We start from the raw sequence: 222,603 nt of genomic DNA, 5'->3' as shown, positions 1-222,603 counted from the left end.
CTGGCCGCGCAGCCGCTCCGGTGTCTCCCGATGCCGTACGGCGAACAGTCCGGCGAGCTGCGGCCCCTCACCGGCGCCGATCGTCAGGGCGGCGGCCACGACGAGGGCGGCCGCGAACCCGTCCCACGCAGCCGCAGGTCCCGCTGCCGCCGCCAGTGCGACCCCGGCCGCCTGGAGCAGCGCCCCCGCGCGCATCACCCGGACCGGGTCCACATCCGGCGCCCGACGCGCGTGGACGGCGTTCGCGGCGAGAGCAGAACCGGCGGCGAGGGCCGGCAGCAGAGCCCCGTCGGCCGCTCCCCCGAGGGCGCGCTCACCCAAGAGGGGGACGCAAGCCGTCAGCGCGCCCTGCCCGACGGCGGAGACGACCGAACCGAGGGTGACCGCGGCCAGCACCGGACGCGCGAGAACGTACCGGGCGCCGACGAGGACACGCGCTCTCAAGGAACCTTTTCCCGGGCCCCTTTCGGCCTCGGGCGGAGCCACGGACGCGGCCCGCCCGACACGGGCCTCCGCGGAACCCCCGGAACCCCCGGAACCCCCGGCGCCACTCCCCGCCGACCGCAGCGCGGCCGGGACCGCCGCGCAGATCAGGGTGACCGCCGTCGCCACCGCGGCCTGCGCGTTCGACAGGCGGGCGACGAGGGCCGCGAGGAACGGGCCGGTCAGGCTCGCGGCGTCGAACGTCATCGCGTCGAGGGCGGCGGCACGGGGCGTCGTCGTGGGCATCCGGGTCGTCCAGCCGGCGGACAGCGCCGGGCCCGGGAGCCCGGTGAGGACGGCGAGCAGAAGGGTGACGGGGAACGGAAGGCGGTCGAGGGTCAGCAGGACGGCCGTCAGACCCAAGGCGTGCAGGGCGAGGGCCGCCGCCAGCAGCCGGCCCGGCCGCTCGGTCCGGTCCAGGAGGACGCCCAGGACGGGCCCGCCGACCGCGGCGGCCACCGTGGCGGCGGCGAGCAGCACGGACGCCCGGGCAGCGGAGCCGGTGACGGCGTACGCCGCGAGCAGCAGCGCCGGCCCGGCCATCTCGTCGCCCGTGCGGGCGGTGAGGGCGCCGGTCAGATACCAGGACAGTGGGTAACGCTTCTTCACCGACTGGACGTTACGTCGGTAACTCAAACCCTCTCAACATGCGTTACATTGCTCGTGTGCTGCCCCCCACCGACGACTGGTCCACCCGGCACTCCGTCCTCGCGGTCGCCCGCCGCACCGCCGACCTGCTCAACGTCCTCCCCGAGGAACGCGACGAACGTGGGGAAGGCGAGGAGCGCGCCGACCCCGACAAGCCGAACCTGCCGTCAGAGCCGCCCGGCCCCGCTGCCGTCGCCGCGGTCGCCGAGGTCCTGCGCGCGCACGGCGAGCCCGAGCCGCTCGACCTCACGCCGGACGACGTCGACGGGATGCGCGCCGCGGCCACGCGCCTGCGTGCGGTGTTCGCCGCGCGGGACGCCGACAGCGCCGCGGCCGTGCTCAACGGGCTGCTCCGCGAGCACACGGGCGCGCTGCGGCTCACCTCCCACGCGGGGCGCACCCCCTGGCACCCGCATGTCGACCGCGCGGACGACGGGCCGTGGGACGAGTGGTTCCTCGCCTCCTCCTGTCTGGCGCTGACGGTGCTTCTGTGGGACCGTCAGCGGCCGCCCGGCCGGGTGTGCGCCTCGCCGTCCTGCGACCGCGTCTTCATCGCCCAGGGCAGCGGCCCCGACCGCCGCTACTGCTCCCGCCGCTGCGCCACCCGGGAACGCGTCGCCGCCCACCGCCGCGCCGCCCGCTCCCCCGAGCCGAGCTGAATGGTGAGGCGCGCCCGCACGGCAGACGTCTACCCTGCCGCCATGCCCCAAGGGAAGACCGCGTACGTGTGCCTGCCGTGCCGCGCCTCGTACAAGCAGCAGTACGGCGTCGAGCGTGAGCGGCGCTGTCCGCGCTGCGCCCGCGTGTTGATCCACGCGGGCTCGGCGTTCGCCCCGCCCCGACGGCGGGACAAGGACGCCTGGCGGGCGCTGTCCGTCGTGCTCAACGCGGGCATCGGGTTCCACAAGAGCTGCTGCGGCGGCCCCGGTTGGCGGCCGCGCAGCCTCCGCGAGGTCAAGGAACGCACCGCGTACGCCCACCGCACCGGCATGCCGATCGCCCGCGCGCTCCTGCGCTACGACGTGTGACCCCGTACCGGGACCCCGCCCTCGGATACAGTGCTCCGCCGGTATCGAGAGGAGAACAGCGGTGCGCTTCGGGGTGGGGAACGGGTTGCGGGGGCTGGCAGTCGCCGCCGTGCTGACGGGGTTGACGACGGGATGCGGCGAGGAGGGGAAGGGCTCGGCCGGGAGCGAGGTGTCCGCCGGGGCCTCCGCTGCGGCGAAGCCGCCGGCTGCCGGGCCGGCCGCGGCGGCGAGCGGTGGCAGCGTGGGCGCGGACGGTTCCGCCTGTGAGCTGCCCGTCACCTTCGACACGGCGAAGGCGTGGAAGGCGAAGGCCGTCGCCGCCGCCGACCAGAAGGGCGACACGGGCAACGCGCTGGCCGACGAACTCGCCGACGCGCTCCTGCACCAGGGGCCCGTCACCATGGCCTGCGAGATCGACGCCAAGCCCGCCGGGAACATCGGCTACCTGCGGGTCTGGACCGGCAAGCCGGGCGGCGCCGACGCGCGCACCGTGCTGGAGCAGTTCGTCGCCGCCGAGCCGGGCTCCGGCAAGGCCAGGTACAGCGCGTTCAAGGCGAGCGGACTGACGGGCGCTGAGGTCGAGTTCCTCACCTACAGCAAGATCATGGAGGAGTCCAAGAAGGAGCGGGCCCTCGCCGTGACCACGCCCGACGGCCCGGTCGTCCTGCACCTCGGCGGTCTGGACACCGGGGAGCACGAGGCGATGCTCCCGGCGTTCGAACTCGCCAAGAGGACGCTGAAGAAGACGACCTGACGAAGCGACCGACCGCGGCCGGGCCGCGGCGGCGATGTCCGTGAGGGCACCGGCCGTCGCGGCCGCCCCCTCAGCGGCCGAGCAGCTCCCGCATCCGGGTGGCCGCCCGTACGGCCGCGTCGGCGCAGCAGTTGTTGAACAGCGCGTGCACCCGTTCGGCCCGCGCGGCCAGCGCCCGCACCCTGGGCACCCACTCGCGCAGCTCGTCGTCGCTGTACTCGTGCCGGAAGCGGTCCTCCTTGCTGCCCGTCCCCCAGGCGCTGCTGCGGCCGTGGAACCTCACGACCGACAACCGGCCGGAGGTGACGGGGGTGACGGGCGGGATCGCCGAGGGCAGCGACGGCTCCATGTCGACGGCGACGGCGGCGAACCCGTACGAGCGCAGCAGTTCGGCCGTCTCGGCCTCCCGCTCGCCGCACCACCAGTCCGGGTGCCGGAACTCGACGCTGACCGGCCAGCCCGCCGTGCGCTCGGCGCACTGGGCGAGGATCTCGCGCGCCCGGACGCCGGGCCGCAGCCAGGGCGGGAACTGGAACAGGACGGCGCCGAGCCGCCCCGCCTCCCGCAGCGGCCGGATGCCGTCGGTGAACCGCCGCCACACCTCGTCCAGGGTCCTCGGGTCGCGCGGGTCGCCGGGCAGCCCGGCGGGCAGGACGGCGGACCGGGTGGGGTGACCGGTGAGCAGGGAGAAGGCCTTCACGTCGAACACGAACCCGTCGGGGGTGCGCTCCGTCCACAGGCGGCTGTTGCGCTCGGAGGGCAGGGCGTAGTACGTGGAGTCCACCTCGACGACCGGGAAGCGCTCGGCGTAGTGCCGTAACCGCCCCTCCGCGTCCCGTCGCCCGGTCGGGTACCAGCCGCTGCCGACCAGCGCGCGGTCCGTCCAGGAGCAGGAGCCGATCAATATCTCACCCATGGCGGGCGGTTACCCCGGCCGGCGGCGCGCAGACGGACGGCTTCGGGACGCCGGCGGCGCACCGGGATGCGCGCCGCCGTCGGTGTGGCGCATTCTTGCTGTGTCGCCCGCGGGGCGGCGCAGGGACGAGGTGGCGATGACTGCGAGCGCCGGGGACGAGCGGGAGCCGCCCGGGCCGCCGGCCGCGTTGCTGGCCGAGGTCACGGCGGAGGCCCTGTGCGCCGCGCAGGGGTACGCCGCGGGCGTGTACCTGTGTTCCCGCAGCCCGCGCATGCTGCGGCTGGCGGTCCTCTCCGGCCTGCCCGGGCCGTTGTTCCGCCCGTGGTGGCGGGTGCACCTGGAGCGGCCGTTCCCGGTGGGCGACGCGCACCGGCTGGGCACGCCGGTGGTGCTGGCCAACGCCACCGAGGCGATGCGCCGGTACCCGCAGTTCGCGGCGGGGCTGCCGTTCCAGTTCGGGACGCTCAACGTGCCGGTCGTGGCGGAGGGCCACGCCTTCGGGGTGATGACCGTCCTGCGGCCCGCGGCCTCCGACGCCGGGGAGATCCAGGAGCAGGTTGAGCGGCTCGCCCGGGTGGCCGACTCCCTGGCGGCGGCACTGCTGCGGTCGCTGCCGGAGGGCAGCGCCGTGACCTGGGACGACGAGCCGCTGTGCGTGCGCCCGCCGGCCGCCGGCCCGGCGCCGGGGCGGGTGGGGCGCCTTACATGGGACCCGGCGGGCGACTCCGTCACCACCGACGAGTGTGCGCGCGTCCTTCTGGGTCTCGCGCCGGACCGGCCGCCGGACACCCTGAGCGCGCTGTCCCGTGCCGTGGACCCGGTGGACGCCCACCGGCTGCCGGGGCTGCTGCGCGAGGCCGCGCGGGGCAGGCCGCCGCCCCGGCCGGTCCAGGTCCGCACCGCCCACGGGGGCGTGCGGCTGCTTCAGCTGTGGGCGCCCCCGTCGAACGCGCCCACACCGGTCAGCGGCGTCCTCATCGACCCGGCCCCCGGCTCGCTCGCCGACGGGGCGGCCGACCTCCTGCCCGAGGGGGTGTTCTGCCTGGACCGGCTCGGGCTGGTCGTCTACGCCAACGCGCGCGCCGCGCACCTGCTGGGCGTGGAACGGACCCGGATGCTGGGCCGGTCCCTGTGGGACGCCGTGCCCTGGCTGGGCCAGCCGGCCTGCGAAGAGCATCTGCGCGGTGCGCTGCTGTCGCCGGAGGCGGTGCACTTCCACATCCGCCGGCCGCCGCCTCCGCCCGCGGAGGGCGGCGACGCCGGCGCGCGGTCCGGTCCACGGCCGTACGAGGGCGACTGGCTGAGCATGGCCGTCTACCCGGGGCCGGACCTGCTGACCTGTACCGCCGTTCCGGCCAGCCGCGTCCCGCACGACCCGCGGCGGCCCGCGCCCGCAGGGGTGACCGCAGCGGCGGCCCAAGGGGTCGACGGTGCGGTGCCCGACGCAGAGGCGGACGTCCCGGCGCCGGACGCGGCCGCCTCGACGGCGCCGGCGTACCGCCCGATCGTGCTGGCCATCGCGCTGACCGAGGCGGTGACGGCCCGACAGGTGTCGGCGGTGGTCATGCAGGAGCTGCTGCCCGCGTTCGGCGGCCGCCGGCTGGCCATCTACCTGCTCCAGGAACGGCATCTGTACCTGGCGTGGGAGACCGGCTTCCCCGAGGGTTTCCTCGCGCCGTTCGAGGGAGTGGGCCTGGACGCGCGGCTGCCCGGCGTGGAGACGCTGACCACCGGGCGGCCGCTGTTCTTCGACTCGATGCGGCAACTGGCCGACGCCTACCCGGGCATCCCGCTGGACGCGGAGGTCGGCGCCCGCGCGTTCCTGCCGCTGATCGCCTCGGGCCGCCCGGTCGGCTCGTGCATCCTCGGCTTCGACGGCCCGCGCAGCTTCGGCTCCGAGGAGCGCACGGTCCTGACCGCGCTGGCCGGTCTGATCGCGCACGCGATGGAGAAGGCCCGGCGCTACGACACCGAGGCCGCCCTCGCTCGCGGCCTCCAGCAGGCGCTGCTCCCCCGGCGGCTGTCGCAGCACGCGGGCGTGGAGACCGCGGGCCGCTATCTGGCCGGCACGGAGGGCATGGAGGTGGGCGGGGACTGGTACGACGTCGTGGAGGCGGGCGACGGGCTCGCCCTGGTCATCGGGGACGTACAGGGCCACGGAGTGCAGGCGGCGGCCACCATGGGCCAACTGCGCAGCGCGGTACGGGCGTTCGCGTTGGGGGACCGGCCGCCGGAGGAGGTCATGGGCGGCACCAACCTGCTCCTCATCGACCTCGACCCCGGCCAGTTCGCCAGTTGCTGCTACGTCCGTCTCGACCCCGTCACCGGTCTGGCGCGGGCGGTGCGCGCCGGGCACCCGCTGCCGTTGCTGCGCCACGTCGACGGCCGCACGGAGGTGGTGGACCTGCGGGGCGGGGTCGTCCTCGGGGTGGACCCGCGCGCGCACTACCCGGTGACGGAACTGCGCCTGGATCCCGGCGCGATCCTCGCCCTGTACACGGACGGGCTGGTGGAGCGCCCCGGCCAGGACATCGACGACGGGGTCACGGACCTGCGGTCGGCTCTCTCCGCCGCCGGTGCGCCCGGCCGCCCGCTGGCCGAGGTGGCCGACCGCCTCACCGCGGCGCCACGCCGAACCGCCGACCGCCCCGACGACATAGCCCTCCTCCTGGCCACCCGCCTCCCGGCGCACCGCACCTGACCACCCCACACCAGCACGCGCGAACCACCCCGCCGGCACCCCGCGCAAACCCCGTCGGGCCCCCACAAGATCACCGTCATCCGCACGAGGCGGCCACGACCACCCGGCGCCGTACACACCTCGCCGCCCGCGCAACCCGCACCCACCCGCGCAAACCGCCCCTCGCCCGCCTGGCCGCACGGGACGGCCGGGCACGCCACAGTCCTTCACGCTGCGTAACGCCCCTCGCCTCATTCGGCCGGGCAGTGTAGACATGGCACATGGTCCGACTCCTGGGGCGATCGGATGCCCGGCCGGCCCGTCGTCCCCGGGACCCGAAGGGGCGGCGCACGCCGGAGACCGCGCTCGGGCGGCGCAGTCTCGCCGCGCAGGTGTTCGTCCTGCAGGTGGTCGTCGTTCTGCTGCTCGTCGTCGCGGCGGTGGTCGCGCTGGTGCTCCAGGCACGGCACGACACCACGCAGGAGGCCCGCAACCGCTCGCTCGCCGTCGCCCAGACCTTCGCCAACTCACCCGGGATCGTCGCGGCGTTGCGCAGTCCCCACCCCACACTCCTTCTGCAGCCGCGCGCCGAGGAGGCGCGCGAGGCGGCGGACGTCGACTTCATCGTCGTGATGAGCACCGACGGCATCCGCTACACGCACCCCAAGCCGGACCGCATCGGCAAGAAGTTCGTGGGGTCGCTGAAAGCGGCGCAGGAGGGCGGCACGATCGTCGAGGAGATCGAGGGGACGATCGGCCGGCTCGTGCAGGCGGTGGTGCCGGTGAAGGGGCCGGACGGCAAGGTCGTAGGCCTGGTGTCCGCCGGCATCACCACGGCCCGCGTCGGCGGCAACGCCGACCGCCAGCTGCCCCTGGTGCTGACCACCGCCGGCGTCGCCCTCGCCCTGGCCATGGGCGGCACCGCGCTGGTCAGCCGCCGGCTGCTGCGGCAGACGCACGGTCTGGGCCCGCGGGAGATGACCCGCATGTACGAGCATCACGACGCGGTCCTGCACGCCGTACGGGAAGGGGTCATCATCGTCGGCGGGGAGGGCGATCTGCTGCTCGCCAACGACGAGGCGCACCGCCTGCTGAACCTGCCGCCGGACGCCGAGCGCCGCAGCGTCCTCGCCCTGGGCCTGGACGCGGACATGGCCGCGCTGCTCGCCTCCGGGCGGACGGTCACCGACGAGGTGCGCCTGGTCGGGGACCGGCTGCTGGCGATCAATCAGCGGCCCACCCACGTGGCGGGCGGTCCGGCCGGCAGTGTCGCCACGCTGCGCGACTCCACGGAGCTGCGCGCCCTGTCGGGCCGGGCCGAGGCGACCCGTGAGCGTCTGGATCTGCTGTACGCGGCCGGGGTGACCGTCGGGACCAGCCTGGACGTGTCCCGCACGGCGGAGGAGCTGGCGGAGCTGGCCGTGCCGAGGTTCGCCGACTTCGCGGCGGTGGACCTCTTCGACGCCGTGCTGGAGGGCGAGGAGCCGGACGCGCGGGCCACGCTGCGGCGCACGGCGATCAGCGCGGTCCGCAAGGGCGCTCCGCTGTACGCGGTGGGTGAGCGGATCCGGTTCGTCGACAGCGCACCGCAGGCGCGCACCCTGCTCTCCGGGCGGGCCGTGCTGGAGGCGCGGCTCAACCGGGCGCCGGGCTGGCGGGCGCAGGACCTGGAGCGGACCGAGCAGGTCGTGGAGTTCGGCATCCACTCGCTGATCACGGTGCCGGTGCGGGCGGGCTCGCTGTTGCTGGGTGTGGTCAGCTTCTGGCGGTCGGAGCGGCCCGCGCCGTTCGATCCGGAGGAGGTCGTCCTCGCGGAGGAGCTGGTGGCGCGCGCGGCCGTGTCCATCGACAACGCGCGCCGCTTCACCCGGGAGCACGGCATGGCGGTCACGCTGCAGCGCAGCCTGCTGCCGCGCAGCCTGCCCGAGCAGGGCGCGCTGGACATCGCGTACCGCTATCTGCCGGCGCAGGCCGGCGTGGGCGGCGACTGGTTCGACGTGCTGCCGCTGTCCGGCGCGCGGGTCGCGCTCGTCGTGGGGGACGTCGTCGGGCACGGGCTGCACGCGGCGGCCACCATGGGCCGGCTGCGCACCGCCGTGCACAACTTCTCCTCCCTGGACCTCGCGCCGGAGGAGCTGCTCGGGCTGCTGGACGAGTTGGTGGCGCGGATCGACCAGGACGAGACGACGGACGGCGGCGCCGCCCCGGTCACCGGCGCGACCTGCCTGTACGCCATCTACGACCCGGTGTCGCGGCGGTGCTCCGTGGCCCGCGCCGGGCATCCGCCGCCGGCGCTGGTGCATCCGGACGGCCGGGTGGAGTACCCGGACGTGCCGGCCGGTCTGCCGCTCGGGCTGGGCGGGCTGCCCTTCGAGACGGCCGAGCTGGAGCTGGCGGAGGGCAGCCGGCTGGTGCTGTACACCGACGGGCTGGTGGAGGACCGGGGGCAGGACATCGACACGGGTCTGGAGCGGCTGCGCACCGCGCTGGGGCGGGCCGACGGCTCCCCGGAGGAGACCTGCCAGACGGTCCTGGAGTCGCTGCTGCCGGCCCGCCCGAACGACGACATCGCGCTGATCGTCGCCAGGACCCGGGCGCTGGGCGCGGACCGGGTCGCCGAGTGGGAGGTCCCGATGGACCCCGCGGCGGTGGGCGAGGTGCGGGCGGCGGTGGCGCGGCAGCTGGCGCGGTGGGAGCTGGAGGAGCTGTCGTTCACGACGGAGCTGATCCTGAGCGAGCTGGTCACCAACGCGATCCGCTACGGCGGCGGTCCGGTGCGGGTGCGCCTGCTGCGGGACCGTACGCTGATCTGCGAGGTCTCCGACACCAGCAACACCTCGCCGCATCTTCGGTACGCGGCGATGACGGACGAGGGGGGCCGGGGTCTGTTCCTGGTCGCCCAGCTCACCGACCGCTGGGGCACGCGCTACACCCCCGAGGGCAAGGTGATCTGGGCGGAGCAGCCGCTGCCCTGAAGGTCATAAATGATGCTTATGAGTCCATAGACCGGACCCCCGTACCGAGTAAGGTATGCCTCAGTTTAGGCTTCCCCCGAGTCGATCTGTCGCCGCTCGAAGGGAACCTGATCATGCCCCGCCCCCTGCGGGTAGCCATCGTCGGAGCCGGCCCCGCCGGGATCTACGCCGCCGACGCGCTGCTCAAGTCCGATGTGGCCGCCGAGCCCGGTGTGTCCATCGACCTCTTCGAGCGGATGCCGGCCCCGTTCGGACTGATCCGTTACGGCGTGGCCCCGGACCACCCCCGGATCAAGGGCATCATCACCGCCCTGCACCAGGTGCTCGACAAGCCGCAGATCCGCCTCTTCGGCAACGTCGACTACGGCACGGACGTCAACCTGGACGATCTGCGCGCCTTCTACGACGCCGTGATCTTCTCCACCGGCGCGATGGCCGACCGCGACCTGCCGATCCCGGGCGTCGACCTGGACGGCTCCTACGGCGCGGCCGACTTCGTCTCCTGGTACGACGGCCACCCGGACGTGCCGCGCACCTGGCCGCTGGAGGCGGAGAAGGTCGCCGTCCTCGGCGTCGGCAACGTCGCGCTCGACGTGGCCCGCGTCCTGGCCAAGACCGCGGACGAACTGCTGCCCACCGAGATCCCGGCCAACGTCTACGAGGGACTGAAGGCCAACAAGGCGCTGGAGATCCACGTCTTCGGCCGCCGCGGCCCGGCGCAGGCGAAGTTCTCCCCGATGGAGCTGCGGGAGCTGGACCACTCCCCCAACATCGAGGTCATCGTCGACCCGGAGGACATCGACTACGACGAGGGCTCGATCCAGACCCGGCGCGGCAACAAGCAGGCCGACATGGTCGCCAAGACGCTGGAGAACTGGGCGATCCGCGATGTCGGCGAGCGCCCGCACAAGCTGTTCCTGCACTTCTTCGAGTCGCCCACGGAGATCCTCGGCGAGGATGGCAAGGTCGTCGGCCTGCGCACCGAGCGCACCGTCCTGGACGGCACCGGCAACGTCAAGGGCACCGGCGAGTTCAAGGACTGGAGCGTCGGCGCGGTCTACCGCGCGGTCGGCTACCTCTCCGAGAAGCTGCCCAAGCTGCCCTGGGACCTCGACTCGGGCACCGTCCCGGACGAGGGCGGCCGCGTCATCGAGGAGAGCGGCGCGCACCTGAAGTCGGTGTACGTCACCGGCTGGATCCGGCGCGGTCCGGTCGGCCTGATCGGCCACACCAAGGGCGACGCCAACGAGACAGTGTCGAACCTGCTGGCCGACTTCGCGGGCGACCGTCTGCAGACCCCCGGCTCTCCCGAGCCTGAGGCCGTGGACGCGTTCCTCGCCGAGCGTGGCGTCCGCTTCACCACCTGGGAGGGCTGGTACAAGCTGGACGCCGCCGAGAAGGCGCTGGGCGAGCCGCAGGGCCGAGAGCGCGTGAAGATCGTCGAGCGTGAGGACATGCTGCGGGAGAGCGGCGCGTGAGTCCGTACGCGTATCCGTACGCGTAGAGGAGAAGGGGTCCGGAGGCAGTCGCCTCCGGGCCCCTTCTCCGTGCGGCTCAGCCGCCGCCGTCCTCGCGCGGGTGGGTCTCGATGACCTTGCCGTGCACGTCGGCTTTCAGGTAGGCGCTGCCGTAGTCGTCCGAGAAGTAGACGTTGACCGTGGGGTCGGAGCCGAAGACGGTGGAACCCGGGTCGACCAGCAGGTAGCGGTTGACCGGCTGCGGCACGTGCAGTGTCCGGCCGGCGCCGGCGAGCAGCGCGGCCACGGCGTTCCAGTCGAACGCGGCCAGGTCGACGGGGATGTCGCCGTTCATGACGGTGCCGCCGGGCCCGTCCTTCACCGCCACGTCGCGGCCGCGGTAGATGTACCGGTCGTAGAGCTTCGGGCGGCCCTTCACGGGCGCGTCGGCCAAGGCGTAGTCGTCGTAGACGATGAGGCCGGTGACCTTGCCGCCGCCCATGGCGTCGGTCAGCTTCGCCGTGGTGGTGCGCAGGCCGCCGGCGGTGAGGAGGTGCACGTCGCCGTCGCCGTCGGTCGCGTCGGCCTTGGCCGCGCCGGGTGTGGCCGCCGCCTCGGCGCCGTGCGACGCGGTCGGCCCCGCCGCGCCGGGGGACGACGAGTCCGTCCCGGCGGCGCGGTCGTCCCGTCCGCCGAGTCCGGGCAGCAGCGTGTACCCGAGCACACCGGCGAGGACCACGCCGACGACGCCCGCGCTCCCCGCCGCCACCCGGCCGCGGCGCGACCGCGCGGGCCGGACCGGGGGGCTGACGGTCCTGCCGCCGGCGCCGGCCCAGGGCGCGCCGGGGTGCGAGGGGGCCAGGGGGTACGGCGGCGCGGGGGCGGGCCCGGTCGGGAACGCGCCGGGGGTGGGGGGCGCGAGCGGATAGGAGGTCGCGCCGGGGACGGGCGGCGGGGGTGCGACGGGGGCGCCGGGGGCGCCGGGACGGGGCGTTCCCGCTTCCGCCGCGGTGGTCAGCATCCGGTCGACCCGGTCGGCGTCGGGGCGGCTGCGCGGGTCCCTGACGAGGAGGGCCGTGAGGACTCCGGTCAGGGGGCCGGCGCGGCGCGGGGCCGGCACGTCCTCGCCGAGCACGGCGGCCAGCGTGGCCAGGGTGCTCGCGCGGCGCAGCGGATGGTGGCCCTCGACGGCGACGTAGAGCAGCATGGCCAGCGACCACAGGTCGGCCGCCGGACCGCCCTCCTTGCCGCTGACCCGCTCGGGAGCCATGAAGTCGGGTGAGCCGATGACGGCGCCGGTGGCGGTGAGCCCGGTGAACTCGTGTACGGCGGCGATGCCGAAGTCGGTGAGGACGGGCCGGCCGTCGGGCCGGAGCAGCACGTTGGCCGGCTTGACGTCACGGTGTTCGATGCCGACGGCGTGCGCGGCGCGCAGCGCGGACAGCAGCTCGCGGCCGAGCCGTGCGGCGTCCACGGGGGCCAACGGTCCCTGCTCCAGGCGGTCCTGGAGCGAACCGCCCGTCACCAGCTCCATCACGAGCCACGGATAGGTTCCCTCGCCGCCGTCGACGATGTGGTGGATCGTCACGACGTTGGGATGGTGGACGCGCGCCAGCGCGCGAGCCTCCCGCAGGACGCGCTCACGCAGGACACGCGCCCCCTCGGGGTCGTGCGCCGCCAGCGCAGGATCCGGGGGCCGTACCTCCTTCACCGCCACGTCGCGGTGCAACGCCAGGTCGCGGGCGCGCCAGACCACGCCCATGCCCCCGCCGCCGAGCCGCTCGACCAGCTCGAACCGGCCGTCGACCACACGTCTGCCGTAACCCCCTGTGCTCATAAGGGGGAGCTTAGGGGTATGCCGTGTGGACGGGCGCGTCGGCCAGAGGGAGCAGGGCGCGAATGGTATGCCGGGGCACGGGCATGCTGTGAACGGGGTCACTCCCGGCGGACCGTGCCGGAACCAGCCCGGGTGCCTCCCCTTCCCGTCTGCTCGCCTCCCACGAAGGACATGTGGTCTTGGCTCTCATGCATCCTGAAGCCCCGTCAGCCCGCCGTCCCGGGCGTTCCTGGACGATCCGCGTGGTCGGGCACCGGGACCGCACCGCGTCGGTCACCTGCTCGTCGGCGTGCTCGATGCCGCCGCGCTCCCGCGACCTCACCGCCCTGCGCCGTTTCGCTGAGGCCCACGCCGCCGCGCACGCGAAGGCGGCGGCGGTGCGCCACGACGCCGCCTGCTGGTGCCGCCACGAGCGGTGCGCGCTGCACGAGGGCGTGCGGGTCGCGTGCGCGGGGTCGGTGGTGCTGGTGTTGCGGCACAACCCGGCGGTGGGCCAGGTGTGGACGCTCAGCGAAGTGTGCTCGGCGTGCGCCCCGTTGATGACGCACACGCGTGTGCTCGGCCGGGCGGCGCCGCCGCGCCAGGAGGCCGCCGCGGGGCCCGGACGGCGGGCGCCGGCCGAACAGCCGGCGGTGTCCGACTCCGACACGGCCGCACCACCGCGTCTGGTGCCGGGCGGCTTCAGCGCGCCGGCGGCGGGGCCGACGTCCGGCGCCGGCCTCGAGCGGCCTCCCGCCAGGCGGCGGGGCGCCACCCGGGGCAGGGGCCGCGAGTCCTGACCGAGCCCTGACGGCGTGAGGGTGAACGGGCCGGGCGGAGTCGTGATGGATGCAGGACCCTTCAGGCCGTTCCGCCTTGTTCCGGTCCTCGTTGGACGCGGAACTGACGCGGGATGCGCACCGGTAACGCGCCCAGGGCCCGTAACGGGGTGACCGCGGGGGGATCCAGTGGCGGGGCGGGACGGCCGGGCGCGAGCCGGGACGCCATCAGCCCGGCGATGCGGGCCCCGCTGCGCCGGCCCTCCAGGTGCAGGCGGCCGACGTTGGCGCGGTCGTCGGCGAGCAGGGTCAGCACGGCGGAGGGGCCGGCCGCGTACGTGGCGACGTAGCCGTCCGCCCCGCGCACCAGGAGTTCGCAGAACTCGCCGCGAGCCGTGAGGTCCACCATCCGGTACCCGACGCCGAGCGCCGCCGCGGTGAGGGCCGCGAGGCTCTCGGGCTGGACGCCCGGCATGTCCTGGGCGAGGACGAGGCCGTCGACGCTGGCCGCCAGCGCCCCCGTCAGCTGGGGCATACGCGCGCGCAGCCGGTTCAGTTCGTTCAGGACCTCGGCCTCGACGGCCATGACCAGTCTCCTTCCGGCGCGTTGCCGACGACCACGACAGCCACCGCCCCGCCGGCACACCGCGCCACGAGACCGCACAGCCGTACCGAGAGCGTGATCCCGAGGTTACGGAAAGTACGGTGCGCGGGTGGCGCCTTTGGCATTTTCCTCCGGAAAAACCACACGGCACAGCCCAGCCGACCCTCAACTCGGCCTCCTGGAGGCCCTCTTCGCAGGTCAGGGCAGAGCGGACCGCCGGTCACAGGGTCCGGCCGGAGGCTCGATTCCGGGCGCTCGGCCCGTTCACGCGTAGGCCCGTTCACGCGTAGGCGCACTCACACGTAGGCGCGCTCACGCGTCAGCGCGTGCTTCGCGTCGGCCGATGCGCCGCCAGACCACTCGCTGGAACCTGAGCGTCAGCACGCCTGTCGCGATCAACAAAAGGATGTTGGTGAGGATCCCCACCGCCGCGAGGACGCCCGCGATGACCAGGTAGACGTAGAAGCTCGGCCCGTGGACGCCTTCGGAGCGGATGCGCGCTTCGACCTCCTCCCAGACCGGCGCGTGTGCGAGCGGGCCCAACTCCCGTCGCTCGACCTCGGCGGCGGGGCCGGAGAAGGCGATCTCCACCGGTTCGATGACGACGGACCCGCGGTGATGCAGGCCGAGTTCCCGCAGTCCGCGCAGTACGGCGTTGGCCCCGCCCGACAGCACGTCGCACTCGATCGCGTCGCCGTCGGGACGGCGGACCGAGGCGGGGTGGACCACCAGGTTGAACACGAACGGATCGCCGCTCAGCACACCGACCGCCCGGGGCGCGAGATCAGGGGGGCTCACCAGCCGGAGGTGGATCATCCGCATGCGCGATCTCCCTGCTGTGGCCGACGGCGGCCGAGACGCCTCGGCGAGTACGCGTGCACCTGTCCGGCCCCTCCCCTGGCCCGGCCGGGCCGGCCACAGCCAGTAACCCCCGCCCGGGCGGCCCCGGCAAACCGAGCGGCACGCGCCGGACACCGCAGGCCGCCACGAGTGCGTCGTGCGTTCGATGTGACAGGCGTGACAGGGGTGCCCGATAGTGGAGGCAGGGGGCTCCCCACAAGTTCCGGAGCATCCATGGACCGCTATCCTCCGATCGCCGACCACGGCCTGGTGGGCGACTTGCAGACCGCCGCGCTCGTGTCGTCGCAGGGCGTCGTCGACTGGTTCGCCGCTCCCCGGTTCGACTCCCCCAGCGTCTTCGCCGCCCTGCTCGACCACGACCGCGGCGGGTACCTCCGGCTGGCCCCCGAGCACCCCGAGGGCACCTGCAAGCAGCTCTACTATCCCGACACCGCGGTCCTGGTCACCCGGTTCCTGTCCCCGGACGGCGTGGGAGAGGTGCTCGACTTCATGCCTCTGAGCGAGAGCGGCACCGCCACCGACCGGCACACTCTGGTCCGTCTGGTCCGTGTGGTGAGAGGGACCGTCGAGTTCACCCTCGAATGCCGGCCGCGCTTCGACTACGGCCGGGCCGAGCACAAGCTCGAACTGCGCGACGGAGAAGCGGTGTTCCGCGCCGACGGCATCGACGGCCACTTGCAGTGCACCTTCCCGCTGGAGCGCGACGGCCAGGACGTGCGGGGCCGGGTGACACTGAGCGCCGGCGAGTCCGGCGGCGCCGTGTTCACCGTCTGCGCTCCCGGCGGCGAGGCGCCCGAGGCCGTCACGGTCGACGGATTGACCGGACACTTCGCGCGAGTCGCGCAGTTCTGGCGCGACTGGCTGCGCCAGTCCCGCTACCGGGGCCGGTGGCCCGAGCTGGTCCACCGCTCGGCCATCACCCTCAAGCTCCTCACCTACGCTCCCACCGGCGCGCTGGTCGCGGCCGCCACCATGGGCCTGCCCGAACAGGTCGGCGGGGAGCGCAACTGGGACTACCGGTACACCTGGATCCGCGACGGGGCGCTGTCCGTACGGGCCATGCTGGACCTCGGCTTCGCCGGCGAGGCCATCGCCTTCGTCCACTGGCTGGTGGACCGGCTGCGCGAGCGCCAGGGCAAGGAGGAGCCGCTGCAGACGATGTACCGGATCGACGGCGACCCCGACCTGCCGGAGGAGACGCTCGACCACTTCGAGGGCTACCGCGGCTCCGCGCCCGTCCGCATCGGCAACGGCGCCGCCGACCAGCTCCAGCTGGACATCTACGGCGAGGCCCTCTACGCGGTGGCCCAGAGCAACGAGCTGGCGCAGCAGGCCACCGCGGAGGGATGGCGCACGGTCGCCAACGTGCTGGACTGGCTCGCCGACGCCTGGGACCGGCCGGACGAGGGCATCTGGGAGACCCGCGGCGGCCGCAAGGACTTCACCTACAGCCGGGTGATGTCATGGGTGGCCTTCGACCACGGACTGCGCCTGGCCGAGGTGTCCCGCAAGCCCGCGAACGTGGACCGGTGGCGGGCCGCGAGGGACGCCGTCTTCAACCAGGTCATGGAACGCGGTTGGAGTGACGAGGAACGCGCCTTCGTCCAGCACTACGACGACGACGTCCTGGACGCCTCGCTGCTCATCATGCCGAGCGTCGGGTTCATCGCCCCCCGGGACAAGACCTGGCTCTCCACGCTCGACGCGATGGACCGCAGACTCGTCTCCGACAGCCTCGTCTACCGCTACGACCCGGCCGCGTCGCCGGACGGACTGCGCGGCTCCGAGGGCACGTTCAGCCTGTGCACTTTCCTCTACGTCGACGCGCTGGCCCGGGCCGGGCGGCTGAACCAGGCCCGCTACACCTTCGAGAAGATGCAGACCTACGCCAACCATGTCGGCCTGTTCGCCGAGGAGATCGGGCCGTCCGGTGAGCAACTGGGCAACTTCCCGCAGGCGTTCACCCATCTCTCCCTCATCAGGGCCGCCATCACCCTCGACAAGGCGCTCGACGCGGTGGACGGGCGCTGATCCATGGCGACCCGAGCCCGTCCGACAGGCCAACACCGGTTGTCCGCAGCCGAGTTCGACGTGCTGTACCGGCGACTGGCCGCCCGCGCCGACTGGGCCGGGGGCGAGCGGGGTGCTCTGGCGGCGCTCACCCCCGCCCGGGTGCTGGCCGCCGCCCGCGAGGTGCGCACCGGCCGGACGGTCACGATGGCCGCGCCGGTGCAGACCGATTCCGGTCCCGACGATCCGGAGCCCGCGAGGCACCGGATGAGCGCGTGGCCCCGGCAGCACGGCGAGGACGCGGGCGGCCTCCACTTCGCCAGGGACCGCTTCGCGATGAACGTGCACGGGGACGCCGACAGCCACGTCGACGCGCTGTGCCATGTCGTCTACGAGGGCACACTGCACGGCGGCGTGAGCGCGGACACCGTCACCGCGGACGGCGCGGACGCGCTCTCGATCGACACGGTCCACGACGGGATCGTCGGACGCGGCGTGCTGGTGGACGTTCCGCGGCTGCGCGGAGTGCCGTGGCTCGAACCGGGAGAGCATGTGACGGCCGACGACCTGGGCGCGGCCGAGAGCGCCCAGGGGGTCCAGGTGCGCGGCGGGGACCTGCTGTTCGTCCGGGTCGGTCATCGCCGGCGCCGGGACGAGCTGGGCGCGTGGCAGGCGGCCGGCGCCCGCGCGGGACTCCATCCGTCCGCGCTGGAGTTCTTGGCGGACCGCCGGGTCGCGGTGCTCGGGAGCGACGGGAACAACGACACCGCGCCGAGCTGCGCCGAGGACGTCGGCTACCCCGTGCACGTGCTCGCGATCCACGCCATGGGTCTTCTGCTGCTGGACTACCTGCAGTTCGAGGACCAGGCGCCGGTCTGCGCGGCGCGGGAGCGCTGGTCGTTCCTCTGTGTCGTCGCTCCGCTGCGGCTGCCCAACGCCACCGGCTCGCCGGTCAACCCGATCGCCGTCCTGTGAGGTCCCGCGGAACCGGGTCAGGTGACATGTCATGGGTACAGCTCGCGCGGCGCCCACCGTCGTCGTGGTCATGGGCGTCGCGGGGTCGGGCAAGTCCACCGTGGGCCGGCTGCTGGCGCAGCGGCTGGGGTTGCCCTTTCTGGAGGCGGACGACCTCCACCCGGCGGCGAACCGGGCCAAGATGGCCGCGGGCCGTCCGCTGGACGACGGGGACCGCCGGCCCTGGCTGACGGCGCTCGCCGACTGGGTCCGGGAGGCGACGGATTCCGGCCGGGGCGGTGTGATGGCGTGCTCGGCTCTCAAGCGCGAGTACCGCGACCGGTTGCGCGGGGCGGGCGCGGGCGTGTGGTTCCTGCACCTGGCGCTCGACCGGGCGTCCGCCGCACGGCGGGTCGCAGCACGCGCAGGCCACTTCATGCCGTCCGCGCTGGAGGACTCCCAGTACACCGATCTGGAGCCGCTGCGACCCGACGAGGCGGGAACCACCGTCGACGCGACGGCCGCCCCGCGGGTGATAGTCCAGGAGGCGGTGGAACGCTTGCCGGGCGGCGGGTGAGGCGGTGGCCTGCCGGTGCTCCCGAGTCGCCGATCCCCACCTGGCCCCGTAGCGTCGAAGTAGGTCCGGGTAATTCCATCCGCCCTGGCGGGCGTTACTGCACACGGGACTCGGCATGGCTGACGACCACTACGACGTCATCATCATCGGCACCGGAGCGGGGGGCGGAACGCTCGCCCACCGGCTGGCCCCGACCGGCAAGCGGATCCTCGTCCTGGAACGCGGCGGCTACCTGCCGCGGGAGCGGGACAACTGGGACTCCACCGCCGTCTTCGTCAAGGGCACCTACCGTGCCCCGGAGTTCTGGCGTGACAAGCACGGCGACGACTTCCCGCCGGAGGTCAACTACTACGTCGGCGGCAACACGAAGTTCTACGGCGCCGCCCTCTTCCGGCTGCGGCCCGAGGACTTCGGCGAACTGCGCCACCACGACGGCCTCTCACCGGCCTGGCCGATCCGCTACGAGGACCTGGAGCCGTACTACACGCAGGCCGAGCAGCTCTACCTGGTGCACGGCCGGCACGGCGAGGACCCTTCCGAGGGTCCGACGAGCGGCCAGTACCCGCACCCGCCGGTCGAGCACGAGCCCCGTATCCAGCAGCTCAGCGACGACCTGGAGAAGCGGGGGCTGCACCCCTTCCACCTGCCCGTCGGCGTGAACCTCACCCAGGACGAGAAAGGCGACGCCACCCGTTCCAGCGCATGCATCCGCTGCGACCGGGTCGACGGCTTCCCCTGTCTGCTGGGCGCCAAGTCCGACGCCCAGGTCATCTGTGTCGACCCCGCGCTGGAACACGACAACGTCACGATGGTGACCGGTGCCCAGGTGCGGCGGCTGGAGACCGATCCGACGGGACGCACCGTCACCGCGGCCGTCGTCGGACGTGAGGACGGTACGACCGAGCGGTTCAGCGCCGACATCGTGGTGGTGGCCTGCGGTGCGGTCAACTCGGCTGTGCTGCTGCTGCGTTCGGCCAACGACAAGCACCCGGGAGGTCTGGCCAACAGCTCGGGCGTCGTGGGCCGCCACTACATGCGGCACAACAACCTGGCGCTGATGGCGGTGTCCAAGGAGCCGAACTCCACCAGGTTCCAGAAGACCCTGGCGCTGCACGACTGGTATCTGGGCGCGGAGGACTGGGAGTTCCCACTGGGCGGCATCCAGATGCTGGGCAAGTCCGACGCCGCCCAGATCCACGGGGAGGCCCCGCGCTGGGCCGGCGCCGTCGCGCCCGACATGCCGTTCGAGACGCTGGCGCACCACGCGGTCGACTTCTGGCTGTGCGGGGAGGACCTTCCGCAGCCCGGGAACCGGGTCACCCTCGACGAGGACGACCGTGTCCGTCTCACCCTCGACGAGAAGAACAACGTCGCCGGGCTTCACCGGCTGCGGCACGAACTGCAGAAGATACTGGGGCACTTGGGCATGCACGAGCACCATCTGCTGTCGCACAGCATCTACTTGCACAAGGGCATGCCGATCGGAGCCACGGCACATCAGGCGGGCACCGTGCGGTTCGGTGACGACCCGAGGACCTCGGCACTCGACGTCGACTGCAAGGCCCACGACCTGGACAACCTGTACGTCGTGGACACCAGTTTCTTCCCGAGCATCGGCGCGGTGAACCCGTCGCTCACCGCCATCGCGAACGCCCTGCGGGTCGGTGACCGCATCGCCGCGCGGCTGAACTGAGGCGGCGATGACCGCGGCCGGCCGCCCGTGCGGTGGCCGGCGGAAGGCCGTCAGTAGTCGTCGCCGGGCACGCCGGCGGCTCCGGTCTCGGCGTCCGTCAGCGCCTCCAGGTCGCCCATGGTGTCGAGCCGGTAGAGCAGCACCAGCGCCGGGCCGACCACCACGACGGCGATGACCGTGACGATCGCCAGCCAGCGCAGGGTGTGCGGGGCGCCCGCCCCCTGGGTCACCGTCAGCGAGGTCGGCAGCAGGTAGGGCCGCTGTGCGAAACCCCAGGCACAGACGGTCAGGGCGACCGCCGCCACCGAGGTCCAGCGGGTCGGGCCGTGGGACCGGCGCAGCAGGAGCAGCACCGTGGCAAGCCCGCACACCGCCGCAAGGATCACCAGCGCCAGTCCCCAGCCGCCGGTGAGGCCCTTCCAGACGTAGGGCGCGTCGTCGTGGGTGACGGGCAGGGCGACGAGCGCGAGGACGACGACGGCGGCGAAGGCGCACAGCGCGCGCACCCTGAAGTAGGAGACGAGGTCCTCGCTGCCGTACCGCCGGGCGTCGGAGGAGAGGAAGACCGCTCCCAGGAACGCGACGGCGGCGATGGCGAGCAGTCCCGTGAGCACGGACGTCGGATTGGCCCAGGCGTCCGCGGAGGCGGCGGTGCCGGCCCTGACCCGGCCGGAGGCGATCGCGCCGAGCGCCGCTCCGAGGAAGAACGGCGTGAGCAGCGAAGCGACGGCGAACATCGCGCCGTAGACCCGCCGTTGGGCCAGCCGGTGGGTGGGTTTGCGCAGGGCGAACCCCGCTCCCCGGAGCACAAGACCCACGGCGGCGAGGGCGAGGGGCAGCCACAGGGCGGTGAAGACGGCCTGGAACATCGTCGGGAAGCCGGTCCACATGACGACCAGGACGAAGATCAGCCAGACGTTGTTGGTCTCCCAGACGGGCGCCATGGCGTGGTCGATGAGCCAACGGGGCCGCCGGCCGCGTTCCGTTCCGCCCGCCAGCAGGTCCCACAGGCCGGCTCCGTAGTCGGTGCCCCCGGCGCAGGCGTAGGCGGCGATCGCGAGCACCATGACCCAGGCGGCGAGTTCGGCCATCATGGCGCGCCTCCCGGGGAGCGGTCGGGCTCTTGTCCGGGTGCGCCCCGGGCGGCCGCGGGCTCGGGCTCCCGGGGGCCGTAGGGCGTGTCGGTCTCGGGGGCCACGGGGCCGGACCCGGCGGCACGGCCCTCGTCGGCGATGCGCCAGCGCGTCCGCATCTTCAGGACGACCGCGAGGAACGCGCCGAAGACGGCCGCGTACACGACGACGACGATGCCGAGCATCGCCCACAGCGTGGCGGGGCGGGTGGAGGTCACCGCCTCCGAGACCCTCATGTGCTGGTAGACGATCCAGGGCTGCCGGCCGACCTCCGTGGTGATCCAGCCGCACTCCACGGTCACCAGGGCGGCGGCCCCCGCGACGGCGGCGCAGCGGAAGAACCAGCGGCTGCGGGGCAGGTCCCGCCGCCGCAGCCAGCACCAGCCGTACCAGAGGGCGAGCAGGATCAGCAGGCTGCCGATGGTGACCATGATGTCGAAGGCCCAGTGGGCGATGGTGGCCTGGACGGCGGTGGGGCGGTCGGCGGCCGGTACCGACGTCAGCCCGGTCACCTGAGTGCTGGGCTTGAAGCCGGCGAGGATGGAGTCCAGTTGCGGGATCTTCAGCCCGCCCACGATCGTCCCGTCGCTCTTCAGCCGGCCGAACATGTACTCCGGCACATGGGTGTCCGTCTTCCAGACGAGCTCCGTCGCGGCGAACTTGACGGGCTGCTTGTGGAAGACGGCCCGGGCGGCGGAGTCGCCGAGCATGAACTGGACGGGCGTGAGGATCGCCGCCACGGTGAACGGCACCGTGAAGCCCAGCCGGTGGTAGCGGTCGCGGCGTCCGCGCAGCCAGCCGACCGCGTACACGCCGGCGACCACGTAGGCGGCGGTCAGGAACATCGCCGCGACGAAGTGCCAGTACTCCGCGCCGAAGATCGGTGTGAAGACGGCTCGCCGCACGTCGACCTGGACGGGATCACCGTGCGCGTCGAGGGTGAACCCCCGCGGGGTGTTCATCCACGAGTTGGCCGCGATGATGCCGAACGCTCCGAGCAGGGCGGTCAGCGGCAGCGGCGCGGCCAGCCAGAAGTGGGTCCACGGCTTCAGCCTGCGCCAGCCGTAGAGGTAGACCGCGATCAGCACGGCCTCCAGGAAGAACGCCCAGGCCTCGACGCCGAAGCCGAGGCCGAACACATCACCCCAGCGGCCCAGCATCCCGGGCCACAGCAGGCCCATCTCGAAGGAGAGGACGGTGCCGGTGACGACGCCGATGGCGAACTGGACCGCCATCACCGCCGACCAGCGCCGCGCCAGGGTGAGGGCGACGGGGTCCTCGCGGCGGAGCCCGCGGTGGTGCATCAGCAGGACGAGGAACGGCAGCGCCACGCCGAACGGGACCAGCAGGATGTGCATGCCGAGGGTGAAGGCCATCAGCTCGCGCGCCGGCAGGAGTTGGGGCGGGGTGTTCGCCAGAAGGTCCGCTGTGATGGGCATCTGCGCCTCGGTGGTCGGCCCCGCGGGACACGGGAGCGAGGGTAATGACGGCGGGTCAGGTCATCGCCCGGCGGGGAGTGACGTGGTCCTCCGGGGCGTTCAGCCGCCGGTGGCGAACCCGGGGAAGAGCGTCATTCCGCCGTCGACGTAGAGCGTGGTGCCGATGACGTAGTCGAGCAGGTCGGACGCCATGGCGACGACGGCGTCGGCGATGTCGTCCGGGTCGCCCACCCGGCCGTACGGGATGAGGCGCAGCAGGTCGGCTTCGGCGGCGGGGGTGGACCAGGCGTCGCGGTTGATCGGGGTGCGGATGGCGCCGGGCGCGATGGCGTTGACCCGGATGCGGTGCGGGGCCAGCTCCTGGGCGAGGGTCTGCATCAGCATGGACACACCTCCTTTGGAGGAGGCGTAGTTCACGTGCCCCGCCCACGGGATGATCTGGTGGACCGAGCTCATGCAGATGATCTTCCCGGCCGCCCGGGACACCTCCGGCACCACGCCGCGCCGCATGAACTCCTTGGCGGCCTCGCGGGCGCACAGGAACTGGCCGGTCAGATTGACGTCGATGACCTTCTGCCACTGGGCGAGCGTCATGTCGGTCAGGGCGGCGTCCCGTTGCAGGCCCGCGTTGGCCACCATGATGTCGAGGGTGCCGAACTCCTCGACCGCCCGGGCGACCATGGCGACCACCTGGTCCTCGTCGGAGACGTCGGCCTCGTGGGCGTAGGCCTGGACGCCGAGATCCTTGATCTGCCCTACGACGTCGTCCGCCTCCTGCGCACCGGTGACGTAGTTGACCACGACGTCGGCTCCGGCCCGGCCCAGAGCGACGGCGGTCGCCAGGCCGATGCCCGAGTTGGCGCCGGTCACCAGGGCCTTCTGGCCCTTGAGCAGCGGCACGGACATCACTCGGTGGTGTTCGTCGGCCTTCTCTGCCATCACGGTCTCTCCTTCGCAGCTCCGAGGACTGTCGCGCGTCCGGCTTTGCGACGAAAGCACCCCGGGTCGCGACGAGGAGAGCACGGCACGCCGCGCGCCCGCTCACGTCACACGCTCGGGCTACGGGTCGTCACGGCAGGCGGCAGCCGGACGGCGAGACGGGGCCGCCTGCCGGTCGGATCAGCCGGAACGGCCCGCCGGGGAATCCGGCGGGCCGTCGGTCGGGGCGGTTGTGCGGGTGAGGGTGCGGGTCAGCGGATCACGAACGTCGTCATGCTGCGGCCGGGAAGTGTGGCGGTGAAGCCGTTGTTCGAGACGGCGGTCGCGGCCTGGGGTGCGACGTTCCGGCTCGCGTCGGTGAGCCAGGACGCGACGCCGGCCGCGGTGCCGTTGGCCAGGGTGAAGCGCTGACTGACCGCGGAGGCGCTCTTGTTGACGACGACGGCGACCGTGGAGTTGTCACCCCGGTACGCCGAGACGTACACGTCCGGCAGCGGCTTCGCCGTCGCCTCGACCCGTGTGTGGCCGGGCCGGACGAACCTGGCGAAGTGCGCCATGGCGGCGCCGCGCTTGCTGATCCTGCCGTCCTCGCGCATGGGGCCGTAGCCACGCCGGATGTACCACCAGATGTACGCCTGGAACTCGGCGTCCACCATGGCGCGATGGATGTGCTCGCCCACGTCGAGCGCCTGGGGCCAGAGGTCAGCCGAATCGGTGCTGTTGGGGTGGTAGACCTCGGTCATCCAGAGTTCCTTGCCCGCGCCCTTCTGCTTGAAGAGGGGGTAGGGGAGGTTCCCGAACGGCGTGCCGTAGAGGTGGGCCCCGATGATGTCCGTGTTGGCCAGCGCCACCGGGTCGTTGAGGATCGGGTCCGAGGCGTTCTTCAGGTACTGGAAGGACTCCGGCGCGATGACCCTGGTGCTGATCACACCGGCGTTCTCCCGCAGGAAGCGGACCATCTCGGCGGGGGTCCACCAGGTCCAGTCATGGGCGTAGTCGGGCTCGTTCTGCACCGAGATGCCGTACAGGTTGACGCCGTTCTGCCGCATGAACACGGTGAAGTCGTTCAGGTGGGCGGCGTAGGCGGCGTACATGGTGTACCGCAGGCGCTTGGCGTCGGTCTGGCTGCCCCGGACGAAGGTCTCGACCATGGTGGCGGGAGGGTTCCACGGCGACGCAATGACCGTCGCCCCGAGTTCGACCGCGCGCTTGGCGGTCGCCAGGTCGCGGCTCCAGGCCGACCGGTCCTCGGGGACGGGGATCCGCAGCAGGGAGAAGCCCAGCCGACCGTCACCGTTGCCGAAGGCCGTGTCCCGCTGGGCGGCGGTCAGGTCGCCGATCCAGGCCGAGTGGGTCATGCCGCCGAAGCCCCGGATCGTCTGGCGCCGCGCCGAGGGGTCGATGACCGCCGTGGCGGCGATCGTCGCGGCGTCGGCCTCGGCGGCTCCCGAGGCCGACGCGGCGGCGGCGAGGATCGGCAGGGCCCCCATCGTCGCCAGGACGGTCCTCCGGCTTGGTGTTCTGTGCTCGCCGCTCGCGGGCTCGTTCCGACTCTGGGCCATGTCCCCTCCTGGTGGCAGCCGGCTCGGGAGCGCGGCTGTGGGAGCGCTCCCAGACGTCTGACATAGTGTCAGGAGAGCGGGTGCGGCGCACCGGTCGTGCACGTGGAATCCTCGCCTCAGCGGTGCCGGTCCCCGTGGGGCGGAGGACGGGAGTGGCCCAAGGGGGCAGATACCTCGGACCGGCGTCCGGCTCAGCCTTCGGCGGCCGCCAGGAGTCCGGGCAGGTCGCGCATGTCGTCGAACACGACGGTGTCCGGACCTTCGAGTCGTGAGGCCGGGGTGAGGCCGCCGCAGTATCCGAAGGCCCGCATCCCGGCGGCCCGCGCCGCCCGCACCCCGTACGCGCTGTCCTCGACGACCACGCACCGCTCGGGGCGTACGCCGAGGGTGCGGGCGGCGTGCCGGAAGAGATCGGGGGCGGGCTTGCCCCGACGCACGTCGGCCGCGCTGAAGACGCGGTCCTCGAAGTGGTGGAGCAGACCGGTGAGCGTCAGGCTGCGCCGGATGCCGGCGTGTCCGCCGTTCGACGCCACGCACACGCCCGTGGCGAGACGCTCCAGAGCGTCGGCCACGCCGTCCACGGCGGTGAGCTCGGCCTCGATGGCCTCCTCGTACAGATGCTCGTACCGCTGCTCCCAGCCCTTATCCAGCCGCCGGCCGAGCCGTTCCTCCACGGCCGCGGTGTACACCTCGGTGGACGACCCCACGAACCGCTCGACGATCTCCGCCTCGGTGAACGCGCACCCCAGCTCGGCCATGACCACCGCGTCGACCTTGACGCAGATCCGCTCACTGTCGACGAGCACACCGTCGCAGTCGAAGATCACCAGCTCGACGGGGCTCCGCATCATGATCGTCAGGTTAGCCGAGGGTTCGTTCGGGGGAACAGGGCCCGCCCCGACGCGGATGGTGGGCGAGCCCTGTTCGCCGGGTCGATTCTCCGGGGCGGGGGGTGGAGGGGGCCATGGGTGCGCCCGGGGGCGCAGTGGTGAATCCCTCACACCCCGTGTGAGGGGCGCACACCCCGAGGGGCGCCACTCTTGAGGGAGCGCACTCCGTGAGGGAGCGCACGCGTCGCGCGCCCGGCGCGCGGGCCGGTGCTTCCATCGGGGCGCGTGACGCGCCGCCCGGTGGGGAAGGCGCACCCTCAGCGGGCCCCGGCGGCATGCCGTGGACCCCGCTTGATCGCCCACCCGCCGTCGACGACGATACTGGCAGCCGTACGTCGTCACCCCGCCCTCCGAATGGACTCATGCTCACCTCCCCGCCCGTCCCGCCACCGACTCCCTCGACGGTGTGGCTCGCCCGCGGCCGTCACACCGGACCGACCGCGCCGGACGTCCTCCGCAAGCACCTGCAGTCCCTCAAGGACGACGGGACGGTCCTGGACTTCCATGAGCTGTCCGGGGCCGACGCCCCCGCCGGGGAGCTCGCCTTCGAGGCCCGTTGGGTGCTGCCCGGCGACGTGACCGTCCGCGCCCGGCTGACGCTCGCGGAGTGGTCGGGGCGCGGGCAGGAGTGGACGCTGGTCGCGGAGGCGGAGCGGCCCTGGGACCTGCGGTGGCCGTCGCCCGCCGAGATGTTCTGGCCGTGGGACGCCGACACCCCGTGGGGCCAGGAGACGGTCACCGGCCAGCGCTACCTGGACATCAACCCGCTCCCGGACGACGACAAGGACGTCAAGCGCACACTGCGCGGCGCCCTGCGCGACACCTGGACCGTTCACGTCCTGGTGCACGAGGCCATGACCCCCGACGAGCGCGGCCGCCGCACGCTGGTGCCGCTCCTGCCGCCGGGCCTGCACCACCGCGTGGTCGAGCACCGTGCCGCGCCCCACCAGCTGCGCACCGTGAACTGGGCGCTGCGCGACGCCGGGGTGGAGCTGCCGCGCGGCGGCGCCGTGGTGCTGCCGGGCTCCCCCGCCCCGGACGGCTACGACGGCGCGGACTACTCGGTGCGCAACATGTTCCTGGACGGCACGCATCCCGCCGAACTCCTCGACGCCATAGGGAGGTTCGCCGATCTGCCCCGGCCGCTGCCGGACGGCGGCGAGGCCGCGCTGACCGTGCTGCGGGAGCAGTGGCAGCTGCTGACCCTGGAGGAGGAGCTGGCGCGGGAGCGGCAGCTGGTGGCGATGTACTCCGAGGCGCTGGAGGCGATGACGCAGTCCCGGGACCTGTACCGGGAGGCCGCCGAGCAGGCCCACGAGGCGCTCGCCGCCTACCGGGAGGCGGCCGCGGCCGGCGAGCGCGCCCAGCCGCAGGCCAGGGCGACCGGGTCGCCGTTCCAGCAGCTGGGCCGGACGCTGGAGCGGCTCAAGGTGACGGCCATGGGCCTGCGCCCCCTGCCCGCCCCCAGGTCCACGACCACGGGGCAGGAGGCGCACGACGAGCAGGCCGGCCCCGCCCCGGACGCCAACTCGCAGGCCCCCCGGGAGGCCTCGGAGGAGGGCGCGCCGGGCGGCGTGCACGAGAGCGTGAAGGAGCACGCGCCGGAGCTCGCGCCCGCGACGGAAGCCCCGGCGCGGCAGCAGGCGGCCGACCGCTAGGGCGGCGGCGGGCGACCTTCGCCTGACGGGGCGAACGTCGTATTCCGGGGCACCGGCGGCCCCGGGCCCCGGACGGCCGGGTACCGGCGTCCCAGCCGTTCCTCGCACCCGTCACCCACCGCGACCGCCCCTTCACCCCTCGCGCCCGTTCCCGAATCCTGACCCGTCCCGGGGTGTCGGTCCGCGTCTGCTGGATACGCGGTCCCCACGGCAGCGGCAGCACGGGTCTTCCGGAAGGGGTCCGGTCATGGACAGCGAGCACGACTCCGCGGGCGGCGGTCCCGCGGCGCCTCCCCACCCCCACCGGTCGACCACGACCCTGCGCGTCAACGGCAAACCGCACACCCTCACCGTCGACCACCGGCGCGTCCTGCTGGACGTGCTGCGGGAGGACCTGGAGCTCACCGGCGCCAAGAAAGGCTGCGACCACGGGCAGTGCGGCGCGTGCACGGTCCTGGTGGACGGACGGCGGGTCAACAGCTGTCTGCTGCTCGCGGTGTCCCTGGACGGCTGTGACGTCACGACCGTGGAGGGGCTGGCCGACGACGGCGAGGGACCGCATCCGTTGCAGCGGGCGTTCATGGAGCGCGATGCCTTCCAGTGCGGGTACTGCACGCCGGGGCAGCTCTGCTCGGCGGTCGGTGCCATCGCGGAGGCGGAGGCCGGTCATCCCTCGCACGTCACGGACGCGGGCGCGCCGGCCGGGCCCGTCGCGTTGAGCCGGGACGAGATCCGCGAGCGGCTGAGCGGCAACCTGTGCCGGTGCGGGGCGTACCCCCGTATCGTCGACGCGGTCGAGGACGTGATCCGGTGAAGCCCTTCGCCTACGTACGGGCCGGCAGCCTCGCCGAGGCGGCGGACGCCTACGCCGCGCACCCGGGCGCCCGCTATCTCGGCGGCGGCACCAACCTCGTGGACCTGATGAAGCTCGGCGTGGAGCAGCCGTCCGCGCTCATCGACGTCACCCGGATCCCGATGGACGAGGTGACGGTGCTGCCGGACGGTTCGGTGCGGGTCGGGGCCCTGGTCCGCAACAGCGACCTCGCCGCGCACCCCCGGATCCGGGAGAGCTACCCAGCGCTGTCGCAGGCGCTGCTCGCGGGCGCGTCGGGGCAGTTGCGCAACGCGGCGACCACGGGCGGCAATCTGCTCCAGCGCACCCGCTGCCCGTACTTCCAGGACGTCTCCAAGCCCTGCAACAAGCGTGCGCCGGGCAGCGGGTGCGGCGCCCTGGAGGGTGTGCACCGCGACCACGCGGTGCTCGGGTACTCCGAGCAGTGTGTCGCCACCCACCCGTCGGACATGGCCGTCGCCCTGGCCGCGCTGGACGCGGAGGTGGAGCTGTACGGGCTCGCGGGGGTGCGCCGGGTGCACGCGGCGGAGTTCCACCGGCTGCCCGGGGACCGTCCGGAGCTGGACACCGTCATCGAGCCGGGGGAACTGGTCACCGGCGTGGTGCTGCCCGCGGCGACGGCCGGGCTGCCGTCGGCGTACCGCAAGGCCCGCGACCGGGCGTCGTACGCCTTCGCGCTGGCCTCGGTCGCCGCCGTGCTCCAGGTGCGGGACGGCGTGGTGGCGCACGCGGGGATCGCGTTCGGGGCGTTGGCGCACCGGCCCTGGCGGGCCCGGAAGGCCGAGGAGGCGCTGCTGGGCGCGGCCCCGACCCGGGCGGCGTTCGAGCACGCCGTCGACCTCGAACTGTCGGCTGCGCGGCCCCTGCGCGACAACGCGTACAAGGTGCCGCTCGCCCGCAACGTCGCCGTCGACGTCCTGACGCGGCTCGTGCCGCCGGGACCGCCGGGGGACGGGCCACGAGTGACGCACGGGGAGGAATCATGAGCGGCGCGGCGGTGGGCGCCCCCGTCGAGCGGCGGGAAGGGCACGAGAAGGTCACCGGGGCGGCTCGCTACGCGGCCGAGTTCGCCTCCCCGGGGCGGTTGTTCGCGCGACCCGTGCCGGCGACGGTGGCGCGGGGCCGGGTGACGGACGTGGACGCCTCCGAGGCGCTGCGGCTGCCGGGCGTCGTCGACGTGCTGACACACGAGAACGCGCCGCGTCTGGGCGAGCCGGACGACGCGACCCTCGCCGTCCTCCAGGGCCCGGAGATCCCGCACCGGGGCTGGTGTGTCGCCCTGGTGGTCGCGGAGAGCCCGGAGGCGGCCAGGGAGGGGGCCGCCGCCGTGCGCGTCTCCTGCGCGCGGGAGCCGCACGACGTCATCCTGTCGGCCTCGCATCCGCGTGCGTACGTCCCCGAGAAGGCGAACGGCGGGTATCTCGCCGTCACCGAACAGGGCGACCCGGAAGGGGCGTCGGCGGCTGCGGCCGCCCGGGTGGACGTCGGCTACCGGGTGCCGCCGCTGCACAACCATCCGATGGAGCCGCACGCCAGCACCGCGCAGTGGGACGGCGAGCGGCTGACCGTGCACACCTCCAGCCAGGGCACCACGACCGTGCGGGCGGTGCTGGCGGGGTTGTTCGGTCTGACGGAGGACCGGATCACCGTCACCGCCGAGCACGTCGGGGGCGGCTTCGGCTCCAAGGGCACGCCCCGGCCGGACGTGGTGCTGGCGGTGATGGCCGCCCTGCGCACCGGGCGTCCGGTCACGGTCGCGCTGCCCCGCCGGTTCCTGCCGTCGACGGTGGGGCACCGGGCGCCGACCGAGCACCGGCTGCGGCTGGGCGCCGACGCGGACGGCCGGCTGACCTCCCTCGTCCACGAGGTCGCCACGCACACCTCGCGGATCAAGGAGTTCGTGGAGCAGGCGGCGACGCCGGCGCGCGTCATGTACGCCTGCCCGGCCATGCGCACGCTGCACCGCGTGGTGGCCCTGGACGTGCCGACGCCGTCGTGGATGCGGGCGCCCGGGGAGGCGCCGGGCATGTACGCGCTGGAGTCGGCTATGGACGAGCTCGCCGTCGAGCTGGGCATGGACCCGGTCGAGCTGCGGGTGCGCAACGAGCCGGAGACCGAACCGGAGAGCGGACGGCCGTTCAGCAGCCGGCATCTCGTCGAGTGCCTGCGCGAGGGCGCACGCCGGTTCGGCTGGGAGGGGCGCGACCCCAGGCCGGGCATACGGGCGGAGGGGCCGCTGCTGATCGGCACGGGGGTGGCCGCAGCGACCTACCCGGTGCTGGTCGGGCCGTCGACCGCTTCGGCGCGGGCGCTGCCGGACGGAGGTTTCCTCGTCGAGACGAACGCCACCGACATCGGCACGGGCGCCCGAACGGTGCTCGCGCAGATCGCCGCCGACGCCCTTGGCGTCACGCCGGAGCGGATCCGGATCCGGGTCGGCAGCAGCGACCTGCCGTCCGCGTCGCTGGCGGGCGGTTCCTCGGGCACCGCGTCCTGGGGCTGGCCGGTGCACGAGGCGTGCACCCGGCTCGCGGAGCGCCTGGCCGGCCGCCCCGGCCGGATCCCCGAGGAGGGGCTGGTCGAGCACGCGGACACGGCAGGGCGGGCGGACGCGAAGTCCCCGTACGCCCGGCACGCGTTCGGCGCGCACTTCGCCGAGACGGCCGTGGACACGGTGACCGGCGAGGTGCGGGTGCGGCGTCTGCTGGGCGTGTACGCGGCCGGGCGGATCCTCAACTCCCGTACCGCGCGCTCCCAGTTCGTCGGCGGCATGACCATGGGTCTGGGCATGGCGCTGACCGAGGGCAGCACCGTGGACGCCGCCTTCGGCGACTTCGCCGAGTCGGATCTCGCGTCGTACCACGTGCCCGCGCACGCCGACGTGCCGGACATCGAGGCGCACTGGATCGAGGAGCACGACCCGCACCTCAACCCGCTGGGCGGCAAGGGGATCGGCGAGATCGGCATCGTGGGCACGGCCGCCGCGATCGGCAACGCGGTCCACCACGCCGCCGGCGTACGGCTGCGGGAACTGCCGCTCACGCCGGACCGGGTGCTGGCGGCGATGAACTCTCTGTGACCGAGCGGCGACGGCCGGGTCGGGGGCAGGCGAGCTGAGCGAACCCGGGGCGGAACCGGCCGTTGCTCCACCTTCGCGCCGATCATCAGACATTCCCGATCATCGGACATTCCCGACGACTCGGGCGCGGCGCGCGTGTGACGTCCGCCTCACCGGCTACCGTCCGGCCCGGTCGCCGATCCGCCGTCCGGTCATCGCGATATTCCCACCGGAAAGGGGGAATTCGGGACTCGAGTAGGGGGAATTCGACAGCCGGGGGGAACCCGAGCAGGGGGAACAGCGGACACCGCGCGTCGGACCGCGCACAGGGAGGGCCCGTGGATACGACCACCACGCTCGTCGCCGTCGCGGCGCTGCTGGCGGCCGCACTGTTCGTCGCGGCCGCCTGGGTGCTGATACGCCTGGTCAGGACCCGTCGGGGCCTGCGCAGGGCGGGCCTGCCGACAGGGTCGCGCTGGGTGTTCTGGGGTGCGATCGCCTACTTCCTGCTGCCGGTCGACGCGCTGCCCGACCCGGTGTATCTCGACGACATCGGAGTCCTCCTGCTCGCCCTGCGGTCACTGCGCCGGACCCCCGGCGACTCCCCCGACGGCACGCCGGACGGGGCCGGGGCCGTCAACTGACCGCGCCGGAAAGAATTTTGGGCTTTTTCAGGACCCATCACCCCAGCTCAGCTCCCTGTGCCGGACCCGGAATCCGTGATGATCACGGAGAGTAAGGAAACCAAGCACCCGTTCGATTCGTATAAGTCACTGAAGGTCGCACCACCAGCGGGCCCGAGTGACGTCGCACAGCGGCACCGCTTGATCGAGGCAGTACCGACGAGGGAGAAACCGATGCAACCGTTCGCGCTCAACTACGCACGCCCCGCGGCGGAGTTGGAGTTCGCAACTCCGTACGCCTACGACCCCGGACTGCAGTTGAACGTGCTCCTGGACGGCCGGATCGCCGCTCGTGACCACGCCCTGCTGAGAGAACTGGGGACGACCACCTCGACAGCGGGGTCCAAGACGCACTTCGACGACTGAGCGCGGGCCACGAACATGACCGTGCTCATCATGACCTGCGAAGAGGACGTCACGGCGGACATGGTGGTCGTCCACCTGAACGCCGCCGGTGTCCCCGTCGTACGGCTCGACCCCGCCGATCTCACGCACACCGTCGCGCTCTCCGCGGAGTACGTGCACGGAGCGTTCCGGGGCCATCTGTCGTCCGCCGGACGGCTGGTGAGTCTCGACTCGCTGCGGTCCGTGTGGGTCCGCCGGCCCGGAACGGCCGCGGCCCGGGCACCCCAGCCGTCCGCGTGGCTCACGGAGGAGGCCACGCAGGCGCTGTACGGGATGCTCCGCGGCAGCGGGGCGCGCTGGATGAACCATCCGGACGCGGCCCGTCGGGCCCGGCACAAGCCCTGGCAGCTGCGGCTCGCCCAGAGCAGCGGCCTGCCCGTGCCGGCGACGCTCATCACGACCTTCCCGCAGGCGGCCCGGGACTTCGCGGAGCGCTACCCGGACCTGGTGGTCAAGCCGGTGTCGGGGGCGCATCCGCAGGACCCGCCCCGGGCGGTGCCGACCACGCGCGTCCCGCCCGGCGCCGACTTCGCCGCCGTCGCCTACGGCCCCACGCTGCTCCAGCGCCGGGTCGCCAAGCGGGCCGACATACGGCTCACGGCGGTGGGCGACCGGCTGCTGGCCGCCCGCAAGGCCACGGACCCCGACGGCGATCCCGACGCGGTGGACGTGCGCTTCGCGCCCTCGACCGAACCGTGGCGCCCGGTCGAGGTGCCGCCACGGCTCGCCGACTCCGTGCGGACGTATCTGCGGGAGGCCCAACTGACCTACGGCGCCTTCGACTTCGCCGAGGACGCCGACGGCACATGGTGGTTCCTGGAGTGCAACCAGTCCGGCCAGTTCGGCTTCGTGGAGGTGGAGACCGGCCAGCCGATCGCCCGCACGATCGCGGAATGGCTGGCCGGCCCCGACCCGGACAACGGCTCCCGGCACGTGGACTGCTGCGGGGCGGCGGTTCCCTGAGTCGCCGTCACCGGATTCGGCGGCGATGAGCGGCCCGGCGCGACGCCGAGCCCCCACCGGATCACCTTGCGCGCGGGCTCAGACGGCTACGCAGAGCCCGCTGTCCTCGTCGGTCCCCCGCTTCGGCCCCGGGATCGCCGGTCCCCGCATCGCGGCGGCGAGCAGCTGGTCCGCCGCGTCGACGGCCTCACGCACGTCGGAAGTGCCCATCAGCACGCACAGCGTGTAGGTGACGTCCTCCAGTTCACGGGCCGTCTCCGGCCGCTCCTGCTCCGCCTGCGCGATCTTCAGCGCCGCGAACCGGGTCAGCAGCGTCCTGACGGCCTTCGGGTCCGGAACGATCACGAGCGCCCCTCTCTCCAGGTGTAGTGGGCAGCGTGTGCCCGGAAGTGGGCGAATCATGCGCACCGGAGGAACAAATCACCTTTCGGGGGCACAATTTCAGCCACTTGGCCGTGCGACGGAGCGTCAAGCGATGTCCTGTGGAGGGATCAGCAGCGGCCGTTCAGGTGCTCCGCTTCCGTCCATCCGGTCCACGGGCACCGTGACGGTCCCTATTCTCGACCCCGTTCAGGCGACAGACGTCGCGCGCCGCCCCGGACAGCGGGAGAGCAGACTGGTGCAGGCAGCCCCCGACGAGCCCCCGTCTTCCGGCGAACTCCCGTCGCCCGAAGAGGAGTCGAACCCCGAGGACACATCAGCAGCACCCGCGGCTCTGCGGGACCTGCTGGCGTTCGAGGACGGGAACGCCCTGCGTCTGCTGTGCGCGCCCGCGGGGGACGCCGTCGTGCACCGGATCGCCGTCGGCATGGACGACCTGGCGCCCGGCCGGCCCGGGACGCTGCTGCTGGCGGTGGGCGCCGCACCGGACGCCGCGACCGTGCGCGAGGCGGCGCTGCGGGGCGCCTGCGCCGTCGTCCTGGGCGAGCCGCCCTCCGCGGCGGCGACCCTCGACGCCGCCCGGGAGGCCGGTCTCGCCCTCCTCGTGCGCGAGGGCGGGGTCCGCTGGGCCGAGGTCGCCGGGCTGCTGCGGTCGGCCCTGTCCTACGCCCGGGCCGGACTCGAGGACGCCGTGGACGCCGGGGACGCCGGGGACGCGGTGCGCGGACCGGAGGCGATCCCCTCGCTCGCGGCGCTGGCCGCACGGGTGGCCGCGTACGTGAAGGGGTCGATCACGATCGAGGACACGCGGTTGCGCGTGCTGGCGCACTCCGCCACCGGCCCCGGCGCCGACCCGCTGCGCCGCGCGGTGATCCTGGGCGGCCGGGTGCCGGACTGGCGGGTCGCCGAGCTGCGCCGCAGCGGTCTGCTGCGGGCCCTGTGGACCGCGCGGGACGTCCTGCACCGTCCCGCCGACGGCGACACGCCCGAGCGGCTGGTGGTGGCCGTCCGCAGCGGGCGGGAGGTGCTCGGGTCGATCTGGGCCGCCGCGGACGGCGCGGCCCTCGCCCCCGACGCGGCGCGCCATCTGCGCACGGCCGCCGGTCTCGCCGCCCCGCTGCTCGTCCGGGAGCGGCTGCGCGAGAGCGGCACGGCCCACCGCCGGGAGAGCGCCCTGCGCGGGCTGCTGCACGGCCTGGGGGACCGCCGTACGCACGCCTGGTCGCTGGGACTGTCCCCGGACGCGCCGTGCGCGGCGGTGGTGGCCGAGCGGGAGCCGGCGCGGGCGGACGACCGCGCGCTGGAGGTGCTGGTGCTGGAGCTCGCCGCGCACCGCCCCGGCACCGGGGTGCTGCGCGACGGCGACCGGCTCGCGCTGCTCGTGACCGGTGACGCGTCGGCCTCCGATCACGAGGCCGCCGTCCTGGCCGTCGTCCGCGAACTCGACGCGGCGGTGTCGTCGTCGCCGGACTGCGCCCCCGTGTGGCTGGGCGTCGGCCCGGTGGGGCCGCCGGAGCGGGCCGCGGAGTCCTACGACCGGGCCGTGCTGGTGATGCGGGCGCTGCGGGAGCGGGAGGCGCGGGCCGCGGCGACGGGAGCGCCCCGCCCGGCCCGGTACGCGGACGCCGCCGGGGCGGGTGCGGCAGTGGAGACGCTGCGGATTCTCGACGCGGTGCGGCCGGTCTGGGAGTCCGGCGAGGGCCCCGTGCACGAGCTGATCCGGGCCGACCTGGCCGGCGGCGGGGAGCTGGTGCGGACCCTGGCGGCGTACTTCGACACGGGGGGCGACGTGACGGCGGCGGCCGGGCGGCTCGTCGTGCACCCCAACACGCTGCGGTACCGGATCGTCCGCCTCCGCGAGCGGGACGGGGTCGACGTGGACGATCCGGACACACGGCTGCTGCTGACCCTGGCGGCGCGTCTGGCCACCGCTTCCCCGCCTCCGTGACGGCGGCGGGGAGCCCTTTGTGCGGGTACACGAAGGTCGCCGTCGTCTTTGTGCGGCCGGCCGAAGACGCGGAGCCCGCCCCGGGGCGAACCTGGAGGTACCGCCCGGGCCCGGCGGCGCCCCGTCGCACCGAAGCGAAGGAGACCAGGACGTGTCGATCCCCACCGAGACCACCCGCACCACCGCACCGGCCCCCGACCGCACCACCGCGGGCGGGGTGACGACCGCCGACGTCGCCGCGGCCGTCCGCCAGGCCGTGGCCGACGGGCTGCTCGGCGCCGACCGGCCGCTCGCCGGGTTCCTCGACGTGCGGGGCGTGCGGGACAGCGTCGCCGGACTGCACGAGGCGTTCGGGGACGTCCCGGACGTGCTGCACACCTTCGCCGCCAAGGCCTGCGCCCTGGTGCCGGTGCTGCGGCTGCTCGCCGAGGCGGGCATGGGCTGCGAGGTGGCCAGCCCCGGCGAGCTGCGGCTGGCGCTGGACGCGGGGTTCCCGCCGGCGCGGATCGTGCTGGACTCGCCGGCCAAGACCCGGGCGGAGATCCACGAGGCGCTGTCCCTGGGCGTCGCCCTCAACGCCGACAGCCTGGCGGAACTCGAACGCGTCGACGAGCTGCGGCCGACCGGCTCCTCCTCCGTCATCGGGCTGCGGGTCAATCCGCAGGTCGGCGCGGGGGCCATCGGGGCTATGAGCACGGCGACCGCCCACTCCAAGTTCGGTGTCGCCCTGCGCGATCCGGGGGCCCGCGAGCGGGTCGTCGAGGCGTTCGCTCGGCGGCCGTGGCTGACCCGGCTGCACGCGCACGTCGGCTCGCAGGGCTGCCCGCTCCCCCTGATCGGCAGGGGGCTCGCCGCGCTGCACCGCCTCGCCGAGGAGATCGACGCCCGGGCCGGCCGCCGGCAGATCACCAGCCTCGACCTGGGCGGCGGGCTGCCGGTCAACTTCGAGGACGACTGCGTCACCCCGACCTACGCGGCGTACGTCGCCGCGCTCACGGCCGCCGAGCCGGCCCTGCTGGACGGCCGCTACCGGCTGGTGACGGAGTTCGGCCGCTCCCTGCTCGCGAAGAACGGCTTCCTCGCGGCCCGCGTCGAGTACGTCAAGGAGGCGGGCGGCCGCCGCGTCGCCGTCACCCACGCCGGCGCGCAGGTCGCCACCCGCACGGTCTTCATGCCGCAGGACTGGCCGGTGCGGGTGAGCGCGTACGGCCCCGACGGCACGCCGAAAAAGGGGCCGGCGCTGCCGCACGACGTCGCCGGGCCGCTCTGCTTCGCCGGGGACGTCGTGGCGCACGAGCGCCCGCTGCCCGAGCTCGCCGAGGGCGACTGGGTCGTCCTGCACGACACGGGCGCCTACTACTTCTCGGCGCCGTGGGCGTACAACAGCCTGCCGCGGCCCGGTGTGTACGGCTGTCTGCGGCGGGAGGACCGCGTCGAGTTCGCCACCGTGCGGACGCCGCAGACGGTGCGGGAGATCTCCGCGGAGAGCGGGCTGGCCCACGCGAACGCCCTGGTGAACGGCTTCGGCTGACGAAGTCGCCCCCGCGCAGGCATCAGTGGGCCGATTCGAGGCACCCGGTCTCCGTCGTCTGACGAGGAGAGAGTTCCGTGCTGTGGGTCGCCGTACTGCTGCTGCCGCTGCTGTCCGTACTGATCGCGGTCATGGACCGTGTGGAGGATCATCTCTACTCCCCCGCCCCCGCCTCCGTCCCCGACCGGGCCAAGCGCCGGCACGCCGCGCGCAAGCGGCATCTGCGCCTGGTCCGGGGCGGGGCCGAGGGCGGCGAGCCGGCCGTCGACGGGCCGGCGGAGGACGTCCGGGCGGAGCCGCGGGCGGCCTGAGGGGCCCTCGCACTATGAGCGTCCGACCAGGACGGGCATAGCGCAAGGGCCCCTCAGGGGCCGCCCCACCGATCCGGACGCCCCCCGGGGGTGTCCCGCGGCGCAGGCCGTGTGCGAGGCTCGCACACGGCCTGCGCCGTTTTTCGTACGCCGCCGGCCGTGATGTCGACCGGCAGCAGGGAGAGTCAGCGGGATGCGCATCGGTCTGCTCGGCACCGGCCCCTGGGCGCACATGGTGCACGCCCCCGTCCTGGCCGCGCACGACGGCCTGGACTTCGCCGGCGTGTGGGGCCGCCGCCCCGACGCGGCGAAGGAACTGGCCGACGCGCACGGCGTCCGCGCCTACGACGACGTCGACGCGCTGCTCGCGGAGGTGGACGCGGTGGCGGTGGCGCTGCCGCCGGACGTGCAGGCGGAGCTGGCCGTGCGGGCCGCCGGGGCCGGGTGTCATCTGCTGCTCGACAAGCCCGTCGCCACGACGGTGGCGGGCGCGCGGGCGGTGGAGCGGGCCGTACGGGAAGCGGGGGTCGCCTCGGTGGTCTTCTTCACCACCCGGTTCCTTCCGGAGCCGGAGGCGTGGATCGCCGAACAGGCCGCGGCCGAGGGGTGGTTCACGGGGCGTGCGCAGTGGCTGGGCGCGGTGTTCTCGGCCGATGACCACCCCTTCGCGACGCCGTGGCGCCGGGAGAAGGGCGCGCTGTGGGACGTGGGTCCGCACGCGCTGTCGGTGCTGCTGCCCGTCCTGGGCGAGGTGCGGCGGGTGGCGGCCGCGGTGCGGGGTCCCGGCGACACCGTGCAGGTGGTCCTGGACCACTCCGGGGGCGCCTCCAGCACCATGACGCTGAGTCTGACGGCGCCGCCCGAGGCGTCGGGCACGGCCGTCGAGGTCCGGGGCGCGGCGGGGGTGGCTCGGCTCCCGGAGAGCGCGGCGGGCGCGGCGGTGGCGCTCGGCCGGGCCGCGGACGCGCTGTGCGCGGCGGCCGATGGGGGCCGTCCGCACGCCTGTGACGCGGCCTTCGGCCTGCGGGTCACCGAGGTGCTCGCCGAGGCCGAGGCCCTGCTGGGCGGCGGCGCGGGCTGAGCATGGGCCGGCCGTGAGCCGGCCGTGGCCGGACACACGGAGACGCCGGCGGATCCGCCGGCGTCTTGCCGAACCGGCGTGCCGACCGGGCGTGCCGCTGGGGCGGCCCGGTCGGGCACGTCGTCACTGCGAAGGGACCGTCAGGCGTGCCGGTGCGAGCGCCGGTTGCCGGTGACGGCCCGGTAGAGGACCAGCAGGATGAGCGATCCGACGATCGCGGCGATCCAGGTGGACAGGTCGAAGAACCCGTCGATCGAGTCCACCCCGAAGATCACCTTGCCCAGCCAGCCGCCGAGCAGACCGCCGACGATGCCGATGAGCATGGTGACGATGATCCCGCCCGGGTCCTTCCCGGGCAGCAGCAGCTTGGCGATGGCACCGGCGAGCAGGCCAATCAGGATCCAGGCGATGACGCCCACGGTTCCTCCCATGTCCGTGCGAATACTTGTATGCCTTCCGGATGCACCAGCACGGCGTCTCCAAACCTGTCAATGCCCCCGGAGTGTGATCTGCGTGGCCTCCGGATGCAGGGTCCGCTCCCGCGATGAATGGTGTTAGTGGGCCCGCCGCGCCCCCGGCGGCCGCACGGGCCCGAAGCAGCCCTCCGGACCGAGGAGCACACCATGTCGACCTCACAGCCCGGCGCCTCCGGGCCGTCCTCCGACCGCGTCACCCCCGACGCCCTGCTCCACACCCGCACCGGCACCGATGTGTCGCCGGAGGACATGGTCCTCGCCGCGGGCCGGGACCTCACCCCGCGCAACCTGGAGTGGGCGCGGCGCAAGCTCGACGAGGAGGGCCCCAACGCGATCGAGAAGCTGCTGCCCTGACCTGCGGGCCCCTGGGGGGTGCGGGCAGCGCGACGGCCCCGTCGCCTGCCCCTGAGGAGCAGGTGACGGGGCCGCCCAGGCGACTCCCCTACGGGGGCTCAGGGCAGGTCGCGGTCTTCGACGACGTGGACGGCCGCCTCCTCCGCGCCCGCGGCGCCGCCGTCGATGCCGACGTCCGTGGCGGTCTCCTCCTTGGTGGCGTCCGGGTGCGCGCCCTCGTCCGGGGCGACCAGCCGGCCGGCGCGGGCGTCGCCCGCCTCGGGGTCGACCGGCTCGCCCTCGCCCCCGGGGAGGTCGCCGACGCCGTCGCCCGCGGGCGCCTCGACGTCGGGGACCTCCTGGGCGAGGCGCTGGTCCAGCGTCTCGCCCTCGTGCTGCTCGGCCGCCGTGGTGCCGTACTTGGTGACGCCGAGCGGCTTCTCCGGCGGGGAGTAGCCCTCGTCCAGGGTGTCGTCGTAGGTGCGTTCGTCGAGCGCGTCCTGAAGGTCGAGCGGCGCGGCGTCCTCCTGCTCCTCGTTGGTGCCGGTGGGCTGGTAGGCGTCGTCGGCCGTGGGCGCGTCGTTCGCGGGGTTCTCGGGCTCCGTGGCCATGGTGCCTCCCTGGGCTGCTGCGACGGTTGCGTCGCCTGTGATGGTCCTCGTTGTGCCGTTCGGGTATCCCCGCCACCCGTGGCCCAACCCCGTCGGCCGTGCCCGGCCGCCGCCGGAGCCCGGGCCCGGCGCCGGGAGAGAATCGGGGCATGCCCCTTCCTGACGAGCCCCGCCGTGTCGCCCTCCTCGGGGGCGGCTTCTCCACCGACTCCGACGGCGTGCTCGACGACTGGGTGCTGGGCCTCGCCCGCCGGCCGCGCCCGAAGGTGTGCTTCGTGCCGACGGCGAGCGGCGACGCCGAGGGATACGCCGAGCGGTTCCTCGCCGCGTTCGCCGGGCGGGAGTGCGAGCCGTCCGTCCTGCGGCTGTTCCGGCGGGAGGCGGACGATGCGTCGCTGCGCGCCCACCTGCTGGAGCAGGACGTCGTGTATGTGGGCGGGGGCAACACGGCGAACCTGCTCGCGGTGTGGCGCGTCCACGGGGTGGACCGGCTGCTGGTGGAGGCGTACGAGCGCGGGACGCTGCTGTGCGGCATCAGCGCGGGCGCCAACTGCTGGGCGCGCGGCTCGCACACCGACTCCTTCGGTCCGCTGACCTTCCTGCCGGACGGGCTGGGTCTGCTGCCGGGTTCGGTGTGCCCGCACTACGACAGCGAGCCGGGCCGCCGGCCCTCCTACCTCCGGGCGGTGGCGAGCGGCGCGCTGCCCGCGGGGTGGGCGCTTGACGACGGGGCGGGCGCCCTGTTCACGGACGGCGCCGTGACCCGGACCGTCGCCCGGGCGCCGGGGGCGCACCTGTACCGGGTGGAGCCCGACGGGCGGGGCGGTGTCACCGAGACGGTCTTGGGCCCGTGAGGCACGCCGGCCGAGCGTGACATGAGTCGCCTCATCCTTGGCCGCCCCCGGCGGGTCGTGGGGCGAGGTGCAGGTCCAGGCCTGCCGAGGGGTGGCGGGTCCAGGTCCGGGCGTAGCCGGGCGGTGGGCCGCCCGGCGGGGAGAGAGCGGCCGTGGGGACGCGGCGGGCGGTGCGGAGGATGCCCGACTCGGTGGTGTCGGCGTTGTTGCCGCTGGTGGCGGCCGAGGAGCAGCCGGCGTAGAAGGCGACGGGGATGGCCTCGGTCCCGGTGAGCAGACAGGGCGGCCGTACGCCCAGCCGGTGCAGGTCTGCCGCGGTGCGCGCCCAGTCGAGGCGGTCGGCGGCGGTGCGGTCCACCAGGCGGTCCAGGACGACGTACTGCACCGCCAGATGGCCCGTCAGCAGCAGGGCGGTCACGACGGCGGCGGCCGGGCGCCATCGGCCGTCGGGCCGCGTGACCAGGTGGAACAGTGCGTCGGCGACCGGGATGGCGAGCAGCGCGTAGACGGGCTGGAGGAAGCGGGGCGCCGCGTAGCCGATGAGGAACAGGTACGGCAGGGCGGCGGTCGTGGCGCAGACGAGGAGGAGCAGCGTGGGCGCGGTCCGCCCGGCCCGCACCGCGACGGCGAGGCCGGCGGCGGCGAGCAGCGGCAGCAGGACCCACCAGGCGGTGATGACCGGGTTGGGCAGCGGCCCGGTGCACGGGCGGCACAGGGCCCGGCCGATCAGGGCGCGCATCTGGTCGTCGACGGCGAGGTTCCGGCCGAGCCCGCCCTGGATGCGGGAGCCCTCGGCGAGCCGCCGCAGGGGGCCGCCGTGGCTCGTGTACGCCTCGATCACCCACTGGCCGACGCCGGTCGCCAGGCCCCCGGCGAGGAAGAGGGCGGCGCGGACATGGCGGCCCGCCAGGGCGAGGGCGAGCAGCGGCGGCGCGATCCAGACCGCGTCGGTGGGCCGCATCCACGCCATGAGCGCCGCGCCCGCGGCCACGCCCCACAGGGCGGCCCGGTCGCGGTGGTCGGCGCGGGCCCGCAGCAGGCAGCCGGTGCAGGCCAGGGCCCCGAAGGCGACCCACTGGTTGGGCATGGCCGCCGGGCCGTAGAACAGGGTCACCCACAGGGTGGCGAAGAGGGCGCCGGCGAGGGCCAGGACCCGGGCCGGGAACAGTCCCCGCCAGACGCGCAGGGCGAGGTACAGGCCGAGGCCGGACAGCAGCGCGAGGTAGACGCGCAGCAGTGCCGTGGAGGTGGACCAGGAGGCGACCGGCGCCACCAGCAGGGTGACGCCCCGGGCGCGGGGCGCGCTGAAGAACGCGGGCGGGGCCTGGGCGGAGACCTGGCTGACGTACACGGTCTCGTCCCAGCCGAGGCCCAGACCGAAACCGGGGCCGAGGGTTCCCACGCCGGGGACGACGAGGATGAGTTGGGCGAGCGTGAAGGCGGCGGCCACGGCGGCGAGCGGGCGGACGCCGCGCGTCCGGCGGATGCCGGGCTGGTTCGCCGGTGCGCCGCGCTGCCGACCTATCGGCAGGGCGTTCGTGCCGTGGGCCATCTGCACCCCTCGTTCCGGACGCGGGAGAGCCGGGCAGTCCCGGATCCGCCGCGCGGGGGAATCCCGGGGTCGCGGAACGGAGAAACAGCGCGAACCGCGAGAAACACGATCAAAGTAACCCGGTTCGGGCGGAGGCGCAGGGCGGAGATCAGCCCGGGTGCCGCACGCCCGGCGCCCCGCCGGTGACGGGCGGGACACCGGGCGGGGCCGGTCGGCGGGGCGGGCGGTCAGCCGGCGCGCGGGGCGCGGTGCGGGGGCTGTTCGGGCGCCGGGCGGGACCGCTGCGGCGGCACCGTGCGCGCCACGGGGCCGTCGCCGTTCAGGGTGAGCGCGCTGCCGTGGTGGTGGATCGTCAGCGCGTCGCCGGACAGCAGGGTGTAGACGGCCTTGTCGGGGCCGACCTCCACCCGCAGCCGGCGGCCCCGGACCTGGATGCAGAAGGCGAGGCGGCTGAACCGCTCGGGCAGCCGGGGTGCGAAGCGCAGGGTGTCGCCCTGGCGGCGCAGCCCGCCGAACCCGGCGACCAGGGCCGTCCAGGTGCCGGCGAGGGAGGCGATGTGCAGGCCGTCGCGGGTGTTCTGCTGGAGGTTCTCCAGGTCCATCAGGGCGGCCTCGGCGGTGTAGGCGTAGGCCAGGTCGAGATGGCCGGCCTGGGCGGCGACGACGGCCTGCCCGCACGCCGACAGGGAGGAGTCCCGCACGGTCAGCGGTTCGTAGTAGGCGAAGTTGCGGGCGACCTGCTCGTCGTCGTACTCCTCCTCGAAGTGACTGCCGCAGAGGTACATCGCCAGCACCAGGTCCGCCTGTTTGACGACCTGTTTGCGGTAGAGGTCGAAGTACGGGAAGTGCAGCATCAGGGGGTACTGGTCGGCGCGGGTGCCGGCGAAGTCCCAGCGCTGGTAGCGGGTGAAGCCGGCGTGCTGTTCGTGGACGCGGAGTTCGTCGTTGTACGGGATGTGCACGGCGCCGGCGGCGTCCCGCCAGGCCGCGCTCTCCTCCTCGTCCACGCCGAGCGCGGCCGCCTCGCGCGGGTGGCGTTCCACCACGTCGGCGGCGGCGAGGAGGTTCGCGCGGGCCATCAGGTTGGTGTACGTGTTGTCGTCGGCGACGGCGCTGTACTCGTCGGGGCCGGTGACGCCGTCGATGTGGAAGACGCCGTGGGCGTCGTGGTGGCCGAGGGAGCGCCACAACCGGGCGGTCTCCACGAGCAGTTCGACGCCGGTCTCCGCCTCGAAGCCGGTGTCGCCGGTCGCGGCGACGTACCGGACGACGGCGTCGGCTATGTCGGCGTTGACGTGGAAGGCGGCGGTGCCGGCCGGCCAGTACGCGGACCCTTCCGAGCCCTCGATGGTGCGCCAGGGGAACGCGGCCCCGCGCAGGCCGAGTTGGGTGGCGCGCTCACGGGCGGGGGGCAGGGTCTGCTGCCGCCAGCGCAGCGCCTCGGCGACGGAGTCGGGCGCGGTGTAGGTGAGCAGGGGCAGCACGAACGTCTCGGTGTCCCAGAAGGCGTGGCCGTCGTAGCCGGAGCCGGTCAGGCCCTTGGCGGGGATGGCGCGGCCCTCGGCGCGGGCGCCGGCCTGCAGGACGTGGAAGAGGGCGAAGCGGACGGCCTGCTGGATCTTCTCGTCGCCGTCGACCTCGACGTCGGCGCGCGCCCAGAAGTCGTCGAGGTAGGCCCGCTGGTCGTCGAGCAGGCCCTGCCAGCCGCTGTGTCCCGCGGCGGCGAGGGCCGCTTCGACCTGGTCGCTCATCGCGGGCCGGGAGCGGACGCCGGACCAGCCGTGCGCGACGAGCTTCTCCACGCGGAGCGTCTCGCCGGGCTCCAGCACGGAGGTGACGGTGAGCCGGGCGACGTCGACGTTGCTCTCCGCGCTGGTGGTGGTCCGCTCGGGGCCGCTGATCGTGTGGTCGGCGGCCACCGCGACGCGCAGGCCGCTGCGTTTGGTGCGGTGGACCAGGCGCAGCCGATGGTCGGCGGCGACGTCCTCCTCGGGCTCCAGCGGCGACTTCAGGGCCTTCGCGGCGCGCGGGTCGCCGTCCGGCTCGGGCACGCTCTCGTTGGCGACCAGTTCGGACTGGATGACGACGCGTGAGCGGCTGTCGACGGCCTCGACCTCGTAGGCGACGGCGGCGACGGCCCGCTGGGTGAGGGAGACCAGCCGGGTGGAGCGGACCCGGACGGTGGACCCGGCCGGCGAGGTCCACTCGCAGGTGCGTTCCAGGACGCCGCGGCGCAGGTCGAGGACGCGTTCGTGGGAGACGAGGCGTCCGTAGCGCAGGTCGAAGGGCTCGTCGTCGACGAGGAGCCGCATGATCTTGCCGTTGGTGACGTTGATGACGGTCTGCCCGGACTCCGGGTAGCCGTAGCCGGCCTCGGCGTAGGGCAGGGGGTGCACTTCGTGGACGCCGTTGAGGTAGGAGCCGGGCAGGCCGTGCGGTTCGCCCTCGTCGAGGTTGCCGCGCCAGCCGACGTGCCCGTTGGACAGGGCGAACACGGACTCGCTCTGGGCGAGGACGTCGAGCTTGAGGTGGGTTTCGCGCACGCACCACGGCTCGACGGCGTAGGAACGGTCGGTGATCAAGCGTCTCCCCCCAGGTCGGCCAGGTCGGCCAGGTCCTTGACGACGATGTCGGCTCCGTGCGCGTACAGGGCGTCGGTCTGCCCCACCCGGTCGACGCCGACGACGTAACCGAAGTGCCCGGAGCGGCCGGCGTCCATGCCGGCGAGCGCGTCCTCGAAGACGGCGGCGTGGGACGGTTCGACGCCGAGGTCGCGGGCGGCGGCGAGGAAGGTGTCGGGGCGGGGTTTGCCCGGCAGTCCGCGTTCGGCGGCGACCACGCCGTCGATCCGCACCTCGAACAGGTCCTCGGCGTCGATCGAGCGCAGCACGTCGCGGGTGTTGGCGCTGGACGAGACGATCGCCGTGCGCAAGCCCCGGTCGCGGACGGCGGCGAGGTAGCGCAGGGTGCCGTCGTAGGGCTCCACGCCCTGGGTGCGGATCTTCTCCAGCAGCAGGTCGTTCTTGCGGTTGCCGAGGCCGTGGACGGTGGGCGCGTCCGGCGGGTCGTCGGGGCTTCCCTCGGGCAGGGTGATGCCGCGTGAGGCGAGGAAGGTGCGGACGCCGTCGGCGCGGGGGCGGCCGTCGACGTACTCGTCGTAGTCGTGGGACGAGTCGAACGGACGGAAGCCGTCGCCGTCGCGTTCGCGCAGGAACGCGTCGAACGCCTCCTTCCATGCGGCCGCGTGCACCACGGCCGTCCGGGTGACGACCCCGTCGAGGTCGAAGAGGCAGGCCTGGATGGTGCCGGGGAGTCCGAGCGTCGTCGTCATACGGGTTCCCGTTCCCTGGCACGGGGCCGCCATCGGTGTGGCGCGCGCCACATCGGCATGCCGGCGGGGGCGCCTCGGTCTCAGTCGTGCGGGAAGGAGTGGTGTTCGTGGGCGATCACCCAGCGGCCGTGCTCCTTGCGCAGACCGAACGTCAGGCGCAGTCGCAGCGTGGGCCGTTCGGCGAGTTCCTCGGGGGTGCCGCAGCGCAGCAGCGCGTGGGCGTAGGCCACGTCCGCGCCGGCGACGACGTCCAGGGTGTCGATCTCGAACCGGGCGCCCAGCGCCTGCCAGGCGAAGAACGGCGGCCAGAGCACCCGGTAGGCGGCGAGCCCCCGGATGCCCTCGTGGGGCGGGGTGACGTAGTACAGCAGGAGGTCCTCGGCGTGGTCGGCGAGGACGGCCTGGATGTCACCTTTGTGCACGGCCTGGGCCCAGCGGGTGATCAGGGCGCGGATCTGCTCGTCGTCCTCCGGCACGTACTCCTCCTCTCCCCCTACGGGTCTCCTACCAGGGGACTGTGACACTCTGCTGTGTGCTCACTTTCGACGAACTGCTGACCCGTGCCCGGGGACTCGTCCGGGGCGGCGAGCGGGCGTTCCTCGGGATCGCCGGCAGCCCGGGCTCGGGCAAGACGACCCTCGCCGAGCGGCTGGTGCGGGAGCTGAACGGCGGCGGGCCGTGGGCGGCGCATGTGCCGATGGACGGCTTCCATCTGGCGGACGCCGAGCTCGACCGGCTCGGCCGGCGCGGGCGCAAGGGCGCGCCGGACACGTTCGACGCTGCCGGGTACGCGGCGCTGCTGCGGCGGCTGCGGGAGGAGGCCGGCGGTGACGAGGTGGTGTACGCGCCGGGCTTCGAGCGGGTGCTGGAGCAGCCCTTGGCCGGCGCGGTCCCGGTGCCGCCGCAGGCGCGCCTGATCGTGACGGAGGGCAACTACCTGCTGCTGGGCACGGGCGCGTGGGCGCGGGTGCGGGCCGCGCTGGACGAGGTGTGGTTCTGCGAGACGGACGAGGAGGAGCGGGTGCGCCGGCTGGTCGCCCGGCACGAGGAGTTCGGCAAGGGTCCCGCCGAGGCGCTGGCCTGGGTGCTGGGCACGGACCAGCGCAACGCCGATCTGGTGGCGGCGACCCGGGAGCGGGCCGATCTGGTGATCCGTCCCGGGTTCTGACCGAGCGCCTCCCCCGCTGCCGGCGCGCGGTCAGGCGGGGAGCAGGGTCAGCTCCGGTTCGCCGTGGGCGTCGTCGGGGCCGAGTACGGCGGTGAAGCGGGCCGTCCGTACGGTGATCCCCTCCGGGTTCCGTTCGACCCGCACCGTGAGCGGGTCCGAGGTGCCGTAGCGCACGGCGAAGACGTGCAGGTCGTCGGGGGCGTCGGGGACGGGTCCTGCCTCCAGGGCGGTGGAGGCGACCAGGTGGCTCCAGCCCTCGTCGGGGTTGCCGTAACCGCGCGGGTCGGCGGCGAGGGCGAAGGCGGCCTGTTCCTGGGTGACCTCGCTGCGGGCGTCGAAGCGGTCCGGGCCCCGGCCGTCGGGGTGGGTCAGCCGCAGGGGGCCCGCGGAGGCGACCGCCACCTGGGAGGTGCGCCGCACCCGGTCGCCGTCGTCCTCCGCGTAGGGCAGGCCGGCCAGCAGGTACGGCGTGCCGTCGAGGCGCTCCACGGCGACGGTGGTCCACAGGGCCGCGCCGTCGGTGACGTACAGGGAGCGCACGTACCGCAGGACGTGGTCGCGGCCGACGACCGGCTTGGTGACCAGTTTGGCGGTGAGGTCCCCGGCGCGCAGGTCGCGGACGCGGACCTCGCCCATGGGGCGGCAGAGCAGGAAGCCGTCGGTCACGGGGCCGAAGCCGTGCTGGCGGCCGACCGCGGCGGGCAGGCAGTAGGCGCCGCCCGCCTCGACGATCGCAGGGGTCATCCGGTCGTCGAAGGCCACGGAGACGGTCCCGCAGCGCAGTTGGTGGCGCACGGTCCGGGTGGAGGGGGTGCGCTGCCAGCGGCTGTCGTCCTGGATCTGCCAGACGAGCATCCACGCGAAGTGGCCGTCGACCCCGCCGTCCGGCTTGACCGCGTACCGGGCCCAGCGGCTGTCGCCCCGGTAGCGGCCGAGGTCGGCGCCGATGCGCTGACCGAAGTAGCGCAGGCCGAGGACGGACTCGAAGGCGGAGTGCTGTTCGCTGTAGCGGGGGCCGCCGTTGTCGAAGCCGCCGCCGGTCAGCCGGGCGTCGATGTAGCGGGCGAGCGTGTCGCCGTCCTCGGCGAAGACCTCCTCGCCGCTGACCCGGTGGGCCTGTGCGAGGAAGGACAGCGAGATCGGGCCGTAGTTGTTGTCGTAGGCCCCGCCGTGCTCGGGGGGCAGCAGGGCGCCCCGGTCGCGGACCCGGTGGGCGCGGATCTCGTCCGTGTACAGCCGCAGCGCCCGCGCGCGGACCGCCGCCGCCTGCTGCGGGAGGTGGCGGGCCAGCATCAGGCCGCCGACGACGCAGCCGATGGCCTGGTTGCCGGCCTCCTGCGGGTTGAAGAAGGTCGCCTCGGTCAGCCAGCGCCAGTAGCCGTGGCCGAGCAGCGCCAGGTCCCGCCGCTGTTCGTCGTCGAGGAGGCCGTCGGCGAGTTCCAGCACGTTGACCAGCTGGAGCAGCGCCCACACGGTGCTGGGCCAGTCGCCGATGGGGTGCGCGCCGGGTTCGAGCACGTAGCGGGCGTACGGCAGGCGGGAGTCGCGCAGGCGCAGGTTGGGGTAGCCGGGGTTGTCCTCGGTGTAGACCCGCTCGCGCAGGTGGAAGGCGAGGCTGCGGCGCACCGCCTCCGGCAGCCTCGGGTCCTTGCCGCGCTGCCAGGCGAGCGCGAGGAGCGAGGTGATGCCGAGGGAGGTGTCGCCGATGTCGTCGTCGCAGTCGGGGTGTTCGAGGTTGCCTTCCGGCGTGATGCGCCGCAGGGCCTGCTCTACGACGTCGGCGAGGACGGCGTCGTAGGCCTCGGGCGTGTCCGGCAGGTCGTGCAGCGGGCCGCGCTGGTGAGGGAGGTGCACGGGTACGGTCAGTCCTTCAGTCCGGCGTTGATGTCGGCGCCCATGACGTAGCGCTGGAAGACCAGGAAGACGGCGATCAGCGGGATCATGGAGATGACCGACGCGCCCAGCAGGACCGACCAGTTGATGTTCTGCGCGCCGACGATGCTCTGGATGCCGATCTGCACGGTGAACTTGTTGGGGTCGTTGAGCATCAGCAGCGGCCAGATGTAGTCGTTCCAGCGCCACTGGAAGGACAGGATGGCGAGGGTCAGCATGATGGGCCGGGAGAGCGGCACCATGATCCGCGCGAAGATGGCGAGTTCGCGGGCGCCGTCGATGCGGGCGGCTTCCACGAGTTCGTCGGGCACCGTCAGGAAGAACTGGCGGAACATGAAGCATCCGGTCGCGGTCAGCACGGCCGGGAGGATGATGCCGGCGAAGGAGTTGTAGAGGCCGAGGTTGCGGACCACCAGGAACTCGGGGGCGAGCATGACCTCGCCCGGCAGCATCGTGGTGGCCAGGATGCAGACGAAGAAGACCTTGAGCCACTTGTTGTCGTACTTGGCCAGCGCGTACCCGGTGCAGCAGCTGACCCCCACCGTGAGGATCGTCGTGATCACGCACACGATGGCCGTGTTGATGAAGTACTGGGAGAAGTTGGCGCTGTCCCAGGCCGCCTTGAACCCCGTGAGGGTGGGGTTGTGGGGAACCAGCGTCAGCGGATAGGAGAACAGGTCGCTGGCCGGCTTGAAGGCGCTGAGGACGAACCACAGCACCGGCAGTCCGTACAGGCACGCCATGATCCACAGCAGGGTCGTCGCGGACACCGCCTGCCGGAGCCCGCCGGTGGCCGCCTTGGGGGGCCGCTTCCTGACGACGGGCTGCTCGGCGTCGGCGTCGAGCGGGCGGGGCATGTCTGTGGTTGTCATCGGTTCTCCACCCGCCGGTTGACGATCAGCTGGACGATCGCGACGGCCATCAGGATGAGCATGAGCACGAACGACGCGGCGCTCGCGTAGCCGATCTGGCCCCGTTTGAATCCGGTCTCGTAGATGTACTGGACGAGCAGGTTGTTCGAGGTGCCGGGTCCGCCGTTGTTGAGGGCGACGAACACCGGGTATTCCTTCATCGCGTTGATCGTGTTGAGCAGGATGACGATGAACGAGGTGGGCGCGATGCTCGGCAGGGTGATGCTGAAGAACTGGCGCCAGGGGCCGGCGCCGTCGAGCGAGGCCGCCTCGTAGTACGACACCGGCACGTTCTTGATCGCGGCGATGAACAGCAGCATCGAGAAGCCCGTCCAGGCCCAGGACGCCGCCATCACCACCACGAGCAGCGACAGGTCCGCGTTCGACTGCCACGGGACGGCGCTTCCGCCGAACTGCTCGATGATGTAGTTGACGAGCCCGAAGTTCTCGCCGAACAGCCACCGCCACAGCACGCCGACGACGATGGGCGACAGCAGCCACGGGATGAAGAAGATGACGCGGGCGACCGACGCGCCCTTGGCGTGCTTGCTCACCAGCAGGTTGGCGGCGAGGAGCGAGACCGCGAAGTTCAGCGGCACGAAGAGCACGGTGTACAGCAGCGTCCGGCTCAGCGCGTCGTAGAACGTGGAGTCCCCGAACAGGTTGTGGTAGTTGTCCAGCCCGATGAACTGGAACGCCCCGACACCCGTGTAGTTCGTGAACGAGTAGAGAAGCCCGATCACCGCCGGCCAGACGAAGAACAGCGAGAAGAGCACGACGTTGGCCGCGATGAGGACGAGCGGCGCGAGGGTGTACTTACTTCGTCTCCTGGCCGGGCTCGCGGGCACGTCCGAGGCGCGTTTTGTCATCTTGCAGACTCCGTGCTGGGGGTTGGATTGCTGTGGGCTCGTGCCATGAGCCCGGCGTCACCTGGGCGCCAGGGCCGGGCGGCGGTGTCTCGGGGTCCACCGCCCGGCCCTGTGGTCTGCGATCAGCCGCCGACCTGCTGGTTGTAGCCGGCGACGATGTTCTCCAGCGCCTTGTCGGGCGACTGCTGGCCGTTGATCGCCTTGCCGAGCTCCGTCTTGGTCGGGTCCTCGGTGAGGCTCTTGCCCTTCAGCACCCACTCGGTCTGCGCCGTGTTGAAGTAACCGGAGATCGGGGCGTAGAGCGGGATCGACTCGTTGTACAGCTTGAACGCCGCCTGCGCCGCCGGGGAGGTGAAGGGGTACTTCGGGTTCAGTCCGCTCTCGACCGGCAGGAACCCGGACGCCTCGCACAGCGCCTGGTAGTGGGCCGGCTCGTACAGCCAGGACAGGAACTTCGACGCGGCGGTGGCCGCCTCGCCGTTGTTGTTGAAGCCGACCGTCAGGCCGCCGCTGTTGACGTCGCTGGCCTGGACGGGCTGGGCGGGCGTCGGGACGCTCGCCCACTCGAACTTCTTGATGCTCTCCGCGAAGGCGGGCACCTGCCACACGCCGGACCAGTAGGCGACCACGTCACCGCTCTGGAACATGGCGGACGGGTCGGCGCCGGACGTCCACACCGACTTCGGCATGGTCTTGTCGTCGTTCCAGCCGACGAAGGTGTTCACGGCCTTCTTGGTCGCGTCGTCCACCGAGAACTTGCCGGAGGAGTCCGCGTGGACGTACTTGCCGCCCATCTCGTAGACCATGGCGCGCAGCCGGGACGGCGACTGGTCGAAGGTCAGGGAGTACTTGGCCTTGGTCTTCTCGCGGACCGTGTTGGCCGCCTTGATGAAGTCGGTCCAGGTCCAGGTCTTCTGCGGCGAGGCCGGGAAGGTGACGCCGGCCTTCTCGAAGAGCGTCTTGTTGATGTACAGGCCGGACGCGGTGACGTCCGAGGGGATGGCCAGCACCTTGCCGGAGGAGTCCTTGGCGAGGAAGTTGGCGTTGATCTTGTTGCTCTTGTTGTTGGCGATGGAGCTGAGGTCGATCAGCTTGCTCGACCAGATCGGGTCCAGCGCCGGCACGGTCGCCACGTCGGGCAGGGAGTTCGCCTGCGCGGCGTTGTGCAGCTTCGTCGGGTAGCCGTCGTAGGGGATGTTGACGAGCTTGATGGCGACGCCGGTTTCCTTCTTGTACTGCGCGACCGCGTTCTTCCAGCCCGCGTCCTGCCCCGGAACCGTGGAGATCCAGAACGTCAGCGACTTGGCGTTGCCGCCCGAGTCGGAGCCCGACCCGCAGGCGGAGAGCAGAAGGGCACCTGCCGTGGCCACGGCAGCGAGGGGAACCACACGGCGTATGCCGCCGCGGCCGAGTCGGCGGGAGCGCCGCACACCCACACTGGTCATTTTCGATCCCTTTTCGTCGTACTGGACGGAGCACGGCGCCAGCCGAGGCGGCACGGGTGCAGTTTGCAGGTGATGTCGCTTTCCGGGGGGCGCGGCCTCGCCCGGCCGCAGCCATCCTGACGGGTGGGATCCCCGGCCGCCGTGGCCGTCGTCACGCGAGCACGCCCTCGCGTGGCTGCCGTACCTCGAAGTACGGGCGGGACGCTCACCCCGAGTCGGCGTCCCGGCCGACTTAGAAAGCGCTTGTCCGGACATTGGCAGACCGAGTCGGAGGCCGTCAATCCTTCGCCCCCGCCGCTTCGGTCACGGTTTGGACTCCCCGGGCGACGGCGAGCCGCGCCGCCCCCACGACGGTGCCGAGATCGCCGATCGTGCTGCTGACCACGTCGGTGGGCCAGCTCAGCCGCTCCAACTCGGCCCGGACACCGGGCAGGAGCTGCGGGTCGGCGCCGGTGCTTCCGCCCAGCACGATCAGGCCGGGATCCAGCACGGCGGTCACGGCGGCGGTCAGCCGGCCCACGTCGACGGCGTGACGGTCGACGACCGCGCGGGCCGCCCGGTTCCCCTCGCCGGCGAGGGCCAGGAGCCGCTCGGTGGTGCGCGGGCAGGGCCCGTCGGCGTCCGCCCAGGCCTCGGCGGCCCTGCGCAGCAGGGAACGCGCCCCGATGTACTCCTCCAGCGCCTCACGGCGCGGCTCACGGCCGTCGTCCCAGGGGTAGGGCAGCCGGGCCAGCTCTCCGGCGGCGCCGTTCGCCCCGCGCAGCACCCGGCCGCCGACGACGATGCCGAGACCGATGCCCACGCCGATGCGCAGGTAGCCGAAGGTGTCCCGGCCCCGGGCGGCGCCCTCGTGGAGCTCGGCGAGCGCCGCGCAGTTGACGTTGTTCTCCAGGTGGACGGGGACGTCGGGCGGCAGCGCGACCCGCACGGCGTCGAAGACGGGGCCGGCCTTGGCGGTCGCCGGGCGCATGCCGCCGCCCTCCCGCGCGGTGACGTCGCCGACGGCGACGACGATGGCGCGCAGCGGGGCGGCGCGGGGCAGCGCTCCGAGCGCCTCGCGCACCACGTCGGCGGCGTCGGGGCGGGGGCCGGCCGCCTCGGCGAGCAGCGCGCCGTCCAGGGCGCAGCCGCGCACCCGGGTCAGGGCGGGGCCGAGGTCGACGGCGAGCACGGTTCCGGCGGCCGGGCCGAGGCGGTAGACGGCGGCGGAGCGGCCCGTGCCGCTGGAGGCGGTGCCGGAGTGGGCGGCGAGCCGGGCGCTCTCCAGCTCCGCGACGGCGGAGGACACCGTCGGCTTGGACAGGCCCGCGAGGGTCGCGAGCTGCGGCCGGGTGGCGGCGCCCGCCTCGGCGAGCACGGTGAACACGGCGCCCGCGCTCTCGGTCAGGCGGGGGGTCCTTGCCACGTCGAGTTCCACACTTTCCCCACTCAGGTGATGGGCCGCGCTCCCGGGGGCGGTAGCCCTCGCGGGACGCGGGTGACGGGATGCCGTGACGCCGGCGGGCCGCGGCGGACCGTGAGATCCGGCCGGCGGGCGGATGCGCGACGCACTCTTGACGCACTGTACTTCGTTAGTTAACTTCCTAACGAACGTCACGGTACTCGCCTGCCGTGGTCCGTCAGAAGCCCGTCCCGGGGCTTCCCTAGTTCTCCGCACCTCTCCCGGCACGGTTCGCCCACCGTCGCGGCACATGGCTCCATCGCGCTCCGACGAAAGAGGATCCGTGCAGGACTCTCCCCCCGCGTGCGCCCTCGTGGTCGGCATCGACGTGGGCGGCACCAAGACCCATCTGCGCGCCCTGGCGGGCGACACGACGGTGGCCGAGCTGGTCCGTCCGAGCGAGGGCTGGCGCCCGCACGACCCGGTGGCCGCCGCCCGTTGGCTGGCCGCGCTGATCGCCGACGCCCTGCCGGCGGGCGCACGCCCGGCCGCCGTGGCCGTCGGCGCTCACGCCTGCGAGACGGAACTCCAGTGCGCGCGGATCCGCACCGCGCTCGGACCCCACGTCGACGCGCCCGCGCTGGTCGTGGGCGACGCCGAGCTCCTCGTCCCCGCGGCGGGCCTCGACAAGGGCGTCGGCCTGGTCGCCGGCACCGGTTCGGTGGCGGTGGGCCGGCTGTCCGACGGCAGGTCCGTCCAGGTGGGCGGCTGGGGCGCGGTCCTCGGCGACGAGGGCGGCGCGGCCGGCCTGGTCCGCGAGGCGGCCCGCGCGGTGTGGGCCGCGCACGACCGCGGGGAGGAGCCCGACGCCCTCGCGCGCGGGCTCACCGGCGCGTTCGGGGTCGCCGAGGTGCCGGGGCTGTGCGCGGCCCTGGAGGCCGCCTCGTCCCCGTCCGCCGAGTGGGGCCGGCACGCCCCCGCCGTCTTCGCGGCCGCCGCCGAGGGCTCCCGCCTCGCCGCGACCGTGATCGCCGAGGCCGGCCGCTCGCTCGCCGCCCTCGTCGCCCGGCTCGGCGCCCGTGGCGTCCCCGTCGGCGACGTGGTGGTGGCGGGCGGCACGATCCTCGCCCAGCCCGCCCTGTACGACGCCTTCACCACGGCCCTCGCCGAGTCCTTCCCCGGCACCCGGACCCACCCCCTGAGCGCTCCTCCGGCCCAGGGAGCGGTGGCGCTCGCGCGGACGCTGCTGTGAGGGGCGGCGCCCGGGCTGCGGGCGCCCCGCCGGTGGTCCGGGCCGGGCGGGGTCCGCCCGTTCATCTGCGGGACATGTCGCGGTCGTCGGGGCCTTGTCGGTGGGACACGGCCCGGCCGTAGATCTTCGAACGCACGCACCCTCCGGGCTCACGGGTCGTCAGAACCCGCGGCAGCGCACCGGATCAGCACGTCCCCCCTCCACGGCCGTACGGCCGCAGAACTGAAAAGAGGCACACCCATGCCGTCTACCGACGGGCACCGCGTCATCTCCCCCGTGGACAGGAGGGGCTTCCTCAGGACGTCCCTGGGCGGGGCCGCCGCCCTGGTCGCCGCCCCGACCCTGCTCACCTGGCCGGCCGCCGCCGGCGCGAAGGCCGCGACCGCGCCGCTCCCGTTCGCGGACGACTACAAGACGAACGTCCTCGCGAACCTCACGCCCGAGACCAACGCCGTGGTGCGGATCCTCGGCGGCATGGCCCAGGTCTGGAAGACCGGCGCCGCCTGGAACACCGGCACGCCGCTGCGCCCCGACGTGCTGCGCGCGAACATGCGCTACTGCGCGCGCCTCACCGACTCCCGCACCGAGGCGCAGGCGAAGGAGGCGTTCCTCTACGACCGCCAGCACCAGAGCTACGCGATGATCGGCGGCCTCGGCCCGCTGGCCGGCCTGTACAGGGCGGGCGCCAAGGCGGTCACGTCGATCACCAGCGCCCCGGACACGACTCCGCCCGCCAAGATCGACGACTCGGTGCCGGCCGACGCGCCCGCCGGTTCCGCGCTGGGCGCCGGCTCCCACACCTCCGACCTCGGCCAGGTGGCCAAGCTCGTCGACACGCTGCGCGGCCCCTACGCCTCCGGCAACCCGGGCAAGTACGCCTTCCAGTACCCGCGACCGTGGCGCATGAACGAGGACAGCGAGGTCGTCGACACCGGCAGGACCGACGCGCTCGGCTACCCGGTCTACGACTCCGAGGTCAAGGTCGCCCCGCAGCTGCTGCGCCAGCGCAGCGCCTCGCCCGTCGACGACGGCGGTTTCCCGAGCGGTCACACCAACGCCTTCCACCTGGCGGCGCTCGCGTACGCGTACGCCGTGCCGGAGCGGTTCCAGGAGCTGGTGACGCGGGCGCTGGAGCTCAGCCACACCCGGATCATGTCGGGCATGCACTCCACCGTCGACGTCATGGGCGGCCGGATCATGGCCACGGCCCTCGCCGCGGCCACGCTGGCCGACCCGGCGAACGCCGAGCTGAAGGCCGCGGCGCGGGCGCAGGCGCTGGCGTACTTCACGCAGCGCACCGGCACGACCGCCGACACCCTGTTCGCGTACGCCCACTCCGACGCGGGCGACCCCTACGCCGACCGGGAGGCCAACGCCCGCGCGGTCGAGCCGCGCCTGACCTATGTGCTGCGGCGGGAGGGCGGGGACGAGCCGCTGACCGTTCCCAAGGGCGCGGAGGCGCTGCTGGAGACGCGGCTGCCGTACCTGTCGGCGGCGCAGCGCCGGGAGGTGCTGCGCACCACCGCGCTGCCCGCCGGGTACGTGCTGCTGGACGGCTTCGAGCAGTGGGGCCGGCTCAACCTGTTCGCGGCGGCGGACGGTTACGGCGCCTTCGACTCCGATGTGACGGTCACCCTGGACGCGGCGGCCGGCGGCTTCCACGCGGCCGACGCCTGGCGCAACGACATCGACGGCCGGGGCTCCCTGACCAAGCGGGGCACCGGCACGCTCACCCTGAGCGGCGACAACCGCTACCGCGGCGGCACGGTCGTCGAGGACGGCGTGCTGGTCGCCGCGTCGGCGCGTGCGCTGGGCCGCGACGACGTGCGGGTGGCGGGCGGGACGCTGCGCGTCGCGGAACCGGCGCAGGTGCACGGGGTGTTCGCGCAGGAGGCGGGCACGCTGGAGTCGACGCTGCGGGCGGACGCGCGGCAGGCGGCGCTGACGGTGACCCGGCGGGTCGTGCTGGGCGAGGACAGCGTGCTGTCGCTGCACGTGGACGCGGAGCACGCCCCGGCCGTGGGCAGCACCCTCCGTGTGATCGACGCCCCGGCGCTGCGCGGCCGCTTCGCCCGGGTCGAGCTGAACTCCGAGACGCTGAGGGCCGTACCGCTCTACACGGCGGACGGTCTGTCGGTACGCGTCGTGAAGCGGTGACGCCCTGACGGCGGGGGCGGGGGCCCGGGTCCACCGGCGCCGCACCCGCCCCCGTCCGCAGCGCCCCCGGCGGTCCCCGTGCCGTTCTCCCCCGGGCCGCCCGCACCCGCCGCTCACGACCCCGGTCCGGCGTGGTCCGTGGGCTATGTTGAGCTTCGTGGGAGACAAAGGAGGACCACCGGTGCCATCGCCTCAGCAGGCACGCGCACAGGCATCCACGATCACCTCGGGCAGGACCGGTCCGCAGACGGAGGTGTCCGCGACGTCCCGGCTCCGGGCGCTCTTCGACGGGCCCCGGCTGTCGCCGGGTCAGCGGCGCATCGCGCAGTACCTGATCGAGCACATCACCGAGGCCGCGTTCCTGTCGATCACGGATCTCGCGGACCGGGTGGGCGTCAGCCAGCCGTCGGTGACCCGGTTCGCGGCGGCGGTCGGCTTCAGCGGGTATCCGGCGCTGCGGGAGAAGCTCCAGTCGATCGCGCTGGGCACCCTGGCCGGCGGCCCGGCGGAGGTGAACCGGAGCAACGAACTCCAGGCGGCGGTCGACGCGGAGATCGAGAACCTGGAGAACCTGCGCCGCGACTTCGCCGATCCCGACCAGGTGATCGACGTGGGCCGGCAGCTGTCGGACTCGGCCCCGCTGACCGTGCTGGGCCTGCGCATCTCGGTCTCGCTGGCCGAGTACTTCGCCTACGCCGCCCGGCGGGTCCACCCGGACGTGCGGCTGGTGACGCGGGGCGGCAGCGTCGCCTACGACGCGCTGCTGCAGTCCCGGGAGGCCGGCGGCACCTGGGTGCTGGCGTTCTCGATGCCGCGGCACGCCCAGGAGACGCTGACCGCCGTACGGGTCGCGCGCGGCGCGGGGCTGAAGGTGGCGCTGGTGACGGACCTGGCGCTGGGGCCGATCGCCGACGAGGCCGACGTCACCTTCGCCACCGGGACGGGCTCCCGTCTGGTCTTCGACTCCTACGCCGCCCCCGGTGTGATGGCCTCGGCGCTGCTCCAGGCCATGACCGACGCGGGTCCGGAACGCACCCAGGCGCGGCTGGAGGAGTACGAGCAGATCGCCGAGCAGCACCAGTTCTTCCTGCCCGAGTAGGCGAACGGGCGCGGAGGCCGTCCGCCGCTGCCCCGCACTCCCCGGTCATGGAAAACACGCAGAGGGATCATTGCGGTCATTTCGCGCATGAATGTTTTCATACGCCTTGCAAAGCGGACGGCATATATAAATACTGCTCCACGGCTCCACCGGCCCCCCGAGGGCTCACGAACGGACACCTGAAGCCGCCGTCCCCTACCCACGTCGGCGCGAGGGTGCCCGGGGCCTCGCCGGTGGCGGGGCCCTGTGGCGGCCCCGGTCCTCCCCTAGGCCGGGGCCGCCCCACACGTCGGACCACCCGTCCGCCACGACGCCGCACACCCGGAAGCGATGATCATGCCCCTGACGACGACGCGCATCAGCCCGGACTGGCCGTGCCAGGTCAAGAACCCCGGCAGCTACGACTGGGAGCGCTCCGCGGCCAAGTGGCTGCGCGAACTGGTGCCCGCGCGCTACGCCAGCTACCCGGCGCTGCTGCGGCACCCGGTCCTGCTGGCCCGCCACGCGCAGATCCAGGTCCAGCACGAGATCCGGGTGGCCCGCACCGCGCTGCAGACCGCGCGCGCCGACCTGCCGCGGCTCGGCATGCCCGAATCCGTCATCGAGCACACGATCAAGCTCTACGCGGCCGAGGTCATGCAGCTCCAGCACATCGCGCGCAGCGTCCGCGCCGTCACCGAGGCACTCGTGGAGCACTCCCCCGGACGCTGAACGGCATCCTCCGCTCCGGCCCCCGTGACGGGATAGCCGCCGGTGACAGGGTTGCCGCAAGACCGCGATCAAATGCGGTTGCATGTGCCATGCTCGTGCCGTGACGAGCGAATCCGCCCGGCCCGCCGAGTCCGGCGCCATGCCCGACATGGCGGCCCTCACCCGGATCGTGGCGCGCCAGCGGGCCGAGATGGACCGGCTGCAGAACCTGGCGGCCACCTCAGCGGTGCTGGAGCGGGCCAAGGGCGCGGTGATGGCGCTGACCGGCTGCTCCCCCGACGCCGCTCAGGAGGAGCTGCACCGGCGGGCGAAGGAGGCCCGGCGGACGCTGCTGGAGGAGTGCTGGGTCACCCTCGGCGGGCTGGGCCGGAGCGCCGCCGGCGCCGAGGCGGCCGGGGACGACGCGTTCGCCGGCCGCCGCGAGGAGAAGCCGGCGGCCTGGGACCCGTACCCGCCGCCGGACCAGGAACCGGCCGACCCCGCCGGCCTCGGCCGGCTCGCCAAGGCGCTTGTCCACGTCGGCGGCCCCCAGGACCTCGCCCGCTGTCTGCTGGAGCACCTCGCCCCCGGCGCCGACGCCGACGCCGTCATGATCTTCGCTCGGCTGCCCGGCGGCGGCCTCGAACTCGTCGGCCACGCCGGCGTCGACGACGTGCTGGCCGGGCAGTGGAGGCAGGTGCCGCCGCTGACCGGGATCGCCGCCCTCGACGCGCTGGAGTCCGGCGAGCCGCGCTGGCTGGAGAACCTCCGCGAGGACCGGCTCCGCTACCTGCTGATCGGCGACCCGCCCGAACGGTGGCCCAGCCGGGCCTGGCTGCCGGTGACGTCCGGGGACTCCGCCGACGTCGCCCTCGGCGTACTGCGCCGCCGCGAGGGCCCCTTCACCCCCGAGGTCCGGCAGCAACTGCTGTCCGCCGCCCGGTTGGCCGCCGGCGCGCTGCGCACCTTCGGGCCGCGGCAGCACCCGACGCTCGGCACGGTCCCCGACTCCGTGCAGACGGTGTTCGACCGGCTGCCGGTCCCCGCGGTGCTGCTGTCCCCCCTGCGCACCCGCGCGGGCGACGTCGAGGACTTCCGCGTCGAGGCGGCGACCGCCGGCGCGTTCGACGCCGTCGGCCGCTGCGGGCGCGAACTGCTCGGGCTGCGCTTCCTGGAGTGCTGGCCCAGCGTGACCGAGGAACCGCTCTGGCAGGGCTGCCTGACGGCGCTGGCCTCCGGACAGCCCTTCGAGAGCGAGCCGTTCGCCCGGCAGCAGACCGTCGCCGGCACGGGCGAGCTGGCGACGGTGTCGGCGCGCGCCGCGCGGCTGGGCGACGGACTGGTCGTCAGCTGGGTCCGGCACGACCCCTCCGACCGGCAGGAGCAGCGGCTCGCCGACGTGCAGCGGCTCGGCAACCTCGGCTGGGCCAACTGGAACCTCGTCACCGGCGAGATGAACTGGTCCACGCAGGTCTTCGCCATCCTCGACCGCGACCCCGCGCACGGCGCCGTGCCCCTCGCCCAGCTCCCCGGCCTCGCCCTGCCCGAGGAGACGCCCCTGCTGACCCGGGCCATCACCGAGCTGGTGCGGGAGGGACGGCCGTGCGACGTGCCGTTCCGCATCCTGACCCGCCAGGGCGTGCGGCATCTGCGGGCGGTCGCCGAGACGGTGTCGGACGTCCACGGCAGGCCCGTCGAGGTGCACGGCTTCCTCCAGGACCTGACCGCGCAGCGCAGCGCCGAACTCGCCCTCGTCGCCAGCGAGCGGGCGATCCTCACCCAGCACGGCGTGCTCCAGGCCGAGCGCACCATGGCCTCCCGCCTCCAGGACGCGCTGCTGCCGCTGCCCAGACGGCCCGTCCGGGTGGCCGGGCTGCGCGTCGACCTCGCCTACCTGCCCGCGCAGTCCGGCCTCAACGTCGGCGGCGACTGGTTCAGCGCCATCGAACTGCCCGACGGCGACGCCCTGTTCGTGGTGGGCGACGTCGCCGGGCACGGCATGGACGCCGTCGCCGCGATGGCGCTGCTGCGCTTCACCGCCAAGGGCATGATCATCACGGGATCGTCGCTGACCGGCGCGCTGGTCCGGCTCAACGCCCTGCTGCTGCACTCCCGCGACCCGCACGGCACCGCGACCATGATCCTGGCCCGCTACAACCCCGCCCGGCGGCGGCTGCTGTGGGCGCAGGCCGGGCATCCGCCGCCGCTGCTGCTGCGCGACGGGGAGGCCCGCTACCTGGCCCGGCCCCACGGCATGCTGCTCGGCGCGCGCGACAACCCGCACTACGAGGAGGCGGAGTGCCGGCTCCGCCCGGGCGACCGGGTCGTGCTGTACACCGACGGGCTCGTCGAGCGGCCCTCGGAGAGCATCGACCGCGGCCTGGAGCGGCTCGCCGACGCCGCCGTCGCCTCCGGGGCGCTCGGCCCGACGCAGCTGGGCGGTCTGCTCGGCGCGATGCTGGAGCCCGAGCGGCGCGACGACGTGTGCGTGCTGGACATCCGGGTGCCGACGGACGAGGAGGAGGCGCCCTAGCGGTCCTCGCGAGCTCATCCGGTGCGTGATTCCAGATCGCGGCGGGTGTCGTCGCCGTAGACGCCGCTCTCGTCGCCGCGGATGCCGTACCAGAGCTGGAAGCGGGCCACCGCCTCGGTGAGGACGCTGTCGTAGCGGCCGTCGGTGGCGCCGCCGTCGTAGACGTTCGGGATACGGCGCAGCCGCTGCTGCAGGTCGGTGACCTCCGCTCCGGTGTCGCCCTCGCGCAGGGTGCCGGCGCCGTCCGGGTCGGCCGGGGCGGACGGCTCGGGCGAGGCGATCGGGGCGCTTCCGGCGGCCGTCGGCGCGGGCGCGGCCGGGGCGGACGGCGGGGGCTGCGCGGCCGCCTGCTGGGCGCGGCCGGGCAGCAGCAGGGCGCAGGCGAAGCCGACGAGGGCCGCGGCGAGCACGGCGAGCGAGACGATGGCGATCCGGTGCGGGCCGGCGGTGCGGTCCCGGTCGGGCCCGGCGAGCCGGTCCGGTCGGGGCTCTCTGGGCGGCCTGCGCGCGTCGGCGGCGGCGCGCCGCCGGGACGGACCGACGCGCCCCCGGGTCGGCTCGACGCGCTCACGCCGGGAGGCGCGGCGGCTCACCGGCGGGATCTCCTCGGTGTCCGCCTCGGCTCCGGGCTGTCGCGGGGGCGGCAGCGGGACCGCCTCGTAGAGGTCGGCGTCCTCGGTCATCTCGCGGAACATCTGCGCCAGAGCGTCGGTGTTGCGCGGTCGCAGCACCCGGATGGGCTCCAGGACCTCGCGCTCGTAGGGCTGTCCGGGTCCGTCCGGTGTCGGCACGCTCTCTCCTTCCGGTGGTCCCCGGGGAGAGATACGGGCGCGCGGCCGAGGGGGTTCAGCCGGGGGTGGCGGGCCGGCCCAGGAAGCGGTGCAGGGAACGCGTGAGCGCGGCGACGAACGCGTCCCGGACGTCCTCGCCGAGGGCGTCCAGCGACAGGTACGGGTTGAGGTCCTCCAGCTCCACCAGCAGCAGCCCGCCGTCGGGGGCGCGGCAGGCGTCGACGCGCTGGACGCCGTGCGGGAGGCCGCTCCAGTCGATGAAACGCCGGGCGAACCCCACGTCCTCGGGGGTGGGCTCGTACGGCTGGAGCCGCCAGCGGCGGTCGGGGTCCGGGGCGTACAGGGCGTACTGGAGCTCGTCGTCGACGAAGTAGAAGGAGACCTCGTAGGCGAAGTCGACGTACGGCTGCACGAGTAGGGTCCCGTCGGCCGCCTCGGTGAGGGTGTGCAGGGCCTCGGGGCCGAGGACGCGCAGGCCCACGGAGTCGGCGCCGTGCTTGGGCTTGACGACATAGCGCTCGCTCACCGGCAGGCGGTCGAGGTCCTCGACCCGGTCCACGGTGGGGACGACCGGGAAGCCCTCGGCGCACAGGTCGAGCAGGTACTGCTTGCCGGCCATGTCCGCGCGGCCGGTGAGCGGGTTGTAGACCCGGGCCCCGGTGGCCAGGGCGCGCTCGCGGAAGGCGTCGTAGGCCTCGCGGTACCCGAGCACTGGCCCGCTGTTGCGGACGACGACGGCGTCGAAGGCGTCCATCAGCGCGGCGGCGTCCAGCGGGTGGCACAGGGCCAGGTCGAAGTCGGCGCGGAGCCGGGAGGTGAGGAAGACGTCCTCGTCGCCGTAGCGCCGGCCGCGGGCGGGGTAGGCGAGGTCGGTGACGTAGAGGAGACGGGCACGGGCGGCGGGCATGCGGATGCTCCTCGGACGGCGGCGGGGTGGTCCGGGAAGCGTACGTGGCGGGGCGCGGGCGGGATGAGACGGGCGGCGGGCACGGGACGGGCGGGACGTACGATGGCGGGTGGGGACCGGGGTGTGGGCCCGGTTCCGCAAGACCACCCCCCTACCGTCCGCTGAAGTCTCCTGAAGGGCTCGCGACTCCCGTGACCACCGCAACACTCCTTGACGGCAAGGCCGCCGCGGCCGACATCAAGAGCGAACTCGCCCTCCGTGTCCAGGCGTTGAAGGAGCGCGGGATCACCCCGGGGCTCGGCACGATCCTGGTCGGCGACGACCCGGGCAGCCGCTCCTACGTCGGCGGCAAGCACCGGGACTGCGCCCAGGTCGGCATCGCGTCGATCCGCGTCGAGCTGCCCGCCGACGCCTCCCAGGCCGACGTCGAGGCCGCCGTGCTGCGCCTGAACGCCGACCCGGCCTGCACCGGGTTCATCGTGCAGCTGCCGCTGCCGGCCCATATCGACACCCACGCCGTGCTGGAGCTGATCGACCCGGTCAAGGACGCCGACGGCCTGCACCCGGCCAGCCTCGGCCGGCTGGTGCTGGGCATCGCGGGCCCGCTGCCCTGCACCCCGCGCGGCATCATCGACCTGCTGCGCCGCAACCATGTGCCCATCACCGGCCAGCAGTTCTGCGTGATCGGCTGCGGAGTGACCGTGGGCCGTCCGCTGGGCCTGATGCTGACCCGTGCCACCGAGCACGCCACGGTGACCCTGTGCCACGAGGCCACCCAGGACGTCGCCGCCCACACCCGCGTGGCGGACGTCGTCGTGGCCGCCGCCGGTGTGGCGCACCTGGTCACCCCGGACTGGATCAAGCCGGGCGCGACCGTGCTGTCCGTGGGCCTCACCCGCACTGTGGAGGGCATCCTCGGCGACGTCCACCCGGACGTGAGCGACGTCGCCGGGTCGTTCGCCCCGCCGGTCGGCGGTGTGGGCCCGATGACGCGGGCCATGCTGCTGACCAACGTCGTGGAGGCCGCGGAACGGCAGTGAGCACGACGGCCGGGGCACTCGGTTCCCCCTCCGGAGGGAACCGAGTGCCATCGGGGGCGGGCGGGTGTTACGTTCCCTGCCATGAGCGCCAGTGACCGCAGTGACCGCGCGGAGCAGGCCCCCCCGAAGCCGCCGATGCGGGACGCGCTGGTGGCGGCGGCCTTCCGGCTGTTCCTGGAGCGGGGTTACGAACAGACGACCGTCGACGACATCGTGGCCCTCGCGGGGGTCGGCCGGCGCTCCTTCTTCCGCTACTTCCCCTCCAAGGAGGACGTGGTCTTCCCCGACCACGAGCGCTGCCTGGCCGACATGACCGACTTCCTGGCGGCGAGCGGCGACACCGACGAGCCGGTGCGCCGGGTGTGCGACGCCGCCCGGCTGGTGCTGCGCATGTACGCCGAGAACCCCTCCTTCTCCGTGCAGCGCTACCGGCTCACCAAACAGGTGCCGGGGCTGCGCGCGTACGAGCTGTCGGTGGTGTGGCGCTACGAGCGCGCCCTCGCCGAGTATCTGCGCGCCCGCTTCGCAGGCCGGGCCGACGGGAGCCTGCGGGCCGACGTGATCGCCTCCGCCGTGGTCGCCGCGCACAACAACGCCCTGCGTTCCTGGCTGCGTTCGGACGGGCAGGGCGACGCGAGCGCGACGGTGGACCACGCGCTGGGGTATGTGCAGTCGGCGTTCGGCGGGGCGCCCGCCGCCCCGGTTCCCGAGGCGCCCGGCACGGCGGGCGGGGTCGCGGGCGCGTACGACGCCGACGACGTGGTCGTGGTGGTGTCGCGGCGGGGGGCTCCGCTGTGGCGGGTCGTGCAGGAGATCGAGACGGCCCTCGCCCGGGACTGAGCCGGGCCGGGGCCGTCCGCGAGCCCCGGATATTGGGGGTACGCAGTGCCTTTACGAGTGGCACTGAGTGCCATACGCTGAGCGCGTGCGCGGTGGCACGGTGAACCGCGCACGTCCGTGCACGGGTGATCCGAGCACGTGGATTCCGGCCTATGTGCAGGGAGTTGACCAGCGTGTACCACCACTCAGGAAGCGCCGTTCAGCCGGCAGCCGGCTCCTCCGCGGGTCTTCTCGACCGCCGGGGCACGGACACGGAGGCGATCTGGTTCCAGCGCTGCACCTGGTGCGGCACCGCGATGTACCACCGGCTGCTGTGTCCGGTGTGCCAGGGCAGCGAGCTGGTGACGGAGCGCAGTGAGGGCGTGGGAACGGTCCGTCACGCCACGGTGGTGCACCGCAACACCCCCTCCGCCCGCAACGTCTCCCTGATCGAGCTGGCCGAGGGTTTCGTGGTGCGCGGCAGGGTCATGGGGCCGCTGATCGGCGTCCACAGCGGCGACCGCGTCCGGCTGTCCACGGCCAAGGACCCGGTCCGGGGCGAGCCGGTCTTCCAGCTCGTCGACGAGCCGTACCGGGGCTGGCACTGACGCCGGCTCAGCAGGTCCGCGCCCGCGGGCGGCGGTGACCGGATCCTTGCGGTCCCGCCTGTTCGATTCCGCGCCGCAGGCAACCCGCAGGCGTGATCGGGGTTCCTCCGTGACACGAGGAGCCCCTGACACGGAAGGGGCTCCCGCTCTCACCCTTCAGGAGTGGACCCTTGATCCGTGCCCGGCGAACAGGTGTCGCCGTCGCGGCCGCGCTGGCGGCCCTGGCGGTAACACCGGGACTGGCGCAGGCCAGACCCCCGTCCGAATCCACGACGCCGACCACGTCGGCCGACCGCTCGCTGCCGCCCGGCTGGCGGATCAGCGGCCAGGGCGCCGCAGCCGAGCTGGTGTGGCGCTCGCCCACGCGCGTACCCGCCGGCGACGCCCGGGTGGAGTTCCACGCGGCGAACCGGCTGCTGGGCGTGCCCAAGCCGGACAAGGACGGCCGCACGTTCCGGCTCGCCCTCGACGAGGTGGCGGGCGCCCCGCTGAACGAGCTGAGCGTGGTGGCCGCCGGCCGCCGCCTGGACGCGCCCGCGGGCGACCCGGCCGCTCCGGGCCGGCGTTCACGGGCCGCCGTCCGGCCGCCCGCCGCGCTGCCGGCGAACTCCGTCGACCCCGGCGTGCCGGGCGCGTACCGGACCGTCACCGGCGAGTACACCCTCGACCCGGTGAAGCTGCCCGGGTTCGCCGCCCCGGTGGAGATGCAGGCCGTCGTCGTCGCGCCGAAGGGAGCGACCGGCAAGCGCCCGCTCGCGCTGTTCCTGCACGGCCGGCACACGACCTGCTTCAAGCCGGACGACCCGGAGTTCATCTCCATCGAGTGGCCCTGCCCGACCGGCACCCAGCCCATCCCCTCCCACAAGGGATACCTCAAGGACCAGCAACTGCTGGCCTCCCAGGGCTATGTGACGGTGTCGATCTCCGCCAACGGGATCAACGGCCAGGACGCGGAGGTCGACGACGCCGGCGCCCAGGCTCGGTCCTCCCTGGTCCGGCAGCACCTCGCCCGCTGGGCCGGCTGGGCCGCGAACCCGGCGGGCGCCCCCGCGGCCGTCCGCGAGGCCCCGAAGGCCGACCTGTCGCGTGTGCTGCTCGTGGGCCACTCGCGCGGCGGCGAAGGCGTCAACCGCGCCGCGATGGACAGCCTCTACCCGGCGCCCGCCGCCCAGGACGGCTACAAGGGCCCGGTGCGCTGGAAGATCCGCGGCACCGTCCTCATCGGACCGACGATCTTCGGCCAGAATCCGGTCGCGGACGTGCCGTCGGCGACGATCCTGCCGGGCTGCGACGGCGACGTGTCCGACCTCCAGGGCGAGGTGTACGCCGACGGCACGCGCGGCGTCAGCAAGGGCGCGGCGCTGCACAGTTCGCTCTACATGGTCGGCGCGAACCACAACTACTTCAATAGCGAGTGGACCCCCGGCACGGCCGCGGCGCCCGCCTGGGACGACTTCTCGGCGGACGGCGACCAGCCGGACCCGGTGTGCTCGACGGGCGCCGCCACCCGGCTCACCGCGGACCAGCAGCACCGGGCCGGCGCGGCCTACATCGCCGCCGCGGCCCGGCTGTTCGTGGCCGGCGACGACCGGGCGCGTCCGCTGCTCGACGGCTCCGGCCGGCGGGCCCCCTCCGCGGACCCCGCCCGCGTCCTGAGCCACGCGGTCGGAGCGCGCCGCACCGGCGGCTTCCTTCCCGACGGGCCGGTGAGCGTGACCGGCGCCCGGCTCTGCTCGGCCGTCGCCGTCGACCCGGCCGCCGCCTGTCTGGACCCGGAGCAGGAAGGAAGCTCCCCGCACTTCGCGTGGTGGGAGACCGCGCCGGAGACCGGCCGCCGCGCCGTGGCGCTGGACTGGTCCGCGCCGGGTGCGACGGCCCGTGTGCGGCCCGCCGCGCCGCTGTCCCTCGCGGGCTCGCGGGAGTTGGCGCTGCGGGTCTTCGTGCCCCCGAACACCACCGGCACCCGGCTCGACGTGGCCGTCACCGACGCCGCCGGACGGCGGGCCGCGCTGGGCGCCGTACAGGTGGACGGGCTGCCGGGCAGCAACCGCACCTCCTCCTACTGGGCGCGTGAGGTGCGTGTCCCGCTGACCGCGGCCGTCCGCGCGAAGCTCGACCTGCGGCACGTGAAGTCCCTCGATCTGACGCCGCGTTCGGCGTCCGGGAAGGCGTGGCTGATGGACGCCTGGGGCTGGGCGCCCGGCACCCCGGCGGTCCACGCGGCGAAGCTGCCGCGCGTCGACGTCGGCCGCACGATCGTCAAGGAGGGCGACTCCGGCACCCGCACCTACCGGATCCCGGTCGAGATCTCCGGGAAGGGCACCGGGAAGGTCCGCGTGTACGTCCTCGACCCGGACACCGGGCGCGGCACGGACAAGCTGGTCACGATACGTCCCGGCGGCAACGCCATCGACGTGCCGGTCCAGGTGAAGGGCGACACCCTGTTCGCCTACGACCGCCGTCAGGACATCGCCGTGAAGGCGGTCGAGGGCGCCGTCGTCGGCTCCCACCGGGGCGGGGTCACCGCGGAGAACGACGACCCCGAGCCGAAGGTCACCGCGACGCCGGTCGCCGACCGGGTGACCGAGGGGCAGGCGCTGTCCTGGCGGCTGACGCTGTCCGAGGCCGCCGGCGTGGACGTGGGGCTGCCGATCGAGCTGACCCAGGTCGAGGGGGGCGCGGAGCTGTCCACCCAGGACCTTGACCCGAAGTGGCTGCTCGACCAGGGCGTCGAGGCGGATCCGGAGCGCCCGCTGTCCGAGGCGCTGTGGCTGTGGCTGGACGTCCCGGCCGGGACCACGAGCGTCGACCTGACCGTGCCGACGGTGGCCGACCAGGTGGCCGAGCCGGCGGAGTCGCTGCGCATGCGGCTCGACGACTTCGATGGCGTCCCCCGGCCCGACGCGCCCCCGCTGACGGGCACGGTGCTGGACGCGTCGTAAGGCGCGCGTGCGGGGGCGTGGTCCGCAGGGCCCGCCCCCGCACCTCACAAGGTGACGCGGATGCCCACCGTCCCCTTCGTCCCCCGGCGCAGCCTGCTGCCGAGCAGCGTGAGGCGGCCGATGAGGCCGTACTTGCGGGCGACCAGCGAGCGGTAGCGCGCGGTCGTCGGCGCGTCGCAGACCTGGGCGGTGGCCGGCGTCTGCCTCCCGGTCGGGCGGCCGCGCACGTCGCAGGGACCGACCAGGACGTCGGCGCGGGCGCGGATCCGCTTGACCTTCCAGGAGTCGGCGGCCGTCCACACGCCGAGGGCGTCCCCGTCGCGCACCACCCACACCGGGGTGGCGACGGGCGTTCCGTTCTTCCGGTAGCTGGTGAGCAGCAGGTACTTGCCGGCCGCCAGCGTGTCCACCACCGTCGCGTCCATACCCCGCAGTGTAGTAAGGGGACCGGGATGACTGCGGGTCCAGACCCGAAAGCCTGAACGGGTGGCCTGAATCTCACGCACCGTGCACGGCCGTGAACTCAGCGGTCTAGATTGACGGTTGACCCGCGCGCCTGAACCGTGCGCCGGGACGCCCGTCCGACCGTGCCGTCAGCACCACAGGAGCAGATCCGTGACCGAGCACCCGACCGCCGTCGGCGGCCACACGGCGCAGTCCTCACGCGAGCGCATCGACACCTCGCGGGCGCACACCGCCCGGATCTGGAACTACTGGCTGGGCGGCAAGGACAACTACGAGGTCGACCGCGCGGCCGGCGACGAGATCCGCCGGCTGCACCCCGGCATCGGCGAGTACGCCCGCGCCGACCGGCTCTTCCTCGGCCGCGCCGTGCGCCACCTGGTGACCGAGGCCGGGATACGCCAGTTCCTCGACATCGGCACCGGGCTGCCGACGGCGGACAACACGCACGAGGTCGCACAGCGGGCGGCGGCCGACTCACGGGTCGTCTACGTCGACAACGACCCGCTGGTCCTGGCGCACGCCCGCGCCCTGCTGGCGAGCACCCCGCAGGGCCGCACCGACTACCTGGACGAGGACCTGCGCGACGTCGACGCGATCCTCCGGCACGCCGCGCGCACGCTGGACTTCGAGCGGCCGGTGGCGCTGATGCTGCTCGGCGTGGTCATCTTCCTCGGCGACGAGGAGGACCCGTACGCCCTGGTGCGCCGCCTGATGGAGGCGCTCCCGCCGGGCAGCCACCTGGTGCTGTCGCACACCGTCACCTCCCCGGCGATGCCGGACGTGGACGAGGCGGTGCGGTTCTGGAACGAGCACGGCACGCCCAGGCTGACCCAGCGCACGCCCGCGGAGGTGGCCCGCTTCTTCGACGGTCTGGAGTTGCTGGAACCGGGTGTGGTGTCCTGCTCGCGCTGGCGCCCGGAGACGTCCGGCGGGGCGGAGCCGGACGAGGTCGCCATGTTCGGCGGAGTGGCCCGCAAACGGTGAAATGATCACCCTCCGGGTGAACGCTGCGGAGCCCGGGCCCGTATGGAGAGAAGGGCGCTCAACGACCGGAGGGCCCCGCGGTGTTGACACCGCGCGTTCTGGTTCGGGAGCCATGCATGAGGCACGTACGACGGCGGATCGTCCGGCGAGTGACACGGCTGGCGGCCGTCGGCGGACTCGTCGCGGGAGGAGCCATGATCACCCAGGCGGCCATGGCCGGTGAGCCGCCCGTCACCTCGGCGGTGGCGGGCGACACGGCGCGGTCCGCCGACAGCACCGGGGCGAACCTGGTGAAGACGCTCGGCACCTCCCGCACCGCGGGCACATGGATCGACGACGAGGGACGGCCGGTCGTGGCCGTCACCGACGACGAGAGCGCGGCCGCGGTCCGCAAGGCGGGCGCACAGGCGAAGGTCGTCGGGCACAGCATGAACGAGCTGAAGTCGGCGACGGCGGCGCTGCGTGCGGCCCCGAAGGTGCCCGGGACCGCATGGGTGCTGGACTACCGGTCGAACCAAGTGGTGGTGCGGGGCGACAAGACCGTCTCCGCCTCCGACTGGTCGCGGCTGACGAAGGTGGCGTCGGGCATCGGCAGTTACGTCCGCATGGAGCGCACCTCGGGCACCTTCACCACCCGGGTCAACGGCGCGCTGCCCATCCTGTCCACCGGCGGGCGCTGCTCGGCGGGCTTCAACGTGACCAACGGGTCGAACGACTTCATCCTCACCGCCGGCCACTGCGGGCCCTCGGGGGCCGCGTGGTTCGCCGACAACCAGGGCAACCGGGCGCTGGGCAAGACGGTCGTCTCCAACTTCCCCGGCGCCGACTTCTCCCTGGTGCAGTACTCGTCGGGCGAGGCCGGCGAGGGCGCCGACGTGGTCGCCATCGGCAACGGCAACGGGGTGCGGATCACGGGCGTGGGCGACGCGGCCGTCGGCCAGCGGGTGTTCCGCAGCGGCAGCACGACCGGGCTGCGCGACGGCGAGGTCACCGGGCTGGACGCGACGGTCAACTACCCGGAGGGCTCGGTGTCCGGGCTGATCGAGACGACCGTGTGCGCCGAGTCCGGGGACAGCGGCGGGCCGATGTTCTCCGAGGGCATCGCGCTCGGCATCACCTCGGGCGGCAGCGGCGACTGCAACACCGGGGGGACGACGTACTTCCAGCCGGTGACGAAGGCGCTGGCCCAGCTGGGCGTGCAGTTGATCGTGGCCGCGCCCTCCGACGCCCAGAACGGCACGTCGGCCGCGCCGAACGGGGACGGCTCCCAGCCGACGTCCGCGCCGACGGGCGCCGCGGGGGCCGGTTCGGGCGGGACCTCGCCGGGCTCGACCACGCCGGCGACGGGCAGCACCAGCGGTACGACGCTGGCGTCGCGCCTGGTCGACCCCCGTAACGTCGGGCCGGGCCTGCTGGTGATCGCGGGAAGTCTGGTGGCGCTGGCCGCGACGCGCTACTTCCGGGCCGAGCAGGACCGCAAGGCCTACCAGCGGTACTACTCGACGACCTGGGGATGAGTGAGGCGGGGCGGGCGGGGAGCGCCGGCCGGGCGGTCGGTCAGACCGCCTGGCCCGCGCTCGGGGCAGCGGCGGCCCACTCCAGGACGAGCCGCTGGTACTCCTCGCGCTGCTCGCCGCTCAGTGTCCCGCCCGATCGGAGCCACAGGGCCCGGATCTCTTCGTTGACCTCTTCAGCCGATCGCTCGGAGAGGCGTTCAACAGTGGTGGACATGATGTGAATCTTACGGGGTCGGAGGTGAAGGCAACGTGAGTAATACCTGAGTTAAATGGACAAAGCGGACGTGTCACTGATCACGTCCGCCTCGTCACCTTCTCGACCCGTTCGTCCGGCCGGTCACGTCCCCGGCTTGCGCCCGTACACGAAGACGTCGTCACCCTTGCGCAGCAGCGACCAGTACTTCTGCGCCGCCGTCTTGGTCATGTTGACGCAGCCGTGCGAGCCCGGCGGGTTCCACATGCTGACGCCGACCGAGTGGAAGGCCTGTCCCCCGTCGAAGAACTGGCTGTAGGGCATGGGCACGTGGTAGATCGTCGACACGTGGTTGATGTTCCGCCAGTAGATCTTCTTCAGGCCGGTGCGGGTCTCGTACCCGTTGCGGCCGGTGCGGACCGGGACCGGCCCGTAGACGAGCTTGCCGCCGTCCTGGATCCAGCTGAGCTGGAGGGTGAGGTCGACGCAGGCGATGCGGCCCTTGTTGGTCGGGCACTTGCCGGCCTTGTTGGGCTTGTTGCCCACGGCCTTCTGCTTGTTCATCAGGTCCATCACGCCCCAGGTGACGGGTCCCGCGTAGCCGATGTTCGGCGTGATGCCGTGCTTGTTCTGGAAGGCGCGGATCGCCTTGCAGTCGGCGGCCGACTGCTTGCCGTCCACGGGCCGGCCGAGGAACCTCTCGACCTGCTTCTGGTACGGCCCGGCCTGCGTCGAACAACTCGCGGCCTGCGCGGGCGTGGTGCCCAGCGCGAGCGTCAACGGCGCTATGAGCCCCGTCACCCCGAGCACCACGGCCCCTCGTCTGCGTATGTCCCCCATGACTGCCCTCTTCTTCCTGGCGTGTTCGGCCCTCTCGACTTACTGGACAGATGGACGGCCCCGGCGGTTGTAGTCCGGTGCGGGCTGTGACGAAACGGTGAAGTTCGGTGGATGCGCCACCAGGCGGCGGGTGGACGGCAGCGGCCCGGTAGCGTGCCCGCATGTCCGCGTTCATACAGCAACTGCCCGCGCTCGTCGGTGTGGTGATCGGCGCCCTGGGGTCGTATCTGGCGCTGGCGCGCAGTGACCGGGAGCGGTTCCGGCGCGAGCGCGCGGCCCGTTGGGAGGAGCGGCGGCTCGCCGTGTACGCGGACTACGCGCGGACGTTGAAGAAGTCGGTCGTGCTGACGTACCGCGTCGCCGCGCACCTGGGCGAGGACCCGCATCCGCACCCGATGTCCCCCACGGAGGCGGAGCCGCTGATGGCGGAGGCGACCGACGGCCGCGACCCCACCGGCGAGGCGCTGCTGATGCTGGGCAGCCATGAGGTGGTGGAGCGGGCCCGGGTGTGGGTGACCGTGGTGATGGAGATGGAGCGGTTCGTGCGGGCGGCCACGCGGGACGCGGCGGCCTGGCCGGCCCTGCTGGAGCGGCAGCGGGCCGCCCGCGAGGGCTACTACGCGGCCGTGCGGGAGGACCTGGGGCTGCCGCCGGGGCATCCGGCGCGCTGGCCGACGTTCCCGGCGGCGGAGGGCTGAGCGGCCGCGCCCCGCGGTCGCCGGCCTCGGGGACCGACGGAACGGTCAGTCGCTCGGCGGGCCGGCGCAGCTGTGGCACGCCCCCGCTTCAGATGCGGATCACGATCTTTCCGCGTGTGCGTCCGCGCTCGGCGTGCGCGTGGGCGTCGGCGATCCGCTCCAGGGGGTAGGTCTGCTCGATGCGGGGTGTGTAGCGGCCTTGCCGGCCGAGTTCCGCGGCCGCGGACAGGAGGGTGGAGTCGTTCTCCGCGTTGACCACATGCGTGCCCAGGCGCTGCCCGCCCGCGTGGTCGGCGACCGTCGCGACGCGCGTCGGGTCGCCCGTGATCGCGACGAGGTCGTCCAGGGATCCGGAGGCCGCGGTGTCGAGCACGACGTCGACGCCGTGCGGAGCGAGAGCGGAGAGACGCTGCGCGAGGCCGGGGCCGTAGGTGGTGGGAACGGCGCCGAGAGAGGTGAGGAACTCGTGGTTGCGTTCGCCGGCCGTCCCGATCACGGCGGCGCCTTGTGCCACGGCGATCTCGACCGCCGCGCTGCCCACGCCTCCGGCGGCGCCCTCGACGAGAAGGGTGCGCCCCGCGAGGGAGCCGAGCGCGTTCAGGCCGCGCATCGCGGTCACGGACGCTAGACCGGCGCCCGCGGCCTGCTCGTCGTTCCACGTGTCGGGGGTGTGGGCCCACGCCGAGAGGATGACCAGCTCTGCGGTTGCGCCGGTGACACCGCCCAGCCCGAAGACGCGGTCGCCGATGCTCACCCCCCGCACTCCGTCGCCGACTTCGTCGACCACGCCGGCGGCGTCGCGCCCGGGAACGGCGGGCAGCTCCAGGGGAAGCAGCCGGCGCAGGGCGCCGGCGCGCAGCTTCCAGTCGATGGGATTGACGCCGGCCGCCGCGGCGCGGACACGTATCTCACCGGGTCCGGGGTGGGGCTCGGGGGCCTGCTCGATCACCAGGCCCTCCGCTCCGCCGTATTCATGGAAGCGGGCTGCACGCATAATGTCCTGCCTTGCCTTTACAGGTCGAGATGACGGTGTCGGAATACCTGCCGTTGAGTCGATGCTCCGGAAGATATCCAGAAGGTCGGTCACCATCTGGATACCAAGACCGGAGACGGGAGATCCTCGATGACGCAACGGCCGCCGCTGCCACCCGACTTGTTCGACGAGCTGTGCCCGTCCTCGCTGCTGCCCTTCCGCTTCGGCGACAAATGGGCGCCCCTGGTCGTCCGCTGCCTGGAGGACGGACCGCGCAGATACTCCGAACTCCGCGTGCCCCTGGGCCGCGTCAGCCCGAAGGCGCTCACCCAGTCGCTCCGCGGCTTGGAGCGGAACGGGTTCGTGTCACGCACGGTGCACGCCGACCCGAAACTGCGGGTGGAGTACGCGCTGACACCACTGGGCCGCAGCACGCTGGAGCCGCTGGCCGCCGCGTGCCGATGGGCGACCGAGCACTGGGACGAGCTGCTCGACGCCCGCGAGGGCGGCATCTCCTCCATCGGCTGACCCGAACCTGCGTCAGCGCGCGCCGCGCCGGAATCTCGGCGAGCTTCGCGTACGCCGCGGCCTGTTCAGCCGGTCGTCGGCCGCAGCCTCTCCGCCAGGGCCTCCTCATCCGGCACGAACCACAGCTGGCGGCCCTGACCGGCCTCGTACACGAAGTCCCGCAGGGCGGGGCTGTCGGCGACGTGCCGTGAGACGTCGCCGACGACGGCCAGCCGCAGCCGGTAGTTCGCGAACTTCTGCACGACCGCCCCGGCGACCCCGGACCGCAGCTGGAAGAACGCCTCCCCCAGCCTCTCCACCGGCACGGCGACGAGCTGGGCGTCCTGCCCGTACGCGTCCCCGATCAGGTCGAGCGCCGCGCTCTCGCCGTCGATCACGGGGCCGTCGGCGGCGCAGCGCAGGACGCGGGTGTCATGGAGGGTCACGAGCGTGTCGGTGGCTGTCATGCTCGCGATCCTAGGGTGGTCGGTGCGCTCAGTGGCCGCGTTTGATCCATTCGCCCAGGTGCGGGGCCTCGGCGCCGATGGTGGTGGGATCGCCGTGGCCGGTGAGGACCTTCGTCTCGGGCGGCAGCGTCAGCAGCCGGTCCCTGATGGAGGCGATGATCGTCGGGAAGTGGGACCAGGAGCGGCCGGTGGCGCCGGGGCCGCCCTGGAACAGGGTGTCGCCGGTGAAGAGCACGCCGAGCCCCGGGTCGTGCAGGCAGACCGCGCCGGGCGCGTGCCCGGGGGTGTGCAGGACGGTGAGGTCGGCGCCGGCGGCCTCGATGACCTGGCCGTCGGCCAGATGGCCGTCGGGCTCGCGGTCGGGGTGGGTCAGCTTCCACAGCGGCAGGTCGTCGGGGTGCAGCCAGATCGTCGCGCCGGTGAGGTCGGCGAGGGCGGGGGCCGCGCCGACGTGGTCGTTGTGGGCGTGGGTGCACACGATGGCGGTGAGCCGGCGGTCGCCGACGGCCGCGGCGATGGCCTCGGCGTCGTGGGCGGCGTCGATGACGACGACCTCGTGGTCGTCGCCGACGAGCCAGACGTTGTTGTCGACGTCCCAGGTTCCGCCGTCGAGGCTGAACTGGCCCGAGGTGACGAGGCGTTCGATGCGGGCGGACATCACAGCACCACCACCGAGCGCAGCACGTCGCCGTGGTGCATCCGGTCGAACGCCTTCTCCACCTCGTCGAGTTCGATCGTCTCGGTGACGAACGCCCCCAGGTCGAGGCGGCCCTGCTGGTGCAGGTCGATCAGCATGGGGAAGTCCCGGGAGGGCAGACAGTCCCCGTACCAGGACGACTTCAGCGATCCGCCGCGCCCGAAGACGTCCAGCAGCGGCAGTTCGAGCTTCATCTCCGGGGTGGGAACGCCGACCAGCACGACCGTGCCGGCGAGGTCGCGGGCGTAGAAGGCCTGCCGGTAGGTCTCGGGGCGGCCGACCGCCTCGATGACGACGTCCGCGCCGAAGCCGCCGGTCAGCTCGCGGATCGCCTCGACCGGGTCCGTCTCCGCGGAGTTCACGGTGTGCGTGGCGCCCATGGTGCGGGCCTTGTCCAGCTTGCGGCCGTCGATGTCGACGGCGATGATCCGCGCCGCGCCGGCCAGCCGGGCGCCCATGATCGCCGCGTCGCCGACCCCGCCGCAGCCGATGACGGCGACCGAGTCGCCGCGGCCGACGTTGCCGGTGTTGATCGCCGCGCCGATGCCCGCCATCACGCCGCAGCCGAGCAGTCCGGCCACCGCGGGCGACACCGACGGGTCGACTTTGGTGCACTGGCCGGCGGCGACCAGGGTCTTCTCGGCGAACGCGCCGATGCCCAGCGCGGGCGACAGTTCGGTGCCGTCGGTCAGGGTCATCTTCTGGCGGGCGTTGTGGGTGTCGAAGCAGTACCAGGGGCGGCCGCGCAGACAGGCGCGGCACTGGCCGCACACCGCACGCCAGTTGAGGATCACGAAGTCGCCCGGGGCGACGTCGGTGACGCCCTCGCCGACCGACTCGACCACGCCGGCCGCCTCGTGTCCGAGGAGGAAGGGGAACTCGTCGTTGATCCCGCCCTGCTTGTAGTGCAGGTCGGTGTGGCAGACGCCGCAGGCCTGCACCTTCACCACCGCTTCGCCGGGCCCCGGGTCGGGCACCACGATCGTCTCCACCCGCACGGGCTCGTTCTTCCCCGGTGCGATCACTCCGCGCACTTCCTGCGCCATGGTGCGGCCCCTTTCATCGGCGGCGGTCCGTCCGCTTCCGACCCTACGGGGCACTGATCGGTCCCCGCACGGCGATCGGGGCAGGTCACCTGAGTGCGCCTCGCGGGGCGCCCGCCCTCGCGGGGCGGGCGCGCCGGGGTCAGGCCTGGACGGCGGGGAGGAGACCGGTGACGGGGGCGACGAGGTCGGTGACCTGGTGCAGCTCGCCCAGCCGGCGCAGTTCGTTCACCTTGTTCAGCTCGTTCAACTGGCCGGACACCGGGGGCAGTTCACCCCGGTGCTCGGCGGGGATGTCGCTCTCGGCGATCGAGTCGAGTAGGGTCATCGGGCTGAGTCGGCCGCCGGCCGGGGCGTCGGCCGCGTTCGCCATGGGCGCGGCGAGGCCGGTGACCCCGACGGCGAGACAGGCGGCGGCGACGATGCGTCGAGTGGAGATCATGCCCTCAGCAACGGCGGGGACGACCGTCGGACACGGGTGCGGGGCGCCGCTCACCCGACAGGCGGACGGCGGTGTCCCGCGCTTGCCGGGTCGGGACGGACGGAGGAGTCTCGAAGTGAGGGCCCGGCGGGCCCGCCCCCTGGGTCCGCGGTCCTCACGAGGAGGTCACCATGGGCACCGCGGCAGGCTCCGCCTTCGACACCGAGACCCTGCGCAGGGGCGTCGAGGGGAACACCCCGGCGACGCTGCTGTCGCTCTACGCGGACGACGCGGAGCTGCGCGTCGTGGACCGCAACAGCCAGCCCAGCCGGCCCACCGTCCTGCACGGCCGTGACGAGATCGCCGGGATGCTCGACGACGTCTACAGCCGCGACATGACGCACCGGCTGGAGGACTGCGTCATCCAGGGCGACCGCGCCGCCTTCACCGAGTCCTGCGAGTACGCGGACGGGGTCCGCGTGCTGTCGGAGTCGATGCTCACGCTGCGGGAAGGCAAGATCGTCGGTCAGACGATGATCCAGGCCTGGGACGAGTAGGGGTGGTCGCCTCGGGCGCGGCTCCGGATGGTCCCGGGGCGGTGCCCGACGAGGGTGCGCCCGTCATGAGGCGGCGGGGGTCCAGCCCCGGGGGCGCAGGATGCCCAGGAGCTGGCGGACGAGTTCGTCGACGACCTCGTCGAGGGTGGCGTCGACCCAGCCGGCGCTCCAGTCGTGCAGGAGTCCGTTCACGCTGCCGATGAACGCCGTTGCGGCCAGGCGGTAGTCGCGGGGCGCGGCCTCGCCGCGGGCGGCGGCCTCGGTCGCCTCGGCGCAGATCAGGTCGACCCAGCGGGCCCGGCGGGCCAGGCGCTGTTCCTCCAGGCGCGGGCTGACGCCGACGATCTCGACGAAGGTGATGCGGATGCGGCGCGGGTCGCCGGTGACGTCGCCCGCGTAGGCGCGGAAGATCGCGGTGACCCGGTCGGCGAGGGGCAGGTCCCGGGCGGCGGCGAAGGCGGCGACCACGGCCTCCTCGGCCCGGTCGTTGACCTGGAGGTGGAGCGCCGCGAGGACGTCCTCCAGAGTGCGGAACTCCTCGTAGAACTGGCGGGTGGACAGCCCGGCGGCCTCGCTGAGCGCGGCGACCGTGGTGCCCCGGTAGCCGGGGGCGTCGCCGAACAGGTGCAGGGCCGCGTCCAGGAAGCGCCGGCGCCGCTCGGCCTGCCGTTCGGCGGCGGTCTTGCCCGCGTACCGTCCCGTGGGCGCCCTGAGCCTGCCCGTCACGCATCCTCCTTCGTCGCCGTTCCGCTCGATTTTGTCGTGCCCATGGTCTTGTGGTGAAGGCCCCCTCTTCCTTACTTTCCAGTAAGTCAATTTGAACGCAACGGTGTTCAGATTCGGGCGGGCTTCGCGCGCGCCCGCGCCCCACCCCCACTCAGAGGAGAGAGCACCCATGCCTGCCAGCAGAACCAGGCACCTATGCTCCGTGGCCGCCGCCCTCGTCCTGACCGTCACCGCCCCCGCCGCCGCGACCGCCGCCCCCGCCGCTCCCTCCGCGGCGGCGCTGCGCGAGGTGATGTTCGTCGGCAACAACTGGGAGGGCACCGCCGACGTCATCCGGTCCACCGGCGACTTCGCGAGGATCGGCCGGATCGACGTCATCCCCGACAAGGACGAGCGGATGGCGGAGATCAACGCCGACCCCGTCCGCTGGATCGCCTTCATGACCATCCGCAACAGCGTCGGCGAGGGCCACGACCAGTTCGTCGACGACATGTACTCCACGCCGGACGGCTCCTCGGTGGTCGTCTCCCGGCCGAGCTTCGCCGACGTCGTCTCGATCGACCTCGCGACGGGGCGCGTCAACTGGCGGTTCGCCGTGTCGGGTTACCGCTCCGACCACATGGCCGTCTCCCCCGACGGCACGCGGGTCGCGGTCTCCGCCTCGACGTCGAACACCGTGCACGTCCTGGACATCCGGACGGGCCGTCAGCTGGGTTCGTACTCCACCGGAGACAAGCCGCACGAGAACATCTTCAGCAAGGACGGCAAGCAGATCTGGACCATGTCGATCGGCGAGGTGAACAACGCGCTCGACGCGCCCTGGCTGGACTGGACGAAGGGCGACCGGCGCATCACCGTCGTCGACGCGACCACGTTCAAGCAGGTCAAGGTCATCGACATGCGGCAGCGGCTCGACGCGATCGGCCTCAAGGACTACTCGGACGCCGTCCGCCCGGCGGTGTTCTCGCCGGACGAGTCCAAGCTGTACTTCCAGGTGTCGTTCTTCAACGGCTTCTTCGAGTACGACGTCGCCACCGACCGGATCACCCGGACGAAGACCCTGCCGAAGAACCCGGCGACCAGCGACGACCGCACCACGTTCGTCAACGACTCGCGTCACCACGGCCTGTCGATGAGCCCGGACGGGGCCAAGCTGTGCGTCGCCGGCACCATGGACGACTACGCGACCGTGGTCGACCGCGCGACCCTCCAGGAGGGGCCGCTCGTGACCGCCTCCAAACCGTACTGGGCCACCGTCAGCGGGGACGGCAAGAGCTGTGTGATCTCCGAGAGCGGCACCGACCAGGTCACCGCGATCGACTTCGCCACCGGACGCAAGGTCGTCTCGGTGCCGGTGGGCGACCACCCGCAGCGCGTCCGGCTGGGCCATGTCGCCGCCGACTGGACGAGCCCCGGCAACTGACGGGCCACGCGGCCCTGACGGCGCCCCCGGGGTGATCCCCGGGGGCGCCGTCGGTTCACCCCAGCTTCTGGGCGACCCACGCGGACAGTTCGGAGCGGGCCGCGGACAGCAGGGCCGCGGAGGGCGCGTTCGCCCCGTTGGTCACCAGCGCGTAGTGGACCGTGGCCGTGCCGGGCGCGGTGAGCAGCAGCCGGCGGCTGCCTGCGCCGCCGGGTTCCGGGGCCGCGCCGACCGGCGTGGCGGTGGTATACGCGGGCGGGGCGTGCACCGCGGCGAGGTCGGAGACGACGGTGGTGGACGCGGTCGGGAAGGAGGCGGGCAGATGGAGCTCGGTGGGCGCGGTCCCGCCGGCCGAGCGCCAGACGAGCAGGCCGTACTGGCCGGAGCCGACGAGTTGCGCCGTGTTCGGCAGGGACGCCGGGACCGGGTTCCAGGTGAGGGTGGTGGAGCCGTCGCGTGAGCGGTCCTCGTAGGTGAAGGCGAGGGTCGCGCCGCTGGTGGCGGCCGGGTAGACGCGGTCCAGGAGACGGGCGTCCTGCCGGAGCGCCGCCCGGCCGGCGTCGTCGAGGCGTACGGCGGAGAGGTCCTCGTCGTTCCAGGCGTCGCCGGTGGTGAGCACCTTGTCGGGGTTGCCGTTCATCGGCTCGCGGTGGCGGCCGTTGTAGATGTCCCACTGCCATTGCTGGCCGGACAGGACGGGACCGGAGGCGGCCGGTGTGTTCCACCAACCCGCCCCCTTCACCCGGGAGTCGAGCGCCTGGTACATGGCCTTGAGGACGCTCGGCGCCTTGTCCGCGACGGTTCCCGCGAGGGGGTGGCCGAACTCGCTGACCACGGCGGTGGTGCCGGCCGCCGCCGCACGGGCCTGGACCGCGGCGAAGTCGCCGGCGTACTGGCCGTCGGCGGCCTTGCCCCACATCAGGATCCCGGAGATGGCCTTCTGGTCGTAGAAGTGGGTGTTGAGGACGTAGCGGGAGCCGAGCGCGCCCGCGTCGAGGAGGCCGCCCTCCTGCTTCTGGGAGGCGATGTTGGCGTTCCAGAAGAGATTCGGCTCGACGAGGGCGGGCTTGTCCTGCCAGCCGGCCGCGTCCATCCGGGCCCGGAACCTCACATAGAACGGCCAGAGCAGGTCGCGTTCCCAACTGCGGCTGTTCTGACCGGAGTCGTAGGAGCCGGCGTACGGCTCGTTGTAGGGGTCGAAGCCGACGACGCCCGCGAACTGCGCCGCTGTGAGGTTCTCCCTGAGGTAGGTCATGGTGCGCTGGGCGGTGGCGAGGAAGGCGTCCTGGAGGCCGTGGGCGTTGTGCCAGAAGTCGTGCTGCGCGGCCTTCACTGCGCTGTTCTGGGTGATGTTCTGGCCCCAGAAGAAGCAGATGCCGCAGGACTCGTCGGGGTAGTTCCCCGCGTCGACGGCCCACTGGGGAGCGCCGTCGCCGGTGTACCAGCTGTCCGGGTCGAACAGGTGCCGGGAGTAGAGGTCCTGGTGGAAGTCGGGGTAGACGCGGATCCCGGTGTCGAGGAAGGCGCGCATCTGGTCGGTGGCGGCGGCCAGGTAGGCGGTGTCGACCTGGCCGCGCACGGGCTCGGCGTAGGCCCAGGAGAGCAGGAAGCGCACGGAGTTGCCGCCGCCGAGGGCGCGCAGCGCGGTCGCCGACTTCTTCGCGTCGGCGACCGAGGCGAAGGGCAGTCCCTTGTTCTCGGCGAGCTTGGTCTCGCCGGACACGTTGTAGCCGCGCAGGACGACCTCGCGTCCGAGGGCGTCGGTGAAGCGGCCGCCGGAGACGGTGAGGGGGGTGCCGTCGAAAGAGAGCGAGTCGGGGACGGTGGCGGCGGTGGCGGAGGGGGTGCCCGCCACCGTCAGTAATCCACAGAGGACGACCAGAACAACGAGCAGACGTGCCCGGATATTCGGCATGTCCACTACAGTCCGGTGATTTCCGGACACCGTCAATAGCTTCTGACTCACCAGTAAGGTCGGTGTCCGCTCGTCTCAGCCGCGCGGTGGCAGGCGGTGCAGGACGACGTCGGTGAGCCGGCCGTCGGCCACCGTGGCCGTGAGATAGGTGCAGTGCGGCTGGCGGCGGCGGTCGGTCGGTGAGCCGGGGTTGAGCAGCCTGAGTCCGCCGGGGGCGGTGGTGTCCCAGGGGATGTGGCTGTGCCCGAAGACGAGGACGTCGAGGTCGGGGTACCGGGCGGCGCAGCGCGCCTCGCGCCCCTGGGCGGGCCCGGTCTCGTGGACGACGCCGAAGCGCAGCCCGCCCAGCTCGGCGCGGGCGGTCTCGGGGAGCCGGGCGCGCAGCTCGGGGCCGTCGTTGTTGCCGTACACGGCGACGAGCCGGCGGCTGCGCCGCTCCAGCAGGTCGAGGGTGGCGGTGTCCACCCAGTCCCCGGCGTGGATCACCACGTCCGCGTGCGGGAGCTCGTCGAGCAGCGGGGCCGGCAGGGCCTTGGCGCGCTTCGGAAGGTGGGTGTCGGAGGTCAGCAGGAGGCGCACTGTCCCAGCGTACGGCGGTCACCGCGCACGCGTGGCTCGCGGCGACCCCCCTGCTCACAGCTCCGTCGTGCGTGTCAGTCGTCCCCCCTGACGATGTTGCCCTCCACGCCGTACGGCGTCCCGGACGTGGCGCCCGGGGTGTACACGGCGGGGAGGCAGGTGCGCGGTGCGGCACCGCCTCTGCGGAGACGGCGGGCCCTGGCCCAGCCGGTCTCCGGCCGGCGCGCGGCGCGGTTCTCCCGGCGCACGGCGGGCTTCTCCTCGGTCTGCGGGGTCACGACGGTTCACTGCCTTTCTGTGGAGGGATCAGCGGGCACCGGATCCACCGCTGCCGAAGGAGCCGCTGGAGCCCTCGTCCCAGCGCGGGCGGCCCTGGTCCTCGCCGGGCCGGCTGCCGGTGGGCCGCAGCTCGTGCGGGGTGAGGCGTTCGCCGGACCGGGGCATCTCGTTCGGCTCGCGCCCCTCGCTGCTCTCCCGGACGGGGCCGGACGCGGGCATGCGGGGCTGCTCGTGCGGTCCGGGCGGCCCCGGCTCACGCCTGCGTACCCGGAACCCGAGCCGGAAAGCCCAGATCAGGCCGCCGACGAGGGCGATGCCGACGATGACGAACGCGACGGAGGCCAGTGCTGACCCCCCGGAGGCCGCCAGGTGGGCGGAGGCGATGGTGTCCATGCACGGGCGGGTACCCTGCCCCGCCCAGGACACGCCCCGGGCCTCGGTCACGCCGGCCGAGTGGGCCGGGGTGCACGCGGCCCCTGCGGCGTCACCGGGGCGGGGCCGGCGTCCGGTCGCCGTGCGCGAAGGGCCGTGTGGGGGCAGATTTGGTTGCCTGGGGGCGCGCGACCAGGCGAGGAGGTGGTCGCCGTGTCCGAAGGGCGGACGTCCGACGGGCGGCCGGCGGCGGCCGGCCCGGTGCTGTCGCTGGCGCTGACCGCGGTCATGGACGCCGTCGGGGCGCACTCCGGCGCGGTCTACCTCCGTCCGGGCGACGAGCCGGTGCTGGAGATGGCGGTGATGGCGGGGCTGCCCCGGGCCTTCGCGGCGCCCTGGGAGCGGGTGGGACTGAGCGCGCCCATCCCGGTCGCCGAGGCGGTGCGCGAACGCCGGCTGGTGTGGGTGGGCGGCGAGGAGGACATGGCCCGGCGCTATCCACGGATCGCCGTCGTCCTGCCGTACCCCTTCGCGCTGGCGGCGGCCCCTGTGGCGACCGGGACGAGGGTGTACGGCGCGCTCTACGTGACCTGGCCGGGCTCGCATCCGCCGGAGCTGTCCGACCGTGAGCGCGACGCGCTGGAGTCGGCCTGCGAGCGGCTGGCGCTGCGGCTGGAGCGGGCGGCGGCGAACGACCGTCCGGCGCGGGCGGAGACCGATCCGCTGGACGCGGGCCCGCTGAGCGGTGTGTCGGGCACGCTCGGCACGGTGGAGGCGGCGCGGATGGTGGGACGGCTGCCGTACGGGATGTGCTCGCTGGACCTCACCGGGCGGGTGGGCTTCGCCAACGCGGCGGCGGGCGAGCTGCTCGGCGTCCCGGTGAGCGTGCTGCTGGGCTCCCAGCTGTGGGCGTCGGTGCCGTGGCTGAACGACCCGGCGTACGAGGAGCACTACCGGGCCGCGCTGATCAGCCAGGACGCCACGTCGTTCGTGGCGTTGCGCCCGCCGTCCGAGTGGCTGTCGTTCCGGCTGTATCCGAGCACCACGGGGATCAGCGTGCGGATCAGCCGGGCCCGGGGTGTGGCGGAGCCGGGTCCGTCCCGTGCCGGGCAGGGGGACGCGCCGACGCGGCTGGTGTCGATGTCGCAGGCGCTGTCCCTCGCGGGGGCGCTGACGGAGACGGTGAGCGTGCAGGACGTGGTGCGGCTGGTGGCGGACGAGATCGCGCCGGCCGTGGGCAGCAGCGCACTGGCGCTGCTCGGGGCGCGGGCGGGCCGGCTGCATGTGCTGGGACACCACGGCTATTCCGATCCGCATGTGGTGGAGCGGTTCGACGGGATGCCGCTGAACGCCCCGACCCCCGGTGCGCACACCCTCTCGCACGGGGTGCCGGCGTTCTTCGACTCGCGGCAGCAGCTGGAGCGTCTGTATCCGGCGCGGCACGCGACCCCCGACGGCTTCGCGGCCTGGGCGTTCCTGCCGCTGATCGCCTCCGGCCGCCCGGTGGGGGCGTGTGTGCTGGCGTACCCGCGGCCGCGGACGTTCTCCACGCACGAGCGGGCGGTGCTGACGAGTCTGGCGGGGCTGATCGCGCAGGCCCTGGACCGGGCGCTGCTGTACGACGTGAAGCACCAGCTGGCCCACGGGCTGCAGGCGGCGCTGCTGCCGCACTCGCTGCCGGTGCTGCCCGGGATCGAGGCGACCGCCCGCTATCTGCCGGCCACCCGGGGCATGGAGATCGGCGGCGACTTCTACGACCTGGTGTCGGCGCGGCCGCTGCCGGCGGCGGTGATCGGCGACGTCCAGGGTCACAACGTGACGGCGGCCGGGCTGATGGGGCAGATCCGCACCGCGGTGCGCGCGTACACGACGGTGGGTCAGGAACCGGCGGAGGTGATGCGCAGCACCAACCGGCTGCTGTTCGAACTGGGTTCGGACCTGTTCGCGAGCTGTCTGTACCTGCGGCTCGACCCGGCGCGCGGGCGCGCGGTGATGGCGCGGGCCGGGCATCCGCCGCCGCTGCTGCGCCGGCCGGACGGGCGGGTGCGGGTCCTCGACCTCGCGGGCGGTCCGCTGCTGGGCATCGACGGCGGGGCGACGTACGCGACCACGGAGGTCGACCTCTCCCCCGGCTGCGTCCTCGCCCTCTACACCGACGGGTTGATCGAGACGCCGGGCGTGGACATCGAGGACGCGGTCGCCGCGCTGGGCCGGCGGCTGGCGGAGGCCGGCGATTCGCCCCTGGAGGAGCTGGCCGACGAACTGGTGGGCCACTCTTCGGCGGCCGGGGAACGGATCGACGACGTGGCCCTGCTGTTGCTGCGGGCCGTCGACGGAGACTGACGGCCTTTCAAAGGTCTTCAACGCGATGCCGCGCGTGCGGTGACCCGGCCGGCCTTCCCACCGGCAGGTCACCGCACGCGCGTGGTCCGGCCCTCCCGCCGGAGGGCCGGACCGTTCCACCGCCCAGCCCGGAACCGCTGGGTGGGGCCGGCGGTGGGGCTGTGTCAGGCGACTCGGTCAGTGCTTGTCGTTCTGACCGTTGGCACCGTTCTGGTCGTTCCCGGCGCCCGCGCCGGCCTCTTCACCGGCGCCCGCGCCGTTGTCCTGGCCGCCGGCCTCCTGGCCCGCGCCCTGCTCACCGGCGCCTTGGCCGGCCTGCTCGCCACCGGCCTCCTGGCCCGCGCCCGCGTCCTGGCCCGCGCCGGCCTCTCCACCCGCGCCCGCGCCGTTGTCCTGGCCGCCGGCCTCCTGGCCCGCGCCCTGCTCACCGGCGCCCTGGCCGGCCTGCTCGCCACCGGCCTCCTGGCCCGCGCCCGCGCCGTTGTCCTGACCGCCGGCCTCCTGGCCAGCGCCCGCGCCGCCGCCCGCGCCACCGGCGCCGAGGGTCGCGCCGGTCGCCTCGAGGGCGGTGGTCACCGGCTGGAAGAAGGTCTCGCCGCCGACGGTGCAGTCACCGCTGCCGCCCGAGGTCAGGCCGATCGCCTGGCCGTCCTGGGTGAACAGCGAGCCGCCGCTGTCGCCGGGCTCGGCGCACACGTTGGTCTGGATGAGACCGGTGACGGTGCCCTCGGGGTAGTTGACCGTGGCGTCGAGGCCGAGGACCTGGCCGTTGGAGAGGCCGGTGGTGCTGCCCATCCGGAAGACCTCGGTGCCGACGGTCGCCTCGGCGGCCTCGGTTATCGCGACCTTCTGCTGGCCGACGTTGACCTCGCTCGGGGCCTGCGTGGCGGCGTCGTCGTACTTCACGAGTGCGAAGTCGCCCTCGCCCGGGAAGACCGCCTGGTCGACCGTGCCGATCGGCGCGCCGTTCTCCGAGTCGGACCACTGCTCGGCCGCGACCCCGCAGTGACCGGCCGTCAGGAAGGCCGGGGAGCCGTCCCCGGCGGTGACGTTGAAGCCGAGGGAGCAGCGCGCTCCGCCGCCGAAGATGGCGTCGCCGCCGGAGACGAAGGTCTTGAACGTGCCGGCCGACTTCTTGATGGTCGCCATGTTCGCGCCGAGGCTGTTGACGGTGGACTCCAGCCGGTCCCACTTGCCGCCGGTGACGGTGGAGTCGGCCGTGACGAGGATCTTGTTCGTCTTGGGGTCGACGGCCCACGAGGTGCCCGGGATGGTCGCCTTGGCCTTGAGGGTCTGCGAGGCCGCCTTGAGCTCGGCCGGGCTGTTCTCGACCTGGCGGACCTGCGCACCTGCCTTCTTGGCCTGCACGATGACGTTGTTGTCGTCACCGGAGACGTCGACGACGTTGACGACGAGCTGCTTCTGGCCGTCGTCGTAGTAGGAGCCGGCGAAGGCGTCGCCCAGGAGCTTCTCCAGCTGCGAGGCGAGGTCCGAGGCGTCCGACGCCTTCAGCGTCCTGGGTGCGGCCGCCGCCGCGTTGTTGCCGTCCTGGGAGGCGTTGGCGTTGGGGAGCAGGAGTGCCGCCGCACCGAGCGCCGCCACGCCGCCTACCGCGATCGCGGCCTTACGCTTCGGAATTCGCTTGTGACTCAAAAAACTCGACCTCCTGGGGGACGGGGTCTGGCTGCCGGGGGTCGGCAGCTCCGTACAGCGGCGCCTGGTTGCCGAGGAGTACGCGGGGGAGGCGGCCCGCGTTCATTCCGATTGCCAATTCTCTTTGCACAACGATGAATCGGCCATGACCGGCGTCCGAGCGGGCGGCCCGGGGAACAATCGCCCATATGACGATGACGACCGCCGAAGCCGACAAGATCCTTTCCGACAGCTTCGCGCCCTGGGTGCGGGCCCTGGGCCTGAGTGTCGCAAGCCTGGGAGCGGACCACGCCGTTCTGCGTCTGCCCTGGTCACAGGAGTTGGCGCGGGAGGGCGGCGGGCTGTCGGGGCAGGCGCTGATGGCCGCGGCGGACACCGCCACCGTGATCGCCGTGTCGGCCGCCCGGGGGGCTTTCGTACCGATGACGACGGTCCAGCAGTCCACCTCGTTCCAGCGCGCGGTGGCCGATTCGGATGTCTTGATTCATGCGGTCCTCACCAAGCTGGGCCGCCGGATGGCGTTCGCCGACGTCACGATGACGGCCGAACGGACCGGGGAACTCGCCGCCCGCGCGAGCACCGTCTACGCCCTTCTGGGCTGACGGCCGATCAGCGGGGGTGCCGCGCCTCGCTCGTCGGGGAATCGCGCCCCGCTCGTCGAGGAACCGCACCCCGCCCGACGGGAAGCCGCGCCCCCCACGCAAAACACCTTCCGTGTCCGCATGCTGACGCTCCGTCCAGCACGGCAAGCGGAATCCCTGCTTCAGAGAATCTGCACACCGATTACCCATGCCGGTCACGGCGGGCAGGAGTTCTGCACATCCGCGCGCCGCCCTCCACGTCATTGGGGCGGGAGTGTCCAATTCGCCGCGCCCGCTCCGGCCGACCGTCCGGGCGGGCCCCGGCGAAGGTGTGAAGAAGTCGCCGACAAGCCGTGCCCGAACCTGCACGCTTCGACCCTCGTGTGACGCATGTTCCCTGGTGAGGGCGCTGATTGATTGGATGCGCCGGCCTCGGACCTGCTTTGATCCATCGCACCGCAAGGCCGCAGCGGCTCCCGGAGACGGGGGCCCGGCGTCCACGGTCGCGGCCGTCATCTGTCCCCAGAGGGGGCCGCTCCCCCCTTACGAGTTATCCATATGAAGGGAAGTTCCCCCATGAACTCCACCCCCCAGGTTGAGACCGTCGAGATCGCCGACGCGGACCTCGACAACGTCTCCGGCGGCCTGTCCGTGAACGCCCTCGGCACCGTCACCGGCCTGGTGGACGGCATCGCCCCGGTCTCCGGCGTGGTCGACACGGCCGTCGGCACCGTCGAGGGTGTCACCGGCCTGAACACCGCCCCGGTCACCAACCTGGTCGCCGGTCTCTGATCGCACCACGTGTGACTTCCGAGTCCCGGAGCCGTCCCTCGGCTCCGGGACTCGTCGCCGTACCGGAACCCCCCGAGAGAAGCCCGTGCAGTTCCGCCAACAGGCCCTAGCCAAGCTCCAGTCGCCGGAGGAACTCGACCTGCCGGTGCGGTTCGCGCGCCCCCAGGGCTGGCTGGTGCTGTCGGCGACCCTGATCGCCGTCGTCGCCGCTGCCGTGTGGGCGGTGACCGGCTCGGTCGCCTCCACGGTGAGCGCCCCGGCCGTCCTCACCCACGGCGAGGGCAGCTACGTCCTGCAGAGCCCCGCCGCCGGCCAGGTCACCGCGGTCCTCGCGCGCGAGGGTCAGCGGCTGCCGGCGAACTCCCCCGTGCTGAAGGTGCGCACATCCCAGGGCGAGACCGTGGTGCGCACGGTCGCCGCGGGACGCGTCACCGCGCTCGCCGCCACCCTCGGGCAGATCATCTCCACCGGCGCGAACGTCGCCGCCGTCGAGAAGGTCGCCCACGCCGACGACCCGCTGTACGCCACGGTGTACGTGCCCGCCGAGAACGCCGCCTCCATCCCCGAGGACGCGGCCGTCGACCTGACCGTGCAGACCGTGCCCGCCCAGCAGTACGGCGTGCTGCGCGGCCATGTGAAGGCGGTCGACCGCACGGCCCAGTCGGCGCAGCAGATCGGCGCCTACCTCGGCGACAGCCAGCTCGGCGAGCAGTTCACCGAGGACGGCCGCCCGGTCGCCGTCCTGGTCCGCCTCGACCCCTCCCCCTCCACGAAGAGCGGCTACCGCTGGTCCTCCGCGAACGGGCCGCCGTACCCGCTCGCCTCCATGACCATGGCCACCGGCTCGATCCGGCTGGCCGACCAGCGTCCCGTCGATTGGCTGCTTCCGTGACCACCGCGCAGGAGAACCGGGGCAGACGGCGTGCGGCTCCGCCCCGCCGCACCGTCCCGCAGGGCCGCCGCAGGAGCGTCCGCACGCCCACCGTCCTCCAGATGGAGGCCGTGGAGTGCGGCGCCGCCTCCCTGGCCATGGTCCTCGGCCACTACGGCCGGCACGTCCCGCTGGAGGAGCTGCGCATCGCCTGCGGGGTGTCCCGCGACGGCTCCCGCGCCAGCAACCTGCTCAAGGCGGCCCGCAGTTACGGGCTGACGGCCAAGGGCATGCAGATGGACCTGGCCGCCCTCGCCGAGGTGAAGGCGCCGGCCATCCTCTTCTGGGAGTTCAACCACTACGTCGTCTACGACGGCATGGGCCGCCGCTTCGGCCGCCGGGGCGTGTTCGTCAACGACCCCGGCAAGTACCGCCGGTTCGTGCCGATGGAGGACTTCGACGGCAGCTTCACCGGTGTGGTGCTGGTGCTGGAGCCGGGCGAGGACTTCCAGCGGGGCGGGCGCAGGCCGGGCGTGCTCGGGGCGATGCCGGCCCGGCTGCGCGGCACCGCGGGCACCCTGCCGGCCGCCGTCCTGGCGAGCCTGCTGCTGGTCCTGGTGGGTGCGGCGGTGCCGGCGCTCAGCCGCACCTACATCGACATGTTCCTGATCGGCGGGCAGACCTCGCTGCTGGACGTGCTGTTCACGTCCATGGGCGCGTGCGTGCTGCTCACCCTCGCGCTGACCTGGCTCCAGCAGGCCAACCTGCACCACGGGCGGATCATCTCCTCGACGCTGTCCAGCGCGCGGTTCCTGCGCCATCTGCTGCGGCTGCCGGTGACCTTCTTCTCCCAGCGCAGCCCCGCCGACCTGGTGCAGCGCCTGCAGTCCAACGACGCGGTGGCCGAGACCCTGGCCCGCGACCTCGCCTCGGCGGGCGTGGACGCCGTCGTGGTGGTCCTCTACGCCGTCCTGCTCTACACCTACGACCCGCAGCTGACGTTCGTCGGCGTCGGGGTGGCCCTGCTGAACGTCGTCGCCATGCGGATCGTGATCCGGCTGCGCGCGACCCGTACGGCGAAGCTGCGCGCGGACAACGCGCGGCTGACGAACACGGCGTACACCGGGCTGCAGCTGATCGAGACGATGAAGGCGACCGGCGGGGAGGACGGCTACTTCCGCAAGTGGGCCGGACAGCACGCCACCACCCTGGAGGAGCAGCAGCGGCTCGGTGTGCCGAGCGCGTGGCTCGGGGTGGTCGCGCCGACGCTCGCCACGCTGAACAGCGCGCTGATCCTGTGGATCGGCGGGATGCGGGCGATCGAGGGCCATATCTCGGTGGGTCTGCTGGTCGCCTTCCAGGCGCTGGTCACCCGGTTCACCGCCCCGCTGACCCGGCTCAACGGCGTCGCGGGCCGTATCCAGGACTTCGCGGCGGACGTGGCGCGGCTGAAGGACGTGGAGAGCTTCCGCGCCGACCCGCTGTACGACCGGCCCGGCGGCGCGGACTCCACACGCCGGCTGCACGGTCACGTGGAGCTGGAGAACATCGCCTTCGGCTACAGCCCGCTGGACAAGCCGCTGCTGACCGGGTTCGACCTGAGCGTCGGGCCGGGGCGGCAGGTGGCGCTGGTCGGCGGCTCGGGCAGCGGCAAGTCGACGGTGTCCCGGCTGATCTCCGGTCTGTACACGCCCTGGGAGGGCGTGATCCGCATCGACGGCAGGCGGCTGGAGGACATCCCGCGCGGTGCGCTGGCGGCGTCCGTGTCCTTCGTCGACCAGGAGGTGTTCCTGTTCGAGGGCACCGTCCGCGACAACGTGACGCTGTGGGACCCGTCGATCCCGGACGAGGCCGTGGTGGACGCGCTGCGGGACGCGGCGCTGTACGACGTGGTCATGCGGCGGCCCGGCGGCATCCGCAGCACGGTGGAGCAGGACGGCCGCAACTTCTCCGGCGGTCAGCGCCAGCGGCTGGAGATCGCCCGGGCCCTGGTGCGCCGGCCGAGCATCCTGGTCCTGGACGAGGTGACGAGCGCGCTGGACGCGGAGACCGAGCTGACGGTGATGGACAACCTGCGCCGGCGCGGCTGCGCGTGCGTGGTCATCGCGCACCGGCTCAGCACGGTCCGCGACAGCGACGAGATCGTCGTCCTGGACCACGGCACGGTCGTCGAGCGCGGGCGGCACGAGGAGCTCCTCGCGCGGGGCGGGGCGTACGCGGCGCTGGTCAGGGAGCGGTGAGATGACGGTCACGCACGAAGGGGACGTCGTCCTCGCCGCGCTCGGCACGATGGGCGCGCCGGTCGACTGCGCGGGGGCCGGGCGGCTCGACCTCGAAGGGCCGCAGGTGCTGTGGCTGGTCGCGGGGGGCGCGCTGGACCTGTTCGCGGTGGACGCCGGACAGCAGGGCCACTGGCACCACCTGGGCCGACTGGAGGCGGGCGCGCTGCTGCTCGGCCCGGTCGCCGGCCCTCATCACACGCTGGTGGCGCGGCCGTTGCGGGACTGCGTGGTGCGCCGTATCGACCTGCGCGAGCTGTACCAGCCCGCGAGCACCCAGACCTGGTCCTACGACGAGTACGGCAATCCGCAGTACGTGCCGCCGACGTCGAGCCCGCTGGAGTACGCCCTCGCCCTGGGCGTGGGCCGGGGGCTCTCCGTCCTGTTCCAGGCGCCGATGGCCTCCGAGGGACCTTCGGAGGTCACTGACGACGACGTGTTCTGGATGCAGGTCCCGCCCGGCAGCGTGCAGTACGGCTCGCTGTACGGGGCGGAGGCCGCCGCCGATCTGCTGATGGACCCGGCGGTGTGGCAGTCCATGGTGGACCAGCAGTACCGGCTGCTGACCACGCTGGACCGCTGGATCGAGCAGCTGGAACGCACTCACGAGACCCGTACGGCGGCCGGGATCGAGGCCGGTGAGGCGGTGCGCGCGCGGGCCGACCGGACGCTGCTGGCGTCGATCGGCAAGAACGGCAGGAACGACCGGCAGGACGGGAAGGGCTCCCGGCGCGCCACGGCCGCCGACGCGGACGCCACGTTCGCGGCGTGCCGGCTGGTCGCGCGGGCCGCCGGGATCAGCCTCGTCGAGCCTGCCCCGGCGGGCGACGGCGAGGAGCGTCTCGACCCGGTCGAGCAGGTGGCCCTCGCCTCCCGGGTGCGCGTGCGCGCGGTGCGCCTAGACGGCCGGTGGTGGCGGGACGACGTCGGGCCGCTGGTCGGTCACCGGGCGCTGTCCGGTGCGCCGGTCGCGCTGCTGTGGCGGCGCGGCGGCTATGTCGCGGTCCATCCCGCGACCGGGCGGGAGACGCCCGTGGAGAAGGCGAACGCGGAGGAGTTCGAGCCGCGCGCGGTGATGTTCTACCGGCCGCTTCCGGAGAAGCGGCTGGGTCCGCTCGGGCTGATGCGGTTCAGCATGCGCGGCACCGGCCGGGATCTGACGCGCCTGCTGCTGAGCGGGCTGGTCACGGTGGCGATCGGGGCGCTGGTGCCGATCGCCACCGGCAAGGTGCTCGGCGAGTACGTGCCGAGGGCGCAGGCGGACCCGATCGTCCAGGTGTGTCTGGCGGTGATGGTCAGCAGTCTGGTGGCCGCGTCCTTCATGCTGCTGCAGAACCTGACCATCCTGCGGCTGGAGGGCCGCGTCGAGGCGACGCTGCAGCCGGCGGTGTGGGACCGGCTGCTGCGGCTGCCCACCAAGTTCTTCGCCGAACGCTCCACGGGTGAACTGGCCAGCGCGGCCATGGGCATCAGCGGCATCCGCCGGCTGCTGGCGGGGCTGGGCCCGTCGGTGGCGCAGGCGTCGACGATCGGCGCGATGAACCTGGGGCTGCTGCTCTGGTACAGCGTCCCGATGGCGATGGCGGCGATCGGCATGCTCGTCGTGATCGCGGGTGTCTTCCTGGGGCTCGGGCTGTGGCAGGTGCGCTGGCAGCGGCGGCTGGTGGCGCTCTCCAACAAGCTGAACAACCAGGCGTTCCAGACCCTGCGCGGGCTGCCGAAGCTGCGGGTGGCGGCCGCCGAGAACTACGCGTACGCGGCGTGGGCGGAGCAGTTCGCCCGCAGCCGTGAGATGCAGCAGCGGCTGGGCCGGATCAAGAACCTCAACACGGTGCTGGGCGCGGTGTACCTGCCGCTGTGCTCCCTGCTGATGTTCATGCTGCTCGCGGGTCCGGCGCGCGGCGCGCTGTCGGCGGCGGACTTCCTCACCTTCAACACGTCGATGACGATGCTGCTGACCTCGGTGACGTCGCTGACGGGCGCGTTCGTGTCGGCGGTGGCGGCGCTGCCGCTGTTCGAGGAGATCCGGCCGGTGCTGGCGGCCACGCCCGAGGTGCGGGCGGCGAGCACCCGGCCGGGCCCGCTGTCCGGGGCGGTCGAGGCCCGGCGGCTGTCGTTCCGCTACTCCGACGACGGTCCGCTCGTCCTGGACGACGTCTCCTTCGAGGTGGGCGCGGGCGAGTTCGTGGCGGTCGTCGGGCCCAGCGGCTGCGGCAAGTCGACGCTGCTGAGGCTGCTCATCGGGTTCGACCGTCCGGTGTCGGGCAGCGTGCTGTACGACGGTCAGGACCTGGCCGCGCTCGACCAGTCGGCGGTGCGTCGGCAGTGCGGGGTCGTCCTCCAGCACGCGCAGCCGTTCACCGGCTCGATCCTCGACGTCATCTGCGGCACCGGCGCGTACACGCCGGAGGAGGCGATGGCGGCGGCCGAACTGGCGGGCCTGGCCGAGGACATCAAGCGGATGCCGATGGGCCTGCACACCATCGTCGCGGGCAGCGGGTCGGTCTCCGGCGGCCAGCGGCAGCGGCTGATGATCGCGCAGGCGCTGATCCGCCGGCCGCGCATCCTCTTCTTCGACGAGGCGACCAGCGCGCTCGACAACGAGACGCAGCGCACGGTCATCGAGAGCACCCGCAAGCTCAACGCCACCCGCGTCGTGATCGCGCACCGGCTGTCGACGGTGATGGACGCGGACCGGGTGATCGTCATGGAGAACGGCAAGGTCGCCGAGCAGGGGCCGCCGGCGCGGCTGCTCGCCGACCCGGGCGGGCGGCTGCATGAGCTCGTGCGGCGTCAGATGACGTGAGTCCCCCCGCGGGGCCCCGGCACCCGGCACGGGCATGGCGGGGTGCGCCTGGGTACTCGTCCGGCCGGAGAACGAGCGTCCGGGAGTCTTGCCGGGGCGGTCGTGGGGCATACGGCCAGGGAACCGCTCGGGCTGAAGACGTCACCGTCTGCCCGTGGGCGATCCCGAGGGCGTGCCACCGCACTCCGAGGGGGCCCGCCACCCACCCGGTGCCACTGCGGATCGCCACCGCGAAGAACTGAAGGGAGCCACCCATGTCGGACGACACCCAGCGCCCGGAGAACGAGACCGCGCTCGAAGAGGTGATGCGGGAGATCGAGGAGGCGGAACTGCGCTCCGACGACTCCCCCGAGGCCCGCCACCACCATGGCGAGTCCGCGGACGCCATCACCCCGAACGCCGACGCCCAGAACCGGTCGAAGGGCGACTGACCCGGCCGCCGCGCCCACCGTGCCGTCCCGGCCGCGCCCACCTGTGCCGCCGGGGCGGCGCAGGTGGGCGCGGCGGCACCCGCGGGTTGCGCGCAGGCGCACACTGGGTACCCGGCGCCCATGTCACACGTCACCGAAGGCCCCCGCCTCCCGGCCGCGAGAGGCCCCCTCTCCTCGGCCGTACGGGAGTACCTGCTGGGCACGGGCCCCCTGCCCGCCACCGAGGCCGCCCTCACCGCACTTCCCTATGGCGACGACCTCCAGCTGGCGCTCTACCTCTGCTACGAGCTGCACTACCGCGGCTTCGCCGGCGTCGGCGCCGACCGCGAATGGGACCCCGCCCTGCTGGAGCTGCGCGCCGCGCTGGAGGACCGCTTCCTCACCGCCCTCCGCGAGGACACCCCCGTACACGACACCGTCGAGGACGCGCTCGCGGAGCTGCTCGTGGAGCCGGTCGACGGCGCGGGCGTCTCCCACTTCCTCCGTGACGAGGGCGAGTTGTGGCACCTGCGGGAGTACGCGGCGCAGCGTTCGCTCTACCACCTCAAGGAGGCCGACCCGCACGCCTGGGTGCTGCCCCGCCTGTGGGGGCGGGCGAAGGCGGCGATGGCGGCGGTGGAGTTCGACGAGTACGGCGGCGGCCGCCCCGACCGCGTCCACGCGCGCCTGTTCGCGGACCTGATGACCGACCTCGGGCTGGACACCGCCTACGGCCGCTACCTGGACGCGGCCTGCGCCGAGACGCTGGCCACGGTCAACCTGATGTCCCTGCTCGGTCTGCACCGTTCCCTGCGCGGCGCGCTGGTCGGTCACTTCGCCGCGGTCGAGATCACCTCCTCCCCCGGCTCCCGCCGCCTCGCGGAGGCGATGCGCCGCGCGGACGCGGGTCCGGCCGCCGCGTACTTCTACGACGAGCACGTGGAGGCCGACGCCGTCCACGAGCAGGTCGTACGGCACGAGGTGATCGGCGGCCTGCTGGAGGAGGAACCGCACCTGGCCCCCGACATCGCCTTCGGCATCGGCGTCACCGGCCTGCTGGAGGACCGTCTCGGCGACCGCCTGCTCGGCTGCTGGCGTGCGGGGCGCTCCTCCCTGCGCACTCCCCTCGATTCCGGCTCGGCCCCGGCCCAGCCCATATTTTCCTGAGCGCGGGGGTACTTGGTGGCCGTGAATCCGCTGGTACTGCCGGGCGTGTACGCCCCTCAGGAGGACACCGACCTGCTGGCAGGCGCGCTGTCCGAAGAAACGCTGCCCCCGGCCGCGCACGTCCTGGACGTGGGGACGGGCTCCGGCGCGCTGGCCCTGGAGGCCGCGCGGCGGGGAGGCCGGGTCACCGCGGTCGACGTGTCCCGGCGGGCGGTGTACGCCGCGCGCTGGAACGCCTGGCGGGCCGGCCTGCCGCTGCGGGTACGGCGCGGGAACCTCTTCGAGCCCGTGCACGGGGAGTCCTTCGACCTCATCCTGACCAATCCGCCGTACGTCCCGGCGCCGGGCGGCGCCGGGCGGCCGCGCGGGTCCGCGCGGGCCTGGGACGCCGGCGGGGACGGGCGGATGGTCCTGGACCGGATCTGCCGGGAGGCGCCCGCGATGCTGCGGCCCGGCGGGGTGCTGCTCATGGTGCACTCGGCGCTCAGCGATCCCGACCTCACCCTGGCGCACCTGCGTGCGACCGGGCTCAAGGCCTCCGTGACGCGCCGCCGCCGTATTCCGTTCGGCCCGGTTCTGCGCTCGCGCGCGGACTGGCTGCGGCGCCGGGGGCTGCTCTCCGCCGACGAGGACGACGAGGAACTGGTGGTGGTCCGTGCCGAACTCCCCCACTGACCGGCCCCGCCGGGTCAGCATGCAGCGCAAGGGCCCCCTGCTGGTGGAGGGCCCCGTGGAGGTGGAGCTGGAGGACGGCTCCGTCGTCGCCTCCGACCGTTTCCGGGTCGCCCTGTGCACCTGCCGCCGCAGCCGCCGCTACCCGTGGTGCGACACCAGCCACCGCGACCGGGCGTAGCCGAAAGGCGCGGTCGTATACGACCGGACAGCGGACGGGGCCCGTCCGGCGGATCGCGCCGGACGGGCCCCGAGGCGGGTCGAAGGACCCTGGGTGATCCCCAGGGGACGGCGGGCGGCCCCACTCCGCCCGGCCGCCCCCTGGGGGCGAGATCGCGGTGTCCCGTGTCCAGTGGCTCGCACTCCCCACGTCACGAGCCTCTCGCGGCGTCCACAGGTGCCACGCGATCCCGGTCTCAGAAGGCGAAGAGGCGACTCCCGGAGGCGTTCTTCATGCACTCGTTCGCGAAGGTGCGCTCGTAGGAGACGCGCTTGCCCTGCCACACGCCGTCGACGGTGACGACGACGGGGTCGTACTGCCGCGTACACATCACGTCGCTCCTGCCGCTCGCCAGCGCCTCGAAGTCGCCGCCGGCGGCGCGCACCTCGGCGCACGCCAGGGCGGGGGCCGGATGACTTCCGGAGGAGCCGGGCGCGCAGGTCAGGGTGACGGCACGGGCCGGGCTGACGGCGGCGGCGCTCTCACCGTGCCCGAGGGTCAGCACCAGGGCCGACGGGGCGTACAGCGAGTCCGGGGCGGCCGGGGCGGCGAGCGCGGACCCGGTGAGGGGTCCGCAGACGGCGGTGGCCGTGAGGCCGATGGTCGCTGCCCAGCGCGCGGTGTTCCGCATTGTGTGCATCCTTCCGCTCGATTCGGTGCCGGCCGGCGTCGGTGGTGCCGGACGCGGCGAGCGCGAGTCTGCCGAGAACGCAGCCGAATCTCACATCGACCCCACAGGTTTCAGTAACCTTTGGTGTTCAAGCAGTGGCGTGAAGTTACAGGCTTTGACCGTTCCAGGCCCGGAAGCAAGCGCTTCGTGATCCCCCGGTCCGCCTCCGTGACCGGTTTCCATACGCTCGTTAATAGGCCGGAAACATTCCGCATCCCACCCGATCGCGCCCCCTTCGGCGCCCCACCGACCCCGACGACACGGCCGGGGATCCGGTGCGGCACCGCTCGTGGAGCGTCTCTCAGGCCGTGCGGTCCGACAGTTCGACCGGCTGGGCCTGGGGCGCGCCGGTGCCGGTGATCTCCAGGGAGCCGGGGCTGGCGGTGGCGGCATCGGTCAGCCAGCGCTGGCCCGTGGAGCGGTCGCGGACCTTGACGACGACGTCGGCGCCGGGCTCCTCGTCCGCGGAGCCGAGCGCGAGGTTGGCGTCCCAGCGGGGCAGCAGCTCGCCCTGCGCGGTCAGGTCGTAGCGGACGTCGGCGGCGCGGCTGTCGCCGGTCTCCGCGCAGGCGCCGAGGATGACCACACCGGCGTCCGCGCGCGAGTCGACGCACAGCGCGGGGTCGGCGGCGCTGCGCAGCTGCCCGTCGCCCTCGTACGACCACCGCTGCGAGGACTCGGCGCCGCAGTCGTCCAGCTCGATCGCCGCACCCGGCCGGACCTCGCCGCCCCGGACGTCCAGGCAGAGGTCGGCGGCGGCGTTGCGCAGCCGGGTCTCGCCGGGCACGGCGGGCAGCCGCGCGGTGTCCGGGGCGGAGCCGTCCGGTGCGGGGGCCGTCTGGGAGCCGGCGCCCGAGGCGGTGCCGCCGGAGGTGCTGCTGGAGGCGGCGGGGTCGGCGCCTCCGTCATCCGGCCACATCCCGGCGGCGAGCAGCGTGGTCAGCAGACCGGCGGAGGCCAGGCCGACGCCCGTGATCAGGGCCTTGGGGGACTTGGGGCCGTCGGAGCCGCGCCGGCCGGGCGTGGGTATGCGTTCCAGCAGGGCGCCGGCGCGGCCGCCCCTGCGCGCGCGCCCTTCGCCGGCCGCGCGCCGGCCGCCGCGTGGCCGCCCGCCGCGGTGGCGGGTGGAGCCCCGGAGGCGGACACTCTGCCGGCCGGCACGGCCAGGCCGCGAGTCGGCGTAGCGGCGGCCGCCCCAGCCGAGCACGGCCTCGGCGAGCAGCACGCCCAGGTCCCCCTCGAAGTGGCCGAGCTGCTCGGCCGCGGCACGGCAGTAGCGGCAGGCGTCGAGGTGCTGTCGGACGTCCGGCAGGAGTTCGCCGCCGCGGCCGATGGGGACGTCGAGGAGACGGTTGTAGAAGCGGCAGTCCTTGCTGGGCGCGAGTTCCCGGTGGGCGCGGACGCAGCCCTCGCGGAGCTTGTCCCGGGCCTGTTCGTGGACGGAGGCGACGGTGTCGGTGTCCATGCCGAGCAGACCGGCGGCGACGGTGATCGGCTCGGCCTCGACCTCCATGTGCCACAGGACGCAGCGTGCGACGGGCGGCAGGTTCTGGAAGGAGTGCTCGGCGAGGACCCGGTTGTCCGGGGTCATCGACTTGGCGGTCCGCATCCCGCGCGCGCCCGCGGGCTTGCGCAGTTCGGGCAGCACCCCGGACAGTCCCTCGTCGGCGGCCCAGATCCGGATCGTGTCCCTGACGGCCACCAGCAGGCGCGGGCGCAGTCCGGTGCCGGGCTCGCCCAGCTTGAGCCGGTCGAAGACCTGGTGGAAGGCGGCCGTGGTGACCATGGACGCGGAGGCGGCCGAGGTGGCGAGGCAGATGACCGCGTACTCGTGCACCGGCTGCCAGTGCCGCGCGATGAGCAACGCGGTGGACTGGGCGACCTCGCTGTCCGTGCCGCTGCGGGTACCGGCGGCCAGGGACTCGTCCGATTCTCCGGGTCCCGCGCCGGGCGGGGGGTAAGGAGGGCGAGGAGGTTGCGGGTTGAGCACTGAGCGGCGTCCTTCGGTATGTACCTGTTCGGCACGGCGCGGAGCACGCGTTCGCCTCCGTCGGCGAACACGGGGCACTCGGCCCCCGGCCCCCGCACGAGTGGTTCACCTTCGCACAACTGAGTCGCGCGCAACAAGCCGCCGGGGATTCCCGGCCACTGTTGAAAGGAAGTCGATAAGACGACCGTGAATTCCTGCCCGATCGTGGGCCTCTTGTTGGCCTCCGCGTTCCGCCTCCGCTGCGATGCCGGCCGCCCCGGGGGGCACTTGGCGCCCCGTGTGAAACCCGCGCACGCGCCCGCGTGGCGCACACGTTCCCGGTGTGCGCCGTCGCGTAGTGGACTGGGGGCGCGGCCCTTCCTCGGAGGCCCCGCACGGGACGGCGGCTCTCCCGTGCGAAACGGCCGCCGGCCGTGTTCCCCCCGCCCTCGGCCGGCGGCCCGGAAGGCCTTCCGGCCGACGCTCGTGCTCAACGGACCTGGATCTGCCAGGACCTGAGCCGGTCGGCCGCACCGTGGACGTCGGTCCTGCGGTCGATCAGGTCGCGGGCGAGGCCGACGAGGGCGCCGTGGGGCGGGTCGATGCCGACGCCGCTGACGCACATGTAGGCGACCGCTGTGGCGCAGGCGAAGCGGGCGTTGGCCGACGGCAGGGGCCGGAGCACAGCGAGGGTGTGCAGGAGCGCGGCGGCCCGCCAGGCCGGGTCGGAGTCCACGCCGAGGCGGGGCGGGTCCACCCGGTGCCGGGCGACGGCGGCGACCAGCGCGGAGAAGTCGTCGACGGCCGGCCGGTCCGGCAGGACCTCTTCATGGCGCTGGAGCAGCCAGGGCACGTCGATGTGGATGACGGGCGCCATCGCTCAGGCGACCCGGCCCGCGCCGGCGGCGGGCGCCTCGTCGTCGGGGAAGGCGGCCGCGAACTCGTCGGCGTGGGAGGCGAAGAACCGCCGGAAGGCTTCCGCGCCCTCCTGGAGCGCCCGGTGCCGGGCGATGTCGGCGGCGGCCGCCTCCCGGACGAGGGCCTTCATCGACGTGCCGCGTTCCTTGGCGATCTGCCGCAGGTCGTCCAGCTCGCGATCGCTGAACTCCACATTGAGGGCTGGCATGCCCCTCACGGTACCTTTCGGGTACTCGCCCGTAAATCATCACAGGTCAGAGCAGTGAGGAAACGGTACCGCGAGGGGCTGCGCAGATCACGCCTGGTCGGCCACGAAGGACGCGATCCGGGCCAGGGCGGCGTTCCAGTTGACGGCCGTCTCGTTGGTCGACCACGACTGGATGTCGTCGATGTAGCAGAACTGCCCGACGCAGCCGGTGAGCTTGGACTGCGCGAACGGGTCCTGGATGCCCGAGTTGGGGCCGCCGGCGAGGGTGCCGGCGGGCGGGTCCGGCAGGTTCGGGTCGAGCTGGCGGGCGTACCAGCGGCTGTGCTGCCGGTGCGCGTTGATCTCGCCGTAGCCGGTGACGTAGGAGATGTTCAGGGCGTTGCGGCCGAGCACGAAGTCCATGCTCTGGACGGCTCCGTCGCGGTACTTCGAGGCGCCCGTGATGTCGTACGCGGTGGCGAGGACCACGGCGTTGTTGAGGACCTCGTGGGCGGAGCCCCAGTCGTAGAGGTTGCCGTCGGGGGCGTAGGGCATGCCGTACGGGTGGGCGCGCAGGGTGGCGAGGTAGCGGTCGGCGCCGGCGGTCACGGAGCGGCGGACCTTGTCGCGGCCGGGGAGCCTGCTGGGGACAGTCGCGAGGTCGAGGCGGGCCGCGGCGGCGGTGCTGCCCCAGCTGAAACTGACGGCCTGGAAGACGTCGGCGGTGTGCTGCGGGGAGTTGAGTACGTGGTCGGCGAACTGGCGTTCCCCGGTGGTGAGGTAGAGCTCGGCCGCGGCCCAGTAGAACTCGTCGCTCACGTCGTCGTCTTCGTAGGCGCCGCCGCCGGTGCCGTCGCCGGGGTCGGCCAGGACGGCAGGGTGGGCGAGGGCTGCGGTCCAGGCCTTGCGGGCGGCGGTGAGGGCGCGGGCGGCGAAGGCCTTGTCATAGGGCTTGTACAGGCGGGCGGCCTGGGCGGCCGCGGCGGCCAGGTTGAGGGTGGCGGCGGTGGTCGGCGGGTGCAGTTCGCGCTTCTGCGGGTCGTCGGCGGGCAGCAACGGCAGTCCGGTCCACTGCTGGTCGTGGATCTTGTGGTGGGCCATGCCGGCCAGCGGCTGCCCGTCGGGCACCTGCATCCGCAGCAGGAAGTCCAGCTCCCAGCGGGCCTCGTCGAGGACGTCGGGGACCTTGTTGCCGCTCTCGGGCAGGGCGAGCGTGCCGTCGCCGAGTTTCGCCGGACGGCCGGTACGGGCGTGCAGGGAACGCTCGTAGGTGCTCAGCAGTTCCCAGGTGCTGATGCCGCCGTTGACGACGTACTTGCCGTGGTCTCCGGCGTCGTACCAGCCGCCGCTGACGTCCAGACTGTAGTCGCACACGCCGGGTTGGCACGGTACGGACCTGTCGCCCTGGTTGGGGGCGACGCCGACGTGGCCGGCGGCGCGGCCGTAGCCGGGGCGCAGGTCGTCGCGGATCGGGGTGCCGCTGCGCTGGGTGTAGTAGTACTTGACCGCGTCCAGGCGGAGCCGTTCGTAGGCGGCGGCGTCGATGTCGAACGGGCGGCTGGTCTCGCCGTCGGCGACCAGGGTGAAGCCCGCGCCGCGCTTGCGGTAGGCGCCGAAGTCGACGGAGTGGACGTTCTGCCCGGAGGAGGCGTCGACCCCGCGGGGCACGGTCCAGCCGTGGGCGACGGTCTTCCCGGCGGCGTTCTTGAGCGCCCAGGGCAGCTTCGTGGTCGCGTCGGTGACAAGGGTGGCGTTCTTCGGCCCTGCGGGCAGGTAGGCGACCTGGTTGACGCGGACCCGGGGTCCGGTGTCGGGTTCGTACACCTCCGGCGGCACCCCGCCCAGCAGGGACACGTCGTCCACGCAGAACCGCCAGGGGGTGGCGCTGCCGCCGACCTGGAAGGCGACCTGGGCCCGGGCGGAGTCGACGGGCGCGGTGAAGGTGTAGGAGTACGAGCCGGCCGCGGCGTCGAGGACCGGGCTCGCCTCCTGCCAGGTGTCGTACGGCTCCACCGACAGGCCGACGATCGCGCGCACGACGTGGCCCTCGGGCACGCCGGAGGCCTTGAAGGAGAACCGGTAGGTCTCCCCCTTCACGAGGGTGATGTCGCTCTGGCCGACGGCGGAGTCCCAGCGGTTGGCGGTGCCGCCCGGCACGTCGGCGCAGAGCCGGCCCTCGGCGGGCGCGGCGGTGACGTTGCTGGTCCACCACCCGTCGGCGGTGCTGTCGAAGGTGCCGTTCCTGACCTGCTCGACCTCCTCGGCCCCGGCCTGCGGCACGGGCAGCGCGGTGAGCGCCGCGCCCAGCAGGGCCGCCAGGGGCAGCAGGGTGGTTCTGCGTCGTTTCACGTCCGGATCTCCTGGGCTCCTCGGGGGAGCGCGTCCTCCACAACGGGTGGGAGCGCTCCCAACGACGGTCGCAGGACATGTTTGTTGGAGTCATGACACCCCGTCAACGGTCCGGACGGGACGTGTTGCTCGGGCGCAGCCGTCCCGCCCTCACTCGCGGGGCCTACGCCTCCAACTTGCTGATACGCACGGCTCCTCGCGCCTCGCCGGGGTGAGCGCTGGTCAGGGTGAGCCGCAACCGGGAACCGGTCACCGCGCCGAAGGTGATCACGGTGGGCTCGTCGGAGACCTGGGCCCAGTGGACGGCCGCGCCGGACACCGGCCGGTACCGGCGGCCGTCCCAGACCTCGACGGCGATCGCGGCGGGCAGGCTGTGCGCGGGCCCGACGGTGAACGACGCCTCCACCCGGTCGAAGGTCCGCGTCCGCCCCCAGTCCACCGACACCCAGTCCCGCGCCCGGGCCTGGCCGAAGGCCGGCAGCAGTGCGGTGGCCGCCTTGAGGAACGCGTTGGACCAGCCGGTGGCCGGGTCGCCGTCCAGCATGGCGGCGGGCAGGGTGTCCGGCCGGCCGGAGTAACTGGCGTCCGCGTGGGGGTGGTTCAGCGGCGCTGGGTGGTCGGGGGCGAAGACGGCGGCGGGGGTGGTCGCGGCCGAAGGGGCATGCGTGGTGCGGACGGTGGCCGCGCCCCGGCCCAGACCGTCCACGCGCGCGGTCACCTTCAGCGTGCCCGGCTTCGCACCCGACCGGAGGATGGCGAGCGCCTTGCCGCAGAAGGCGGTCCGGGTGCGGGCCTGGTAGCGCTCGGCGCTCTCCTGGCGCCCGTTGTCCACGCCGGCGAGGGAGCCCCCGCTCACCTCGAAGGAGATCAGGTGCTCGGCGTCGGGCACGACCACCCCGCGCGCGTCGACGATCTCCGCGGTGACGAAGACCAGCGAACGGCCGTCGGCGGGCAGGGACTCGCGGTCGGGGGTGAGCCGGACGGCGTGCGGAGCCCCGGCGGTGCGCAGCACGTCGGTGGCGACGGTCTTGCCGTCCCGGCGGGCCACCGCCTTGAGCTCGCCCGGTACGTAGGGGACCTTCCAGGTCAGGTGCAGCTTGCCCGCGCTGCCGTTGGGGCTGGTGTAACTCCCGGGCCAGGGGCCGTCGGTGAAGGTCTTGTCGTCGCCGGTGGCCTCGGTGGTCTCCAGGTACTCCCGCCCGTCGACGGTCCTCTTCGTGTCGAACTCCCTGACGCCCAGCGACCGTCCGTCGAGGAACAGCTCCACGCTCGGGACGTTGGCGTACGCCCACACCTCGACGGTGTCGCCCTCCTGGTGGTTCCAGGTCATGGGCAGCAGGTGGACCATCGGCTCCTTCGTCCACTGGCTGCGGAAGAGGTGGTACATGTCCTTCGGGAAGCCCGCGGTGTCGACCGCGCCGAAGAACGACGCCTTGACGGGGAACACGTCGTACGGGGTGGGCTCGCCGATGTAGTCGATGCCGGACCACAGGAACTGCCCGGCGAACCACTTGCGGTCCCGGTCCTTCTTGTGGCCGTACTCGCCGCTCATCGTCCAGGGGGCGAGGTTGTTGTCGTAGGAGGAGACGGCCCGCCGGCCCGGGGTGTGGTTCTCCCCGGTGTTGAGGTGCTCGGGCTCCTGGTACACCCCGCGCGTCGAGGTCTGCGAGGAGGACTCCGACTCGAAGAGGAACAGCCGCGGGTAGCGGGCGTGCAGGGCGTCCACCGACTTGGCGGTGTTGTAGTTGAGGCCGAGGCCGTCGAGCTTGGCGAGGATCAGGTCGGCGGGCGAACCGGGGGCGGGCACGCTGCGGTGCCGGTGGGAGCCGATGACGACCGGGCGGGTGTCGTCGTACGCCTTGACGGCGGCGATGAGCCGGTCGGCGATGGGCAGGCCGGCGGCGGAGGTGAACTCGGAGATCTCGTTGCCGATCGACCACATGACGACGGCGGGCGAGTTGCGGGCGGCCAGCACCATCTCGGCGACGTCGCGTTCGGCCCACTCGTCGAAGAACCGGCCGTAGTCGTAGCGGGTCTTGGGGGTCTTCCAGCAGTCGAAGGCCTCCACCAGCATCACGATGCCGAGTTCCTCGCAGATCCCGATCATCTCCGGGGAGGGCGGGTTGTGGGAGGTGCGGAAGGCGTTGACGCCCATCGACTTCATGATCGTCATCTGCCGGCGGATCGCGTCGGCGCTGACGGCGGCGCCGAGCGCGCCGAGGTCGTGGTGCAGGTCGACGCCCCTGAGCTTGGTGTGGACGCCGTTGAGGTGGAAGCCCTCGTCCGGGTCGAAGCGGCAGGTGCGGATGCCGAAGGGGGTGCGGTAGACGTCGGTACGCCGGCCGCCGACGCGCAGCTCCGTCTCCAGGGTGTAGCGGTGGGGAGCGGCGAAGTCCCACAACGTCGGTTCGGAGATGGCGAGTTCGTGGTCCTCGCCGGCCTTGTCCACGACGGCGACGGTGGAGGACGCGCGCGCCACCGTGCGGCCGTTCGGGGCGAGGACGCGGGAGATCACCTCCACGTCCGCCCGCGCCCCGGAGGCGTTGACGACGTCGGTCCGCACCCGGACCAGGGCCCGTTCCGCGGAGACCTCGGGGGTGGTGACACGGGTGCCCCAGCGGGCCACGTGGATCGGTTCGGTGACGATCAGGCGGGCCTCGCGGTAGATGCCGCTGCCGGAGTACCAGCGGCTGCTGGGCAGCTGGTTGCGCACCTCGACCGCGAGCACGTTCTCGGTGACGCCGTCGGTGTGCGCGAGGTCGGTGAGGTCGAACGCGAAGCCGGTGTAGCCGTAGGGGTGACGGCCGAGCTCCGTGCCGTTGACGTAGACGCGGGAGTCCATGTAGACGCCGTCGAACTCGACGGAGATCCGCTTGCCCGCGCAGGCCGGCGGCAGGGTGAAGGCGAGCCGGTACCAGCCGAGGCCGCCGGGGAAGAAGCCGGTCCCGCTGGTCGTGCCGTGCTCGGTCGTGGGGGTCTGTTCGATGCTCCAGTCGTGCGGGACGGCCACCCGCCGCCAGCCGGAGTCGTCGTGGCCCGGGTCGGCGGCGTCGTCGTACCCCCCGCTCGGGTCGGTGACGCCGCCCGGGTTCACCAGGGCGAACCGCCAGCCGTCGCGCAGCGGGACGGTGCGGCGCCCCGCCTGGTCCGCGCCGCCTGTGGCGGCTCTGGCGGCATGGCAGGCGGAGGTGGCGAGGACCGCGCCGGCGACGGGCACCGCCGTGGAGGCGAACAGAACCGATCTGCGAGTGACCGTCATGGCGACTGTTCTCCCTCATCAGGAACCAGAAGTACGCACAAATGATCGTCAGCAAACAGAATCTGATTACTTTCGACGGCCGTCCGTCAAGAGCGCCGCTCGGGCCGTCCGTCCGCCGGCCCCCAGACGCCGGTCGTTCGGCGGGATCGGCCCCCGACCACTCCCTCCGTGAGCGGACGGGCTCCCCCGCCCTGCCCGGGACACAAGCACTAAGGTGGAACCGAAGTGGCGCGCCTGTTCACCGTGAGTGTCCGCGATGGAGTGGGGACGATGAGCCCGGACTACCCGTTCGACGATGCCTCGACGGCGCGGGCGGTCATCCACGAGGACGGCACGCTCACGGACTGGAACGAGGGGGCGCGTCTGCTGCTCGGCTACGAGCGCTCCGAGGTGGTCGGCCGCCCTGCCGCCGCCCTGCTGGCCGATGATCCGGACGACGGGGAGGCCCCGGCGGGCGATGACGACCCGGCGGACCACGTAGGCGCGGCCCGCGCGGGAGACGATCCGGCCGACGGCGGTGGTCCTGCGGGCAGTGGCCCGACGGCCGGCCGAGGCGAGGCCCCGCGGCCCCCCGGGCCCGGCGAGGCCCGCTGGAGCGGCACCCTCGCGCTGCGCCACCGCGACGGCGGCACCGTGTCCGTCTGGGTCCTCGCCCACCGCAGACCGCACACGGACGACGCCCCGGCCACCTGGCTCGCCGTGGCCCCGCTCGCCGACGGCTTCCCCGCGCCGGAGGACGACGACCTGGTGCGGTCCGCCCTCGCCCAGTCCCCGTGCGCCACGATGGTCTTCGACGAGCGGCTGCGGCTGCGCGGCATCAACGACGCCATGTCCGGCCTGGTCGGCCTGCCCTCCGCCCGCATCCGGGGCCTGCGCGCCCCCGACATCACCGACCGCCCGGAGAGCGCGGAGATGGAGAGCCGGATGCGTCTCGCCCTCACCACCGGCGAGCTCCAGGAGATGCACTCCTTCATGAAGGCCACCGGCGAGGACCGTGCGCACGCCTGGCTGGCCAGGATCGCGCCGCTCACCGACGCCTCTGGGCGCACGCGCGGGGTGTGCGTCACCGCGCACGACTTCACCGACCACTTCCTCGCCCGCGAGCGGCTCCAGCTGGTCAACGAGGCGAGCGTGCGCATCGGCAGCACCCTCGACGTCACCCGCACGGCACAGGAGCTGGCCGAGGTGTGCGTGCCGGCGCTGGCCGACTTCGTCAGCGTCGACCTGCTCGATCCGCAGGAGCACGGCGGGGAGGCCGTCGGCCCGCTGTCCGCGCCCGTCCATCTGCGGCGGGCCGCCCACCACTCGGTCAACCCGGGCGCCCCGGAGGCCGTGGTCGCGCCGGGCGACGTGGACGTCTACCCGGAGGCCTCCCCTCAGGCCGCCTCCCTGCTCGCGGGCCGCGCCGTCGTGGCCGGCCGCCCCTCAGGCGACCTCGCCGCGTGGCTGTCCTGGGACGCCAGGCGCTCCAGCCGCATCGCCGAGTACGGCATCCACGCGACGATGTCGGTGCCGCTCCAGGCCCGGGGCACCACCCTCGGCGTCGCCGTCTTCACCCGCTTCCGGCGCCCCGACCCGTTCTCCCCCGACGACGTGCTGCTGGCCGAGGAGGTCACCGCCCGGGCCGCCGTCTGCATCGACAACGCCCGCCGCTACTCACGCGAGCGCGAGACCGCCCTGACCCTGCAGCGCAGTCTGCTGCCCCGCACACTGCCCCGGACCGCCGCCGTCGACGCCGCCTCCCGCTATCTGCCCGCCAACCGCGCCGGGGTCGGGGTCGGCGGCGACTGGTTCGACGTGATCCCGCTGTCCGGGATGCGGGTCGCCCTGGTCGTCGGCGACGTGGTCGGACACGGCATCCAGGCCTCCGCCACCATGGGCCGGCTGCGCACCGCCGTGCGCACCCTCGCCGACATCGACCTCGCGCCCGACGAACTGCTCACCCACCTCGACGACCTGGTCCTGCGGCTCTCCGAGGAGGCCGGCGGCGAGGGCGGCGGCCCCGGCGAACTGGGGGCGACCTGCCTCTACGCGGTGTACGACCCGGTGTCCCGGCGCTGCACCCTGGCCCGGGCCGGCCACCCCCCGCCGCTGCTGCTGCCGCCCAAGGGCACGCCGCACCGCGTCGACCTGCCCGCCGGGCCCCCACTGGGCCTGGGCGGGCTGCCCTTCGAGTCCACCGAGCTGTCGCTGCACGAGGGCTCGGTGCTCGCGTTCTACACCGACGGCCTGATCGGGCCCCGTACCGACGGGCCGGACAGCGGTCACGAAGCCCTCGGCGACGCCCTCGCCGGGCACACCGAGTCCCTCGACGAGACCTGCGACCGCGTCCTGCGCGCCCTGCTGCCGGGCGGCGGCGCCGCCGACGACGTGGCCCTGTTGCTCGCCCGCACCCGGGGGCTGCCCGCGTCGCAGGTCGCCACCTGGGACATCCCCGCCGACCCGGCGCTCGTCGCACCGATCCGCAAACAGGTCGTGGAGCAGCTGGACCGCTGGCGGCTGAGCGAGGCGACGTTCACGGCGGAGCTGGTGGTGAGCGAGCTGGTCACCAACGCCATCCGGTACGGGGCGCGTCCCATCCGGCTGCGGCTGATCCACGACGCGGCCACGCTGATCTGCGAGGTGTCCGACAACAGCCACACCGCGCCGCACCTGCGCCGGGCGAAGACCTGGGACGAGGGCGGCCGGGGGTTGCTGCTGGTCGCGCAGCTCACCCAGCGCTGGGGCAGCCGGCACACGGCCGAGGGGAAGACGATCTGGGCGGAGCTGAGCCTGTTCGACGAGGAGTGAGACACGACGGCGCCGGGTTGGCCGGGGCGCCCGGTCCACCCCCGGTCTCGAAGTCCGGGCGTTTGGCATGTCCTTTACCCGGGCCTGTTTGTATGGCGGGGCACCCTCTCGACCACGCCCCGGAGAACCGCCCTGAACGCCCCGCTCGCCGTCGTCCTGTCCGTCACCCTGCTCGTCGCCTCGCTCACCTGGGCCGTGCTGCGCCCCGCAGGCCGCTCGGAGGCCCTGGTCGCGGTCCCGGCCGCGGCGCTCGCGGTCGTGGCCGGGGTGATCTCCCCGCAGCACGCGCTGGCGGAGGCGGAGCGGCTCGGGCCGGTGGTCGGGTTCCTGGCGGCGGTGCTGGTGCTGGCGCACCTGTGCGACGTCGAGGGCCTGTTCACGGCGTGCGGGGCGTGGATGGCCCGCCGGGCGGCCGGCCGTCCCCGGCGGCTGCTGACGGCCGTGTTCGTGCTGGCCTCGGTCGTCACCGCGGTGCTCAGTCTGGACGCCACCGTGGTGCTGCTCACGCCTGTGGTGTTCGCCACCGCCGCCCGGATGGGGGTGCGCTCCCGGCCCCACGTCTACGCCTGCGCGCATCTGTCGAACACGGCCTCGCTGCTGCTGCCGGTGTCCAATCTGACGAACCTGCTGGCGTTCACGGCGAGCGGGCTGAGCTTCACGCGGTTCGCCGCGCTGATGACGCTGCCCTGGCTGGTGGCGGTGGCGGCGGAGTACGCGGTGTTCCGGCGCTTCTTCGCCGCCGACCTGCCGGCTGCCGAGCCCGCCCCCGACGAGGGCCCGGCGCCCGAGGTGCCGCTGTTCGCGCTGATCACCGTCGGCTGCACCCTGGCGGGCTTCGTGGTGGCGTCCGCCGTCGGCCTCGAACCGGTGTGGGCGGCCCTCGCGGGCGCGCTGGTCATGGCCGGGCGGGCGCTGGCGCGGCGGCGCGTCACGCCGGCGGCGGTGGTGCGGTCCGCCGCGCCGGGGTTCCTGGCGTTCGTGCTGGCGCTCGGGGTCGTGGTGCGGGCGGTCGTCGACCATGGGCTCGCCGACGCCCTGCGGCGCGTCCTGCCCGACGGTTCGGGTCTTCTCGCCCTGCTGGGCCTGGCCGCGGTGGCCGCGGTCCTGGCGAACCTGATCAACAATCTGCCCGCGGTGCTGGTCCTCGCGCCGCTGGCCGCCCCGGCCGGGGCGGGGGCGGTGCTCGCGGTGCTGCTCGGGGTGAACATCGGCCCGAACCTGACGTACGCCGGGTCGCTGGCGACGCTGCTGTGGCGGCGCGTGGTGCACGGTCACGAGGAGCGGGTCGCCGTCGGGGAGTTCACCCGGCTGGGACTGCTCACGGTGCCGGCCGCGCTGGTCCCGGCGGTGGTGGCGCTGTGGGCGTCGGTGCGGGTGCTCGGCGTCTGAAGCCCCTTGGCGGGCGGGCGCCCGGCGCGGAGGTCGGCCTCAGCGGCGCCAGTCGTTCGTGCCGCCGCCCCATGGGCCGCCGCCCCATTGACCGCCGCCGTAGCCGCCGGAACCGAAGCCGGTTCCTTGGTCCTGTCCGCTGCCGTACCAGTACCCGCCTCCGTGACCACCCCAGCCCTGGTCACCCGATCCGCCGGCGCCGGGCCATCCGGGACCGCCGGTGCCGCCGCTCGGCGGGCACGAGTACCAGGGCTGCCGGCAGGAAGCGCCGGCGGAACCGGTCTGCGCGGGCTTCCCGGCCGGGGCGGACGGCTCGGCCGAGGGCGACTGCTGCTTCGAGGCGGAGGGCTTCGGGGTGGAGGACGGCGATGGGGCCGGGGTCTTCGCCGCCTTGCGCGTGCGGAGCGCGTCGGAGGTGTCGGCGAGGGTGCTGCCGTCGGCGTCCCAGTTGACGATCTGCATCTGCGGGCCGGGATGCGAGCTGTCGATCACCCAGGCCTGGGCGGTGCCGTCCGCGCGGTTCTTCAGGACCACCGCGCCCGATCCGTCGGTGGCGGCGGGGGCGAGGGCGAGGTTCTGGTTCCCGCGCGGGACGAGGATGCCCTGGAGGGTGAAGTCGTAGCGGACGTTCTTGGCCTCCGGCGCGGACGCGGCCACGCACGGCGACAGCCGCACCGAGAAGCCGAGCTGGGAGTCGAGGCACAGACCGGGGCCCGCGGTGCTGCGCAGCAGTCCGTCGGTCTCGTACGTCCACTGCTGGTCGGCGGCGGACGAGCAGACGGCGAGCTGCGCCTCGGCGCCCTGGACGGCCTTCCCGCCGGCGATCCCGATGCACAGCCCCGACGACGCGTTGTACAGCCGGCCGCGCAGGGTGCCCTGGGCGACCCGGTCGGCGCCGGCCAGCGACGGGTCGGCGGAGTCGGTGTCCGGGGCGGAGGAGCGGCCGGGCTCGTCGCCGGCGACCGGGTCGGTGTCGTCCCCGCCGGTGGCGGACCAGATGACCAGCGGCAGTACGGCCAGGCCGCTGACCGTGAGGGCGGCGACGGCGAGGTTGCGGCGGCGGACGCGGCGGGCCGCCTTCAGCGCGGAACGCCGGGAGACGGCGCGGCGGTTCGCGGGCATGAGGTCGGTCCCGGGCGTGCGCTCCTGTGCCGCGGGGTCGGGGGCGGCCGTGGAGGGGGCGCCGTCGGTGAACGGGTCGACCGGGGACACGAAGGGCGCGGCGGACCCGGCGGGGGGCTCGGCGGGCACGGGCGGCACGGCGTAGGAGTCGTCCGTGAAGGCCTCGCCCACGATCATCGGGGGCCGCGGGCGCTCGGGCGCCGGGGCGGGCGCGGGATTCGTCCTCAGCTCCCGGTACTCCCCCGCGGCCCAGCCCAGCACGCCCTCGGCGAGCGCGGCGCCCAGGTCGGCCTCGAACTGGCCGAGCTGGTCGGCGGTGTGCGCGCAGTGCCGGCAGCGGTCGAGGTGGCCGCGCAGGTCCGGGTCGACGTCGACGCCGCCGCGGCGGCAGGTGACGTCGAGCAGCCGGTCGTAGCGGTGGCACTCCTCCTCGACGGCGAGTTCGCGGTGGACCTGGAGGCACTCCTCGCGCAACCGCTCGCGGGAGCGGCGCAATTCGATGCGGGCGCCGTCCTCCTCCATGCCGAGCAGGGCGGCCGGGGAGGCGAGGGGCTCGGCCTCGGCCTCGGCGTGCCAGAGCAGGCAGCGGGCGGTCTGGGGCAGCCGGTGGAACGCCCGGGAGAGCAGCCGCCGGTTCGGCGGCGGGAGCAGACGGGCGGCGAGCTGTTCGGTGTCGCCCTCGGCGGCGCGCAGTTCGGGGTGGAGCAGGTCGCGGCGGCCGTCGGAGTCCCACTCGGCGGCGATGCGGCGCACGGTGACCAGCAGGTAGGGGCGCCAGGCGGCGGTGGGGCCGTTCTGCCGCAGGGTCTCGCCGAAGAGGCGGGTGAAGGCGGCCGTGGTGAGCATGCCGGCGGCGCGCTCGCCGGCGGCGCAGAGCCGGGCGTAGGCGATGGCCGCTTCCCAGTGCCGGTCCAGCAGTTCACCGACGGGGTGCAGGGCTGGGGACGCCCCCGCCCAGTTCTTCAGCTCGGCGCTCAGCTGTTCGTCCGTCACGTCGAGGCGCCGCGCCGAAGAAGAACTCGACAGGCCTTCGTCTTTCACGGCGGCGTTCCTCCGGGAGGGGGCATACGGCATCAGGTCCATACCGGCGGGTACGGGACCCCGCCGTGGGGGTGACGGGATGCTCTCGCTCAGGATTCGGTGTCTGCGGCGTCCGCGGGACGGAACTCTTTCGAAGACGTGGGGAGGACGGTGAGACACCTCGTGCGCACGTGGGGAAATCGCTTCCGTGCGCCGACAGGGCACACCTTTGCACAGGCGGACCAGGCAGAACAAGTGATCCAACTGTTCCTGTCCGGCTCGGGCGTTCACACCGGCTTGACGCACCGTCAACGGGTCGTCCGCGGCTTGTCCGCATTCGGGTCGCTTCCTCTGGCGCCGCCGCGACGGGCCGGGGGTGCGACGACCACGGACGAAAAGTGCTTGCCGCCGGTTCGCGGACCGGCTCATCATCGGGCCATGTTCTCGCTCTCAGCCCCTCTGCCGCTGTCGTCCGCCGCCGCTCGTCCGGTGCGGTCCCAGCAGCAGCCCGGGCGTCCCCGGAGGTCCGATCCCGCGCGCCCGTGACGGCCGCGCTCGTCGCCGGCCTGGTCGCGGGGTACGGCATCGCCGTTCCCGTCGGCGCGGTCGGGACGTACCTCGTCTCCCTCACCGCACGGACCTCCCTGCGCACCGGGGTGTGCGCCGCGCTGGGCGTCGCCGCCGCCGACGGGATCTACGCCCTGCTGGCGACGGTGGGCGGCTCCGCCGCCGCCGTGGCGCTGCGGCCGGTGCTGACGCCGCTGCGCTGGGCGTCGGCCGTCGTGCTGCTGGCGCTGGCGGCGTGGAGCGCGGCGACCGCGATACGCCGCTACCGTGCCCACCGTCTCGCCGTCCGGTCGGACCCGCCCCCGCCGGGCCCGGCGCGGGCCTTCCTGAGCCTGCTCGGCATCACCCTCCTCAACCCGACCACGGTGGTCTACTTCGCCGCGCTGGTCCTCGGCGCCGGCGCGCAGGACGCCGTTCGGCCGCTGGAGCAGGGCGTGTTCGTGCTGGCCGCGTTCGCCGCGTCCGCGAGCTGGCAGGTGCTGCTCACCGCCGGCGGCGCCCTGCTGGGCCGGGCGCTGACGGGGCGGCGCGGCCGGCTGGCCACGGCGCTGGCGTCCAGCGCCGTGATGACGGTGCTGGCGGTGCGGATGCTGTGAGGAGTGAGCCCGCGCGGACGCGGTACGGATGAAACGCCGCGTCAATGGTGTTGCGATGGGATGCGGCGCGTGCGGGTCCGGCGGCTGTGCCGGCCGGCACGACGACACGACCGAACGCGAGCGAAGGGGACGGATGCCATGCCTCTCGAAGGCGAGTACGAGCCCAGCCCGACGAAGTGGGTGCGCGACCAGGTGGAGCTGTACGAGAGCTCCGGCGGCACGGAGGGGACCACGCTGCAGGACACGGGGAGGCCCGTGATCGTGCTGACCACCCGGGGCTCGAAGAGCGGGAAGATCCGCAAGACGCCGCTGATGCGGGTCGAGCACGAGGGGCGTTACGCGGCGGTCGCCTCGCTCGGCGGCGCGCCCAAGCACCCGGTCTGGTACCACAACGTCAAGGCCGATCCCCGGGTGGAACTCCAGGACGGACCCGTCAAGCGGGACATGAGGGCCCGTGAGGTCACCGGTGAGGAGAAGGCCCGGTGGTGGGAGCGGGCCGTCGCCGCGTATCCGCCCTACGCCGACTACCAGGAGAAGACGGACCGGGAGATCCCCGTCTTCGTCCTGGAGCCGACCGACGGCCACTGATTCGAAAAAACCTGCCCCGGGCGCGCATGGACGCGTCCGGGGCGGGCACGCGAAGGTCAGGCCCCGCCGCGTTCCCCCGTCGCGGCGGGGCTTTCCGCTGCCTCACGGGCGAGACGGTCGGTCACGTCGAGGAAGATCTGGTCAGCCTCCGGGACCGTACGGGCGATGGACCTCTTGATGCGCACGGCGACCTCTTCCACCTGCTCGCTGTCCAGCCCCGGCGCCAGGTCGACGCGGGCCGCCACCAGGGCGGAGTCGAGTCCCGTCTTCATGGTGAACAGCGCCTCGACGCTGTCGATCTCCGGCTGCGCCTGGAGCAGCGCGCAGATGCGGGCGCCGGTCTGAGGGTCGGCGGCCTCGCCGATCAGCTGGTCGCGGGCCTCCCGCCCGAGGCGGTAGGCGACGAACACCAGCAGCACGCCGATCGCGAGGGAGGCGCAGGCCTCCCAGACGACCTGCCCGGTGACCATGTGCAGGACCATGCCGAGCGCGGCCAGGACGACGCCGAGCACCGCGGTGCCGTCCTCGGCGACGACCGTGCGCAGCGCCGGGTCGCGCAGCCCGGCCTTGCCGCCCTGCCGGCGCACCTGGTGCAGGGCCCGCAGCAGCGAGGCGCCCTCGGCGAGCAGGGCGAGGCCGAGGACGGCCAGGCCCGCGACATAGCCGCTGAACTTCTCCTCCGTGCCGGTCCTGAGGGCTTCGACGCCCTGGTAGAAGGAGAAGCAGCCGCCCATGACGAAGATGCCGACGGCCGCGAGGAGCGACCAGAAGAAGCGTTCCTTGCCGTAGCCGAAGGGGTGGCGCCGGTCCGCCGGGCGGCGGCTGCGGCGCAGGGCGGCGAGCAGGAAGACCTCGTTCAGGCTGTCTGCGACGGAGTGCGCCGCCTCCGACAGGAGGGCCGGCGAGCCGGCGAGCAGACCGCCCACGGCCTTGGCGATCGCGATGACCAGGTTGGCCCCGAGGGCCACCAGCACCGTGACGCGTGTCCTGCGGTCCGCGGCCTGCTCCGCCCGGGTGCCGCCGCTCGCCGCCTCGTCGGCTGCCTGCGCGGGCCTTTCCGCCGCCTCGTTCGCCGTCGCGCCGCTCGTGGCCGCGCCGCTCTCGCTCTCCCCTTCGCGGGCTGTCCGTGGTGTGTCGTGTTCGGAGGGTGTCCCAGTCACCCAACGGCGGATGCCCCGGCCGGTCGGGCTCACACCGTGCCGTCGGCGGAAATCGGGGAACGCGTTGGAAGGGCACGCACGCACCACGAACTGGAGGAACCATGAGCGGCGGGGGCGACGGGAACAGCGCCTTGGGGCGCAAGACGTTCACCCGGTCCAAGAGCCACTTCGCGGACCGCGTCACCGCGGACGGCCGGGACGGCTGGCCCGTGGAGGCCGGCCGGTACCGTCTGGTCGTCAGCCGCGCCTGCCCGTGGGCGAGCCGGGCGGTGATCTCACGGCGGCTGCTGGGCCTGGAGGACGCGTTGTCCCTGGCGATCGCCGACCCGATCCAGGACGACCGCAGCTGGCGGTTCACCCTGGACCCCGACGGCCGCGACCCCGTCCTCGGCATACGTCACCTCAGCGAGGCCTACGAGAAGCGGGAGCCCGGCGCGCCGGGCGGGGTGAGCGTGCCGGCGGTCGTGGACGTCCCGAGCGGGCGGCTGGTCACCAACGACTACCAGCGCATCACCCTCGACCTCGCCACCGAGTGGACCGCCCTGCACCGGCCGGGCGCACCCGACCTCTACCCCGAGGCGCGGCGCGACGAGATCGACGCGGTCATGGCCGAGGTGTACGAGGACGTCAACAACGGGGTGTACCGGGCGGGTTTCGCGACCGGGCAGGCCGAGTACGAGGAGGCGTGCGCCGGTGTGTTCCGGCGGCTGGACCTGATTGCGTCGCGGCTCGCCGGGCAGCGGTACCTCGTCGGGGAAACGATCACGGAGGCGGACATACGGCTGTTCACCACGCTGGTGCGGTTCGACGCGGTGTACCACGGCCACTTCAAGTGCAACCGCTGGAAACTGGCGGAGAATCAGGTCCTGTGGGCGTACGCCCGGGACCTGTTCCAGACGCCGGGGTTCGGCGACACCGTCGACTTCGACCACATCAAGCGGCACTACTACCAGGTGCACACCGGGATCAACCCGACCCGGATCGTGCCGCTCGGCCCGGACCTGTCCGGCTGGCTCACCCCGCATCACCGTCAGGAGCTGGGCGGGCGCCCGTTCGGGGACGGAACGCCGCCCGGACCGGTGCGCGCCGGCGAGGAGGTGCCGGCGCAGGGCAGGCCCTGAGCCCGCCGGCCCCTCCCCCACCCCCCTCATCCCACCCCATGGCACAAGGAGGCACACGTGAGCAAGAAACAGAAACTCCCCCTCGTCTACCAGCCCGTCGGTTTCGTGGTCGGCTGGGCGAGCGGCGCACTGGCGGGGCTGGCCTTCCGCAAGGTCTGGAAGGCGATCCGGCACGAGGACGACGCCCCCGACGCCCTGGACCAGGACCGCGGCTGGGGGGAGGTCCTGCTCGCCGCGGCGATCCAGGGCGCGATCTTCGCCGCGGTGCGCAGCGCCGCCGACCGCACCGGCGCGAAGGCCATCGAACGGTCCACGGGCGTGTGGCCGGCGAAGGAGAAGGGCGGCCGCGACTGAGGCCGCCCGGCCCGCTTCCCTGATCCGGCGTGATCCTGAGGCGGTCCGCCCCGGAAGGTTCAGGGGCGGACCGCCTCACCCCTGTTTGGGGGCCGTGGAGGGCACCCGGCGCAGGGTGAAGGAGTGTCCCGCCGGGTCGGCGTAGCCGCGCTCCTCGTACGGGCCCGGCGCGCCCTTGGCGTCCAGCGGGCGGCCGCCGAGCCCGACGACCTTGCGCTCCGCCTCGTCGAGGTCGTCGACGAGGAAGTCCAGATGCGCCTGGAGGGAGTTCTCGGGGCGGGGCCAGCTGGGCGGGGTCGCGTTGACGTCGCGGCGGAAGGCGAGCCGGGTGCCCCCGGCGCCCCGGATCTCCACGCGGTTGGCGGTGACGTCGGTCTCCTCCGCGTCCAGCAGCCCCTTGTAGAACTCGGCGAGTTGCTCGGGCTCGGCGCAGTCGAGCACCACGACCCCCGCTTTCACCAGTGCCATGTCTCCTCCGCAGGTATCGGACCGGGGACGGTCCCGACCCGCCCCCCGAAACCCCCGGATACCCCGCGCTCCCGTGTCGTGCACGTCACTGGTCCCCGCCGGGTTTCCTGGACAGGTGTCCATCTATTGTGGACACCTGTCCAAGAGTCGACTGAACGCGTCGGAGACGAGGAGAACGATGGAAACCGTTGCGCAGGTGCTGGTCGGGCTGGTCGCCGCGCTGCACTTCTACATCCTGGTGCTGGAGATGTTCCTGTGGCAGAAGAAGCCGGGGCGGGCGCTGCACGGGTTCGACGCGGAGATGGCCCGGGCCACCGCCCCGATGGCCGCCAACCAGGGCCTCTACAACGGGTTCCTCGGCGCGGGCCTGGTCTGGGGGCTGATCGCCGCCGATCCGACCGGCTTCGGCGCTCAGGTGTTCTTCCTCTCCTGTGTGATCGTGGCGGGCGTCTACGGCGCGGCCACGGCCAACCGCCGCATCCTGGTCGCGCAGGCGCTGCCCGGCGCCCTCGCCCTGGCCGCCGTCCTCGTCGCTCGATGACCCGCGGCGAGCCCGAGGACCCGCGGGCCGCCCGCACCCGGTCCAGGCTGCGCGCCGCGCTGCTGGCGGAGTGCGCGCTGCGCCCGCTGGCGGAGGTGGGCGTGGCCGCGCTGGTGCGGCGGGCGGGGGTGGGCCGCGCCACCTTCTACGTGCACTACCCCGACCTGGAGGCGCTCGCGGTCGACGCCTGCGCCGACGTCGTCCGCGAGGCCGTGGAGGCGCTGCACTCCTGGCAGGGGCGGCCCGACCCGGTGCGGGCCCCGGCGGCGCTCGCGGAGTTCTTCGCCTCGCTCACCCCGCACGCCGCGCTGTACCGCGCCCTGTTGTCCCCGGGGGGCGGCGGGCCGCTCGGTCTGGTGCTGCACCGGGACCTGCGGGAGTACAGCCTGCGGGAGCGGCAGCGGGCGGGCGCGGCGGACGCGCCGCTGGTCGCCTCGGCCGTGGCGGCGACCTTCGCCGGCGTGCTGGCCGACTGGCTCCACGGCCTCCTGGAGGCCGGGCCCGCGGAGATCGCCGACCAGGTGTGGCAGTTGCTGGTGGCCCTGCACGCCAGCCGCTGACCCGGCCGCGGTTCAGGGGCGGTTGAAGGTCAGGACCGGCTTGATGGTCTTGCCCTCGGTCATGTCCCGCACCGCCCGGCCGATGTCCTCGAACGCGTAGGTGCCGATCAGACGGTGCAGCGGAAGCCGGCCCGTCTTGACCAGTTCGACGAGGGCCGGGATGAACGTCTGGGTCTCGCTGTCGCCGAGGGTGAGACCGACGACGCGCTTGCCGCCGAGCAACCCGTTGACGTCGAGGGCGACTTCGGTGCCGAACGGCGGAGCGCCGACGACGACCAGGGTGCCGCGGGCGGCGAGTGCGTCCACGCCCCGACGGAGCACGCCGACGTTGCCGGTCGTCTCGACCACGCCGTCCGCGCCCCGGCCGCCGGTGATCCCGGCGATGGACTCCGCGAGGTCGGCGGACCCGGGGTCCACTGTGTGGGTGGCGCCCAACTCCCGCGCGAGTCGCAGGCGTTCGGCTATCCGGTCGACGGCGACGACGGTGGTGGCCGGGGAGAGCGCCGCCGCCATGACCGCCGACAGACCGACCGCGCCGGCGCCGAGGACGACGACCGTGTCGCCGGCGGCCGGCTGCAGCACGTTCCAGACCGCGCCGACTCCGGTCTGAACTCCGCAGCCGAGCGGGGCGATCGACGTCAGCGGCACGTCGGGGTCGACCTTGACGAGGCTGCGCTCGTCGGCCAACGCCCGTTCGGCGAAGGAGGACTGGCCGAAGAAGTGGCCGCCGAGGGGTTCGCCGTCCCGGCCGAGGGTGCTGCTGCCGTCCGCGCGGCGGCCGCCGAGGAGGTTCAGCGGCAGCCATGCGGAGCAGTAGGCCGGATGCCCGCCATGGCAGTTGCGGCAGTCGCCGCAGGAGGTGAAGGACAGCACGACATGGTCGCCGGGGGCCACCCGGGTGACGGCCGCACCGACCGCCTCCACCACGCCGGCGCCCTCATGGCCGAGGACCCCGGGCAGCGGGAAGGGCAATCCGCCGCTCGCCACGCCGAGGTCGGTGTGACACAGGCCGGCGGCCACCAGACGGACCACCGCCTCGTGCGGTCCGGGGTCGTCGAGGACGACGTCGCAGAGGGTGAAGGGCGCGCCGCCGGACTCGACGACGGCGGCGCGGGTGGTGAGGGGCATCGGGCGAACTCCCTTGATTCATCCAGCCGTTGGCAGGTCAGCCCAGTGAGACGACGACGGACTTGACCTTGGTGTAGGAGGCGAGCGCCTCGGGGCCGTACTCGCGTCCGAAACCGGAGTCCTTGACGCCGCCGAAGGGGACGGCGGGGTCGAGCATCGCCCAGTCGTTGACCCAGACGATGCCGGCCTGGAGCCGGTCGGCGACCCGGTGGGCGCGCGCCAGGTTGCTGGTCTGCACGCCCGCAGCGAGCCCGTACGGCGTGGAGTCGGCGAGCGCGACGGCCTCGTCCTCGGTGTCGAAGGGCTGGACGGTGAGGACCGGGCCGAAGATCTCCTCCTGGACGACCCGGGAGTCGCCCGGCAGGTCGGCGATGACGGTCGGCTTGTAGTAGTAGCCGCCGTCGAGGTCGAGCCGCTCACCGCCGCAGACGATGCGGCCGCCCTCCTCGCGGGCGAGGGCGACGTACTTCTCCACCTTGTGCAGGTGCCGCTCCCCCGCCATGGGGCCGACCACGGTCTCCGGCTTCCGCGGATCACCCACCGGGACGCCGGGGACGGCCTCGGCGAGGATGTTCAGCAGGGTGGCGTGGACCGGGCGGGCCACGAGCAGACGCGGGCCGCCCATGCAGAACTGGCCGGTGTTGAAGACGAAGCCCTTGATGATCGCGGCGACGGCGTTCTCCAGGTCGGCGTCCTCGAACACGATGTGCGCGGCATTGCCGCCGAGTTCCATGGTGACGGGCTTGAGGGACTCCCCGGCGACGCTCGCGGCGTGCCGGCCGACCGCGGTGGAGCCCGTGAAGGCGATCTTGTCGACGCCGGGGTGGCGCAGCAGGGCCTCGCCGGCGACCGGGCCGGCGCCGGTGACCACGTTGACCACTCCGTCCGGGACGCCGGCGCGCTGGAGCAGCCCGGCCATGTACAGGGCGCTGAGCGGGGTCTCGTCGGCGGGCTTGTGGACGACCGTGTTGCCGGCGGCGAGGGCGGGGGCGAGCTTGGACCCGGCCAGGATCAGCGGGAAGTTGAACGGGGTGATCGCGGCGACCACTCCGAGGGGGCCGCGCTTGGTGTACGCGTGCGCGTTGAGCGGTACGTCGCGCGTGGCGCCGTCCAGCGCGAAGGCGAGGGAGGCGTAGTACTCGTAGTCGTTCGCGGCGTTGGTGACGTCGACCGCGTGGGCCAGGGTGATCGGCTTGCCGACGTCGAGGCTCTCGAGCCGGGCGAGCTCGTCGGCCTCGGCGCGGATCAGTTCCGCCACGCGGTACAGCACGCGCCCGCGCTCCCGGCCGCTGAGCCCGGACCAGTGCCCGGCGTCGAAGGCCTCGCGGGCCGCGCGCACGGCGGCGTCGACGTCGGCGGCGCCCGCCTCGGCGACGGTGGTCACGACGGCGCCGCGGGACGGGTCGACCACCTCGGTGCGCGCCCCGTCGGCGGCCTCGCGCCACCGTCCGCCGATGAAGAGCCGGCCCGGGTCGATCTCGAAGGTGGTCATCGCCGCTCCTCAGCATCGTCGCCAAGTTTTCAAGTAACAGGATTCCTGTTGATGCGCAGTCTCTTCACAGACAGGTTTCCTGTCAATGCTCTAGGCTCCTCCTCATGGCCGGCATCCGGACGACCAAGACATCCCCGTCCCTTCTCTACATGGTGAAGCAGGTGGAGCTCGTCGTGCGCTCCCGCCTGGACGAGCTGGTCAGGCCGTCCGGGATCACGGCGTTGCAGTACACCGCGCTGACCGTGCTGGAGCGGCACGACGGACTGTCGGCGGCACAACTGGCGCGGGATTCCTTCGTGACCGCCCAGTCCATCGCCGATCTGGTGCGCTCTCTGGAGAGCCGGGGCCTGGTGCGCCGCGAGCGCAACCCGCGCAACCGCCGGGAGCTGCTGATCCTGCTCACCGAGGAGGGCCGGGCGCTGCTGGCACGGTACGAGGGGCCGGTGCGGGAGCTGGAGGAGCGGATGGTGCGTGACCTCACGGCGCACCAGGGCGAGCAGTTCCGCCTGGCACTGTCCAAGGCGTGGCAGGCCCTGTCGTAGCACGTCGTCCGCCGCGCGCCCGCGTACGCCCCCTTTCCGACCACCTTCGCTCACGGCGTGACCAAATCCGCGCAGAATCGGTTGCAATTCGAAGACATATGTCAATCGAACATGCTGGAATTCACTCCATCGGGGGTAACTTGCTGGGGCGGGGAACTGCTGTGCGCTCCCCCGCCGTTGGAGGCTCCCGACCGGTGGAGCGCGGTGTTGGAGGCGATGTCGTCGTGCAGCAGGAACCCACCGCGGACACCCCGCATCTGCGCGTCCGTGAGGACCGGGGGTACACGGTGCTGGAGTTCCGGGGAGAGATCGACCTCCTCGCCGCGACCGAGATCGGCCCGCACCTCGACGCCGCCACGGCGTCGCCCGGCCCCCGGGTCGTGATCGACCTGAGCGGGATCGAGTTCTTCGACTGCTCCGGGCTGCGCCTGCTGTACCGCGCCCGCGGCCGGGTCGTGGACCGCGGCGGGCATCTGCACCTCGTCTGCGCCCACCCGCTGACCCTGCGCGTCCTGCGGGCCACCGGCCTGTCGCGGCTGCTGCCCCCCGCACCGACCCTGGACGCCGCCCTGGAACGGCCCGGGGCCGCCTCCGGTTCGTTATGACCCTGCGGACCACCCTCGGCATGCCCTCCCGGGCACCCTCGAACGCGCCCCCGCCCGTCAGTCCCGCGGCCCCTCGAACAGGGCGCTGACCGACTCCCCGTTGTGGATGCGGCGCACGGCCTCCGCGAGCGCCGGCGCGATGGACAGGATCCGCAGCTTGTCCGTGTGCTCCTCGGACGGCACCGGCACGGTGTTCGTGCACACGATCTCCAGCACGTCGGGCTGCTCGCTGAGCCGCTTGAGCGCCCCGGCCGCGAACAGGCCGTGCGTACAGGCCACGCGGACCGACCGCGACCCCAGCTCCCTCAGCCGGTCCAGCAGTTCCAGCACGGTGCTGCCCTTGGCGATCTCGTCGTCCAGGACGATCACGTCCCGCCCCGCGACCTCCCCGATCACGGAACTGATGCTGACCCGGTCGTCCGGATAGCGCTGCTTGGCGCCGGCCGCCACCTGGGCGCCGATCATCCGGGCGAAGGCGGCGGCCTCCTTGGCGTTGCCCAGGTCGGGCGAGACGACGGTGGTGCGGGAGAGGTCGTGACGGCGGAAGTGGGCGGCCAGCTCGCGTCGGGCGTGCAGATGGTCGACCGGCATTCGAGAAGAAGCCGTGCACCTGCGGGGCGTGCAGCGTCATGGCGAGGACGCGGTGGACGCCGGCGGCGGCCATCAGGTCGGCGACCAGCCGCCCGCCCAGCGAGATACGGGGCGCGTCCTTCTTGTCGGAGCGGGCGTAGGAGTAGTGGGGCATCACCACGGTGATCCGGCCGGCGGACGCGCCACGGGCCGCGTCGCACATCAGCAGCAGCTCCACCAGATGCTCCTGCACGGGCCTGACCAGGGGCTGGACCAGGAAGACGTCCCGCTCCCGGCAGTTGGCCTGGAGCTGGACCTCCAGGCAGTCGTTGGCGAACCTGCTCACCCGCGTGGGGCTCAGGGGGACGCCGAGATGGGCGCAGACCTCGGCGGCCAGCTCGGGATGGGCGCTGCCGCTGAACACGGAGATGTCTCGCACGATCGGCTCCTCGCATGACCTCGGTCCGGCGGGCTCTCCTGCTCCGATCTCACATGCTGACGGATCTTCCCCGCCCCGTCATCCTCACGGTCCCGTGAGGCGGGACACCTCCCGGACGGGCGCCGCGCGGACTCCCTCAGGGCCCGCTCGCCCGCCGTACGCCGCCCCCCTTCGTCACAGCTCCTCAACAACGCCGTCTGACACGGGGATTGGCGGGCATCCGGTGAGCAGGAAGGAGGAGCGTCGACATGACGACTTCCATCAAGAGCGCGCCCAGGCGCATGCCCGGCTGGGCGAAGGCGCTCACGGCCGTCGTGGTCGTGCTCGCCGTGATGTTCGCCGGGATCCGGCTGAGCCTGCTGCCAGGACTGCGGGACTTCTTCGGCACCGAGACCCGGGACCGGACGGGCCCCGCCCTGCTCCAGTCCATCCAGGACATGAGCCGCTACGAGGCCGCCTCGGGCAACTTCCAGGTCGTGGTGGACCTGGAGAAGGACGCGAAGTTCCTGCCCGACGCGGTCCGCGGCACCCGCACCCTGTACGTCGGGGCGGGCACCGTGGACGCCTACGTCGACCTCGGCCAGGTCGGCGACAAGGACGTGACGGTCGACGAGGACCGCACGTCGGCGACGCTCCGGCTGCCGCACGCGCGGCTGGGCACCCCGGCCCTCGACCCCGACCGCTCCTACGCCGTGTCCAAGCAGCGCGGCCTCCTCGACCGCCTGGGCGACCTGTTCTCGGACAACCCCAACGGCGAGCAGGCCGTGCAGAAGCTGGCGGTCAAGCACATCGGCGACGCGGCGAAGGACAGCGGGCTGACCGCGCGCGCCGAGGCCAACACCACCGACATGCTCCAGGGCCTGCTGCGCTCCCTCGGCTTCAAGGAGGTGCGCGTCTCCTACGGCGCCTGACCTCGGGCGGGACCGGCGGCATTCTCGGATCGTTCGCGGGTAACCGCGCTATCACGCAGCGAAGTTGAAGACTGGAGGACCGCATGGCACGGGCAGCTCTCTCTCCGCGGACCGCCGCCGAGCGCGCGCGGAGCATGTTCCGCCTGCGCACCGCCGGATCCGGGAAACCGGCGACCGCGGCGCCCCCGGCGCGTCCGGAGCCGGCGCAGCGGACGGAGCGGCAGGAGCGGAAAGCCGGGCGTCGGTCCCGGCCCGAGCGCCGGCCGCTGCCGCTCCCGCTGCGGGCCCTGGCCATGCTCGCCGCCTTCGCGTTCATGGTGGGCTTCGCGGTCGTGCTCGCCCGCCTCACCCTGGAGCCCTCCCCCGCCTCCGAGGCGCTCATCCACACCAACATGAAGCCGGGGCGCTCCCTGCGCGCCTACCTGGACCAGCCGGAACTGCGCGACGCGGTGAAGCAGATCGGCGGGAACCTGCTGCTGGGCGTGCCGTTCGGCGTGCTGGTGCCGGTGGTCGCGCCGCAGACGCGCGGTGTGCTGCGCGTGCTGCTGCTCACGGCGACGGTGATGCTGCTCGTGGAGTGCGCGCAGGGCGCGCTGGTGACCGGACGCGCCTTCGACATCGACGACGTCATCCTCAACACGACCGGCGCCCTGATCGGCTACCTGCTCATCGGGCGGCGGATGAGCCGGGCCGTGCACGCGCGCGTGCGGCGCGCCTGACGCCCGCGGCGGTGGCCGGGGTCAGCGCGGCGACCAGGTGTAGCGGTCGCCGCCTACCCAGCGCACCACGTCCGGGTCGTCCAGGTCGTGGACCGTGACGCCGAACGCGGCGGCTGTCTGCAGGACGTCGGTGACGGTCCTCGCCTCACCGACCACCTGGCCGTCGATTTCCACGATGCGGAACGGCGACGTGCCCGGCTGCACTCCGAGCACCGTCACCCGCGGGTGGGAGATGTAAGGGCTCGCACTTTCGGTCATGACATCGAGAGTAGAGCGACACCGACCGGCGTGAGGTGTTGGATCACGCTCCGGTTCACGCTTCGAGCAGCTCCAGCACCGCCGCCTCGACCCCGCCCTGCGTCGCCGGCCGTCCGAAGTCCCCGTGCTCGCCCAGCCGGGTGAGCGCCGGGGCGACGGTACGGCCCTGGTCGAAGAGTTCGAAGAGGCGCGGGTCGATGTAGGAGGCCCGGCACACCGCGGGGGTGTTGCCGAGGTACCGGCTGACCTCCCGCACGGCCCGCGCGGTCTGCCGCCTGCGGGCGGCGGCGGTGGCACGGGCCTCCCCCGTGGTCACCGAGAGGGCGACCGCGGCGAGCACCGTGGCGTGCCACGTGCGGAAGTCCTTGGCGGTGATCTCGGTGCCGGCCAGCCGCCGCAGCGCCTCGTTGAGGTCGCCGCCGTGCAGGTCGTGCCAGCCGCCGCCCTCGTAGAAGGCCAGCAGCCGGTCCCCGCCGCGGCGGCGGCGCAGCAGCGCGCGGACCACGGCGTGCGCCTGGTCGTCCACCAGGGCGCGGACCATCTCGGCGCCTCCCTTGGCGGGGAAGCAGAACGCCAGCTCGCCGTGGCCGCAGGTGACGTGCTCGCGCAGCATCGTCGTCAGGCCGTACGTCTCGCTGGCGCGGGTGTGCCGGTCGCTGCCGATGCGGAAGAAGCCGAGGTCGAGCAGGCGCACGGCGCAGGCGGTGACCCGGGCCCGGCTCAGGCCGCGCCCGGTGAGGTCGGCGCGGACCTGTGCGCGCAGCTCGGGCAGGGCGCGGGCGACCTGGCGGACGTGCTCGTGCTTGGCCTGCTCCTGCCGGGCGCGGAACAGCTCGTGGTACAGGTACTGGCGGCGGCCGGCGGCGTCGGTGCCGACGGCCTGGAGGTGGCCGTTGGGCCAGGGGCTGATCCACACGTCGCGCCAGGCGGGCGGGATGGTCAGAGCGCGGATGCGCTCCAGGTGCCCGGGGTCGGTGACGGGGTCGCCGCGCTGGTCCCGGTAGCGGAAGCCGCGGCCGCAGCGGACCCTGCCGAAGCCGGGTCGGTCGCTGTGGCTCGTGCGCAGTCTCATCGGAGTTCTCGCGTTCTCCTCGCGGCGCCCCGGACGCCTCCCGGCGCGCTCTGCGCCGCCCGGCGAGGCGCCCCGGCGCCGCGGCTCAGGGGCGGCGCCATGCGTCGCTCTCCAGATGGGACCCTGCCTGCGGCCCCATCCGCAGCATGCCGCCGTCCACGCTCCACGAGGCACCGGTGACGTACGAGGCGTCGGGCCCGGCCAGGAAGGCGATGACGGCGGCGACCTCTCGGGCGTCGCCGGGGCGGCCCAGCGGGACGCCGGGGCGGTCGACGGCGTGCACGTCGGCGTCCTTCTGCCCGGTCATCGGCGTGGCGATCTCACCGGGCGCGACCGCGTTGACGGTGATGCCGAACTCGGCCAGCTCCAGCGCCATCACCTGGGTGAGCAGTCCGAGCCCGCCCTTGGCGGCGCAGTAGGGGGCCGCGCCGACCCGGGGCTGGTGCTCGTGGACGGAGGTGACGTTGACGATCCGGCCGCCGTCCCCCTGCCGGATCATGTGCCGCGCCGCCTTCTGCCCGCACAGGAAGGGCCCGACCAGGTCGACGTCCAGCACCCGGCGGACGTCGTCGAGTTCGAGGTCGAGGAACGGGGTCATGGTGCCGGTGCCGGCGTTGTTGACGAGCACGTCGACCCGGCCGAGCCGGTCGCACAGCTCGTCGACGGTGCCGGCCGCGGTGGGCAGCCGGGTCAGGTCCAGCTGGGCGACCGCCGCCCGCCTGCCGTGCGCCCGCACCTCCTCGGCGGTCTCCTCGGCGCCCTTGAGGTCGGTGTGCCAGGTGATGCCGACGTCCATCCCGGCCTCGGCCAGGCGTACGGCGGTGGCCCGGCCGATGCCGGAGTCGGCGCCGGTGACCAGGGCCACCCTGGGACGCGGTGCGGTCGGAGCGGTCATCGGCGGCCTCCTCGGGATCGCGCGCGGGCGTCGGGGCTGGGGAGGCCGCAGTACCCGGGTGCGTACGGGACAAACCGCCGGGGCCCGCGGTGCGGGCCGGGCCGAGTCGCGCAAGTCTGGGGACTGCCGGGGAAGCCGGGAGTGCGGAGGTGGCGATGGATCCCGTCGATGCTCTGGAGCGGATCGCCTTCCTGCTGGAGCGGTCCCTCGCGCCGACGTACCGGGTGCGGGCCTTCCGCGGCGCGGCCGGAGCGCTGCGGCGGCTGCCCGCCGGTGAGGTCGAGCGACGCGCGGGCGCGGGGACGCTGGAGCAGCTCAAGGGCGTCGGCCCGAAGACCGCGCAGGTGGTGCGCGAGGCGCTCGACGGGCGGACGCCGGCTTATCTGGAGCGGCTGGAGGGCGAGGTCGGCGGGCCGCTCACGGACGGCGGCGCACGGCTGCGGGCGCTGCTGCGCGGCGACTGCCATCTGCATTCCGACTGGTCCGACGGCGGCAGCCCGATCGAGGAGATGGGCCGGGCGGCGGCCGAGCTGGGCCACGAGTGGGCGGTGCTCACCGACCACTCACCGCGTCTGACGGTGGCGCGCGGGCTGTCGCCGGAGCGGCTGCGCCGCCAGCTGGACGTGGTCGAGGAGCTGAACGCGACCTGGGCGCCGTTCCGGCTGCTGACCGGCATCGAGTGCGACATCCTCGACGACGGCTCGCTCGACCAGGAACCGGAGCTGCTGGAGCGGCTCGACGTGGTCGTGGTGTCCGTGCACTCCAAGCTGCGCATGGAGTCCCGTGCGATGACCCGGCGGATGGTGAACGCGGTCCGCGATCCGCACGCGGACGTGCTGGGTCACTGCACCGGGCGGCTGGTGACGGGGCGGGGCCGGCCGGAGTCGCAGTTCGACGCGGACGAGGTGTTCGCCGCGTGCGCCGAGTCGAACACGGCCGTGGAGATCAACAGCCGCCCCGAGCGCCTCGACCCGCCCCGCCGTCTGCTGCGCCGCGCCGTCGCGTCGGGCGCGCTCCTGTCCATCGACACCGACGCCCACGCCCCCGGCCAGCTGGACTGGCAGATCCTCGGCTGCGCGCGGGCGGAGGAGTGCGAGGTCCCCCCGGAGCGCGTGGTGACGACCTGGCCGCTGGACGCCCTGCTGACCTGGACGCGGGAGGGCCGCCCGCAGCCGGGCGCGGCCGGCGCCTGAGAACTGGGGTGCCTGCTCGTCGGCGGGGTGCTGGAGGGTCCCGGACGGCCATCGTCCGAGCCGGGGAGCGCGGGCCGCCGCGAACGTGCACCGACCAGGCACGGAACAGGCACGGAACAGGCACGGGGTGGGCTTGACGCGGGGTGTGCTGGGTACCCGGGCCGACGGCTCCGGCCGGAGCCCGCCGGAGAAAGGACCACGGATGGAACGCGCCGCCGTCTTCGACGTCGACGGCACCCTCGTCGACACCAATCACCTGCACGTCGTCACCTGGTGGGAGGCCTTCCGCCAGGCCGGGCACCGGGTGCCCATGCACGCCGTGCACCGGGCCATCGGGCTCGGGTCCGCCGACCTCGTCGCCCATCTGCTCGGCGACGGCCGGGACGAAGGCGAGGCCGACGAGCTGAGCGCCGCCCACAAGGCCCTCTACGCGCAGTACTTCGACCGGCTGCCCGCGCTGAAGGACGCGGGTGCGCTGCTGAAGCGGCTGCACGGCGACGGCTGGACGGTCGTCCTCGCCACCTCGGCGAGCGGGGCCGAGCTGTCGGCGCTGCGCCGCGCCATCGACGCCGACGAGGCGATCGCCGCCACGGCGAGCGCGGACGACGTCGAGGAGGGCAAGCCCGCCCCGGAGCCCATCGAGCACGCGCTGGAGCTGGTCGGGGTGCCCGCCGAGCGGGCGGTGCTCGTCGGCGACACCGTGTGGGACATGCGTGCGGGCACCAAGGCCGGCGTGACCTGCGTGGGCGTGCTGTGCGGGGGCATCCCTCGCGCGGACCTGGAGGAGGCCGGCGCACAGGCGGTCTACGCCGACCCCGAGCAGCTGCTGGCCTCGCTGGCGGACAGTCCGCTGGCATGAGCGTACGGGTCACGACACACGGGACGGACGTGCCCGTGACACGTTGGGGTGAGTCCGTACGCCGTGAGGCCCGCGGCGCGCGCAGGGCGGCGAAGGCGGCCTGGGGCGGTCCGGGACGCGAACGCGACCTGCTCGTGCAGGCCTTCAAGGCGGCGCTGGCCGCGGTGATCGCCTGGCTGGTGGCGGGCGACTGGCTGGGCGACCCGATGGCGCTGATGGCGCCCTGGGTGGCCATCGTGCTGGTGCAGACCACGGTGTACGGCTCGCTGCGCCAGGCCGCCCAGCAGCTGGCGGCGATCTGCGCGGGCACGCTGCTCGCCTCCGGGGCGCAGGCCCTGACCGACGACACACTGGGCGCGCTCGCGCTGTCGGTGCCGTTGCTGATGCTGATGTCGCACTGGCCGCGCTTCGGCGACCAGGGCATCTACGCGGCGACGACGGCGGTGTTCACGGTGGCCTCCGGCGCGGTGTCGGTGTCGGCGGTGGGCCACCGGGTGGAGCAGGCGGCGATCGGCGCGCTGATCGGGGTCGCGGTGAACGCCTTCGTGCTGCCGCCGGTGCACCTGCGGGACGTGCGCGAGAACCTGGCGTGCCTGCCGCACGAGGCGGGCGAGGTGCTGCGTTCGGTGGCCGAGGGGCTGCGCGACGGCGACTGGGACGAGTCGACGGCCGTCCGCTGGTCCAGCGCGGCCTCCCGGCTGGAGCGGCGCCGGGACGGGCTGCGGGCGGCGCGCGGCTGGTGCAGGGAGAGCCTGCGGCTGACCGGCGGGCCGCTGCGGGTGCTGCACCGGGTGCCGCTGGACGTGCCCCCGGAGGCGGAGGACGCCCGCTGGGAACGGGTCACGGACCATGTCATCGCCCTCACCCGCACCCTGGTCGTCGCGGCCGACGACGACCGGGCGCCGGCTCCGCCCGAGGCGGCGGCGCTGCGGGTGTACTCCCGGCTGCTGGAGCTGATCGGCGACGCGTGCGAGAGCGAGGCGCGACGGCTGCTGGGCGAGGGGCCGCCGAACGGCGAGAGCGCGGAGGAGCGCGACGCGGAGATGGCGGAGCTGCGCGGGCAGCTTCAGGAGGCGCTGCGCGACCACGCCGGGCAGGGCGCGGCGCACACGGCCGTGCTGGGGTCGCTGCTGCTCCAGGCGGAGAACCTGTGGGCGGAGGCGCTGCCGGGGTCCGGGGAAGTGCATATGCGCGAGTGACGCGGATCACCGCGAACGGGGACGATCCGGGGGAACACCGGCGCTGGGTCGCCCGTTGAACGGACCGTGGGTGCGGACGGGACAGTGTCCCCGGGCCTCACCATTCGCCCACAGGGACGATCGTTCGGCTGAAGCCCTGTGGAGCCTTTCGCCGAGAGGCGACCGCCGTCCGCACCCACCTTCGGACCGCCCCGGCCGTGATTCCCCCGTCACGGTCGGGGCTTTCGCATGCCCGGCCCGCTTCTCTTGGCCCGTGCAGGCGTGGGTACTCGGGTCGCGCCAGTCGGCCGGGCGCTCCGGTCGAGCGACGCGGGCGAGAGGAGACGACGGTGAGCGACGGGTCTGGCATGAAGGTCGTCGTCACGGGCGCGACGGGCAACGTCGGCACGAGCGTGGTGCGGCACCTGGCAGAGGATCCGCAGGTCGCGTCGGTGGTGGGGGTGGCCCGGCGCGTTCCCGACCAGGCGCCGCCGAAGACGCGGTGGGCGACGGTCGACCTGGGCTCCGGCGAGGCCGGCTCGGGCGCCCTGGCCGAGGTGTTCCAGGGCGCGGACGCGGTGGTGCATCTGGCCTGGGCCTTCCAGCCGACGCACGATCCGGCGCTGACGTGGCGGACGAACGTCCTGGGCAGCATGCGGGTCTTCGAGGCGGTGGCGGCGGCCGGGGTGCCCGTCCTGGTGCACGCGTCGTCGGTGGGCGCGTACTCGCCGGGCCCCAAGGACCGGGCGGTGGACGAGTCCTGGCCCACGCACGGCTGGCCGGACGCCGCGTACTGCCGTGAGAAGGCCTATCTGGAACGGGCTCTGGACACCTTCGAGCGCGACCGCCCGGACGTGCGGGTGGTGCGGATGCGTCCGGCGTTCCTCTTCAAACGCGAGTCGGCCAGCGAGCAGCGCCGGATCTTCGGCGGGCGCTTCCTCCCGGGGTCGATCGCGCGCCCCGAGCTCCTGCCGTTCCTGCCCGACATACCGGGCCTGCGGGTCCAGGCCCTGCACACGGACGACGCGGCCGAGGCGTACCGGCTCGCGGTGCTGACCGAGGTGCGCGGGGCGTTCAACCTGGCCGCCGATCCGCCGGTCGACGCGGAACTCCTCGGCCAGATGTTCGACGCCCGTACGGTGCGGCTGCCCCGCACGGCGGCCCGCTCGGCCATCGCCGCGGCGTGGAACCTGCACCTGCTGCCCGCGTCCCCGCACCTGTTCGACGCGGTCCTGCGTCTCCCCCTGATGGACTGCACCCGGGCCCGCGTGGAGCTCGGCTGGCGTCCGCAGCACACGGCGACGGAGGTGCTGGAGGAGTTCGTCCTCGGCATGCGCGCCGGTGCGGGCGAGGCGACGGAGCCGCTGCGGGGGCGGAAGGTGGGATGACGTCAGGCCGACGGACTGCCGCCCAGTCGCTTCGAGGCGGGTGGGCGGCAGTCCGTCGGCGTGAGCGCGTGACTCAGTCGGCCGGTTCCTCCGGAACGGGGTGTTCCGGGTGGACCGTGGCCTGTTTCGGGGCGCCCTGGGGGCCGGTGCCCGCTTCGTCCGTGTCGGGGACGTCGGCGGGCTCCTCCTCCGGCGCGCCCTCGCTGTCCGCCGTCCCGCCCGAGCGGGCGGATGCGACGTCCCAGGGGTCCTCGCCGGCCGTGGCCTGCTGGTCGGGCAGGTCGCGCGGCACGGGTGCGCCGTTCTCGCCGGGTCCTTCGAGGCGTTGGTCGGCCACTGCGTCCTCCTCACGTGTGGATCCCTCCGCGAGTACCTCCGCCCCTGCCGCCGAAACCCTCAGCGCGCGCTCCCGATCTCCCGCAGGGCCGCGAGGAGCCGGGGAGACACGGTCTCCCGGGTCCACCGGTCGCGGCCCTCGTCGACGGCCCGGGGCACGGTCTCCGTGAGCATGATCAGATAGAGGTACGCGCGGTACAGGGCGAGCCGCAGACACGCGGGCCGGTCGAACACGGCGCGTCCACCCGCCTCGCGGTAGCCGGCGAGGAAGGACTCGTCGTCGCGTATGTCGCCGAGCAGCGCCAGGGACACGAAGTCCGCGAGCGGGTCGCCCCAGAACATGCGCTCGCCGTCGATCAGGCCCCCGATGCGCGGCTCCCCCGCCGAGCGGTCCACCAGGATGTTCCCCGACCACAGGTCGAAGTGGACCGCGCGGGGCGAGACGACCTCGTCCAGCGCGTCGTACGCGGTCCGCAGCACGTCGGCGATCTCGTCGGCGGGGCGCGGCAGCCGGGCGCGGTGGTCGCGGGCGTCGGCGAGGACGGCGTCGAGCATCGCGGTGAACGCGGTGCGCCAGTCGGGGGCGAGCGGCCCGAGGGCCTGGGACGGGTATCCGAAGCCGGGTCCGGCGATCTCGTGCAGGCGGGCGACCTGGCGGCCCAACTCGGCTCGCAGGTGATCCCGTTGGGTCGCCGTGAGGTCTTCGTCCCAGGGGGTGCCGGGGCAGGCGGTCATCAGCAGGTGCGGCCCGTCGAGCGTCACCACCCGGGGCGCCGCCACGCCGGCCCGGGCCGCAGCACGGTAGAACTCGGCCTCGGATACGAGCAGTTCGCGCTCGTAGCGCAGGCCAGGCGCGGTGGGCGCGACCTTGAGGACGTACCGGGTGCCGTCCGTGAGGCGGAGCTCCTCGACGGTGTTGTAGGTGCCGCCGTCGAGCGGGCGGACGCCGGCGAGGCGGCCGGACGGGATGCCGACCGCCTCGAGGCAGCGCAGGGCGCGTTCCCAGGAGTCCGTCACTCGCCCCACCCCGTCCCGTGTGTCAGCCGGCGGCGTACACGTCCTCGACGTACCGGCCGTTCGCGATCAGCTCGTCCAGCCATGCCTCCGCCGCCGGGTCGTCGGCGCCGGGTGTGCGGTCCCGGTACAGGGTACGGAACGCCTCGCGCACGCCGGGCGCCATCCGGGTCCCGTCGCCGCACACATAGACCCGCGCCCCGGCGGTGAGGAGCTGCCACACCTCGTCGCCCTCGGCGGCGATGCGGTGCTGGACGAACAGCGCGCCGTTCTCCGGTGCGGCGCTGAACGCGGGGCGCAGGGAGAGGGCCCCGGCCGTCTCGGCGGCGCGCAGCTCCCCGGCGTGCAGGAAGTCGGCGTCGGGCGCGTCGCAGCCGAAGTAGCAGAGCGCCGGGGCGAGTCGGGCGCCGGACGCGAGGGCGGCGACACGGTCGGCGACGGCTCCGCGGAAGGGGGCGAGGCCGGTGCCGGCCGCCACCATGATCACGGGCGTGGCCGTCGGGCCGGCGGTGTCGACGCGGAACGCCTCCCGGCAGGGCTGGACGCGCGCGTACACGGTGTCGCCGGCCGAGAGCCCGGCGAGATGGCTCGAACCGGTGCCCCGGTAGACGCCGTTGCCGGACCGGGCGGGCGCCTCCAGCAGCGAGACCATGAGGTCGGCGTGGCGGGGGTCGACGGCGGGCGAGGAGGAGATCGAGTAATGGCGGGGGCGCAGCGGCGTCAGCAGCTGGAGCAGGGCCGGCCAGTCGAGGGCGCCGCGCAGCGCCGGGTGGTCCTCCACCAGTTCGACGAGGGTGCGCGGGTCGTCCTCGGTGAGGGCGGTGAGGGCCCCGCGCTCCGGCGGGCAGGGGTTGGCCTCGGCGAGGGCGGCACGCCGGGCGGCGTTCGGACGCTCCTGCAACTCGACGTGGTGCGCCAGGAGTTGGCGGACCGTCAGCGGCCGGTCCACGGCGAGGCCGTCGCGGCGCGGGCGGGTGGCGCGGATGTCCAGGACCGTGTCGAGGCCGACGCCGAACGCGGCGGCGGCGCGCTCCACGAGCGCCGGGGCGTTGGCGGGGAGCACGGTGAGGTGGTCGGCGGTGCGGTAGGAGGTCCCCTCGGGCAGGGCGAGGCGCAGGAACCGCTTGCGTCGCGGGTGGCCGGGCGCGGTGAGGTCGCGGGCCTCGGTGACCGTCATCGGCGTGAGGCCGTGGCGTGCGGCGAGGGCGTCGAGCGGGCCGCCGGTGAGGGTGCGGACCTCGTAGGCGGCGGTGGGCTCCTCGGCGTCCGGGGCGGTGGCGGCGGCTTCCGGGTCGCCGTACCGCTCCAGCAGGGCGGTGCGCAGCCGGGCGGTGAACTCCCTCACGGCGCCGGGGAGATCGCCCGAGGCGTCGGCGGCGGCGCGGTCGGTGAGGCGGGTGGCGCCGAGTGCGGTGAGACGCTCGTCGACGCGGGTGGGGACGTGCTGGTAGGTGGCGGCCCAGTTGCGGTCGCCGACGCCGAGGACGGCGTAGGTGACGTCGGCCAGGTCGTGGGTCTCCTCCAGCCAGGCGGCGAAGGCGGTGGCGTCGTCGGTGGGGCGGCCGTTGTAGGAGGCGGCGGTGATGACGACGGGCCGGTCGGTGGGCAGGCCGCCGGCGTACTCGTCCAGCGCGGCGACCTGGATGTCGCACCCGATCTCAGCTGCCTCGTCCGCGAGTTGCGCGGCGAACTCGCGGCAGGTGCCGTAGTTGCTGCCGTGCAGGAACAGCGCGGCGGTGCCGGGCCGCACCCGTGCCGGGAGCGCCCGGGCGTCGGTCGTGCGGGCGGCCTCGGCGCGTGGTGTGCCCGGCAGTGCGGGGTGGACGCGGTCGGCGGGGGTGCGCGGGGTGAGAGTGAGGGTGAAGCCCTCGGGCTTGAGGGTGAGGGTCTCCTTCACCGTGAGCCGGTAGTCGGCGTGGTCGTTCGGCCGGTAGCGGTGGACCAGCATGGCCAGCAGCATGGTCGCCTCGTGCAGGGCGAACTGCCGTCCGATGCAGGCCCGTTCACCCGTGCCGAACGGCTTGAAGGCGTGCACGGGCCGGGCCGCCTCGGCCTCGGGAGTGAACCTCGACGGGTCGAACAGCTCGGGGTTGTCGCCCCAGACGGGCTGCCGGTGGAGCATCGGCGCGTGGACGAGGACGGCCTGCCCGGCCTTGAGCGGGACGCGCCCGCCGAGCACGGTGTCCTCGAGGGCCTGCCGGCTGAAGACGGCGGCCGTCGGCCACAGCCGCAGCGCCTCGTTGAGGACCTGCCGGGTGTACGCCAGCCGTCCGACCTCGTCGTAGGTCGGCTCGGGGTCGGCGGTGTCGCCCCACAGGGCGTCGACCTCGCGCTGCACGAGCCGCAGCGCGGTGGGGTGCTTGGCGAGGTAGTACAGCGCGAAGGACATCGCGCCGGAGGTGGTCTCGTGGCCGGCGATGAGGAAGGTGATGACCTGGTTGCGGATGTTGACGGGGTCCAGGGTGGCGCCGTCGGCCGGGTGCCGGGCGGTGAGCATCAGCCCGAGCAGGTCGTCGCCGTCCTCGGCGCCGTCCTGCGGGCCGGCGCCGGTGCGGGCGGCGATGACGTCGTCGACGACCTGGGCGAGGTAGGCGGAGTCGTCGCGGAAGGCGGCGTCGGCGGCCGAGTAGTCCCCGCCCGGGACCCGGGCGAGGCGGGTCATGCTCCACTCCAGGCAGCGGACCATCGACTCGACGAAGGGGTGGGGCTCGTCGCGCTCGAAGGACCCGAAGTCGTAGCCGAACCCGGCCAGTCCGATGGTGTCGAGGGTCATCCGGGTCATGTCGTCGGGCACGTCGACCGGCTGCCCGGCGCGGGCGGCGCCGTCCCAGGCGTCGATGAGCCGGCGGGCGACCTTCAGCATCACCGGGTGGTACGTGCGCATCGAGCCGAGCGCGAACGCCGGCATCAGGATGTCGTGCGCCTTCGCCCAGTTGGGCTCGTCGTTGTAGGCGGTGAACAGGCCGTCGGAGGCGAACTCGCGGACGTTCTCCAGGGCGGGCCCGACGGCCTTGGCGAAGCGCTGCTCGTCGGCCAGCTCTGCGACCAGGTCGAGGTCGGAGACGAACAGGGCGTCCCGCCCGTGCAGCCTGCGCAGCAGCACCGAGCCGTGCTCCCGCATGAGGTCCATGACCTGCTGGACGGGGGTGAGGCCGGGGCCGGTGGCCGAGATGTCGACGACGGGGACGCCCGCGGGGGCGTCGACGGCGTGCGGGTGCGGCGCGGTGGGGGGCATGGCGCGACAACTGCCTTTCACTGTACGGACGTACCGCACAACAGCGTGATCCACTTCCCCGCGGCACCCGCACCCCGCCACTACACGATCGTGCAGTGGAAACCCCGCCGGAGGCCTTGCGGACCGGCGCGCCGGCGGTTATTAGGCTGGGCCGAGGCGAACAGGGCGTGCCGGGAGCGGCAGGGCTGACGGGACGCCGGGGTGCGGGGGGCCGGTCGAGGAAGCGGGTCAGCGGGTGAGTGGGACGGGCGGGACGAGTCCAGGCGGTCGGGACGCCGTTGTCTGGCGCAATCGGGCGCTGACCTTGTTCGACCGGGTCGCGGTGCCGGTCGCGGTGTGCGATGTGTACGGTGCCGTGCTGCTCGCCAATCCGGCGATGGCGGCGGAGTGCGGCACATCGCCGGGGCGGCTCCGGGGCCGGGAGGTGCTGGACCTGTTCCGCCCCGAGGAGGCGACGCAGGTGGACCGCATCGCCGAGGCCCTGCGGCTGCGGCACCGGTCGCGCTACCAGGTGACCGTGCGCTGGCCCGGCCCCGACGGTGCGGAACGCCACGGCGAGCTGACGGCGGACCCGGTGAGCGACACCGTCGACGCGACGCCTGCGCTTCTGGTCATGCTGCGCGTCCTGGGCGACCGCGAGCCCCCGGCCGGGCCCTCCGCCTCCCCCGCCACGCCGGCCGAGGCCCGCATCCTGGCCCTGCTCGCCGGCGGCGCGACGACCGCCCGGGCCGCCCGGGAAACCGGGCTCACCCCGGACGGCGTGACCTACCACCTGCGCCGCCTGTCCACCCGCTGGAACGCGGCGAACCGTACGGAACTGGTCGCCCGCGCCTACGCGCTGGGCGTACTGACCCCGGGCGTCTGGCCCCCGGCCGCAGCCACGGAACCGACGGAGGGCGGCCACCGAGGGCATGGGGTCACGTAAATTCACTGGTCTTCTCGCCCGTGGCCTACATATGCTTCCGCTGAACCTAGGACCCCTAGGCCAGGACGGTATCGATCGCCGGTGTTCCGGCGTCCAGGAGGCTCCCCCCATGAAGTCGCTCAGCGAGCGTGACATCCGTGACTCGTTCGTCAACTGCTCCAAAGGGGAGGCCAAGCGGCTGGCTGTGCCGCGGGATCTCGGGGAGCGGCCGTGGGAGGATCTGGACTTCCTGGGGTGGCGTGATCCCGGCGCTCCCGACCGGAGCTATCTGGTCACCGAGCGGGGCGGGCGGCTCGTCGGCCTCACCATGCGCTTCCCGGCCTCCCAGCGCGGCTTCCTGCACCGCAGCATGTGTTCGCTGTGCATGACCACCCACCCCGGCGGCGGCGTCTCGCTGATGACCGCCCGCAAGGCCGGCGCCGCGGGACGCGAGGGCAACTCGGTGGGCCTGTACATGTGCACCGACCTGGCCTGCTCCCTCTACGTCCGGGGCAAGCGCGTCCCCGACGGCGGCCGCCGGTTCGAGGAGAGCCTCACCCTGGAGGAGCAGATCGCGCGCACCACCGCGAACCTCTCCGCCTTCCTCGACAAGCTGGACGTCTGACGTCCGCCCCCGCGGCCGGATCCCGCCGGCGACCCGTCGCACCAGGTTGCCGAAGAGACGTTCGAGGTCCGTGAGGAACGGGAACTGGCCAAAGGATGGAACAAGTACGTGAGCGCACCGCGCCGCTCGCACGGTTCGTCAAGCGCCATCGGGAACCCGTGGTCGTCAGGGCCCTGCGGTCGGCCGCAGCGGCGACGATCGCCTACGTCATCGCACTTCGGCTGAGCCCGGAGCCGGCCCCCCTCACCGCGCCGCTCACGGCGCTGCTCGTCGTCCAGGTCACCCTGTTCGCGACGCTCACCAACGGGGTGCGGCGCGTCAACGCGGTGGTGGCCGGCGTGCTGGTGGCCATCGCGTTCAGCCTGCTGGTCGGGCTGACCTGGTGGAGCCTCGCGCTGGTGATCGTGGCCTCGCTGGCCGTCGGGCATCTGGTGCGGGTCGAGGAGTACGTCCAGGAGGTGGCGATCAGCGCCATGCTGGTGCTGGGCGTGACCACCATCGGGAACACGGCGTGGGCGCGGGTGCTGGAGACGCTGATCGGCGCCGTCGTCGGCCTCGCGATCAACCTCCTGCTGCCGCCCCCGGTGTGGGTGGAGGAGGCCGGCGAGTCGATCGAAGGGCTGGCGCGCGGCGTACGGCAGTTGATGTTGCGTGTCGGAGAGCAGGCCGCCGGCCGCACGCCCGCCGAGGAGGCCGCCGCCCGGCTGCACGAGGCGCGCCGGCTCGACCACGACATCATCGAGGTGGACGCGGCCCTGCGGCAGGCCGAGGACAGTCTGCGGCTGAACCCGCGCGTGCGGGAGGGCGTGCTGCACCGGGTGGTGCTGCGCACGGGCCTGGACACGCTGGAGATCTGCACGGTCGTGCTGCGGGTGCTCGCCCGCACCCTCACCGACCTGGCCAAGGAACGCGAGCCCGACCCCTTCACCGCGCCGGACGCGGAGCCGGAGCCGCTCTTCCCGGCCGAGACGGGCGCCACCCTGGAGCGGCTGCTCTCGGAGGTCGCCGACGCCGTGGTCAGCTTCGCCGTGCTGGTCACCACGCAGGTCAGTGCGAACGCGGACGCCGCCGAGGAACGTCTGACGGCCGAGCTGCGGCAGGCCGCCGCCACCCGCGACAAGCTGGCCCAGCTGCTGCTTGAGCAGCTCCAGCAGGACGCCCGGCAATGGCAGCTGCACGGCGCGGTGCTGACCGAGGTGAACCGCATCCTCGACGAACTCGACACCGAGCACCGCTCCCGCCGGCTGCTGGAGGAACTCGACCGCGCCACCCGCGAGCAGCACGAACGCATGCCGTGGCTGTACCGGGCCCAGGAGCGGGTGCACCGCTTCCTGCGCCTCCCCCGCCGTCTGCGCCGCGCCCGGAAGGACGCGGCACAGCGCCCCGAATGACCGGCGCCCTGCCGGACGCGGCGGCCGCCCGGGGCGGGGTGAGCCGGTCGCGTCAGCGGTCGCCGTCGGTGCGCTGCCGCTGCAGGGCGCGCGGGCAGGCGGCCGCGGCGGCCTGCCCGAGCAGGGCGTGCATGCGCTCGGTGAGCTGTCCGACGTCGTCGGCGGGCGCGTGGAAGGGCAGTCGGACGTCGCCGTGGGCCCCGGTCCGCTCGATGCGCAGCGTCAGTCCGTGCCGGTCGACGGCGAGCGGCTGGACGCGCACGACGCCCTGCAGGCTCTCGCTGCGGACGAGCCGGGTGAGCCGCTGGACGGCGTCCGGGTGGGCGTCCGCGAGATGCGTGAGCAGGTGGGACTCGGCGGTGGCGAGCGGGTCGGGCGCGGCCGCGGCGAACTCGTCGAGGTCGACGGCGACGGCCCCGGAGGGCTGCTTCAGCACGACGCGGGTGGCGCGGAAGGCGAGCCGGTCGCCGTCGGGGGTGAACCAGCCGGCCAGCCAGAGCCGGGCGCGGATCCGGCTGCGGACGGGGACGGGTGCGACGTCGGCGAACTCCAGCACGGCGGACGGTTCGCCGCGCGGCGCGCAGATCGCCGCCGTGAGCAGGGCGCTGTCCTCGGGCACCCGCAGCAGGACCCGTCCGTCCTCCTCGGCGGTGTGCGCGCCGACGAACTCCTCGCGTCCGCCGTCCGCGGTCACCGTGCAGGACCACGAGGCGGCGAGCACCGACCGGGCCCGCTCGGCCGTGGCGGGCGCCGCGGCCCAGCCGTGGCTGTCACTCATCCCGAACCTCCTTAGGTAAGGCTTGCCTAAGCTATCGGAGATCCGGGCGTACGCCAACAACGTCAGTCCGCGATGACCCCGAGCAGCGCCCGCGCGCACAGCTCCCGTACCTGCTCACGCGAGGGTGACGGGGAGGGCGACGGTCCCTGCGATTCCCCGCGCAGCCACTCCAGGCACACCGCCGTGATGAAGGCGAGCCAGCCCCGCACCGCCAGCCGTACGTCCGGGCGCTCACCGAAGAGCGGCCCGAACTCGGGGTCGGCGGCGAGCGCCGTCAGGATCTGCTCCTCCTGCGCGGCCAGGGCGCGCCGGTAGACGCGGCGCACCGCCAGGTCGCCCGCCGCGTCCGCGCGATGGAAGGCGCGGTAGCCGTGGGCGTGGGCGCTGACGTACTCCAGGTAGGCGTCGAGGCCGGCGGCCAGCTGCTCGCGGACGGGGACTCCCGGCACCGCCGCCGTCAGACGCAGCATGCGCTCGCTCTCCCGCTCCACGACCGCCGCGAAGAAGTCCCGCTTGGTCGGGAAGTAGTGGTAGAGCAGGCCCCGGGAGACCCCGGCGATCTCGGCGACCTGCTCGATCCACACCTCGTCGTAGGGGTTCTCCGAGAACAGGCGCGCGCCGACCGACAGGAGCTGTTCCCTGCGCTCCTCGGTGCTGAGCCGACGCCGTGCGCGCTGCCCCTGGTTGGCGGCCATGTCCGCACCTTACTTGACGCCGGTTCAGCGGCGGGACGACACTGAGCGCGCTATTGAACTCACGTACAACACGCTCGACCTGCCGCTGGATCAAGGGAGATCGCGTCATGGCGGAGACGACAGCAGGGGTGATCGGCGGGGCCGGGCCGGCCGGGGACGGTCCGCCGACGGGGTTCCGCGGCGCCGAGCTGGGGTGGCCCGAGCTGGACCGCCTCCCGCATCCGCCGTACCGGCTCCCGCTGCTCGGCGACGTGATCGGCGCGAGTCTGCGCACACCGCTGCAGGACTCCATGCGGCACGCCCGACGGCTCGGGCCGGTCTTCCGGCGCCGCGCCTTCGGCCGGGAGTTCGTGTTCGTGTGGGGCGCGCGGTACGCCGCCGACATGGCGGACGAGAAGCGGTTCGCCAAGCACGTCGGGCTGGGCGTCGCCAACCTGCGGCCGCTCGCGGGCGACGCGCTGTTCACGGCGTACAACCACGAGCCCAACTGGCAGTTGGCGCACGACGTGCTCGCCCCGGGGTTCAGCCGGGAGGCCATGGCCGCCTACCACCCGATGATGCTGGACGTGGCGGAACGGCTCACCGGTCACTGGGACCGCGCACTCGCCGCCGGCCGACTCGTCGACGTGCCGGGCGACATGACCAAACTGACCCTGGAGACGATCGCCCGCACCGGCTTCGGGCACGACTTCGGCTCCTTCGAACGCTCCCGTCCGCATCCGTTCGTGACGGCGATGGTGGGCGCGCTCAGCTACGCCCAGCGGCTCAACACCGTGCCCTCTCCACGGTTGTTGAGAGGGGCCACGCGCCGCAACGAGGCGGATATCGCCTATCTCGACCGCACCGTCGACGACTTGGTGCGCGCCCGCCGCGACAGCGGTCCCGGCGGCGGCGACCTGCTGGACCGGATGCTGCGGACCGCGCACCCCGAGACAGGCGAACACCTCTCCGCGCGCAACGTGCGCCGCCAGGTCGTCACCTTCCTCGTCGCGGGCCATGAGACCACCTCCGGCGCGCTCTCCTTCGCCCTGTACTACCTCGCCCGCCACCCCGGCGTCGCCGCCCGCGCCCGCGCCGAGGTGGACCGGGTGTGGGGCGACGCCCCGGCGCCCGGCTACGACCAGGTCGCCAAACTCCGTTACGTGCGGCGGGTGTTGGACGAGTCGCTGCGGCTGTGGCCCACGGCGCCCGCGTTCGCGCGCGAGGCCCGCGAGGACACCGTGCTCGCCGGCGAGCATCCGATGCGGCGCGGCGGCTGGGCGCTGGTGCTGACGCCGATGCTGCACCGCGACCCCGAGGTCTGGGGCGAGGACGCCGAACGGTTCGACCCGGACCGCTTCGACGCCGGGGCGGTCCGGGCGCGTGCCCCGCACACCTACAAGCCGTTCGGCACCGGGGCGCGGGCCTGCATCGGACGGCAGTTCGCGCTGCACGAGGCCACGCTGGTGCTGGGGCTGCTGCTGCGCCGCTACGAGCTGCTGCCCGACCCCGCCTACCGGCTGCGGGTCACCGAGCGGCTGACGCTGATGCCGGAGGGGCTGCGGCTGCGGCTGGAGCGGCGGCCCGTGCCCCGGCCCGCCGTGTCAGGGCCGCCCGGTCCAGTGGGCGGGCCGGGCGAGTGACCCCGGCAGGCGGGTGCCGGCGCTCCCCCGGGCCGCGTCGACCTGCGGCTGGGTCAGGAAGAGCGCGTCGGTCAGATCGGCGTCCGTCAGGTCGGTGTCGCGCAGGTCGGCGCCTATGAGGTCCGCGCCGCGCAGGTCGGCGGAGGTGAGGTCGGCGGCTATCAGGCAGGCGCCGCGCAGGTTCGCCCCGCGCAGGTCGGCGCCCTTGAGGCGGGCGCCCATCAGATCGGCGCCCCGGCGTTCCCGCTTCGCCCGCCCGGGTATGCCGGCGCGCGCCAGCTCGCTGGTCCTCAGCAGCAGCACGTTGACGTCCTGGCGGTGCGCGGGGACGTCCAGCTCGGCCAGTTCCCCGGGCGTCAGCCGGGTGAGGTCGTCGATCGTCGTCAGCATGGCGCGCAGTTCGTCGTGGACGGGGCGGGCCGCCGGGTGGGCGAGCGCCTCGGTCAGGTACCACAGCAGCTCGTGGAGCTGCCGGACGACGGGGAACGTCTCGGTCATACGGCGGATCTGCTCGCGTCCGCCCGTGCGCCAGTCCAGGCCGCCGAAGGTGACCTGGGAGACCTTCTGTCCCGCGCCGAAGCAGTCGTAGACCGTGCAGCCGGTGAAGCCCTTCTGCCGCAGGCGGTCGTGGATGCCGCAGCGGTGGTCCTCGGCGAGGTTGGGGCAGGGTTTGCCGGCGTCCTTGTCGAGCGCGAAGTCCGCGGAGCGGGCGAACGGGAGGGCTACGCAGCACAGGCCGAAGCAGTTGGCGCAGTCGCCGCGGAGGTGTGCGCGGGGCGCCGTGTGTTCTCGCATTCGCCCGACTCTATAAGAGGCGGTTCGTTGAGCGCCGTCCCCCACGGGCCCGCCGTCGTGGCCGCTCGCGCAGTTCCCCGCGCCCCCTCACCGGTGCTGCCGCACCCTCGGGCTCGACAGCGCCCACGACGTCCGCGCGCCGAAGCGCCGTCCCCCGCCGACCCGCCGTCGTGGCCGCTCGCGCAGTTCCCCGCGCCCCTTCCCGGTGCTGCCGCACCCCGCGTTCAACAGCGCCCTCGCCTACCGCGCGCCGAAGCGCCGTCCTTCGGCCTCCCGCCGTCGTGGCCGGGCGCGCAGTTCCCCGCGCCCCTTCACGTGGCGGTCAGCGGGGGAACAGTTCGAAGGCTACTGCTGGGCGGTTGTGGAAGCGTTCGCCTACTGAGTGGGCTGCTTCTGTGAGGAAGTTGCGGGCGTAGGTTTCGGCGTTCTCGTCGGTCAGGGCGTTGATGTAGGAGCGGTGTTCCAGCAGGGAGGCCACGGCTCGGTCCAGGCCCGGGGTCGCGTCGACGGCGTGGGTGGGGGACGCGGAGCCCGCCACCGCGACCCAGCGGACGCCGTTCCAGGGTTCGAGGCCCTGCTCGGTGAGGTCGGGGAAGATCCAGCGGTTCCCGGCGTCGCCGGCCGCGTCGAGTGTGGCGCGGCCGACGGCGACGTGGTCCGGGGTGTTCCACGCGATGCCGCCCCAGGTGTCACGGTGGTTCAGCGTGATGACCAGCTCGGGCCGGTGCCGGCGGATCGCGGCGGCGATGTCGCGGCGCAGCGCGGGGCCGTACTCGATCACGCCGTCCCGGTGGTCGAGGAAGTCGACGGCGGTGACGCCGACGACGGCGGCGCTCGCCCGCTGCTCACGCTCGCGCAGCGGCCCGCACTCGGCGGGCGGGACGGTGTCGATTCCCGCCTCGCCGCGGGTCGCCAGCACATAGGCGACCTCACGGCCGGCGTCGGTCCAGGCGGCGATCGCCGCGGAGCACCCGTACTCCAGGTCGTCCGGGTGCGCGACGACGGCGAGCGCGCGCCGCCAGTCCTCGGGCATCGGCTTGAGCTGGGCGCTCGTCGGCTCGGTCATGTCCGCACACTAGACCTCGTCGCGGGTCAGGGCGAGGAGGCGGTCAAGGACGCGGGGGCCGCCGGCGCGGACGCCGTCGTGCTCGAACTCGTCGGTGACCCAGGTGCGCAGGCCGCGCACCGCGCGGGCCGTCCCCAGGGAGTGCGCGGTGTCGACGTACAGGTCGTCGTGGTAGATCGCCGCGGCCACCGGCACCTCGTTGGCGGCGAGGCGGGCCGGGTCGTACAGGGGCGTCCAGTCGGTGCGCGCGGCGAGGAGTCCGGCGGTCTCGCGCAGCGGGCGCAGCGCGGGGTCGACGTCGAACAGCCAGGGGTGGACGGTCTCGCCGGTGAGCGGCAGCGGGCCGTCGGCGGCGAGCGCCTTCGCCGCGTCGAACTGCGGGAACTCCGCGCGCACCCGCTCCGCCGCCCAGGCGGTGGGCCGGCTGTCCTGCCCGTAGATCGACTCGTGGACGAGGGCGTACAGGGGGTGGCTCGCGTACGACAGCAGGCCCTGGATCTGCTCCTGGAAGGCGTCGGACAGCTCGGGGCCGTGCGGGGTGGGGACGAAGGCGTCCTCCAGGAGGTGGTGCAGACGGTGGCTGCCTTCGCTGCCGCCGAGGAGGCTGCCGAGGCTCTGGAAGGCCTCCACGGTGAGGCGGTAGCCGCTCGGGAGGGTCACCTCGTGGGTGAGGAGGTGGTCGGCGATGCGGCGGGCGCGTTCGACGTCCTGCGGGTAACGGGCGTAGTGCGCGGCGGTCTTGCGCTCCATGCGCGGGTAGGCCGCCCGGTAGACGTCGTCGGCGTGGGCGTCCAGGGAGGGCAGCCCGCCGGTGATCAGGGCGGCGGCCAGGCCTTCGGGGGCGAAGGACAGGTAGGTGACGGCGCAGAAGCCGCCGTAGCTCTGCCCGAGGACGGTCCAGGGGGCGCCGCCGGTGACCTCGCGGCGGACCAGCTCGCAGTCGCGGACGATGGAGTCGGCGCGGAAGCGGGTGAGGTGGTCGGCCTGTTCGGCGGGCCCGCCGCGCAGCGGAAGCGTCTGGCGGTTGACGGGGCTGGAGTGGCCGGTGCCGCGCTGGTCCAGGAGGAGGACGCGGAACTCCTTCAGCGCGCGGCCGAGCCAGCCGGGCTTGCCGACGAAGCGGTCGGCGCCGAAGCCGGGCCCGCCCTGGAGGTACAGCAGCCACGGCAGGTCCTGGTGTTCCTTGTCGCTCGCGACGACCTCGCGGGCGTACAGCCCGATCGTCTCCCCGGCCGGGTCGGCGTGGTCGAGGGGCACGGTGAAGCGTCGGTCGGTGAGGACGACGCCGGGCTGACGGTAGCGGTGGGACAACAGGGGCTCCAGGGGCGCTCGGTGTGTCTGGCCGCGTCCCAGTTCAGCACACCGCCTGGCGGTGCCGGAGCCCAGGGATCACCGTCCGCCGCCCAACCGGCGCGGACAGCGCTGCTGAACGGCCGGTCAGCGGGCGGAGAGGCTGGAGCGGCGGACGACCAGCTCGGGCTGGAGCACGACCCGGCGGTGTTCGTGGCCGCTCCCGTCGTCCTCGGTCTCCTCCAGGAGCATCTCGGCGGCCAGGGCGCCCATGGTGACGGCGGGCTGGCGGACCGAGGTGAGGGGGACCGCTGCGGCGGCCGCGAACTCGATGTCGTCGTAGCCGACGATGGCCAGGTCGTCGGGGACGTTGACGCCGGCCGCGTACATGGCCTGCAGCACGCCCAGGGCGAGCAGGTCGTTGGCGCAGAACACGGCGGTCGGACGGTCGGCGAGGCCGAGCAGGCGGGCGCCCGCGTCCCGGCCGGCGGCGACGTCGAGCCGCTCGGTGGGCAGCTCACGCAGGTGCTCGGGGCCGAGGCCGGCCTCGGCGAGGGCGTCGAGCGCGCCGGTGCGGCGGTCGCGGACCTGGTTGAAGCCGGGCGGGCCGCTGACGTAGGCGATCGAGCGGTGCCCGGCGTCGACGAGGTGCCGTACGGCGAGCGCGCCGCCGGCGACGTCGTCGACGGACACCGAGCATTCGGTGGTGCCTTCGGAGACCCGGTCGACCAGCACGAAGGGGATGCCGTGCCGGCGGAAGGAGTCGATGTTGCGGCCGGTGGCGTCGGCCGGGGTGAGCAGCACGCCCCGCACGCGCTGCTCGGCGAAGAGGGAGAGGTACTCGGCCTCCTCGCCGACGCTCTCGGCGCTGTTGCAGACCATCACGCCGAGCCCGGACCGCCGGGCGGCCCGCTCGGCCCCGCGGGCGACGTCCACGAAGAAGGGGTTTCCCATGTCGAGGACGAGCAGCCCCATGATCCGGCTGCGGCCCGCGCGCAGTTGGCGGGCGGACTCGCTGCGCACATAGCCGAGCCGGTCTATCGCGGAGAGCACCCGGGCCCGGGTCTCGGTCGCGACGGTGTCCGGGCGGTTGATGACGTTGGAGACCGTGCCGACGGAGACTCCGGCGGCACGGGCGACGTCTTTGATACCCACCGACTGGGCCATCAGGCGGGGACCTCCAGGGGAACGAAAGCGAACGGGTTCTGCGGCGGGAAGGCCTTCACATTACCGCCCTCCCGTCGCGCCGCCCGACCGGTCAGCCGGGCAGCCGGAAGTCGACGACGTGGAGCGCCGAAGGGGTCGTACCGGTCGACTTCTCCTGGTACATGAAGGACAGGACGCCGTCCTTCGCGACGCGGGTCTCGTCGACGACGACCTCGCCGAAGGCGTTCAGTCCGCTGCCGTCGAACAGCAGCTTCCAGTCGGTGTACCCGGAGGCCCTGGACGCGGCGGCGATCCGCCCGAACGGGAAGACCGCGTAGGCGTTGTCGTACTTGTCCAGGACCAGCTTGGTGCGCTGGCTCGAGCCGAGCGGGACGGGGATCTCCGTCTTGCGCCAGCCGCCCGAGGCGTCCTTGCGGAGGTGGAAGGCGCGCCCGTGGGCGGTGCGGTCGGCCACGTAGTCCGTCGTGCACTGGCCGAAGCGGCCGGGGACGTAGGAGATGATCGCGTGCGGCCGGCCGGCGGAGTCGGTGAACTGGCTCTCCTGGTTCATCAGGGAGTGGTCCGGGTTCAGCGGGTCCACGATCAGGCCCGCGTCGGTGACGGTCACCTTGTCGGCGCCGCCGGTGGCACCGACGACCGTGCCGGCGTCGTTGCGCCAGGTGCGGCCCCGGTCGTCGGAGTAGACGTAACCGGTGTCGTGGTTGGTGATGCCGCCGCCGGAGCACATCACGGCGCCGTTCTGCTCGCGCCAGGTGAAGAGGGAGTGCAGCCGGCCGTTCACGTCGTAGTCGATGCCGTGCAGGTACATGTTGCGGGCGGTGCTGGAGCCGTGCTCGCTGGTGTACATGCCCGTGGAGCCGGACCACTCGCCGAGGTTCGTCCACTTCACGCCGTCGTACTCGGCGAGCGCGTTGCGGCCGTTGCCGGAGACGGCGACGCGGTAGCTGAGCTGGAGTCGGCCCTCGGGCGTGGAGACGAACTGGGGGTAGGTGAACTGGGAGGTGAGGGCGAGGCCGTCGAGGGTGGACTGCGGTGCGCCGAAGCGGCTCGCGGTCCAGCTGAGTCCGGCCGGGTCGTCCATGAGTCCGGCGGCCGACTTGACGTAGGTGAAGCCGTCGCTGTGGGAGTCCATGTCGAGGTGGAGCCGGCCGTCGATGGCGGAGACGCCCATGGAGATGACGTTGTGGGAGTCGTCGTAGCGCAGGGTGTGGCCGATCCTCGCGGTGGACCAGGTGCTCGCGCCGAGTGCGCGACGGGCGACGACGGCGCTCCGGTCGGCGGTGTACCAGGCCGCGTACTGGTGGCCCTTGTAGGTCAGCAGGCCGTTCTTCTGGAAGGAGTTGTTGTTGACCAGCCCGTCGTAGGAGACGAAGAAGAGGGCCTGGCCGTCGAGGGTCGTGGTGCCGGTCCGGGTGAGGGAGGGGCCCGGGTCGGCGGCCCGGGCGGTGCCGGCGGCCAGGGCGGGGGCCGCCGTGGCCCCGGCGAGTGCGGCGCCGAGCAGGGTACGTCGGTTCATGGCGGCGACCTTCGTCGTCAGGCGAGGTGGAAGACCTCGGTGAGCGGTTTCATGGCCTCGTCGGGGCGGGAGCCGTCGAGGGACTCGAAGAACGGCGCCATCTCGGCCTGCCAGCGGGAGTTGACCTCGGCGGCCTCCATGCCGGCCAGGGCGGCCGAGAAGTCCTCGGTCTCCAGATAGCCGACCAGCAGGCCGTCCTCGCGCAGGAAGAGCGAGTAGTTGCGCCAGCCGGTGGCCGAGAGCGCCCGGAGCATCTCGGGCCACACGGCGGCGTGACGTTCGCGGTACTCGGCGATCCTGTCCTGGCGGACCTTGAGCAGGAAACAGACGCGCTGCATGAAGTACCGTCGCCTCCCTAGAAGTTGAACTGGTCGATGTTCTTGGCGTCGAACACGGTCGGCTTGCCGAGGCTGATCACCCCGTCCTTGCCGATGGTGTACGAGGTCGTGCCGGCCTTGAAGGTCTCGCCCTCCTTCCCGGTGATCTGCCCGGAGACCAGCGCCACGGCCGTCTGCGCGGCGAGCGCGCCGAGCTTCGCCGGGTCCCACAGCTCGAACGCCTCGACGGTGCCGTTCTTGACGTACTTGCGCATGTCGTCGGGGGTTCCCAGGCCGGTCAGTTTGACCTTGCCCTTGTACTTGGAGCCCGACAGGTACTGGGCGGCGGCCTTGATGCCGACGGTGGTCGGGGAGATGATCCCCTTCAGGTCCGGGTACTCCTGGAGCAGGCCCTGGGTCTGCTGGAAGGACTGCTGGGCGTCGTCGTTGCCGTACGCGATCTTGACGAGCTTCATGTCCTTGTACTTCGGGTCCTCCAGCTCCTTCTTCATGAAGTCGATCCACACGTTCTGGTTCGTCGCCGTCTGCGCCGCCGACAGGATGGCGATCTCGCCCTTGTAGCCGATCTGCTGGGCGAGGAGTTGCACCTCGGTGCGGCCGAGGTCCTCGGCGGACGCCTGCGAGACGAACGCGTTGCGGCACCCGGCGTCGGTGTCGGAGTCGTAGGTGACGACCTTGATGCCGCTGCTCATGGCCTGCTTGAGCGCGGTGCACAGGGCGCCCGGGTCCTGCGCGGACACGGCCATCGCGTCGACCCGCTGCTGGGTGAGCGTGTTGACGTACGACACCTGCCCCGAGGTGTCCGTCGCGCTGGAGGGGCCGACCTCCTTGTAGCCGGAGCCCAGCTCCTTCAGCGCCGCCTCGCCGCCCTTGTCGGCGGAGGTGAAGTACGGGTTGTTGACCTGTTTGGGCAGGAAGCCGACGGTCAGGCCCTTCTTGGTCGCCGCGTTCGGGTCGGCCTTGCCGGCGGAGGCGGCGGCCCCGGTGCTCTCGTTCTTCACGTCCTCCTTGGTGGTGCCGCCGCAGGCGGTGGCAGCGAGCGCGAGCGAGGAGACGGCGGCGAGGGCCGCACAGGCACGGCGGAGGGAGGTTCTGCGCATGGCGGGGGTTCCTTTGTCACGAGGGTGAGTGGATGCGCCCCGTCAGGGGCGCGCGTCTGTATTCATGTGCGGCTCCGCCGCGCGGGCGCGACCAGCCACACACAGCCGCAACTTCGAAAGACGATCTATCCGGAGGAGCCCGCCGCCGCCCGGGCGACAGCGACCTGCTTCGCGACCCGAGGCCCCAGCACGGACACCACCAGCAGCACACCGGTCACCACGATCTGCGACTGTGCGGACACGTCCTGAAGACTCATCACGTTCTGCAGCACCCCCAGCAGGAAGACACCCGCGATCGCCCCGCCGAGCGTCCCCTTGCCCCCGTCGAAGTCGATGCCGCCGAGCAACACCGCGGCGATGACGGACAGTTCCAGGCCCGTCGCGTTGTCGTACCGCGCGCTCGCGTAGTGCAGCGCCCAGAACACCCCGGTGAGGGACGCCACCAGCCCCGTCAGCGTGAACAGGACCAGCTTGTGCCGCTTGACGCGGACACCGGCGAACCGCGCGGCCTCCTCGCTCGCGCCGATCGCGAACAGCGACCGCCCGAACGGTGTGGCGTGCAGGACGACCAGGGCGATCGCGAGCAGCACCAGGAAGGGTGGGAAGGCGTACGGGACGAACGTGTCACCGATGCGGCCGGCCGCGAAGTCCAGGTACTGCGCGGGGAAGTCGGTCACCGCGTCGGAGCCGAGCACGATCTGCGCGATGCCCCGGTAGGCGGCGAGGGTGCCGATGGTGACGGCGAGGGACGGCAGCCCCAGCCGGGTCACCAGCAGCCCGTTGACGAGCCCGCAGACAAGCCCGAGGAGCAGGCAGACGGGGATGATCGTCTCGATCGTCATGCCCTCGTTCCACAGCCTGCCCATCACCGCGCCGGACAGTCCCGCCGTGGAGGCGACGGACAGGTCGATCTCGCCGGCGACCACGAGCATCGTCATCGGCAGGGAGATCAGTGCGACGGGCAGGGCGCTGCCGATCAGGAACGACAGGTTGAAGGCGTTGCCGAAGCCGTCGACGAAGGTGAAGGAGAACAGCAGCAGGACGATCAGGAGGGCGCCGACCACCGTGTCCCACCGGACCGCGCGCGTCAGAGAGTCAGGCATGGCGGGCGCTCCTCTTCTTCAGGGCCGACGCCACCCGCAGCGCGACGACGCGGTCCACGGCGATGGCGAGGATGAGCAGGATGCCGTTGACGGCGAGCACCCAGACGGAGCTGACGCCGAGGGCGGGCAGCACACCGTTGATCGAGGTCAGCAGGAGGGCGCCGAGCGCCGCGCCGTGGACGCTGCCGGAGCCGCCGGTGAAGACGACTCCGCCGACCACCACGGCGCTGACGACGGTGAGTTCGTAACCGGCGCCGGTACCGGAGTCGACGTTGCCGAACCGGGCCAGGTACATCGCTCCCGCGAGGCCGGCGAGGGCGCCGCAGAAGGTGTAGGCGAAGAGGATCCGCCTGCGTACGGGGATGCCGGCGAGGCGGGCCGCCTCCGGGTTGGAGCCGAGCGCGTACAGTTCCCGGCCGCTGCCGAAGTGCTTGAGATAGTAGGCCGTGGCGACCAGCACGGCGAGGGCGATCAGCGCCAGGTAGGGCACGGCGGAGATGCCGCCGGAGCCGAAGTCGACGAATCCGCCGGGCAGGTCGGCCGCGGTGATCTGGCGGGAGCCGACCCAGATGGAGTCGACGCCTCGGATGATGTACATCGTGCCGAGCGTGACGACGAGCGCGGGCACCTGGCCGAGGCTGACCAGCAGGCCGTTGAGGAGTCCGACGCCGATGCCGAGGAGCACCGCGAGCGCGACCGCGAGGACCGGGTCGCCGCCGCCGTGCAGACAGGTGCCCGCGGCGAAGGCGGTGACGCCGAGCGTGGAGCCGACGGACAGGTCGACGTTCCTGGTGATCACCACCAGCGACTGCCCGGTGGCGACCAGGACCAGGATGGTGGCGTTCAGCAGCAGGTCCTTGATCCCCTGTTCGGAGAGGAACTCGCTGTTGCCGGCCTGGGTGATCGCGATCATCGCCAGGAGGACGACCAGGATGGCGAGTTCGCGCATCCTGAAGACGCGGTCGACCAGCCGGGTGCCGCTGGACCTGGTCGCCTCGGCGGCGGGGGCGTGATCGGGGGCGGTCACCGTCATGCGGCGGCCCTCCCCGTGGCTGCGGCCATCACGGACTCCTCGGTGGCTTCGGAGCGGGGGATCTCGGCGGTGAGCCGGCCGTCGTGCATCACCAGCACGCGGTCGGCCATGCCGAGGATCTCCGGCAGGTCGGAGGAGATCATCAGGACGGCGACCCCGTCGGCGGCGAGCCGGGACAGCAGCCGGTGCACCTCGGCCTTGGTGCCGACGTCGATGCCGCGCGTGGGCTCGTCGACGATGAGCACCTTGGGGCCGGTGGCCAGCCACTTGGCGAGGACCACCTTCTGCTGGTTGCCGCCGGAGAGCGTGTTGACGGTGTCGGCGATCCGGGCGTACTTGACCCGGAGCTTGACGGCCCAGTCGAGGGACCGGCTGCGTTCGGCGCCGCGGTCCATCAGGCCGGCCCTCACGGTCGTACGCAGTCCGGTCAGGCCGATGTTGCGCTCGATGGACATGTCCATCACCAGTCCCTGGGCGCGGCGGTCCTCAGGGACGAGGGCGAGGCCGGCGGCCATGGCGGCGGAGGGGGCGCCGTTCGTCAACCGCCTTCCCCGCACCTCCACTTCGCCGGCGTCCCAGCGGTCGATGCCGAAGACCGCGCGGGCGACCTCGGTGCGGCCGGCGCCGACGAGTCCGGCGAGGCCGACGATCTCGCCGCACCGGACGTCGAAGGAGACGTCCGTGAAGACGCCCTCGCGGGTGAGCCGGCGGACGCTGAGGGCGACCTCGCCGGGCTCGACGTCCTGCTTCGGGTAGAGCTCGTCCAGGTCGCGGCCGACCATACGGCGCACGAGGTCGTCCTCGGTCATGCCGTCGACCGGCTCGCTGGCGATCCAGGCGCCGTCGCGCAGGGTGGTGACCCTCCGGCAGATCTCGAAGATCTCCTCCAGGCGGTGCGAGATGAACAGCACCGCGGCGCCCTGTTCGCGCAGGGCGCGCACGACGCCGAAGAGCCGGGCGACCTCGCTGCCGGTGAGGGCCGCGGTCGGCTCGTCCATGATCAGGACGCGGGCGTCGAAGGAGAGCGCCTTGGCGATCTCGACGATCTGCTGGTCCGCGATGGACAGACCGCGCGCGGGGCGGTCGGGGTCGAGGTCGACGCCCAGCCGGGCCATCAGCGCGGCGGTGGCGTCGCGGGTGGCCCTGTGGTCGATCCGGCCGAGGGCGCGGCGCGGCCGGCGGCCCATGAAGATGTTCTCGGCGATGGACAGGTCGGGGAAGAGCGTGGGCTCCTGGTAGATGACGGCGATTCCGGCGTCGCGGGCGTCGCCGGGGCCGTGGAAGACGACGGGCTCGCCGTCGAGCAGCACCCGGCCGGCGTCCGGCCGGTGCACCCCGGCGAGCGTCTTGATGAGGGTCGACTTGCCCGCGCCGTTCTCCCCGGCGAGGGCGTGCACCTCGCCGGGGAACAGCTCCAGACGGACGCCCCTGAGGGCGCGCACGGCGCCGAAGGACTTGGAGACGTCCTCGAGCGCCAGCACCGGGGCCGGTCCCGTGTCGGACGGGTGGGTCATGGATGGCTCCTCGACGACGCTCGCGATCCGCTCCCGCCGGGGGCCGTCACGACGTCGTGAAAGGTTTCAATCGGTTGGCCGGGACGTTAGGCACGGCGGCCATGTCACGTCAATGGGTCGACCTCGAAAAGTTTTCGATACCCGGGGATCACGCGGGAGTCCCGGAAGACACCCCTGACCGGAGGGGTTGACACTCCCCCGGCGGCCTCATAACTTCCCCTTCTGAATCGTTTCATACGGTCGCTTCCGCTGAAGACCTCAGGGGCGCCTCCGCGGAAGCGTTCAGGACGTGTCTTCCGACAGAACCCGACGTCACAGGAGCCCGAAGTGACCGACCTCGCCGCGGTGAGAGCCGCGCTGAAGACCCAGGCCGTCGAGACGCCGTCATGGGCGTACGGGAACTCCGGGACCCGCTTCAAGGTGTTCGCCCAGCAGGGCGTGCCGCGCACACCGCAGGAGAAGCTGGACGACGCGGCGAAGGTGCACGAGTTCACCGGCGTGGCGCCGACGGTGGCCCTGCACATCCCCTGGGACAAGGTGGAGGACTACTCCGCACTCGCGAAACACGCCGAGGACCGGGGCGTGGGGCTCGGGGCGATCAACTCCAACACCTTCCAGGACGACGACTACAGGTTGGGGAGCATCTGCCATCCGGACGCCAGGGTGCGGCGCAAGGCCGTCGACCATCTCCTGGAGTGCGTCGACATCATGGACGCGACCGGCTCCACCGACCTGAAGCTGTGGTTCGCCGACGGCACCAACTACCCCGGCCAGGACGACGTACGGGGGCGGCAGGACCGGCTGGCGGAAGGGCTCGCCGAGGTGTACGCCCGGCTCGGGGACGGGCAGCGCATGCTGCTGGAGTACAAGTTCTTCGAACCGGCCTTCTACACGACCGACGTGCCGGACTGGGGCACGGCCTACGCGCACTGCCTGAAGCTCGGCCCGAAGGCGCAGGTCGTCGTCGACACCGGGCATCACGCGCCGGGAACCAACATCGAGTTCATCGTCGCCACGCTGCTGCGGGAGGGCAGGCTCGGCGGTTTCGACTTCAACTCCCGCTTCTACGCCGACGATGACCTCATGGTGGGCGCGGCCGACCCGTTCCAGCTGTTCCGGATCATGTACGAGGTGGTGCGCGGGGGCGGGTTCACCTCCGAGGTGGCCTTCATGCTCGACCAGTGCCACAACATCGAGGCGAAGATCCCGGCGATCATCCGTTCCGTGATGAACGTGCAGGAGGCCACGGCGAAGGCGCTGCTGGTCGACCGGCCGGCGCTTGCTGCTGCGCAGGCTGCGGGGGATGTCCTGGACGCGAACGCCGTGTTGATGGATGCATATAACACGGATGTACGGCCGCTGCTTCGTGATGTGCGGGAGGAGATGGGGTTGGACCCCGAGCCCCTTGCTGCGTATCGGCGGTCGGGGTGGGCCGAGAAGGTTGTTGCTGAGCGGGTTGGCGGGGAGCAGGCGGGGTGGGGGGCGTGAGCGGCTGCCTGGTTCTGTCTCGTTGCGGGGTGCGGGCCCGTTGTGGCTGGTCGCGCAGTTCCCCGCGCCCCTAAGGAAACTCCCCTTCTCAACTAAGGACCGCATGTCGATGAACACCCATCCCGAAGCTGCTGCTCTTCTTGCCCGGTCCCACCGGCTCGGCGCCGACGCCCGCAACACCAACTACGCCGGCGGCAACGCGTCCGCCAAGGGAACCGACACCGATCCCGTCACCGGGGGTGATGTGGAGCTGATGTGGGTCAAGGGGTCCGGCGGGGACCTCGGGACGCTCACCGAGGCCGGGCTCGCCGTGCTGCGGCTGGACCGGATGCGGGCCCTGGTCGACGTCTATCCCGGTGTGGAGCGCGAGGACGAGATGGTCGCCGCGTTCGACTACTGCCTGCACGGCAGGGGCGGGGCCGCGCCCTCGATCGACACCGCGATGCACGGGCTCGTCGACGCCGCGCACGTGGATCATCTGCACCCGGACTCCGGCATCGCGCTCGCCTGCGCCGCCGACGGGGAGAAGCTGACCGCGGAGTGCTTCGGGGACACGGTCGCCTGGGTGCCCTGGCGCAGGCCCGGGTTCCAGCTGGGGCTGGACATCGCCGCGATCAAGGAGGCGAACCCGCGGGCCGTCGGCTGCGTGCTGGGCGGGCACGGGATCACCGCCTGGGGTGACACCGCCGAGGAGTGCGAGCGCAACTCGCTGCACATCATCCGCACCGCGGAGGCCTTCCTGGCGGAGAAGGGGAGGCCGGAGCCGTTCGGGCCCGTGATCGACGGGTACGGGGCGCTGCCCGAGGCCGAGCGCCGGGAGCGGGCGGCCGCGCTCGCGCCGTACGTCCGGGCGATCGCGTCGAAGGACAGGCCGCAGGTCGGGCACTTCGACGATTCCGAGGTGATCCTGGACTTCCTGGCGCGGGTCGAGCATCCCCGGCTCGCCGCGCTCGGCACCTCCTGCCCCGACCACTTCCTGCGCACCAAGGTGCGCCCGCTGGTGCTGGACCTGGCGCCGGACGTGCCCGTGGAGGAGGCGGTGGCGCGGCTGAAGGAGCTGCACGCCCGGTACCGGGAGGAGTACGCCGCCTACTACAAGGCGCATGCTCTGCCGGACTCCCCCGCGATGCGCGGCGCCGATCCGGCGATCGTGCTGGTGCCCGGCGTGGGCATGTTCTCCTTCGGCAAGGACAAGCAGACCGCGCGGGTCGCCGGCGAGTTCTACGTCAACGCGATCAATGTGATGCGGGGCGCGGAGGCGGTGTCGACTTACGCGCCGATCGAGGAGTCGGAGAAGTTCCGCATCGAGTACTGGGCGCTGGAGGAGGCCAAGCTCCAGCGGATGCCGAAGCCGAAGGCGCTGGCCACGCGGGTGGCTCTGGTGACCGGTGCGGGCAGCGGGATCGGGAAGGCGATCGCGCGCCGGCTGGTGGCCGAGGGGGCGTGTGTCGTCGTCGCCGACCTGAACGCACGGAACGCGGCCGCCGTCGCCGAGGAGCTCGGCGGGGCCGACAAGGCCGTCGCCGTGACCGTCGACGTCACCTCCGAGGAGCAGATCGCCCAGGCCTTCAAGGCGGCGGCGCTCGCCTTCGGCGGGGTGGACCTCGTCGTCAACAACGCGGGGATCTCCGTCTCCAAGCCGCTGCTGGAGACCTCGGCGAAGGACTGGGACCTCCAGCACGACATCATGGCGCGCGGCTCGTTCCTCGTGTCCCGTGAGGCGGCCCGGGTGATGATCGCTCAGGAGCTCGGCGGGGACATCGTCTACATCGCCTCGAAGAACGCCGTGTTCGCGGGGCCCAACAACATCGCCTACTCCGCGACCAAGGCCGACCAGGCGCACCAAGTACGCCTGCTGGCAGCCGAGTTGGGCGAGCACGGCATCCGCGTGAACGGGGTCAACCCGGACGGTGTGGTGCGCGGTTCGGGCATCTTCGCCGGCGGCTGGGGCGCGCAGCGGGCGGCCGTGTACGGGGTGGAGGAGGACAAGCTCGGCGAGTTCTACGCCCAACGCACCATCCTCAAGCGGGAGGTGCTGCCGGAGCACGTGGCCAACGCCGTGTTCGCGCTGACCGGCGGCGAGTTGACGCACACCACCGGGTTGCACGTCCCGGTCGACGCCGGCGTCGCGGCCGCCTTCCTCCGGTGACCGCCGTGCGCTCGTACGCCGCGGTCGACCTCGGCGCGTCCAGCGGACGTGTGATGGTCGGCCGGGTGAGCCCCGACTCTCTGGAGCTGACCGAGGCGCACCGGTTCGCCAACCGGCCGGTGCGGGTTCCGGAGGGGCTGCGCTGGGACGTGCTGGCACTGTACGCGGGCGTCCTGGACGGGCTGCGGGCGGCGGGCGTCCGCTGCGGCGGGCGGCTCGACTCCGTCGGCGTGGACGGCTGGGCCGTCGACCACGGCCTGCTGGACGCCGACGGGGCGCTGCTCGGCAACCCGGTGCACTACCGCGACGCGCGCACGGAGGGCGTCGCGGAGAAGGTGTGGGCCACCGTCCCGGCGGCGGAGCTGTACGCGGCGACGGGGGTGCAGTACGCGCCGTTCAACACGCTGTACCAGTTGGCCGCGGCGCGTGACACACGGCAACTCGCGTACGCGGAGCGGTTGTTGCTCATTCCCGATCTGCTGACGTACTGGCTGACCGGCGAGCAGGGCACCGAGCTGACCAACGCCTCCACCACCCAGCTGATCGACCCCCGGACCGGGGACTGGGCGTACGACGTGGCCGCCCGGCTGGGCATCGACCTGAGCCTGTTCGCGCCGCTGCGCCGGCCGGGGGATGCGGCCGGGCTGCTGCGGGCTCAGGTGCTGGAGGAGACGGGTCTCACCGGGCCCGTGCCGGTGACGGCCGTCGGCTCGCACGACACCGCGTCCGCGGTGGCCGCCGTGCCGGCGACGGGCGAGCGGTTCGCGTACATCTGCACCGGCACCTGGTCGCTGGCCGGGCTGGAGCTGGACGCGCCGGTGTTCGGCGAGGAGAGCCGGGCCGCCAACTTCACCAACGAGCTGGGCCTGGACGGCACGGTCCGCTACCTGCGCAACATCATGGGCCTGTGGCTGCTCCAGGAGTGCGTACGGGCCTGGGGCGACCCGGATCTGGGCGTGCTGCTGCGGGAGGCGGCCGGGGCGCCGGCGCTGCGGTCGGTGATCGACGCGGGGGACGCGGCGTTCCTGGCCCCGGGGCGGATGCCGGAGCGGATCGCCGAGGCGTGCCGGGCGTCGGGGCAGCCGGTGCCGGGGACGCCGGGCGAGATCACCCGGTGCATCCTGGACTCGCTCGCACTGGCCCACCGGCGGGCCGTCGAGGAGGCGCGGGAGCTGGCCGGCCACCCGGTGGACGTCGTGCACATCGTGGGCGGGGGCACCCGCAACGCGCTGCTGTGTCAACTGACCGCCGACGCCTGCGGGCTGCCCCTGGTGGCCGGTCCGGCGGAGGCCGCCGCGCTCGGCAACGTGCTGGTCCAGGCGCGGGCGCACGGCCTGGTGGGCGACCGCCACGCCATGCGGCGGCTGCTCGCCCGCACCCAGCCCCTGACCCGCTACGAGCCGCAGGGCGGCACCGGCCGCTGGCGCGAGGCGCAGGCCCGGCTCGACACGTGACGGGGCGGGGCAGGGCTCCCTGCGAGAGGACCTGCCCGATTACGCTGCACTCATCCGATGACAGACCCGAGGAGCCGCGATGCGTGTCGCACTGTTCCTGACCTGTGTCAACGACACGCTGTATCCGGACACCGGCCGTGCCGTGGTGAAACTGCTGACCGGACTGGGCGTCGAGGTCGACTTCCCGATGGCGCAGACGTGCTGCGGCCAGGCCCACTACAACACCGGCTACCGTCACGAGGCCGAGCCGCTCGCCCGGCACTTCTCCGATGTCTTCGGCGGGTACGAGGCGATCGTGACGCCCTCGGGGTCGTGCGGGGCGATGGTGCGGGAGCTGTACCCGCGGATGGGCGAGCGGGCCAGGGCGGAGGGCCGCGGGGGCGCTCTCGCGGCGACGCTGGCGCCGGTGGTGCCCAAGACGTACGAGCTGACCGAGTTCCTCGTGGACGTGCTCGGGGTGACGGACGTCGGGGCGTACTACCCGCACACGGTGACCTACCACCCGACCTGTCACGGGCTGCGCGGCCTCGGGCTGGGCGAGCGCCCGCTGCGGCTGCTGCGGGCGGTGAAGGGACTGGAGCTGGTGGAGCTGCCGGGCGCGGAGGAGTGCTGCGGGTTCGGCGGCACCTTCGCGGTGAAGAACCCGGACGTCTCGGCGGCAATGGGCGCGGACAAGGTGCGCAACGCGCAGGCGACGGGCGCGGAGGTGCTGTGCGCGGCCGACAACTCGTGTCTGATGCACCTCGGCGGCACGATGGCGCGGCTGCGGTCGGGCATGCGGCCGGTGCACATCGCGGAGATCCTGGCGAGCACGGAGGAGGACCCGGCGCTGTGAGCGGAACGTTCGTGGGAATGCCCGCGTTCCCGGAGGCGGCGCGGGAAGCCGTCGGCGACCGCACCCTGCGCGGCAACCTCCGGCACGCCACCCACACCATCCGCGCCAAGCGGGCGAAGGCCGTGGCGGAGGTGTCCGACTGGGCGGAGCTGCGCGAGGCCGGCAAGCGCATCAAGGACCACACGCTGCGCCATCTGGACGACTACCTGGTGCAGTTGGAGGAGGCCGTCACGGCGGCGGGCGGCACCGTCCACTGGGCGGCGGACGCCGAGGAGGCCAACCGGATCGTCGCCGAACTCGTCAAGGAGACGGGCGAGTCGGAGGTCGTCAAGGTCAAGTCCATGGCCACGCAGGAGATCGGGCTGAACGAGGCGCTTCAGACCGAGGGCATCCGCGCCTACGAGACCGATCTCGCCGAACTGATCGTGCAGTTGGGCAAGGACAGGCCCTCGCACATCCTCGTGCCGGCGATCCACCGCAACCGCGGTGAGATCCGGGACGTCTTCCGCGCGGAGATGGGCGAGTGGGGCCGGCCCGCCCCCGAGGGACTCACCGACACCCCCGCAGAACTCGCCGAGGCGGCCCGGCTGCACCTGCGGGAGAAGTTCCTGCGGGCCAAGGTGGGCATCTCCGGGGCCAACTTCATGGTCGCCGAGACCGGCACGCTGGTCGTCGTGGAGTCGGAGGGCAACGGGCGGATGTGCCTCACCCTGCCCGAGACGCTGATCTCCGTCGTCGGCATCGAGAAGGTGGTGCCGACCTGGCGGGACCTGGAGGTCTTCCTGCAGACCCTCCCCCGCTCCTCCACCGCCGAGCGCATGAACCCGTACACGTCCATGTGGACGGGCACGACCGACGGCGACGGCCCGCGCGTCTTCCATCTGGTGCTGCTGGACAACGGCCGCACCGACACCCTCGCCGACGAGGTGGGCCGGCAGGCGCTGCGCTGCATCCGCTGCTCGGCCTGCCTGAACGTGTGCCCGGTGTACGAGCGGGCCGGCGGGCACGCCTACGGGTCGGTGTACCCGGGCCCGATCGGCGCCATCCTGAGCCCGCAACTGCGGGGCACGCGCTCCGAGATCGACGCCTCGCTGCCGTACGCGTCGTCGCTGTGCGGGGCCTGCTACGAGGTGTGCCCGGTCGCCATCGACATCCCCGAGGTGCTGGTGCACCTGCGGGAACGGGTCGTCGAGGGCGGTCCGGCGACCCGGGACGGCAACAAGGTCGTGCTGAAGCCCGCCAAGGGCCACGCCGGTGAACGTGCGGCGATGCGGGCGGCCCGCTGGGCGTTCGCCCGCCCCGGGGCACTGCGCGCCGGGCAGCGGCTGGCGTCCCGTACGCGCCGATTCCATCCGCGTGCCCTGCCCGGCCCCGGCAGGGCGTGGAGCGCCTCGCGGGAGCTGCCGGCGGTGCCCGCCGAACCGTTCCGCGACTGGTGGCAGCGGACCCGTGGCAGCGAGGAGGGCCCCGAGTGAGCAGCAGGGAACGGATCCTGGGCCGGGTGCGGCGCGCGCTGGCGGACGTACGGCCGGACGAGGAGCCGTACGAGAGGGCGGTGACGCGTGACTACGCGCGCGAGCACGGCGCTCTGAGCGCCTCGGAGACGGTGGATCTGCTGGCCGAGAACCTCGCCGACTACCGGGCGGTCGTGCACCGCTGCGCTGCCGGCGACCTGGCGGCGACCGTCGCCGGCGTGCTGGCGGCGCGCGGGGCGCGAACGGTGCTGGTCCCGCCGGGACTTCGGCCCGAGTGGCTCGCGGCGGCGGACGTCGAGCGGGTCCCGGACCTGCCCGGCAGCACACCGCACGAGCTGGACCTGGTCGACAGCGTGGTGACGGGGTGCGCGGTGGCCGTCGCCGAGACCGGCACGATCGTGCTGGACGGCTCCCCCGACCAGGGGCGCCGCCGGATCACCCTCGTCCCGGACCACCACGTCCTCGTCGTCCGCGTGCCCGACCAGGTCGTGTCCTCCGTGCCGCAGGCCCTCGAACGGCTCGATCCGGCCCGGCCGTTGACATGGATCTCCGGCCCTTCGGCGACCAGCGACATCGAACTGGACCGCGTGGAGGGGGTGCACGGGCCGCGCGCCCTGGAGGTGATCCTCGTCGGCTGACCGTGATGTCGCGGATCGGCCCGGGCGGTCACAACTCGCGTCGCTCCAAAGGCTCTTGGGCCGGTCCTTGGACGACCCGGCCCTCGGTGTCGAAGCGGGAGCCATGGCAGGGGCACTCCCAGACCTTCTCCGCGCGGTTGAACGACACCAGGCACCCCAGGTGGGTGCAGCGCGCCGACACGGCGTGCAGTTGCCCGGCCTCGTCACGGTGGACGGCACACCGCTCCCCCGCGACCCGGACGACCGCGCCGTCGCCCGGGGCGATCTCGTCCACGGCGGCGCCGCTCGTGGAGGGCAGCCGGTCGCCCACGAAGTGCCGTGCCACGTCGGCCTGGTGCTTGAGGAATGTCGCGCCCTCGCGGACGACGGAGGCGATCCGGCGGGGGTCGTACAGGTCGCTCCACGCGCAGTCCCGGCCGGTGATCCGCTCGCTCAGCAGCCGGCCGGCCATGATCCCGGTGCTCAGGCCCCAGCCGCCGAAGCCGGTGGCCACATAGGTGTTCCTGCTGCCGGGGTGGAGCGGGCCGACGAGGGGGACGGAGTCGGTGGAGTCGTTGTCCTGGGTGGCCCAGCGGTGGGTGAAGTCGAGGTCTCCGAAGCGGTCGGCCGCCCAGGCGGCGAGCCGCGCGAAGCGCTCCTCGACGTCGCCGCCCGTGCCGGGCGTGAAGTGCTCGCCGGTGACGAGGAGCAGCCGGCGGCCGCCGCCCAGGGGCGCCGTGCGCACCGAGCGGGTGTTCAGCTCCTGGGTGATGTACATGCCGAGCGGGGCGCGGTCGGCGTCCACCGGTGCGGCGAGCACCAGTTCGCGGCGCGGCGAGAGCCGGGTGAACAGCAGGGCCCGGTCGAAGACGGGGTAGTGGGTGGCGACGACGACGCTGTGGGCGGTGACCTTCGTCGTCGCCGTCGGGGTACGCACGGTCAGTTCGCAGGGTCGGCCCTCGTCCAGGCCGGTGACCCGGGTGTTCTCGTGGATCACGCCGCCGAGCCGCCGGATGTCGTCGGCGAGCGCCATGAGGTACTTGCGGGGGTGGAACTGGGCCTGGCCCTCCACCCGGACCGCGCCGGCGACGGGGAACGGCAGGTCCGTCTCGGTGACGTACTCGGCGGGCAGCCCCGCCTCCCGGGCGGCCTCCGCCTCGGCCTTCAGCTCGTCCGTGCGGCCGGGGTCCTCGACGTAGGTGTAGGCGGCCGTGTCCTCCCAGTCACAGTCGACGCCCAGTTCCTCGGCGGTGGCCGCGGCATGCCGGACGGCGTCCATCTGGGAACGGGCGTACAGCCGGGCGCCCTGCGGACCGCGGGTGCGGCGCAGACGGTCGTAGACGAGGGTGTGCTGGGCGCTCAGCTTGGCCGTGGTGTGGCCGGTGACGCCGGCCGCGATCCGGTGCGCCTCCAGCACCGCCACCGAGCGGCCCCGCCGGGCCAGCTCCCACGCCGTGCACAGGCCCGCGACACCGCCGCCGACCACGGCCACGTCGACGGTGAGCGGCCCCTCGGGCGGGGGCGCCGGCGTGCCGGGGGGCACGGTGTGCAGCCAGTACGAACCCTCGTGAACGTGGATGCCCGCCTGCTCGTCCATGGAGCCCCGGGTGCCCGCGCCCGGCCCGGTCACACCGGCCCGGGCGCCACTCCCCCCGTCAGGAGTACACCATCGGGCAGCCGTGCCGCAGGGAGTACTGGGCGGCGCGCAGGTAGACCGCCGCGTAGAAGGCCGCGTCCAGGTCCTCGCTCCACGATCCGGGCCGGGACTCGGCGGCCCCGGCGGCCCCGCCCTCGAAGAACCAGAAGGTCAGTTCGAGGTTGCCGCCCGTCGCCGGTACCAGGTCCAGCGGCAGGCCGACGGCCGTGGCCAGCCGTTCCGCGGCTGCGAGGACCTGCGGGGCGCCCGCGATCACCGTCTCCTCCCAGTACCCCGAGCCGAAGGGCAGTTCGACGCGTTCCTCCAGGGAGGGCGGCACGAGGACGGTCCAGCCGTACAGCGCCTCCCGCTCGGCCTCGCCGAGGTGCTCCCGGCACCAGGCCACGAAACCGTCCATCGGCGGGAAGACCTTCTCCTCGAACCAGCCGGGGGCGGCCGGGGATCCGGCCCCCGGCCCGCCGACGCTGTCGTAGGCCGGCAGACCGCGCCGCCGCAGTTCCTCGTTCAGGGCGGAGGCGACGGCCGCGTGCCCGCCCTCCTCCTCGCCGAACCACTCACGCCCGTCGATGCTCACCAGGTATACGCCCATGATCGGACGGTACCGGGAGGCACTGACAGCGCCCCGCGCCCCGGTCCGGCGTCCGGCGTCCGGCGTCCGGCGTCCCGGTGCCTGTCTGCCGGAACCGCCCTCAGGCCGGGGCGGGTTCGATGTTCTGGTTGGCGTGGAAGAGGTTGTCCGGGTCGTAGGTCCGCTTGACCTGCGCGAGCCGGTCGTAGTGGTCCCGGTAGGTGGCGCGGACGCGGTCCTGCCGTTCGTCCTGCCCCATGAAGTTCACGTACGAACCGCCCATCGAGTACGGGTGGGTCTCCTCCCAGTAGTCCACGCACCACTGCCGCAGGACCTCGGCGTTGGCCGGGTCGGGGTCGACTCCGGCGAAGACGCCGGACCAGACGGCGTCCCGGTAGCCCCACGCGGTGTCCTCCGGGGCCACCCGGTGGGCGGCGGCGTCGACCGGGTACAGGTGCATCAGGGAGAGCGGCGTGGGCAGGTTCTCGCCGTACTTGAGGTGCACGTCCACGGCCGCGTCGGGGATCCGGTCGAAGAAGTCGCCGCGCCAGTACCACTGGTAGCCGCTGGGGATCAGCTCGTCGAACATGCTCTGCAGCGCGGGGTACGGCATCGGCGCGGTGAAGTGGAAGGCGGGCCGGGCGGGTTCGTCCACCACGGCGAGGACGTCCCCGGTGCGCTCCGGGTCGCCGGTGTGGCACCACACCACCGCGCACATCTTGTGCCCCTGGAGATCCTCGGGGAACGGCGGGGCCGGCGGGATCGCGAGCAGGGCGAAGAAGCCGTAGACGTCCTCGGGGGCCTGCGGGAGGAAGTCCCGGTACCAGCCGAGCACTTCGCGGGTCTGGTCGACGGGCCAGACGGTGATGCCGGCGCCGACGGTGTCCACGGGGTGCAGACGGTAGGTGAAGGCGGTCACGACGCCGAAGTTCCCGCCGCCTCCGCGCAGGGCCCAGAACAGGTCGGGGTGGTGGCTCTCGTCGGCGGTGACGAAGCTGCCGTCGGCGAGGACGACGTCGGCGGCGATCAGGTTGTCCATCGTCAGGCCGTACTTGCGGGTCAGGTATCCGTGGCCGCCGCCGAGGGTGAGACCGCCGACGCCGGTCATCGACACGATCCCGGTGGGCGTGGCCAGGCCGAAGCCGTGCGCGGCGTGGTCGAGGTCGCGGAGCTGGCTGCCGCCGCCCACCTGGGCGGTCCGGGCGACGGGGTCGACGCGCACCCAGCGCATCGGCGACAGGTCGACGGTGACGCCGTCGTCGACCAGGCACAGCCCGGGGCCGCTGTGCCCGCCGCCCCGGACGGCGAGTGGCAGGCCGCTGTCGCGGATGTGGTCGACCGCCGCCATCACGTCCGCCGCGTCCGCGCACCGCACGAACGCGGCGGGACGCTTGTCGATCATCGCGTTGTACACCCTGCGGGTCCGCTCGTACTCCGCGTCCCGCGGAGTGATGACGGGTCCGCGCAGAGAGTTCTTCATCGCGTCCAAAGCCGCGCTGTCCATGGTGATCTCCTCGGGGAGGGCACTTAGCGGGGCGCCGGGCGCGGGACTGAAGGAGCGGCGCCCGGCGGAAAGCGACCGCACACCGTGCCGGCGTGCGGTCACCGCCTTGCGGTCAGCCCTCCTCGGTCTTCGCGTACTCCGTGGCCATCTGGCCCGCGAAGTCGTACACGATCACCTGCTCGTCGCCGACCACCCAGGCGTCGTGGCCCGGCGGGCACACGAACACGTCGCCCACGCCCACTTCGCTCTCGCCGCCGTCGTCCATGCGGATGTGCATACGGCCCTGGACGACGAAGCCGTTGTGGTGCACCTGGCAGCTGTCGGTTCCCGCGAGCGGTCCCACGGACTCGGTCCAGCGCCAGCCGGGCTCGAACGTCGCCACGGCGAAGTCGAGCCCCGTCATGTGGACGGCTTCCAGGTGGCCGCGTGGGAAGTCGCGCCGCTCGTCCGGCTTGTCGAGCGCCTTCACTTCCAGCATGACGCTCCTCCCTTCCGGCCGCGCACGCCCGCGGCCGGGGCCGGTCCCCCGGCGGCCCTGGACGTCACCGGTGGGGGCCGGTCCCCACCCCTCCATCGTCCGCCCGCGTCCGGGGGCCCGCCATCCGGGGGCGGCCCTGGTGCCCTTGCTTCGTACGACGGGTGAGTCCTGGGTCAGTACGACGGGTGAGTCCTTGGTTCGTACGACGGGTGACTCCGGTTCGTACGACGGGTGCGGCCGGCCCCCGACCCGTGATCAGGCGGCGGCCCCGCCGCAGAGCCGCGCGAAGCGTTCCGCGTCGACGTTGCCGCCGGAGACGATCACGCCGACCCGGCGCGGCAGGCCCTCGATCCGGCCGGACAGCAGCGCGGCCAGCGGCGTCGCCCCGCTCGGCTCCACGACGATCTTCAGCCGCTCGAAGGCGAAGCGCATCGCGGCGCGGATCTCGTCGTCGGAGACCAACGCGATCGCGTCGACCAGCCTGCGGTTGACGGAGAAGGTCAGTTCACCGGGGGTGTGCAGGGCCTGCCCGTCGGCGATGGTGCGCGGCACCGGCACACTCACCCGACGGCCCGCCTCCAGCGACCGCTTGGTGTCGTCACCGGCCTCCGGCTCGACGCCGACGATCCGGATGCCGCCGTACAGCGCCTTGGCCGCCGTGGCACTTCCCGCGATCAGCCCGCCGCCGCCGACCGGGGCGAGCAGTGCACCCAACTCCCCCGCTTCTTCGAGCAGTTCGAGAGCAGCGGTGCCCTGCCCGGCCATGACGTCGGGGTGCTCGTAGGGCGGGATGAGGGTGAGTCCGCGTTCGGCGGCGAGGGCCTCGGCGATGGCCACCCGGTCACCGTCGTAGCGGTCGTACGTCACGATCTCGGCGCCGTAGCCTTCCGTGGCCGCCCGCTTGGAACGGGGGGCGTCCTCGGGCATGACGATCACCGCGCTGGTGCCGAGCTCCCGGGCGGCCAGGGCGACGGCCTGGGCGTGGTTGCCCGAGGAGTAGGCGGCGATGCCGCGCGCGAGCTGCTCCGGGGTGAGCCGGGAGGCCGCGTTGTAGGCGCCGCGGAACTTGAAGGCGCCCACGCGCTGGAAGTTCTCGCACTTCAGCAGCACCTCCGCGCCGGCGGCCTCGTCCAGGGTCCGGGAGTGGAGCACGGGCGTGCGGTGCGCGACGCCCTTGAGCCGGGCCGCCGCGTCACGGACGTCGTCGAGGGTGATCGGCGCGGGGGCGGTCGTCACGGGGTGGCTCCCTCAGGGGTGTCGGGACGGTGGCGGTGGTCGGGTGTGTCGGGACGGGGGCGGCCGGGCGCGTCGGGACGCTGGGCCTCGGGACTGTGGGCGTCAGGGGCGTCACGGCTGGGCCGATGGCGGTGGTCGGGGTCGTCACTGCCAGGGCCGTGGCCGTCGGGGTGCCCGGTCGCTCTGGCCTGGGACAGGTAGCTGTAGGCGGAGGCCCGCGAGATGCCCAGGCGGGCGGCGACCTGCTCCACGGCCCGCCGCACGGCGAACACCCCGCGCTCGTCCAGCCCTCGGAAGAGGGCGAGGCGGCGGGCCCGGTCGAGAGCGGCCCAGGTCTCGTCATGGCGTGCCAGATGGGCGTCGAGCAGGGCGTCGACGACGGAGTCGATGTCGTCGCCGAAGGTGGTCACGGGCGCGTCCGCGGGAGGTGCGCCTTCCCCGGCGAGCGCGGCGAGCAGGCTCCGCGCCCGGTCGACCTCCGTGACGTCCACATTGACGCAGAGGGAGCCGAACACGGCGCCCGCGCTGTCGCGCAGCATCACCGTGGACGCCTTCACCAGGCGACCGGAACCGGTACGGGTCACGTAGTTGAGCTCGTCGGCCGCGTCGTCGCCACGGGCGAGGAGCCGCATGCCGATCTCGCTCATCGCGCCGCCCACCGTGCGCCCGGTCACGGTCCCGGCGACGGCGACCACGGAACTCTCCGGCCGCCGGTAGTCGTGCAGCACGACCTCGCAGACGGAACCGAAGGTGGCCGCGATGCCGTCGACGACGGGCGTCAGCGCCCGCAGGATCGCGTCCCGCTCCGCCTCGCGCACCGCCGTGCGCGGCTCCTCGCCCGTCATCCGGCCTCCCTCGCCGCCACCCGCCTCCGCAGGCGTCGCCCTGCCTTGCACGAGCCTCGATTAGACCATGAATCCAACCTCTGGACATCCAGTCCAGAACATCATCCTGAGACGACACCCGTCCTCCCGCCTTCAGGGGAACCCTCGATCAAGGGGTGGCACCGCCAATTGCCGTTTCCCTAGGATGGGTTGTCGACCGCGCCGGTACGCGGCACGGCTCGGATCTGGGGGAAGAGATGCAGCCTGGCAAGCAGCTGTCCACGTCGATCGACGCCACGGTTCCCACCGCCGCGCGCATGTACGACCACTACCTGGGCGGCAAGGACAACTACGCGGCGGACCGCGCCGCCTGCGAGGAGCTCGACAAGGTCGTCCCCAGCACCCGGGCCCTCGCGCTGAACAACCGGCGTTTCCTCCAGCGGGTGGTCCGCACGCTGACGCAGGAACACGGCATCCGGCAGTTCCTCGACCACGGCTCCGGCCTGCCCACGCAGGACAACGTGCACCAGGTCGCGCAGCGCGTCGACCCGACCGCGCACGTCGTCTACGTCGACAACGACCCGATGGTGCTCGTGCACGGCCGGGCCCTGCTGGAGCAGGACGAGCGCACCACCGTCATCCACGCGGACCTGCGCGAGACCGAGGCGATCTTCCAGCACCCCGACACCGAGCGCCTGATCGACTTCTCCCAGCCGGTCGCCGTGCTGTTCAACTCGGTGTTCCACTGCATCCCGGACAGCGAGACCGACGGCCCGCAGGCGGTGGTCCGCAAGGTGACCGAACGCCTCGCGCCAGGAAGCTTCCTGGTGATGTGTCAGCTGGTGAGCGAGGACCCGGAGGTCCGGGACTTCGTCACGAACTTCATGGACCAGGCCACGCACGGCCATTGGGGCCGGGTGCGCGAGGAGAAGGACGTCGCGGCGCTGTTCGACGGCCTGGAGATCCTGCCTCCGGGACTGGTGGAGGTCTCCACCTGGCGCCCCGACACGGAGGTGGCGCCCCGCCAACTCACGCAGGAGTGGATTGAGTTCGGCGGGGTCGGCCGGCTTCCGTGACGGGTCAGGAGCCGGGGTAGCGCTGGTCCATCGTCTCCGTGAGCAGCTTCAGGGTGTCACGGGGGTCCAGCGCCTCGTCGGCCAGCCGGTCCAGCGAGACCCGGTACTCCTCCGTCTCGTCCCGGTCCTCCAGGAACGTGGCGCTCCTGATCTGCTCGAGGTAGACCACGTCGGGCAGGTCGGAGCCGCCGAACCGGAGGTAGGTGACCGGGAGGGCCGGAGCGGAGGCGTGGGTGACGTCCAACGGCACGACCTGGACCGTCACATGGGGCAGCCGGGCCATCCTGACGAGATGGGCGAGCTGCTCGCGCATCACGTCACGGCCGCCGAGGACGCGCAGCAGCACCGACTCGTCGAGGATCGCCCACACCTGCGGCGCGTCCGCCCGGTTCAGCAGCTCGGTGCGCCGGGTCCGCAGCTCCACCCGGCGCTCGACCTCCCGGCGGGAGGCCATCGGCAGCCCGCGCTCCACGACGGCGCGCGTGTACGCGGGGATCTGCAACAGGCCCGGGACGTACTGGATTTCGAAGGTCCGGATCGCCGTCGCCGCCTCCTGGAGGCCGACGAGCCGGTCGAACCACTCGGGCATCAGCCGCTTGTCGTAGCGCTGCCACCAGCCCGGCTCCCCCGCCTGCCGCAGCAACTGCAGCAGCACGGAACCCTCGTGCTCGTCGCACTCGTACAGGCCGAGCAGGGCGCGGACGTCGGCCTCCGCGGGCGGACGACGCCCCTTGCCCGCCTCGATGCGTGACAACTTGGCCGGACTGAAACCGAGTTTGCGCGCGGCCTGCTCCTGGGAGAAGCCGGCGTCCTCCCGGATGCCCGCCAACTGCACACCGACCAGCATTTTCAGCAAGGTCGGGGCGGGCTCGGCCCGGTTCAGATACGGTTCAAGACGGGAGACGCGAGGCGACTCGGCAGGCATCCTGACTCCCCGTGGACCGGCAGACGACAAAGCTCATTATCGCACCCCGAGACCTCCCGCCGCACTCCTCGACGGAATTGCCTTGCTCCGCCACCGGGTTGAGGCGCGCCCCGGTCAGCCCTCAGAGCAAGTGATCGAACTCCCCGCCCTTGGCCCCGGCCAGGAACGCGGCCAGCTCGGCGGGCGTGTAGACCAGCGCGGGACCCTCCGGATCACGGGAGTTGCGCATCGCGACGCCACCCCCCTCCAGGGCCGCCACCTCGACACAGTTGCCCTCGGCGTTGCTGTGACTGCTCTTGATCCAGCGGACGCCCAGCTCGCTCGCCCGCACTCCGTTCGGCACTGACGACACTGCACTCTCCTCGGACTTGCGCGCAATTTCCCGTGAAATTGCACGAGGCCATCGTCAGCGTGGATAATAACCATGTCGTCAACCGCAGTTCAGCCGTTCCGTCCAGCGTCGCGTGCAGCCGTACCGTCCTGACGTCACCTCAGATGCCCCAGGGAGATGCCGTGTCATCACCTGCGCAGTTCCGGAACCATGAGCCAGTAGGCGACTCGTCGCCCAGAACCGCCGTGCTGCACCTCACGGGCAGCCGGAGGGGCTTCGCCCAGGCCCGGGACTTCACGCACCGCACGCTGGACGCCTGGTCCCTGAAGCACCGCGCGGACGACGCGCTCACCGTCGTCACCGAACTCGCCGCAAACGCCGTCCTGCACGCCCTGGCAGACCTGCCCGAGCCCGAGGGACAGCGGCAGGGCGCGGCCGCCGGCGCACGGCTACGCCTCAGCCTGCGCCCCCACCACCTGGTGTGCGCCGTCACCGACCCGAGCGACGTCCCACCGGTGTACGCGCACACCGACGACCCGTTGCTGGAACACGGCCGCGGACTGCACATCGTCGAAGCCCTGTCGGAGCACTGGGGCTGGACCCGGCGCTGCCCCGTGGGCAAGACCGTCTGGGCCATGCTGCCGACCCATCCCTCACCACTGACATGACTGCCATAAACAGACCCATACCGCTCGAGGACCTGGGACACGTGCCGTGGCCCGAGATCAAGGACTCCACCGGTTCCGCCGCGGCCATCCCCACCCTGCTGACCACCGTCGCCCGCGGCGACGCCGACACCGCGGGCCCCGCGCTCGGCCAACTCCGCCAGCGCATCTGCCAGTACGGCTTCGTCGTAGGCCAGGCGACGGCGGCCACTGTGCCCTTCCTGTGGGAACTCGTCCGGCTCCCGCAGGTCACCTGCCGCGTCGAGATACTGCAGCTGCTGAAGAGCATCGCCGTCACCCGGCAGTGGGAGACCACGGCCACCGCCTACCCGAAACTGCTGCGCCGCCGCGACAACTACGTGCAATGGGAACGCGACGCAAGGCACGCCGTCCACGCCCAGAGCGCGGTCCTGCACCAACTGCTCGACGAGCCGGACGGGGAGATCGTCCGCGCGAGCGAGGACCTCGCGGCCACCCTCGGCGGCCGCTGAAGCGGAACGCGGGACGGGCGGGGCCCGCGGTGCGGCGCACGGGCGCGGCGGGCGCTAGGTTGGGCGCCATGAGCAACCTTGACCGCGCGCCGGTACCCAGCGTGTGCGGCGGCCGCGGATTCGTCGTCGCCGAGCCCGTCCGCGAGCTGCTGAACCCCCGGCACGTCAAGCTCGGGGAGGCGACCGAGGTACGCCGGCTGCTGCCCAACCTGGGCCGCCGCATGATCGGCGCCTGGGCCTTCGTCGACCACTACGGCCCGGACGACATCGCCGACGAGCCCGGCATGCAGGTCCCGCCGCACCCGCACATCGGTCTGCAGACGGTGAGCTGGCTGCACGAGGGCGAGGTGCTGCACCGCGACTCCACGGGCAGCCTCCAGACGATCCGCCCGCGCGAGCTGGGCCTGATGACGTCGGGGCGCGGGATCAGCCACTCCGAGGAGAGCCCGAAGGCACACGCGCGATTCCTGCACGGCGCCCAGCTGTGGGTGGCGCTCCCCGACGCCCACCGGCACACCGAGCCCCACTTCGAGCACCACGCCGACCTGCCCACGGTCACCGGCCCCGGCCTCACCGCCACGGTGATCCTCGGCGACCTCGACGGCTCCGTCTCCCCCGGCACGGCGTACACCCCGATCATCGGCGCCGACCTGACCCTCGCCCACGGCGCCGACGTCCGCCTGCCCCTCGTACCCGACTTCGAGTACGGCGTGCTGTCGATGTCCGGCGAAGTCCATGTGGACGGCGTGCCGGTCCTGCCGGGCTCGATGCTCTACCTCGGCTGCGGCCGAACAGAGCTGCCGCTGCGCGCAGAGTCCGACGCAAGCCTGATGCTCCTGGGCGGCGAACCCTTCGCGGAGGAGCTGATCATGTGGTGGAACTTCGTCGGACGCACCCAGGACGAGATCACCCAGGCCCGGGAGGACTGGATGAACGGATCGCGCTTCGGGGTTGTGAAGGGGTACGACGGGGATCCGCTGTCTGCGCCGGAACTTCCTTCGGTGCCGCTGAAACCGCGGGGAAGGGTCCGCTGAACTGGTAGTTTCCAGCGCGACGCACACATGGTGGGGCGAAGGGAAGTGCATCCCGACTGGTTTACTCAGATCAGCTGAGCAAACTCCCTTCGCATCGCCTGTGGCACTCCGCCTCGATGCGCAGGTTTCGCCATCCGTGGTCAGCTTCGATCGGACTGACGCTGACCCAATGCTGACTTCACTGACAGGCAGTCAGGTCTGCGCGGGCAGCTCCGCTCGCACTCCCGCACCCCTCTCACCACCGCGTTCTCCAACTCGACCCGCGAGTCACCGGAAGGTCGCCCTTCCTCGGCGAGCTTGGAACTCCACCACCAGGACCTCTACCTCCCGGGTCATTTCATCGCGTCCCAGCCTCGCAAGGACCGAGTGCACATCACTCAGAAACCCGTCGAGATCATGCAGCAGCGCGGTAGGAGCGCTGGTCGCGGTTCTCGCCGGGGAGGTCGGCGAGGTCGTGGGCTGAGTCGCTGGTGACGTGCTTGGCTCGCGCGGTGCGGCCGATGCGGTCCGAACTGTTCCGTCCGCCGGAGTTGTACGGCGGGTCGGTGATCACGGCTTGACGCTCTCGTCCGGGAGGGACGGTGAGCTGGAAGCGCCCGGGGCACGGCTTGGTGGGAGTGAGGCGTCGGCTCAGCCGAGCGGGTTGGTTGTGTCGCGCAGGGTGGCCAGGGCCGGGGCGTACATGCGGGCCTTGATGGTGCCGAGGGTGTCGCCGGCCTTGTTCACCTGTGCCTGGGCGATCTCGATGGCGGTGGAGCGCACGGCGTCCTCGGCGACGGCCTGGTCGACGATGCCGGTGGCTGCGGCGGCGGTGCCGCCGTAGCGGCGGGCGGTGAGCATGGCCTCGTGCGCGGTCTGCGGGGCCAGCCGGGACTGGATAAGGGCGGCCATGCCGGGTGTGAAGGGAACGTTGATGTCCGCTTCGGGCAGGCACCAGTAGCCGCGGTCGGCGCGCATGACACGGAAGTCGTGGGCGAGGGAGAACATCGCGCCGGCGGCGAAGGTGTGCCCCTGCAGCGCGGCCACAGTGATGAGCGGCAGCGACAGCATCCGCCCGAACAGCTCGTGGACGGAGACGACGTAGTCCTGGTGCTGGTCGGCGTGGGCGAACAGCCAGTCCAGGTCGAGCCCGTTGGAGTAGAACTTGCCGGTGGCTGCGGTGACCAGGGCGCGAGGGCCTTCCGCCTTCTCCACCTCGTCGAGCGCGGCGCTGACGGCGGCGAGCCAGTCGGGGTGGAAGCGGTTCTCACCGTCTCCCAGGTCCAGGACGAAGACGTTGTCGTGACGGCCGAGCGAGGGCATGGTGACTCCTTCGAGCTACATGGATGAAGCGGCTGGGCGGCTGCGGGCTACGGCCGGGGACCGGATTCGGCGCCGCGGCGGTCGCGCAGGGCGTGGAGAAGCAGGTCATGGATCTCGGCGGCGGCGGCCTCGATCGGGGCGGTGCTCTGCTCGGCCCGGCACATGATCACCGCGCCTTCGACCGCGGCGATGACGAAGGCACCGAGCCGGCGGCTGCGTTCCTCACTCAGGCCGTGCCGCAGGAGGAGGGCCGCGAGAGCCTCCTGCCAGCGGGCGAAGACCGCGGCGGCGGAACGGGCAAGCTCGGGTGCGTCGTCATTGGTCTCCACGGCCACCGCCACGATCGGGCAGCCGGCCCTGAAGCCGCTCTCCACGAGCCGCTCACGCCACAGCAGGAAAAACGCGTCGACCGCCGCCACCGGATCATCCGCCTGGAGGGCAGCGTCGATCAGCCCCGCGATGAAGTCCCCCGCCAGCGCCACCGCTTCGTCGATGAGCTGCGCCCGCCCGCCGGGGAAGTGGTGATACACCGAGCCCCGAGGAGCTCCGCTGTGAGCGAGCACCCGGTCGATGCTGGTCGCGCTCGCCCCGTACTCCCGCAGCAGAGCGGCGGCACTGAGGATCATCCGGTCACGGCTGTCACTCCTGCGCGGACTCACCTGCCCAGCACCTCCCGACGATGTGGCCCTTCCTCCACGAACAGATGGGCTACCTGTCGGTAACTTATGGTGCATGGCATAGAACATGCAAGGGGGGCGCGGGCGGTCATTGGATCCGCAGCGAGGTGCCGCTGTGCGGCGAAGGCGGCGCCCGGTCATGAGTCAGGGCCGGGCGGTGGCCGGCTCCATGGCCGGGCCGATCACGGCGGCCTCGGTGAGTTCCTGGCGCAGGTCCAGGTAGCAGCGCAGCCGTACGCCGGGCTGACCGGCGTCCCGCGTCGTCTGCTCTGCTGTGGCCGTTGCCCACCGATCGGCGAGCAGCTGCTGGAAGACGAGCGCGGTGGCGTCGTCGGTGGCCGCGACGTCGACGACGAGCAGGCCCGGCTCACTCACGTGTGTCTCGTGGATCGGGTCCATGTGCGGCAACGCCCGGCGTCCCTGGGTGAGTTCCGCCGCTGCTGTGTCTTCACCCGACCGAGTGGCAGACCGTCAGGGGCCATCGCCGCCCCAGTCCCAGCAGGCCGTGGTCGCCCCGTGTAGCCCGCCGCTGCACGGCAGGCCCGCCAGGCTGCTACTGGGGGCCGGCGTCCCGCGATGTCACCGCCCGGGTCGTCGGGCAGGGCGATGCGGGCGGTGATGCGTTTGCCGACCGGCTCCCGGCGGACCTCGTAGCTCTGGGCGACGGCCATGACGATCTCCAGGCCGTGCTGCCCGACCCTGCCCGCATCGGCGGCCCGGGCCACCGGGAGGACCGGATCGCTGTCCCACACGACCACTTCCACCAGGTCCCCGACGATGCGCAGCTCCATCAGCGCCGGTCCGGGCGCGTACTTGCGCGCGTTGGTGACGAGCTCGCTGACCACCAGCTGCGTCAGGTCCATGGCGCGCGCGGACACCGGCAGGCCGTGTTCAGCCTGGACGCGGGCGAGGAAGTCCACCGCGCGGTGACGTGCCTCAGCGATACAGGACCCGTCGCCGTCCAGAGCGATGGTGTCCTGTATCGGATCGGCGTCAGACATCACGCCGCCCTCGCCATCGGGGACTGCTCTTGCCGGGTCCACCTTGCCTCCCCCCGTTCGCACGCCGTGCGTACCCCGCACTATGCCGCACAGTCCCGTGAGGACCGAGTAACGGGCAGCACACGTGTTCGCCGTAGCATCGAGACAGGTTATCGGCGCGCCCTCGTGTCGGAGCCTTGAGTCCCCCATCAGCGAGCGCAGCCGAGGACACAGTGACAGATACCCACGGAGCGGCCCGGTCCGGCCTGGCGATCGACCACAGCGCCGTCGACGGCATCCGGGTGCTCACCGTGCGCGGCGAGATCGACCACGATGTCAAGGATGTGCTCAGCGGGGCCCTGCTGTCCTTTGACGGCGCGACGCCGCGGACCGTGGTGGACCTCAGCGGCGTGACGTTCATGGACTCCAGCGGCATCAATGCCTTCGTCGCCGCCCACCAGTCCATGAGTGACGCTGAGGGGTGGCTGCGTATGGCCGGTGCCCAGGCGTCGGTGCTGCGGCTCCTTGAGCTCGTCGGCCTGGACCAGGTCATCGGCTGCCACCCCACCGTCGAACAGGCCCTGACCGCCTGACCCGCGGCATCCGCGGCCGCGGGTTCCAGCCGGCGTTCCCGTCTGAGGCCTCCTGCCGGCGTGACCGCCGGTGCACAGCCGTGTCCAGCTCCCGCCCCACCGGCTCCGGCAGCGGCTGCCCCAGCGCCCAGGCGATCACCGACTCGGCCACCGGGTGCAGCTTGATGTTGGTGCGCTGGGACACCTCACGCAGCACCTCGAACCCGGCAGCCGGCGCAAGCCGGTGGATCGCGGTAAGAACACCGATGGCCTGGTCCACCGTCGCGTGCGAGTTGACGGCTTGCCGCAGCTGCGCGTTCTCCTGCTCCAGGCGGGCCTTCGTGGCGTCGTCGCGCATCCCGTCGGGTGAGGACCGCGGCACGCGGGAAGTCGTCATGCTGGTCTCCCTACAGGGGCAAGGCATCCCTGTACGCCTGCCCCCAACCTCGACGGCAAGACACCTTCACTAAGGCGTGCGGATATCAGCAGGCCGCGCACGACTGCGCCCTGCACGCTGCGCTGAACACGGTGCCCCGGCTGCACGCTTTGCGGCTGCGCGCAGCAGCTCCGCGGCTTCGACCACATCGCCGACGGTCGTTGCGCCGTTCTCCGACCAGGGCCGGCGAGTCTCTGGTGGTCAATTCTGGAATCGACCAGTAGGGCATCGCCTCCTGCACACCAGTTACGCCGGAGCAGACCGTTCGGGGTGAAGCCGGACGCGTGCCCGGCACCGATGGTCCGCCGCGGAATTCGGGTTCCGGATCATGGGCGGCGCTCGCCGAGGACGACCCTGAGGGCGCCGGCGGGACCGCGCCCGTAGTCGGAGAGGGGCGAGACGGTCGACTGAGGCGTGGAGTTCCGACGTCGGGTGACGGTCCAGCGGGCCACGGGTCCGCGCCACCGAACGCTTCCCGGTTGCAGGTGGGAGCGGATGAGTGCGCCCTGATCGGGTAGGCGTGGTACACGTGACGGCCGGGACGAGGCGGCCGGGACGGGGCGGCGCGTCCGGCGGGAGCGGAGGAGGCGGGATGCCAGGACGGTGGTACACCTCGGTCGCTGCGGTGGCGATTCTCGCCACCGTCAGCTCGTGCGGCACACCGTCCGGCCCACGTGACCGGGTCACAGCCGACGTCACCCGGTTCGAGCAGGCACTGGCCGCCGGACAGGACGCGTATCTCTGCGCCGCTCTCGCGCCCTCAACCAGGCAGGAACTGGAACAGACGACCAAGAGCCGATGCGAGCAGGCGATCGGTGAGGAAACCCTGCCTGCAGCGGGCGCCGTAAGGCAGGTGGACGTGTACGGCGACCAGGCTCGGGTGGTGCTGGAGGACGACACCCTCTTCCTTGCGCGTTTCCCCGCCGGCTGGAAGGTGACCGCCGCGGGATGTCTGCCCCGCCCCCAGCAGCCGTACCAGTGCGAAATCAAGGGCGGGTGACTGGGCGATGAGGACATTGTTCGTAGGCACGCTCATGGTGATAGCCCTCGGCCTGGCCTATTTCACGGCGTTGGGGCTGATGCACCGATGAGCACTTCATCCGTACTCGTTGAGGGCGCAGACCCAGCCCGCCGGTGGTATCGCGTAGGACGCTTTCTGCGCCACAACAGCCTCGGACTGTTCTTCCTGTTCACGTTCCTGCTCTCGCTGGCGGGCCAGGCCGTGGCCGGTCACGCGGACTTCAACAACCAGCTCGTCAGCGACGGCATGGCGCCGATCAGCTTCGGTGCATATCTGACCACGTCGGACTTCGCCGCCGACGTCACCGAGAACTGGCAGTCGGAATACCTGCAGTTCTTCCTGTACATCTTCGGCACCGTCTGGCTGCTGCAACGTGGCTCGCCGGAGTCCAAGGAACTCGGCAAGGCCGGCACCGAGTCGGACGAGGACCAGATGGTCGGCGAGCACGCCACGGACGCCTCCCCGCGCTGGGCTGCGGCCAGGGACTGGCGCGCAGTGGTCTACTCCCGCTCGCTCGGCCTGGTCATGGGCGTCATCTTCCTGCTGTCGTGGCTGGCCCAGTCCATCACGGGCGTCGCCGCCTACAACGAACAGCAGCTGCGCGGGCTTCAGGCCCCGCTCTCCTGGGCCGGGTACCTCTCCTCGGCGGACTTCTGGAGCCGCACGCTGCAGAACTGGCAGTCCGAGTTGCTGGCCGTGGCCTCCATGGCCATCCTCGCCATCTACCTGAGGCAACGAGGTTCACCTGAGTCCAAGCCTGTCGGGGCGTCCCACTCGGCCACCGGTGTCGAAGGCTGACGACTGAGGAGAATGGTGCATCATCATCCCCGGACTGACGGCGGCCTGTGATTCACGGTGAGGGTCGAGCGCGAAGGGCTCAATGGTCTTCGTCGTGGCGCGCAGCGCGGTTTCCATGAAGGCGGTCTCGAACCACTGGTACTGGTCTTCGGTCTGCGCATCGGCGTACCAGAGGGAGTGGCTGCGGCCCTCGTAGCCATGGTAGTTGGCGGGGACCTTCAGGTGCTGGCCAGGTCACACCGAAGACCGGCTGGAACGCCGCAATGATCAGGACACCGAGCACGATCTGCGCTCCGGCCTGAGCGATGCGGACTTCCTGCACCAGGTCACTCCACATCCGGTCGGCGCTTTCCTGTGGGCTCTCGTCCCGCCCTTCCTGCGCCCCGTCGGGTCCGCGGGTGCTGTTGGGTGCCGGCGTCATGACGGGCTCCCCGGGGCGAGCCGTGCAGATGAGCGGCGGATTCCCCTGGTGGGGCGGCTGATGCATCCACGTCTACGCGTCGATCGCGGCTGCCTTGTCCAGGCCGGCGTGGCGCAAGGTGCGCAGTACCGTGCGCCGCGCCCCGCGGACGGCGGCTGTGCCGGGGTGTTCGGTTACGGCTCGCAGCAGGGCGTAGGCGCACGCCAGCTCAATCCGGGTCACTGTGTCCATGTTCAGCACCCAGTGCTCGACTTGCTGCAGGCGCGCATCAGCCAGGCGTGCTTCCAGGTCGCGCAGCAGCAGGGCGCTGACATCTCCGGACAGGGTCACTTCGGCCTGGTGGCCATCGACCACGGTGATCTTCACTGTCGGCTGGACGGGGTGGGGTTCACCTGTCACGAGCGGCCTCCCACACGGTGCGGCGCGTCCCCTCCAGTCTGCACCCGGCACGGGAGCGGGCTGGTCGCCATGGCGGCGGCTGAAGCACGCCTTCCCAGCACGACCAGGCCCCCACACCGCTGGGCGACCTCGCCCGCTTGGCCACTCGTGACCCGGCCTGGCCAAGCGGCCCCGAACGGCTGCCCACCTACACCGACTACATGGAACGGGCCGGCGCCTCCTCCGCAGCCCTGCGGACTCTCCTCGACGCGTGGGTGCTGTACGCGGCGGAGGAGTCGGAGGCGGTACCCACGCCCCGCCGATGACGCCTTCACGAGCCGCTGGAGGAGGGTGCCCGTGGCGTTGGACCGAGGCATCGGACGCTCCCGCGGCGGGCTGACCAGCAAAGTTCACCTGGCCTGCGACGGGCGGGGCCGGCCGCTGTCCTTCACGGTCAAGGCCGGCACCCGCAACGACTGCACTCAGGCCGAGACGGTCATCGACAAGATCCGTGTCGCACAACCGGGGCCGGGACGCCCCCGCAACCGGCCGGAGCGGGTCGTGGCCGACAAAGGCTACTCGGCCCGCTCCTTCCGCGCCTACCTGCGCAGACGCGGGGCGTCCGTGGCTGACGTCGGGAAGAGCTAGGGCCGCCTGGCGGGCGGTGCTCTGGAGCCGGTCGCCGGCCGCGCTCACTGGGCTGACCGCGTGTCGTTGCCGTAGGAGCGTGGGTCGACCGGCTGCTGGGCCTTGGGCAGGTGGGCGACGACGAGCAGGTAGGAGTCGGTGACGAGTTCCCTGACGAGTTCCTTGCCGACGCCCTCCCCGCCCTCCAGCGTGATCCAGTGCTTCTTGTTCATGTGATAGCCGGGAGTGATGTGACTGTTGTCTTCTTGCAGGGCGAGGGCCTCACCGGGGTCCGCCTTGAGGATCACGACAGGCCGGCCGGGGACCTCGGTCATCAGCATGAACACCTTGCCGCGTACCTTGAAGACCTCCCAGTCGGGGCCGAAGGGGTGCTCCAGTTGGGCCCCGGGAAGTTCTTCGGCGGCGTCGGCGGCGGTCTTGTGCAGGGTCGGTCCGTCCATGGCTGATGACCTCCTCGGGGGTAGGGGATTGCGGCATCGAGGACACGGAGCGCATGTCGCGCGGTCCTGGCGGCACGTCCCATCCTTCCCTCGACGCCGACGACGAGGGCAGTAGAGTGCGGACACGTGATGGTCGACGAGCGACACCCCGGCCCGGGCGGACAGGCCGGACCGGCCGCGGTTCCGCTGTACGGTTTCCAGCCCCCGGTCGGCACTCCGTACGGCCTTGAGGTCAACCTCATCGAGGACTTCTTCGCCCAGCACGACGACTGGCCGTGGAACCCGCCCCTCCCGGGGCGCGCCACCTTCCACTACCTCATCGCGGTCACCGAAGGCGAGGTGCTGCACGACGTCGACCACGCCACGCAGACCGTCGCCCCCGGCCAGTGGCTGTGGGTGCGTCCCGGACACGCGCAGTGCTGGCATCCGCCCGGCGCCGCCCGCGGCCCGTTCATCCTGTTCGAGCCGGGCGTGCTGACGGCCGGCACGGCCCGTCTCCTGGCCCCGCTCACCTCGCACGCGGCCCCCGCCGTGCTGAGTCCGCATCCCGACGACGCCGTCTGGCTCCAGCAGACGGCACTCCAGCTCCTCGACGAACACCGCGCTCTCGGGCGCCGCCCCCTCGAACTCCACCACGCCCTGAGACGCAGCCTGCTCGAATCACTGCTGCTGCGCCTCGCCAACTCCGCCGGCATCGCCCCCGCCGACACCACGGCCGGTACGGGCCGTGGTGAAACCTACGGACGGTTCGTGGACGCCCTGGAGCTGCACTTCCGCGAACTGCACCGGGCCGCGGACTACGCCGAGCTGCTGGGCTGCTCGGTCCGCACCCTCAGCCGCGCCGCCCGGGACGCCACCGGCCAAGGGGTCCGTGAGCTCATCGACGAGCGGCGGCTGCTCGAAGCCCGGCGCCTGCTGGGAGGTGCTCGGTGGGACGCCCGGGCTGTGGCCGCGCACCTCGGCTTCACCGATCCCGCGAACTTCGGCCGCTTCTTCCGCGATCGCACCGGCCTGACTCCGGCCGCGTTCGCGGCCGGCGACGGGAGGAGCGGTATGTGAGGTGAGCGCGCAAAGGCCCGCCCCCACATGGCCGACCGGATCCTTGTGCCGCAGTGCACCGTCGCGACCCGACCGGCCGATCCAGAGGATTGAGCGCCTCGCGCAGATACCGGCCGGTGACACTGTCGGGGCTGTCGGCGATCTGCTCGGCGGTGCCGGTGGCGGTGATGCGTCCGCCGTTCACGCCGCCGCCGGGGCCGAGGTCGACCACAAAGTCGGCGTTGGCGATCATGTCGAGGCTCGATGCAGTTGTATGTCACGTCGATGAGGTTGGTGTCCGCGTACAGCCGGTACGTCAGCAGGGCCGTGTCGTCACCGAACTGCACGCGCGGGCTGCGGAAGTCGTACTCGTCGGCGTGGAGTTTTCCGTCCACTCCGTCCAGGAAGGCGTCGACGCTCTCGTGGTCGTCGATGCGTACCGGATGTGCGCCGTCGAAGTAGGTGAAGCTCCTGCGCGACCACAGTTCGCGGTATCCGGAGACGTCGCCGTTGAATCATTTGTCCAGGGCGCTCTTCTCCAGCCCGATGAGGTGCTCGGCGAGCTGATCGTCCTTTCGCGCATGCCCACGGCCGGCGCGGACACGAGGTGGTGGGATTCGTCAGTCGTCGAGGAGCACGACGTGCTTGCCCGGCGTCGTACCGGACTCGACGTCGGCCTGGGCATCGCGCACTTGCTCCAGACCGCGGTAGGTCTTGGCGACCCGGACCTTGAGCCGGCCCTCGGCAATCGCCTGAAGCTGTCGCTGGAACACCTCGGGGGGCAGGTCGGTGGCCCCGCCGGCGTAGCTGCTCAGCCGCACCCCACTCGGGACCATGAAGGGGGTGAAGTCGGGGATGGACCAGCCGCCGGCGAGGGCGCCGGTGAAGCAGACGGTGCCGTGCACCCGTACGCAGCCGAAGGTGTCCGGCAGCACCGTGCAGCCCACCAGCTCCAGCGCCGCGTCGACGCCCTGCGGCAGGAGGTCGCGGATCTTCTCGGCGAGGTGCCCGTCGTCCACGACCGGATGGTCGACTCCCATCGCCCGCAGTTCGTCGGCGCGGTCGGCGTGCCGGGTGGTGGACAGGACGGTGGCGCCGATCTCCTTGGCCATGGTCGCCGCGCTCAGCCCCACCGTGGAGGTGCCGCCGCGGATCAGCAGCGTCTGCCCGGCCTTCAGGTCCAGGCCACGGGTCAGTGAGCCGTACGCGGTCTGGAACATCTCCGGCAGGGCGCCGACCACGTCCCACGGCAGGCCGGTGTCGAACGGGATGACCTGACCGGCGGGGACGGTCACGTACTGGGCGTAGGCGCCGTCGTAGGAGCGGCCCATGCGGCCCATCATGGTCGCGACCTGCTGCCCCGGCCTCAGCCCGCTGTCCTCGTCGGCCTCGTCGACCACTCCGACGCCCTCGATGCCGGGGATGCGCGGGTAGGTGACCTCCGCGTCGGACTCTCCCTTGCGGGTGGTGACCTCGGACTCGTTGACGCCGAAGGCCCTCACTTCTATCCGTACCCAGCCGGGCTTGCGTACCGGCACCGGCACGTCCTTGATCTGCGAGTTCCAGGCCGGGCGGGCACTCCTGGCGGCGCACGCCCGGCTGGTCACGTCAGCCCTGCCCGCTGACCGTTGAGGGTCAGGGGCGGGCGATGCCCTCGAACCGGTCGAGGACCGCCTGGTAGTGCGCGGTGGCTTCGAAGGGCGGGTTGCCGACGCTTCCCGAGGTGGGCCGGTCGATGACCGCGGGCCACAGGCGGTGGCGCTCGCCCGTGGCGAAGTCGAGCACGATGTCGCGGATACGCGTGTCACGCTCGGCCTGCTCGGCGCTGCGGCCCGGCTGCTCCTGTCCGACCAGGGCGTACATCTCGCTGCCGTGCACGGCCGGCACACCCTCGGCGGGGCCGATCAGGAGGAGGTGGGCGTTTCCGCCGGCAGCGGCGTGGGCCAGGGCGCCGCGGCCTGCGGACACGGCGTAGGTGTAGTCCGTCAGGTAGGCGGCGCGGACCTCGGCCGGGGTGCGGCCGTCCCTGTCGTAGGCGTCAACGATCTTCTGGGCGCGGGAGCGGGGGATACGCCACCCGGCGATTTCGTCGACGACGGCCTCAACGGTGTGCGGGTCGAACCGGTCGAGGTCGTTCGCCACCCACCAGCCCATCTCGTCACTGGCCACGCTCAGCAGGATGTCCACGTCCCGGTGCGTACCGGAGGCCAGGACGTCCATGGGATGGGCACGCAGCACCGCTCCGGGCTGTCCGGCGTCCAGGACGACACCGATGCTCGTGCCCAGCATCCCGCCACGGATGCCCATGTCTGTCGGGGTGACCTTGCGCGCGGCGGCCACCAGCGCGGCCGTGTCGAGGCCGAGCAGCTTCTCCGGGTTGTCCGCGACACCGAGTTCGGTGACGAACCGGTGCGCGTGTTCCTCGGCCCACCAGGCCGGCTGGATACGAGAAGGGCCTCCAGGAACCCGGCCAGGCGCCGGTACAGGCCGTTGGCGGCAGGGGCGCCGAGCAGCCCGAAGGCGGAAAAGGCGCCGGCGCTGTGGCCGTAGACGGTGACGTTGTCGGGGTCGCCGCCGAAGTAGGAGATGTTCTGCTTGATCCAGGTCAGCGCGGCGATGACGTCCTGCAGACAGAGGTTGCTGGCCTCGGCGAGAGCACCGCCGTACTGCGACAGCGAGACCGCGCCCAGGGCGCCGAGCCGGTAGTTGATCGACACGCCCACCACGCGCCCCGTCGCGGCGAGTCCGGAGGCGTTCGAGGTGATCTGCGTGTTGGCGCCGTACTCGAATCCTCCGCCGTGGATGTACACCGCCACCGGGAGTGCCTTGCCGCTCGGCTGCTCAGGGGCCCACACGTTCAGGTTGAGGCAGTCCTCACCCATCCCGCTGTCCGCCTCCAGCCAGTCACCGCTGTCGGGCTGGACGGAGACGACACCCTTGCGGTCGTAGGGGTGGTCCGGATCGAAGTCCGCAAGCACGGGCCGCCGGTATCGCTCGGCGGTGGCATACGGGATTCCCCACCAGGACCGCACCCCTGGTGCAGTCGGGGCCTTAGGTGCGTTGGCGGTCATGGGATGTCCTTCCGAAGCGGTGCGGGAGCTCCACGAGGGGTGGCGGCGGCGGGTTGCTCGCTCTGAAATCGTCACCTGGGATTTGTCTCAGGGCACGGCAGGCAGCGGTCACCTGGTGGTCGCCAGGTGACACTGCTCCACTCCTTTCGTAGCCCGGGCCGCCGTGCACAGGCAGGAGCTCGTGGCGGCTCGCTGCCGGCCGAACCCCTCCTGGCCACGGCATACGACCTGAAAGTCTTGTCCTCGGTGGTGTCCAAGGAGCCGGTCGGCCCAAGTCGTCACCGCGGGCCTCTTCGCGTTCACCGCCGCGACGGGGAGGCCTTCACGCTGCGCCCATAGGAATGCTGTCACGCCTTCTTCCGTGGCGGTCGATCGCTGCTCAAAGTAGCTGCTCCCGTACAGGCTCGCTGTCGCTCTCGTCCTTCAGCCCCACCCCCGTACCCCCCAGCTCCCTGGCCCGCCCCAACAACCCCGCCAACTTCCCCGCCGCCCCCTCGTACGACAGCCCCAGCGGCGGCCGGATGTTGGAGAGGCAGTTCCGGTCGGCGTCGGTTGTCACGCCCGGCACCGGGCGGTACGTCAGATACGCGCCCAGTGAGTCCGCCGCCGACATGCCGGGCCGCTCGCCGACCAGGACGACGGCCATCGCCGCGCCCATCGCGGAGGCGACGTCGTCCCCCAGCGCCACCCGGGCCTGCTCGGCCAGCACGACCGGCGCGATCCGCCACCCCGCGAGCTGTGAAACCGTCTCCCGCACCACCGCCGCCGCATGCTCGTGCACCGCCCGGCTGGACAGCCCGTCCGCGACGACGAACACCACGTCCCACTCCCCCACCGGCAGATGAGCCCGGTCGGTCGCGTCCAACCGCCGCCCCAGATCGGGGCGTTGGAGATACGTCAGCCGGTCGTCCGCCGCACTGCGGACCCGTACCGTCGGCAGGCCCGTCAACCCCGACGCGACCACGTCCGGCTCGAACGGTGAGTGCACCGCGTCCCGGGCCGCCGCGTGGGCGGTCTGGAGTTCCAGGCGGTGTCGGGTGGGCAACCCCGTCCCGGCTCGGCCGAGACCGATGCGGGCCTGGGTGTGGCGGCGGAGCGACCCCCACAACTCCACCTCTCGCAAAGCCACTTCACTCATGCCGCCAGTTCCCTTCCGATCGCCGTCAACGGGTGACCGCCCGGCACCTCCCTGATCGCCCCCCGCTCGTCCAGCAGGCCGATCGACGACAGCCAGGTCTCGAACTCCGGTGCCGGGCGCAGCCCGAGCACCTCGCGCAGGTACAACGCGTCGTGGTATGAGGCCGATTGGTAGTTGAGCATGATGTCGTCGCCGCCCGGCGTGCAGATCACGAAGGACGCGCCCGCCACGCCCAGCATGGTGAGCATCGTCGCCACGTCGTCGTCATCGGCGTCCGCGTGGTTCGTGTAGCAGATGTCCAGGCCCATGGGCAGGCCGAGCAGCTTGCCGCAGAAGTGGTCCTCCAGGGCGGCGCGGAGGATCTGGCGGCCGTCGTAGAGGTACTCCGGGCCGATGAAGCCGACCACCGTGTTCACCAGCAGCGGGTCATACCGCCGCGCCACCGCGTATGCCCTCGCCTCCACCGTCTGCTGGTCCACCCCGTGGTGCGCGTCGGCGGAGAGCGCGGCGCCCTGGCCGGTCTCGAAGTACATGACGTTCCGGCCGACCGTGCCCCGCTCCAGCTTCAGGGCGGCCTCGTACGCCTCGTCGAGCAGACCCAGCGTCACACCGAAGGAGGCGTTCGCGGCCTGCGTACCGGCGATGGACTGGAAGACCAGGTCCACCGAGGCCCCGCGTTCCATCAGGTCCACGCTCGTCGTGACATGGCACAGCACGCAGGACTGGGTGGGGATCGCGTACCGCTGGATCACTCCGTCCAGGAGTTCCAGCAGGTCACGTACCGCCTTCGGGCTGTCCGTCGCCGGGTTGATGCCGATGACCGCGTCGCCCGAGCCCAGCAGCAGACCGTCCAGCAGGGCCGCCGCCACACCCGCCGGATCGTCGGTGGGGTGGTTGGGCTGGAGGCGGGTCGCGAGGCGCCCCGGGAGGCCGATCGTCGAGCGGAAGGCGGTGACGACCCGCACCTTCCGTGCCACCGCGACCAGATCCGCGTTCCCCATCAGCTTCGAAACGGCCGCCACCATCTCCGGTGTGAGCCCCGGAGCCACGGCGGTCAACGCCGGCGAGTCCGCCGCCAGCAGCCACTCCCTGAACTCCCCCACCGTCATCCCCGCCACCGGCGCGAACGCCTCCGCGTCATGCGAGTCCAGGATCAGCCGGGTCACGTCGTCCGTTTCGTACGGGATCAACGGCTCGGTCAGAAACGTGGCGAGCGGCACCTCCGCCAACGCCCAGCGCGCCGCCACCCGTTGGCGCGCGCTCGTCGCCGCGAGGCCGGCGAGGTGGTCGCCGGAGCGTTCGGGGCTCGCGGCGGCGAGGAGGCGGGCGAGGGTGCCGAAGCGGTGGCGTTCACCGCCGAGGACAGATGTGTACACGGTCATGGCAGGGACCGTACGAGCCACGTGTTGCCGTGAGGTTTCCGTGCGAGTTCCCCGGAGTTCTAAAGGTCTGATTGACAAACATTTAACGCCCCGAGGCCTTCGGCCGACTCATTCGGCCTGCAGAGTTCCGGTCCATCGCACCAGTAGAGCAGTAGGAGAGGAGCCTGCCCCATGGCAGTGGACGAGGGAGTCGCCCAGGCGGCTGAAACAGAAGAGGGCGGCACCGTCCACCGGCTCAAGCCCAACGCTGTGGGCCTGCTGGGCGTGGTCTTCATGGCGGTCGCGACCGCCGCACCCATCACCGCGATGACGGGCAACGTGCCCTTCATGGTGTCGGCCGGCAACGGCATCGGCGCCCCGGCGAGCTACCTCGTCGCAATGGTCGTACTGGCTATCTTTTCCGTCGGCTTCACGTCGATGGCGAAGCACATCACCTCCACCGGAGCCTTCTACGGCTTCATCTCCTACGGCCTCGGCCGCACGATCGGCCTCGCCTCCGGACTGCTCGCGACCTTCGCGTACGTCGTCTTCGAGCCGGCGCTCATCGGCATCTTCTCGACCTTCGCGACGGACACCCTGAAGGACCAGACCGGGGTCGACATCCCCTGGTGGGCGTTCGCGGCCCTGATGCTCGCGATCAACGCGGCCGGCACCTGGTTCGGCGTCTCGGTCGCCGAGAAGCTGCTCGTCGTACTCCTCGCGACCGAGGTGACGATCCTCGCGGCCATGGCGATCTCCGTCGCCCTGCACGGCGGCGGCCCCGACGGCTTCAGCCTCGACCCGGTCAACCCCGTCAATGCCTTCCACGGCACCAGCGCCGGGCTCGGGCTCTTCTTCGCCTTCTGGTCATGGGTCGGCTTCGAGTCGACGGCGATGTACGGCGAGGAGTCCCGCAGCCCGAAGAAGATCATCCCCAAGGCGACGATGATCTCGGTCCTCGGCGTCGGCGTCTTCTACGTCTTCGTCTCCTGGATGGCCATCACCGGCACGGGCGAGGCGGACGCGGTCAAGGTCGCCACCGAGAACCCCCTCGCCCTCTTCTTCCACCCCACCGAGCAGTACGTCGGCCACTGGGCGGTCGTGGTCATGCAGTGGCTGATGATCACCGGCTCGCTCGCGTGCGGCATGGCCTTCCACAACTGCGCCGCCCGCTACATGTACGCCCTGGGCCGGGAAGGCGTACTCCCGTCGCTGCAGAACACCCTCGGCCGCACCCACGCCAAGCACGGCTCGCCGCACATCGCGGGCCTGGTCCAGACGGTCGTCACCGCCGTCCTCCTGATCGCCTTCTGGGCCGCGGACAAGGACCCGTACACCGGTACGTACGTCCTGCTCGCCATCCTCGGCACCATGGCGATCCTCATCGTGCAGGCCGTCTGCTCCTTCGCGGTCCTGGTCTACTTCCGCAAGAACCACCCTGAGAGCCGCCACTGGTTCCGCACCCTCTCCGCCCCGCTCATCGGCGGCGTCGCGATGCTCGCGGTGGTCGCCCTGCTGGTGTCCAACATGGGCGCGGCGGCGGGCACGGAGTCCGGTTCGCTGGTGCTGAAGGCGACGCCGTGGCTGGTGGGGCTCGTGGCCGCGCTGGGGATCGGGTACGCGCAGTACCTGAAGCGGCGGTACCCGGCTCGCTATCTGCTGCTGGGCCGGACGGTGCTGGAGGAGACGAAGGAGCGCTGAGCGCTCCGCTGGAAGAGCGGCGAGAGGTTGTCGGTCGGCTGCGGCGCCGTCGTGGCTGGTCGCGCACCGCAGTCAGGTCGACGGGCGATGCGGAAGCGGCGGCCGTCTTCGGCACTTGATCGTCACCGGTTCGCAGCGCGGTCACGTCTGGCAGATCGCCGGCGAGGGCGCGATGCCCTTCGGCTCCCAGTCGCCCGACGCCCTGATGCCCGGCGTTCATGGCTTCACGGGCTGGGTGACTGGCTGGGCCCAGGGCCGCTCGTGGTTCGCGGATGCCTAGGGAGGCGATCACGGAGAGGGGCGCTCTCCGTGGTCGCCGATGGCGGGTTCGGGGTCGTCAGCGTGGCAGTACAGCCGCATGCGCACCCATGCGCCGCCGTCCGGGGCGGGCGGCATGTCGAGCGGAGGCTCCTCCGGCGGCCAGGCATCCGGAAAGTCGCCCAGCTCCGGAGTCGCCAGGCAGACAGTGGGCATGTGTTTTACCCTGATTCGGGCGCAATTGATCAATTGTCACCCGTGAACGATCAATATCTGAACCCCCTCAATCGGATGGTGGAGGCCCTCCGCAACGAGCCGGGCCAGCGCGGTTTTCAGGCCAGCCCAAGCGAATGGGCCGTGGAGCGCACGGTCATCTGGCTCCCATCCCACTACCGCCTGGCAGCGGCTTCGAGCACCACACCACCGACGCCGAAACCGTGACCCGCTGGGCCATGCTCTTCAGCGAAGCGGCCCATGGCGTCCCCCAGGCGGCGATCTGCGCTCAGAGGTACATCAGGCCCCCGCCGTCCGACGCCTTCACGCCTCCGTGGAACGATCGGACGACTGCCGAGCTGGAAGTGCCGAGGATGGATCGGTGATCGCGGAAGCCGAGCTGCGCCACCTCGATGGCGAGCTCCTGGACCAGGTGACAGGCGCACACGCTACGGGTCCGCACGGCCGGCTGCAGCGGCGGGCGTGTCGCCGGTGGCCGCCGGTGGAGGCTTCCTCGCGGCACAGCTTGCACAGGCGTGGCGTGGGCTGGCGACGGTGCCGTGGCGTTCGTCGCGCCGGTGGGCGTTCAGCTGCCGCTGGAACTCGGCGGGATCCGGCCGGGGGTGAGCTCGTGGGGGTGGCGGCGTACGAAGGTTGAACGGGGCCGTATCCTGCCCTGCGGCGCTGGCCGCGGCGCCTGGTGAGCAAGGAGAGGTGGGGAAATGCCGCAAGCGGGATACGCCGTGGTGTGGGGTAATTCCCCTGGGCGGCAGGCGCTCAGTGCAGTGGGGGAAGCGGACCGCATGGCGGCGCTGCGCCGGTACGACATCTTGGACACCCCGCCGGACGGGGCGTACGACCGGGTGGCGGCGATGGCCGCGCGGCTGTTCAAGGTGCCGGTGGCGAGCGTGACGATCGTGGACGAGGACCGGATCTGGTTCAAGGCCGCCCACGGTCTGGAGGGCGTCAGCGAGATCAGCCGGGAACCGGGCCTGTGCGGCTCGGCGGTCCTGTCCGACGACACCCTGGTCATACCCGACACCCTTGCCGATCCCGTCGCCTGCACCAACGGCCTGGTCACCGGACCGATGGGCGTCAGGTTCTACGCCGCCGCCCCGATCGTCACCCACGACGGGCACCGGCTGGGCACCGTGAACATCCTCGACGTCAAGCCGCGCTCGATCACCGAGGAGGACACCCGCACGCTCGCGGACCTCGCGGCGATCGTCCTGGACGAGCTGGAGCTGCGGCTGTCCGCTCTGAACGCCGTGCGCGCGGAGCAGGAGCGGCGCAGGGAGCAGGAGGAGGCCCGGGCGCGGGCGGAGCGCGACAAGGCGTCGATCGAGGCGTTCGCCGCCACCCTCCAGCGCACGCTGCTGCCGCCGGCGCTGCCGGTGGTGCCGGGTCTGGAGCTGGCCTGCCACTACGCCACCGCCTCCCCGCGCGATGTCGGCGGCGACTTCTACGACGTCTTCCCCCTCGATGGCGGCCGGTGGGTGTTCGTCCTCGGGGACGTGTGCGGCAAGGGCCCGGAAGCCGCCGCCGTGACCTCCCTGACCCGCTACACCCTGCGCGCCGCCGCCCTGATCGACCCCGACCCCGACACCGTCCTGACCGCGCTCAACAGCGCACTGCTGCTGGACCCCGCTGTCGGCACCCGGTACTGCACGGCCGTCTTCGGCCTCCTCCAGCCGCACCAGGACGGAGGATTCACCGTGACGGTGGCCACCGGCGGCCACCCGCCGATCTACCACCTGTCCGCTCCCACGGGCCCGTCCATACGCCCGCAGGCGATCCGCCCGAAGGGCGGCATGCTCATCGGCGCCCTCGCCGAAGCACGCTTCGCCGCCACCACCTTCCGCCTCGCGCCCGGCGAGGCGCTGCTGCTCTACACCGACGGGCTGACCGAGGCACGCACCGAAACCGGTGACATGCTCGGTGAGCAGGGACTGACCGCCTTCCTCACCGAGCGCACCGGCCCCGCCGGCGCGACAGCGATCGTCGAGGACACCGTCGCCCTCATCGACACCCTCCCCCGGGCCGCCGGCGACGACGTCGCCCTGCTGGCCCTGTCCGTCCCCGCGGCCGACGCCGACGTGGACGGGGCAGCCGTCACCGCCCATACCATCGCCCCCGCCGGCCCGACGCCGGAGAAGCACCCGTGACCGACACCTTCCACTTCACCTGCCGGCACACCGACGGCGACCTCGCCCTGGCCCGCCTCGCCGGCGACCTCGACATCGCCACCGCGCCCACCCTGCGCACCCAGGCCCTCGCCCTCATCGAACAGGGCCACCGCCACCTGATCCTGGACCTGGCGGCCGTCACCTTCTGCGACTCCTCCGGCTTCAACGCCCTCATCGGCATCTACCGCTGCGTCCAGGCAGCCGACGGCAGCCTGACCCTGTCCGCCGTACCCGACCGCCTCGACCGGCTGCTGCACCTGACCGGCCTGGACACCCTCATGCCCGCCCACCCCACCGCGGGCGACGCCCTCGCCGCCCACACCCGCCTCCAGCAGGCAGACACCGCATAATCCAGCGCTGCGGTGGCCGCCTACAGGCGAAAGCGGCCACCGCGCCCCTCACCGGATGACAGCACCGTGAAACCGCTGGAGCCGAAGCCCCGTAGGCCAGCACCATGGGCATGAGGGCGGGGAGCGTGACGGCCCCCGCCCTCACCTCGGCGCCGCTGCCTTCTTCGCAGCCAGGGCCCGCTCGCGATGGGGGAACTTCGCCTCCGCGCTCGACCCGTCGCTGTACCGGACCACCCACCGCTGTCCCCGCTGCGCCGGGCACTGCGTGCACGAGATCTCGATCCACGCCGTCGCCGGGTCCGCGCCCGGAGCCACACGGCCACGCACCGGCGGAGGCGTCAGGTCCTGCTTGCGCTGGCGCGGCGGACACTTAGGCCGCTCGCTCTTGGCCGGCGGGTCACACGAGGCATGCACCGGCTTCCCTCGCGTACCGCGCGCCGTGCTGTACACGGTCGGGGACCCGGTCGTCGGGTCACCGCACATCGCGCAGATCAGCGGACCCCGCTTGGGCCGCTGCTTCTGCGTGGCCTGCGGCCTCTGCCTGATCACCCACCGGCACGTCCAGAGGCTTTGTCAGGGCCACTAAGTGCGGTCCCGCAGCGGGCTGTCGTCAGGGGCGGCGATACCGAAACTCCGCCACGGCTTTTCCGAGGTCGTGTTCGAGCTCGCCAGGCTTTTGGAGACCGCGGTCGGCCAGGTAATCCAGGCGCTCGCGCGTTTCGGGCAGGGCGATCAGACCCTGAAACGTGACGGCGTCGGAGCGCACGTCTGCGGGGTCCGCCAGCGTCAGGTCGTTGATGGCGCGCTTGGCTGCCCGGATGCCCTCGGGCGGGAAGCCGGCGATGCGCTTGGCCAAGCGGTCCACGAAGTCGTCCAGTTCGGTCTCGGGCAGGGCGCGGTTGATCCAGCCGTAGCGTTCGGCGAGGTCGGCGTCGAAATCGTCGGCTCCGGCGATGGCTTCGATGGCGCGGGACCGGCCGAGTCGCCGCGTGAGGTGCTGGATCCCGCCGGCACCGGGCATGGCGCCGGTACCGGACTCGAACTGACCGAAGACCGCGTTCTCGCGCGAAGCGAAGATCATGTCGCAGGCCAGGGCGAGTTCGTTGCCGCCGCCGCGAGCGCGGCCGCGCACCTTGGCGATCGTGATCACAGGGATGTCCGCCAGCCTGTGCAGAAACATCCCGAGCGAGGCGTCACCGGGGCCTCCGGCCTTGGCCGCCTCCGCGGTGTACTGGGAAACGGCCGAGAGATCCACGTGAGCTGAGAAGTAGTCCGGCGCCGCGCTGTCGATGACGACGACGCGCACCTCTCCGCGGTCGGTGTCCAGCGTGTCCACGAGGGAGACCAAGTCACGGACCAGATCGACACCGAGGAGGTTGAGGGGGCCGGCGTCGAGGGTGGCGAACAGAACGCCGTCTTCGAGACGAGTCCGAATGGACGGGAGGGCCAAGGTCATGACGACTCCGGTGAGTGAGGCGACGCGGGGAGCGCAGACCGTGCGGTTGGGCACCAGCGTCGGTGCTCAATCCTTGGGGTGCAAAGGCCACTGATTCCTGGGCAAAGGAGGGGCCGCATCCTTCAGCATGCGCTGCGCCATGCTCCAGGCGCATGCTGGAAGAGCGGCGACGGGCCTGGCTCAGGGCAAGGATTCTGCGACACCGCCTGGGTGGAGCCGCGATACATCAGAAGGTTCCTGGCGACCTGGGGCGCCGGCGCGGAGCGCGCTCCCGCGGACCTCGCGTCCGAGTGTGTCCCCCGACCTGGGCTCGCCTCGATCGCGACCACGAGGACCGCGCGATGTCGGATCAGTTGAACGCCGCACTTTCAGGGCAGGCCCCCACAGCGCTTGCCGAGGACGTCTCTCTCGCGACTCCCCTGAGTGCACCCCGCATCTCCGGTCGCGACGCTGCTTCGGCAGCTCTCCGTACGTATCAGCAGGCGCTCGCCGCGCCTGAAGCCACAGTCCGGCTCAAGGGAGACGCGCTGGAGGGGGTCGTGTACAGCGCGAGCCCCGGCGGACGAGAGACAGAGATCGTCGCACTCGCCCGGCACAACGCAGCGGGCCTGATCGCCACCATCGACGTCTACGGTCGGCCGTGGCCATTCATGGCCGCTCTGCGCGAAGTGATTGCGAAGACAGACCCCGCTCTGGCAGACCCGAGCCTCGGATCCGGACCGTACACCCCGGACGGGCCGACACCGGTCTGGGTTGACCACCCAGCCGTCCCGCCGCTGGCGCAGGACGTCACCCTGTACTCCCCGATCCTGCGCGAAGAGCCGACGGGGAAAGCTGTCGTCGGGCCCGTCCTCAAAGCAGCGGCTCAGAGCTTCAGCGACCTCAAGGTACGTGCCGTCCTCGACATCGAGGGCCAGTCGGGATTCGGGGTGGTGATCGACGAGTACGTGGACGGCGGTCACGTTCAGCAACTGGTCGAAATCTTCACGCTCAACGGCGCGGGCGAGGTCGGGGGGATCCGAATCTTCACCCGCCCATGGCTCGTGACCGCCCACTTCCGGAAGAGCATGTATGCCCTGCTGAAAGACACTCTCGGCCCCGAATTCTGGGAGGAGCCCGAGTCTGAAGATCCCTTCCCCCACACCATGACATGAGGCCCCCGCTGGGCCTGAAGTCACGCGTGCCCTCCACCCATTGCTCTGTGGCTGGGGGTGCGCCTAGACGAGCGGAGGATCTGCGATGGGTACGGTCACGACCGACGACGGCACCACGATCTTCTACAAGGACTGGGGTCCTCGGGATGGGGAGCCGATCGTCTTCCACCACGGGTGGCCGCTGAGCGCCGACGACTGGGACAACCAGATGTTGTTCTTCCTGGCGCACGGCTACCGAGTCATCGCCCACGACCGCCGTGGCCACGGACGCTCCACCCAGACCGCGACCGGCCACGACATGGACACCTACGCCGCGGACGTGACCGCCCTGACCGACGCACTCGACCTGCGGGGCGCCGTGCACATCGGCCACTCCACCGGCGGTGGCGAGGTCGCCCGCTACGTCGCCCGCGCTGAGGCCGGCCGTGTCTCAAAGGCGGTCCTGGTGGGCGCGGTGCCGCCGCTGATGCTGAAGACGGAGGCCAACCCGGGCGGCTTGCCGATGGAGGTCTTCGACGGCTTCCGTCAGGGCGTTGCCGGCAACCGGGCTCAGTCGTTCATTGATATTCCCTCGGGGCCGTTCTACGGCTTCAACCGTCCCGGAGCGCAGGTGTCGCAAGGTTTGATCGACAACTGGTGGCGCCAGGGCATGATGGGCGCGGCGAACGCGCACTATGAGTGCGTCGCGGCGTTCTCCGAGACCGACTTCACCGAGGACTTGCGGCAGATCGAGGTGCCCGTCCTCGTCGCGCACGGAACCGACGACCAGGTCGTCCCGTACGACGACTCGGCACCCCTGACGGTCAAGCTTCTGAAGAACGGGACCCTCAAGTCCTACGAGGGCTATCCGCACGGGATGCTGTCGACGCACCCGGAGGTCCTCAACCCGGACATTCTCGCGTTCATCCGTTCCTGACCCCGGCGGGCTGGTCTGTGGTTCTGCCGCTGGATCCCGTAGTGCGGTGAGTCGTCGCCGGTCACACTGGTTTGCGCCCGGGATAGCGGCCGGGCGGCCCAGCAAGGGTCGACTGTGGCGGCATGACCCGACTGAGCGTCCCGAGGTGTTCGGTGACGCCCTCGTGTCGTGTGACGCCCTCGTGTCGTGTGCGGGCTCCCTGGCGATCGTGGACCTGCCGGGGCCCGGGGCGCAGTTGGAGTTCGTAGACGTCGACGAAGGGGAGCCGGCCGACGATGAGCCGGTGGGGCCGCTGGGGCCGCTGGCCATGTTCATGCAGTTCTGTCTCACGGCCTGACCCACGACGGTCGGCAGCCGTGCAGGCTCACCCGGTCGGCCTAGCCACTGTGCATAGTGTGCTCATGGATCGATTCGTGGGTCAGGGCCGCCTCGAATGGTGGGCCAATCAATCGACTTGCCTTGAGATGTACAACATCGACATCACCGTCACTGTCGACGCGGTCGGCAAGTGGCAGGCAACCGGGCGGCATGCCAGCGCCCTTGACACGACCCAACGCGAGGGCTGGGACTTCCTCATGGAGATGGACCCCCACTTCTCCATTGCGTTTCCCGGTGAGGACCGCGGCGGGATCACGGTGCGAGTCGTCGAGGCCGAGGATGGAACCCTCACGCTTATGGAGGCACCGGACTGGGACGGCTCGGTGAGCGTCACCTTCGACCTCACCTGAGTTCAGCTCGGAAGGGCAGGAACCCGACTTCGCCACCCTCCTACCGACTCCGGTGCGTCGCCGCCCCTTACTGATCTTTCAGAATGAAGTTCGGAGACGACGAAGACATATGAGGTAGCAGGCCAACCTGCGCGCCTCGATGATCTGGATCAGGGATCTCACGCGGGCGGCCCATTGATCACAATCGACGCGCCCTAGCCGTACGGGTTGAGTGCCCAGAAGCGGACGGTGTCGCTGCGACGGTCAAACCACAGTTTGGTGGAGTAGCCGCCGCTGCCATCGCGGTCGAGCTCGTCCGACCGGATCCACTGGGGGTTCTCCGGCCCCTCGCCCTTGAGCGGCTTCTCGAACCACGAGGAGAAGTCATCGGCAGGCCCCTCGGAGGCAAAGGCGTGGGCCGCCGTCAGCTCGGCAAGTTTCCCCGGTGTCAGCCGGGCGAAGCCCGAGATCACCAGCTCCGGCGACGGTATGCCCCGATCGTCGTCTCGGCTGCTCACCCACTTGGCGTCGGTGAGCGGGGCCAGCAGCGGGAACGCCCGCTCCAGCGGTGTGGTGTCGGTGTGCCAGTCCCCCTTGGCCCCGTTCGCCACCTGACGCAGGGTCCACCAGGCGGGTAGGATCGCCAGCCCTGCCCCGATTCCGATCAGCTTCCGTCGCTCCAACGAGATCCCCTCATGCCTGACTTCGGGGGCACCTTATCTGGCTCGAGCACCTCACCCGGGCCTGTTGATCACAACCGAATACGCGCCCTGGCGGTGTGGTGAACCGGGTGTCCGCGGTCACGGAGTCAGCACCACCTTCCCCAGGTTGCGCCGCGTCTCGATCGTCTTGTGTGCCTCAGTCGCGTCCTCGAGCGCGAACTCCGCGTGTACCACTGGCTTCAACGCGCCCTCAGCAAACAGTCGCCACAACTCCTGCCGCCACTTCTCGTACAACTGCGGCTTCCCTCGGGCGATCAGTGCCATCTGGAACCCGATCACGGACTTCGCGCCCACCAGCAGGTCGTACGCCTGGACGGACCCGCCGCCCGAGCTGTACGCGACGAGCCGGCCGCCCGGCGAGAGCGCGGCGATCGCCCGGGGAAGCAGACCTCCGCCCACTGCGTCGAGGGCGTAGTCCACGGGCTCGCCCCACTCGTGGGCGTCGTAGATGACGACCTCTTCGGCTCCGAGCGAGCGCACGAACTCCGCCTTGCCGACGCTGGACACTGCGCCCACGACGCGCGACGCACCACGCACTCTGGCCAGTTGGAGCGCGAGGTGTCCGACTCCGCTCGCTGCCGCGGTGATCAGCGCCGACTCCCCCGGCTCCGGGCGCGCGGCCTGAAGTGCACCGAGCGCCACCAGCCCGCTACGGACCAGTGCGACGGCGTCGACTGCGCTCGCGGTGGCGGGCACCGAGGAGGCCATGGACTCGTGCAGAACGGCGAAGTCTGTGTAGCCGTGCCCGAAGCACAGTCCGGTCACGCGGTCACCGCGCCGGAAGCGGGTGACCCCGGCGCCGGCCGCCACCACCTCACCGGCTATCTCGCCGCCGAGCGGGATCGGCTCCGCGGCCTCGGTGACCTTGCGTACGACGGGCAGGGTCACCCCGATGGCCTCGCAGCGCACCAGGAGCCCTTCTGGACCCGCCTCGGGCACAGGGGCTTCCTCCAGGAACAGGGGACCACCGGTGGACTCATACCGGACGCGGCGCATCACGTCTCCACGAACATCGAGATCATTGGGTACTCCAACGATATGCGGGAGTCATTGGGAGTCCCAACGGTTTTCGCTAGATTGCCGTCATGACCGCAGCTCCTCTCCCCGCCATCCGCTCCCTGCCGAGCTGGCTCCTCGGCCGTGCCGCCGCGCGCGGCCGTGCGCTGGTGGCCGACGCGCTTGCCGCCGAGGGCATGAAGATGTGGCACCACGTGGTGCTCTCCGCCGTACGTGACCTCGCCCCCGTCACCCAGGCCGACCTCGGCCGCAGCGTCTCTCTGGACCCCAAGGACCTGGTCGGTGTCCTCAACCACCTGCAGGGAGCCGGTCTCGTGGTCCGTGAGCCGGACCCAGTGGACCGCCGCAAGAACGCGGTGTCACTCACCGAAGAAGGCGGACGTCTGCTCGAGCGCTGCGAGAAGGCAGCCCGCGAGGCGAACGACACACTGCTCGCGCCCCTCTCGGCAGCTGAACGCGACCGGTTCCTCAACCTGCTGATCCGCGTCTCAGGCACCGAGAGGTAACACGCCACGTCAGCCGAGCACCCGCCAACACCGATGAAGGCGCCTTGTGATCGAAGGAGTTAGGTCATCGACGCCGGTCTGCTGACCCGAAGCGCGTAGCTGGTTCCGGCGCCCGGCCAGTCGGATGCCATCTATCGCGCGGAGGTGTCATCCGATCCAGGCGGTCAACGCCTGACATCCGGCTCGTCGGGCTGCGTGACCACCGCGAGGGCACCTGGGTCACGGTCCCGTGGCGGCTGGTGTCGTCGATCGCGACCCCATTCGGCGAGCAGGCGACGACCTCGTAGGCCATGGGCACCACCCGGCGCCGGCCGCGTTCGTCGGTGCGGTGAACGACCTCGGCCCAGACTCCGTCCATCGTGGTGTTCGAGCGTCCGGCCGCTCCTGACAGCGTCCGGTGCTCGACCAGGTCGTCCAGGTTTTTGAAGCGGCCCCGCGTCGGGTGACATCCCCGCAAGATTGTCCTCCGACACGCGAACTCGAACTGGAAGTGTCAGTTCCTGAAGTGCGGATCAGTGCCGTTCGAACGCCAGATCTCGCGGCTGCATGTGCTCGCGTGGCCCCGCCGCCCGCAGGACCACGTCCAGCACCCGCCTCGGGTCGGCCGCGTAGGCGTGCGAGGACGCGCCATGTTGGCCTCCACCACGGCCCAGCGGTGGCCTGGGCGGTACGGGTCCAGCAGTTGCCCGACGTCCACGACGACGGCACTCGGCAGCGTGTGCCCGGCTGCGGCGACCAGCCGGTCGGTGAACTCCGTGATTTGCTCGGCGGTGGCTCGGTCCGCGCGGTCCGTGCCGAGCGGGCGGGGGTCCAGCCGGCCGAACACCGCGTACCGACTCGCCGTGACGATCCGGCCGTCCAGCAGGAACAGCCGGTACTCGGCCGCGAAGGTCACCACTTCGGACAGCAGCACCGGTGTCGCCGGGTCCAGGGCGGAGGACAGCCGGGAGCCGTCGGCGTAGACATCGGCCGGGAAGGACTTGTCACGGGGCGGCTTGACGAACGTCGGCTGGTCGATCGCCCATGCGTCCGCCATGGTCCCCGTCCGTACCTGGCGGCCTGTGAACTCTTCCGGCAACTCGCCGAGCCAGCCGTCTGTCGGCTCCAGCAACGCGAACCCGAGCCGGCCTGCCAGCCGCGCACCCGCGACCGGTCCGCCGTACCAGTACGCAGGGCCTACCAGGCCGGGCTCCTCCGCTGCCCTGACCGGCATCCCTCGGCCCGCCGCCTCGACGGCCAACAGTTCCATCGTCGACGTCCGCCGCCCAGGCATGACCAGCACCGCGAATCCCCCCTGACTCCGCAAAAAGCGCCATGCTAGCCCCACGTGCCCCACTGACGTTGCCCGAGCGTCGCCAAGTGCGATCCAGAAACCGTGAGCCGCTGAGCCTTGCTCAAGCGAAACGGCCCACGACTTCCCTCGGGCGGCGATCTGCGCTCAGACGCTCCGCGGAGAAGTGGGTGACGTGATTCCGTGCAAGGCCCCTTTCGCGAGCGATCTTGTGCCTGGCACGATCGGAGCGGCGCACGCGCCGTGCACCCGTTTTCCGATCGAAAGGGTGGCCGTCAGCAGATGCGAATATCCCTCGGTGTGGCGCGTTGTACCGCCGGTGCGGCCGTGCTGTCCCTGGCCGCCGCCGTGAGCGGACTCGCCTTCCCCGCCACCGCGCAGGCGGCCGTGACCTGCTCGGCCGGCGTGTGGAAGGCCCAGTACTACGCCAACACGACACTCACCGGCACGCCGAGGGCCACCGTCTGCGATGCCTCCATCGCCGAGAACTACGGCCTCGGCGACCCCGCCGGCGTCACCCTGCCGCGGGACAACTTCGGCGTCCGCTGGAGCACCAGCCGCAACTTCGGCTCCGGCGGCCCCTTCGACCTCACCGTCGCCGTCCAGGACGGCGCCCGCGTCTACCTCGACGGCTACCGCAAGATCGATCTGTGGCGCAACGTCAACTCGACCCAGAAGAAGACCCTCCGCCTCACCATCCCGCGCGGGGTCCACACCCTGCGCGTGGACTTCGCCGCCTTCACCGGCACCGCCGACATCGCCTTCACCTACAAGCCCGTCATCGGCGCCGCCTACGACAAGACCGCCCCCCTCGCCCCGGCCGGCCTGAAGGCCGCCTACGCGACGGCCACCCTGAAGGCGACCCTGTCCTGGTCCCGCAACTCCGAGCTGGACCTGGCCGGTTACCGCCTCTACCGCCGCACCGGCAGCACCGGCGCCTGGAGCCCGCTCAACAGCACCCCGATCACCGGAGCCGGCTTCACCGACGCTCCCCCGGCCACCGGCGCCGCCTACGAGTACGCCCTCCGCGCCGTCGACCGCTCCGGCAACCTCTCCCCGCTGTCCGCCGTGACGCGCGTCGTCAGCGCCGACAAGACGGCCCCGGCCGCCCCCACCGGACTGTCGGCCACGCACGACGAGTCCGGTGCCCGGCTCTCCTGGTCCGCGGTGAGCGGGGCGAGCTCCTACGAGGTGCAGCGGTCCCTCACGCCCCAGGGGCCGTTCTCCGCCATCTCCACGCCCACTCAGAGCACCGTCCTGACCGACGTCAACGCCTCCGTGGGCACGACCTACCACTACCGCGTGCGCGCCCTGGACGCCGCGGGCAACGCCTCCCCGTACTCCGCGCCCGTCCGGCTCGACGCGACCGAGTTCAAGCCCCTGCCGCCGGCCGGCGTCTCCGCCAACGGCTGGGTCGACCGCAACACCGTCGGCTGGCAGTACGACGGTGACGCCTCCCACCGGTTCCACGTCTACGCCGCCGAGTCGGCCACCGGCCCGTGGACCCGGCTGACCGAGACGCCCGTCACCGGCCGCGCCTACGACGACTTCACGGCGCCCGTCGGCCAGGTGCGCCACTACCAGGTCAGGACGGTCGCGACGCACGGCACGGAGTCGAACCCGTCGGCGACGGCCTCGGCCACCCGCACCGGCGACGTCACCCCGCCGCGCATGCCGTACGGCCTGGACGCGTGGAACGGCACTGATGGCGTGCACCTCGTCTGGACGGCCAACACCGACGACACGGATCACTACCTCGTCCTGCGCCAGTCGATGTTCGGCGCATGGGAGCAGATCGCCGTGGTGCGGGACGTCAAGTACCTGGACGGCAGCGTCCCGGTCGACGTGCAGTACGGCTACACCGTCCGCGCCGTCGACGCGGCCGGCAACATCTCCCCCCTGCCCCAGCCGGGCTATGGCACCGTCTACGGCAAGCGCCTGCCGGTCCACGAGAAGCCGGCTGCGCCCGCCTCGGTGACCGCGACGGCCGGGAACGGCGACGTCACGGTGGAGTGGACCGCGAGCACGTCGACCGATGTGGCCGGCTACTACGTCTACCGCACGACCACCTCGGACCCCGCGTCGGCCTACCCGGTCTCCCCGCTCGTCACCGGGACGACGTTCACGAACGAGGACGTGCCCGCCGGCAGGACGTGGTACTACGTGGTGCGCGCCGTCAGCACGCACAGCCTGTGGTCCGATTTCTCGCCGACGGCCGAGGTCACCCTGTCCTGCCCGGTCATGACCGCGCCGGCCACTCCCCGGATCACCGGGGGCGGCAGAGGCGCGGACCACGTCCGGCTCAACTGGGAGATCGGAGCGTGTGACCAGGGTGCCACCGTCTCGTACAACGTGTACCGGTCCACGTCCGGCTCGGACGTCTTCACCCCTGAGCACCGCATCGCTTCGGGCGTGACGGAACCGACGTACACGGACCCCGGCCTGGCTCGGGCCTATTACTACTACGTGGTCACCGCGGTGGCCGCCGACGGCACCGAATCGGCCCCGCAGGCCAGGCCGTTCGAGATCTCCACGCAGGCGCCCTGACGCCCCGTTCGATCCCTCAGGCCCCCGCCGCCGTCCGGACGCCGGCGGGGGCCTCACGTCGGGGCGTCGCCCGGACGTGGCCCTCGCAGTGATCAGGTGGTGGCGTGGGGCTGTGCCGGGCTGAGGTAGCGCACGGCTGTCTGCTCGGCGTGCGGGGCGAGCAGCGCGTGGAGTTCTTCGGCGGCGGTCTTGAGGAGGTGGCCGTCGGGGGTGGCACGGAGGGTTTCGAGGACGAAGGCGACGTGGGTGGAGTCCTCGGTGACGCGGGTGCGGTGGGCGTCGCGGTGGTTCCAGTGGCGGGTCAGGACGCCGGCGATGTCGGCGTAGATGATCTCGCCGGGCCTTGGGTGCTCGACGGTGTCGGGTTCACCGAGCGGCGTGAAGGACTCCGTGCCGTCCGCGTACCGGATGTCGACGTCGCCGGTGACGTGGTCCAGGTCGAAGGCGCCGGCGGGCAGGCCGTGCCGGACGGAGACGGCGTTGTAGGAGTCGACGGCCGGGTTGATGCGCGGCAGGGCGCCCTTCTTGGCGAGGCGGCGGCCGAGCGCGTCGACGCTCGGGCGGACACGGCGGGGGTTGGTGCCGAAGGAGCGGTAGGCGCCGTGCCATGCCTCGATGCGCGGGTCGGCCTCGTCGGCGGGCTGCCAGGTGCCGTCGGCGAGCTGCTGTTCGAGTTCCTCGACGGCGGCGACGGTGCGTGGCCAGGGTTCGCGGCCGCGCAGGCCGGTGGCGATGACGACGGCGATGAGGGTGTCGGGGAAGGCGTCCGCGACGGCGGGGGCGAGGCGGAAGTCGGTCATGGTGGAGTCTCCGTTCCTGCGTCGGGGCTGGGTCAGGGCTTCCAGGGGCCGATGCGGTCCAGGCGGCGGCGCTGCTGGCGGGCGGTGTCGAGGTCGAGGCTCTGGCCGCGGTGCGTGAGATGGTCGGCGACCGCGGTGCGGTGTTCGACGGGCTTGTGGTCGTCGTACTTGAACTTCGCCCTCACCTCGGTGATGTCCAGGCGCAGGCCGCGGATTCCGGGGAGCATCCGCCCGTAAGGCGGCTGATCGATGTCGATGGGGGCGTGGTCGCCTTCGGGCTGGAAGTGGGCCATCTGGCGGCGCAGCAGCTCGGCCTTGGCTTGGGGGTCGTCGACGATCGTGGCTCGGCAGGTGAACTGGACGGCCGCGTAGTAGCTGGTCGGGACTCCGTCGGTGGGCGGAATGCCGGGTCCTGCGCGCCAAGGGCCGGGGATGAAGGCGTAGTCGCCGGTGACGGTGAAGGTGACGTTCGGGTCGTTCTCGATCGCCTTCCAGGCCGGGTTCGGGCGGGCGAGGTGGACGAGGAGGCTGCTGCCGTCGGCGGTGAAGTGGGTCGGCACCGCGATCGGCGCCCCGCCGGGCGGGCCGTTGATGCTGAGGACGCCGAAGTCGTGGCCGGCGGCGATCCAGGTCTGCCACTCGGCGTCGTCCAGGGCGGCGTCCCAGGGCTGGATGAACATGACGGGCTCCTTCCGGTCGGTGCGCGGGTCAGGTGAGGTCCGGGAGGCTGACGGCGACGACGGCCGTGCCCAGGCCGACCCGCCGGCCTCGGTGGATGCGCTCGGCAAGCACGCCGCCGCGAGCAGGACGGTGCCGGCCGGGTAATGTTCAATGGAACGACCACACCGTACAACGCATCGACCGCAGTGTCATAAAGGAATGACCGTGAGGTGCATTCCACTGAACCGTTCTTGGGGGTGAAGCGATGGCGGAGACCGAGGCGGCCCTGCGGACGCTGGCGCACAACGTCCGCGCGGCCCGGACCCGCGCCGGGTTGTCTCTGGACGAGCTGGGGCGCCGGGCCAAGGTCAGCAAGGGCGCCCTGGTCGGCCTGGAGAAGGCCCAGGGCAACCCGAACTTCGCCACCCTGGTCCGTCTCGCCGACGCCCTCGGTGTCTCTGTCTCGGCCCTGGTGGAAGGCCGCGCGGAGGAACGCGTCCGGGTGGTGAGCACCGACGCCGTCATGCCCCTGTGGAAGGGCGAGCACGGCAGCGAGGCCCGGCTCCTGCTGACCACCGGCGGCCCGGCGGCCACCGAGGTCTGGCGCTGGGCACTGGAGCCCGGCGAGGAGTACCCCAGCCATCCCCACCAGGCAGGCGTGACCGAAACCGTCAGCGTTGTCGACGGGCAGATGGTGCTGGTGGTCGACGGGGTCGAGCACCCGGTCGAGGCGGGGCAGACAGCGGCCTTCGACGGGGACACCGCCCACACCTATCGCGGCGCGGGCACCGGGACCTGCCACCTGATCATGACCGTTCATCTGCCGCCAGGCGCCGCGTGACGCCCCGAAGGACCGGAACCGCCGGACCGGGCCATGCATGCCGTCGAACGACGTCTTCCGCCGATCGCGGAGGGTGAAGCAGCCCACGGTCACGGCCGGGCGGCGAGGCGGACCAGGGCCCGGCCGGCGGGTTCTGCACGGGCCTGGCGGTAGCCGGTGCCCGCCCACAGGTGGATCAGACCGGTGTCGCCCGCAGCGGTGGCAGCCTTGCGCAGTGGGCCGGTGAGGTGGTGAACGGCCGGGTAGGCGAGCGGCGCGAGCGGTTCGTAGGTGTCGGTGAAGCGGTTGCGCAGGGCGCGGGCCGGGCGGCCGGTGAAAGCCCGGGTCACCGTGGTGTCGGTGAACACCGGGTCGGCCAGGGCCTTCTTGTGGGGGGCGGAGGCGCCGCTCTCGTGCGTGCGCAGGAGGGCGGTGCCGACCATGACGGCTCGGGCGCCGGCGCGCAGGGCGGCGGCGGTGTCGGCGGGGGTGGCGATGCCGCCGGCGGCGATCACGGGCAGCGGGACGGTGTGCCGTACGTCGCTGACCAGTTCGGGCAGGGAGACGGGGCTGAGGGGCCGGTCGGGGGTGAGGGTGGCGGAGTGGCCGCCGGCGGCCGGGGCCTGGACGATCAGCAAGTCGGCGCCGGTCTCCGCGGCGGCCAGGGCTTCGCTCGGGGTGGTGACGCACTGGGCGACGAGGCTGCCCGCGTCCTGCAAGGCCCGGACGGTGTCCGGGCGGGGGAGGCCGAAGGTGAAGGACACGAGCGGTACAGGGGATTCGAGGAGCAGGTCGAGCTTGTCGGCCCAGGCGTCGTCGTCCTCGATCGGGGGATCGGCGTGGAGGGTGAGGCCGTAGCGGTCGGCTTCCGGCTGGAGTGCGCGGGCGTAGGTGACAAGAGCGTCCGGACGGACGGCCACGGGGTTGAGGCAGAAGAGGTTGACACCGAACACCGCGCCGGGGGCGCGGACTTGGGCTATCTGGGCGGCGAGGTCCGCGGGGGTCCTGTAGCCGCCGGCGAGGAAACCGAGTCCTCCGGCGCGGGCTGCGGCGTGCACGAGGGCGGGGGTGCTGGGGCCGCCGGCCATGGGGGCGGCCCACACGGGCAGGTCGGTGTCGAGGAGGGACAGGTCAACGGGCATGGCACGTCTCCGGGGTCGAGGGGGGCGGTGAGATGGTCGGGAAAGCGGGTACAGCAGGCGGCCGCGAGCAGCAGAGCGGCGCCGAGCAGGAGCACGGAGTGGCAACCGCTGTGGGGCAGGCCAACGCTGTAGCCGGTGGCGAGCAGGGCGATGGCGCACGGGATGCACAGGCTCCGGGAAAGGGGGCTTCCGCAGCGACGCTAGGCCGCGGGCTCGACGGGCGGGAAATGCCGGTTACGCTGCATCCATGTCCACCAGGCATAGTGCGAGGCGACGGTGACCGCGCCCGGTGCCGCGGGCGCGTCCGGCATCGAGCTGCGGCATCTGCGGGCGTTCACCGCGGTGGCCCGGTGCCGCTCGTTCACCCGGGCCGCAGAGGAGCTCCTGATCACGCAACCGGCCCTGAGCCGCACCGTCGCCCAGCTGGAGGCGGGCCTCGGGGTGCGGCTGCTGGAGCGCTCGTCGCGCGGCGTCGCCCTCACCGCCGCCGGCACCGAGTTCCTCGTCCACGCGGAGCGGACCCTGGCCGCCTTTGACGCGGCTCTGGCCGCCGCCCGCCAGGAGTCGACGCTGAGGCTCGGTTTCAGCTGGCTGCTGCCCGACCCCTGGGCCCAGCGCGCCATCGCCCGCTTCGAGCGCGAGACCGGGGCGCAGGTCGAGCTGGCGCGCTGCGACGATCCGCTCGACGACCTCGACCGCCAGGGAGTCGACGTGGCCCTGGTGCGCGGCGACAGGCCGGTCGGGGCAGCCGTGCGCACGGTGCACCTGTACGACGAGCGGCGTGTCGCCGTCCACGCCCGCGAACGGGCCACGGGCGAGGGGCGGGACGACTCCCCCGACTCTCCCCCTGAGGCCGTCGACGCCGTGCGCTGGCAGGACGCCCACGAATGGACCCTGGTCGTCAACACGGCCAGCGGCACGACCGGCCCCTGGTGCTGGCCGGACGGGGACGGCCCGCGCCGGTACGTTCAGACCGCGAACTTCGACGAGTGGCTCGAATCGGTGGCAGCGGGACGCGGCCTCGGCGTCGTCCCCGACGTCGCCGAACGCCGCATCCACCACCCCGCGCTGCGCTTCCTCCCGCTGACCGGCGCACCGCCCAGCCCGGTCCGCCTCGCCTACCGCCCGGAGGCCACGACCGGCTCCACGCTGCTGCGCCGCTTCCTCGACGCGGCCCTCGAAGCCGCCGCGACCTGCGCCCATGCACATGAGGCATAGAGGCAACCGGAGCGGCATTTCCGCTTGCTCCCGCTGGCTCCCTAGGGTCGGCCGCAGGGGGACGGGCCTGCCGGGACCACCCGGCACCTCGCCGTCCTTCCTCCCTGACGTGCCAAGGAGCTGCAGCAGCATGACGTCGTCCTCCCCTCTCCCCCGCCACGACGGCCAGGCCCTGGTCGTGGGCGGGCCCACCGCCGTCCTCGACCTCGGCGGGCTCCGCATCGTCTCCGACCCGACTTTCGACGCCCCGGGCCCGCACGGTTACCTGACCAAGACCGAGGGGCCGGCCCTGACGGAGGACCGGCTCGCCGACACCGACCTGGTCCTGGTCAGCCACGACAACCACGCCGACAACTTCGACGACCGCGGACGTGCCTTCGCGCTGGCCGCCCCGCTGCTGCTCACCACCACCAGCGCCGCCGGCCGCGTCGGCGGGCCCGCGCGGGGCCTGGCCGTCTGGGACACCCACACCCTCACCCGCCCCGACGGCGGCCAGTTGACTGTCACCGCCGTGCCGGCCGTCCACGGCCCCGAGGACGGTGAGCGGGACGCGGACGGCGAGGTCAACTGCCAGGTCGTCGGCTTCGTCCTCGCCGGAGACGGCCTGCCCACCGTGTACGTCAGCGGCGACAACGCCTCCCTGCGCACCGTCACCGAGATCGCCCGCCGCACCGGCCCCGTCGACGCGGCCGTCCTGCACGTCGGCGCCGCCCGGGTCCCCGGCAAGTTCCGCGAACGCCCGGTCAGCCTCGACAGCGCCCGGGCCGCCGCGGCCGCCGCCATCCTCGGAGCCCCCGTCAACATCCCCGCCCACTACACCGGCTGGGCCCACTTCACCGAAGGCCGCGACGCCATCGAGCACGCCTTCGACGACGCCGGCCTCACCTCTGTCCTGCGCATCACCGACCACGGCACCTGGCTTCCTCTGAAGCCCTGACCACCACTGACCCGAAGGAGCCCCCGATGCCCCTCGTACGCATCGACATGACCCGCGGCCGAGGTCCCGAGAACATCCGGGCCATCGCCGACGCCGTCCAGCAGTCCCTCATCGACGTCCTGAAGATCCCCGAGCGGGACCGCTTCCAGATCGTCACCCAGCACGACCCCGACGAGATCATCGCCCTCGACGCCGGACTCGGCTTCGAGCGCACCCCCGGCACCGTCATCGTCCACATCTTCACCCAGCGCGGCCGCAGCACCGCCGACAAGCAGCTCCTGTACCGCACCCTCGCCGAGCTGCTCGCCGAAGCCGGTGTCGACGGCAAGGACCTGTTCATCAGCTACTTCGAGAACGGTCCCGAGGACTGGTCCTTCGCCGACGGCCGCGCCCAGTACATCGAGGGCGATCTCCCCGTCCCCGGGCGCTGAACCCTCTCGACGTGGTCGCAGCACGACGATCCCGCTCGCATCCTTTGGCGCGCCGTGCCGTAGGCGCTCTGTCGGCATGCAGTGCGGCGGATGTGTACTGGAGACCTGCCGCATCGAGGGGGACGCATGCCGAACACGCCGGATCCGGGAACACCAGAGTCAGCGCATGAGGAGGAGCCCTGGCTCAGCAGTGACGAAGTCGCCAAGCTGTGGCCGGTGCGCAAGGACTGGCTGCCGGGTGTGGCCCGTCGTACGGATGTCCGCGTCCGCAGCTTCGGCGGGGCGAGCCGGGGCACGTGGGGGGCGGAGCCGACCTTCTATCACTTCCACCCGGGGGACGTACGCAGGGTCGCGTCGGTCATCGCCGACGGACACGTCGACATCCCGTCGGACTGGCGCACCGACACTCCCGACGGTCGGCGGGCGGAGTTCTGGGGTGCGCTGAGTGCCCGTGTCGCCGGCGCGCTCTTCATCGCGGCCGTCCTGTGCGCGCTCTTCATCGGCCTGGCCACAGTGATCTTCTTGCTGACAGTGGAATGACCACCAGCGCGTCGTAGCCGACGGGCGACATGTGCGCGTACTGCGACGCCCACCGGGCTGACGGGCGGCGGCCCGTGCGTGCTGGGAGCGCAGGCAGGCCGCTCATGTGGCCGAGGATCGTGGTCCGAAAGCGCCCCGGCACCGGCAAGGCGGTGGGCCGGTCAGCCCCTGCCCGGCAGGGGTACGGCGAGCCGGCGGCACGCACCACGACGGCGGGGTCACCGGGCGCGCCCCCGGTGACCCCGCCGTAGACGTGCCTGGTCAGGCGACCTGCGCGGAGGCCGGCCCACGGACCGGCTTCGGCTCGAGGACGCGTTCGGCGAGGAAGCCGAACAGCAGCCCGAAGCCGGCCCACAGGACGGCCTGGATGCCGATCGAGGCGAGCCGGAATTCCCACAGGTCGTTCGCGGGGAAGCCCTTCGGGGTGTTGTCCCCGTGCGGCAGTACGGCCATTGCGACCGCCACCACGGCGACGAAGGCGACGCCGGCGGTGACGGAGGCGTTCCAGTTGCCCCACCTCGGGGCGAGCCTGCGGCCCAACAGGACGGCCGCTGTGCCCAGCAGCACGCTCAGAGCGATCATCAGCACGAACAGGATCGTGCGCTTGCCGATGGTGTCCGGGTTTCCGACGGCGGGTGGGTTCGCCGGGTACTTCAGGATCGGGACCATGTAGACGAGCAGGAAACCGGCCAGCGCGGTGAGCGCCGCGGTCGCCCGCGCCCCGAACCGGCCGATGCGGCCCCACGCGAAGCAGAACGCGAGCGCCGCGATACCGCCGATGGCGATCCCGAAGACGAGCACGCCCGTGGCGAGACCGGCCGTCGACTGCACGGTACGGCTGACGAGCTCCTCGCCGCCGTGTTCATGGGAGTTGGCCTCCTCGAACGCGATGGCCGCGTCGACGGGGCCTTCCCCGACCAGGAAGGCGAAGACGAAGGCGAGCACGCCGGCGGCGAGGCCGGCGAGCATGCCGCGCACCAGCAGGGTGCGCACGGTGACGGAGTTCATGGAGGTGGACTCCGTCAGTGGCACGGGAAGCCGAGGAGGTGGCGGGCGTCGTGCACCCACTCGTGCACGCCCTCACCGGAAACCACGGCGGTGGCTCCCTGCTCGGCGCCGACGAAGTACAGCAGGACCAGCGTCAGGACACCGACGAAGACGGCCCAGGGAGCGAGCGCCCGCAGCGGCAGCGGTGTGACGGGCTGGGTGGTGGGGGTGGGGGCGGCAGTGGACTGCGCCATGGCGAGACCTCCTCGGGAACTACGCGTCCCGCATCGTGTGGAGCACTCGACGACGGCGTCGGGTCTGACTCACCCCCTCGCCTGGAGGGCGGGGCGGCACACAGTGGCGCGACCGTGCCGGACTTGCACCGGACTTCCGTGACGCCGTCGTCCTTGTCGCCCCAGATGGTAGGGGCAATGTGGACTTCGGCCAACATGGCGTACGCCACCTACGATGAACCGACCTCGCGGGAAGGGCCCTTCATGACCATCCGGCTCACGCTGGTGTCTGCCGCTGCCCCTTCGGAGCGTGACGTGCGTTTCGGCGGAGACACGCCGTTGAACGAGCGGGCGCTGGGTGAGGCGCGAAGAGTCGCCGGGTCCCTTCCGGTGGCCACTGCCTGGTGTACGGCGCCTTCCCAGCGGTGCAGGCAGACGGCGCAGGCCTTGGGAGGGAACGCCGTCTCCGTGGAGCCGGGCCTTCGGGACATGGACATGGGCAGCTGGCAGGGCCGGACCCTGGACGAGGTCTCGGCCGGTGACGCCGCCGGGCTCGCCGTATGGATGTCGGACCCGGAAGCGGCCCCGCACGGTGGCGAGTCCGTGTCGGAGGTGTGCGGCCGGGTCGCGGCCTGGCTGGAGGAGTTGCCCGCCGAATCCGGTCGGATGCTGGCCGTGGTCGAACAGGCGGTGGCGCGGGCCGCGCTGCTGCACGCGCTGGGCGCACCTCGGCAGGCGTTCTGGCGCGTCGACGTTCCGCCGCTCTCCGCCTTCCAGCTCACCGGCAGGCCGGGCCGCTGGAACCTGCGGATCGGCGCCGTGGGGAGCGGCGAGCCGCGCTGAGACGTGTCATCGCGCCGTATCGGCTATGAGGCAGGCCCGGTGTCTCCGGTTCGTGTGTGGGTGGTCAGGCCGGTGAGGACCAGGGCGAGCCAGCGGGCGCGGGCGGCGGGTGGCTGGTCGGTGGGGGCGGTGCTGAAGAGCAGGTAGATGTCGTCGACGGTGACGTCCTGGTGGATGTCACCGTCGGCCTGCCCTGCCTGGATCAGCGCGGCCAGTGCGGCGCCTGCGCGGGTTTCGGCGTCGCGGTCGACGGGGTCGGCGCCGAGGGCGCGGGCGGCGGCCTTGACGGCGTGGTTGGTGGCGGTCGCCTCCGTGACGTGGGCGAGGAAGTCGCTGATCTCGTCCACAGCGCGCGCACCGGAGGCGAGGCGTTCACGGGCGGCCTCGGCGGCTTCGGCGACGTGCGTGGTGTATTCGGCGATGACGGCGGCGACCAGGTCGGTCTTGGTGGGGAAGTGCCGGTACAGGGTGCCCACGGCCACACCCGCCGCGGCGGCGATCTCGTCCATGCCCGCGTCGGGGCCGTGCAGGGTGATCTGCTCGCGTGCGGCGTCGAGGATCTTCTTGCGGTTGCGGACCGCGTCGGCGCGCGGTGCTCGGCTCTGGGCCATGGGCTCTCCTGCGGTGGGCGTCTCGGCTTGCATTAACGTGAACCACGGTTCATGATGAATAGTGAACCGGAGTTCATCTTACTTGACAGGAATCCCCCATGACCGCCAAGACCGCTCTCGTCACCGGCGCCTCCTCCGGCATCGGTGAGGCCACCTCCCTCAAACTCCAGTCCCTGGGCTACACCGTCTACGGGGCGGCCCGCCGCACCGACCGCCTCCGGAATCTGGCCGACGCCGGCATCCGGCCCCTGGCCATGGACGTCACCGACGACGACTCCATGCGCGCCGGCATCGACCGCATCGTCTCCGAGACCGGCCGCATCGACGTCCTGGTCAACAACGCCGGCTACGGCTCCTACGGCGCCATCGAGGACGTCCCCATGTCCGAGGCCCGCCACCAGTTCGACGTCAACGTCTTCGGCGCCATGCGCCTGGCCCAGCTCGCCCTGCCCCACATGCGCGCCCAGCGCTCCGGCTCCGTCATCAACGTCACCTCGATGGGCGGAAAGATCCACACCCCCCTCGGCGGCTGGTACCACGGCACCAAGTTCGCCCTCGAAGCCCTCAGCGACTGCCTCCGCCTGGAGACCAGGCCCTTCGGCATCGACGTCGTCGTCATCGAGCCCGGCGGCATCGCCACCGAATGGGGCTCCATCGCCGCCGACGGTCTGCGGAAAGCCTCAAGCGACGGCGCCTATGCCCGCCAGGCCGACGCAGTCGCCACCTCGATGACCTCCGAGGCCAACGCCAAGCGCCTGTCCTCCCCGCAGGTCATCGCCGACGCCATCGGCAAGGCCGTCACCGCCCGCAAGCCGAAGACCCGTTACGCCACCGGCTTCGGCGCCCGCCCCATGATCACCCTCCGCAGCCTCCTCTCCGACCGCGGCTTCGACACCTTCATCTCCCGCGCCACCGGACTGCCACGGTCGGCCTGATCCGGGTCGCCCCTACTCCACGAAGGTGGGCAAGCGTTCGCCGTGTCGATCACGGTCTTGCGGATCAGCATGTCGGCGGGCAGCCGGCCGTACGCCTTGAGCGGTGTCGCGGCGACGACCAGGTCGCCGGCCTCGGCCGCCCGCCCCTCCGGCACGCCCGACCGCTCCGCCCTGCCCGTCGCCGGAGACGACGCGCACGCCAAGCAGCAGGCCACCGAACTGCTCGATGTCCTCGGCTACGACGCCGTCGACATCGGCACCCTCGCCGACAGCTGGCGCAGCGGACCGAACACCGCCCTGTACGGCTTCCCCTATCCGGGCCGGCCGCCCGCCGGACTCGACGGCGAAGAACTGCGGCACTGGGCCGCCCGGTCACCCGGCGTCCCCGTCTCCGCGCAGCGCGTCAAGGAACTGGCCGCGACAGCCGTCCGAGGCCCCGCGGGCGCCTCCTACGCCTGACAGCCCGCCCCCGCCCGCTGCACACGCCGTCTCAGACCGGGGTCGCCCATGAGCGGGGGCGGCCCCGCCGCGCCGGACCCGTGGGGACGGGATCGGCGCGCCTCCCGGGCCCGGCGGCCGGACGCTCCCAGTCCGCCGCCGGGCCCCCATCTCCGAATCAGCCTGAAAAGCCTCCGCCGCCTCAAGGCCGCGCCCCGCAGGGCCTGTTCGGAGCCGTCCTCGCCCCGCAGAACTGTCCCTGCTCGCCGTGATGTTCACGACGCCAGGGGCGGGTTGCGGAGTGCAGAGACGCTCAAGAAGCGGGCGTCTTGCTGTTGTTCTGTCCGGCGCGGGCCGGACAGAACAACCCGAAGAACCGTTGGCTGCCAGAGGCGTCAAGCGGTCACGGTGCGGGTGCGGGATCACCGCGCAGGGCAAGGGAGTGGTAGGCGCCCGCCGCGATGGTCAGGACCTTGGTGTTCGCCCCGGTGGGGACGGTGTTCAGGGCCGTCGTGTTGACCTTCCACTCGATGGCCTTGCCGTCGTCCCGCAGGGCGACGATGTGGCCGTGTCCGGCGGCCACCGAGGTGACCTTGGACTGGGCGAGGGTCGGTACCACCGGGTTGGCCTGCTTGGCGCCCCAGGTGTGGACCCTGCCGCCGACGACGGCGACGGAGAAGTCCTTGCCGGCGGCGATGGCGGTGACGGTGCCGTCCTTGACCGGGGTGGGGATGTCGGTCTGCTTGTTCCGGTTGTCGCCCCAGGCGAGGACCTTGCCCTCGTCGGTGAGGGCGAGGGCGTGGTAGGCGCCCGCGGCGATCGCGCTGATGCCGGAGCCGGTCCCCTCGGGGAGTTCCGTCTGCTTGTAGCGGTTGTCGCCCCAGGCGAGGACGGCTCCTTGGCGCAGGGCCAGGGAGAAGAACCGGCCTGCCGCGATCGCGGTGACCTCGGACTTCGCGGCGGGCGGGACGACCGTGGAGTCGTACCGGCCGCTGCCCCAGGCGTGGACCGCGCCGCCCTTGACGGCGAGCGAGTGCAGGTAGCCGCCGGAGACGGCGGTGACGCCGGTGGAGAGAGCGGCGGGGACGTCGGTCTGCTGGTAGAGGTTGCTGCCCCAGGCGGTGACCGCGCCGTCCTTGACGGCGAGCGAGTGGAAGTCGCCGGCGGCGATGAGGTCCGCTCCCTGGGTCACGGCTGCTGGAACGGTGGCCTGGCCGTAGGTGTCGTCAGCCCAGGCGAGCGTCTCCCGGTCGCTCGCCGCGAGCCGCTGGAGGGACGGCCGGGGCACGGCGGTGGCGGGGTGAGTGAGAGTCAGCAGTGCGCAGACGGCCGCCAGGGCGGTCAGCGCGGCTGGTGGCGCCCAGTGGCGGCGCCGGGCCGGTCGACGGTTCGTCGGCATGGAGGGGGGTCCGTTTCGCTCGGCGCACGGATGCGCGGGGATCGCGTCAGCCACGGTCGGCTCCGGCTGCCGGGGAGCCCGCGTCGTTGGGGGTCTCGGCGGAGGGCCGGTCGGAACGGCAGCGCGCCTGCTCGGCCGGGGTGAGCGGGCCGGTGCGCTGGTAGAAGCGGTCGGCGAGCTGCGAGGAGGGGTGGTCGAGGACCGTGTACAGGCGCCAGTCCTGGTTCGGGTCGGCGGGCGTGGGAGAGGACGTGAACCAGCCCTCGGTGCGCTGCCGTCCGGTCTGGGTCTCGATCCAGGAGACCTCACCGGGGCTGATGACTTCCTTGACGGTGCGTTCGGCGGTGGGGCTCCAGGCGGGGGTGGCGCCGATGCCTGAGGTGAACTGCCCGTTCATGTTCGAGGCCGCGGCGGTCGCGTTGGCGGGCGGAAGTCCGGCGGCGGCCGGCAGGTCGCTGATGGTGCGGGCGGAGTACTTCAGCGGGCGCTCGCGGTTGAGGGTGGCGCGGGTGCAGTTGACGTAGTTCTCGCCGGCCACCCGAGCGGGCTCGTAGTACGCGAAGGAGTAGTCGTTGTCGGGGGTGAACGCGCACTTCACGGCGCCCGTGTTGCACTCGGTGACCGCGTCGGCGACCGTGCGCTTGTCGTTGCCCTTGAAGGCGAGCGACGGGGGCAGTTCGGTGCTGCGGACGGTCTTGTCCAGCGGGGGCGGGATCTGGACGGCCTTGATGCCGGCGATCATCGGGCCGCAGTAGCCGCCGTTGGTGCCGGTGCCGCCTGCTGCCCCGTTCGGCTTGGCCGGGACGGTGGAGGCGAAGGTGAGCAGCGGTTCGTACTCGTCGGCGGTGAAGGTGTACGTCCGCCCCGTGCGCCAGACTCCGGTGCCGAGGACGTTGTACTCCTTGTCCGGGTCGGGCTCGGTCAGCTCCTCCTGTGCGGCGCCGCCGGAGCCCTGGACCGTGTAGGTCTGGCCCTGCTCGACCGTGCGCGGGGCGCAGTTGAGGCTGACGCCGGGGCTGTCGTCGAAGGTGACGGTCACCTTGGCGCCGGGACGGACGCCCCGCAGCCGCTGCTTGAACTCGTAGGCGGCGCCGTTCTCGCGCAGCATCACCGCGACCTGCTTGCCCGGGTGTCCGGAGGCGTCGCCCGAGTAGCGCCATACGCCGCCGGCGGTGCCGGCGCCGTTGTTCGACGACGTCGAGCCGACCGACCAGCCGGTGACGTTGGCGGCGTTGGCGGCGGTGCCGGTGACCGCGGGCAGCGCCAGATCACCGTTGATCACCTCGACGGCCTCCTGCGGGGCGCTCCCGGCGAAAGCGACGGGGGCCGGCAGGGTGACCAGTCCGAGGCAGAGCGCGGCGACGGCCGGGCGGCGCAGGGCGGGGGGTCGTCTTCTCACGGTCGTCCTCTCCAGGACCGGGGCACACGGGGGCTTGGGGGCGCGGGCGGTCATGAGTCCTCTCCGCCCAGTTCGACCCGCCGGAGCAGCCGGGATCCCTCGGGCAGCTCTTCGACGAGGGGCAGGGCCGCGGACCTGGTGCCGGTGTGGTCGTTGACGGTGTTGTCCACGGCGGTCTGGCTGGCGGGCCGCAGCCGCTGGCAGGTGTTGCCGGGGACGGTGAACGTGTCGGCGACGAACGTGCTCGTATTGACGCTGGAGGGGCCGTCGACGAAGACGTTGCGCACCGCGAGTCCGCCCCCGGTGAGGATGCTTCCGGCGACCCGCTGCATGGCGGCACTGGCGCCGAACACGAGGGCGTCACCGGGTTTGACGATGACCTCGTAGCTGGTGGACTCGGTCTGCTGGGTGGTCCAACTCTTGGCGTACGACAGCTTGAACGCGCCCTCGAAGGCGGCCCTGAGCGACGCCGAACCGCCGATCGTGCCGCTGCCGCTGGCCCCGCCCTTGGCGTTGACCTCGGCGCTGGGGCCCTTGGACTGGTCGGGTGTCTTGAAGTTCCCGCCGGCCTCGCCGCTCACCCCCGCGGTCACCGAGCCCGAGGCGCCCAACTGCCCCTCGAGCGTGACCTGTCCGGTGATCTCGCCGCCGAGGTTGTCGGAGCTGGACACCTGAAGGGAGACCTGTCGGGTGACCTTGATGTCCTCCTTGGAGCAGTTGACGATCGCGTTGCCGACGGACTTGACGGCGGTGTGGTACTCGCTGGAGGCAAGGCGGTCGATCTTGAAGCGACAGTCCCCCGCGTGCGCGGCGCAGTGGTCGCTCACCGCTTTCGTCGAGGTCAGCGGCTTGTCACCGTCGTACGCCTGCGCAGCGGGCACGGTGAGATCGGGGTCGGCGGCCGCAGAGCCCGCCGGAAGGGCCAGCGAGACGACGAGGGCGACGCTGAGCGCGACGACGCGGCGGTTGACGGTCGTCATGGGTTCATCAGCTCGCAGACGCGGGTCAAGTCGTCGGAGTCGTCCGAGGGGGTGAGGGCGGCGGGCAGTCCGGCGGCGAACTCGTCGCAGGCGCCGTCCATGACCGCGGCCGCGTTGTCCACGGGGGCGGGGCGGACGGCGTCCAGCGCCTGCTGGGTCTTGGCCATGCCCTCCTTCTGCTCCTTGCCCTCCCCGGCGAGGTCGTTCATGCACTGCTTCGAGGTGGGCGGACACTTGGTGGCCTGGTCCTTGGCGGCGGCCATGTCCTCCTTGGCCTGGGCGGTGTCCTTGCCGACCTGGTCCTTCTGGTCGTCGACCTCGTCGCTGGAGGGCGGCGGGTCGTCGAAGGCACGGACCGCGGCGGCAGCAGGGGAAGCGGTGAGGACGGCGGTGGCGGCGGTCACGGTGGCGGCGGTCATGGTGGCGAGGGCCACCCCGAGCGCGGCCGTTCCATGGGATACACGGAAGCGTGGCATACGGGGCACGAGCCTTTCCGAACGCGCAGCGAACGCGCGTTCACACGTCGGGCGAATCGCCGCAAACATATGCAAAAGCTCGTAAAGGTTGACGCCGCCCCGCCGGTCCTTAAGTGTGATCATGCGACGGATGCCACTCGGTCAGAGCGCTCCCCGGAACGACGTGTGAGCGCGCCCGACGGTGGCGGGTGTAGGCCGGTGACCTCCGGATACTTCCCTCTCATGAGATTTCTGGCGTATTTTCACGACGCTGATCGGACGCTGACCAAACAGGCCTCCCGCATCCCGCCCAGCGTCGGCAAGGTGCTTTCAGCGGTGGAGGAGACCGCGGAAAGCACGAAACTGTGGTGCGGCGCCGCCGCCGCGATGGCATGGCTGGGCGGGTGGCGCGGCCGCAAGGCCGCTGCGGCCGGCCTGAGCGCCCTGGTCGTGGCCCAGCTCGTCTCGAACGGCCTGTGCAAACAACTGGCCGACCGACCCCGGCCACCGAAGGAGTGGTTCCCCCACGACGAGGTCGACGACCGGCCCGACTCCTCCTCCTTCCCCTCCGGACACACCGCCGCCGCAGTGGCCTTCACCGCCGCCGTCGCACCCACGTGGCCGGCCGCCGGAACGGTGTGCGCAGTACCCGCCGCCCTGGTGGCGCTCGAGCGCGTGCAGAGCGGCGCCCACTATCCCAGCGACGTCGCTGCCGGCGCCGCCATCGGTCTGGCGAGCGCCTGGCTCACCCGCAACGCCACAGGCCTGGTCCGCCGGCACTGGCTCTCAAGCTGAGGTGACGTCGCTGTGGAACACCGCCTGGGTCACATCCACAGCCCGGGTCCGCATCGGAACCGCATTCGCGCCACCTCGCCCGCCCTGAACTCGTCTGGTCGGGGTACCCGTGGGCCTATCGGACGGTCGGACACATGTCGCAGTGGTCCGGCTTGCAGGAACTCAGAGGGACGGAGGTGACCGTCGTGTCGAGCACACAGCCACACCATGCCGGGCACGGCCAGAGCACGGACCGCTCGGGCCAGGAGCCGGTGGGCGAGCTGGTGCAGCGGGCCTCGCAGCAGTTGACCGAGCTGGTGCGCGGTGAACTGCGCCTGGCCCAGGCGGAGATGAAGGAGAAGGGCAAGCGCTACGGCAAGGGCGGCGGCCTGTTCGGCGGTGCCGGCCTGGTCGGCCTCCTGATGGCACAAGCGCTCGTCGCCACCGCGATCGCCGCGCTGGCGGTGGCGCTGCCGGTATGGGCAGCCGGCCTGATCGTCACAGCGGTGCTGGGTGTGATCGGCGCGGTGCTGGCCATGAGTGGAAAGAAGCAGGTCGACCAAGCCGCGCCGCCCATGCCCGAGCAGACGGTCGAAAACGTGAAGGCCGATGTGGCCGAGATCAAGGAGAGCGCACACCGATGACCCAGCCACCTCACGACGAACCCACCGCCTCCAGCCCCGAGGAACTGCGCGAGCAGGTCGAGCAGACCCGGACCGAGCTCGGAGAGACGGTCGAGGCACTCGCGGCGAAGGCCGACGTCAAGGCGCGCGCCCAGGACAAGGCCGCCGAGGTCAAGGAGCAGGCGGCGGCGAAGGCCGGCGAGCTGAAGGAGCAGGCCGCCCTCAAGGCCGTGGAACTGAAGGCGAAGGCGGCCGACCTGGCCCACCAGGCGCAGGACCGGCTGCCCGATCCGGTCAAGGACAAGGCCGCCCGAGCCGCCGGGCAGACCCGGGCCAAGACGGCCCAGGCCGGCCGGCTGTGGAACGAGAAGGCGCCCGAGCCGGTGCGGGAGAAGACCGCCCAGGGCGTGCAGTTGGCGCGGGACAACCGCAACGTGCTGCTGGCGGCGGGTGCGGCGGTTGTGGTGTGGCTGGCCTGGCGCCGCCGGAAGGCGTGAGCCGGGTACAGGCATCGAAGATCGTCTCAGGGCCGTCGACGGAGTCGGCGGCCCTTCGCCGACGAGCCTCACGCTCCGTTCAGGGTCAGCGCGGTTCGCGCCAGCCCGCGGAGCCAGGCGTGAGCCTGGTCGGTGTCGTAGCGCTGATGCCACGACAGGTATACCGGCGCGGGCGGCAGTTCGAGCGGGAGGGGGAGCACGACCAGGCCGAGGTCGGCGACCGCTGACCGCGTCGTGGCTTCGGGGACGCTGATCAGGAGATCGGAGTCGCGCGCGAACTCCAGCGCGGCCGCTTCCGTGGGCGCGGTCGCCACCACGCGACGGGTGAGGCCGAGGCTCGCGAGGGCGTCGTCGAGGGCATTGCCGAGGTTTCCGCGTCGCGAGACGGTGACGTGTTCGGCGGCGGCGTACCGCTTGGCGGTGACGGTCCTGACGCGGGTGAGGGGGTGCCCCTTCCTCACGACGATGACGAGGGGGGTCTCGCTCACCTTCTCGGCACGGATGTCCGGTGCGTTCGGGCGGTTGGCGTTCGCCTCCAGGTCGACCTCGCCGCGCCGCAACTCGGGGGTGTCGATGCTCGATTCAGCGACGAAGCGCAACCGCACGCCCGGCGCCTGTCCGCGCACGGCCGCGAGCAGTGCGGGGCCGCTCAAGGCGACCAGGGAATCGTGCCAGCGGAGTGTGAAAGTCCGCTCCAGCGTTGCCAGTTCGAGTTCACGGCTCGGCGCCAGCACCCCCTGGACCTGGTGCAGCAGCTCGTGCACCTGTTCCCGGACGGCGATCGCGTACGGCGTCGGGGTCATCGTGCGGCCGGTGCGCACCAGGATCTGATCCCCGGTCGTACGCCGGATCCGGCCCAGGCTGCGGCTCATGGCGGGTGCGGTGACATGCAGGCGCGCGGCAGCTCCGGCCACACTGCCCTCCTCCAGCAACGCATCGAGCGCGGCGAGCAGGTTCAGATCCAATTGCATGTGAGTAATCCTAGCCGTGCTTTACATGCATTTGAAGTTAATCAAAGAGCTCCATACCGTTGAGGCGAAGGCGCGGGCCGGACTGCACAGTTCATCCGGACCGACCTGTCCGTCCCTCTCTCACACCGGAGTTCCACCATGTCCGAAACGCTTCAGACCACTGATGTCGCCGCCTCCGACGCCGACGTGCTCGCCCAGACCGCGACCGCCGTGCGTGAGGCGGGTTCGGCGCTGCGCGAGCGCTTCGGCGAGGTGGTCCGCTACCGGACGCGCGAAGAGCTGATGCGCGCGCTCGCCGCCAACGACGACACGGCCCTCGACATCCTGCGCCCCCGCCTCACTCGCCTGCGTCCGGACGCCGGTTGGGTGGAGGACGAGCTGGACGGCGGGGCGCTGCCGCCCGGCGAATGGTGGGTCGTCGATCCGGCCGAAGGCAACGTCAACCACCTGCACGCCCTGCCGGAGTGGGCGGTGACGGCCACCCTCGTGCGGGACAACCAGCCGGTGCTCACCGCGGTCCACCTGCCGTTGACCGGCGAGACGTACACCGCGCTCACCGGCATGGGCGCCCACCTCGACGGCCGGCCGCTGCGCGTCTCCGGGACCGCGGACCTCGGCCTGAGCATCGTGGCCACCAGCCAGGCCCGGCCGGACGAGGACGAGAAGGTCGTACGGCGCGTCGGCTCCTCGATCACGGCGATGCTCTTCGACGCGCTCGTCGTCCGCACCGCCGTGCCCGCGACCCTGCACCTGCTGAACGTGGCCGCCGGACGGATCGACGCCTTCTGGCAGTTCGCCGGAGCCCGCGCGGACCTGCTTCCCGGGGCGCTGCTCGTCACCGAGGCCGGCGGACGGATCTCCGACGGCGAGGGCCGCCCCTGGACCCCGCAGAGCGAGAGCTTCCTGGCCGCAGCGCCCGGCGTCCACGCCGAGGCCGTCGCCACCCTCTCCCGCTGACCGCGCACCACACCCCACACCCACACCTACGGAAGGACCACATCACCATGGCCAAGATCGCAGTTCTCGGAAACGGCCGCGTCGGCGGCAACCTGGCCACCGCCCTCACCCGGGCCGGGCACGAGGTGACCGTCGCGGACCGCACGCCGGGCGCCGCCGCCGACGCCGCCCGCGCAGCCCGCATCGTCATCAACGCCACCCCGGGGGCCGGCTCGCTGGACCGGCTCGTCGCCCTGCGCGAGGAACTGCGCGACAAGATCCTCGTCGACGTCTCCAACGCCACCTTCGACGGACCGGACGGACTCCCCGCCGACCTGATCTACCCCGCCTCGAGCCTCGCCGAGCAACTCCAGGAGGCGCTCCCCGAGACGCATGTCGTCAAGACACTCAACACCATGCTCTTCTCGGTGATGACCGCACCGGCCGCGCTCCCCCAGGCGCCGACCGCCTTCCTCTCCGGCGAGGACCCGAAGGCCAAGCAGACCGTCCGTGAACTGCTCCTCGACCTCGGCTGGCGCGAGGAGTGGATCACCGATCTCGGCGGGATCCGGACCGCCCGCGCCACGGAGGCCGCGATCCTGTTCGTGCCGCACCTGATTCGGTCCAGCGGCCTCGCCCCCTTCGCGATCTCGATCGCCCGCTGATCCGCAACCGGCAGGGAGCGGAGCACCTGGCCCGGTTCACCGGTTGGTTCGCCGCACAGGAGCCCGAGGCGAATACGGCCGGGCCCGCTCTTGGCCCCAGTTGGACCGGATCCTCGTGGCGGAATGGGTTGACCTTCACGCATGGGTCAATGCCTAGCGTCGGCGGTATGAACTCCTCTGCGAAGAACGGTTCGTCGCCTGCCTTGTCCAGCTCGCCCGGCACGGGTTCGGAGGTCCGCCTCGCCGCACGGCCCGTCGGGCTCCCGGCCCTCGACCACTTCGACATCGTCGAGGTTGACGTCCCAGCCCCCGAACCGGGTCAGGTGCAGGTTCGTAACCTCTTCATGTCACTCGATCCCGGCATGCTCACGCTGATCGCGGGCCGGTCCCCGCTGCCGATGCCACGCTATGAGGTGGGCGAGGTGATGTACGGGGACGCGCTCGGCGAGGTGGTCGCCTCGGCAGACCCGTCGCTCAGCGAGGGAGAGCTGGTGGTGCATCGGTTCGGCTGGCGGGAGTACGCCGTGGCCGAGGCGAGTGCGTTCCGCCGCGTGGACAAGGCGGCCTACCCCAGCCCGTCCATGCACCTGGGCTTCGGGCTGGTCGCCTACGTAGGGCTCATCGAGGCGGCAAGGCTGCGACCCGGCGACACCGTATTCGTCTCCAGCGCAGCCGGAGCGACGGGAAGCATGGCGGGTCAGATCGCTCGGCTCAAGGGAGCCCGCCGGGTGATCGGAAGCGCCGGCTCGGCTGACAAGGTCGCCCACCTGACCGGGAAGCTCGGGTTCGATGCGGCCTTCGACTACCACGACGGCCCGGTACTCGACCGGCTGCGCGAAGCGGCCCCGGACGGCATCGACGTCTACTTCGACAACGTGGGAGGCGAGCAGCTGCGCGCCGCCATCGAGGTCATGAAGGTGCACGGCCGTATCGCGGTCTGCGGGGCCCTCAACCGGCAGAGCACCGCTCGCCCCGACGAGGGCCCCGGTGACCTGCTGACCGTCCTGGGCAAACGCCTGACCATCCGCGGCTTCACCCTGTGGGACCACCTGGACCGGGCCACGGAGTTCGGCGAACAGTTCCGCGACTGGCTGAGCGAGGGGGCCATCGTCTACGACGAGACAGTGATCAACGGCGGGCTGGAGAGCGCACCCGAGGCACTCCTCGACCTCGTCCGCGGCCGGCACACCGGGAAGACCGTGGTCCGCCTCGGGAGTTGACCACAAGGTATATGTCACGCCTGACAAACACCCCGGAGGTGGCCGCGTGTTGATCGGTGAGCTTGCCGCACGGACAGGGACCACGACCCGCGCCCTGCGCTACTACGAGGAGCAGGGCCTACTGGAGCCCGACCGGACACCGTCGGGCTACCGCGTCTACGGGCCGCATGCGGCGACCAGGGTCCGAAACGTCCGCGACCTGCTCGCCTCCGGGTTCACCGTGGAGAACGTCAAGTCCTTCGTGCGCTACTTGGACACCGATCTGCCAGAGGTCTTCGAGTACTCGCCGTTGTGGGCCCCCGCGGACGGTGGGGGGGCCCCAACGGGTGGCCACAGTGGTGTTTAAATAGCAGCCCAGACACCGCGGGGGCCCATCCAAGGTCCACGGGTGGCCGG

The 222,603-nt window shown here is 72.7% G+C and carries 211 protein-coding genes and 7 pseudogenes (1 of these 218 only partly in view); 111 read left to right on the top strand and 107 right to left on the bottom strand.

Annotated elements, in window-relative coordinates:
• On the bottom strand, positions 1-1,092 hold the 5' portion of the coding sequence (locus tag ACFYXA_RS06285; RefSeq protein WP_389028618.1) for an MFS transporter. Its footprint begins 153 nt before the window's first position; only the first 1,092 of its 1,245 coding nucleotides appear in the window; its start codon is at positions 1,090-1,092; the stop codon falls past the left edge of the window.
• A gap of 56 nt (positions 1,093-1,148) precedes the next feature.
• Here ACFYXA_RS06285 and ACFYXA_RS06280 point away from each other — a divergent pair, with 56 nt between their 5' ends.
• From ACFYXA_RS06280 to ACFYXA_RS06270, 3 genes are all read left to right on the top strand, one after another.
• The gene (locus tag ACFYXA_RS06280; RefSeq protein ID WP_389028615.1) at positions 1,149-1,790 is read left to right on the top strand and encodes a CGNR zinc finger domain-containing protein; all 642 of its coding nucleotides are present in this window, start codon (positions 1,149-1,151) and stop codon (positions 1,788-1,790) included.
• 42 nt (positions 1,791-1,832) lie between these two features.
• The gene (locus ACFYXA_RS06275; protein WP_389028612.1) at positions 1,833-2,159 is read left to right on the top strand and encodes a deoxyxylulose-5-phosphate synthase; all 327 of its coding nucleotides are present in this window, start codon (positions 1,833-1,835) and stop codon (positions 2,157-2,159) included.
• Positions 2,160-2,220: 61 nt separating this feature from the next.
• Complete coding sequence (locus ACFYXA_RS06270) at positions 2,221-2,913, top strand: lipoprotein (RefSeq protein WP_389028609.1); 693 nt, start codon at positions 2,221-2,223, stop codon at positions 2,911-2,913.
• Positions 2,914-2,983: 70 nt separating this feature from the next.
• Here ACFYXA_RS06270 and ACFYXA_RS06265 read toward each other — a convergent pair whose 3' ends face one another.
• Entirely contained in the window at positions 2,984-3,829 is an 846-nt protein-coding gene (locus ACFYXA_RS06265; protein WP_389028606.1) for a DUF72 domain-containing protein, read from the bottom strand.
• Between the two features lie 136 nt (positions 3,830-3,965).
• On the opposite strand from ACFYXA_RS06265, the gene ACFYXA_RS06260 reads away from it, so the two are divergent.
• The 3 genes from ACFYXA_RS06260 to ACFYXA_RS06250 all read left to right on the top strand — a co-directional run bounded on the left by ACFYXA_RS06260 (position 3,966) and on the right by ACFYXA_RS06250 (position 10,962).
• Entirely contained in the window at positions 3,966-6,530 is a 2,565-nt protein-coding gene (locus ACFYXA_RS06260; RefSeq protein ID WP_389028603.1) for a SpoIIE family protein phosphatase, read from the top strand.
• A 260-nt stretch (positions 6,531-6,790) separates the two neighbouring features.
• Positions 6,791-9,484 (top strand): SpoIIE family protein phosphatase, encoded by a 2,694-nt coding sequence (locus tag ACFYXA_RS06255; protein WP_389028600.1) that lies wholly within the window; start codon positions 6,791-6,793, stop codon positions 9,482-9,484.
• Between the two features lie 113 nt (positions 9,485-9,597).
• Positions 9,598-10,962 carry an FAD-dependent oxidoreductase gene (locus ACFYXA_RS06250; RefSeq protein ID WP_389028597.1) on the top strand — a complete coding sequence of 455 codons (1,365 nt, stop codon included), beginning with the start codon at positions 9,598-9,600 and terminating at the stop codon, positions 10,960-10,962.
• Positions 10,963-11,038: 76 nt separating this feature from the next.
• Here ACFYXA_RS06250 and ACFYXA_RS06245 read toward each other — a convergent pair whose 3' ends face one another.
• Positions 11,039-12,778 (bottom strand): serine/threonine-protein kinase, encoded by a 1,740-nt coding sequence (locus ACFYXA_RS06245; RefSeq protein ID WP_389028594.1) that lies wholly within the window; start codon positions 12,776-12,778, stop codon positions 11,039-11,041.
• A gap of 188 nt (positions 12,779-12,966) precedes the next feature.
• On the opposite strand from ACFYXA_RS06245, the gene ACFYXA_RS06240 reads away from it, so the two are divergent.
• Entirely contained in the window at positions 12,967-13,557 is a 591-nt protein-coding gene (locus tag ACFYXA_RS06240) for a hypothetical protein (RefSeq protein ID WP_352251746.1), read from the top strand.
• Positions 13,558-13,618: 61 nt separating this feature from the next.
• On the opposite strand, the gene ACFYXA_RS06235 is transcribed toward ACFYXA_RS06240, so the two are convergent.
• Both ACFYXA_RS06235 and ACFYXA_RS06230 read right to left on the bottom strand, forming a co-directional pair.
• Positions 13,619-14,122, bottom strand: a complete 504-nt coding sequence (locus ACFYXA_RS06235; RefSeq protein WP_352251744.1) for a roadblock/LC7 domain-containing protein — start codon at positions 14,120-14,122, stop codon at positions 13,619-13,621.
• 330 nt (positions 14,123-14,452) lie between these two features.
• Entirely contained in the window at positions 14,453-14,962 is a 510-nt protein-coding gene (locus tag ACFYXA_RS06230; protein ID WP_389028590.1) for a hypothetical protein, read from the bottom strand.
• Positions 14,963-15,214: 252 nt separating this feature from the next.
• Here ACFYXA_RS06230 and ACFYXA_RS06225 point away from each other — a divergent pair, with 252 nt between their 5' ends.
• The 4 genes from ACFYXA_RS06225 to ACFYXA_RS06210 all read left to right on the top strand — a co-directional run bounded on the left by ACFYXA_RS06225 (position 15,215) and on the right by ACFYXA_RS06210 (position 20,235).
• Positions 15,215-17,032, top strand: a complete 1,818-nt coding sequence (locus ACFYXA_RS06225; RefSeq protein WP_352251740.1) for a glycoside hydrolase family 15 protein — start codon at positions 15,215-15,217, stop codon at positions 17,030-17,032.
• 3 nt (positions 17,033-17,035) lie between these two features.
• Positions 17,036-17,986 carry a cyclase family protein gene (locus ACFYXA_RS06220; protein WP_389028587.1) on the top strand — a complete coding sequence of 317 codons (951 nt, stop codon included), beginning with the start codon at positions 17,036-17,038 and terminating at the stop codon, positions 17,984-17,986.
• 31 nt (positions 17,987-18,017) lie between these two features.
• The gene (locus ACFYXA_RS06215) at positions 18,018-18,542 is read left to right on the top strand and encodes a gluconokinase (RefSeq protein ID WP_352251736.1); all 525 of its coding nucleotides are present in this window, start codon (positions 18,018-18,020) and stop codon (positions 18,540-18,542) included.
• A 115-nt stretch (positions 18,543-18,657) separates the two neighbouring features.
• A complete protein-coding gene (locus tag ACFYXA_RS06210) occupies positions 18,658-20,235 on the top strand; it encodes a GMC oxidoreductase (protein WP_389028583.1) in 1,578 nt (525 codons plus the stop codon).
• Positions 20,236-20,285: 50 nt separating this feature from the next.
• Here ACFYXA_RS06210 and ACFYXA_RS06205 read toward each other — a convergent pair whose 3' ends face one another.
• The 5 genes from ACFYXA_RS06205 to ACFYXA_RS06185 form a co-directional block, all read right to left on the bottom strand.
• Positions 20,286-21,326: a cytochrome d ubiquinol oxidase subunit II gene (locus ACFYXA_RS06205; protein ID WP_389029092.1), complete on the bottom strand. Its 1,041-nt coding sequence runs from the start codon at positions 21,324-21,326 to the stop codon at positions 20,286-20,288.
• Positions 21,326-22,807 carry a cytochrome ubiquinol oxidase subunit I gene (locus tag ACFYXA_RS06200; RefSeq protein ID WP_389028580.1) on the bottom strand — a complete coding sequence of 494 codons (1,482 nt, stop codon included), beginning with the start codon at positions 22,805-22,807 and terminating at the stop codon, positions 21,326-21,328. The genes ACFYXA_RS06205 and ACFYXA_RS06200 overlap by 1 nt, the downstream gene beginning before the upstream one ends.
• A gap of 99 nt (positions 22,808-22,906) precedes the next feature.
• Entirely contained in the window at positions 22,907-23,746 is an 840-nt protein-coding gene (locus ACFYXA_RS06195; RefSeq protein ID WP_352251730.1) for an SDR family oxidoreductase, read from the bottom strand.
• 251 nt (positions 23,747-23,997) lie between these two features.
• On the bottom strand, positions 23,998-25,308 hold the full coding sequence (locus ACFYXA_RS06190; protein ID WP_389028577.1) for a glucuronoxylanase: 1,311 nt from the start codon (positions 25,306-25,308) through the stop codon (positions 23,998-24,000).
• A gap of 191 nt (positions 25,309-25,499) precedes the next feature.
• On the bottom strand, positions 25,500-26,159 hold the full coding sequence (locus ACFYXA_RS06185; RefSeq protein WP_389028574.1) for an HAD family hydrolase: 660 nt from the start codon (positions 26,157-26,159) through the stop codon (positions 25,500-25,502).
• 401 nt (positions 26,160-26,560) lie between these two features.
• Here ACFYXA_RS06185 and ACFYXA_RS06180 point away from each other — a divergent pair, with 401 nt between their 5' ends.
• From ACFYXA_RS06180 to tgmB, 7 genes are all read left to right on the top strand, one after another.
• Positions 26,561-27,856, top strand: a complete 1,296-nt coding sequence (locus tag ACFYXA_RS06180; RefSeq protein WP_389028571.1) for a hypothetical protein — start codon at positions 26,561-26,563, stop codon at positions 27,854-27,856.
• Positions 27,857-28,103: 247 nt separating this feature from the next.
• Positions 28,104-28,670, top strand: a complete 567-nt coding sequence (locus tag ACFYXA_RS06175) for a (2Fe-2S)-binding protein (protein ID WP_389028568.1) — start codon at positions 28,104-28,106, stop codon at positions 28,668-28,670.
• Positions 28,667-29,695 (top strand): FAD binding domain-containing protein, encoded by a 1,029-nt coding sequence (locus tag ACFYXA_RS06170; protein ID WP_389028565.1) that lies wholly within the window; start codon positions 28,667-28,669, stop codon positions 29,693-29,695. Before ACFYXA_RS06175 ends, ACFYXA_RS06170 begins: the two co-directional genes overlap by 4 nt.
• Positions 29,692-31,788: a xanthine dehydrogenase family protein molybdopterin-binding subunit gene (locus ACFYXA_RS06165; RefSeq protein WP_389028562.1), complete on the top strand. Its 2,097-nt coding sequence runs from the start codon at positions 29,692-29,694 to the stop codon at positions 31,786-31,788. Before ACFYXA_RS06170 ends, ACFYXA_RS06165 begins: the two co-directional genes overlap by 4 nt.
• 317 nt (positions 31,789-32,105) lie before the next feature.
• On the top strand, positions 32,106-32,411 hold the full coding sequence (locus ACFYXA_RS06160; RefSeq protein WP_352251716.1) for a YkvA family protein: 306 nt from the start codon (positions 32,106-32,108) through the stop codon (positions 32,409-32,411).
• A gap of 213 nt (positions 32,412-32,624) precedes the next feature.
• Positions 32,625-32,816: a putative ATP-grasp-modified RiPP gene (gene tgmA / locus ACFYXA_RS06155; protein ID WP_352251714.1), complete on the top strand. Its 192-nt coding sequence runs from the start codon at positions 32,625-32,627 to the stop codon at positions 32,814-32,816.
• Between the two features lie 15 nt (positions 32,817-32,831).
• A complete protein-coding gene (gene tgmB, locus ACFYXA_RS06150; RefSeq protein WP_389028558.1) occupies positions 32,832-33,818 on the top strand; it encodes an ATP-grasp ribosomal peptide maturase in 987 nt (328 codons plus the stop codon).
• A gap of 78 nt (positions 33,819-33,896) precedes the next feature.
• Here tgmB and ACFYXA_RS06145 read toward each other — a convergent pair whose 3' ends face one another.
• Positions 33,897-34,163 carry a DUF5133 domain-containing protein gene (locus ACFYXA_RS06145; protein ID WP_352251710.1) on the bottom strand — a complete coding sequence of 89 codons (267 nt, stop codon included), beginning with the start codon at positions 34,161-34,163 and terminating at the stop codon, positions 33,897-33,899.
• 274 nt (positions 34,164-34,437) lie between these two features.
• On the opposite strand from ACFYXA_RS06145, the gene ACFYXA_RS06140 reads away from it, so the two are divergent.
• The 4 genes from ACFYXA_RS06140 to ACFYXA_RS06125 all read left to right on the top strand — a co-directional run bounded on the left by ACFYXA_RS06140 (position 34,438) and on the right by ACFYXA_RS06125 (position 39,070).
• Entirely contained in the window at positions 34,438-36,147 is a 1,710-nt protein-coding gene (locus ACFYXA_RS06140; RefSeq protein ID WP_389028555.1) for a PucR family transcriptional regulator, read from the top strand.
• Positions 36,148-36,364: 217 nt separating this feature from the next.
• Complete coding sequence (locus ACFYXA_RS06135; RefSeq protein WP_352251754.1) at positions 36,365-37,678, top strand: diaminopimelate decarboxylase; 1,314 nt, start codon at positions 36,365-36,367, stop codon at positions 37,676-37,678.
• Between the two features lie 77 nt (positions 37,679-37,755).
• Positions 37,756-37,989 (top strand): hypothetical protein, encoded by a 234-nt coding sequence (locus ACFYXA_RS06130; protein WP_352251706.1) that lies wholly within the window; start codon positions 37,756-37,758, stop codon positions 37,987-37,989.
• Between the two features lie 193 nt (positions 37,990-38,182).
• The gene (locus ACFYXA_RS06125) at positions 38,183-39,070 is read left to right on the top strand and encodes a Gfo/Idh/MocA family oxidoreductase (RefSeq protein WP_351340253.1); all 888 of its coding nucleotides are present in this window, start codon (positions 38,183-38,185) and stop codon (positions 39,068-39,070) included.
• A gap of 140 nt (positions 39,071-39,210) precedes the next feature.
• Here ACFYXA_RS06125 and ACFYXA_RS06120 read toward each other — a convergent pair whose 3' ends face one another.
• Positions 39,211-39,489, bottom strand: a complete 279-nt coding sequence (locus tag ACFYXA_RS06120) for a GlsB/YeaQ/YmgE family stress response membrane protein (RefSeq protein WP_351098613.1) — start codon at positions 39,487-39,489, stop codon at positions 39,211-39,213.
• 204 nt (positions 39,490-39,693) lie between these two features.
• On the opposite strand from ACFYXA_RS06120, the gene ACFYXA_RS06115 reads away from it, so the two are divergent.
• The gene (locus ACFYXA_RS06115) at positions 39,694-39,900 is read left to right on the top strand and encodes a hypothetical protein (RefSeq protein ID WP_352251702.1); all 207 of its coding nucleotides are present in this window, start codon (positions 39,694-39,696) and stop codon (positions 39,898-39,900) included.
• Positions 39,901-39,998: 98 nt separating this feature from the next.
• Here ACFYXA_RS06115 and ACFYXA_RS06110 read toward each other — a convergent pair whose 3' ends face one another.
• Complete coding sequence (locus ACFYXA_RS06110) at positions 39,999-40,490, bottom strand: DUF5709 domain-containing protein (RefSeq protein ID WP_389028550.1); 492 nt, start codon at positions 40,488-40,490, stop codon at positions 39,999-40,001.
• A 149-nt stretch (positions 40,491-40,639) separates the two neighbouring features.
• Here ACFYXA_RS06110 and ACFYXA_RS06105 point away from each other — a divergent pair, with 149 nt between their 5' ends.
• Positions 40,640-41,344: a Type 1 glutamine amidotransferase-like domain-containing protein gene (locus ACFYXA_RS06105; protein ID WP_389028547.1), complete on the top strand. Its 705-nt coding sequence runs from the start codon at positions 40,640-40,642 to the stop codon at positions 41,342-41,344.
• A 31-nt stretch (positions 41,345-41,375) separates the two neighbouring features.
• Here ACFYXA_RS06105 and ACFYXA_RS06100 read toward each other — a convergent pair whose 3' ends face one another.
• The 4 genes from ACFYXA_RS06100 to ACFYXA_RS06085 all read right to left on the bottom strand — a co-directional run bounded on the left by ACFYXA_RS06100 (position 41,376) and on the right by ACFYXA_RS06085 (position 46,703).
• The gene (locus ACFYXA_RS06100; RefSeq protein ID WP_389028544.1) at positions 41,376-42,896 is read right to left on the bottom strand and encodes a hypothetical protein; all 1,521 of its coding nucleotides are present in this window, start codon (positions 42,894-42,896) and stop codon (positions 41,376-41,378) included.
• Between the two features lie 227 nt (positions 42,897-43,123).
• On the bottom strand, positions 43,124-45,478 hold the full coding sequence (locus ACFYXA_RS06095; RefSeq protein WP_389028541.1) for a glycoside hydrolase family 65 protein: 2,355 nt from the start codon (positions 45,476-45,478) through the stop codon (positions 43,124-43,126).
• Positions 45,475-46,227 carry an HAD family hydrolase gene (locus ACFYXA_RS06090; RefSeq protein ID WP_389028538.1) on the bottom strand — a complete coding sequence of 251 codons (753 nt, stop codon included), beginning with the start codon at positions 46,225-46,227 and terminating at the stop codon, positions 45,475-45,477. Before ACFYXA_RS06090 ends, ACFYXA_RS06095 begins: the two co-directional genes overlap by 4 nt.
• Positions 46,228-46,307: 80 nt before the next feature.
• Complete coding sequence (locus ACFYXA_RS06085) at positions 46,308-46,703, bottom strand: SgcJ/EcaC family oxidoreductase (RefSeq protein ID WP_352251691.1); 396 nt, start codon at positions 46,701-46,703, stop codon at positions 46,308-46,310.
• Positions 46,704-46,759: 56 nt separating this feature from the next.
• Between ACFYXA_RS06085 and ACFYXA_RS06080 the strand changes: the two genes are divergently transcribed.
• Positions 46,760-47,395 carry a nucleoside/nucleotide kinase family protein gene (locus ACFYXA_RS06080; RefSeq protein WP_352251689.1) on the top strand — a complete coding sequence of 212 codons (636 nt, stop codon included), beginning with the start codon at positions 46,760-46,762 and terminating at the stop codon, positions 47,393-47,395.
• A 30-nt stretch (positions 47,396-47,425) separates the two neighbouring features.
• On the opposite strand, the gene ACFYXA_RS06075 is transcribed toward ACFYXA_RS06080, so the two are convergent.
• The 5 genes from ACFYXA_RS06075 to ACFYXA_RS06055 form a co-directional block, all read right to left on the bottom strand.
• Positions 47,426-49,249, bottom strand: a complete 1,824-nt coding sequence (locus ACFYXA_RS06075) for a hypothetical protein (protein WP_352251687.1) — start codon at positions 49,247-49,249, stop codon at positions 47,426-47,428.
• Positions 49,250-49,257: 8 nt separating this feature from the next.
• On the bottom strand, positions 49,258-50,160 hold the full coding sequence (locus ACFYXA_RS06070; RefSeq protein WP_352251685.1) for a carbohydrate ABC transporter permease: 903 nt from the start codon (positions 50,158-50,160) through the stop codon (positions 49,258-49,260).
• A complete protein-coding gene (locus tag ACFYXA_RS06065) occupies positions 50,157-51,068 on the bottom strand; it encodes a carbohydrate ABC transporter permease (protein WP_389028532.1) in 912 nt (303 codons plus the stop codon). Before ACFYXA_RS06065 ends, ACFYXA_RS06070 begins: the two co-directional genes overlap by 4 nt.
• 122 nt (positions 51,069-51,190) lie before the next feature.
• Positions 51,191-52,513 (bottom strand): ABC transporter substrate-binding protein, encoded by a 1,323-nt coding sequence (locus ACFYXA_RS06060; RefSeq protein ID WP_389028529.1) that lies wholly within the window; start codon positions 52,511-52,513, stop codon positions 51,191-51,193.
• A 277-nt stretch (positions 52,514-52,790) separates the two neighbouring features.
• Positions 52,791-53,918: an ROK family protein gene (locus ACFYXA_RS06055; RefSeq protein ID WP_389028526.1), complete on the bottom strand. Its 1,128-nt coding sequence runs from the start codon at positions 53,916-53,918 to the stop codon at positions 52,791-52,793.
• A gap of 319 nt (positions 53,919-54,237) precedes the next feature.
• Between ACFYXA_RS06055 and ACFYXA_RS06050 the strand changes: the two genes are divergently transcribed.
• The 5 genes from ACFYXA_RS06050 (at position 54,238) to ACFYXA_RS06030 (ending at position 61,625) form a co-directional block, all read left to right on the top strand.
• Positions 54,238-55,146, top strand: a complete 909-nt coding sequence (locus ACFYXA_RS06050; RefSeq protein ID WP_389028523.1) for an N-acetylglucosamine kinase — start codon at positions 54,238-54,240, stop codon at positions 55,144-55,146.
• Between the two features lie 240 nt (positions 55,147-55,386).
• Positions 55,387-57,303: a phosphatase PAP2 family protein gene (locus tag ACFYXA_RS06045; RefSeq protein WP_352251677.1), complete on the top strand. Its 1,917-nt coding sequence runs from the start codon at positions 55,387-55,389 to the stop codon at positions 57,301-57,303.
• Between the two features lie 181 nt (positions 57,304-57,484).
• Positions 57,485-58,402 (top strand): MurR/RpiR family transcriptional regulator, encoded by a 918-nt coding sequence (locus ACFYXA_RS06040; protein WP_352251675.1) that lies wholly within the window; start codon positions 57,485-57,487, stop codon positions 58,400-58,402.
• Positions 58,403-58,732: 330 nt separating this feature from the next.
• Positions 58,733-59,113, top strand: a complete 381-nt coding sequence (locus ACFYXA_RS06035) for a hypothetical protein (RefSeq protein WP_352251673.1) — start codon at positions 58,733-58,735, stop codon at positions 59,111-59,113.
• A gap of 139 nt (positions 59,114-59,252) precedes the next feature.
• Positions 59,253-61,625 carry a SpoIIE family protein phosphatase gene (locus ACFYXA_RS06030; protein ID WP_389029087.1) on the top strand — a complete coding sequence of 791 codons (2,373 nt, stop codon included), beginning with the start codon at positions 59,253-59,255 and terminating at the stop codon, positions 61,623-61,625.
• Positions 61,626-61,639: 14 nt separating this feature from the next.
• Here the strand turns inward: ACFYXA_RS06030 and ACFYXA_RS06025 are convergent, their stop codons facing one another.
• Together ACFYXA_RS06025 and ACFYXA_RS06020 are read right to left on the bottom strand one after the other, a co-directional pair.
• Positions 61,640-62,416 carry a peptidoglycan-binding protein gene (locus ACFYXA_RS06025; protein WP_389028518.1) on the bottom strand — a complete coding sequence of 259 codons (777 nt, stop codon included), beginning with the start codon at positions 62,414-62,416 and terminating at the stop codon, positions 61,640-61,642.
• A 55-nt stretch (positions 62,417-62,471) separates the two neighbouring features.
• Positions 62,472-63,323: a RimK family alpha-L-glutamate ligase gene (locus tag ACFYXA_RS06020; protein WP_389028515.1), complete on the bottom strand. Its 852-nt coding sequence runs from the start codon at positions 63,321-63,323 to the stop codon at positions 62,472-62,474.
• Between the two features lie 191 nt (positions 63,324-63,514).
• On the opposite strand from ACFYXA_RS06020, the gene ACFYXA_RS06015 reads away from it, so the two are divergent.
• The 4 genes from ACFYXA_RS06015 to ACFYXA_RS06000 all read left to right on the top strand — a co-directional run bounded on the left by ACFYXA_RS06015 (position 63,515) and on the right by ACFYXA_RS06000 (position 68,732).
• Entirely contained in the window at positions 63,515-64,363 is an 849-nt protein-coding gene (locus ACFYXA_RS06015; RefSeq protein ID WP_389028512.1) for a bifunctional methylenetetrahydrofolate dehydrogenase/methenyltetrahydrofolate cyclohydrolase, read from the top strand.
• A gap of 135 nt (positions 64,364-64,498) precedes the next feature.
• On the top strand, positions 64,499-65,203 hold the full coding sequence (locus tag ACFYXA_RS06010; protein WP_389029084.1) for a TetR family transcriptional regulator: 705 nt from the start codon (positions 64,499-64,501) through the stop codon (positions 65,201-65,203).
• Positions 65,204-65,376: 173 nt separating this feature from the next.
• Positions 65,377-65,790, top strand: a complete 414-nt coding sequence (locus tag ACFYXA_RS06005) for a zinc ribbon domain-containing protein (RefSeq protein ID WP_352251486.1) — start codon at positions 65,377-65,379, stop codon at positions 65,788-65,790.
• A gap of 170 nt (positions 65,791-65,960) precedes the next feature.
• Positions 65,961-68,732 (top strand): alpha/beta hydrolase family protein, encoded by a 2,772-nt coding sequence (locus ACFYXA_RS06000; protein WP_389028509.1) that lies wholly within the window; start codon positions 65,961-65,963, stop codon positions 68,730-68,732.
• Positions 68,733-68,776: 44 nt separating this feature from the next.
• Here ACFYXA_RS06000 and ACFYXA_RS05995 read toward each other — a convergent pair whose 3' ends face one another.
• A complete protein-coding gene (locus ACFYXA_RS05995) occupies positions 68,777-69,157 on the bottom strand; it encodes a PPOX class F420-dependent oxidoreductase (protein ID WP_352251490.1) in 381 nt (126 codons plus the stop codon).
• Between the two features lie 190 nt (positions 69,158-69,347).
• Between ACFYXA_RS05995 and ACFYXA_RS05990 the strand changes: the two genes are divergently transcribed.
• Both ACFYXA_RS05990 and ACFYXA_RS05985 read left to right on the top strand, forming a co-directional pair.
• Positions 69,348-70,181 (top strand): SAM-dependent methyltransferase, encoded by an 834-nt coding sequence (locus tag ACFYXA_RS05990; protein ID WP_389028505.1) that lies wholly within the window; start codon positions 69,348-69,350, stop codon positions 70,179-70,181.
• 116 nt (positions 70,182-70,297) lie between these two features.
• Positions 70,298-71,698, top strand: a complete 1,401-nt coding sequence (locus tag ACFYXA_RS05985) for a S1 family peptidase (protein ID WP_352251494.1) — start codon at positions 70,298-70,300, stop codon at positions 71,696-71,698.
• Positions 71,699-71,738: 40 nt separating this feature from the next.
• On the opposite strand, the gene ACFYXA_RS05980 is transcribed toward ACFYXA_RS05985, so the two are convergent.
• Complete coding sequence (locus ACFYXA_RS05980) at positions 71,739-71,912, bottom strand: hypothetical protein (protein WP_351098581.1); 174 nt, start codon at positions 71,910-71,912, stop codon at positions 71,739-71,741.
• A 123-nt stretch (positions 71,913-72,035) separates the two neighbouring features.
• The gene (locus ACFYXA_RS05975; protein ID WP_389028501.1) at positions 72,036-72,731 is read right to left on the bottom strand and encodes a L,D-transpeptidase family protein; all 696 of its coding nucleotides are present in this window, start codon (positions 72,729-72,731) and stop codon (positions 72,036-72,038) included.
• A 161-nt stretch (positions 72,732-72,892) separates the two neighbouring features.
• Between ACFYXA_RS05975 and ACFYXA_RS05970 the strand changes: the two genes are divergently transcribed.
• On the top strand, positions 72,893-73,429 hold the full coding sequence (locus ACFYXA_RS05970) for a hypothetical protein (RefSeq protein ID WP_389028498.1): 537 nt from the start codon (positions 72,893-72,895) through the stop codon (positions 73,427-73,429).
• An 88-nt stretch (positions 73,430-73,517) separates the two neighbouring features.
• On the opposite strand, the gene ACFYXA_RS05965 is transcribed toward ACFYXA_RS05970, so the two are convergent.
• Positions 73,518-74,423, bottom strand: a complete 906-nt coding sequence (locus ACFYXA_RS05965) for an NADP-dependent oxidoreductase (RefSeq protein ID WP_389028495.1) — start codon at positions 74,421-74,423, stop codon at positions 73,518-73,520.
• A 129-nt stretch (positions 74,424-74,552) separates the two neighbouring features.
• Between ACFYXA_RS05965 and ACFYXA_RS05960 the strand changes: the two genes are divergently transcribed.
• A complete protein-coding gene (locus tag ACFYXA_RS05960) occupies positions 74,553-74,930 on the top strand; it encodes a helix-turn-helix domain-containing protein (RefSeq protein WP_356686431.1) in 378 nt (125 codons plus the stop codon).
• 65 nt (positions 74,931-74,995) lie between these two features.
• Here ACFYXA_RS05960 and ACFYXA_RS05955 read toward each other — a convergent pair whose 3' ends face one another.
• The 4 genes from ACFYXA_RS05955 to ACFYXA_RS05940 form a co-directional block, all read right to left on the bottom strand.
• The gene (locus ACFYXA_RS05955; RefSeq protein ID WP_352251504.1) at positions 74,996-75,376 is read right to left on the bottom strand and encodes a DUF4180 domain-containing protein; all 381 of its coding nucleotides are present in this window, start codon (positions 75,374-75,376) and stop codon (positions 74,996-74,998) included.
• 28 nt (positions 75,377-75,404) lie between these two features.
• Entirely contained in the window at positions 75,405-76,034 is a 630-nt protein-coding gene (locus ACFYXA_RS05950; protein ID WP_389028491.1) for an MBL fold metallo-hydrolase, read from the bottom strand.
• Positions 76,034-77,119, bottom strand: coding sequence for an S-(hydroxymethyl)mycothiol dehydrogenase (locus tag ACFYXA_RS05945; RefSeq protein ID WP_389028488.1), 1,086 nt, complete (start codon positions 77,117-77,119; stop codon positions 76,034-76,036). The genes ACFYXA_RS05950 and ACFYXA_RS05945 overlap by 1 nt, the downstream gene beginning before the upstream one ends.
• Before the next feature lie 139 nt (positions 77,120-77,258).
• The gene (locus tag ACFYXA_RS05940; protein ID WP_389028485.1) at positions 77,259-77,558 is read right to left on the bottom strand and encodes a hypothetical protein; all 300 of its coding nucleotides are present in this window, start codon (positions 77,556-77,558) and stop codon (positions 77,259-77,261) included.
• A 170-nt stretch (positions 77,559-77,728) separates the two neighbouring features.
• Here ACFYXA_RS05940 and ACFYXA_RS05935 point away from each other — a divergent pair, with 170 nt between their 5' ends.
• On the top strand, positions 77,729-78,094 hold the full coding sequence (locus tag ACFYXA_RS05935; protein ID WP_389028482.1) for a nuclear transport factor 2 family protein: 366 nt from the start codon (positions 77,729-77,731) through the stop codon (positions 78,092-78,094).
• A gap of 63 nt (positions 78,095-78,157) precedes the next feature.
• Here ACFYXA_RS05935 and ACFYXA_RS05930 read toward each other — a convergent pair whose 3' ends face one another.
• A complete protein-coding gene (locus tag ACFYXA_RS05930; protein WP_352251548.1) occupies positions 78,158-78,820 on the bottom strand; it encodes a TetR/AcrR family transcriptional regulator in 663 nt (220 codons plus the stop codon).
• A 169-nt stretch (positions 78,821-78,989) separates the two neighbouring features.
• Here ACFYXA_RS05930 and ACFYXA_RS05925 point away from each other — a divergent pair, with 169 nt between their 5' ends.
• Entirely contained in the window at positions 78,990-80,243 is a 1,254-nt protein-coding gene (locus tag ACFYXA_RS05925) for a YncE family protein (protein WP_389028478.1), read from the top strand.
• Between the two features lie 55 nt (positions 80,244-80,298).
• On the opposite strand, the gene ACFYXA_RS05920 is transcribed toward ACFYXA_RS05925, so the two are convergent.
• From ACFYXA_RS05920 to ACFYXA_RS05905, 4 genes are all read right to left on the bottom strand, one after another.
• The gene (locus ACFYXA_RS05920; RefSeq protein WP_389028475.1) at positions 80,299-82,158 is read right to left on the bottom strand and encodes a cellulase family glycosylhydrolase; all 1,860 of its coding nucleotides are present in this window, start codon (positions 82,156-82,158) and stop codon (positions 80,299-80,301) included.
• Positions 82,159-82,233: 75 nt separating this feature from the next.
• A complete protein-coding gene (locus ACFYXA_RS05915) occupies positions 82,234-82,737 on the bottom strand; it encodes a metallophosphoesterase family protein (RefSeq protein WP_389028472.1) in 504 nt (167 codons plus the stop codon).
• 74 nt (positions 82,738-82,811) lie between these two features.
• The gene (locus ACFYXA_RS05910; RefSeq protein WP_352251556.1) at positions 82,812-83,015 is read right to left on the bottom strand and encodes a hypothetical protein; all 204 of its coding nucleotides are present in this window, start codon (positions 83,013-83,015) and stop codon (positions 82,812-82,814) included.
• Positions 83,016-83,043: 28 nt separating this feature from the next.
• Positions 83,044-83,409, bottom strand: a complete 366-nt coding sequence (locus tag ACFYXA_RS05905) for a DUF6479 family protein (protein ID WP_352251557.1) — start codon at positions 83,407-83,409, stop codon at positions 83,044-83,046.
• Between the two features lie 183 nt (positions 83,410-83,592).
• Here ACFYXA_RS05905 and ACFYXA_RS05900 point away from each other — a divergent pair, with 183 nt between their 5' ends.
• Complete coding sequence (locus ACFYXA_RS05900) at positions 83,593-85,731, top strand: SpoIIE family protein phosphatase (RefSeq protein ID WP_389028467.1); 2,139 nt, start codon at positions 83,593-83,595, stop codon at positions 85,729-85,731.
• A 177-nt stretch (positions 85,732-85,908) separates the two neighbouring features.
• Here the strand turns inward: ACFYXA_RS05900 and ACFYXA_RS05895 are convergent, their stop codons facing one another.
• Positions 85,909-87,384 (bottom strand): S1 family peptidase, encoded by a 1,476-nt coding sequence (locus ACFYXA_RS05895; protein ID WP_389028464.1) that lies wholly within the window; start codon positions 87,382-87,384, stop codon positions 85,909-85,911.
• 188 nt (positions 87,385-87,572) lie between these two features.
• On the opposite strand from ACFYXA_RS05895, the gene ACFYXA_RS05890 reads away from it, so the two are divergent.
• The 9 genes from ACFYXA_RS05890 to ACFYXA_RS05850 all read left to right on the top strand — a co-directional run bounded on the left by ACFYXA_RS05890 (position 87,573) and on the right by ACFYXA_RS05850 (position 97,143).
• The gene (locus ACFYXA_RS05890) at positions 87,573-87,986 is read left to right on the top strand and encodes a PaaI family thioesterase (protein ID WP_389028461.1); all 414 of its coding nucleotides are present in this window, start codon (positions 87,573-87,575) and stop codon (positions 87,984-87,986) included.
• Between the two features lie 555 nt (positions 87,987-88,541).
• Positions 88,542-88,757: a type A2 lantipeptide gene (locus ACFYXA_RS05885; RefSeq protein WP_351098600.1), complete on the top strand. Its 216-nt coding sequence runs from the start codon at positions 88,542-88,544 to the stop codon at positions 88,755-88,757.
• An 85-nt stretch (positions 88,758-88,842) separates the two neighbouring features.
• Positions 88,843-89,649, top strand: coding sequence for an HlyD family efflux transporter periplasmic adaptor subunit (locus ACFYXA_RS05880; RefSeq protein ID WP_389028458.1), 807 nt, complete (start codon positions 88,843-88,845; stop codon positions 89,647-89,649).
• Positions 89,646-91,868: an NHLP family bacteriocin export ABC transporter peptidase/permease/ATPase subunit gene (locus tag ACFYXA_RS05875; protein WP_389028455.1), complete on the top strand. Its 2,223-nt coding sequence runs from the start codon at positions 89,646-89,648 to the stop codon at positions 91,866-91,868. Before ACFYXA_RS05880 ends, ACFYXA_RS05875 begins: the two co-directional genes overlap by 4 nt.
• Position 91,869: 1 nt before the next feature.
• Complete coding sequence (locus ACFYXA_RS05870; RefSeq protein ID WP_389028452.1) at positions 91,870-94,713, top strand: NHLP bacteriocin export ABC transporter permease/ATPase subunit; 2,844 nt, start codon at positions 91,870-91,872, stop codon at positions 94,711-94,713.
• A gap of 254 nt (positions 94,714-94,967) precedes the next feature.
• A complete protein-coding gene (locus ACFYXA_RS05865; protein WP_352251571.1) occupies positions 94,968-95,144 on the top strand; it encodes a hypothetical protein in 177 nt (58 codons plus the stop codon).
• A gap of 120 nt (positions 95,145-95,264) precedes the next feature.
• Entirely contained in the window at positions 95,265-96,290 is a 1,026-nt protein-coding gene (locus ACFYXA_RS05860; RefSeq protein ID WP_389028449.1) for an iron-containing redox enzyme family protein, read from the top strand.
• Between the two features lie 12 nt (positions 96,291-96,302).
• The gene (locus tag ACFYXA_RS05855) at positions 96,303-96,965 is read left to right on the top strand and encodes a HemK2/MTQ2 family protein methyltransferase (protein WP_389028446.1); all 663 of its coding nucleotides are present in this window, start codon (positions 96,303-96,305) and stop codon (positions 96,963-96,965) included.
• The gene (locus ACFYXA_RS05850; protein WP_351098607.1) at positions 96,946-97,143 is read left to right on the top strand and encodes a CDGSH iron-sulfur domain-containing protein; all 198 of its coding nucleotides are present in this window, start codon (positions 96,946-96,948) and stop codon (positions 97,141-97,143) included. The genes ACFYXA_RS05855 and ACFYXA_RS05850 overlap by 20 nt, the downstream gene beginning before the upstream one ends.
• 235 nt (positions 97,144-97,378) lie before the next feature.
• On the opposite strand, the gene ACFYXA_RS05845 is transcribed toward ACFYXA_RS05850, so the two are convergent.
• From ACFYXA_RS05845 to ACFYXA_RS05820, 6 genes are all read right to left on the bottom strand, one after another.
• On the bottom strand, positions 97,379-97,813 hold the full coding sequence (locus tag ACFYXA_RS05845) for a protease inhibitor (RefSeq protein WP_351098608.1): 435 nt from the start codon (positions 97,811-97,813) through the stop codon (positions 97,379-97,381).
• 340 nt (positions 97,814-98,153) lie between these two features.
• Positions 98,154-99,842 carry an RICIN domain-containing protein gene (locus ACFYXA_RS05840; protein ID WP_389028441.1) on the bottom strand — a complete coding sequence of 563 codons (1,689 nt, stop codon included), beginning with the start codon at positions 99,840-99,842 and terminating at the stop codon, positions 98,154-98,156.
• Between the two features lie 469 nt (positions 99,843-100,311).
• Positions 100,312-100,698 carry a toxin Doc gene (locus ACFYXA_RS05835; protein ID WP_389028438.1) on the bottom strand — a complete coding sequence of 129 codons (387 nt, stop codon included), beginning with the start codon at positions 100,696-100,698 and terminating at the stop codon, positions 100,312-100,314.
• A gap of 3 nt (positions 100,699-100,701) precedes the next feature.
• On the bottom strand, positions 100,702-100,947 hold the full coding sequence (locus tag ACFYXA_RS05830) for a hypothetical protein (RefSeq protein WP_352247442.1): 246 nt from the start codon (positions 100,945-100,947) through the stop codon (positions 100,702-100,704).
• A gap of 87 nt (positions 100,948-101,034) precedes the next feature.
• Positions 101,035-103,275, bottom strand: coding sequence for a glycoside hydrolase family 9 protein (locus ACFYXA_RS05825; RefSeq protein ID WP_389028433.1), 2,241 nt, complete (start codon positions 103,273-103,275; stop codon positions 101,035-101,037).
• Between the two features lie 163 nt (positions 103,276-103,438).
• Positions 103,439-106,534, bottom strand: coding sequence for a glycoside hydrolase family 2 TIM barrel-domain containing protein (locus ACFYXA_RS05820; RefSeq protein ID WP_389028429.1), 3,096 nt, complete (start codon positions 106,532-106,534; stop codon positions 103,439-103,441).
• A 270-nt stretch (positions 106,535-106,804) separates the two neighbouring features.
• Between ACFYXA_RS05820 and ACFYXA_RS05815 the strand changes: the two genes are divergently transcribed.
• Together ACFYXA_RS05815 and ACFYXA_RS05810 are read left to right on the top strand one after the other, a co-directional pair.
• Positions 106,805-109,324: a SpoIIE family protein phosphatase gene (locus ACFYXA_RS05815; RefSeq protein WP_389028426.1), complete on the top strand. Its 2,520-nt coding sequence runs from the start codon at positions 106,805-106,807 to the stop codon at positions 109,322-109,324.
• 132 nt (positions 109,325-109,456) lie between these two features.
• On the top strand, positions 109,457-110,713 hold the full coding sequence (locus tag ACFYXA_RS05810) for an SLC13 family permease (RefSeq protein ID WP_352247578.1): 1,257 nt from the start codon (positions 109,457-109,459) through the stop codon (positions 110,711-110,713).
• Between the two features lie 39 nt (positions 110,714-110,752).
• On the opposite strand, the gene ACFYXA_RS05805 is transcribed toward ACFYXA_RS05810, so the two are convergent.
• Positions 110,753-112,876 carry an RICIN domain-containing protein gene (locus ACFYXA_RS05805; RefSeq protein WP_389028423.1) on the bottom strand — a complete coding sequence of 708 codons (2,124 nt, stop codon included), beginning with the start codon at positions 112,874-112,876 and terminating at the stop codon, positions 110,753-110,755.
• Positions 112,877-113,397: 521 nt separating this feature from the next.
• Between ACFYXA_RS05805 and ACFYXA_RS05800 the strand changes: the two genes are divergently transcribed.
• Entirely contained in the window at positions 113,398-114,018 is a 621-nt protein-coding gene (locus tag ACFYXA_RS05800) for a LysE/ArgO family amino acid transporter (protein ID WP_389028420.1), read from the top strand.
• Between the two features lie 138 nt (positions 114,019-114,156).
• Positions 114,157-114,606 carry a nitroreductase family deazaflavin-dependent oxidoreductase gene (locus ACFYXA_RS05795; RefSeq protein WP_352247448.1) on the top strand — a complete coding sequence of 150 codons (450 nt, stop codon included), beginning with the start codon at positions 114,157-114,159 and terminating at the stop codon, positions 114,604-114,606.
• Between the two features lie 56 nt (positions 114,607-114,662).
• Here the strand turns inward: ACFYXA_RS05795 and ACFYXA_RS05790 are convergent, their stop codons facing one another.
• Positions 114,663-115,580 (bottom strand): cation diffusion facilitator family transporter, encoded by a 918-nt coding sequence (locus ACFYXA_RS05790; RefSeq protein WP_352247579.1) that lies wholly within the window; start codon positions 115,578-115,580, stop codon positions 114,663-114,665.
• Between the two features lie 287 nt (positions 115,581-115,867).
• Between ACFYXA_RS05790 and ACFYXA_RS05785 the strand changes: the two genes are divergently transcribed.
• Positions 115,868-116,887 carry a glutathione S-transferase family protein gene (locus ACFYXA_RS05785; protein ID WP_389028417.1) on the top strand — a complete coding sequence of 340 codons (1,020 nt, stop codon included), beginning with the start codon at positions 115,868-115,870 and terminating at the stop codon, positions 116,885-116,887.
• 57 nt (positions 116,888-116,944) lie between these two features.
• Positions 116,945-117,241: a DUF4235 domain-containing protein gene (locus ACFYXA_RS05780; RefSeq protein WP_352247450.1), complete on the top strand. Its 297-nt coding sequence runs from the start codon at positions 116,945-116,947 to the stop codon at positions 117,239-117,241.
• A 75-nt stretch (positions 117,242-117,316) separates the two neighbouring features.
• On the opposite strand, the gene ACFYXA_RS05775 is transcribed toward ACFYXA_RS05780, so the two are convergent.
• Positions 117,317-117,709, bottom strand: coding sequence for a VOC family protein (locus ACFYXA_RS05775; protein ID WP_352247451.1), 393 nt, complete (start codon positions 117,707-117,709; stop codon positions 117,317-117,319).
• Between the two features lie 178 nt (positions 117,710-117,887).
• Between ACFYXA_RS05775 and ACFYXA_RS05770 the strand changes: the two genes are divergently transcribed.
• Positions 117,888-118,250, top strand: a complete 363-nt coding sequence (locus ACFYXA_RS05770; protein ID WP_352247452.1) for a DUF1304 domain-containing protein — start codon at positions 117,888-117,890, stop codon at positions 118,248-118,250.
• Entirely contained in the window at positions 118,247-118,810 is a 564-nt protein-coding gene (locus ACFYXA_RS05765) for a TetR/AcrR family transcriptional regulator (protein ID WP_351099891.1), read from the top strand. Before ACFYXA_RS05770 ends, ACFYXA_RS05765 begins: the two co-directional genes overlap by 4 nt.
• Before the next feature lie 12 nt (positions 118,811-118,822).
• Here the strand turns inward: ACFYXA_RS05765 and ACFYXA_RS05760 are convergent, their stop codons facing one another.
• Both ACFYXA_RS05760 and ACFYXA_RS05755 read right to left on the bottom strand, forming a co-directional pair.
• Positions 118,823-119,938 (bottom strand): NAD(P)-dependent alcohol dehydrogenase, encoded by a 1,116-nt coding sequence (locus tag ACFYXA_RS05760; protein WP_352247453.1) that lies wholly within the window; start codon positions 119,936-119,938, stop codon positions 118,823-118,825.
• Between the two features lie 37 nt (positions 119,939-119,975).
• Positions 119,976-121,430 (bottom strand): aldehyde dehydrogenase family protein, encoded by a 1,455-nt coding sequence (locus ACFYXA_RS05755; protein WP_389028412.1) that lies wholly within the window; start codon positions 121,428-121,430, stop codon positions 119,976-119,978.
• A gap of 104 nt (positions 121,431-121,534) precedes the next feature.
• Between ACFYXA_RS05755 and ACFYXA_RS05750 the strand changes: the two genes are divergently transcribed.
• Both ACFYXA_RS05750 and ACFYXA_RS05745 read left to right on the top strand, forming a co-directional pair.
• The gene (locus ACFYXA_RS05750; protein WP_352247455.1) at positions 121,535-121,972 is read left to right on the top strand and encodes a MarR family transcriptional regulator; all 438 of its coding nucleotides are present in this window, start codon (positions 121,535-121,537) and stop codon (positions 121,970-121,972) included.
• Positions 121,973-122,196: 224 nt separating this feature from the next.
• Complete coding sequence (locus ACFYXA_RS05745; RefSeq protein WP_352247456.1) at positions 122,197-122,577, top strand: anti-sigma factor antagonist; 381 nt, start codon at positions 122,197-122,199, stop codon at positions 122,575-122,577.
• Positions 122,578-122,634: 57 nt separating this feature from the next.
• Here ACFYXA_RS05745 and ACFYXA_RS05740 read toward each other — a convergent pair.
• A pseudogene (locus ACFYXA_RS05740) lies at positions 122,635-123,586 on the bottom strand (ribose-phosphate diphosphokinase).
• Between the two features lie 248 nt (positions 123,587-123,834).
• Between ACFYXA_RS05740 and ACFYXA_RS05735 the strand changes: the two are divergent.
• Positions 123,835-124,497, top strand: a complete 663-nt coding sequence (locus tag ACFYXA_RS05735; RefSeq protein WP_352247458.1) for a DUF4230 domain-containing protein — start codon at positions 123,835-123,837, stop codon at positions 124,495-124,497.
• Between the two features lie 83 nt (positions 124,498-124,580).
• Entirely contained in the window at positions 124,581-125,216 is a 636-nt protein-coding gene (locus ACFYXA_RS05730; protein ID WP_352247459.1) for a VanZ family protein, read from the top strand.
• Positions 125,217-125,237: 21 nt separating this feature from the next.
• Here ACFYXA_RS05730 and ACFYXA_RS05725 read toward each other — a convergent pair whose 3' ends face one another.
• The 3 genes from ACFYXA_RS05725 to ACFYXA_RS05715 all read right to left on the bottom strand — a co-directional run bounded on the left by ACFYXA_RS05725 (position 125,238) and on the right by ACFYXA_RS05715 (position 127,441).
• Positions 125,238-125,474, bottom strand: a complete 237-nt coding sequence (locus ACFYXA_RS05725; protein ID WP_352247460.1) for a hypothetical protein — start codon at positions 125,472-125,474, stop codon at positions 125,238-125,240.
• A 55-nt stretch (positions 125,475-125,529) separates the two neighbouring features.
• Positions 125,530-126,546 carry a DNA topoisomerase IB gene (locus ACFYXA_RS05720; protein ID WP_352247461.1) on the bottom strand — a complete coding sequence of 339 codons (1,017 nt, stop codon included), beginning with the start codon at positions 126,544-126,546 and terminating at the stop codon, positions 125,530-125,532.
• 85 nt (positions 126,547-126,631) lie between these two features.
• Positions 126,632-127,441 (bottom strand): SDR family oxidoreductase, encoded by an 810-nt coding sequence (locus tag ACFYXA_RS05715; RefSeq protein ID WP_389028408.1) that lies wholly within the window; start codon positions 127,439-127,441, stop codon positions 126,632-126,634.
• A gap of 155 nt (positions 127,442-127,596) precedes the next feature.
• Here ACFYXA_RS05715 and ACFYXA_RS05710 point away from each other — a divergent pair, with 155 nt between their 5' ends.
• From ACFYXA_RS05710 to ACFYXA_RS05695, 4 genes are all read left to right on the top strand, one after another.
• On the top strand, positions 127,597-128,634 hold the full coding sequence (locus ACFYXA_RS05710; RefSeq protein WP_389028406.1) for a PHP domain-containing protein: 1,038 nt from the start codon (positions 127,597-127,599) through the stop codon (positions 128,632-128,634).
• 202 nt (positions 128,635-128,836) lie between these two features.
• Positions 128,837-129,493 carry an HAD family hydrolase gene (locus ACFYXA_RS05705; protein WP_351099924.1) on the top strand — a complete coding sequence of 219 codons (657 nt, stop codon included), beginning with the start codon at positions 128,837-128,839 and terminating at the stop codon, positions 129,491-129,493.
• A gap of 35 nt (positions 129,494-129,528) precedes the next feature.
• Entirely contained in the window at positions 129,529-130,692 is a 1,164-nt protein-coding gene (locus tag ACFYXA_RS05700; RefSeq protein ID WP_389028403.1) for an aromatic acid exporter family protein, read from the top strand.
• Between the two features lie 347 nt (positions 130,693-131,039).
• Positions 131,040-132,059 (top strand): SDR family oxidoreductase, encoded by a 1,020-nt coding sequence (locus tag ACFYXA_RS05695; RefSeq protein WP_389029080.1) that lies wholly within the window; start codon positions 131,040-131,042, stop codon positions 132,057-132,059.
• 73 nt (positions 132,060-132,132) lie between these two features.
• Here the strand turns inward: ACFYXA_RS05695 and ACFYXA_RS05690 are convergent, their stop codons facing one another.
• Genes ACFYXA_RS05690 through ACFYXA_RS05680 form a run of 3 tightly spaced genes read right to left on the bottom strand, consistent with a single transcriptional unit; the run spans position 132,133 to position 136,644 of the window.
• Positions 132,133-132,396, bottom strand: a complete 264-nt coding sequence (locus ACFYXA_RS05690) for a hypothetical protein (RefSeq protein ID WP_352247465.1) — start codon at positions 132,394-132,396, stop codon at positions 132,133-132,135.
• Between the two features lie 59 nt (positions 132,397-132,455).
• Complete coding sequence (locus ACFYXA_RS05685) at positions 132,456-133,412, bottom strand: phosphotransferase family protein (protein WP_389028401.1); 957 nt, start codon at positions 133,410-133,412, stop codon at positions 132,456-132,458.
• A gap of 22 nt (positions 133,413-133,434) precedes the next feature.
• Entirely contained in the window at positions 133,435-136,644 is a 3,210-nt protein-coding gene (locus ACFYXA_RS05680) for a cytochrome P450 (protein WP_389028399.1), read from the bottom strand.
• Positions 136,645-136,948: 304 nt separating this feature from the next.
• Between ACFYXA_RS05680 and ACFYXA_RS05675 the strand changes: the two genes are divergently transcribed.
• From ACFYXA_RS05675 to ACFYXA_RS05665, 3 genes are all read left to right on the top strand, one after another.
• Positions 136,949-137,569, top strand: coding sequence for a PAS domain-containing protein (locus ACFYXA_RS05675; RefSeq protein WP_389028397.1), 621 nt, complete (start codon positions 136,949-136,951; stop codon positions 137,567-137,569).
• Positions 137,570-137,678: 109 nt separating this feature from the next.
• Positions 137,679-138,173: an FBP domain-containing protein gene (locus ACFYXA_RS05670; protein ID WP_352247468.1), complete on the top strand. Its 495-nt coding sequence runs from the start codon at positions 137,679-137,681 to the stop codon at positions 138,171-138,173.
• Between the two features lie 95 nt (positions 138,174-138,268).
• Positions 138,269-139,564: an aromatic acid exporter family protein gene (locus ACFYXA_RS05665; RefSeq protein ID WP_389028395.1), complete on the top strand. Its 1,296-nt coding sequence runs from the start codon at positions 138,269-138,271 to the stop codon at positions 139,562-139,564.
• Between the two features lie 52 nt (positions 139,565-139,616).
• Here the strand turns inward: ACFYXA_RS05665 and ACFYXA_RS05660 are convergent, their stop codons facing one another.
• Positions 139,617-140,342 (bottom strand): DUF2470 domain-containing protein, encoded by a 726-nt coding sequence (locus tag ACFYXA_RS05660; RefSeq protein ID WP_389028393.1) that lies wholly within the window; start codon positions 140,340-140,342, stop codon positions 139,617-139,619.
• 62 nt (positions 140,343-140,404) lie between these two features.
• Positions 140,405-141,037: a TetR/AcrR family transcriptional regulator gene (locus ACFYXA_RS05655; protein ID WP_389028391.1), complete on the bottom strand. Its 633-nt coding sequence runs from the start codon at positions 141,035-141,037 to the stop codon at positions 140,405-140,407.
• Positions 141,038-141,144: 107 nt separating this feature from the next.
• On the opposite strand from ACFYXA_RS05655, the gene ACFYXA_RS05650 reads away from it, so the two are divergent.
• Complete coding sequence (locus ACFYXA_RS05650) at positions 141,145-142,659, top strand: cytochrome P450 (protein ID WP_389028388.1); 1,515 nt, start codon at positions 141,145-141,147, stop codon at positions 142,657-142,659.
• On the opposite strand, the gene ACFYXA_RS05645 is transcribed toward ACFYXA_RS05650, so the two are convergent.
• The 10 genes from ACFYXA_RS05645 to ACFYXA_RS05600 all read right to left on the bottom strand — a co-directional run bounded on the left by ACFYXA_RS05645 (position 142,621) and on the right by ACFYXA_RS05600 (position 153,581).
• A complete protein-coding gene (locus ACFYXA_RS05645; protein ID WP_352247473.1) occupies positions 142,621-143,454 on the bottom strand; it encodes a pentapeptide repeat-containing protein in 834 nt (277 codons plus the stop codon). The two genes, ACFYXA_RS05650 and ACFYXA_RS05645, sit on opposite strands and share 39 nt — an antisense overlap.
• A gap of 322 nt (positions 143,455-143,776) precedes the next feature.
• Positions 143,777-144,520 carry a PIG-L deacetylase family protein gene (locus tag ACFYXA_RS05640; protein ID WP_389028386.1) on the bottom strand — a complete coding sequence of 248 codons (744 nt, stop codon included), beginning with the start codon at positions 144,518-144,520 and terminating at the stop codon, positions 143,777-143,779.
• Between the two features lie 9 nt (positions 144,521-144,529).
• On the bottom strand, positions 144,530-145,831 hold the full coding sequence (locus ACFYXA_RS05635; protein WP_389028384.1) for an alpha/beta fold hydrolase: 1,302 nt from the start codon (positions 145,829-145,831) through the stop codon (positions 144,530-144,532).
• A gap of 126 nt (positions 145,832-145,957) precedes the next feature.
• The gene (locus ACFYXA_RS05630; RefSeq protein ID WP_351098504.1) at positions 145,958-146,977 is read right to left on the bottom strand and encodes a LacI family DNA-binding transcriptional regulator; all 1,020 of its coding nucleotides are present in this window, start codon (positions 146,975-146,977) and stop codon (positions 145,958-145,960) included.
• 91 nt (positions 146,978-147,068) lie between these two features.
• Positions 147,069-148,493, bottom strand: coding sequence for a BNR repeat-containing protein (locus ACFYXA_RS05625; protein ID WP_389028382.1), 1,425 nt, complete (start codon positions 148,491-148,493; stop codon positions 147,069-147,071).
• A gap of 17 nt (positions 148,494-148,510) precedes the next feature.
• Positions 148,511-148,831 (bottom strand): L-rhamnose mutarotase, encoded by a 321-nt coding sequence (locus tag ACFYXA_RS05620; RefSeq protein WP_389028380.1) that lies wholly within the window; start codon positions 148,829-148,831, stop codon positions 148,511-148,513.
• Positions 148,832-148,848: 17 nt separating this feature from the next.
• Complete coding sequence (gene rhaS, locus ACFYXA_RS05615) at positions 148,849-149,931, bottom strand: rhamnose ABC transporter substrate-binding protein (protein WP_389028378.1); 1,083 nt, start codon at positions 149,929-149,931, stop codon at positions 148,849-148,851.
• Positions 149,932-150,056: 125 nt separating this feature from the next.
• Positions 150,057-151,034, bottom strand: coding sequence for an ABC transporter permease (locus tag ACFYXA_RS05610; protein WP_389028376.1), 978 nt, complete (start codon positions 151,032-151,034; stop codon positions 150,057-150,059).
• Positions 151,027-152,067, bottom strand: a complete 1,041-nt coding sequence (locus ACFYXA_RS05605; protein ID WP_389028374.1) for an ABC transporter permease — start codon at positions 152,065-152,067, stop codon at positions 151,027-151,029. Before ACFYXA_RS05605 ends, ACFYXA_RS05610 begins: the two co-directional genes overlap by 8 nt.
• A complete protein-coding gene (locus ACFYXA_RS05600) occupies positions 152,064-153,581 on the bottom strand; it encodes a sugar ABC transporter ATP-binding protein (RefSeq protein ID WP_389028372.1) in 1,518 nt (505 codons plus the stop codon). The genes ACFYXA_RS05605 and ACFYXA_RS05600 overlap by 4 nt, the downstream gene beginning before the upstream one ends.
• A 327-nt stretch (positions 153,582-153,908) precedes the next feature.
• On the opposite strand from ACFYXA_RS05600, the gene rhaI reads away from it, so the two are divergent.
• From rhaI to ACFYXA_RS05570, 6 genes are all read left to right on the top strand, one after another.
• The gene (gene rhaI, locus ACFYXA_RS05595; protein ID WP_389028370.1) at positions 153,909-155,069 is read left to right on the top strand and encodes an L-rhamnose isomerase; all 1,161 of its coding nucleotides are present in this window, start codon (positions 153,909-153,911) and stop codon (positions 155,067-155,069) included.
• A gap of 109 nt (positions 155,070-155,178) precedes the next feature.
• Complete coding sequence (locus ACFYXA_RS05590) at positions 155,179-157,218, top strand: bifunctional aldolase/short-chain dehydrogenase (RefSeq protein ID WP_389028368.1); 2,040 nt, start codon at positions 155,179-155,181, stop codon at positions 157,216-157,218.
• 5 nt (positions 157,219-157,223) lie between these two features.
• Entirely contained in the window at positions 157,224-158,672 is a 1,449-nt protein-coding gene (locus ACFYXA_RS05585) for a rhamnulokinase family protein (RefSeq protein ID WP_389029077.1), read from the top strand.
• A 79-nt stretch (positions 158,673-158,751) separates the two neighbouring features.
• Entirely contained in the window at positions 158,752-159,507 is a 756-nt protein-coding gene (locus tag ACFYXA_RS05580) for a (Fe-S)-binding protein (protein WP_351339404.1), read from the top strand.
• Positions 159,504-160,982, top strand: a complete 1,479-nt coding sequence (locus tag ACFYXA_RS05575; RefSeq protein WP_389028366.1) for a LutB/LldF family L-lactate oxidation iron-sulfur protein — start codon at positions 159,504-159,506, stop codon at positions 160,980-160,982. Before ACFYXA_RS05580 ends, ACFYXA_RS05575 begins: the two co-directional genes overlap by 4 nt.
• The gene (locus ACFYXA_RS05570; RefSeq protein WP_352247486.1) at positions 160,979-161,620 is read left to right on the top strand and encodes an LUD domain-containing protein; all 642 of its coding nucleotides are present in this window, start codon (positions 160,979-160,981) and stop codon (positions 161,618-161,620) included. The genes ACFYXA_RS05575 and ACFYXA_RS05570 overlap by 4 nt, the downstream gene beginning before the upstream one ends.
• A 28-nt stretch (positions 161,621-161,648) precedes the next feature.
• Here the strand turns inward: ACFYXA_RS05570 and ACFYXA_RS05565 are convergent, their stop codons facing one another.
• From ACFYXA_RS05565 to ACFYXA_RS05540, 6 genes are all read right to left on the bottom strand, one after another.
• Positions 161,649-163,196 (bottom strand): FAD-dependent oxidoreductase, encoded by a 1,548-nt coding sequence (locus tag ACFYXA_RS05565; RefSeq protein WP_352247487.1) that lies wholly within the window; start codon positions 163,194-163,196, stop codon positions 161,649-161,651.
• 58 nt (positions 163,197-163,254) lie between these two features.
• On the bottom strand, positions 163,255-163,845 hold the full coding sequence (locus ACFYXA_RS05560) for a hypothetical protein (protein WP_352247488.1): 591 nt from the start codon (positions 163,843-163,845) through the stop codon (positions 163,255-163,257).
• Positions 163,846-163,945: 100 nt separating this feature from the next.
• Positions 163,946-165,328: an FAD-binding oxidoreductase gene (locus ACFYXA_RS05555; protein ID WP_389028363.1), complete on the bottom strand. Its 1,383-nt coding sequence runs from the start codon at positions 165,326-165,328 to the stop codon at positions 163,946-163,948.
• A gap of 112 nt (positions 165,329-165,440) precedes the next feature.
• A complete protein-coding gene (locus tag ACFYXA_RS05550) occupies positions 165,441-165,806 on the bottom strand; it encodes a cupin domain-containing protein (RefSeq protein WP_352247490.1) in 366 nt (121 codons plus the stop codon).
• A gap of 255 nt (positions 165,807-166,061) precedes the next feature.
• Positions 166,062-167,042 (bottom strand): threo-3-hydroxy-L-aspartate ammonia-lyase, encoded by a 981-nt coding sequence (locus tag ACFYXA_RS05545; RefSeq protein WP_389028360.1) that lies wholly within the window; start codon positions 167,040-167,042, stop codon positions 166,062-166,064.
• Positions 167,039-167,887, bottom strand: a complete 849-nt coding sequence (locus ACFYXA_RS05540; RefSeq protein ID WP_389028358.1) for a transcriptional regulator — start codon at positions 167,885-167,887, stop codon at positions 167,039-167,041. The genes ACFYXA_RS05545 and ACFYXA_RS05540 overlap by 4 nt, the downstream gene beginning before the upstream one ends.
• 236 nt (positions 167,888-168,123) lie before the next feature.
• Between ACFYXA_RS05540 and ACFYXA_RS05535 the strand changes: the two genes are divergently transcribed.
• On the top strand, positions 168,124-168,942 hold the full coding sequence (locus ACFYXA_RS05535) for an SAM-dependent methyltransferase (protein WP_352247492.1): 819 nt from the start codon (positions 168,124-168,126) through the stop codon (positions 168,940-168,942).
• 4 nt (positions 168,943-168,946) lie between these two features.
• Here ACFYXA_RS05535 and ACFYXA_RS05530 read toward each other — a convergent pair whose 3' ends face one another.
• Both ACFYXA_RS05530 and ACFYXA_RS05525 read right to left on the bottom strand, forming a co-directional pair.
• Positions 168,947-169,867, bottom strand: a complete 921-nt coding sequence (locus ACFYXA_RS05530) for a helix-turn-helix transcriptional regulator (protein ID WP_352247493.1) — start codon at positions 169,865-169,867, stop codon at positions 168,947-168,949.
• A gap of 121 nt (positions 169,868-169,988) precedes the next feature.
• Complete coding sequence (locus ACFYXA_RS05525; RefSeq protein WP_351098483.1) at positions 169,989-170,219, bottom strand: DUF397 domain-containing protein; 231 nt, start codon at positions 170,217-170,219, stop codon at positions 169,989-169,991.
• A 224-nt stretch (positions 170,220-170,443) separates the two neighbouring features.
• Here ACFYXA_RS05525 and ACFYXA_RS05520 point away from each other — a divergent pair, with 224 nt between their 5' ends.
• From ACFYXA_RS05520 to ACFYXA_RS05505, 4 genes and pseudogenes are all read left to right on the top strand, one after another.
• Positions 170,444-170,866: an ATP-binding protein gene (locus tag ACFYXA_RS05520; protein WP_389028355.1), complete on the top strand. Its 423-nt coding sequence runs from the start codon at positions 170,444-170,446 to the stop codon at positions 170,864-170,866.
• 41 nt (positions 170,867-170,907) lie between these two features.
• A complete protein-coding gene (locus tag ACFYXA_RS05515) occupies positions 170,908-171,354 on the top strand; it encodes a hypothetical protein (protein WP_389028353.1) in 447 nt (148 codons plus the stop codon).
• 68 nt (positions 171,355-171,422) lie between these two features.
• A complete protein-coding gene (locus ACFYXA_RS05510; RefSeq protein WP_389028351.1) occupies positions 171,423-172,388 on the top strand; it encodes a pirin family protein in 966 nt (321 codons plus the stop codon).
• 312 nt (positions 172,389-172,700) lie between these two features.
• Positions 172,701-172,793, top strand: a pseudogene (locus tag ACFYXA_RS05505) (site-specific DNA-methyltransferase); the annotation flags it as partial.
• Here the strand turns inward: ACFYXA_RS05505 and ACFYXA_RS05500 are convergent.
• The 5 genes and pseudogenes from ACFYXA_RS05500 to ACFYXA_RS05480 form a co-directional block, all read right to left on the bottom strand.
• Positions 172,792-172,967 (bottom strand): annotated as a pseudogene (locus ACFYXA_RS05500) (site-specific DNA-methyltransferase); the annotation flags it as partial. The pseudogenes ACFYXA_RS05505 and ACFYXA_RS05500 sit on opposite strands and share 2 nt — an antisense overlap.
• Before the next feature lie 51 nt (positions 172,968-173,018).
• Positions 173,019-173,690: an enoyl-CoA hydratase-related protein gene (locus ACFYXA_RS05495; protein WP_389028349.1), complete on the bottom strand. Its 672-nt coding sequence runs from the start codon at positions 173,688-173,690 to the stop codon at positions 173,019-173,021.
• Between the two features lie 47 nt (positions 173,691-173,737).
• Positions 173,738-174,316 (bottom strand): TetR/AcrR family transcriptional regulator, encoded by a 579-nt coding sequence (locus tag ACFYXA_RS05490; RefSeq protein ID WP_389028347.1) that lies wholly within the window; start codon positions 174,314-174,316, stop codon positions 173,738-173,740.
• Between the two features lie 195 nt (positions 174,317-174,511).
• On the bottom strand, positions 174,512-174,742 hold the full coding sequence (locus ACFYXA_RS05485) for a DUF6207 family protein (protein WP_389028345.1): 231 nt from the start codon (positions 174,740-174,742) through the stop codon (positions 174,512-174,514).
• A 185-nt stretch (positions 174,743-174,927) separates the two neighbouring features.
• Positions 174,928-175,368, bottom strand: a pseudogene (locus ACFYXA_RS05480) (ATP-binding protein); the annotation flags it as partial.
• Between the two features lie 212 nt (positions 175,369-175,580).
• On the opposite strand from ACFYXA_RS05480, the gene ACFYXA_RS05475 reads away from it, so the two are divergent.
• A complete protein-coding gene (locus ACFYXA_RS05475; RefSeq protein ID WP_389028343.1) occupies positions 175,581-175,940 on the top strand; it encodes an STAS domain-containing protein in 360 nt (119 codons plus the stop codon).
• Here the strand turns inward: ACFYXA_RS05475 and ACFYXA_RS05470 are convergent.
• Positions 175,897-176,316 (bottom strand): ANTAR domain-containing protein, encoded by a 420-nt coding sequence (locus ACFYXA_RS05470; protein ID WP_352247502.1) that lies wholly within the window; start codon positions 176,314-176,316, stop codon positions 175,897-175,899. The genes ACFYXA_RS05475 and ACFYXA_RS05470 overlap by 44 nt on opposite strands.
• 631 nt (positions 176,317-176,947) lie before the next feature.
• On the opposite strand from ACFYXA_RS05470, the gene ACFYXA_RS05465 reads away from it, so the two are divergent.
• Complete coding sequence (locus tag ACFYXA_RS05465) at positions 176,948-177,355, top strand: hypothetical protein (protein ID WP_352247503.1); 408 nt, start codon at positions 176,948-176,950, stop codon at positions 177,353-177,355.
• Positions 177,356-177,442: 87 nt separating this feature from the next.
• Entirely contained in the window at positions 177,443-178,174 is a 732-nt protein-coding gene (locus tag ACFYXA_RS05460; RefSeq protein ID WP_389028340.1) for a DUF6766 family protein, read from the top strand.
• A 79-nt stretch (positions 178,175-178,253) separates the two neighbouring features.
• Here ACFYXA_RS05460 and ACFYXA_RS05455 read toward each other — a convergent pair whose 3' ends face one another.
• Entirely contained in the window at positions 178,254-178,595 is a 342-nt protein-coding gene (locus ACFYXA_RS05455; protein WP_389028338.1) for a DUF6328 family protein, read from the bottom strand.
• Between the two features lie 72 nt (positions 178,596-178,667).
• Entirely contained in the window at positions 178,668-178,994 is a 327-nt protein-coding gene (locus ACFYXA_RS05450) for an STAS domain-containing protein (protein ID WP_389028336.1), read from the bottom strand.
• A 137-nt stretch (positions 178,995-179,131) separates the two neighbouring features.
• Here ACFYXA_RS05450 and ACFYXA_RS05445 point away from each other — a divergent pair, with 137 nt between their 5' ends.
• Positions 179,132-179,299 (top strand): hypothetical protein, encoded by a 168-nt coding sequence (locus tag ACFYXA_RS05445; RefSeq protein WP_352247507.1) that lies wholly within the window; start codon positions 179,132-179,134, stop codon positions 179,297-179,299.
• A 49-nt stretch (positions 179,300-179,348) separates the two neighbouring features.
• Positions 179,349-179,603 (top strand): annotated as a pseudogene (locus tag ACFYXA_RS05440) (transposase); the annotation flags it as partial.
• Positions 179,604-179,665: 62 nt separating this feature from the next.
• Here the strand turns inward: ACFYXA_RS05440 and ACFYXA_RS05435 are convergent.
• The gene (locus ACFYXA_RS05435; protein WP_389028334.1) at positions 179,666-180,061 is read right to left on the bottom strand and encodes an MmcQ/YjbR family DNA-binding protein; all 396 of its coding nucleotides are present in this window, start codon (positions 180,059-180,061) and stop codon (positions 179,666-179,668) included.
• Positions 180,062-180,187: 126 nt separating this feature from the next.
• Between ACFYXA_RS05435 and ACFYXA_RS05430 the strand changes: the two genes are divergently transcribed.
• The gene (locus tag ACFYXA_RS05430; protein ID WP_352247509.1) at positions 180,188-181,120 is read left to right on the top strand and encodes an AraC family transcriptional regulator; all 933 of its coding nucleotides are present in this window, start codon (positions 180,188-180,190) and stop codon (positions 181,118-181,120) included.
• Between the two features lie 599 nt (positions 181,121-181,719).
• On the opposite strand, the gene ACFYXA_RS05425 is transcribed toward ACFYXA_RS05430, so the two are convergent.
• From ACFYXA_RS05425 to ACFYXA_RS05405, 5 genes are all read right to left on the bottom strand, one after another.
• Positions 181,720-182,706, bottom strand: a complete 987-nt coding sequence (locus tag ACFYXA_RS05425; RefSeq protein WP_389028331.1) for an alcohol dehydrogenase catalytic domain-containing protein — start codon at positions 182,704-182,706, stop codon at positions 181,720-181,722.
• Between the two features lie 28 nt (positions 182,707-182,734).
• Positions 182,735-183,286, bottom strand: a complete 552-nt coding sequence (locus ACFYXA_RS05420; protein ID WP_352247510.1) for a hypothetical protein — start codon at positions 183,284-183,286, stop codon at positions 182,735-182,737.
• Positions 183,271-184,170, bottom strand: coding sequence for a carboxylesterase family protein (locus ACFYXA_RS05415; RefSeq protein WP_352247511.1), 900 nt, complete (start codon positions 184,168-184,170; stop codon positions 183,271-183,273). Before ACFYXA_RS05415 ends, ACFYXA_RS05420 begins: the two co-directional genes overlap by 16 nt.
• Positions 184,171-184,549: 379 nt before the next feature.
• Entirely contained in the window at positions 184,550-185,308 is a 759-nt protein-coding gene (eutC, locus tag ACFYXA_RS05410) for an ethanolamine ammonia-lyase subunit EutC (RefSeq protein WP_389028329.1), read from the bottom strand.
• Positions 185,305-186,690 (bottom strand): ethanolamine ammonia-lyase subunit EutB, encoded by a 1,386-nt coding sequence (locus tag ACFYXA_RS05405; protein WP_389028327.1) that lies wholly within the window; start codon positions 186,688-186,690, stop codon positions 185,305-185,307. The genes eutC and ACFYXA_RS05405 overlap by 4 nt, the downstream gene beginning before the upstream one ends.
• 171 nt (positions 186,691-186,861) lie before the next feature.
• On the opposite strand from ACFYXA_RS05405, the gene ACFYXA_RS05400 reads away from it, so the two are divergent.
• Positions 186,862-188,370, top strand: coding sequence for an APC family permease (locus tag ACFYXA_RS05400; RefSeq protein WP_389028325.1), 1,509 nt, complete (start codon positions 186,862-186,864; stop codon positions 188,368-188,370).
• A gap of 288 nt (positions 188,371-188,658) precedes the next feature.
• Here the strand turns inward: ACFYXA_RS05400 and ACFYXA_RS05395 are convergent, their stop codons facing one another.
• Positions 188,659-188,844: a hypothetical protein gene (locus ACFYXA_RS05395; RefSeq protein ID WP_389028323.1), complete on the bottom strand. Its 186-nt coding sequence runs from the start codon at positions 188,842-188,844 to the stop codon at positions 188,659-188,661.
• Between the two features lie 800 nt (positions 188,845-189,644).
• On the opposite strand from ACFYXA_RS05395, the gene ACFYXA_RS05390 reads away from it, so the two are divergent.
• Together ACFYXA_RS05390 and ACFYXA_RS05385 are read left to right on the top strand one after the other, a co-directional pair.
• Positions 189,645-191,006 carry a GAF domain-containing SpoIIE family protein phosphatase gene (locus ACFYXA_RS05390; protein ID WP_352247517.1) on the top strand — a complete coding sequence of 454 codons (1,362 nt, stop codon included), beginning with the start codon at positions 189,645-189,647 and terminating at the stop codon, positions 191,004-191,006.
• The gene (locus ACFYXA_RS05385; protein ID WP_389028320.1) at positions 191,003-191,377 is read left to right on the top strand and encodes an STAS domain-containing protein; all 375 of its coding nucleotides are present in this window, start codon (positions 191,003-191,005) and stop codon (positions 191,375-191,377) included. The genes ACFYXA_RS05390 and ACFYXA_RS05385 overlap by 4 nt, the downstream gene beginning before the upstream one ends.
• 610 nt (positions 191,378-191,987) lie before the next feature.
• On the opposite strand, the gene ACFYXA_RS05380 is transcribed toward ACFYXA_RS05385, so the two are convergent.
• Positions 191,988-192,833: an enoyl-CoA hydratase/isomerase family protein gene (locus tag ACFYXA_RS05380; RefSeq protein ID WP_389028318.1), complete on the bottom strand. Its 846-nt coding sequence runs from the start codon at positions 192,831-192,833 to the stop codon at positions 191,988-191,990.
• A 341-nt stretch (positions 192,834-193,174) separates the two neighbouring features.
• Between ACFYXA_RS05380 and ACFYXA_RS05375 the strand changes: the two genes are divergently transcribed.
• The 4 genes from ACFYXA_RS05375 to ACFYXA_RS05360 all read left to right on the top strand — a co-directional run bounded on the left by ACFYXA_RS05375 (position 193,175) and on the right by ACFYXA_RS05360 (position 195,631).
• A complete protein-coding gene (locus ACFYXA_RS05375) occupies positions 193,175-193,987 on the top strand; it encodes a hypothetical protein (RefSeq protein ID WP_352247520.1) in 813 nt (270 codons plus the stop codon).
• An 85-nt stretch (positions 193,988-194,072) separates the two neighbouring features.
• The gene (locus ACFYXA_RS05370; protein ID WP_389028316.1) at positions 194,073-194,903 is read left to right on the top strand and encodes an alpha/beta fold hydrolase; all 831 of its coding nucleotides are present in this window, start codon (positions 194,073-194,075) and stop codon (positions 194,901-194,903) included.
• 145 nt (positions 194,904-195,048) lie between these two features.
• A complete protein-coding gene (locus ACFYXA_RS05365; protein ID WP_352247522.1) occupies positions 195,049-195,240 on the top strand; it encodes a hypothetical protein in 192 nt (63 codons plus the stop codon).
• Between the two features lie 64 nt (positions 195,241-195,304).
• Entirely contained in the window at positions 195,305-195,631 is a 327-nt protein-coding gene (locus ACFYXA_RS05360; protein ID WP_352247523.1) for a hypothetical protein, read from the top strand.
• 194 nt (positions 195,632-195,825) lie between these two features.
• On the opposite strand, the gene ACFYXA_RS05355 is transcribed toward ACFYXA_RS05360, so the two are convergent.
• Positions 195,826-196,221 (bottom strand): hypothetical protein, encoded by a 396-nt coding sequence (locus ACFYXA_RS05355; protein ID WP_389028314.1) that lies wholly within the window; start codon positions 196,219-196,221, stop codon positions 195,826-195,828.
• Between the two features lie 189 nt (positions 196,222-196,410).
• Entirely contained in the window at positions 196,411-197,328 is a 918-nt protein-coding gene (locus ACFYXA_RS05350) for a zinc-binding alcohol dehydrogenase family protein (protein ID WP_389028312.1), read from the bottom strand.
• Between the two features lie 89 nt (positions 197,329-197,417).
• Here ACFYXA_RS05350 and ACFYXA_RS05345 point away from each other — a divergent pair, with 89 nt between their 5' ends.
• On the top strand, positions 197,418-197,855 hold the full coding sequence (locus ACFYXA_RS05345; RefSeq protein WP_352247526.1) for a MarR family transcriptional regulator: 438 nt from the start codon (positions 197,418-197,420) through the stop codon (positions 197,853-197,855).
• 512 nt (positions 197,856-198,367) lie between these two features.
• Here the strand turns inward: ACFYXA_RS05345 and ACFYXA_RS05340 are convergent.
• Positions 198,368-199,104: pseudogene (locus ACFYXA_RS05340) on the bottom strand (ATP-grasp domain-containing protein).
• A 342-nt stretch (positions 199,105-199,446) separates the two neighbouring features.
• On the opposite strand from ACFYXA_RS05340, the gene ACFYXA_RS05335 reads away from it, so the two are divergent.
• Positions 199,447-201,693, top strand: coding sequence for a fibronectin type III domain-containing protein (locus ACFYXA_RS05335; RefSeq protein ID WP_389028310.1), 2,247 nt, complete (start codon positions 199,447-199,449; stop codon positions 201,691-201,693).
• A 92-nt stretch (positions 201,694-201,785) separates the two neighbouring features.
• Here the strand turns inward: ACFYXA_RS05335 and ACFYXA_RS05330 are convergent, their stop codons facing one another.
• The 3 genes and pseudogenes from ACFYXA_RS05330 to ACFYXA_RS05320 all read right to left on the bottom strand — a co-directional run.
• Positions 201,786-202,493, bottom strand: a complete 708-nt coding sequence (locus ACFYXA_RS05330; RefSeq protein ID WP_389028308.1) for a B3/4 domain-containing protein — start codon at positions 202,491-202,493, stop codon at positions 201,786-201,788.
• Between the two features lie 32 nt (positions 202,494-202,525).
• Positions 202,526-203,173 carry an FMN-binding negative transcriptional regulator gene (locus ACFYXA_RS05325; RefSeq protein WP_389028306.1) on the bottom strand — a complete coding sequence of 216 codons (648 nt, stop codon included), beginning with the start codon at positions 203,171-203,173 and terminating at the stop codon, positions 202,526-202,528.
• A 28-nt stretch (positions 203,174-203,201) separates the two neighbouring features.
• Positions 203,202-203,317: pseudogene (locus ACFYXA_RS05320) on the bottom strand (EamA family transporter); the annotation flags it as partial.
• A 101-nt stretch (positions 203,318-203,418) separates the two neighbouring features.
• Between ACFYXA_RS05320 and ACFYXA_RS05315 the strand changes: the two are divergent.
• Entirely contained in the window at positions 203,419-203,994 is a 576-nt protein-coding gene (locus ACFYXA_RS05315; RefSeq protein ID WP_389028304.1) for a helix-turn-helix domain-containing protein, read from the top strand.
• Between the two features lie 89 nt (positions 203,995-204,083).
• Here the strand turns inward: ACFYXA_RS05315 and ACFYXA_RS05310 are convergent, their stop codons facing one another.
• Positions 204,084-205,115 (bottom strand): NAD(P)H-dependent flavin oxidoreductase, encoded by a 1,032-nt coding sequence (locus tag ACFYXA_RS05310; RefSeq protein ID WP_389028302.1) that lies wholly within the window; start codon positions 205,113-205,115, stop codon positions 204,084-204,086.
• 276 nt (positions 205,116-205,391) lie between these two features.
• Here ACFYXA_RS05310 and ACFYXA_RS05305 point away from each other — a divergent pair, with 276 nt between their 5' ends.
• The 4 genes from ACFYXA_RS05305 to ACFYXA_RS05290 all read left to right on the top strand — a co-directional run bounded on the left by ACFYXA_RS05305 (position 205,392) and on the right by ACFYXA_RS05290 (position 208,241).
• A complete protein-coding gene (locus tag ACFYXA_RS05305; RefSeq protein WP_389028300.1) occupies positions 205,392-206,333 on the top strand; it encodes a LysR family transcriptional regulator in 942 nt (313 codons plus the stop codon).
• Positions 206,334-206,463: 130 nt separating this feature from the next.
• Positions 206,464-207,270: an MBL fold metallo-hydrolase gene (locus ACFYXA_RS05300; RefSeq protein ID WP_389028298.1), complete on the top strand. Its 807-nt coding sequence runs from the start codon at positions 206,464-206,466 to the stop codon at positions 207,268-207,270.
• Between the two features lie 26 nt (positions 207,271-207,296).
• A complete protein-coding gene (locus ACFYXA_RS05295) occupies positions 207,297-207,701 on the top strand; it encodes a tautomerase family protein (RefSeq protein WP_352247536.1) in 405 nt (134 codons plus the stop codon).
• A gap of 126 nt (positions 207,702-207,827) precedes the next feature.
• Positions 207,828-208,241 (top strand): hypothetical protein, encoded by a 414-nt coding sequence (locus ACFYXA_RS05290; protein ID WP_352247537.1) that lies wholly within the window; start codon positions 207,828-207,830, stop codon positions 208,239-208,241.
• Between the two features lie 261 nt (positions 208,242-208,502).
• Here ACFYXA_RS05290 and ACFYXA_RS05285 read toward each other — a convergent pair whose 3' ends face one another.
• Both ACFYXA_RS05285 and ACFYXA_RS05280 read right to left on the bottom strand, forming a co-directional pair.
• Positions 208,503-209,249 (bottom strand): CbtA family protein, encoded by a 747-nt coding sequence (locus ACFYXA_RS05285; protein ID WP_389028295.1) that lies wholly within the window; start codon positions 209,247-209,249, stop codon positions 208,503-208,505.
• A 14-nt stretch (positions 209,250-209,263) separates the two neighbouring features.
• Positions 209,264-209,482, bottom strand: coding sequence for a CbtB-domain containing protein (locus ACFYXA_RS05280; RefSeq protein WP_352247539.1), 219 nt, complete (start codon positions 209,480-209,482; stop codon positions 209,264-209,266).
• Between the two features lie 165 nt (positions 209,483-209,647).
• On the opposite strand from ACFYXA_RS05280, the gene ACFYXA_RS05275 reads away from it, so the two are divergent.
• Positions 209,648-210,304 carry a histidine phosphatase family protein gene (locus tag ACFYXA_RS05275; protein ID WP_389028293.1) on the top strand — a complete coding sequence of 219 codons (657 nt, stop codon included), beginning with the start codon at positions 209,648-209,650 and terminating at the stop codon, positions 210,302-210,304.
• Positions 210,305-210,327: 23 nt separating this feature from the next.
• Here the strand turns inward: ACFYXA_RS05275 and ACFYXA_RS05270 are convergent, their stop codons facing one another.
• Entirely contained in the window at positions 210,328-210,915 is a 588-nt protein-coding gene (locus ACFYXA_RS05270; RefSeq protein ID WP_389028291.1) for a TetR/AcrR family transcriptional regulator, read from the bottom strand.
• Between the two features lie 98 nt (positions 210,916-211,013).
• On the opposite strand from ACFYXA_RS05270, the gene ACFYXA_RS05265 reads away from it, so the two are divergent.
• Both ACFYXA_RS05265 and ACFYXA_RS05260 read left to right on the top strand, forming a co-directional pair.
• Complete coding sequence (locus ACFYXA_RS05265) at positions 211,014-211,850, top strand: oxidoreductase (protein WP_389028289.1); 837 nt, start codon at positions 211,014-211,016, stop codon at positions 211,848-211,850.
• Between the two features lie 42 nt (positions 211,851-211,892).
• Positions 211,893-212,309 carry a hypothetical protein gene (locus tag ACFYXA_RS05260; RefSeq protein ID WP_389028287.1) on the top strand — a complete coding sequence of 139 codons (417 nt, stop codon included), beginning with the start codon at positions 211,893-211,895 and terminating at the stop codon, positions 212,307-212,309.
• Between the two features lie 382 nt (positions 212,310-212,691).
• Here ACFYXA_RS05260 and ACFYXA_RS05255 read toward each other — a convergent pair whose 3' ends face one another.
• The 4 genes from ACFYXA_RS05255 to ACFYXA_RS05240 are packed head-to-tail and all read right to left on the bottom strand — an operon-like array spanning position 212,692 to position 216,485.
• Complete coding sequence (locus ACFYXA_RS05255; protein WP_389028285.1) at positions 212,692-213,687, bottom strand: RCC1 domain-containing protein; 996 nt, start codon at positions 213,685-213,687, stop codon at positions 212,692-212,694.
• Positions 213,688-213,733: 46 nt separating this feature from the next.
• Positions 213,734-215,086, bottom strand: coding sequence for a hypothetical protein (locus ACFYXA_RS05250; protein WP_389028283.1), 1,353 nt, complete (start codon positions 215,084-215,086; stop codon positions 213,734-213,736).
• A 50-nt stretch (positions 215,087-215,136) separates the two neighbouring features.
• Positions 215,137-216,066, bottom strand: a complete 930-nt coding sequence (locus ACFYXA_RS05245) for a hypothetical protein (RefSeq protein WP_389028281.1) — start codon at positions 216,064-216,066, stop codon at positions 215,137-215,139.
• On the bottom strand, positions 216,063-216,485 hold the full coding sequence (locus ACFYXA_RS05240; RefSeq protein ID WP_352247547.1) for a hypothetical protein: 423 nt from the start codon (positions 216,483-216,485) through the stop codon (positions 216,063-216,065). Before ACFYXA_RS05240 ends, ACFYXA_RS05245 begins: the two co-directional genes overlap by 4 nt.
• Before the next feature lie 279 nt (positions 216,486-216,764).
• Between ACFYXA_RS05240 and ACFYXA_RS05235 the strand changes: the two genes are divergently transcribed.
• The 3 genes from ACFYXA_RS05235 (at position 216,765) to ACFYXA_RS05225 (ending at position 218,415) form a co-directional block, all read left to right on the top strand.
• Entirely contained in the window at positions 216,765-217,316 is a 552-nt protein-coding gene (locus ACFYXA_RS05235; protein ID WP_389028278.1) for a phosphatase PAP2 family protein, read from the top strand.
• A 251-nt stretch (positions 217,317-217,567) separates the two neighbouring features.
• Positions 217,568-217,939, top strand: coding sequence for a phage holin family protein (locus ACFYXA_RS05230; protein WP_352247582.1), 372 nt, complete (start codon positions 217,568-217,570; stop codon positions 217,937-217,939).
• On the top strand, positions 217,936-218,415 hold the full coding sequence (locus tag ACFYXA_RS05225) for a DUF3618 domain-containing protein (protein ID WP_352247549.1): 480 nt from the start codon (positions 217,936-217,938) through the stop codon (positions 218,413-218,415). The genes ACFYXA_RS05230 and ACFYXA_RS05225 overlap by 4 nt, the downstream gene beginning before the upstream one ends.
• Positions 218,416-218,483: 68 nt before the next feature.
• Here the strand turns inward: ACFYXA_RS05225 and ACFYXA_RS05220 are convergent, their stop codons facing one another.
• On the bottom strand, positions 218,484-219,386 hold the full coding sequence (locus ACFYXA_RS05220) for a LysR family transcriptional regulator (protein WP_389028276.1): 903 nt from the start codon (positions 219,384-219,386) through the stop codon (positions 218,484-218,486).
• Positions 219,387-219,524: 138 nt separating this feature from the next.
• Between ACFYXA_RS05220 and ACFYXA_RS05215 the strand changes: the two genes are divergently transcribed.
• From ACFYXA_RS05215 to ACFYXA_RS05200, 4 genes are all read left to right on the top strand, one after another.
• Positions 219,525-220,343: an inositol monophosphatase family protein gene (locus ACFYXA_RS05215; protein WP_389028274.1), complete on the top strand. Its 819-nt coding sequence runs from the start codon at positions 219,525-219,527 to the stop codon at positions 220,341-220,343.
• 47 nt (positions 220,344-220,390) lie between these two features.
• A complete protein-coding gene (locus tag ACFYXA_RS05210) occupies positions 220,391-220,987 on the top strand; it encodes an NADPH-dependent F420 reductase (protein WP_389028272.1) in 597 nt (198 codons plus the stop codon).
• A 167-nt stretch (positions 220,988-221,154) separates the two neighbouring features.
• Positions 221,155-222,207, top strand: coding sequence for an NADP-dependent oxidoreductase (locus tag ACFYXA_RS05205; RefSeq protein WP_389028270.1), 1,053 nt, complete (start codon positions 221,155-221,157; stop codon positions 222,205-222,207).
• Between the two features lie 46 nt (positions 222,208-222,253).
• The gene (locus tag ACFYXA_RS05200; protein WP_389028268.1) at positions 222,254-222,553 is read left to right on the top strand and encodes a MerR family transcriptional regulator; all 300 of its coding nucleotides are present in this window, start codon (positions 222,254-222,256) and stop codon (positions 222,551-222,553) included.
• Positions 222,554-222,603: the final 50 nt, after the last annotated feature.

This window comes from Streptomyces sp. NPDC002566, from assembly GCF_042889585.1.
Lineage (GTDB): Bacteria > Actinomycetota > Actinomycetes > Streptomycetales > Streptomycetaceae > Streptomyces.
This window is presented reverse-complemented; position numbering and strand designations above follow the sequence as displayed.

Excerpts from the sequence above, each read along its gene's own strand:
- ACFYXA_RS06275 (WP_389028612.1), top strand. The coding sequence starts at position 1,833 with ATGCCCCAAGGGAAGACCGCGTACGTGTGCCTGCCGTGCCGCGCCTCG.
- ACFYXA_RS06265 (WP_389028606.1), bottom strand. The coding sequence starts at position 3,829 with ATGGGTGAGATATTGATCGGCTCCTGCTCCTGGACGGACCGCGCGCTG.
- ACFYXA_RS06260 (WP_389028603.1), top strand. The coding sequence starts at position 3,966 with ATGACTGCGAGCGCCGGGGACGAGCGGGAGCCGCCCGGGCCGCCGGCC.
- ACFYXA_RS06255 (WP_389028600.1), top strand. The coding sequence starts at position 6,791 with ATGGTCCGACTCCTGGGGCGATCGGATGCCCGGCCGGCCCGTCGTCCC.
- ACFYXA_RS06250 (WP_389028597.1), top strand. The coding sequence starts at position 9,598 with ATGCCCCGCCCCCTGCGGGTAGCCATCGTCGGAGCCGGCCCCGCCGGG.
- ACFYXA_RS06245 (WP_389028594.1), bottom strand. The coding sequence starts at position 12,778 with ATGAGCACAGGGGGTTACGGCAGACGTGTGGTCGACGGCCGGTTCGAG.
- ACFYXA_RS06240 (WP_352251746.1), top strand. The coding sequence starts at position 12,967 with ATGCATCCTGAAGCCCCGTCAGCCCGCCGTCCCGGGCGTTCCTGGACG.
- ACFYXA_RS06235 (WP_352251744.1), bottom strand. The coding sequence starts at position 14,122 with ATGGCCGTCGAGGCCGAGGTCCTGAACGAACTGAACCGGCTGCGCGCG.
- ACFYXA_RS06230 (WP_389028590.1), bottom strand. The coding sequence starts at position 14,962 with ATGCGGATGATCCACCTCCGGCTGGTGAGCCCCCCTGATCTCGCGCCC.
- ACFYXA_RS06225 (WP_352251740.1), top strand. The coding sequence starts at position 15,215 with ATGGACCGCTATCCTCCGATCGCCGACCACGGCCTGGTGGGCGACTTG.
- ACFYXA_RS06220 (WP_389028587.1), top strand. The coding sequence starts at position 17,036 with ATGGCGACCCGAGCCCGTCCGACAGGCCAACACCGGTTGTCCGCAGCC.
- ACFYXA_RS06215 (WP_352251736.1), top strand. The coding sequence starts at position 18,018 with ATGGGTACAGCTCGCGCGGCGCCCACCGTCGTCGTGGTCATGGGCGTC.
- ACFYXA_RS06210 (WP_389028583.1), top strand. The coding sequence starts at position 18,658 with ATGGCTGACGACCACTACGACGTCATCATCATCGGCACCGGAGCGGGG.
- ACFYXA_RS06205 (WP_389029092.1), bottom strand. The coding sequence starts at position 21,326 with ATGGCCGAACTCGCCGCCTGGGTCATGGTGCTCGCGATCGCCGCCTAC.
- ACFYXA_RS06200 (WP_389028580.1), bottom strand. The coding sequence starts at position 22,807 with ATGCCCATCACAGCGGACCTTCTGGCGAACACCCCGCCCCAACTCCTG.
- ACFYXA_RS06195 (WP_352251730.1), bottom strand. The coding sequence starts at position 23,746 with ATGGCAGAGAAGGCCGACGAACACCACCGAGTGATGTCCGTGCCGCTG.
- ACFYXA_RS06190 (WP_389028577.1), bottom strand. The coding sequence starts at position 25,308 with ATGGCCCAGAGTCGGAACGAGCCCGCGAGCGGCGAGCACAGAACACCA.
- ACFYXA_RS06185 (WP_389028574.1), bottom strand. The coding sequence starts at position 26,159 with ATGATGCGGAGCCCCGTCGAGCTGGTGATCTTCGACTGCGACGGTGTG.
- ACFYXA_RS06180 (WP_389028571.1), top strand. The coding sequence starts at position 26,561 with ATGCTCACCTCCCCGCCCGTCCCGCCACCGACTCCCTCGACGGTGTGG.
- ACFYXA_RS06175 (WP_389028568.1), top strand. The coding sequence starts at position 28,104 with ATGGACAGCGAGCACGACTCCGCGGGCGGCGGTCCCGCGGCGCCTCCC.
- ACFYXA_RS06165 (WP_389028562.1), top strand. The coding sequence starts at position 29,692 with ATGAGCGGCGCGGCGGTGGGCGCCCCCGTCGAGCGGCGGGAAGGGCAC.
- tgmA (WP_352251714.1), top strand. The coding sequence starts at position 32,625 with ATGCAACCGTTCGCGCTCAACTACGCACGCCCCGCGGCGGAGTTGGAG.
- tgmB (WP_389028558.1), top strand. The coding sequence starts at position 32,832 with ATGACCGTGCTCATCATGACCTGCGAAGAGGACGTCACGGCGGACATG.
- ACFYXA_RS06125 (WP_351340253.1), top strand. The coding sequence starts at position 38,183 with ATGCGCATCGGTCTGCTCGGCACCGGCCCCTGGGCGCACATGGTGCAC.
- ACFYXA_RS06115 (WP_352251702.1), top strand. The coding sequence starts at position 39,694 with ATGTCGACCTCACAGCCCGGCGCCTCCGGGCCGTCCTCCGACCGCGTC.
- ACFYXA_RS06110 (WP_389028550.1), bottom strand. The coding sequence starts at position 40,490 with ATGGCCACGGAGCCCGAGAACCCCGCGAACGACGCGCCCACGGCCGAC.
- ACFYXA_RS06105 (WP_389028547.1), top strand. The coding sequence starts at position 40,640 with ATGCCCCTTCCTGACGAGCCCCGCCGTGTCGCCCTCCTCGGGGGCGGC.
- ACFYXA_RS06100 (WP_389028544.1), bottom strand. The coding sequence starts at position 42,896 with ATGGCCCACGGCACGAACGCCCTGCCGATAGGTCGGCAGCGCGGCGCA.
- ACFYXA_RS06090 (WP_389028538.1), bottom strand. The coding sequence starts at position 46,227 with ATGACGACGACGCTCGGACTCCCCGGCACCATCCAGGCCTGCCTCTTC.
- ACFYXA_RS06070 (WP_352251685.1), bottom strand. The coding sequence starts at position 50,160 with ATGACAACCACAGACATGCCCCGCCCGCTCGACGCCGACGCCGAGCAG.
- ACFYXA_RS06065 (WP_389028532.1), bottom strand. The coding sequence starts at position 51,068 with ATGACAAAACGCGCCTCGGACGTGCCCGCGAGCCCGGCCAGGAGACGA.
- ACFYXA_RS06060 (WP_389028529.1), bottom strand. The coding sequence starts at position 52,513 with ATGACCAGTGTGGGTGTGCGGCGCTCCCGCCGACTCGGCCGCGGCGGC.
- ACFYXA_RS06045 (WP_352251677.1), top strand. The coding sequence starts at position 55,387 with ATGCCGTCTACCGACGGGCACCGCGTCATCTCCCCCGTGGACAGGAGG.
- ACFYXA_RS06035 (WP_352251673.1), top strand. The coding sequence starts at position 58,733 with ATGATCATGCCCCTGACGACGACGCGCATCAGCCCGGACTGGCCGTGC.
- ACFYXA_RS06030 (WP_389029087.1), top strand. The coding sequence starts at position 59,253 with ATGCCCGACATGGCGGCCCTCACCCGGATCGTGGCGCGCCAGCGGGCC.
- ACFYXA_RS06020 (WP_389028515.1), bottom strand. The coding sequence starts at position 63,323 with ATGCCCGCCGCCCGTGCCCGTCTCCTCTACGTCACCGACCTCGCCTAC.
- ACFYXA_RS06010 (WP_389029084.1), top strand. The coding sequence starts at position 64,499 with ATGCGGGACGCGCTGGTGGCGGCGGCCTTCCGGCTGTTCCTGGAGCGG.
- ACFYXA_RS05995 (WP_352251490.1), bottom strand. The coding sequence starts at position 69,157 with ATGGACGCGACGGTGGTGGACACGCTGGCGGCCGGCAAGTACCTGCTG.
- ACFYXA_RS05985 (WP_352251494.1), top strand. The coding sequence starts at position 70,298 with ATGAGGCACGTACGACGGCGGATCGTCCGGCGAGTGACACGGCTGGCG.
- ACFYXA_RS05980 (WP_351098581.1), bottom strand. The coding sequence starts at position 71,912 with ATGTCCACCACTGTTGAACGCCTCTCCGAGCGATCGGCTGAAGAGGTC.
- ACFYXA_RS05975 (WP_389028501.1), bottom strand. The coding sequence starts at position 72,731 with ATGGGGGACATACGCAGACGAGGGGCCGTGGTGCTCGGGGTGACGGGG.
- ACFYXA_RS05970 (WP_389028498.1), top strand. The coding sequence starts at position 72,893 with ATGTCCGCGTTCATACAGCAACTGCCCGCGCTCGTCGGTGTGGTGATC.
- ACFYXA_RS05965 (WP_389028495.1), bottom strand. The coding sequence starts at position 74,423 with ATGCGTGCAGCCCGCTTCCATGAATACGGCGGAGCGGAGGGCCTGGTG.
- ACFYXA_RS05960 (WP_356686431.1), top strand. The coding sequence starts at position 74,553 with ATGACGCAACGGCCGCCGCTGCCACCCGACTTGTTCGACGAGCTGTGC.
- ACFYXA_RS05955 (WP_352251504.1), bottom strand. The coding sequence starts at position 75,376 with ATGACAGCCACCGACACGCTCGTGACCCTCCATGACACCCGCGTCCTG.
- ACFYXA_RS05950 (WP_389028491.1), bottom strand. The coding sequence starts at position 76,034 with ATGTCCGCCCGCATCGAACGCCTCGTCACCTCGGGCCAGTTCAGCCTC.
- ACFYXA_RS05945 (WP_389028488.1), bottom strand. The coding sequence starts at position 77,119 with ATGGCGCAGGAAGTGCGCGGAGTGATCGCACCGGGGAAGAACGAGCCC.
- ACFYXA_RS05940 (WP_389028485.1), bottom strand. The coding sequence starts at position 77,558 with ATGATCTCCACTCGACGCATCGTCGCCGCCGCCTGTCTCGCCGTCGGG.
- ACFYXA_RS05935 (WP_389028482.1), top strand. The coding sequence starts at position 77,729 with ATGGGCACCGCGGCAGGCTCCGCCTTCGACACCGAGACCCTGCGCAGG.
- ACFYXA_RS05925 (WP_389028478.1), top strand. The coding sequence starts at position 78,990 with ATGCCTGCCAGCAGAACCAGGCACCTATGCTCCGTGGCCGCCGCCCTC.
- ACFYXA_RS05920 (WP_389028475.1), bottom strand. The coding sequence starts at position 82,158 with ATGCCGAATATCCGGGCACGTCTGCTCGTTGTTCTGGTCGTCCTCTGT.
- ACFYXA_RS05905 (WP_352251557.1), bottom strand. The coding sequence starts at position 83,409 with ATGGACACCATCGCCTCCGCCCACCTGGCGGCCTCCGGGGGGTCAGCA.
- ACFYXA_RS05890 (WP_389028461.1), top strand. The coding sequence starts at position 87,573 with ATGACGATGACGACCGCCGAAGCCGACAAGATCCTTTCCGACAGCTTC.
- ACFYXA_RS05885 (WP_351098600.1), top strand. The coding sequence starts at position 88,542 with ATGAACTCCACCCCCCAGGTTGAGACCGTCGAGATCGCCGACGCGGAC.
- ACFYXA_RS05870 (WP_389028452.1), top strand. The coding sequence starts at position 91,870 with ATGACGGTCACGCACGAAGGGGACGTCGTCCTCGCCGCGCTCGGCACG.
- ACFYXA_RS05865 (WP_352251571.1), top strand. The coding sequence starts at position 94,968 with ATGTCGGACGACACCCAGCGCCCGGAGAACGAGACCGCGCTCGAAGAG.
- ACFYXA_RS05860 (WP_389028449.1), top strand. The coding sequence starts at position 95,265 with ATGTCACACGTCACCGAAGGCCCCCGCCTCCCGGCCGCGAGAGGCCCC.
- ACFYXA_RS05845 (WP_351098608.1), bottom strand. The coding sequence starts at position 97,813 with ATGCGGAACACCGCGCGCTGGGCAGCGACCATCGGCCTCACGGCCACC.
- ACFYXA_RS05835 (WP_389028438.1), bottom strand. The coding sequence starts at position 100,698 with ATGGCGCCCGTCATCCACATCGACGTGCCCTGGCTGCTCCAGCGCCAT.
- ACFYXA_RS05830 (WP_352247442.1), bottom strand. The coding sequence starts at position 100,947 with ATGCCAGCCCTCAATGTGGAGTTCAGCGATCGCGAGCTGGACGACCTG.
- ACFYXA_RS05820 (WP_389028429.1), bottom strand. The coding sequence starts at position 106,534 with ATGACGGTCACTCGCAGATCGGTTCTGTTCGCCTCCACGGCGGTGCCC.
- ACFYXA_RS05815 (WP_389028426.1), top strand. The coding sequence starts at position 106,805 with ATGAGCCCGGACTACCCGTTCGACGATGCCTCGACGGCGCGGGCGGTC.
- ACFYXA_RS05795 (WP_352247448.1), top strand. The coding sequence starts at position 114,157 with ATGCCTCTCGAAGGCGAGTACGAGCCCAGCCCGACGAAGTGGGTGCGC.
- ACFYXA_RS05785 (WP_389028417.1), top strand. The coding sequence starts at position 115,868 with ATGAGCGGCGGGGGCGACGGGAACAGCGCCTTGGGGCGCAAGACGTTC.
- ACFYXA_RS05775 (WP_352247451.1), bottom strand. The coding sequence starts at position 117,709 with ATGGCACTGGTGAAAGCGGGGGTCGTGGTGCTCGACTGCGCCGAGCCC.
- ACFYXA_RS05770 (WP_352247452.1), top strand. The coding sequence starts at position 117,888 with ATGGAAACCGTTGCGCAGGTGCTGGTCGGGCTGGTCGCCGCGCTGCAC.
- ACFYXA_RS05765 (WP_351099891.1), top strand. The coding sequence starts at position 118,247 with ATGACCCGCGGCGAGCCCGAGGACCCGCGGGCCGCCCGCACCCGGTCC.
- ACFYXA_RS05760 (WP_352247453.1), bottom strand. The coding sequence starts at position 119,938 with ATGCCCCTCACCACCCGCGCCGCCGTCGTCGAGTCCGGCGGCGCGCCC.
- ACFYXA_RS05755 (WP_389028412.1), bottom strand. The coding sequence starts at position 121,430 with ATGACCACCTTCGAGATCGACCCGGGCCGGCTCTTCATCGGCGGACGG.
- ACFYXA_RS05750 (WP_352247455.1), top strand. The coding sequence starts at position 121,535 with ATGGCCGGCATCCGGACGACCAAGACATCCCCGTCCCTTCTCTACATG.
- ACFYXA_RS05735 (WP_352247458.1), top strand. The coding sequence starts at position 123,835 with ATGACGACTTCCATCAAGAGCGCGCCCAGGCGCATGCCCGGCTGGGCG.
- ACFYXA_RS05730 (WP_352247459.1), top strand. The coding sequence starts at position 124,581 with ATGGCACGGGCAGCTCTCTCTCCGCGGACCGCCGCCGAGCGCGCGCGG.
- ACFYXA_RS05725 (WP_352247460.1), bottom strand. The coding sequence starts at position 125,474 with ATGACCGAAAGTGCGAGCCCTTACATCTCCCACCCGCGGGTGACGGTG.
- ACFYXA_RS05720 (WP_352247461.1), bottom strand. The coding sequence starts at position 126,546 with ATGAGACTGCGCACGAGCCACAGCGACCGACCCGGCTTCGGCAGGGTC.
- ACFYXA_RS05715 (WP_389028408.1), bottom strand. The coding sequence starts at position 127,441 with ATGACCGCTCCGACCGCACCGCGTCCCAGGGTGGCCCTGGTCACCGGC.
- ACFYXA_RS05710 (WP_389028406.1), top strand. The coding sequence starts at position 127,597 with ATGGATCCCGTCGATGCTCTGGAGCGGATCGCCTTCCTGCTGGAGCGG.
- ACFYXA_RS05705 (WP_351099924.1), top strand. The coding sequence starts at position 128,837 with ATGGAACGCGCCGCCGTCTTCGACGTCGACGGCACCCTCGTCGACACC.
- ACFYXA_RS05695 (WP_389029080.1), top strand. The coding sequence starts at position 131,040 with ATGAAGGTCGTCGTCACGGGCGCGACGGGCAACGTCGGCACGAGCGTG.
- ACFYXA_RS05680 (WP_389028399.1), bottom strand. The coding sequence starts at position 136,644 with ATGCCCCCCACCGCGCCGCACCCGCACGCCGTCGACGCCCCCGCGGGC.
- ACFYXA_RS05670 (WP_352247468.1), top strand. The coding sequence starts at position 137,679 with ATGAAGTCGCTCAGCGAGCGTGACATCCGTGACTCGTTCGTCAACTGC.
- ACFYXA_RS05665 (WP_389028395.1), top strand. The coding sequence starts at position 138,269 with ATGGAACAAGTACGTGAGCGCACCGCGCCGCTCGCACGGTTCGTCAAG.
- ACFYXA_RS05660 (WP_389028393.1), bottom strand. The coding sequence starts at position 140,342 with ATGAGTGACAGCCACGGCTGGGCCGCGGCGCCCGCCACGGCCGAGCGG.
- ACFYXA_RS05655 (WP_389028391.1), bottom strand. The coding sequence starts at position 141,037 with ATGGCCGCCAACCAGGGGCAGCGCGCACGGCGTCGGCTCAGCACCGAG.
- ACFYXA_RS05650 (WP_389028388.1), top strand. The coding sequence starts at position 141,145 with ATGGCGGAGACGACAGCAGGGGTGATCGGCGGGGCCGGGCCGGCCGGG.
- ACFYXA_RS05645 (WP_352247473.1), bottom strand. The coding sequence starts at position 143,454 with ATGCGAGAACACACGGCGCCCCGCGCACACCTCCGCGGCGACTGCGCC.
- ACFYXA_RS05640 (WP_389028386.1), bottom strand. The coding sequence starts at position 144,520 with ATGACCGAGCCGACGAGCGCCCAGCTCAAGCCGATGCCCGAGGACTGG.
- ACFYXA_RS05630 (WP_351098504.1), bottom strand. The coding sequence starts at position 146,977 with ATGGCCCAGTCGGTGGGTATCAAAGACGTCGCCCGTGCCGCCGGAGTC.
- ACFYXA_RS05625 (WP_389028382.1), bottom strand. The coding sequence starts at position 148,493 with ATGAACCGACGTACCCTGCTCGGCGCCGCACTCGCCGGGGCCACGGCG.
- ACFYXA_RS05620 (WP_389028380.1), bottom strand. The coding sequence starts at position 148,831 with ATGCAGCGCGTCTGTTTCCTGCTCAAGGTCCGCCAGGACAGGATCGCC.
- rhaS (WP_389028378.1), bottom strand. The coding sequence starts at position 149,931 with ATGCGCAGAACCTCCCTCCGCCGTGCCTGTGCGGCCCTCGCCGCCGTC.
- ACFYXA_RS05610 (WP_389028376.1), bottom strand. The coding sequence starts at position 151,034 with ATGCCTGACTCTCTGACGCGCGCGGTCCGGTGGGACACGGTGGTCGGC.
- ACFYXA_RS05605 (WP_389028374.1), bottom strand. The coding sequence starts at position 152,067 with ATGACGGTGACCGCCCCCGATCACGCCCCCGCCGCCGAGGCGACCAGG.
- ACFYXA_RS05600 (WP_389028372.1), bottom strand. The coding sequence starts at position 153,581 with ATGACCCACCCGTCCGACACGGGACCGGCCCCGGTGCTGGCGCTCGAG.
- ACFYXA_RS05590 (WP_389028368.1), top strand. The coding sequence starts at position 155,179 with ATGAACACCCATCCCGAAGCTGCTGCTCTTCTTGCCCGGTCCCACCGG.
- ACFYXA_RS05580 (WP_351339404.1), top strand. The coding sequence starts at position 158,752 with ATGCGTGTCGCACTGTTCCTGACCTGTGTCAACGACACGCTGTATCCG.
- ACFYXA_RS05565 (WP_352247487.1), bottom strand. The coding sequence starts at position 163,196 with ATGGACGAGCAGGCGGGCATCCACGTTCACGAGGGTTCGTACTGGCTG.
- ACFYXA_RS05560 (WP_352247488.1), bottom strand. The coding sequence starts at position 163,845 with ATGGGCGTATACCTGGTGAGCATCGACGGGCGTGAGTGGTTCGGCGAG.
- ACFYXA_RS05555 (WP_389028363.1), bottom strand. The coding sequence starts at position 165,328 with ATGGACAGCGCGGCTTTGGACGCGATGAAGAACTCTCTGCGCGGACCC.
- ACFYXA_RS05550 (WP_352247490.1), bottom strand. The coding sequence starts at position 165,806 with ATGCTGGAAGTGAAGGCGCTCGACAAGCCGGACGAGCGGCGCGACTTC.
- ACFYXA_RS05540 (WP_389028358.1), bottom strand. The coding sequence starts at position 167,887 with ATGACGGGCGAGGAGCCGCGCACGGCGGTGCGCGAGGCGGAGCGGGAC.
- ACFYXA_RS05535 (WP_352247492.1), top strand. The coding sequence starts at position 168,124 with ATGCAGCCTGGCAAGCAGCTGTCCACGTCGATCGACGCCACGGTTCCC.
- ACFYXA_RS05530 (WP_352247493.1), bottom strand. The coding sequence starts at position 169,867 with ATGCCTGCCGAGTCGCCTCGCGTCTCCCGTCTTGAACCGTATCTGAAC.
- ACFYXA_RS05510 (WP_389028351.1), top strand. The coding sequence starts at position 171,423 with ATGAGCAACCTTGACCGCGCGCCGGTACCCAGCGTGTGCGGCGGCCGC.
- ACFYXA_RS05495 (WP_389028349.1), bottom strand. The coding sequence starts at position 173,690 with ATGCCCTCGCTCGGCCGTCACGACAACGTCTTCGTCCTGGACCTGGGA.
- ACFYXA_RS05490 (WP_389028347.1), bottom strand. The coding sequence starts at position 174,316 with ATGATCCTCAGTGCCGCCGCTCTGCTGCGGGAGTACGGGGCGAGCGCG.
- ACFYXA_RS05470 (WP_352247502.1), bottom strand. The coding sequence starts at position 176,316 with ATGACGACTTCCCGCGTGCCGCGGTCCTCACCCGACGGGATGCGCGAC.
- ACFYXA_RS05465 (WP_352247503.1), top strand. The coding sequence starts at position 176,948 with ATGCCAGGACGGTGGTACACCTCGGTCGCTGCGGTGGCGATTCTCGCC.
- ACFYXA_RS05460 (WP_389028340.1), top strand. The coding sequence starts at position 177,443 with ATGAGCACTTCATCCGTACTCGTTGAGGGCGCAGACCCAGCCCGCCGG.
- ACFYXA_RS05455 (WP_389028338.1), bottom strand. The coding sequence starts at position 178,595 with ATGACGCCGGCACCCAACAGCACCCGCGGACCCGACGGGGCGCAGGAA.
- ACFYXA_RS05435 (WP_389028334.1), bottom strand. The coding sequence starts at position 180,061 with ATGGACGGACCGACCCTGCACAAGACCGCCGCCGACGCCGCCGAAGAA.
- ACFYXA_RS05415 (WP_352247511.1), bottom strand. The coding sequence starts at position 184,170 with ATGACCGCCAACGCACCTAAGGCCCCGACTGCACCAGGGGTGCGGTCC.
- eutC (WP_389028329.1), bottom strand. The coding sequence starts at position 185,308 with ATGAGTGAAGTGGCTTTGCGAGAGGTGGAGTTGTGGGGGTCGCTCCGC.
- ACFYXA_RS05405 (WP_389028327.1), bottom strand. The coding sequence starts at position 186,690 with ATGACCGTGTACACATCTGTCCTCGGCGGTGAACGCCACCGCTTCGGC.
- ACFYXA_RS05400 (WP_389028325.1), top strand. The coding sequence starts at position 186,862 with ATGGCAGTGGACGAGGGAGTCGCCCAGGCGGCTGAAACAGAAGAGGGC.
- ACFYXA_RS05395 (WP_389028323.1), bottom strand. The coding sequence starts at position 188,844 with ATGCCCACTGTCTGCCTGGCGACTCCGGAGCTGGGCGACTTTCCGGAT.
- ACFYXA_RS05390 (WP_352247517.1), top strand. The coding sequence starts at position 189,645 with ATGGCGGCGCTGCGCCGGTACGACATCTTGGACACCCCGCCGGACGGG.
- ACFYXA_RS05380 (WP_389028318.1), bottom strand. The coding sequence starts at position 192,833 with ATGACCTTGGCCCTCCCGTCCATTCGGACTCGTCTCGAAGACGGCGTT.
- ACFYXA_RS05375 (WP_352247520.1), top strand. The coding sequence starts at position 193,175 with ATGTCGGATCAGTTGAACGCCGCACTTTCAGGGCAGGCCCCCACAGCG.
- ACFYXA_RS05370 (WP_389028316.1), top strand. The coding sequence starts at position 194,073 with ATGGGTACGGTCACGACCGACGACGGCACCACGATCTTCTACAAGGAC.
- ACFYXA_RS05360 (WP_352247523.1), top strand. The coding sequence starts at position 195,305 with ATGGATCGATTCGTGGGTCAGGGCCGCCTCGAATGGTGGGCCAATCAA.
- ACFYXA_RS05350 (WP_389028312.1), bottom strand. The coding sequence starts at position 197,328 with ATGCGCCGCGTCCGGTATGAGTCCACCGGTGGTCCCCTGTTCCTGGAG.
- ACFYXA_RS05345 (WP_352247526.1), top strand. The coding sequence starts at position 197,418 with ATGACCGCAGCTCCTCTCCCCGCCATCCGCTCCCTGCCGAGCTGGCTC.
- ACFYXA_RS05330 (WP_389028308.1), bottom strand. The coding sequence starts at position 202,493 with ATGACCGACTTCCGCCTCGCCCCCGCCGTCGCGGACGCCTTCCCCGAC.
- ACFYXA_RS05325 (WP_389028306.1), bottom strand. The coding sequence starts at position 203,173 with ATGTTCATCCAGCCCTGGGACGCCGCCCTGGACGACGCCGAGTGGCAG.
- ACFYXA_RS05315 (WP_389028304.1), top strand. The coding sequence starts at position 203,419 with ATGGCGGAGACCGAGGCGGCCCTGCGGACGCTGGCGCACAACGTCCGC.
- ACFYXA_RS05310 (WP_389028302.1), bottom strand. The coding sequence starts at position 205,115 with ATGCCCGTTGACCTGTCCCTCCTCGACACCGACCTGCCCGTGTGGGCC.
- ACFYXA_RS05300 (WP_389028298.1), top strand. The coding sequence starts at position 206,464 with ATGACGTCGTCCTCCCCTCTCCCCCGCCACGACGGCCAGGCCCTGGTC.
- ACFYXA_RS05295 (WP_352247536.1), top strand. The coding sequence starts at position 207,297 with ATGCCCCTCGTACGCATCGACATGACCCGCGGCCGAGGTCCCGAGAAC.
- ACFYXA_RS05290 (WP_352247537.1), top strand. The coding sequence starts at position 207,828 with ATGCCGAACACGCCGGATCCGGGAACACCAGAGTCAGCGCATGAGGAG.
- ACFYXA_RS05285 (WP_389028295.1), bottom strand. The coding sequence starts at position 209,249 with ATGAACTCCGTCACCGTGCGCACCCTGCTGGTGCGCGGCATGCTCGCC.
- ACFYXA_RS05280 (WP_352247539.1), bottom strand. The coding sequence starts at position 209,482 with ATGGCGCAGTCCACTGCCGCCCCCACCCCCACCACCCAGCCCGTCACA.
- ACFYXA_RS05275 (WP_389028293.1), top strand. The coding sequence starts at position 209,648 with ATGGTAGGGGCAATGTGGACTTCGGCCAACATGGCGTACGCCACCTAC.
- ACFYXA_RS05270 (WP_389028291.1), bottom strand. The coding sequence starts at position 210,915 with ATGGCCCAGAGCCGAGCACCGCGCGCCGACGCGGTCCGCAACCGCAAG.
- ACFYXA_RS05265 (WP_389028289.1), top strand. The coding sequence starts at position 211,014 with ATGACCGCCAAGACCGCTCTCGTCACCGGCGCCTCCTCCGGCATCGGT.
- ACFYXA_RS05255 (WP_389028285.1), bottom strand. The coding sequence starts at position 213,687 with ATGCCGACGAACCGTCGACCGGCCCGGCGCCGCCACTGGGCGCCACCA.
- ACFYXA_RS05245 (WP_389028281.1), bottom strand. The coding sequence starts at position 216,066 with ATGACGACCGTCAACCGCCGCGTCGTCGCGCTCAGCGTCGCCCTCGTC.
- ACFYXA_RS05240 (WP_352247547.1), bottom strand. The coding sequence starts at position 216,485 with ATGACCGCCGCCACCGTGACCGCCGCCACCGCCGTCCTCACCGCTTCC.
- ACFYXA_RS05235 (WP_389028278.1), top strand. The coding sequence starts at position 216,765 with ATGAGATTTCTGGCGTATTTTCACGACGCTGATCGGACGCTGACCAAA.
- ACFYXA_RS05225 (WP_352247549.1), top strand. The coding sequence starts at position 217,936 with ATGACCCAGCCACCTCACGACGAACCCACCGCCTCCAGCCCCGAGGAA.
- ACFYXA_RS05220 (WP_389028276.1), bottom strand. The coding sequence starts at position 219,386 with ATGCAATTGGATCTGAACCTGCTCGCCGCGCTCGATGCGTTGCTGGAG.
- ACFYXA_RS05215 (WP_389028274.1), top strand. The coding sequence starts at position 219,525 with ATGTCCGAAACGCTTCAGACCACTGATGTCGCCGCCTCCGACGCCGAC.
- ACFYXA_RS05210 (WP_389028272.1), top strand. The coding sequence starts at position 220,391 with ATGGCCAAGATCGCAGTTCTCGGAAACGGCCGCGTCGGCGGCAACCTG.
- ACFYXA_RS05205 (WP_389028270.1), top strand. The coding sequence starts at position 221,155 with ATGAACTCCTCTGCGAAGAACGGTTCGTCGCCTGCCTTGTCCAGCTCG.